192 protein-coding genes, 6 rRNA genes, 6 pseudogenes and 2 other annotated features (1 of these 206 only partly in view) are annotated in these 230,686 nt (G+C 31.9%); of the genes and pseudogenes, 152 read left to right on the forward strand and 52 right to left on the reverse strand.

Translation table 11 applies throughout. The annotated features are described in order from the left end of the window. Positions 1-13: 13 nt before the first annotated feature. Positions 14-394 carry a RidA family protein gene (locus ACWJJ7_RS16600; protein ID WP_462963064.1) on the reverse strand — a complete coding sequence of 127 codons (381 nt, stop codon included), beginning with the start codon at positions 392-394 and terminating at the stop codon, positions 14-16. 386 nt (positions 395-780) lie between these two features. Next, the gene (locus tag ACWJJ7_RS16605) at positions 781-2,034 is read right to left on the reverse strand and encodes a dicarboxylate/amino acid:cation symporter (RefSeq protein ID WP_462963065.1); all 1,254 of its coding nucleotides are present in this window, start codon (positions 2,032-2,034) and stop codon (positions 781-783) included. A 642-nt stretch (positions 2,035-2,676) separates the two neighbouring features. Between ACWJJ7_RS16605 and ACWJJ7_RS16610 the strand changes: the two genes are divergently transcribed. Both ACWJJ7_RS16610 and ACWJJ7_RS16615 read left to right on the forward strand, forming a co-directional pair. Then, positions 2,677-3,870 (forward strand): MalY/PatB family protein, encoded by a 1,194-nt coding sequence (locus ACWJJ7_RS16610; RefSeq protein ID WP_462963066.1) that lies wholly within the window; start codon positions 2,677-2,679, stop codon positions 3,868-3,870. Positions 3,871-4,299: 429 nt separating this feature from the next. Beyond that, the gene (locus tag ACWJJ7_RS16615; RefSeq protein WP_462963067.1) at positions 4,300-6,051 is read left to right on the forward strand and encodes a sensor histidine kinase; all 1,752 of its coding nucleotides are present in this window, start codon (positions 4,300-4,302) and stop codon (positions 6,049-6,051) included. Between the two features lie 56 nt (positions 6,052-6,107). Here the strand turns inward: ACWJJ7_RS16615 and ACWJJ7_RS16620 are convergent, their stop codons facing one another. Further along, on the reverse strand, positions 6,108-6,626 hold the full coding sequence (locus ACWJJ7_RS16620; RefSeq protein ID WP_462963068.1) for a hypothetical protein: 519 nt from the start codon (positions 6,624-6,626) through the stop codon (positions 6,108-6,110). A 284-nt stretch (positions 6,627-6,910) separates the two neighbouring features. Beyond that, positions 6,911-8,096, reverse strand: a pseudogene (gene gltS, locus ACWJJ7_RS16625) (sodium/glutamate symporter). 511 nt (positions 8,097-8,607) lie between these two features. On the opposite strand from gltS, the gene ACWJJ7_RS16630 reads away from it, so the two are divergent. Continuing rightward, positions 8,608-8,748, forward strand: coding sequence for a hypothetical protein (locus ACWJJ7_RS16630; RefSeq protein ID WP_462963069.1), 141 nt, complete (start codon positions 8,608-8,610; stop codon positions 8,746-8,748). A gap of 110 nt (positions 8,749-8,858) precedes the next feature. On the opposite strand, the gene ACWJJ7_RS16635 is transcribed toward ACWJJ7_RS16630, so the two are convergent. After that, a complete protein-coding gene (locus tag ACWJJ7_RS16635; protein ID WP_462963070.1) occupies positions 8,859-9,062 on the reverse strand; it encodes a DUF6440 family protein in 204 nt (67 codons plus the stop codon). A gap of 582 nt (positions 9,063-9,644) precedes the next feature. Here ACWJJ7_RS16635 and ACWJJ7_RS16640 point away from each other — a divergent pair. The 4 genes from ACWJJ7_RS16640 to ACWJJ7_RS16655 all read left to right on the forward strand — a co-directional run bounded on the left by ACWJJ7_RS16640 (position 9,645) and on the right by ACWJJ7_RS16655 (position 15,659). After that, positions 9,645-11,170, forward strand: a 16S ribosomal RNA gene (locus ACWJJ7_RS16640). Between the two features lie 263 nt (positions 11,171-11,433). Continuing rightward, positions 11,434-14,376, forward strand: a 23S ribosomal RNA gene (locus ACWJJ7_RS16645). Between the two features lie 116 nt (positions 14,377-14,492). Next, positions 14,493-14,609: ribosomal RNA gene (rrf, locus tag ACWJJ7_RS16650) — 5S ribosomal RNA — on the forward strand. Together the 16S, 23S and 5S rRNA genes form the textbook arrangement of a ribosomal RNA operon. Positions 14,610-14,750: 141 nt before the next feature. After that, a complete protein-coding gene (locus ACWJJ7_RS16655; protein WP_462963071.1) occupies positions 14,751-15,659 on the forward strand; it encodes a L,D-transpeptidase family protein in 909 nt (302 codons plus the stop codon). 85 nt (positions 15,660-15,744) lie between these two features. Here the strand turns inward: ACWJJ7_RS16655 and ACWJJ7_RS16660 are convergent, their stop codons facing one another. Both ACWJJ7_RS16660 and ACWJJ7_RS16665 read right to left on the reverse strand, forming a co-directional pair. After that, positions 15,745-16,215 (reverse strand): GreA/GreB family elongation factor, encoded by a 471-nt coding sequence (locus ACWJJ7_RS16660; RefSeq protein WP_462963072.1) that lies wholly within the window; start codon positions 16,213-16,215, stop codon positions 15,745-15,747. Positions 16,216-16,429: 214 nt separating this feature from the next. Beyond that, on the reverse strand, positions 16,430-17,809 hold the full coding sequence (locus ACWJJ7_RS16665) for a cache domain-containing protein (RefSeq protein ID WP_462963073.1): 1,380 nt from the start codon (positions 17,807-17,809) through the stop codon (positions 16,430-16,432). 161 nt (positions 17,810-17,970) lie between these two features. On the opposite strand from ACWJJ7_RS16665, the gene ACWJJ7_RS16670 reads away from it, so the two are divergent. From ACWJJ7_RS16670 to ACWJJ7_RS16705, 8 genes and pseudogenes are all read left to right on the forward strand, one after another. Next, a complete protein-coding gene (locus ACWJJ7_RS16670) occupies positions 17,971-19,683 on the forward strand; it encodes an ATP-binding protein (protein ID WP_462963074.1) in 1,713 nt (570 codons plus the stop codon). Continuing rightward, the gene (locus ACWJJ7_RS16675; RefSeq protein WP_462963075.1) at positions 19,673-21,070 is read left to right on the forward strand and encodes a sigma-54-dependent transcriptional regulator; all 1,398 of its coding nucleotides are present in this window, start codon (positions 19,673-19,675) and stop codon (positions 21,068-21,070) included. Before ACWJJ7_RS16670 ends, ACWJJ7_RS16675 begins: the two co-directional genes overlap by 11 nt. A gap of 207 nt (positions 21,071-21,277) precedes the next feature. Further along, a complete protein-coding gene (glsA, locus tag ACWJJ7_RS16680; RefSeq protein ID WP_462963076.1) occupies positions 21,278-22,195 on the forward strand; it encodes a glutaminase A in 918 nt (305 codons plus the stop codon). A gap of 91 nt (positions 22,196-22,286) precedes the next feature. Further along, positions 22,287-23,696 (forward strand): alanine/glycine:cation symporter family protein, encoded by a 1,410-nt coding sequence (locus tag ACWJJ7_RS16685; protein ID WP_462963077.1) that lies wholly within the window; start codon positions 22,287-22,289, stop codon positions 23,694-23,696. Positions 23,697-24,015: 319 nt separating this feature from the next. Then, positions 24,016-25,179, forward strand: a complete 1,164-nt coding sequence (locus ACWJJ7_RS16690) for a class I SAM-dependent methyltransferase (protein WP_462963078.1) — start codon at positions 24,016-24,018, stop codon at positions 25,177-25,179. Positions 25,180-25,257: 78 nt separating this feature from the next. Further along, entirely contained in the window at positions 25,258-26,061 is an 804-nt protein-coding gene (locus ACWJJ7_RS16695; protein WP_462963079.1) for a pyruvate, water dikinase regulatory protein, read from the forward strand. 285 nt (positions 26,062-26,346) lie between these two features. After that, positions 26,347-26,891 (forward strand): annotated as a pseudogene (locus ACWJJ7_RS16700) (Rossmann-fold NAD(P)-binding domain-containing protein); the annotation flags it as partial. A gap of 355 nt (positions 26,892-27,246) precedes the next feature. Then, positions 27,247-27,429, forward strand: coding sequence for a hypothetical protein (locus tag ACWJJ7_RS16705; protein WP_462963080.1), 183 nt, complete (start codon positions 27,247-27,249; stop codon positions 27,427-27,429). 93 nt (positions 27,430-27,522) lie between these two features. On the opposite strand, the gene ACWJJ7_RS16710 is transcribed toward ACWJJ7_RS16705, so the two are convergent. Next, positions 27,523-29,385 (reverse strand): beta-N-acetylhexosaminidase, encoded by a 1,863-nt coding sequence (locus ACWJJ7_RS16710; protein ID WP_462963081.1) that lies wholly within the window; start codon positions 29,383-29,385, stop codon positions 27,523-27,525. A gap of 891 nt (positions 29,386-30,276) precedes the next feature. Between ACWJJ7_RS16710 and ACWJJ7_RS16715 the strand changes: the two genes are divergently transcribed. From ACWJJ7_RS16715 to rrf (ACWJJ7_RS16725), 3 genes are all read left to right on the forward strand, one after another. Further along, positions 30,277-31,816 (forward strand): 16S ribosomal RNA (locus ACWJJ7_RS16715). A gap of 265 nt (positions 31,817-32,081) precedes the next feature. Continuing rightward, positions 32,082-35,024: ribosomal RNA gene (locus ACWJJ7_RS16720) — 23S ribosomal RNA — on the forward strand. Positions 35,025-35,157: 133 nt separating this feature from the next. Next, positions 35,158-35,274 (forward strand): 5S ribosomal RNA (gene rrf / locus ACWJJ7_RS16725). A gap of 62 nt (positions 35,275-35,336) precedes the next feature. On the opposite strand, the gene leuA is transcribed toward rrf (ACWJJ7_RS16725), so the two are convergent. From leuA to leuC, 4 genes are all read right to left on the reverse strand, one after another. Then, positions 35,337-37,001, reverse strand: a complete 1,665-nt coding sequence (gene leuA / locus ACWJJ7_RS16730) for a 2-isopropylmalate synthase (RefSeq protein ID WP_462963082.1) — start codon at positions 36,999-37,001, stop codon at positions 35,337-35,339. Between the two features lie 86 nt (positions 37,002-37,087). Further along, on the reverse strand, positions 37,088-38,158 hold the full coding sequence (gene leuB, locus ACWJJ7_RS16735) for a 3-isopropylmalate dehydrogenase (RefSeq protein WP_462963083.1): 1,071 nt from the start codon (positions 38,156-38,158) through the stop codon (positions 37,088-37,090). Continuing rightward, the gene (leuD, locus tag ACWJJ7_RS16740; protein WP_462963084.1) at positions 38,158-38,649 is read right to left on the reverse strand and encodes a 3-isopropylmalate dehydratase small subunit; all 492 of its coding nucleotides are present in this window, start codon (positions 38,647-38,649) and stop codon (positions 38,158-38,160) included. The genes leuB and leuD overlap by 1 nt, the downstream gene beginning before the upstream one ends. Next, complete coding sequence (gene leuC, locus ACWJJ7_RS16745; protein WP_462963085.1) at positions 38,649-39,911, reverse strand: 3-isopropylmalate dehydratase large subunit; 1,263 nt, start codon at positions 39,909-39,911, stop codon at positions 38,649-38,651. Before leuC ends, leuD begins: the two co-directional genes overlap by 1 nt. 256 nt (positions 39,912-40,167) lie before the next feature. After that, positions 40,168-40,390, reverse strand: a binding site (T-box leader). 316 nt (positions 40,391-40,706) lie between these two features. On the opposite strand from leuC, the gene ilvN reads away from it, so the two are divergent. The 17 genes from ilvN (at position 40,707) to ACWJJ7_RS16830 (ending at position 60,764) form a co-directional block, all read left to right on the forward strand. After that, on the forward strand, positions 40,707-41,201 hold the full coding sequence (gene ilvN, locus ACWJJ7_RS16750) for an acetolactate synthase small subunit (protein ID WP_462963086.1): 495 nt from the start codon (positions 40,707-40,709) through the stop codon (positions 41,199-41,201). 32 nt (positions 41,202-41,233) lie between these two features. Beyond that, entirely contained in the window at positions 41,234-42,226 is a 993-nt protein-coding gene (ilvC, locus tag ACWJJ7_RS16755) for a ketol-acid reductoisomerase (protein ID WP_462963087.1), read from the forward strand. 171 nt (positions 42,227-42,397) lie between these two features. Next, entirely contained in the window at positions 42,398-44,062 is a 1,665-nt protein-coding gene (gene ilvD, locus ACWJJ7_RS16760) for a dihydroxy-acid dehydratase (RefSeq protein WP_462963088.1), read from the forward strand. A gap of 1 nt (position 44,063) precedes the next feature. Beyond that, entirely contained in the window at positions 44,064-45,725 is a 1,662-nt protein-coding gene (ilvB, locus tag ACWJJ7_RS16765) for a biosynthetic-type acetolactate synthase large subunit (protein WP_462963089.1), read from the forward strand. Positions 45,726-45,937: 212 nt separating this feature from the next. Next, positions 45,938-46,807, forward strand: a complete 870-nt coding sequence (gene pdxS / locus ACWJJ7_RS16770) for a pyridoxal 5'-phosphate synthase lyase subunit PdxS (protein WP_462963090.1) — start codon at positions 45,938-45,940, stop codon at positions 46,805-46,807. A gap of 2 nt (positions 46,808-46,809) precedes the next feature. Next, the gene (gene pdxT, locus ACWJJ7_RS16775; protein ID WP_462965028.1) at positions 46,810-47,400 is read left to right on the forward strand and encodes a pyridoxal 5'-phosphate synthase glutaminase subunit PdxT; all 591 of its coding nucleotides are present in this window, start codon (positions 46,810-46,812) and stop codon (positions 47,398-47,400) included. A 233-nt stretch (positions 47,401-47,633) separates the two neighbouring features. Further along, positions 47,634-47,810 (forward strand): hypothetical protein, encoded by a 177-nt coding sequence (locus tag ACWJJ7_RS16780; RefSeq protein ID WP_462963091.1) that lies wholly within the window; start codon positions 47,634-47,636, stop codon positions 47,808-47,810. A 244-nt stretch (positions 47,811-48,054) separates the two neighbouring features. Then, entirely contained in the window at positions 48,055-49,449 is a 1,395-nt protein-coding gene (locus tag ACWJJ7_RS16785; RefSeq protein WP_462963092.1) for a sigma-54 interaction domain-containing protein, read from the forward strand. A gap of 261 nt (positions 49,450-49,710) precedes the next feature. Beyond that, positions 49,711-50,001, forward strand: a complete 291-nt coding sequence (gene ortA, locus ACWJJ7_RS16790) for a 2-amino-4-oxopentanoate thiolase subunit OrtA (RefSeq protein ID WP_462963093.1) — start codon at positions 49,711-49,713, stop codon at positions 49,999-50,001. 28 nt (positions 50,002-50,029) lie between these two features. After that, complete coding sequence (gene ortB, locus ACWJJ7_RS16795) at positions 50,030-51,442, forward strand: 2-amino-4-oxopentanoate thiolase subunit OrtB (RefSeq protein WP_462963094.1); 1,413 nt, start codon at positions 50,030-50,032, stop codon at positions 51,440-51,442. Positions 51,443-51,488: 46 nt separating this feature from the next. Beyond that, complete coding sequence (locus ACWJJ7_RS16800; protein ID WP_462963095.1) at positions 51,489-51,854, forward strand: ornithine aminomutase subunit alpha; 366 nt, start codon at positions 51,489-51,491, stop codon at positions 51,852-51,854. Next, the gene (gene oraE / locus ACWJJ7_RS16805; RefSeq protein ID WP_462963096.1) at positions 51,854-54,064 is read left to right on the forward strand and encodes a D-ornithine 4,5-aminomutase subunit OraE; all 2,211 of its coding nucleotides are present in this window, start codon (positions 51,854-51,856) and stop codon (positions 54,062-54,064) included. The genes ACWJJ7_RS16800 and oraE overlap by 1 nt, the downstream gene beginning before the upstream one ends. A gap of 15 nt (positions 54,065-54,079) precedes the next feature. After that, the gene (locus tag ACWJJ7_RS16810) at positions 54,080-55,456 is read left to right on the forward strand and encodes a GlmL-related ornithine degradation protein (protein ID WP_462963097.1); all 1,377 of its coding nucleotides are present in this window, start codon (positions 54,080-54,082) and stop codon (positions 55,454-55,456) included. Between the two features lie 24 nt (positions 55,457-55,480). Further along, positions 55,481-56,551, forward strand: a complete 1,071-nt coding sequence (gene orr / locus ACWJJ7_RS16815) for an ornithine racemase Orr (RefSeq protein WP_462963098.1) — start codon at positions 55,481-55,483, stop codon at positions 56,549-56,551. A 58-nt stretch (positions 56,552-56,609) separates the two neighbouring features. Continuing rightward, positions 56,610-57,656: a 2,4-diaminopentanoate dehydrogenase gene (ord, locus tag ACWJJ7_RS16820; RefSeq protein WP_462963099.1), complete on the forward strand. Its 1,047-nt coding sequence runs from the start codon at positions 56,610-56,612 to the stop codon at positions 57,654-57,656. A 26-nt stretch (positions 57,657-57,682) separates the two neighbouring features. After that, entirely contained in the window at positions 57,683-59,104 is a 1,422-nt protein-coding gene (locus ACWJJ7_RS16825) for an amino acid permease (RefSeq protein ID WP_462963100.1), read from the forward strand. Between the two features lie 130 nt (positions 59,105-59,234). Then, positions 59,235-60,764 (forward strand): alanine/glycine:cation symporter family protein, encoded by a 1,530-nt coding sequence (locus tag ACWJJ7_RS16830; protein ID WP_462963101.1) that lies wholly within the window; start codon positions 59,235-59,237, stop codon positions 60,762-60,764. A gap of 234 nt (positions 60,765-60,998) precedes the next feature. Here ACWJJ7_RS16830 and lysA read toward each other — a convergent pair whose 3' ends face one another. Both lysA and ACWJJ7_RS16840 read right to left on the reverse strand, forming a co-directional pair. After that, a complete protein-coding gene (lysA, locus tag ACWJJ7_RS16835) occupies positions 60,999-62,294 on the reverse strand; it encodes a diaminopimelate decarboxylase (protein WP_462963102.1) in 1,296 nt (431 codons plus the stop codon). A 281-nt stretch (positions 62,295-62,575) separates the two neighbouring features. Continuing rightward, on the reverse strand, positions 62,576-64,426 hold the full coding sequence (locus ACWJJ7_RS16840) for a sigma 54-interacting transcriptional regulator (RefSeq protein WP_462963103.1): 1,851 nt from the start codon (positions 64,424-64,426) through the stop codon (positions 62,576-62,578). A gap of 280 nt (positions 64,427-64,706) precedes the next feature. Here ACWJJ7_RS16840 and ACWJJ7_RS16845 point away from each other — a divergent pair, with 280 nt between their 5' ends. The 16 genes from ACWJJ7_RS16845 to ACWJJ7_RS16920 all read left to right on the forward strand — a co-directional run bounded on the left by ACWJJ7_RS16845 (position 64,707) and on the right by ACWJJ7_RS16920 (position 79,098). Continuing rightward, positions 64,707-65,681: a 2-hydroxyacid dehydrogenase gene (locus ACWJJ7_RS16845; RefSeq protein ID WP_462963104.1), complete on the forward strand. Its 975-nt coding sequence runs from the start codon at positions 64,707-64,709 to the stop codon at positions 65,679-65,681. Positions 65,682-65,896: 215 nt separating this feature from the next. Further along, positions 65,897-66,520 carry an ABC transporter permease gene (locus ACWJJ7_RS16850; RefSeq protein WP_462963105.1) on the forward strand — a complete coding sequence of 208 codons (624 nt, stop codon included), beginning with the start codon at positions 65,897-65,899 and terminating at the stop codon, positions 66,518-66,520. Positions 66,521-66,549: 29 nt separating this feature from the next. Further along, on the forward strand, positions 66,550-67,488 hold the full coding sequence (locus ACWJJ7_RS16855) for a glycine betaine ABC transporter substrate-binding protein (RefSeq protein WP_462963106.1): 939 nt from the start codon (positions 66,550-66,552) through the stop codon (positions 67,486-67,488). A 32-nt stretch (positions 67,489-67,520) separates the two neighbouring features. Then, the gene (locus ACWJJ7_RS16860; protein ID WP_462963107.1) at positions 67,521-68,474 is read left to right on the forward strand and encodes an ABC transporter ATP-binding protein; all 954 of its coding nucleotides are present in this window, start codon (positions 67,521-67,523) and stop codon (positions 68,472-68,474) included. 16 nt (positions 68,475-68,490) lie between these two features. After that, positions 68,491-69,129: an ABC transporter permease gene (locus ACWJJ7_RS16865; protein ID WP_462963108.1), complete on the forward strand. Its 639-nt coding sequence runs from the start codon at positions 68,491-68,493 to the stop codon at positions 69,127-69,129. Between the two features lie 59 nt (positions 69,130-69,188). Continuing rightward, a complete protein-coding gene (locus ACWJJ7_RS16870) occupies positions 69,189-69,665 on the forward strand; it encodes a complex I 24 kDa subunit family protein (protein ID WP_462963109.1) in 477 nt (158 codons plus the stop codon). Between the two features lies 1 nt (position 69,666). Continuing rightward, positions 69,667-71,541: an NADH-quinone oxidoreductase subunit NuoF gene (nuoF, locus tag ACWJJ7_RS16875; protein ID WP_462963110.1), complete on the forward strand. Its 1,875-nt coding sequence runs from the start codon at positions 69,667-69,669 to the stop codon at positions 71,539-71,541. A 4-nt stretch (positions 71,542-71,545) separates the two neighbouring features. Then, a complete protein-coding gene (locus tag ACWJJ7_RS16880; RefSeq protein ID WP_462963111.1) occupies positions 71,546-73,234 on the forward strand; it encodes a [FeFe] hydrogenase, group A in 1,689 nt (562 codons plus the stop codon). A 166-nt stretch (positions 73,235-73,400) separates the two neighbouring features. Further along, entirely contained in the window at positions 73,401-73,778 is a 378-nt protein-coding gene (locus tag ACWJJ7_RS16885; protein WP_462963112.1) for a GntR family transcriptional regulator, read from the forward strand. After that, entirely contained in the window at positions 73,771-74,466 is a 696-nt protein-coding gene (locus ACWJJ7_RS16890; RefSeq protein WP_462963113.1) for an ABC transporter ATP-binding protein, read from the forward strand. Before ACWJJ7_RS16885 ends, ACWJJ7_RS16890 begins: the two co-directional genes overlap by 8 nt. Beyond that, positions 74,466-75,227, forward strand: a complete 762-nt coding sequence (locus ACWJJ7_RS16895) for a hypothetical protein (RefSeq protein ID WP_462963114.1) — start codon at positions 74,466-74,468, stop codon at positions 75,225-75,227. Before ACWJJ7_RS16890 ends, ACWJJ7_RS16895 begins: the two co-directional genes overlap by 1 nt. 37 nt (positions 75,228-75,264) lie before the next feature. Then, positions 75,265-76,185, forward strand: a complete 921-nt coding sequence (locus ACWJJ7_RS16900) for an ABC transporter ATP-binding protein (protein ID WP_462963115.1) — start codon at positions 75,265-75,267, stop codon at positions 76,183-76,185. 1 nt (position 76,186) lies between these two features. Further along, entirely contained in the window at positions 76,187-77,128 is a 942-nt protein-coding gene (locus ACWJJ7_RS16905; protein WP_462965029.1) for an ABC transporter permease, read from the forward strand. A gap of 146 nt (positions 77,129-77,274) precedes the next feature. Next, entirely contained in the window at positions 77,275-77,652 is a 378-nt protein-coding gene (locus ACWJJ7_RS16910) for a GntR family transcriptional regulator (RefSeq protein WP_462963116.1), read from the forward strand. Beyond that, on the forward strand, positions 77,645-78,340 hold the full coding sequence (locus ACWJJ7_RS16915; protein WP_462963117.1) for an ABC transporter ATP-binding protein: 696 nt from the start codon (positions 77,645-77,647) through the stop codon (positions 78,338-78,340). Before ACWJJ7_RS16910 ends, ACWJJ7_RS16915 begins: the two co-directional genes overlap by 8 nt. Further along, positions 78,340-79,098: a hypothetical protein gene (locus ACWJJ7_RS16920; RefSeq protein WP_462963118.1), complete on the forward strand. Its 759-nt coding sequence runs from the start codon at positions 78,340-78,342 to the stop codon at positions 79,096-79,098. The genes ACWJJ7_RS16915 and ACWJJ7_RS16920 overlap by 1 nt, the downstream gene beginning before the upstream one ends. A gap of 64 nt (positions 79,099-79,162) precedes the next feature. Here ACWJJ7_RS16920 and ACWJJ7_RS16925 read toward each other — a convergent pair whose 3' ends face one another. Beyond that, the gene (locus ACWJJ7_RS16925; RefSeq protein WP_462963119.1) at positions 79,163-79,465 is read right to left on the reverse strand and encodes a hypothetical protein; all 303 of its coding nucleotides are present in this window, start codon (positions 79,463-79,465) and stop codon (positions 79,163-79,165) included. Positions 79,466-79,697: 232 nt separating this feature from the next. Between ACWJJ7_RS16925 and ACWJJ7_RS16930 the strand changes: the two genes are divergently transcribed. The 18 genes from ACWJJ7_RS16930 (at position 79,698) to ACWJJ7_RS17015 (ending at position 100,010) form a co-directional block, all read left to right on the forward strand. Next, entirely contained in the window at positions 79,698-80,384 is a 687-nt protein-coding gene (locus ACWJJ7_RS16930) for an ABC transporter ATP-binding protein (RefSeq protein ID WP_462963120.1), read from the forward strand. 12 nt (positions 80,385-80,396) lie between these two features. Next, on the forward strand, positions 80,397-82,907 hold the full coding sequence (locus ACWJJ7_RS16935) for an ABC transporter permease (protein WP_462963121.1): 2,511 nt from the start codon (positions 80,397-80,399) through the stop codon (positions 82,905-82,907). A gap of 356 nt (positions 82,908-83,263) precedes the next feature. Then, a complete protein-coding gene (locus ACWJJ7_RS16940) occupies positions 83,264-83,977 on the forward strand; it encodes a response regulator transcription factor (RefSeq protein ID WP_462963122.1) in 714 nt (237 codons plus the stop codon). Positions 83,978-83,983: 6 nt separating this feature from the next. Beyond that, a complete protein-coding gene (locus tag ACWJJ7_RS16945) occupies positions 83,984-85,225 on the forward strand; it encodes a HAMP domain-containing sensor histidine kinase (RefSeq protein ID WP_462963123.1) in 1,242 nt (413 codons plus the stop codon). 93 nt (positions 85,226-85,318) lie between these two features. Beyond that, positions 85,319-86,029 (forward strand): trehalose operon repressor, encoded by a 711-nt coding sequence (gene treR / locus ACWJJ7_RS16950; protein WP_462963124.1) that lies wholly within the window; start codon positions 85,319-85,321, stop codon positions 86,027-86,029. A 263-nt stretch (positions 86,030-86,292) separates the two neighbouring features. After that, positions 86,293-87,051: a hypothetical protein gene (locus ACWJJ7_RS16955; protein ID WP_462963125.1), complete on the forward strand. Its 759-nt coding sequence runs from the start codon at positions 86,293-86,295 to the stop codon at positions 87,049-87,051. Positions 87,052-87,100: 49 nt separating this feature from the next. Further along, entirely contained in the window at positions 87,101-87,877 is a 777-nt protein-coding gene (locus ACWJJ7_RS16960) for a protein-glutamine gamma-glutamyltransferase (RefSeq protein ID WP_462963126.1), read from the forward strand. A 220-nt stretch (positions 87,878-88,097) separates the two neighbouring features. After that, the gene (locus ACWJJ7_RS16965; protein ID WP_462961899.1) at positions 88,098-89,420 is read left to right on the forward strand and encodes an IS3 family transposase; all 1,323 of its coding nucleotides are present in this window, start codon (positions 88,098-88,100) and stop codon (positions 89,418-89,420) included. A gap of 142 nt (positions 89,421-89,562) precedes the next feature. After that, positions 89,563-89,730 carry a hypothetical protein gene (locus ACWJJ7_RS16970; RefSeq protein WP_462963127.1) on the forward strand — a complete coding sequence of 56 codons (168 nt, stop codon included), beginning with the start codon at positions 89,563-89,565 and terminating at the stop codon, positions 89,728-89,730. Positions 89,731-89,949: 219 nt separating this feature from the next. Then, positions 89,950-91,386 carry a PTS system trehalose-specific EIIBC component gene (treP, locus tag ACWJJ7_RS16975; RefSeq protein ID WP_462963128.1) on the forward strand — a complete coding sequence of 479 codons (1,437 nt, stop codon included), beginning with the start codon at positions 89,950-89,952 and terminating at the stop codon, positions 91,384-91,386. Positions 91,387-91,479: 93 nt separating this feature from the next. After that, positions 91,480-93,138 carry an alpha,alpha-phosphotrehalase gene (treC, locus tag ACWJJ7_RS16980; protein WP_462963129.1) on the forward strand — a complete coding sequence of 553 codons (1,659 nt, stop codon included), beginning with the start codon at positions 91,480-91,482 and terminating at the stop codon, positions 93,136-93,138. 328 nt (positions 93,139-93,466) lie between these two features. Further along, positions 93,467-94,705, forward strand: coding sequence for a serine/threonine transporter SstT (sstT, locus tag ACWJJ7_RS16985; RefSeq protein ID WP_462963130.1), 1,239 nt, complete (start codon positions 93,467-93,469; stop codon positions 94,703-94,705). A gap of 114 nt (positions 94,706-94,819) precedes the next feature. Next, positions 94,820-94,942, forward strand: a complete 123-nt coding sequence (locus ACWJJ7_RS16990; RefSeq protein ID WP_462963131.1) for a hypothetical protein — start codon at positions 94,820-94,822, stop codon at positions 94,940-94,942. Between the two features lie 44 nt (positions 94,943-94,986). Then, the gene (locus tag ACWJJ7_RS16995) at positions 94,987-95,667 is read left to right on the forward strand and encodes a response regulator transcription factor (protein ID WP_462963132.1); all 681 of its coding nucleotides are present in this window, start codon (positions 94,987-94,989) and stop codon (positions 95,665-95,667) included. A 2-nt stretch (positions 95,668-95,669) separates the two neighbouring features. Then, positions 95,670-97,064: a sensor histidine kinase gene (locus ACWJJ7_RS17000; protein WP_462963133.1), complete on the forward strand. Its 1,395-nt coding sequence runs from the start codon at positions 95,670-95,672 to the stop codon at positions 97,062-97,064. A 311-nt stretch (positions 97,065-97,375) separates the two neighbouring features. Continuing rightward, positions 97,376-97,930, forward strand: a complete 555-nt coding sequence (locus tag ACWJJ7_RS17005) for a phosphatase PAP2 family protein (RefSeq protein ID WP_462965030.1) — start codon at positions 97,376-97,378, stop codon at positions 97,928-97,930. Between the two features lie 92 nt (positions 97,931-98,022). After that, positions 98,023-98,610 (forward strand): phosphatase PAP2 family protein, encoded by a 588-nt coding sequence (locus ACWJJ7_RS17010; protein WP_462963134.1) that lies wholly within the window; start codon positions 98,023-98,025, stop codon positions 98,608-98,610. A gap of 263 nt (positions 98,611-98,873) precedes the next feature. Further along, positions 98,874-100,010, forward strand: a complete 1,137-nt coding sequence (locus tag ACWJJ7_RS17015; RefSeq protein WP_462963135.1) for an O-antigen ligase family protein — start codon at positions 98,874-98,876, stop codon at positions 100,008-100,010. Positions 100,011-100,101: 91 nt separating this feature from the next. Here ACWJJ7_RS17015 and ACWJJ7_RS17020 read toward each other — a convergent pair whose 3' ends face one another. The 3 genes from ACWJJ7_RS17020 to ACWJJ7_RS17030 are packed head-to-tail and all read right to left on the reverse strand — an operon-like array spanning position 100,102 to position 101,627. Further along, positions 100,102-100,728, reverse strand: coding sequence for a response regulator (locus tag ACWJJ7_RS17020; RefSeq protein WP_462963136.1), 627 nt, complete (start codon positions 100,726-100,728; stop codon positions 100,102-100,104). 47 nt (positions 100,729-100,775) lie between these two features. Continuing rightward, a complete protein-coding gene (locus tag ACWJJ7_RS17025) occupies positions 100,776-100,973 on the reverse strand; it encodes a hypothetical protein (protein WP_462963137.1) in 198 nt (65 codons plus the stop codon). A gap of 24 nt (positions 100,974-100,997) precedes the next feature. Beyond that, positions 100,998-101,627, reverse strand: coding sequence for a Spo0B domain-containing protein (locus ACWJJ7_RS17030; protein ID WP_462963138.1), 630 nt, complete (start codon positions 101,625-101,627; stop codon positions 100,998-101,000). A 38-nt stretch (positions 101,628-101,665) separates the two neighbouring features. Here ACWJJ7_RS17030 and ACWJJ7_RS17035 point away from each other — a divergent pair, with 38 nt between their 5' ends. Together ACWJJ7_RS17035 and ACWJJ7_RS17040 are read left to right on the forward strand one after the other, a co-directional pair. Next, a complete protein-coding gene (locus ACWJJ7_RS17035; RefSeq protein ID WP_462963139.1) occupies positions 101,666-102,979 on the forward strand; it encodes a 2-hydroxycarboxylate transporter family protein in 1,314 nt (437 codons plus the stop codon). A 273-nt stretch (positions 102,980-103,252) separates the two neighbouring features. Next, positions 103,253-103,960: a DUF975 family protein gene (locus ACWJJ7_RS17040; RefSeq protein ID WP_462963140.1), complete on the forward strand. Its 708-nt coding sequence runs from the start codon at positions 103,253-103,255 to the stop codon at positions 103,958-103,960. 76 nt (positions 103,961-104,036) lie between these two features. On the opposite strand, the gene ACWJJ7_RS17045 is transcribed toward ACWJJ7_RS17040, so the two are convergent. From ACWJJ7_RS17045 to ACWJJ7_RS17065, 5 genes are all read right to left on the reverse strand, one after another. Then, positions 104,037-105,182, reverse strand: a complete 1,146-nt coding sequence (locus tag ACWJJ7_RS17045) for an ABC transporter permease (RefSeq protein WP_462963141.1) — start codon at positions 105,180-105,182, stop codon at positions 104,037-104,039. 1 nt (position 105,183) lies between these two features. Beyond that, positions 105,184-106,308 (reverse strand): ABC transporter permease, encoded by a 1,125-nt coding sequence (locus ACWJJ7_RS17050; RefSeq protein WP_462963142.1) that lies wholly within the window; start codon positions 106,306-106,308, stop codon positions 105,184-105,186. Between the two features lie 10 nt (positions 106,309-106,318). Beyond that, positions 106,319-107,254, reverse strand: coding sequence for an ABC transporter ATP-binding protein (locus ACWJJ7_RS17055; protein ID WP_462963143.1), 936 nt, complete (start codon positions 107,252-107,254; stop codon positions 106,319-106,321). A gap of 117 nt (positions 107,255-107,371) precedes the next feature. Next, positions 107,372-108,004, reverse strand: a complete 633-nt coding sequence (locus tag ACWJJ7_RS17060) for a response regulator (protein WP_462963144.1) — start codon at positions 108,002-108,004, stop codon at positions 107,372-107,374. Between the two features lie 36 nt (positions 108,005-108,040). Beyond that, on the reverse strand, positions 108,041-109,150 hold the full coding sequence (locus ACWJJ7_RS17065) for a sensor histidine kinase (protein WP_462963145.1): 1,110 nt from the start codon (positions 109,148-109,150) through the stop codon (positions 108,041-108,043). 265 nt (positions 109,151-109,415) lie between these two features. Beyond that, positions 109,416-109,648: a binding site (T-box leader), on the forward strand. A gap of 66 nt (positions 109,649-109,714) precedes the next feature. Here ACWJJ7_RS17065 and ilvA point away from each other — a divergent pair. Further along, entirely contained in the window at positions 109,715-110,959 is a 1,245-nt protein-coding gene (ilvA, locus tag ACWJJ7_RS17070) for a threonine ammonia-lyase (protein ID WP_462963146.1), read from the forward strand. 246 nt (positions 110,960-111,205) lie between these two features. Here the strand turns inward: ilvA and ACWJJ7_RS17075 are convergent, their stop codons facing one another. From ACWJJ7_RS17075 to ACWJJ7_RS17085, 3 genes are all read right to left on the reverse strand, one after another. Continuing rightward, entirely contained in the window at positions 111,206-113,020 is a 1,815-nt protein-coding gene (locus ACWJJ7_RS17075; RefSeq protein ID WP_462963147.1) for an urease accessory protein UreH domain-containing protein, read from the reverse strand. A 255-nt stretch (positions 113,021-113,275) separates the two neighbouring features. Then, positions 113,276-113,866, reverse strand: coding sequence for a TlpA family protein disulfide reductase (locus ACWJJ7_RS17080; protein WP_462963148.1), 591 nt, complete (start codon positions 113,864-113,866; stop codon positions 113,276-113,278). 18 nt (positions 113,867-113,884) lie between these two features. Continuing rightward, a complete protein-coding gene (locus ACWJJ7_RS17085; RefSeq protein ID WP_462963149.1) occupies positions 113,885-114,589 on the reverse strand; it encodes a cytochrome c biogenesis CcdA family protein in 705 nt (234 codons plus the stop codon). A 488-nt stretch (positions 114,590-115,077) separates the two neighbouring features. Here ACWJJ7_RS17085 and ACWJJ7_RS17090 point away from each other — a divergent pair, with 488 nt between their 5' ends. Continuing rightward, entirely contained in the window at positions 115,078-117,516 is a 2,439-nt protein-coding gene (locus tag ACWJJ7_RS17090; RefSeq protein WP_462963150.1) for a heavy metal translocating P-type ATPase, read from the forward strand. A 331-nt stretch (positions 117,517-117,847) separates the two neighbouring features. Here the strand turns inward: ACWJJ7_RS17090 and ACWJJ7_RS17095 are convergent, their stop codons facing one another. From ACWJJ7_RS17095 to ACWJJ7_RS17105, 3 genes are all read right to left on the reverse strand, one after another. Beyond that, complete coding sequence (locus ACWJJ7_RS17095; protein ID WP_462963151.1) at positions 117,848-118,507, reverse strand: 3-oxoacid CoA-transferase subunit B; 660 nt, start codon at positions 118,505-118,507, stop codon at positions 117,848-117,850. Positions 118,508-118,541: 34 nt separating this feature from the next. Then, on the reverse strand, positions 118,542-119,258 hold the full coding sequence (locus tag ACWJJ7_RS17100; RefSeq protein ID WP_462963152.1) for a CoA transferase subunit A: 717 nt from the start codon (positions 119,256-119,258) through the stop codon (positions 118,542-118,544). 194 nt (positions 119,259-119,452) lie between these two features. Further along, positions 119,453-119,611, reverse strand: coding sequence for a hypothetical protein (locus tag ACWJJ7_RS17105; protein WP_462963153.1), 159 nt, complete (start codon positions 119,609-119,611; stop codon positions 119,453-119,455). Between the two features lie 310 nt (positions 119,612-119,921). On the opposite strand from ACWJJ7_RS17105, the gene ACWJJ7_RS17110 reads away from it, so the two are divergent. Beyond that, a complete protein-coding gene (locus tag ACWJJ7_RS17110; protein ID WP_462963154.1) occupies positions 119,922-120,416 on the forward strand; it encodes a GNAT family N-acetyltransferase in 495 nt (164 codons plus the stop codon). Between the two features lie 229 nt (positions 120,417-120,645). Here the strand turns inward: ACWJJ7_RS17110 and ACWJJ7_RS17115 are convergent, their stop codons facing one another. Beyond that, a complete protein-coding gene (locus ACWJJ7_RS17115) occupies positions 120,646-120,966 on the reverse strand; it encodes a hypothetical protein (protein ID WP_462963155.1) in 321 nt (106 codons plus the stop codon). A gap of 228 nt (positions 120,967-121,194) precedes the next feature. Here ACWJJ7_RS17115 and ACWJJ7_RS17120 point away from each other — a divergent pair, with 228 nt between their 5' ends. The 3 genes from ACWJJ7_RS17120 (at position 121,195) to ACWJJ7_RS17130 (ending at position 126,403) form a co-directional block, all read left to right on the forward strand. After that, positions 121,195-123,270, forward strand: coding sequence for a thioredoxin domain-containing protein (locus ACWJJ7_RS17120; RefSeq protein WP_462963156.1), 2,076 nt, complete (start codon positions 121,195-121,197; stop codon positions 123,268-123,270). 514 nt (positions 123,271-123,784) lie between these two features. Beyond that, entirely contained in the window at positions 123,785-125,509 is a 1,725-nt protein-coding gene (gene argS, locus ACWJJ7_RS17125; protein WP_462963157.1) for an arginine--tRNA ligase, read from the forward strand. A gap of 174 nt (positions 125,510-125,683) precedes the next feature. After that, positions 125,684-126,403, forward strand: a complete 720-nt coding sequence (locus ACWJJ7_RS17130) for a ribonuclease H-like domain-containing protein (protein WP_462963158.1) — start codon at positions 125,684-125,686, stop codon at positions 126,401-126,403. A 65-nt stretch (positions 126,404-126,468) separates the two neighbouring features. Here ACWJJ7_RS17130 and ACWJJ7_RS17135 read toward each other — a convergent pair whose 3' ends face one another. Genes ACWJJ7_RS17135 through ACWJJ7_RS17145 form a run of 3 tightly spaced genes read right to left on the reverse strand, consistent with a single transcriptional unit; the run spans position 126,469 to position 128,701 of the window. After that, on the reverse strand, positions 126,469-126,624 hold the full coding sequence (locus ACWJJ7_RS17135; RefSeq protein WP_462963159.1) for a FeoB-associated Cys-rich membrane protein: 156 nt from the start codon (positions 126,622-126,624) through the stop codon (positions 126,469-126,471). 55 nt (positions 126,625-126,679) lie between these two features. Then, a complete protein-coding gene (gene feoB, locus ACWJJ7_RS17140) occupies positions 126,680-128,443 on the reverse strand; it encodes a ferrous iron transport protein B (RefSeq protein WP_462963160.1) in 1,764 nt (587 codons plus the stop codon). 33 nt (positions 128,444-128,476) lie between these two features. Next, positions 128,477-128,701 carry a FeoA family protein gene (locus ACWJJ7_RS17145; protein WP_462965031.1) on the reverse strand — a complete coding sequence of 75 codons (225 nt, stop codon included), beginning with the start codon at positions 128,699-128,701 and terminating at the stop codon, positions 128,477-128,479. Between the two features lie 218 nt (positions 128,702-128,919). Between ACWJJ7_RS17145 and ACWJJ7_RS17150 the strand changes: the two genes are divergently transcribed. The 15 genes from ACWJJ7_RS17150 to ACWJJ7_RS17220 all read left to right on the forward strand — a co-directional run bounded on the left by ACWJJ7_RS17150 (position 128,920) and on the right by ACWJJ7_RS17220 (position 144,670). Next, positions 128,920-129,597, forward strand: a complete 678-nt coding sequence (locus ACWJJ7_RS17150; protein ID WP_462965032.1) for a ribonuclease H-like domain-containing protein — start codon at positions 128,920-128,922, stop codon at positions 129,595-129,597. Positions 129,598-129,715: 118 nt separating this feature from the next. Continuing rightward, the gene (gene ade, locus ACWJJ7_RS17155) at positions 129,716-131,416 is read left to right on the forward strand and encodes an adenine deaminase (protein WP_462963161.1); all 1,701 of its coding nucleotides are present in this window, start codon (positions 129,716-129,718) and stop codon (positions 131,414-131,416) included. A 535-nt stretch (positions 131,417-131,951) separates the two neighbouring features. Beyond that, complete coding sequence (locus tag ACWJJ7_RS17160) at positions 131,952-133,640, forward strand: GspE/PulE family protein (RefSeq protein WP_462963162.1); 1,689 nt, start codon at positions 131,952-131,954, stop codon at positions 133,638-133,640. Between the two features lie 13 nt (positions 133,641-133,653). Then, positions 133,654-134,862, forward strand: a complete 1,209-nt coding sequence (locus ACWJJ7_RS17165; protein ID WP_462963163.1) for a type II secretion system F family protein — start codon at positions 133,654-133,656, stop codon at positions 134,860-134,862. Positions 134,863-134,989: 127 nt separating this feature from the next. Continuing rightward, positions 134,990-135,436: a type IV pilin protein gene (locus ACWJJ7_RS17170; RefSeq protein WP_462963164.1), complete on the forward strand. Its 447-nt coding sequence runs from the start codon at positions 134,990-134,992 to the stop codon at positions 135,434-135,436. Between the two features lie 157 nt (positions 135,437-135,593). Then, entirely contained in the window at positions 135,594-136,679 is a 1,086-nt protein-coding gene (pilM, locus tag ACWJJ7_RS17175) for a pilus assembly protein PilM (protein ID WP_462963165.1), read from the forward strand. A gap of 9 nt (positions 136,680-136,688) precedes the next feature. After that, on the forward strand, positions 136,689-137,261 hold the full coding sequence (locus ACWJJ7_RS17180; protein ID WP_462963166.1) for a PilN domain-containing protein: 573 nt from the start codon (positions 136,689-136,691) through the stop codon (positions 137,259-137,261). Next, positions 137,248-138,510, forward strand: coding sequence for a hypothetical protein (locus ACWJJ7_RS17185; protein ID WP_462963167.1), 1,263 nt, complete (start codon positions 137,248-137,250; stop codon positions 138,508-138,510). The genes ACWJJ7_RS17180 and ACWJJ7_RS17185 overlap by 14 nt, the downstream gene beginning before the upstream one ends. A gap of 303 nt (positions 138,511-138,813) precedes the next feature. Continuing rightward, entirely contained in the window at positions 138,814-139,299 is a 486-nt protein-coding gene (locus ACWJJ7_RS17190; RefSeq protein ID WP_462963168.1) for a type II secretion system protein, read from the forward strand. Further along, positions 139,286-139,786 carry a PilW family protein gene (locus ACWJJ7_RS17195; RefSeq protein ID WP_462963169.1) on the forward strand — a complete coding sequence of 167 codons (501 nt, stop codon included), beginning with the start codon at positions 139,286-139,288 and terminating at the stop codon, positions 139,784-139,786. The genes ACWJJ7_RS17190 and ACWJJ7_RS17195 overlap by 14 nt, the downstream gene beginning before the upstream one ends. A gap of 1 nt (position 139,787) precedes the next feature. After that, entirely contained in the window at positions 139,788-141,335 is a 1,548-nt protein-coding gene (locus tag ACWJJ7_RS17200) for a DUF7305 domain-containing protein (protein WP_462963170.1), read from the forward strand. 171 nt (positions 141,336-141,506) lie between these two features. Then, entirely contained in the window at positions 141,507-142,016 is a 510-nt protein-coding gene (locus tag ACWJJ7_RS17205; protein WP_462963171.1) for a DUF3267 domain-containing protein, read from the forward strand. A gap of 315 nt (positions 142,017-142,331) precedes the next feature. Then, complete coding sequence (locus ACWJJ7_RS17210; RefSeq protein WP_462963172.1) at positions 142,332-142,721, forward strand: prepilin-type N-terminal cleavage/methylation domain-containing protein; 390 nt, start codon at positions 142,332-142,334, stop codon at positions 142,719-142,721. A gap of 351 nt (positions 142,722-143,072) precedes the next feature. After that, complete coding sequence (locus ACWJJ7_RS17215; RefSeq protein WP_462963173.1) at positions 143,073-143,849, forward strand: prepilin peptidase; 777 nt, start codon at positions 143,073-143,075, stop codon at positions 143,847-143,849. A 203-nt stretch (positions 143,850-144,052) separates the two neighbouring features. Beyond that, on the forward strand, positions 144,053-144,670 hold the full coding sequence (locus tag ACWJJ7_RS17220; protein WP_462963174.1) for a hypothetical protein: 618 nt from the start codon (positions 144,053-144,055) through the stop codon (positions 144,668-144,670). 103 nt (positions 144,671-144,773) lie between these two features. Here the strand turns inward: ACWJJ7_RS17220 and ACWJJ7_RS17225 are convergent, their stop codons facing one another. Beyond that, on the reverse strand, positions 144,774-146,003 hold the full coding sequence (locus ACWJJ7_RS17225; RefSeq protein WP_462963175.1) for a 6-phosphofructokinase: 1,230 nt from the start codon (positions 146,001-146,003) through the stop codon (positions 144,774-144,776). A 293-nt stretch (positions 146,004-146,296) separates the two neighbouring features. Here ACWJJ7_RS17225 and ACWJJ7_RS17230 point away from each other — a divergent pair, with 293 nt between their 5' ends. The 3 genes from ACWJJ7_RS17230 to ACWJJ7_RS17240 all read left to right on the forward strand — a co-directional run bounded on the left by ACWJJ7_RS17230 (position 146,297) and on the right by ACWJJ7_RS17240 (position 150,109). Further along, complete coding sequence (locus ACWJJ7_RS17230; protein ID WP_462963176.1) at positions 146,297-148,609, forward strand: VIT and vWA domain-containing protein; 2,313 nt, start codon at positions 146,297-146,299, stop codon at positions 148,607-148,609. A 105-nt stretch (positions 148,610-148,714) separates the two neighbouring features. After that, complete coding sequence (locus tag ACWJJ7_RS17235) at positions 148,715-149,479, forward strand: hypothetical protein (protein ID WP_462963177.1); 765 nt, start codon at positions 148,715-148,717, stop codon at positions 149,477-149,479. A gap of 63 nt (positions 149,480-149,542) precedes the next feature. Further along, entirely contained in the window at positions 149,543-150,109 is a 567-nt protein-coding gene (locus tag ACWJJ7_RS17240; RefSeq protein ID WP_462963178.1) for a GerMN domain-containing protein, read from the forward strand. Between the two features lie 619 nt (positions 150,110-150,728). Here ACWJJ7_RS17240 and ltaE read toward each other — a convergent pair. Beyond that, complete coding sequence (gene ltaE / locus ACWJJ7_RS17245) at positions 150,729-151,766, reverse strand: low-specificity L-threonine aldolase (protein ID WP_462963179.1); 1,038 nt, start codon at positions 151,764-151,766, stop codon at positions 150,729-150,731. 112 nt (positions 151,767-151,878) lie between these two features. On the opposite strand from ltaE, the gene ACWJJ7_RS17250 reads away from it, so the two are divergent. The 4 genes from ACWJJ7_RS17250 to radA all read left to right on the forward strand — a co-directional run bounded on the left by ACWJJ7_RS17250 (position 151,879) and on the right by radA (position 159,715). Next, on the forward strand, positions 151,879-153,294 hold the full coding sequence (locus ACWJJ7_RS17250) for a metallophosphoesterase family protein (protein ID WP_462963180.1): 1,416 nt from the start codon (positions 151,879-151,881) through the stop codon (positions 153,292-153,294). Positions 153,295-153,307: 13 nt separating this feature from the next. Continuing rightward, positions 153,308-156,169 (forward strand): ATP-binding protein, encoded by a 2,862-nt coding sequence (locus ACWJJ7_RS17255; RefSeq protein WP_462963181.1) that lies wholly within the window; start codon positions 153,308-153,310, stop codon positions 156,167-156,169. Positions 156,170-156,305: 136 nt separating this feature from the next. Further along, complete coding sequence (locus ACWJJ7_RS17260; RefSeq protein WP_462965033.1) at positions 156,306-158,312, forward strand: DNA topoisomerase; 2,007 nt, start codon at positions 156,306-156,308, stop codon at positions 158,310-158,312. 20 nt (positions 158,313-158,332) lie between these two features. Then, positions 158,333-159,715, forward strand: a complete 1,383-nt coding sequence (radA, locus tag ACWJJ7_RS17265; protein WP_462963182.1) for a DNA repair protein RadA — start codon at positions 158,333-158,335, stop codon at positions 159,713-159,715. Positions 159,716-159,985: 270 nt separating this feature from the next. On the opposite strand, the gene ACWJJ7_RS17270 is transcribed toward radA, so the two are convergent. Then, complete coding sequence (locus ACWJJ7_RS17270) at positions 159,986-161,746, reverse strand: phosphoenolpyruvate carboxykinase (protein ID WP_462963183.1); 1,761 nt, start codon at positions 161,744-161,746, stop codon at positions 159,986-159,988. 404 nt (positions 161,747-162,150) lie between these two features. On the opposite strand from ACWJJ7_RS17270, the gene ACWJJ7_RS17275 reads away from it, so the two are divergent. After that, positions 162,151-163,059 (forward strand): DMT family transporter, encoded by a 909-nt coding sequence (locus ACWJJ7_RS17275; RefSeq protein WP_462963184.1) that lies wholly within the window; start codon positions 162,151-162,153, stop codon positions 163,057-163,059. 138 nt (positions 163,060-163,197) lie between these two features. Here ACWJJ7_RS17275 and ACWJJ7_RS17280 read toward each other — a convergent pair whose 3' ends face one another. Both ACWJJ7_RS17280 and ACWJJ7_RS17285 read right to left on the reverse strand, forming a co-directional pair. Beyond that, on the reverse strand, positions 163,198-163,485 hold the full coding sequence (locus ACWJJ7_RS17280; protein ID WP_462963185.1) for an ArsR/SmtB family transcription factor: 288 nt from the start codon (positions 163,483-163,485) through the stop codon (positions 163,198-163,200). 215 nt (positions 163,486-163,700) lie between these two features. Further along, positions 163,701-164,954: a D-alanyl-D-alanine carboxypeptidase family protein gene (locus tag ACWJJ7_RS17285; protein ID WP_462963186.1), complete on the reverse strand. Its 1,254-nt coding sequence runs from the start codon at positions 164,952-164,954 to the stop codon at positions 163,701-163,703. 235 nt (positions 164,955-165,189) lie between these two features. On the opposite strand from ACWJJ7_RS17285, the gene ACWJJ7_RS17290 reads away from it, so the two are divergent. Continuing rightward, positions 165,190-165,804 carry an NUDIX hydrolase gene (locus ACWJJ7_RS17290; RefSeq protein ID WP_462963187.1) on the forward strand — a complete coding sequence of 205 codons (615 nt, stop codon included), beginning with the start codon at positions 165,190-165,192 and terminating at the stop codon, positions 165,802-165,804. A 23-nt stretch (positions 165,805-165,827) separates the two neighbouring features. Here ACWJJ7_RS17290 and ACWJJ7_RS17295 read toward each other — a convergent pair whose 3' ends face one another. Both ACWJJ7_RS17295 and ACWJJ7_RS17300 read right to left on the reverse strand, forming a co-directional pair. After that, positions 165,828-166,178, reverse strand: coding sequence for a hypothetical protein (locus ACWJJ7_RS17295; RefSeq protein ID WP_462963188.1), 351 nt, complete (start codon positions 166,176-166,178; stop codon positions 165,828-165,830). 146 nt (positions 166,179-166,324) lie between these two features. Continuing rightward, positions 166,325-166,684 (reverse strand): winged helix-turn-helix transcriptional regulator, encoded by a 360-nt coding sequence (locus ACWJJ7_RS17300; protein WP_462963189.1) that lies wholly within the window; start codon positions 166,682-166,684, stop codon positions 166,325-166,327. 157 nt (positions 166,685-166,841) lie between these two features. On the opposite strand from ACWJJ7_RS17300, the gene ACWJJ7_RS17305 reads away from it, so the two are divergent. The 3 genes from ACWJJ7_RS17305 (at position 166,842) to ndk (ending at position 168,575) form a co-directional block, all read left to right on the forward strand. Beyond that, the gene (locus tag ACWJJ7_RS17305; protein WP_462963190.1) at positions 166,842-167,483 is read left to right on the forward strand and encodes a lactate utilization protein; all 642 of its coding nucleotides are present in this window, start codon (positions 166,842-166,844) and stop codon (positions 167,481-167,483) included. Positions 167,484-167,781: 298 nt separating this feature from the next. Continuing rightward, positions 167,782-167,994 (forward strand): hypothetical protein, encoded by a 213-nt coding sequence (locus tag ACWJJ7_RS17310; RefSeq protein ID WP_462963191.1) that lies wholly within the window; start codon positions 167,782-167,784, stop codon positions 167,992-167,994. Between the two features lie 89 nt (positions 167,995-168,083). Next, on the forward strand, positions 168,084-168,575 hold the full coding sequence (ndk, locus tag ACWJJ7_RS17315) for a nucleoside-diphosphate kinase (RefSeq protein ID WP_462963192.1): 492 nt from the start codon (positions 168,084-168,086) through the stop codon (positions 168,573-168,575). 73 nt (positions 168,576-168,648) lie between these two features. On the opposite strand, the gene ACWJJ7_RS17320 is transcribed toward ndk, so the two are convergent. Beyond that, positions 168,649-169,008: a hypothetical protein gene (locus tag ACWJJ7_RS17320; RefSeq protein WP_462963193.1), complete on the reverse strand. Its 360-nt coding sequence runs from the start codon at positions 169,006-169,008 to the stop codon at positions 168,649-168,651. A gap of 44 nt (positions 169,009-169,052) precedes the next feature. Then, positions 169,053-170,531: a nicotinate phosphoribosyltransferase gene (locus ACWJJ7_RS17325; RefSeq protein WP_462963194.1), complete on the reverse strand. Its 1,479-nt coding sequence runs from the start codon at positions 170,529-170,531 to the stop codon at positions 169,053-169,055. 157 nt (positions 170,532-170,688) lie between these two features. On the opposite strand from ACWJJ7_RS17325, the gene ACWJJ7_RS17330 reads away from it, so the two are divergent. Then, positions 170,689-170,823 carry a hypothetical protein gene (locus ACWJJ7_RS17330; RefSeq protein ID WP_462963195.1) on the forward strand — a complete coding sequence of 45 codons (135 nt, stop codon included), beginning with the start codon at positions 170,689-170,691 and terminating at the stop codon, positions 170,821-170,823. Positions 170,824-171,157: 334 nt separating this feature from the next. After that, positions 171,158-171,928, forward strand: a complete 771-nt coding sequence (locus ACWJJ7_RS17335) for a DUF4062 domain-containing protein (RefSeq protein ID WP_462965034.1) — start codon at positions 171,158-171,160, stop codon at positions 171,926-171,928. A gap of 47 nt (positions 171,929-171,975) precedes the next feature. On the opposite strand, the gene ACWJJ7_RS17340 is transcribed toward ACWJJ7_RS17335, so the two are convergent. Both ACWJJ7_RS17340 and ACWJJ7_RS17345 read right to left on the reverse strand, forming a co-directional pair. Then, the gene (locus tag ACWJJ7_RS17340; RefSeq protein ID WP_462963196.1) at positions 171,976-172,149 is read right to left on the reverse strand and encodes a hypothetical protein; all 174 of its coding nucleotides are present in this window, start codon (positions 172,147-172,149) and stop codon (positions 171,976-171,978) included. 45 nt (positions 172,150-172,194) lie between these two features. After that, positions 172,195-172,305, reverse strand: a pseudogene (locus ACWJJ7_RS17345) (hypothetical protein); the annotation flags it as partial. 305 nt (positions 172,306-172,610) lie between these two features. Between ACWJJ7_RS17345 and ACWJJ7_RS17350 the strand changes: the two are divergent. From ACWJJ7_RS17350 to ACWJJ7_RS17400, 11 genes are all read left to right on the forward strand, one after another. Then, positions 172,611-173,174 carry a hypothetical protein gene (locus ACWJJ7_RS17350; protein WP_462963197.1) on the forward strand — a complete coding sequence of 188 codons (564 nt, stop codon included), beginning with the start codon at positions 172,611-172,613 and terminating at the stop codon, positions 173,172-173,174. A gap of 343 nt (positions 173,175-173,517) precedes the next feature. Then, the gene (locus ACWJJ7_RS17355) at positions 173,518-174,432 is read left to right on the forward strand and encodes a DUF6414 family protein (RefSeq protein ID WP_462963198.1); all 915 of its coding nucleotides are present in this window, start codon (positions 173,518-173,520) and stop codon (positions 174,430-174,432) included. Between the two features lie 1,000 nt (positions 174,433-175,432). After that, positions 175,433-177,049 (forward strand): potassium channel family protein, encoded by a 1,617-nt coding sequence (locus tag ACWJJ7_RS17360; protein ID WP_462963199.1) that lies wholly within the window; start codon positions 175,433-175,435, stop codon positions 177,047-177,049. 145 nt (positions 177,050-177,194) lie between these two features. Then, entirely contained in the window at positions 177,195-179,693 is a 2,499-nt protein-coding gene (locus ACWJJ7_RS17365; RefSeq protein ID WP_462963200.1) for a YecA family protein, read from the forward strand. Between the two features lie 124 nt (positions 179,694-179,817). After that, the gene (locus ACWJJ7_RS17370; protein ID WP_462963201.1) at positions 179,818-180,030 is read left to right on the forward strand and encodes a hypothetical protein; all 213 of its coding nucleotides are present in this window, start codon (positions 179,818-179,820) and stop codon (positions 180,028-180,030) included. A gap of 242 nt (positions 180,031-180,272) precedes the next feature. Next, positions 180,273-182,474 carry an ATP-dependent helicase gene (locus ACWJJ7_RS17375; protein ID WP_462963202.1) on the forward strand — a complete coding sequence of 734 codons (2,202 nt, stop codon included), beginning with the start codon at positions 180,273-180,275 and terminating at the stop codon, positions 182,472-182,474. Positions 182,475-182,562: 88 nt separating this feature from the next. After that, the gene (locus ACWJJ7_RS17380) at positions 182,563-182,862 is read left to right on the forward strand and encodes a hypothetical protein (protein ID WP_462963203.1); all 300 of its coding nucleotides are present in this window, start codon (positions 182,563-182,565) and stop codon (positions 182,860-182,862) included. Positions 182,863-182,992: 130 nt separating this feature from the next. Beyond that, positions 182,993-185,002 carry a cell division protein FtsA gene (locus ACWJJ7_RS17385; protein WP_462963204.1) on the forward strand — a complete coding sequence of 670 codons (2,010 nt, stop codon included), beginning with the start codon at positions 182,993-182,995 and terminating at the stop codon, positions 185,000-185,002. 33 nt (positions 185,003-185,035) lie between these two features. Beyond that, positions 185,036-186,193 (forward strand): M20 metallopeptidase family protein, encoded by a 1,158-nt coding sequence (locus ACWJJ7_RS17390; protein ID WP_462965035.1) that lies wholly within the window; start codon positions 185,036-185,038, stop codon positions 186,191-186,193. Positions 186,194-186,345: 152 nt separating this feature from the next. Continuing rightward, the gene (locus ACWJJ7_RS17395; protein WP_462963205.1) at positions 186,346-187,299 is read left to right on the forward strand and encodes an RluA family pseudouridine synthase; all 954 of its coding nucleotides are present in this window, start codon (positions 186,346-186,348) and stop codon (positions 187,297-187,299) included. Positions 187,300-187,480: 181 nt separating this feature from the next. Further along, positions 187,481-189,109 (forward strand): putative polysaccharide biosynthesis protein, encoded by a 1,629-nt coding sequence (locus ACWJJ7_RS17400; RefSeq protein ID WP_462963206.1) that lies wholly within the window; start codon positions 187,481-187,483, stop codon positions 189,107-189,109. Positions 189,110-189,162: 53 nt separating this feature from the next. Here ACWJJ7_RS17400 and spoVB read toward each other — a convergent pair whose 3' ends face one another. Further along, positions 189,163-190,668 (reverse strand): stage V sporulation protein B, encoded by a 1,506-nt coding sequence (gene spoVB / locus ACWJJ7_RS17405; protein ID WP_462963207.1) that lies wholly within the window; start codon positions 190,666-190,668, stop codon positions 189,163-189,165. Positions 190,669-190,932: 264 nt separating this feature from the next. On the opposite strand from spoVB, the gene ACWJJ7_RS17410 reads away from it, so the two are divergent. The 15 genes from ACWJJ7_RS17410 to def all read left to right on the forward strand — a co-directional run bounded on the left by ACWJJ7_RS17410 (position 190,933) and on the right by def (position 205,619). After that, a complete protein-coding gene (locus ACWJJ7_RS17410; RefSeq protein WP_462963208.1) occupies positions 190,933-191,487 on the forward strand; it encodes a ferritin-like domain-containing protein in 555 nt (184 codons plus the stop codon). Positions 191,488-191,550: 63 nt separating this feature from the next. Beyond that, the gene (locus ACWJJ7_RS17415) at positions 191,551-192,849 is read left to right on the forward strand and encodes a hypothetical protein (RefSeq protein ID WP_462963209.1); all 1,299 of its coding nucleotides are present in this window, start codon (positions 191,551-191,553) and stop codon (positions 192,847-192,849) included. Between the two features lie 95 nt (positions 192,850-192,944). Further along, complete coding sequence (locus ACWJJ7_RS17420) at positions 192,945-193,646, forward strand: zinc dependent phospholipase C family protein (RefSeq protein ID WP_462963210.1); 702 nt, start codon at positions 192,945-192,947, stop codon at positions 193,644-193,646. Between the two features lie 91 nt (positions 193,647-193,737). After that, the gene (locus ACWJJ7_RS17425) at positions 193,738-194,277 is read left to right on the forward strand and encodes a class I SAM-dependent methyltransferase (RefSeq protein ID WP_462963211.1); all 540 of its coding nucleotides are present in this window, start codon (positions 193,738-193,740) and stop codon (positions 194,275-194,277) included. After that, entirely contained in the window at positions 194,252-195,967 is a 1,716-nt protein-coding gene (locus ACWJJ7_RS17430; protein WP_462963212.1) for a B12-binding domain-containing radical SAM protein, read from the forward strand. Before ACWJJ7_RS17425 ends, ACWJJ7_RS17430 begins: the two co-directional genes overlap by 26 nt. Positions 195,968-196,239: 272 nt before the next feature. Next, positions 196,240-196,566 (forward strand): ATPase, encoded by a 327-nt coding sequence (locus ACWJJ7_RS17435; protein WP_462963213.1) that lies wholly within the window; start codon positions 196,240-196,242, stop codon positions 196,564-196,566. After that, positions 196,553-198,511 (forward strand): V-type ATP synthase subunit I, encoded by a 1,959-nt coding sequence (locus ACWJJ7_RS17440; protein WP_462963214.1) that lies wholly within the window; start codon positions 196,553-196,555, stop codon positions 198,509-198,511. Before ACWJJ7_RS17435 ends, ACWJJ7_RS17440 begins: the two co-directional genes overlap by 14 nt. Before the next feature lie 13 nt (positions 198,512-198,524). Further along, positions 198,525-199,001: a V-type ATP synthase subunit K gene (locus ACWJJ7_RS17445; protein WP_462963215.1), complete on the forward strand. Its 477-nt coding sequence runs from the start codon at positions 198,525-198,527 to the stop codon at positions 198,999-199,001. 56 nt (positions 199,002-199,057) lie between these two features. After that, positions 199,058-199,657 (forward strand): V-type ATP synthase subunit E, encoded by a 600-nt coding sequence (locus tag ACWJJ7_RS17450; RefSeq protein WP_462963216.1) that lies wholly within the window; start codon positions 199,058-199,060, stop codon positions 199,655-199,657. Positions 199,658-199,719: 62 nt separating this feature from the next. Then, complete coding sequence (locus ACWJJ7_RS17455; protein WP_462963217.1) at positions 199,720-200,721, forward strand: V-type ATP synthase subunit C; 1,002 nt, start codon at positions 199,720-199,722, stop codon at positions 200,719-200,721. Then, positions 200,714-201,022 carry a V-type ATP synthase subunit F gene (locus ACWJJ7_RS17460; RefSeq protein WP_462963218.1) on the forward strand — a complete coding sequence of 103 codons (309 nt, stop codon included), beginning with the start codon at positions 200,714-200,716 and terminating at the stop codon, positions 201,020-201,022. Before ACWJJ7_RS17455 ends, ACWJJ7_RS17460 begins: the two co-directional genes overlap by 8 nt. 17 nt (positions 201,023-201,039) lie before the next feature. Next, the gene (locus tag ACWJJ7_RS17465) at positions 201,040-202,812 is read left to right on the forward strand and encodes a V-type ATP synthase subunit A (protein ID WP_462963219.1); all 1,773 of its coding nucleotides are present in this window, start codon (positions 201,040-201,042) and stop codon (positions 202,810-202,812) included. Next, positions 202,805-204,187: a V-type ATP synthase subunit B gene (locus ACWJJ7_RS17470; protein WP_462963220.1), complete on the forward strand. Its 1,383-nt coding sequence runs from the start codon at positions 202,805-202,807 to the stop codon at positions 204,185-204,187. The genes ACWJJ7_RS17465 and ACWJJ7_RS17470 overlap by 8 nt, the downstream gene beginning before the upstream one ends. Positions 204,188-204,189: 2 nt before the next feature. Next, complete coding sequence (locus ACWJJ7_RS17475) at positions 204,190-204,861, forward strand: V-type ATP synthase subunit D (protein ID WP_462963221.1); 672 nt, start codon at positions 204,190-204,192, stop codon at positions 204,859-204,861. Positions 204,862-205,145: 284 nt separating this feature from the next. Continuing rightward, positions 205,146-205,619 carry a peptide deformylase gene (def, locus tag ACWJJ7_RS17480; protein ID WP_462963222.1) on the forward strand — a complete coding sequence of 158 codons (474 nt, stop codon included), beginning with the start codon at positions 205,146-205,148 and terminating at the stop codon, positions 205,617-205,619. 51 nt (positions 205,620-205,670) lie between these two features. On the opposite strand, the gene ACWJJ7_RS17485 is transcribed toward def, so the two are convergent. Then, positions 205,671-206,507 carry an SDR family oxidoreductase gene (locus ACWJJ7_RS17485; protein WP_462963223.1) on the reverse strand — a complete coding sequence of 279 codons (837 nt, stop codon included), beginning with the start codon at positions 206,505-206,507 and terminating at the stop codon, positions 205,671-205,673. Between the two features lie 301 nt (positions 206,508-206,808). Here ACWJJ7_RS17485 and ACWJJ7_RS17490 point away from each other — a divergent pair, with 301 nt between their 5' ends. Both ACWJJ7_RS17490 and ACWJJ7_RS17495 read left to right on the forward strand, forming a co-directional pair. Continuing rightward, positions 206,809-207,984: an FprA family A-type flavoprotein gene (locus tag ACWJJ7_RS17490; RefSeq protein ID WP_462963224.1), complete on the forward strand. Its 1,176-nt coding sequence runs from the start codon at positions 206,809-206,811 to the stop codon at positions 207,982-207,984. Between the two features lie 240 nt (positions 207,985-208,224). Further along, positions 208,225-208,623: a hypothetical protein gene (locus ACWJJ7_RS17495; RefSeq protein WP_462963225.1), complete on the forward strand. Its 399-nt coding sequence runs from the start codon at positions 208,225-208,227 to the stop codon at positions 208,621-208,623. A gap of 29 nt (positions 208,624-208,652) precedes the next feature. Here the strand turns inward: ACWJJ7_RS17495 and ACWJJ7_RS17500 are convergent, their stop codons facing one another. Beyond that, complete coding sequence (locus ACWJJ7_RS17500) at positions 208,653-208,829, reverse strand: Spo0E family sporulation regulatory protein-aspartic acid phosphatase (RefSeq protein WP_462963226.1); 177 nt, start codon at positions 208,827-208,829, stop codon at positions 208,653-208,655. Positions 208,830-209,165: 336 nt separating this feature from the next. Here ACWJJ7_RS17500 and ACWJJ7_RS17505 point away from each other — a divergent pair, with 336 nt between their 5' ends. From ACWJJ7_RS17505 to ACWJJ7_RS17515, 3 genes are all read left to right on the forward strand, one after another. After that, complete coding sequence (locus tag ACWJJ7_RS17505) at positions 209,166-209,333, forward strand: DUF896 domain-containing protein (RefSeq protein WP_462963227.1); 168 nt, start codon at positions 209,166-209,168, stop codon at positions 209,331-209,333. 53 nt (positions 209,334-209,386) lie between these two features. Further along, a complete protein-coding gene (gene hprK / locus ACWJJ7_RS17510) occupies positions 209,387-210,307 on the forward strand; it encodes an HPr(Ser) kinase/phosphatase (protein WP_462963228.1) in 921 nt (306 codons plus the stop codon). Between the two features lie 120 nt (positions 210,308-210,427). Beyond that, positions 210,428-211,834, forward strand: coding sequence for an aminopeptidase (locus ACWJJ7_RS17515; RefSeq protein ID WP_462963229.1), 1,407 nt, complete (start codon positions 210,428-210,430; stop codon positions 211,832-211,834). Between the two features lie 373 nt (positions 211,835-212,207). On the opposite strand, the gene ACWJJ7_RS17520 is transcribed toward ACWJJ7_RS17515, so the two are convergent. Beyond that, positions 212,208-213,038: a PHP domain-containing protein gene (locus tag ACWJJ7_RS17520; protein WP_462963230.1), complete on the reverse strand. Its 831-nt coding sequence runs from the start codon at positions 213,036-213,038 to the stop codon at positions 212,208-212,210. Positions 213,039-213,342: 304 nt separating this feature from the next. Between ACWJJ7_RS17520 and ACWJJ7_RS17525 the strand changes: the two genes are divergently transcribed. The 7 genes and pseudogenes from ACWJJ7_RS17525 to folK all read left to right on the forward strand — a co-directional run bounded on the left by ACWJJ7_RS17525 (position 213,343) and on the right by folK (position 220,814). Further along, on the forward strand, positions 213,343-214,011 hold the full coding sequence (locus tag ACWJJ7_RS17525) for an ABC transporter ATP-binding protein (protein ID WP_462963231.1): 669 nt from the start codon (positions 213,343-213,345) through the stop codon (positions 214,009-214,011). Then, entirely contained in the window at positions 213,998-216,316 is a 2,319-nt protein-coding gene (locus ACWJJ7_RS17530; protein WP_462963232.1) for an ABC transporter permease, read from the forward strand. Before ACWJJ7_RS17525 ends, ACWJJ7_RS17530 begins: the two co-directional genes overlap by 14 nt. Positions 216,317-216,356: 40 nt before the next feature. Further along, positions 216,357-217,046, forward strand: a pseudogene (locus tag ACWJJ7_RS17535) (response regulator transcription factor). Continuing rightward, the gene (locus ACWJJ7_RS17540) at positions 217,030-218,385 is read left to right on the forward strand and encodes a HAMP domain-containing sensor histidine kinase (protein WP_462963233.1); all 1,356 of its coding nucleotides are present in this window, start codon (positions 217,030-217,032) and stop codon (positions 218,383-218,385) included. Before ACWJJ7_RS17535 ends, ACWJJ7_RS17540 begins: the two are co-directional and overlap by 17 nt. Positions 218,386-218,633: 248 nt before the next feature. Beyond that, a complete protein-coding gene (locus ACWJJ7_RS17545; protein ID WP_462963234.1) occupies positions 218,634-219,116 on the forward strand; it encodes an HD domain-containing protein in 483 nt (160 codons plus the stop codon). 43 nt (positions 219,117-219,159) lie between these two features. Continuing rightward, positions 219,160-219,966 (forward strand): dihydropteroate synthase, encoded by an 807-nt coding sequence (gene folP / locus ACWJJ7_RS17550; RefSeq protein WP_462963235.1) that lies wholly within the window; start codon positions 219,160-219,162, stop codon positions 219,964-219,966. A 32-nt stretch (positions 219,967-219,998) separates the two neighbouring features. Then, positions 219,999-220,814 (forward strand): 2-amino-4-hydroxy-6-hydroxymethyldihydropteridine diphosphokinase, encoded by an 816-nt coding sequence (gene folK, locus ACWJJ7_RS17555; RefSeq protein WP_462963236.1) that lies wholly within the window; start codon positions 219,999-220,001, stop codon positions 220,812-220,814. A gap of 20 nt (positions 220,815-220,834) precedes the next feature. Here folK and ACWJJ7_RS17560 read toward each other — a convergent pair whose 3' ends face one another. Continuing rightward, positions 220,835-221,284 carry a DUF4883 family protein gene (locus ACWJJ7_RS17560; RefSeq protein ID WP_462965036.1) on the reverse strand — a complete coding sequence of 150 codons (450 nt, stop codon included), beginning with the start codon at positions 221,282-221,284 and terminating at the stop codon, positions 220,835-220,837. 593 nt (positions 221,285-221,877) lie between these two features. Here ACWJJ7_RS17560 and ACWJJ7_RS17565 point away from each other — a divergent pair. From ACWJJ7_RS17565 to ACWJJ7_RS17595, 7 genes and pseudogenes are all read left to right on the forward strand, one after another. Continuing rightward, positions 221,878-222,678, forward strand: a complete 801-nt coding sequence (locus tag ACWJJ7_RS17565; protein WP_462963237.1) for an FAD binding domain-containing protein — start codon at positions 221,878-221,880, stop codon at positions 222,676-222,678. Then, positions 222,668-223,126: a (2Fe-2S)-binding protein gene (locus ACWJJ7_RS17570; protein WP_462963238.1), complete on the forward strand. Its 459-nt coding sequence runs from the start codon at positions 222,668-222,670 to the stop codon at positions 223,124-223,126. The genes ACWJJ7_RS17565 and ACWJJ7_RS17570 overlap by 11 nt, the downstream gene beginning before the upstream one ends. 3 nt (positions 223,127-223,129) lie before the next feature. Then, complete coding sequence (locus ACWJJ7_RS17575; RefSeq protein WP_462963239.1) at positions 223,130-225,412, forward strand: xanthine dehydrogenase family protein molybdopterin-binding subunit; 2,283 nt, start codon at positions 223,130-223,132, stop codon at positions 225,410-225,412. A 175-nt stretch (positions 225,413-225,587) separates the two neighbouring features. After that, a complete protein-coding gene (locus ACWJJ7_RS17580; protein WP_462965037.1) occupies positions 225,588-226,316 on the forward strand; it encodes a solute carrier family 23 protein in 729 nt (242 codons plus the stop codon). Positions 226,317-226,690: 374 nt separating this feature from the next. After that, on the forward strand, positions 226,691-226,987 hold the full coding sequence (locus ACWJJ7_RS17585; RefSeq protein ID WP_462963240.1) for a DUF1016 N-terminal domain-containing protein: 297 nt from the start codon (positions 226,691-226,693) through the stop codon (positions 226,985-226,987). Positions 226,988-227,038: 51 nt separating this feature from the next. Continuing rightward, the gene (locus ACWJJ7_RS17590; RefSeq protein ID WP_462963241.1) at positions 227,039-227,209 is read left to right on the forward strand and encodes a PDDEXK nuclease domain-containing protein; all 171 of its coding nucleotides are present in this window, start codon (positions 227,039-227,041) and stop codon (positions 227,207-227,209) included. An 11-nt stretch (positions 227,210-227,220) separates the two neighbouring features. Next, positions 227,221-227,451, forward strand: a pseudogene (locus tag ACWJJ7_RS17595) (hypothetical protein); the annotation flags it as partial. 8 nt (positions 227,452-227,459) lie between these two features. Here the strand turns inward: ACWJJ7_RS17595 and ACWJJ7_RS17600 are convergent. Next, a pseudogene (locus tag ACWJJ7_RS17600) lies at positions 227,460-227,735 on the reverse strand (DDE-type integrase/transposase/recombinase); the annotation flags it as partial. 516 nt (positions 227,736-228,251) lie between these two features. Next, positions 228,252-228,473 carry a hypothetical protein gene (locus ACWJJ7_RS17605; RefSeq protein WP_462963242.1) on the reverse strand — a complete coding sequence of 74 codons (222 nt, stop codon included), beginning with the start codon at positions 228,471-228,473 and terminating at the stop codon, positions 228,252-228,254. An 80-nt stretch (positions 228,474-228,553) separates the two neighbouring features. Between ACWJJ7_RS17605 and ACWJJ7_RS17610 the strand changes: the two genes are divergently transcribed. Further along, the gene (locus ACWJJ7_RS17610) at positions 228,554-229,612 is read left to right on the forward strand and encodes a lactonase family protein (protein ID WP_462963243.1); all 1,059 of its coding nucleotides are present in this window, start codon (positions 228,554-228,556) and stop codon (positions 229,610-229,612) included. A gap of 986 nt (positions 229,613-230,598) precedes the next feature. Here ACWJJ7_RS17610 and ACWJJ7_RS17615 read toward each other — a convergent pair. Next, a protein-coding gene (locus tag ACWJJ7_RS17615) for an SLAP domain-containing protein (protein ID WP_462963244.1) crosses the window boundary here: on the reverse strand, positions 230,599-230,686 show its end. It continues 287 nt past the right edge of the window; only the last 88 of its 375 coding nucleotides appear in the window; its start codon lies beyond the right edge, outside the window; its stop codon occupies positions 230,599-230,601.

Consider the following 230,686-nt stretch of genomic DNA (forward strand, 5'->3'; position numbering starts at 1 on the left):
TACTCCTCCTTTTTTATACAAATGCTACAGCTTCTATTTCAAGTATTCCATCTTTAGGCAGTTTTGCCACCTGGACACATGAACGTGCTGGTTGATTTGAAGTAAAATAGCTTTCGTAAACTTCATTTACTATTGCAAAATCATTCATATCTCTAAGAAAAATTACCGTTTTTACGACTTTATCAAGAGATGATCCTGATTCTTCTAATATTGCTTTTAAATTTTCAATAGATCTTTCTGTAGCTTTTCTTACGTCGCTACTTATGAGTTCACCGGTTTCTGGTATAAATGGTAGTTGACCAGATGTAAATAATAAATTTCCTACCTTAATTGCCTGTGAGTATGGTCCAATTGCTGCAGGTGCTTTTTTAGTTGAAATAATTTCTTTTATCATTATTATTCTCCTTCTTTATGAAACTATATTTTAATTTTAAAATCTTTTTATCTTTTATCTTTTATCTTTTATCTTTTATCTTACAATAATAATATACAAGTAAACCTAATAATGCAAGTTCTAATCCTAGCATAGTACTAGTAGGTGAATCATTAATAGTAGAAAACATTAAATATATATCTTCTAATAGTACTATGATTAAAGTTTAATTTTAATTATAACCCGTATTTGCAAATACACTTATATTACAAGCAATAACTATGCCAATGTTATTGAACCCTTTTCTATATTATTAAGAATTTTTAGAACTAAATCGGTTATTTAAGAGTAGAATATTCAACCCTTAAATATAGATTCAACTAATCGGATTTAACATCTATAAGTCATTACCCTTTGATAGAAGATTGAACATTCTTCTTCATCCAGTCTTTACCTTCTACCAAGCGAGTAACCATCATAGATGTTACAGCATCACCAGTGCAGTTTATCCATGTTGCAGCAGGATCTACAAGGAAACCAAGAGTTGCAATAATTGGAAATGCTTCTGGTGGAAATCCAAATAAGTTTACAATCAACATTTCACCGATGAGTCCTCCACCTGGAACACCAGACATAACTACGCCGCCCATAACTGAAATTGCTAGTGCGGCAATATAGGTTCCAATTCCAGAGAATCCTTGTCCGAATATTCCAAATAAAAATGAAATTTTCAATATAGAAGAAATAACAGTACCGTCCATATGCATGGTCGCACCGATTGGCAATACAATTTCACGGATATCCTTTGGAACACCCATATTTTTAGTAGCCTTTAGGTTAACGGGTAGAGTTGCAATAGAGCTCTGCGTTGCAAGAGATGTAATCGCCGGTTCTAAAATATTTTTGAAGAAAATTTTTATGCCTTGAGTACCGCCAGCAAAATATGAATATCCAGAAAATGCAGCAAAGAAATATATAATACATAGTGGATAATATATAAGCATAGCTCTTGCATAAGCGCCCAAGAGCTGAGGCCCAAATTCACCAATGAGGCTTGCAAAATAAGCACCTAAACCGATTGGAGCATACAGCATAATAATGCTAATAAATTTCATCATAACCTTGGACAGAGCATCTAGACCATTAGCTATAATGTTGTTTTCAGCGCCAAGGGAACTAACACATAAACCAAAGAAAATAGAGAATATAATAAGAGGCATCATATTTGAGCGAGAAAATAAACCGCCAAAATCAGTTACAGTTAGCGTCTTAACAATTTGGTCAGAAAGCTTGATCGATTCTAACGCTTTAGCAGATTCAAATGTGAGGTTAACACCAGCAGCAGGTGGAAAAAACTTGACAACAGTAATAACGATAACGCCAGCAATAAATCCTGTAGTAACGAATGTTAAAAACATGTTACTTATAATTTTCCCCAATCTTTTCATATTGACCATATTTCCTACTGCACCAGCTATGGTAACAAATACTAGTGGGGTTACAACAGTGAACATTAAGTTAAGAAATACATCGCCAAATGGCTTAAGTACTGTTGCTTTTTCACCGAAAATAATGCCAATGATACTGCCTATTATAATAGATAGCATTAAAATAATTGGGAAACGATAGTTTTTCCATGTACTTTGTTTTTTTGTGTTCATTTTAATATCTCCTTTACATTGGTTGGTATTGTTAAGAAATTAAAAGACATTTCAAACAACCCTTGACTTTATACCTTTTTATAATTAATAATGAGCAATTACCTATTTTACAATCTGTGGACAAATAATAACATTGTTGATTAATCACGATTTATAAGTACGGTATCGTTTACTTTGGTGAAAATGATATTTGAGTAAATATTGAAAATGGTTGTGATGTTTATTACATTAGCAACTTAATAATTCCATTTTTGTAATCAGAGTTTTTATCCTTTCACTTTTTAAATCAAGCTTGCTATAATGATAATTAGCAAATTTTATGCCAATAAATGAATTTTTTGCTTTTTTCTACATAATTCATTAATTAGGGATGAAGAAATTATTGGTGTAAATGAGAATGATGTAATTTTTGATTGTAATTCAAGAGAAGTAGACATTAATTTTCATTTAAATGGTTAAACTTTAATAAGTTGAACCATTTAATTCACCTAAAACCTTTTTTTAAAAATAAAAACGTTATATATAATAGATACCTATATAAAAACCAATCCAAAAGTTCAACATAAAGTTGGCATCATTTTTGCTATATTTATGTTATAGCAAGTATTTTTTGCACAAATAAATATAAGAAGGGTGTAAAGTATGAAGTATAATTTTGATAAAATAATTGACCGAAGTAACAACTTTGCTGCAAAATATGATGAGAGAGAAAAAAAATTTGGAACTTCTAATGTAATACCATTATGGATAGCGGATATGGAATTCGAGGTAGCTAAGCCTATTAATGATGCTTTACTCAAAAGAGCTGAGCAAGGAATCTATGGATATACATCTCGCCATGACTCTTATTATGAAGCTTTTTGTGAATGGGAAAAAACTAGAAATAATTGGATAGTTAATAAAGATTTAATTAGTTTCAGCCCCGGTGTTGTTCCATCTCTATCGGTTATTGTTAGAGAATTTTCTAATAAAGAAGATAAAATTTTGATACAGACTCCAGTCTATCCAGAATTTTATGAAGTAATAGAATCTTGGGGCAGAGTGGTAATTGAAAATCAATTATTAGAACAAGATGGAGTCTATTCAATAGATTTTAAGGACTTTGAAGAAAAATTAAAACAGAAACCAAAGTTATTTATTATGTGTAGCCCACACAATCCGGTAGGTAGAGTGTGGAGCAGAGAGGAACTAGAACATATTACTGGACTATGCCTACGCTACAATGTAATGATTGTTTCTGATGAGATACACTCAGATTTGATATTGTGGGATAATAAACACATTCCTACTGCAAGTATATCAAAGGAGGTTTCTAGTAAAACCATCACCTGTACTTCATGTACAAAAACTTTCAACTTGGCAGGATTACAAGCTTCTGTAGTGATTTTTCCGAATGCTGAAGTTAAAGAGACATTTGATGTTTTTTGGAGAGGTATGGATATCCATCGTAATAATTGCTTTAGCCTTGTAGCTGTGGAAGCAGCTTATAGGCATGGTCAAGAGTGGCTTACGCAGCTAATTCCATATATTGAGGGAAATATTGATTTCATAGGAGAGTTTTGTAAAAACAACATACCCAAAATTAAACCTAGCAGACCTGAAAGTACTTATCTGGTTTGGCTTGACTGTCGTAAACTAGAATTGGAAAATGATGAACTGAAAGAATTTATGATAAATAAGGCCGGTCTGGGACTCAATGCTGGCAATGATTTCTGTCGTAGCCTTTCTGGATATATGCGTCTAAATATAGCATGTCCACGTTCAATGCTTGAGAAAGCTATGTTACAACTTGAAAAAGCTGTTAATTCATTGAATAAGAATCAAATAAAGTTATAAACAAGCAGTGATATACTTGGATAAAGAAATAGCTGTAGTAAAAATTAATTTTACTACAACTATTTCTTTTTTGATCTTAATTTATGTTTGTAAATTGGTAGCTAGATGTAGAATCGTTATATTGAAATTTATACACATAATTAAAAGTTTTATTAAAAGAATTATATTTCTCTCATGTTTTTAATACATAGAAATGAATATTTAAAAATGATTTAACATGTGTAGATATCCTTGAAATATATTGATTTTATGCCTAAAACATATAATGAATTGGGAAATTATGTTGAATAAAGGTGCAATTTTTAGTATAATCTAAATATTATATATAAATTTTACAATTAAAAGTGAAATTTGTAAATTTAGAATTGGCCTACTAATTACAGGAAAACAGGCTAAAATATTGTTATAGTATCAAGAGGAGTAAAAATTATGAATAGAGACAATTCTAGAGAAAGTGAAAACAATAAAATTATGGGTCAAGTTCAATATAAACATACTTGTTGTAATAATTTATTAGCGGTAAATCACACAATAATGCTTGTTATTGATCCACAAACGGGGGTAATAGTAGATGCGAATACTTCCGCTTGTTCTTTTTATCAATATGATTATGAAAATATTATAAAATTAAAAATTAGTGACATTAATGTAATTTCGATTGAAGAACTTGCTAGAGAAATGAATCTTGCAGTTATAGAGCAGAGAGAGCGCTTTTACTTTAAACATCGATTAGCAAATGGTGAAATCCGAGATGTAGAAGTTCACAGTGGAACTATAATTCAGAATAGCAGGCAACTAGTATACTCTATTATCTATGATATAACTGATCACAAGAAAGTAGAAGAGGAAATGATTAAAAAAAATAATAAACTGGAAGAAAAGATTGAAGAAAATATGAAGAAAGTAGAAAAGATGAATGCTCTTTTTGAAAAAGAGGTAGCTGAAGGTAAAAGAACTACAGAGGCTTTAAAAGCAAACAACGAACGGTTAGCCTTTGCTATTGAAGGTAGCGGTGATGGCGTTTGGGATTGGAATGCAAAGACCAATGAAATGATTACCTCAGAAAGATGGAAGGGTATGCTTGGTTATGAAAAGACCGAAATCAAAAATTTATTTAGTGAATGGGACAGACTGATTCATCCTGATGATAAGGTCGCAACTTACCTAAAATTAAACATGTATCTAGAAGGTTTAGTTCCAGCTTATGAGAGTGAACTTAGACTTATTACAAAAAATGGATCTTATAAATGGATACTAGCCAGGGGCAAAATTATAAGATGGACTACAGATGGAAAACCTTTAAGAATCATTGGTACACATACTGATATTAATTCTCGCAAGCTAATGGAAAAAGAACTAAAAGAAGCAAAAGAAAAGGCTGAAAAAGTCAGTATTAAAAAAAGTGAATTTATCGCTAATATGTCGCACGAGCTGAGAACTCCTATCAACGTAAACCTGTCAGCAATCCAGTTATTTGAGGTATATCTTAAAAATGACTTGGATTTAGGGAAAGAAAAAACTTCTAAACACATTAAATCTATGAAACAAAATTGCATGAGGCTATTAAGACTGGTAAATAATCTAATTGATACTACCAAAATCGAAGCCGGTTTTTACGAACCTATTTTTAGTAATTATAACATTGTGGATATTATTGAAAGTATTGCATTGTCAGTATCAAGTTATGCAAAACAAAAGAATATTAATCTAACATTTAATGCAGATGTGGAAGAATTATTAATAATTTGTGATATGGATATGATTGAGCGTATAATGCTAAATATAATTTCTAATGCTATAAAATTTACTGATAATTGTGTAAATATAAATATTTACAATAGAGTTGATACTGTTGTTATTGCAGTTAAATATAATGGGATCGGAATTGAAGAAGATAATCAGAATATGATATTTGAACGATACAAACAAGTTTCAAAACTGTTTACAAGGGAGAACGAAGGTAGTGGTATTGGGTTGTCTTTAACTAAATCGCTTGTTGAAATGCATGGTGGAAATATTAGCGTAAAAAGTGAATATGGAAACGGATCCGAATTTATTATTGAGCTTCCAGTTAAACATCATAAAAGTGAAGAATTCATATTGCATAATGTTAATGACACTACTGATAACGACAGATTTATTCAAAAGATGAATGTAGAATTTTCAGATATTTATAAATAAGAGACCATCCATAATTTTGGAATGGATTATGGATGGGAACAACTTGAATTATTAAATTATAATTTATCAAATAATCTTTGGAAAATTCCTTTTTTTCTATGGAGAACTTCGTCGGCTACTGCTTTAGATCTTTGTCTTTCAAGACTTTGAGTTAGATTATTAACCAATTGAATATCGTGTTCTTTAATGGTTTCGGGTAATGACAACACGATTTTATTTTTCTCTTGTTCTTGTTTAAACAGGACCTGTGTATTTTCTAATAATTTATTAATATCATAGAGTTGAGCGTCTTTAACATTTAATTGTTGTTTAATAAATTCGATATTGCTTTTAAGTATTTCAATCATATCTTCTTTTAATAGATTCACTACTGTAACTGCAACTTCTGCTTCTGCTTCTGAAGAATGATTATATTTTAGAGTTTGTTTAATTGCTTCTAAACCTTTTTCTTCTACACAGGTTTTACCATTATGGCATATTAAAAAGGGTTTTACTTCAGGTAATTTCATCTTAGCGTAAGCCGTTACTTTACTGATATTTAAATGTTTAGCAATTTTAAATGCATCATAGATCATTGTATACGCCTCCTAATTATATATAGGAAGTATTCTCCAAATATTTCCAAATACCTTCTATAATAAATTAAATTTAATTAGGATATTTTAAAATTTAATTAAACATTTAACTGTAATGTATAGTAAAGTACTGATACCAGGGACTTTATGGAGTTAAGTGTTAGTTAATGGTGCTGTTAAATTTAACAACACTATTAACTATGGAAAAGGTTATTTTTGCTTATATTCTTGCTGCAAATACTTTTGGAAGTCTTGCATAGTAATAATATTTTCTATATGGATTCTTATTTAAAAAAATTCATGAAAAATACAATCGTTGGGATACCTATAAGGTCAATTAGAAATGCCCCGACTAATGGAACTATTAAAAATGCCTTTGGAGATGGACCATATTTTTCGGTAACAGCTCCCATATTAGCTATAGCATTTGGAGTAGCGCCAAGACCATGACCTGCCATACCAGCTGCCATAACGGCTGCATCAAAATCTTTTCCAAGGAATTTGAATACAACAAATACTGTATACAATATCATAAATATTACTTGTGCAGTAACTATTATTAATAATGGTCCTGCAAGTCCTACAAGTTCCCACAACTTCAATGTCATTAATGCCATTGAGAGGAAAATCCCAAGGGACACGTTTCCCATTAAATCTATTGTGTAATAATCAAGTTTAGCAATGTGTATTTTATCATTTATATTTCTAAAAGCTACAGATACAAACATAGCACCTACATATCCTGGTAAAGAAAGGCCTGTAGCTGTTGAAAACCATCCGCTGGCAATAGATCCGATTGTCATACAAACAGTTATTATTGCCATATGAGTCATAACCATATTCGTTGTGATTTTTGTATTTCCTGTGTCGCTTACTACATTTTCAAAGGGGTCTACGGCATATTTATCTGATGTAGTGGGTTTTAATTTGTATTTGTCTATTAAATGCTTTGCAATAGGGCCCCCGATAAGCCCGCCAGATATAAGGCCAAAAGTGGCAGCAGCTATAGCTACTGTAGTAGATCCGGCAATGCCCATAGCTTCAGCAGTTTTTCCAAAAGCAGCTGCTGCACCATGTCCCTTCCATTGAAACTGAACCTGCCATAATACCAAACATAGGGTGAATTCCAGTAATTTTTGCAAATACAACACCTATAACATTTTGTGAAATAGCAAGAACTCCGCATAATAGCCAGTAGATGATTAAACATTTTCCACCTTTTTTAAGTAATTTAAAACTTGCGCCAAGCCCAATAGTTGTAAAGAAAGCTATCATAAAAGGAGATTGAAAGGTTGTATCCATACTAATTGTTATTAGACCGCTCTGTTTTAAAGTAAGTGCAAGTATTGAAAATAGCAAACCTCCAATTACAGGGGCAGGAATACAGAACTTTCTAAAAAAAGATACCTTTTTTATAAGCCAGTAACCTAATAGTAATAATAAAATTGCGGTTGCTAAGGTTGCTACCATATCAACCTTGAGAGTAAGCAAACCTTCTACTAATTCTGTTTTCACAATTGTTCCTCCTTTAATATTAAGATAGTGTAAAAGTTATCTTTACCGATTTTCATTATATCGCTTTCAAAGCTTAACAGGGCTAGACATCTATAGAAACATAAGAGTGTTTTTAATAATATATGTAGAATTAAATACTATATGTTCGATAAAAAGGTATCAGTTAATTATTTAGATAGTAATAAGGAAGGAAAGGTCAAACAACATGTATATACTTTTAATTTTAAAGAGTTGGTGGAGAAGATCCGTTGAGTTCGTTTAGATAGGATTTATAATAGATTTGAGGTAATTAGTAAATAAAAACTGTCTATTTAAATCAGTTCCAGATATTCAGGATCCACCAATCTGATACTTTAGTGGAATCCTTAATTATATATGTGAAAAACTCTAGGAAATGTGGGTTTTGGCAAATCATTAGACTTTTCAAGGCTTAAAAGAATATAAATAACTGTAAGGGGTGATTTATATGAAGTTAATATATACATTATTAGTTATAAAAGAATTGTATAGTGGAAAAGTTAATCCGAAAAAAATAGCAAAGACAATTAAAAAGGAGTCTAAGTTTTGGAGTAAATTAATTGCTGAAATTAGTAACCATTATAAGTAAGCTTGTATTTGTATTTGTATTTGTATATGAAAGCAGAACTATAAAAAAGAATATTGAAGACTGGTGATAAATAGCTTAATGAAGTAAATTACCGTATCTATATAAAGACGTTACAACTTCACTTGTGAAAACATAGGATTTCCATCTTTATCTAACAATACAGTAATTCCTCCAGCGTAATCCTCAATATTAATTAAATAGTTTGTTACTGTGTCTGTATCTACAAGTATTTTACAACGTACTGCTAATGCATCAGCATTATTGCATACAGTTTTAAATGTTTTATTTCTTCTCTTATCGTTCTTATTAAACATTTCTTCCTCCTATATTTTTTATTTCGCAATATTATTAAATATAGCCAAAAATTAAGGTTGTATACTTAATAGGGGAGACTTTTGTTATTTGACAACAGTTTCTCAAAAAAATGTTTCCATGTTGACAATACTTAGCCATGTGTATCAGGATGCGAAATATTGAATTATTTAGACTTATATGTAGAAATATGAATATAATCTAGCTAGAGTACCTATGTTGTGAAATTATGCTCTTATTTATGTGATAGAATACTCCTTGTCGTCACAAACGAGTGGCACGATAAGCTAACTGTTGATAACTATTTAATATGTTTTCAAATGAAAATAAATTAAAAAAATGTTGACAAAACAAGAAATACCTAGTAATATAGTAGAAGTCGTCACATGATGACAAAATAAATTGGTCTTTGAAAATTAAACAGAGAAATAGGTAAAGATAGCGAAATAATATTTCGTTAAACCAGTTAATTACTTTAGTATAAAGTAAAATTTAGTCGTAAGACTAAAAGTATGTAATGAGCTTGCTAACCAGCTTAACAGTTGGCGCAGATTAATCATTTCAACTAAAAAAGTGTAAACTTTTAAATTGAGAGTTTGATCCTGGCTCAGGACGAACGCTGGCGGCGTGCCTAACACATGCAAGTCGAGCGATGATTCGTCTCCTTCGGGAGACGTTGATTAGCGGCGGACGGGTGAGTAACACGTGGGTAACCTGCCTCAAAGAGGGGAATAGCCTCCCGAAAGGGAGATTAATACCGCATAATATGTTTTGGTCGCATGATCGAAACATCAAAGGATTTTTCTTCGGAAAATTCCACTTTGAGATGGACCCGCGGCGCATTAGCTAGTTGGTGAGGTAACGGCTCACCAAGGCGACGATGCGTAGCCGACCTGAGAGGGTGATCGGCCACATTGGAACTGAGACACGGTCCAGACTCCTACGGGAGGCAGCAGTGGGGAATATTGCGCAATGGGGGAAACCCTGACGCAGCAACGCCGCGTGAATGATGAAGGCCTTCGGGTTGTAAAGTTCTGTCTTCTGGGACGATAATGACGGTACCAGAGGAGGAAGCCACGGCTAACTACGTGCCAGCAGCCGCGGTAATACGTAGGTGGCAAGCGTTGTCCGGATTTACTGGGCGTAAAGGATGCGTAGGCGGACATTTAAGTCAGATGTGAAATACCCGAGCTTAACTTGGGTGCTGCATTTGAAACTGGGTGTCTAGAGTGCAGGAGAGGTAAGTGGAATTCCTAGTGTAGCGGTGAAATGCGTAGAGATTAGGAAGAACACCAGTGGCGAAGGCGACTTACTGGACTGTAACTGACGCTGAGGCATGAAAGCGTGGGGAGCAAACAGGATTAGATACCCTGGTAGTCCACGCCGTAAACGATGAATACTAGGTGTCGGGGGTCGAACCTCGGTGCCGCCGTTAACACATTAAGTATTCCGCCTGGGGAGTACGATCGCAAGATTAAAACTCAAAGGAATTGACGGGGGCCCGCACAAGCAGCGGAGCATGTGGTTTAATTCGAAGCAACGCGAAGAACCTTACCTAGACTTGACATCCCCTGCATAACCCAGAGATGGGTGAAGTCCTTCGGGACAGGGTGACAGGTGGTGCATGGTTGTCGTCAGCTCGTGTCGTGAGATGTTGGGTTAAGTCCCGCAACGAGCGCAACCCTTATCATTAGTTGCTACCATTAAGTTGAGCACTCTAGTGAGACTGCCCGGGTTAACCGGGAGGAAGGTGGGGATGACGTCAAATCATCATGCCCCTTATGTCTAGGGCTACACACGTGCTACAATGGTGAGTACAAAGAGATGCAAGACCGCAAGGTGGAGCCAAACTCAAAAACTCATCCCAGTTCGGATTGTAGGCTGCAACTCGCCTACATGAAGCCGGAGTTGCTAGTAATCGCGAATCAGCATGTCGCGGTGAATACGTTCCCGGGCCTTGTACACACCGCCCGTCACACCATGAGAGTTGGTAACACCCGAAGTCCGTGAGGTAACCGTAAGGAGCCAGCGGCCGAAGGTGGGATTGATGATTGGGGTGAAGTCGTAACAAGGTAGCCGTAGGAGAACCTGCGGCTGGATCACCTCCTTTCTAGGGAGTAGATGTATTGACTTCGGTCGATGCAATATCTATTGTAATTAATCGTACCTAGTTCTCTGTTTAATTTTGAGAGACTAATTTTAGTTAACTCTTAGGAGTTAGCTAATTAATAGTTTTTCTTAAAATGTTCTTTGAAAATTGCACAGTGAAAAAAGTTGTTTTAAAAAAATTAAAACTATGAAAATAGTTTATGAATTGATTTAATACAATTTCGCAAAATTAATATAACCGTCTATGTAAATAGACAGAATCAAGGTCAAGCTACAAAGGGCGCATGGCGAATGCCTTGGCACTAGGAGCCGAAGAAGGACGCGTTAAGCTGCGATAAGCTTTGGGTAGGCGCAAATAGCCTGTGATCCAAAGATTTCCGAATGGGGGAACCCACATAGTAACAACTATGTACTGCATACTGAATAAATAGGTATGCAGAGGTAGACCCGGGGAACTGAAACATCTAAGTACCCGGAGGAAGAGAAAGAAATATCGATTTCCTAAGTAGCGGCGAGCGAAAGGGAAAGAGCCCAAACCCAGGTCTTTGACCTGGGGGTTGAGGATAGATCATAAATACTGCAATTCCTTAATTGAAGATAGCTGGAAAGCTGCTCCGCAGAAGGTAATAGGCCTGTAAATGAAAAGGAAAAACAGTCAGATCTAATCCAGAGTACCACGAGACACGTGAAACCTTGTGGGAAGCTGGGAGGACCACCTCCCAAGGCTAAATACTACCTAGTGACCGATAGTGAAGAAGTACCGTGAGGGAAAGGTGAAAAGAACCCCGGAAGGGGAGTGAAATAGAACCTGAAACCGTGTGCCTACAACCGGTCGAAGCACTTTATATGTGTGACGGCGTGCTTTTTGTAGAACGAGCCAACGAGTTACGATATGTAGCAAGGTTAAGTACTTAAGGTACGGAGCCGAAGGGAAACCAAGTCTGAATAGGGCGTTGTGAACGCAAGTTCACGAAGTTGCATGTCGTAGACCCGAAACCGGGTGACCTATCCATGGCCAGGATGAAGCGGAAGTAAAATTCCGTGGAGGTCCGAACCACGTTGGTGTTGAAAAACCATGGGATGAGCTGTGGATAGCGGAGAAATTCCAATCGAACTCGGAGATAGCTGGTTCTCCTCGAAATAGCTTTAGGGCTAGCGTCGATTAATTGAGTAATGGAGGTAGAGCACTGAATGGGCTAGGGGCTGACAACAGTTACTGAACCCTATCAAACTCCGAATGCCATATACTTTTATTTCGGCAGTCAGACTGCGAATGATAAGATCCGTAGTCAAAAGGGAAACAGCCCAGACCATCAGCTAAGGTCCCAAAGTGTAAGTTAAGTGGAAAAGGATGTGGGATTTCTAAGACAACTAGGATGTTGGCTCAGAAGCAGCCACTCATTTAAAGAGTGCGTAATAGCTCACTAGTCAAGAGATCCTGCGCCGAAGATGTCCGGGGCTAAAACTTACCACCGAAGCTATGGGTGTACACAATTGTGTACGCGGTAGAGGAGCTTTCTGTACTGGCTGAAGTCATACCGTAAGGAGTGGTGGACGGTACAGAAGTGAGAATGTTGGCATGAGTAGCGAGAGTTAAGTGAGAATCTTAACGGTCGAAAACCTAAGGTTTCCTGAGGAAGGCTCGTCCTCTCAGGGTTAGTCGGGACCTAAGCCGAGGCCGAAAGGCGTAGGTGATGGACAATCGGTTGATATTCCGATACCACCAATGGACGTTATTAGAAATGGGATGACGCAGGAGGATAAGATGTGCACACTATTGGATGTGTGTCTAAGCATTTAGGCGGAGCAAGCAGGCAAATCCGTTTGCTCTTAACGCTGAGATGTGATGGGGAAGGGAATTTATTCCCGAAGTATCTGATTCCACGCTGCCAAGAAAAGTCTCTATCGAGGATATTGGTGCCCGTACCGCAAACCGACACAGGTAGGTGAGGAGAGAATCCTAAGACCATCGGAAGAATTGTTGTTAAGGAACTCGGCAAATTGACCCCGTAACTTCGGGAGAAGGGGTGCCTACGTAAGTAGGTCGCAGAGAATAGGCCCAAGCAACTGTTTAGCAAAAACACAGGTCTCTGCTAAAGCGAAAGCTGATGTATAGGGGCTGACGCCTGCCCGGTGCTGGAAGGTTAAGGGGATTACTTAGCGCAAGCGAAGGTATGAACTTAAGCCCCAGTAAACGGCGGCCGTAACTATAACGGTCCTAAGGTAGCGAAATTCCTTGTCGGGTAAGTTCCGACCCGCACGAATGGCGTAATGATTTGGGCACTGTCTCAACAACACATCCGGCGAAATTGTAGTGCAAGTGAAGATGCTTGCTACCCGCGATTGGACGGAAAGACCCCGTAGAGCTTTACTGTAGCTTAGCATTGAATTTCGGTATTGTCTGTACAGGATAGGTGGGAGACTGAGAAACATGGGCGTCAGCCTGTGTGGAGTCATCCTTGGGATACCACCCTGACAGTACTGAGGTTCTAACTGGAGGCCATGAATCTGGTCACAGGACATTGTTAGGTGGGCAGTTTGACTGGGGCGGTCGCCTCCAAAAAAGTAACGGAGGCGCCCAAAGGTTCCCTCAGCGCGGTTGGAAATCGCGCGAAGAGTGCAAAGGCAGAAGGGAGCCTGACTGCGACACTTACAAGTGGAGCAGGGACGAAAGTCGGGCTTAGTGATCCGGTGGTACCTCGTGGGAGGGCCATCGCTCAACGGATAAAAGCTACCTCGGGGATAACAGGCTGATCTCCCCCAAGAGTCCACATCGACGGGGAGGTTTGGCACCTCGATGTCGGCTCGTCGCATCCTGGGGCTGAAGTAGGTCCCAAGGGTTGGGCTGTTCGCCCATTAAAGCGGCACGCGAGCTGGGTTCAGAACGTCGTGAGACAGTTCGGTCCCTATCCGTCGCGGGCGTAGGAAATTTGAAGGGAGCTGTCCTTAGTACGAGAGGACCGGGATGGACAAACCTCTGGTGCACCAGTTGTCACGCCAGTGGCATCGCTGGGTAGCTATGTTTGGAAGGGATAAACGCTGAAAGCATCTAAGCGTGAAGCCCACCCTAAGATGAGATTTCCCATAACGCGTGTTTTTAACACAAGTTAGTAAGACTCCTGGAAGACCACCAGGTTGATAGGTTAGAGGTGTAAGCATGGTAACATGTTCAGCTGACTAATACTAATAAGTCGAGGGCTTGACCTAAATATATAATTAAAAGTAATGCGATATACTTCTTTCGTAAGAAAGAAGCAAGGCTTTGAGCGTGAGCGAAAAGACTAATTCACTGTGCAATTTTCAGAGAATATTTATATTCTCAATCTGGTGATTATGGCATGAAGGTAACACCCGTTCCCATACCGAACACGAAGGTTAAGCTTCAATGCGCCGATGGTACTGCAGGGGTGACCTTGTGGAAGAGTAGGTTGTCGCCAGGTAAGAAAAAACCGCTAAGTTTAACTTAGTGGTTTTTATTTGGTTAAATACAATTATATTTTTGGATTTTAGTGGCGATTTAATTTTAAGAGAATATACTGTTAGGGACAAGATCCATACTTCTAAAAAAAGGGGTATTCAGTATGAGTAAAAGATATCTATCAGGTATTGTATTTATAGTTGTGATTATGATAAGTGGATGTACTTTAGCGAATAAATCGGAGGCTGCGGTGAAATTGCCTCCTAGTGACGCAAAAATATATCAAAATAACGTTAGAGTGTCTCAAAATAGTATACAAAAAGAAAATGTACAAAATAACAGTATTAAACTTTTAGCTCAAAAAAAACAACAGCCAATTGCCCAAATAACATTCAAGCAAGGAAATAAGGGCAGTAAAGTTAAGGAAATACAGCAAAAGCTTAATAAATTTGGTTATAAACTTTATGCAGATGGAGATTTCGGACGATTAACCTATTATGCGGTTATAGACTTTCAAATGAGAAATAAGCTAATCAAAGATGGCATAGTAGGTAATTTAACACTAAAGAAACTTAATATGAAACCAACTTCACAGTCTATGTATAAACCACCAGTAATACAAAAATATACACCTAAAGTTTCAGTTTCAAACAATTCGATAGAAAAAACTATAAACAGTAAGAACATTTATAGTTCCACTGCTTATTTTATATGGATTGATTTATCTCACCAAAGGGTAAATATATTCAAAGGATCTAACAGAAAATGGAATCTTGTTAGATCAATGGCCTGTTCTTCAGGAAAATCAAGAACACCTACAGTTAAAGGTAATTTTACTGTGGGAATTAAAGGAATATACTTTATTTCAGATGGAGGCGCTAGGTGTAAATATTATACTCAAATAAGAGGTAACTATTTATTCCACAGCGTACTATACGATAGAAAGGGTAATTATGTTATAGATAACACCCTTGGAGTTCCTGTATCTCACGGATGTGTAAGGTTAGCTTTAAAAGATGCTAAATTTATATATGACAATATTCCAGCTAGAACTGCTATTTGGAGTAAATAAAAAGTAAATTATAAAAGGATATATACTCGAAAATAAGAATTCCATTTGGTATTCTTATTTTTATTGTATGGTACAATCTGTTGAGTTATTCCTTAGTTATGCTTAATAACTCTATTTTATAATTCCCATCAGGAGATTCTACCTCTACTATAGCTCCTACTGTTTTTCCAAACAATACCGTTCCTATTGGAGACTCAATACTAAACTTGCCATTTAATATATCCACTTGTAATGTTGTCACAAGTTCTATTGCTTCTATATCATTACTGCCTTCAAATTTTATCATTAATTTATCACTTATATTTGCACCTTTAGTATTATAAATAACATCATCTATAACTTCAGCAGTTCTAATCATTTTTATTAAATACCCCATTCTTCTGTAGTTTTCGTACATATTTGTTTTGGCAGCTTTATATTCAGCATTTTCACTTCTATCACCGTGAGCGGCAGCTATCATTTTTTCATGTGCAATTTCCATGGTTAAAGGACCTTTACGATAATCAAATTCTTTTTGAAGATCTTCAAGATCTTTTTTAGTAAGTTTATTATTCATTTTATCACCTTCTTTTATCTTTTTTTTACAGATTTTTTACTATGTAATTTAATATAAAACACATGATCTTGATTAGCAAATTTTATGATGTCACTGATTTGTGTTTTTCTTTAAAAGCACAGAGTGTTATTTGTATATTTTACCATTACACTTGCCGTTTTTCAAACTTTTTTAGTAAGCACCGTTATAATTCCCTATCAATGACCATCGATGATCATGAGTTAATGATAGTCTTAATAAGTTCAGCTAAGTCTATAAGTATAGTTTCTAATTCTACGGAAGTAGATTTTTCCTTTATGCAATTCATATAATCTTGTATTTCAATTAAAAAGCTATTTATGCTTACTCTTTGGATTTGATGGCATTTTAGTGATGAACTAAGTTTAGTTATATAACTAGCTAGTCTTGTTATTGAGATTTTTACTTGTTTAGCATTTGATACATTAAAGTTACTATTATTTTTTATTAGCTCGTTTATTCTTTCCTTTTCAGTTTCAATTTCAAATAATATATTAATGCTTGAAGTTGGTTTATCAAATATAATTTCGTCACTTATCATTTCAAGTGACCTAATTTCATTTTGAGGTGTAAGTGTTTTTTCTCCAGTAGCATTTATGGAGTTATTCAGCGTTTGTATTGTACTTCCCATTTGCTTTATTACGTACAATATAATTATAATGCTAATAAATACTATTGAGACTCCGCCTACAAATATATTATTTATTATCTCCTTTGTCCCCTTCATTAAGCGTTGATTCTCAATTATACCTACAACTTTCCATCCAGTAGCTAGATTGGTTCTATATGAAATATAATAGTCCGTTTTTTTATTAGAAACATGTAAGTTTCCGGAGTTTTTGCTGTATAGAGTATTTACAATACTGTTAGTGAAGACAGACGTTAATTCTTTATTTTCAAGATTATTTATTATAAAAAAGTCCTCTTTATCAGTTCTTGAAATAATAAGTATGTCACCTTCATTAACCCTTTTTAAAGAACTTATTTTCTTTGATAAATCATCAAGATAAATATCAATAGCAACAACACCTTTAAAGCTATTTTTTTTATCTATGACCATCTTAGAAACAGTAATTGTGAGTTTTTTTGTAGTACTATCAATATAGGGTTTTGTCCAAGTAATTTCACTATTTAATTTTATTGCATTTGTATACCATGGTCTTTGCGTTCCTAACCAATTGCTAATTGAAAGCTCTTTTGAGGTATCTGGCCATGAGACAAGTTTATTAATCCCAAATATCTTTTTTTTAGGCGTAAAATAAACAAAGGCAGTAGAAGAATATGATTGTTGAAAGGTTTTAAAAAGCTCAAGAGTTGAATTATAATATTTCTCAGGGTTATCAGAGACATATTGAACCATTTCATTTTTAGATAACATTTGGATAGAACTTTCAAAAGAGGATAAAAGTTCAGTTATCGAGAGGTTATGCTGATCTACAGAATAATTAAAGGCTGTAGTGTTCTTATTTCCAGATATTTTATTGTAGGTATTTATGTAAATGCTTATAACTAAAAAAACAATAATGACAATAAATAAAATTATTTTTACCGCTATGTTACTAAATATTTTCAACAAAAAAACACCTCCGAAACAAATCTTCATAGTTATTTTAGCATATGTAGAAATATGTTTAAAGTTTTTTGACCAAAACTAGAAAATAATAGGTTATAATAAAAGAAGTTATTGTAAGTAATATAAATATGTAAGTTAAGTTTAAGGAAGCGTAAGGTGCAGGGATGATATTCAAGTTTAAAAGAAAAATAGTATTACCAATATTACTATTATTGATAATGCCTACAGTAATTCTAAGTGTTTTATTTTTCAATAGAATGCAAAAAATTTCTTATGAAAACACTGTTGAAGATGTAGAAAACTCCTTAAAAACATACCCAATAAAGGATGAATTTTATTCTAAACAGGTGCTATTTAGCGAGCTTTCTTCCTTGATGAGTGTGAGGATTATAGCCTATGAAGGAAACAATATAGTTTATAACAGTCTGGATGGAATTAACTTAGATATTGAGGAAATAAAGCTTGGATATACGGGTAATAAAAGATATGAAATTAAGAAAAAGACTTATGAGAATTTCAATATTTCTATCTATATAATTATTGACAGGTTTAAGATATTTTCAAATATCTTAAATATAAATATACCATATTTAATACTGATAATCATCTCAATATTTATTTCTTTGCAAGGCATATTGTTATTAATGGATAGTTTTTTTAAGCCTATCTCAATACTCTTAGATGGGTATAATGATATAATATCTGGAAACTTAAAAAGTGATATAAATATTAAAAGGGAAGATGAACTAGGACTTTTGGGTGAAGCCTTTAATGAGATGAAAAAACGTATAGCTATTGGTAGTAATAAATTTTTACTAATGAAAAGGTTTAATGATGATATGTTACGGAGTATATCATCAGGGATAATAACTGCCGATATGTTCGGAAAAATAAAAAACTATAACGATGCAGCTTCAGATATTATCGAAAGGGTAATGTGTCTTAATGAAATAAATCCGGAGATAGTAAAAATACTTATGATGCAAATAAATGAGACTATAGAAAGGTTGGACTCAGTAAATAAAGTAGAGTATTTTAATGGATATGATACAAAAGAGTCAGTTTACCTAGATATAACTACATCCTTAATGAAAAATTCTTTGGGAGAATGTATTGGAGTGATATGTGATTTTAATGATATTACAAACAGAAAAAAAATCGAAGAAAATGTAGAAAGAATAAATAGACTTACGTCACTTGGGGAGCTTACAGCAGCTTTAGCTCATGAGATAAGAAATCCTCTTTCAGGAATTAAAATGAGTGCCCAAATATTAAACAAAAGACTTGTTAGTCAGCTTAAGGTATCTGATCAAAATCTCTTTGAAGCTATAATTACAGAAACAGAAAGAGTAGATTTGCTAATTACAGACCTTTTAAACTTTTCAAAACCACGAATACCAAAGTCTCAAATTATAGATGTATCTGAAATTCTTGATAGAGCCTTAATTTTTTCAAAAGAAAAAATTAGAGAAAAGCAAGCCTTGGTTAATGTGAGATATAACATTGATGAAAAAAAAGTATATTTCGATAAGGGACAGCTTTCGCAGATTTTTTTAAACATCATATCTAATGCGTTAGATGCCATTGATATAAAGGGTAAATTAACGATAACTGTAAAAAAACCTACTAAAAATGCTGAAAAATATGTAAGTGTAACATTTGAAGACAATGGATGTGGAATAAAAGAGGAAAATATAAACAAAATTTTTAACCCATTTTTCACAACAAGGGAGAGTGGAACTGGACTAGGCCTTTCTGTAGTTCATAAATTAGTGATGTCAAATAACGGGAAAATTGAAGTCGAAAGTATAAAATCAGTAGGAACTATTGTGAAAATATATTTACCAAAGCATAAGGGAGATATTAATGAAGACTAAAGTTTTAGTAATTGATGATGAACAAATAATGAGACTTACCCTTGAAGAGGGACTTTTTGATCTGGGATATGATGTTATGGTGGCTTCAGATGGTTCGGGGGGAATGGAGAAGTTAAAGTCCTTTAGACCGGATGTCATTTTGCTTGATATGAGACTTAAATCTGAGGATGGACTTGATATTGCAAGAAAAATAAAGGAAGTGGATGAATATGTAGAAATAATTATTATGACAGCATATGGAGATATTAAGACTGCCATTGATGCAATTAAGATAGGTGCTATAGATTATATAAAAAAACCTTTAGATATCGATGAAATAGAGGTTACAATATTAAAGGCAATTACTAGCCAAAATATGAAGAAAAAACTAAAGCTTTATGAAGAAAAGGAATTGAGGGATGGAGAAAGTTTTATAAGCAAAGATCCTGTAATGGAAGATACAATAAGAAAAATGAATGTATTAGCTAAAAACGACTCTGTAACTGTGATGATTAGAGGGGAAACTGGAACTGGTAAAGAGGTTATTGCCAACTATATTCACAAAAATAGTGAAAGAAAGAATGCAATAATACTCAGTGTTAACTGTGCCGCAATACCTAAAGAACTTTTAGAAAGTGAACTTTTTGGTTTTGAAAAAAATGCATTTAGTGGTGCAGCTTCAAGGAAGAAGGGCCTTTTGGAACTAGCACATGGTGGGACTCTTCTCCTTGATGAGTTGGGAGAAATGCCAATTGGTATGCAGTCTAAGCTTCTTAGGTTTCTTGAAACAAAAAAATTCAACAGAATAGGCGGACTTGAGGAAATAGAAGTTGACATAAGAGTAATTGCGGCTACTAACAAAAATCTTGAAGAAGCAATAGCAAAAAAAGAGTTTAGGAAAGATTTATATTATAGGTTAAATGTAGTACCTATTTTTATACCGGCATTAAGGGAAAGAAAAATTGATATTTTGGAGATTTCTAAACACTTTCTGAATATTTTTAACATTAAGTTCAAGAAAAATGTTAAAGGCTTCACAGATCAGGCCATTGAAAGAATGACATCCTATGGTTGGCCTGGAAACATAAGAGAACTTAAAAATATTATAGAGAGAATTGTAATTCTAAATGATGTGAAGCTTATAGATGTTAAGCAACTTCCAAGTGAGATGCAAAAACAGTTGACTAAGAAGAAAAATATTAAACATGAAGATGAGAGGGAAGAGATTATTGAAGAAGGTTTTTCACTAGAAGAAAAGGTAACAGATTTAGAAAAATACTATATAGTAAAGGCCCTAAACAGGACAAAGCAAAATTATAGTGCTGCTTCAAAACTTCTCGGAATTTCAAGGCATGCACTTAACAGGAGGATAGAAAAGTATTTTAAAAATGTAGTGAATGATGTTTAAATTAGTAGTAACTTAGTTTTAGATGCAAAAGTGCTCTATATCAAACAACTTGTTTGATATAGAGCACTTTTTTTGCTCGTTTTACAACATATATAAGGTAACGGGTACAAAAAAACGTTAGTTTTCTGAATTGCATGTATATTTAGAATTTGGCATGTATATTGCTTTATATATAAATGTCAGATATTATGGAAGGGGTGGTTGTAAATGCAATCAATATTAAAAACAGCAATTGAAAACAGTAAAAAAATTACAAGTGATGGAAAAGTAGCAACGTATATTCCTGAACTTGCAAAGGGGGATAGAGATGCCCTTGGAGCATGTATTTTTGACACAAGCTGTAATATTATTTTAGAAGGTGATTATCAAACAAAGTTTACTATTCAAAGTGTATCAAAGGTGGTAATTCTTATATGTGCTCTTATTGCTAATGGAAAGGATGTAGTTTTTTCTAAAGTAGGTAAGGAACCTTCAGCAGACCCATTTAATTCATTGGTGAAGTTAGAAATGAAGGAGACACATAAACCATCAAATCCGTTTATAAATGCAGGCGCAATAGTTTGTACATCCCTTGTGGAAGGAGATAACGGGATAGAAAAGTTCAGTAAAATTCACAATATGATGAAAAAATTAGCAAATAATAATGACATTGAGGTAAATTATTCAGTTTATAACTCTGAAAAATTGACTGGGAATACAAACAGAGCTATTGCTTACTATCTAAAGGGAGCAGGCATAATTGAAAAGGATGTAGAAGACGTATTAGACGCATACTTTAAATGCTGTTCAGTAGAGGTAGTTGTTGAGGATATAGCAAGAATGGCATCAGTAATTGCAAACAATGGAGTAGCACCATGGTCAAATGATCGGATAATTCCAGAGGATGTCAATAAAATAGTTAAGGCTATTATGATGACCTGTGGATTATACGACAGATCCGGAGAATTTTGTATTGAGGTTGGTGTTCCTGCTAAAAGCGGAGTAGGTGGATGTATTATGGCTGTTGTTCCAAACCGTATGGGAATAGCAGTTGTAGGGCCAGCACTTGATAAGTACGGAAATAGTATTGCTGGAACGAGAGTTCTAGAAGAACTTTCTAAAGAACTTAATCTAAGTATATTCTAAATTTTTAAATAAAATACATAATAAGGTATGTTGATAATAGAAAAAAGTTATTATATTTCAGTATTTAAATTATTTAAAGGAGTGTGGCAAAATGGTAAATTTATTAAATTCTATTGTAACATCATTTAATAACATACTTTGGTCTTACGTGCTCATAATTTTACTTATAAGTATTGGAGCATATTTTACTATTCATCTTAAGTTTCCACAGTTCAGATTTTTCTCTCAGACATTTAAACTGCTTAGGGGTGGCAAAAAAACCTCAGAAGGTAATAAGAGTTTAGGAGTTTCATCATTTCAAGCATTCTGTATAAGTGTTGCTTCCCATGTTGGTACTGGAAACCTTGCGGGAGTTGCAATAGCAGTTTCAGTTGGGGGTCCAGGAGCAGTTTTTTGGATGTGGGTTATAGCTCTTTTAGGTGCAGGCTCAAGCTTTGTTGAAAATACATTAGCACAGATTTATAAAATAAAGGACGAAAATGGATACAGGGGTGGTCCTGCATACTATATGGAAAAAGCCCTTGGCAGGCGAAAACTTGGTATAGTATTTTCAATACTTATAACTATATCATTTGGGCTTGTATTTAATTCAGTTCAAGCAAATACTGTAACATTAGCCCTTGAAGGAGCCTTTGGTATTAGTAGATTCGTGGGTGCTATTATTCTTGTAGTACTTACTACTTTGGTTGTATTTGGTGGCGTTAAGAGAATAGCAAAAGTTGCAGAGGTTATAGTACCAGTTATGGCAGTAGCCTATGTATTAGTTGCATTCTTTGTAATTTTCAAAAACATAGCTGAAGTTCCAACCGTATTTAAAATGATTTTACAAGGTGCTTTTGGTTTAAAGCAATTTACAGGCGGCGGAATTGGTGCAGCTATTATGATGGGTATTAAAAGAGGCCTATTCTCAAATGAAGCAGGTATGGGAAGTGCACCAAATGCAGCGGCTACAGCAGAGGTAAGCCACCCTGTTAAACAAGGTATTGTGCAAGTATTTGGAGTTTTCCTTGATACTATAGTAATATGTAGTTCGACAGCATTTATTATTTTAATTTCTGGAGAACATCTAAATGAAGGACTTACAGGAATAGAACTAACACAAGCAGCATTAACTTCTCAGGTCGGTGAATGGGGTAATATATTTATAGCAATATGTATTTTTATGTTTGCATTTAGTTCTATACTTGGAAACTACTATTATGGTGAATCAAATATTGAGTTTATAAATGGAAAGAAAACGTGGCTTACTATTTTTAGAGTAGCTGTAATCGGTATGGTATTTTGGGGTTCAATGTCTTCAGTAAGTATCGTATGGGATATAGCAGATTTATTCATGGGAGCAATGGCACTTATAAACATTATTGTTATTTTCAAATTAAGCAAGGTAGTTTCAAAGGTACTTAAGGATTATGCAATTCAAATTAAACAAGGTAAAGATCCGGTATTTTATGCGGATTCGATTGATGGACTTACCAATACTGAGTGTTGGGATAAGGGGTAGTAGAGAGTTCTAATACTGTCCTAAGCATAAATAAAAACCTAGAAGCGTTAGTGTTTCTAGGTTTTTTGTTATTACTAATAAAGAGAATTTGAGGGTTTGGAAGATAAAATTGTCTGAATTTATGGAATATTGAAATATTTTAGTGTATAATATAAATGTATTTGTAAAGACGGGTGTTATTTCTAATTTAGCAAACTTGAATAACCAACGTATTCAACCAGGTCTGGAGGTATTTAAAGTGTTAGAATTAATTAACTTGGTATATAATGATATTATTAGATATAAAATAGTTTTAAAATAAATTATAAGGTGTGTTGACATGGAAGAGTTAAGAAGCGCGATTAATGAAATAGTAAAGCAAGATATTTTTAAATTAGTTATTAGTAATAAAATGAATAAAGATCTACAGTATAATAAAATAACTTTCGTATTGAAAGAAGATGATGTAAAGCAATATTATCAAATAGAAAAAAACACTGATAAGCAAGCTTTCCATGAAAATATTACTATAGATATTTTAGAAGAAAAAATACTAGAATATGTATCAGCGAGTTATAAACAAGTAGATGCTTGGTCAAATACAACTACATTTGATTTGAAAATATCTAAAAAAGGTAAAGTTCATTTAGGCAAGAAAAAAAGTGATAATGTAAAAATTGCTAATAGAGGACATAACAAAGAAAAAAATTATATTCTTAAAGAGGGTATGATAATAGAACCCCTTATAGATTTAGGCATTTTTACAAAAGAGGGCAGGGTTGTTAATTCAAAATATGATAAGTATAAGCAAATAAATAAGTTTGTTGAAATTATTGATGATGAAATTAAGAAGAATGATTTTAAGAAACTTACTATATTAGATTTTGGATGTGGTAAATCTTACTTAACATTTGTATTATATTATTACTTTGTAAAAATCAAAAAAATCAATGTAAAAATGATAGGACTCGATCTTAAGGATGATGTAATTAAAAAATGTAATGACATATCTAAAAGATATAATTATGAAAACTTACATTTTGAGCTAGGAGATATAAATGGATTTAAATATGATAATAAAGTCGATATGGTAATTACATTACATGCATGCGATACAGCTACTGATTATGCTTTATATAATGCGATAAAGTGGAATAGTAATATGATTTTCTCTGTTCCTTGCTGCCAACATGAATTCAATAGTCAAATTAAAACAGAGTCATTATCTATATTAACAAAGTACGGAATAGTACAAGAAAGAGTTTCAGCGCTTATGACAGATTCAGTAAGAGCAAATCTTTTGGAAAGCGCTGGATATAAAACTCAGCTTTTAGAATTTATAGATATATCACACTCTCCTAAAAATATATTAATTAGAGCTTCAAAAGCGAATATATCTAATGACAAAAAAGAAAAAGCATTATCTGAAGTTAATGTTTTAATGAGTCAATTTAATTTAAACTCAACATTATTTAATTTATTAAAAAAAGATAATTTAATATAAATTTATTTTCTATATTAAGAGACGATAATCTAGAGTGCTGAAAAAAATATATAAAAAGAAAGTAGATGAGATGCAAAAATGTTAACAATATATGCGGTATCGGATTCAATAGGAGAAACGGCGGAACTTGTAGCTAAATCAGTAGCGAGTCAGTTCCCAGATAGTGTAATAGTGAAAAAAACACCACATATTAAAACAGCTGAGGATGTTAATTATTTTATTAGCAAAATAGATAGCGATTCAAAAGTAATGATTATTTCAACTATAATTATGGTAGATGTAAAAGAATTTTTAGTACAAAGATGCGTAGAAAAAGGAATATTTGTATCGAATGTTTTAGGACCAGGGATAGGACTAGCTTCTAAGTTATTAAATAAACAGCCAGAATACATTCCAGGAGCAATATGGAAAATGGATAAGGATTATTATAAAAGAATAGAAGCTATGGAGTTTGCTATGCAATATGATGATAGTCGAGATTATGATGGAATAAAACATGCAGACGTAGTGCTTATTGGTGTTTCAAGAACTTCAAAAACCCCATTGTGTATGTATTTAGCTAATAAAGGAATCAAATCTATAAATATACCATTAGTGCCTGAAGTTCCTGTTCCGGAAGAACTATATAACATTCCTGGGAGGAAGATCATAGGGCTTAAAATAAATCCTTTTGAGCTTATTGAAATAAGAAAAAATAGAATGGGTAAATTCAATGGACTTAATGCTAACTTTCAATATGCTAATGACTCTAGAATATTAGATGAATTAGATTATGCAGAAAAAATAATGAAAAAAGCAAGATGTTTAACAATCGATGTTACTAAAAGAGCTATAGAAGATACGGCTTTAATTATTATGAAAAGTATAGGGTATGATCAATAGTCAAAAGTGTTGTTAATGCTTTTCAATACTTGGAATGTGAATATACTTAATTGATGTTAAATTTGCATACAATGGTCAAGTCTGTGGTATAGTGTCAGCCGATAAGAATGCTTTAAAAAACAATACCAAGTAAACCTAAGTACTTATACATGCATTCACTTTTTTTGTTTATTGTCTTAATTAAGAGGTATCTATTTCGGAAATATCTATTACTAACTATTAATTATTATATAGTATATAATAGTAACAAATAAAGGGAGTTTTTGTATGAGGACGAGAGAAAATAAAATATCCATAATTGGAGCAGGTTTTGTAGGTTCTACTACAGCATTTGCTTTAATGACTGGAGGATTAGCATCTGAAATTGTAATTGTAGCGCCAGAAATATACATACCTATATAATGGGTGAACATGGGGACTCAGAAATTGCTACTTGGAGTTTAACTAGTATTGCAGGTATGAATGTTGATGAGTACTGTGATATGTGTCCTAATAAATGTGGTGGAGAGATGAAGTTTGATATATATAAGGAAGTAAAAGAAGCAGCTTATACTATTATTAAAAAAAAGGGTGCAACATATTATGCTGTTGCTCTAGCCATAAAAAGAATAGTTGAAGCAATATTAAGCAATGAAAACTCTATTCTTACAGAATCATCTCTGCTAAAGGGCGAATATGGAATCCAGGATATTTATATGGGAGTTCCAACAATTTTAGGTAGAGAAGGAGTTAAAAAAATATTACAGGTCAAACTCAATGAGGATGAAACAGGTAAACTTTTGGAATCTTCAAAGGTACTGAAGGAAGCTATAAAAGATTCAAAAATATAAGGGTGAGGCATCTGATATAAAATAACAAGTCAAAAAAATTACCGGATTTTATTTAAGAACAATTAAATAGGATTATGAATATAAAAAGAATCTTTTCTGAATAGTTAAGATTCTTTTTTGTATTCAAATTTTTAATTAAAAGGCTAAAATTTTAAACGGAATGGGCGGCCTATTCACTGCAGAAGATGATTGAAACATGACTATCTAAGCTAAGGTAGTTTATTTTTATGTTGCAAATCGTCGGATGGTGTATAATGATTAATGTAAACAAAACTGGATATAATGACAAGAATAAATAAAAAAGATTATCAGGTGGCAAAATTAAATACCAAGTGGTTAAAGGAAGGTAGTAAAAATGTATAAACATGAAATATTATTTCAGGATTATTTAGAACTAAAAAGTAAAGAATCAAAAGATTGTATTATGGGTTTTCAAGAATACAATGATCCTTGGAAAGATATAGAAATTAAAGTTAATTTAATAAATGGTGACTGGTTAAGAGTTTATTATAATGATGGTGATATAGATTGGTGTTAAAAAAATAAAATAATCCTCTCAAATTGGGAGGATTATTTTTATGCTAAGATAAACCAAAGAAATACCTTACTTTTTTATAGATAACAGAACTTATTAGCAAGCTACCAAGCATATTCCCCTTAAGTATCTACAAGTATAAGCTATAATTTCTCTAATTCTATATAGTTCACTTTCCTTATTTCGAGCCCTCCAGATTTTTGCATAATCACAGAACCACACTTCGAGATTTTCTGCGAGATCCATTGGACTAAATACTGTATCTACATCATTTTTAGAATACTCATTCTTCAAAAGATTTAGGAAAAAGCTATTCACAAGTTGTATTGCCCTTGCTGAAACAATAAATTCTTGTAGATCAAAGGTGTTTATGCACACTTTCTTAGACAATGTAGTAAACTTATTTTCTATTTCACGAGCTATGTTATAACCAGATAAAATCTTTTTCCAATCAAGCTCACTGAAACTCTCTTTAATATCTGATTTTTCACTATGATTTTCCTTCCATTCGACTAGTTCATACCAGCCTACAACCTGATCTTTGGATAATTTATTCAATAGAGATACGAGTTCAAGTGAGTCATCACCATACTCTATTAAGGACAAGGCCTTAAATACATTTTCAAACTCTTTCTCACCATCTGGGTTCCATGATAAGGACGCTCCGTATGCCATACCTGGAATTGAGCTACTTAAAAAATTTATATGACCAAAATCTCCCCAGTCAGTATTGAGAACACCTGTTGCACCATATTTAACACCATAGGCTACCATTCTTTTAATATTCTCAAAACCCTTATCCACTTTGTTCACTAGTTGATTCCATCCCCATACACCTGGGCACACGTACTGCTCCATACCTGACTCAGTTATTGCTTTTGTTCCATCCTCTTTGGCATTTTCGTTATAGTCCCAATTAAGACATATGGCATCCTTACTTATATTGTTTAAAAGTTCAGGATGATGTAAAATTACATCCCCCCAGAACATAACTTTCTTGCCTTTTTTCTTGACTATATCTATTACTTTGTTCAAAAATTCAACATATAACATTCCAACACCAACTTCATCGGCTTTGGACTTACTTTTACCCTTTCCTAAATCAAAGGTTTCATCACAGCATATATTGAATGTGTCTGAGCTAAATAGCGGTATATATTGCATTAGCATTTCTTCAACTAGTTTTATGCTACCTTCATTAGTTGCATCCAGTGTGTGTGAAACCATTCTATGACCAAAAGAGTACTCGCCTCCCTCACTGTTTTCTAGCTCACACAATTCATTGAAGGACTTTGACCTAAGTACCTCATACATATGCCCGAAGGTAGACAAGGATGGGATTAATTCAACATGTCTTTTTTTGCAATATTGGTCAAGTATTAATATTTCCTCCGCTGTTAGTGGGTCTTTGTCCATCCATATTTCACTCATGCCCTTAAATGCAAAAGTATGTTCTATATACAATTGCAACTGATTAATTTTATAAAAAGCTGCCCTGTCAACTAGTTCCATAAGCATTTTAAGTGTTGGCACCTTGCCTCTTGTAACATCATGATAGAAACCACGGTTAGTAAAGTATGGCTCGTCTTCAATTTTGAGATTTGGAAGTAAAGTTCCATTTTGCCTGATAATTTGTCTAAATGTCTGTACTCCATAAAATATGCCTATGGAAGTTGCAGCACAAATTTCGATGCAGTTTCCACCAATAATTAAGGTGTAAGCCTCTTTTGGACCTACTACTTTTTTAAATATAATTACGGTTTTATCATTATGGAAATCAAAGGCCTTATTTATTACTAATTTGAAGCCTAATTGTTGCTGAATTTCCTCTTGTAATACAATCGCGGCATTTAAGTCATCAAAATCACATTGGTAATCTAAGACTATCTCCGTATCACGTCTAAGCTGCAATGTACCTTTATTCAGTTCTAATTGTTTTGGACTTGGTATTAAAAACATATTGTACACTCCCTATATTTTGTTTGATTAGAATTCGGGTTACTAGCCCTTAACTAGGGTAATAAATCCCGGTTTTACTGAGTATTATAGAGAAAAATATCTATAAAATAAAAGCATCCCTTTTATAATAGTTTTGCGATAAACTTTATATAAAAAGATGCTAATAAAATGAACAAAAAATATTTAAATCAAACTCTTATCTACTTCTCTACGCTATACCATATTGGAGAAGAAATCAATAGACTGATAGATAATAAAAAAATTACCAAAAGCAATTAATAACAAGGATACGATTTCAAGTCATATCCTAAGACTTAGAGATGTTTATTTTCGCATTTATGTAAAAATAAACTACATATATAATTAAGAAATATATATATGTAGAAAGTTAACATATATAATCATAATAGGGTTGATTTTGAAATGTATTGATAATACTTAGCCATGTGTATCAGGATGCCAAATATTGAATTATTTAGACTTATATGTAGAAATATGAATATAATCTAGCTAGAGTACCTATGTTGTGAAATTATGCTCTTATTTATGTGATAGAATACTCCTTGTCGTCACAAACGAGTTGCACGATAAGTTAACTGTTGATAACTATTTAATATGTTTTCAAATGAAAATAAGTTTTAAAAAGTTGTTGACAAAACAAGAAATACCTAGTAGTATAGTAGAAGTCGTCACATGATGACAAAGCAAGTTGGTCTTTGAAAATTAAACAGAGAAATAGGTAAAGATAGCGAAATAATATTTCGTTAAACCAGTTAATTACTTTAGTATAAAGTAAAATTTAGTCGTAAGACTAAAAGTATGTAATGAGCTTGCTAACCAGCTTAACAGTTGGCGCAGATTAATCATTTCAACTAAAAAAGTGTAAACTTTTAAATTGAGAGTTTGATCCTGGCTCAGGACGAACGCTGGCGGCGTGCCTAACACATGCAAGTCGAGCGATGATTCGTCTCCTTCGGGAGACGTTGATTAGCGGCGGACGGGTGAGTAACACGTGGGTAACCTGCCTCAAAGAGGGGAATAGCCTCCCGAAAGGGAGATTAATACCGCATAATATGTTTTGGTCGCATGATCGAAACATCAAAGGATTTTTCTTCGGAAAATTCCACTTTGAGATGGACCCGCGGCGCATTAGCTAGTTGGTGAGGTAACGGCTCACCAAGGCGACGATGCGTAGCCGACCTGAGAGGGTGATCGGCCACATTGGAACTGAGACACGGTCCAGACTCCTACGGGAGGCAGCAGTGGGGAATATTGCGCAATGGGGGAAACCCTGACGCAGCAACGCCGCGTGAATGATGAAGGCCTTCGGGTTGTAAAGTTCTGTCTTCTGGGACGATAATGACGGTACCAGAGGAGGAAGCCACGGCTAACTACGTGCCAGCAGCCGCGGTAATACGTAGGTGGCAAGCGTTGTCCGGATTTACTGGGCGTAAAGGATGCGTAGGCGGACATTTAAGTCAGATGTGAAATACCCGAGCTTAACTTGGGTGCTGCATTTGAAACTGGGTGTCTAGAGTGCAGGAGAGGTAAGTGGAATTCCTAGTGTAGCGGTGAAATGCGTAGAGATTAGGAAGAACACCAGTGGCGAAGGCGACTTACTGGACTGTAACTGACGCTGAGGCATGAAAGCGTGGGGAGCAAACAGGATTAGATACCCTGGTAGTCCACGCCGTAAACGATGAATACTAGGTGTCGGGGGTCGAACCTCGGTGCCGCCGTTAACACATTAAGTATTCCGCCTGGGGAGTACGATCGCAAGATTAAAACTCAAAGGAATTGACGGGGGCCCGCACAAGCAGCGGAGCATGTGGTTTAATTCGAAGCAACGCGAAGAACCTTACCTAGACTTGACATCCCCTGCATAACCCAGAGATGGGTGAAGTCCTTCGGGACAGGGTGACAGGTGGTGCATGGTTGTCGTCAGCTCGTGTCGTGAGATGTTGGGTTAAGTCCCGCAACGAGCGCAACCCTTATCATTAGTTGCTACCATTAAGTTGAGCACTCTAGTGAGACTGCCCGGGTTAACCGGGAGGAAGGTGGGGATGACGTCAAATCATCATGCCCCTTATGTCTAGGGCTACACACGTGCTACAATGGTGAGTACAAAGAGATGCAAGACCGCAAGGTGGAGCCAAACTCAAAAACTCATCCCAGTTCGGATTGTAGGCTGCAACTCGCCTACATGAAGCCGGAGTTGCTAGTAATCGCGAATCAGCATGTCGCGGTGAATACGTTCCCGGGCCTTGTACACACCGCCCGTCACACCATGAGAGTTGGTAACACCCGAAGTCCGTGAGGTAACCTAACACTTAGGTGTTTATGGAGCCAGCGGCCGAAGGTGGGATTGATGATTGGGGTGAAGTCGTAACAAGGTAGCCGTAGGAGAACCTGCGGCTGGATCACCTCCTTTCTAGGGAGTAGATGTATTGACTTCGGTCGATGCACAATATCTATTGTAATTAATCGTACCTAGTTCTCTGTTTAATTTTGAGAGACTAATTTTAGTTAACTCTTAGGAGTTAGCTAATTAATAGTTTTTCTTAAAATGTTCTTTGAAAATTGCACAGTGAAAAAAGTTGTTTTAAAAAAATTAAAACTATGAAAATAGTTTATGAATTGATTTAATACAATTTCGCAAAATTAATATAACCGTCTATGTAAATAGACAGAATCAAGGTCAAGCTACAAAGGGCGCATGGCGAATGCCTTGGCACTAGGAGCCGAAGAAGGACGCGTTAAGCTGCGATAAGCTTTGGGTAGGCGCAAATAGCCTGTGATCCAAAGATTTCCGAATGGGGGAACCCACATAGTAACAACTATGTACTGCATACTGAATAAATAGGTATGCAGAGGTAGACCCGGGGAACTGAAACATCTAAGTACCCGGAGGAAGAGAAAGAAATATCGATTTCCTAAGTAGCGGCGAGCGAAAGGGAAAGAGCCCAAACCCAGGTCTTTGACCTGGGGGTTGAGGATAGATCATAAATACTGCAATTCCTTAATTGAAGATAGCTGGAAAGCTGCTCCGCAGAAGGTAATAGGCCTGTAAATGAAAAGGAAAAACAGTCAGATCTAATCCAGAGTACCACGAGACACGTGAAACCTTGTGGGAAGCTGGGAGGACCACCTCCCAAGGCTAAATACTACCTAGTGACCGATAGTGAAGAAGTACCGTGAGGGAAAGGTGAAAAGAACCCCGGAAGGGGAGTGAAATAGAACCTGAAACCGTGTGCCTACAACCGGTCGAAGCACTTTATATGTGTGACGGCGTGCTTTTTGTAGAACGAGCCAACGAGTTACGATATGTAGCAAGGTTAAGTACTTAAGGTACGGAGCCGAAGGGAAACCAAGTCTGAATAGGGCGTTGTGAACGCAAGTTCACGAAGTTGCATGTCGTAGACCCGAAACCGGGTGACCTATCCATGGCCAGGATGAAGCGGAAGTAAAATTCCGTGGAGGTCCGAACCACGTTGGTGTTGAAAAACCATGGGATGAGCTGTGGATAGCGGAGAAATTCCAATCGAACTCGGAGATAGCTGGTTCTCCTCGAAATAGCTTTAGGGCTAGCGTCGATTAATTGAGTAATGGAGGTAGAGCACTGAATGGGCTAGGGGCTGACAACAGTTACTGAACCCTATCAAACTCCGAATGCCATATACTTTTATTTCGGCAGTCAGACTGCGAATGATAAGATCCGTAGTCAAAAGGGAAACAGCCCAGACCATCAGCTAAGGTCCCAAAGTGTAAGTTAAGTGGAAAAGGATGTGGGATTTCTAAGACAACTAGGATGTTGGCTCAGAAGCAGCCACTCATTTAAAGAGTGCGTAATAGCTCACTAGTCAAGAGATCCTGCGCCGAAGATGTCCGGGGCTAAAACTTACCACCGAAGCTATGGGTGTACACAATTGTGTACGCGGTAGAGGAGCTTTCTGTACTGGCTGAAGTCATACCGTAAGGAGTGGTGGACGGTACAGAAGTGAGAATGTTGGCATGAGTAGCGAGAGTTAAGTGAGAATCTTAACGGTCGAAAACCTAAGGTTTCCTGAGGAAGGCTCGTCCTCTCAGGGTTAGTCGGGACCTAAGCCGAGGCCGAAAGGCGTAGGTGATGGACAATCGGTTGATATTCCGATACCACCAATGGACGTTATTAGAAATGGGATGACGCAGGAGGATAAGATGTGCACACTATTGGATGTGTGTCTAAGCATTTAGGCGGAGCAAGCAGGCAAATCCGTTTGCTCTTAACGCTGAGATGTGATGGGGAAGGGAATTTATTCCCGAAGTATCTGATTCCACGCTGCCAAGAAAAGTCTCTATCGAGGATATTGGTGCCCGTACCGCAAACCGACACAGGTAGGTGAGGAGAGAATCCTAAGACCATCGGAAGAATTGTTGTTAAGGAACTCGGCAAATTGACCCCGTAACTTCGGGAGAAGGGGTGCCTACGTAAGTAGGTCGCAGAGAATAGGCCCAAGCAACTGTTTAGCAAAAACACAGGTCTCTGCTAAAGCGAAAGCTGATGTATAGGGGCTGACGCCTGCCCGGTGCTGGAAGGTTAAGGGGATTACTTAGCGCAAGCGAAGGTATGAACTTAAGCCCCAGTAAACGGCGGCCGTAACTATAACGGTCCTAAGGTAGCGAAATTCCTTGTCGGGTAAGTTCCGACCCGCACGAATGGCGTAATGATTTGGGCACTGTCTCAACAACACATCCGGCGAAATTGTAGTGCAAGTGAAGATGCTTGCTACCCGCGATTGGACGGAAAGACCCCGTAGAGCTTTACTGTAGCTTAGCATTGAATTTCGGTATTGTCTGTACAGGATAGGTGGGAGACTGAGAAACATGGGCGTCAGCCTGTGTGGAGTCATCCTTGGGATACCACCCTGACAGTACTGAGGTTCTAACTGGAGGCCATGAATCTGGTCACAGGACATTGTTAGGTGGGCAGTTTGACTGGGGCGGTCGCCTCCAAAAAAGTAACGGAGGCGCCCAAAGGTTCCCTCAGCGCGGTTGGAAATCGCGCGAAGAGTGCAAAGGCAGAAGGGAGCCTGACTGCGACACTTACAAGTGGAGCAGGGACGAAAGTCGGGCTTAGTGATCCGGTGGTACCTCGTGGGAGGGCCATCGCTCAACGGATAAAAGCTACCTCGGGGATAACAGGCTGATCTCCCCCAAGAGTCCACATCGACGGGGAGGTTTGGCACCTCGATGTCGGCTCGTCGCATCCTGGGGCTGAAGTAGGTCCCAAGGGTTGGGCTGTTCGCCCATTAAAGCGGCACGCGAGCTGGGTTCAGAACGTCGTGAGACAGTTCGGTCCCTATCCGTCGCGGGCGTAGGAAATTTGAAGGGAGCTGTCCTTAGTACGAGAGGACCGGGATGGACAAACCTCTGGTGCACCAGTTGTCACGCCAGTGGCATCGCTGGGTAGCTATGTTTGGAAGGGATAAACGCTGAAAGCATCTAAGCGTGAAGCCCACCCTAAGATGAGATTTCCCATAACGCGTGTTTTTAACACAAGTTAGTAAGACTCCTGGAAGACCACCAGGTTGATAGGTTAGAGGTGTAAGCATGGTAACATGTTCAGCTGACTAATACTAATAAGTCGAGGGCTTGACCTAAATATATAATTAAAAGTAACGCGATATATTTCTTTCGCAGGAACTATTTCTTTCGTAAGAAAGAAACTAAGCTTCTGACAAAGGAAGAAGCTTAATTCACTGTGCAATTTTCAGAGAATATTTATATTCTCAATCTGGTGATTATGGCATGAAGGTAACACCCGTTCCCATACCGAACACGAAGGTTAAGCTTCAATGCGCCGATGGTACTGCAGGGGTGACCTTGTGGAAGAGTAGGTTGTCGCCAGGTAAGAAAAAACCGCTAAGTTTAACTTAGTGGTTTTTATTTTGCGTAAATATATTATGAGGCAATTAACTTTTTCTATTAATAGCACTAAATAAAGCATTTAGTGAAGCTGTATCAATATTCGCAGAAACACCAACCCCAAAATACCTTTGGCCATTGTATTCTATTTGTATATAAGTGGCAGCTTTTGAGTTCGAACCACTGCCTAGAGCATGTTCATCATAAGATATAAAGTTATAACCATTAATGTTTGAACCATGTAGCGCATTGAAGAAGGCGTCTACTGGACCGTTTCCAACTCCAGAAATATTCATCGCTTTACCACTTACTGAAATTAATGCCTGGATGTTAACTATATTTTCATCTGTTTCAACGTTTTGTACTGATTGGATGGTATAACTTTTCAATAAATTTGGGGATTTTATATTTAAGTATTCACTTTTAAATAGATCATGAATTTGAATTGATGAAAGCTCTGTTCCTAGAAGATCTGTTTGGTTCTTTACGAGTGTGCCAAAATCATTCTGCATAGATTTAGGTAAAACAAAGCCAAATTCATTTTCCATTATAAAAGCAGCACCACCTTTACCAGATTGACTGTTAATACGAATAATTTCTTCATACTCTCTGCCAACATCGTGTGGGTCAATTGGAAGATAAGGAACTTCCCAAAAATTACTATTTGAATCATGATTAGATTTAAAACCTTTTTTGATTGCATCTTGGTGTGAACCAGAAAAAGCTGTGTATACAAGTTTTCCGGCATATGGATGACGCTCATGAACCTTCATTTTAGTGCAATCTTCATAGACTGCTACAATCTTATAAAGTTTTGAAAAATTTAATTCAGGATTTATCCCCTGAACATGCATATTTAAAGCCATTGCCATAATATCAAGATTCCCGGTTCGTTCACCATTACCAAATAGAGTGCCTTCAACTCTGTCAGCTCCTGCAAGAATTCCAAGCTCTGATGCCGCAGTACTAGTACCTCGGTCGTTATGAGTATGAAGACTTATTAGAACGCTTTCTCTATTTTTAATGTTCATGCAGAACCATTCAATTTGATCTGCATAAATATTAGGAGTAGCCATCTCAACTGTTGATGGTAAGTTTAAAATAACTTTTTTTGCGGGAGTTGGTTTCCAAACATCTAATATAGCTTCACAAATCTCTAGGGAATATTCAAGCTCAGTTCCAGTAAAACTTTCAGGGGAATATTCAAAAGAAAAATCTGTTTCAGGGTATTTATTCTTGTATTCCATTAGAAGTTTTGCACCAGTAACTCCGATATCGATAATTTCTTGCTTGCTTTTGTTAAAAACAACTCTTCGTTGTAAAATTGAAGTTGAATTATAAAGGTGGACAATTGCTTTTTTTGCTCCTTTAAGACTTTCAAAAGTTTTTTTTATTAAATGCTCTCTTGATTGAGTTAAAACTTGAACAGTCACGTCGTAAGGTATAAGATCTTTTTCTATCAAATGTCTTAAAAATTGATATTCTGTATTTGAGGCAGATGGGAAGCCCACCTCTATTTCTTTAAAGCCAATATCAACAAGAAGTTTGAACAATTTAACTTTTTCGTCTACGTTCATTGGAATTGGAAGGGCTTGATTACCATCTCTTAAATCAACACTGCACCAAATTGGTGCTTTTTCAATTTGTTTATCAGGCCAGTTACGATTTTTAATATTTATACTACCATATGGTTTATATTTTTTATATGACATTTAAAACACTCCCTTAAAATTATTAGAAATAATTGCAAAGAAACTTCGCCTCGATCAATAGGTGAAGTTTCTTGAGGCTTTTACTATTATATTTCTTTTGCAATAAGGTCGGACATTTCCGAAGTGCCAACGGAGTTCATGCCAGGTTGCATTATGTCAAAGGTTCTATATTTTTTGTCTAAAACCTTAGATACTGCATCTTCAACATCTTTTGCGGCATCTTCCATATTAAAGCTATATCTAAGCATCATTGCTATGCTCATTATAGTTGCAATTGGATTAGCTTTATTTTGGCCAGCAATATCTGGTGCTGAACCGTGTATTGGTTCATATATACCAAGAGTGCTGTTACCTAAACTTGCAGAAGGAAGCATTCCAAGGGAACCCGTAAGCATTGAAGCTTCATCACTTAGGATATCACCAAACATATTTTCAGTTAAGATTGTATCAAATTGCCCTGGATTTCTTATAAGCTGCATCGCACAACTATCAACTAATTGTACATCGAGAGTTACATCTGGATAATCTGATGCCATTTTTGTAACGATTTCTCTCCAAAGTCTTGAGGTCTCAAGCACGTTAGCTTTATCAACTAATGTAAGCTTTTTAGTTCTTTTTCTTGCAGTTTCAAAACCAACACGAGCTATTCGCTGGATTTCATAAGTTGAATAAGCCATTGTATCACATGCCTTTTGGCCACCTCCATCTAGGTCTATTCTAGATTTTTCACCAAAATATATTCCACCTGTTAATTCCCTAATAACCATAATATTAATGTTGCCTTTAAGAATTTCTGGTTTAAGAGCTGAAGCTTTTTTTAATTGTGGGAAAAGAATAGCAGGTCTTAAGTTTGCAAAAACCTCAAGTTCTTTTCGTATTCCAAGTAAACCAGCCTCAGGTCTTGAGTTTCCAGGAAGTTTATCCCACTTAGCGCCGCCAACAGAACCAAGTAGAACTGCATCACTATTTTTACAAGTATCTATAGTTTCCTGTGGAAGAGGAACTCCCGTTTTGTCTATAGCTATTCCGCCCATTAAAACATCAGTATAAACAAATGGAAAGTTATATTTTTTAGATATTACATTTAACACCTTAATTGCACCTAGAACAATCTCTGGTCCAATTCCATCTCCTTTAATAACAGCTATTTTTTTCATTAAACTTCAGTCCTTTCTTTAAGATAATTTATAAGACCTTCAGCATTAATTATATCTTGCATAAATGATGGAAAAGGTGTCGCTTTATAAGTTTTTCCACTTGTGTTGTTTATGATAACGCCAGTAGAGACATCAATTGATACATCATTTCCTTCTTCAATATCCTGAGCGGCTTCAGTGCATTCTAAAATAGGTAAACCTATATTAATTGAATTTCTGTAGAATATTCTTGCAAAAGTTTCAGCAATTATACAACTAATTCCTGCAGTCTTTATGGCAAGAGGTGCATGTTCTCTTGAAGATCCACAACCAAAGTTTTTACCAGCGACCATTATGTCACCATCTTTAACTTTGCGTGTGAAATCATTATCGATATCTTCCATACAATGTGATGCAAGCTCTTTTGCATCTGAGGTATTAAGATATCTTGCAGGGATTATAACGTCAGTATCTACATTGTTACCAAATTTTATAGCTTTTCCTTTAAACATTACATTACCTCCTCTGGTGAAGAAATTTTTCCTGTTATAGCTGATGCTGCAGCAATTGCAGGGCTGCAAAGATATACTTCACTTCCAGGATGGCCCATTCTGCCAACAAAATTTCTATTTGTAGTAGAGAGAGCTCTTTCGTCATTTGCAAGTACTCCCATATGTCCACCGAGACATGGTCCACAAGTTGGCGTACTTACGGCAACTCCGGCTTCTATAAATATTTCAATTAAACCTTCTCTAATTGCCTGAAGATAAATTTTTTGAGTAGCAGGGAAGATTAGTGTTCTTATTTTAGGATGGACTGTTTTACCTTTGAAGATACTTGCAGCCATTCTAAGGTCTTCTATTCTTCCATTAGTACAAGAACCAATAACTACTTGATCGATTAAAACTTCACCAACCTCATCGATAGTTCTAGTATTATCAGGAAGGTGAGGGAAGGCTACAGTAGGTCTTAGAGTACTTAAATCGATTTCTATTACCCGAGAGTATTCTGCATCAGCGTCAGCACTGAAAATTACAGGAGTTTTAGTTGAATGCTGTTTTACATATTCCAAAGTTTTAGTATCAACTTCAAATATTCCGTTCTTAGCACCTGCTTCAATAGCCATATTAGATATTGTAAATCTGTCATCCATAGATAGATTAGCGAGGCCCGGCCCTGTATATTCCATTGATTGGTACAGTGCACCATCTACTCCTATCATTCCTATGATATGAAGGATTACGTCTTTACCACAAATCCATTTTTGCATTTTACCAGTTAAAATAAATTTTATTGCTTCGGGTGTTTTAAACCAACATTTTCCACTTGCCATTCCTGCTGCCATGTCAGTTGAGCCAACTCCAGTAGAAAAAGCACCTAAAGCACCATAAGTACAAGTGTGAGAATCAGCACCTATTACAACATCACCAGTTACAACAAGCCCTTTTTCTGGAAGTAGTGCATGCTCTATACCCATTTGACCTACCTCAAAATAGTTCTCAATTCCTTTTTTATATACAAATTCACGGGTACATTTACATTGCTCAGCGGATTTAAAATCCTTATTTGGAGCAAAATGATCTGGAACAATTGCGATTTTCTTTTTATCAAAAACTTTATCAACACCCATTTTGTTGAACTCATTTACGGCTACTGGGGTTGTTATATCATTACCTAAAACTAAATCAAGATTTACCATAACTAATTGACCAGCTTTTACATCTTTTAAACCAGCATGTGATGCAAGTATTTTTTGTGTCATCGTCATTCCCATAGTAAATTTAAACCTCCTCTTAAAAATTGAAAGACATTTTATAAAGTATAATTTTTTATTTTTAATAGTAACATATTAAATCATCTCCTGCGGAGCTGCAACATCTTCATAGAAGATGCATTAACGACTTCAAAAGGAGATTGATACTTCCACTGAAGTTTTCTATTTGTTAGGGTATGTAACTCCCACTCATAGAAGTGGGAGACTTTCCTTCTGAAATGTCGTTAAAAAAAGGTACAAAAAAACAGACGTCTTCACTTGGGGCGAAGAGTCTGTCGCGGTACCACCCATATTTATAACTTAATTTAAGATAACGGTTTGCACCGGTAAGACCTACTAATAAGAACACTATTAAGCGCAACTTAGTTTAAGTCTACAACTCGAGGGTAAGTTTCAACATCCAATTATTTAGGGTTCACAGCTTTATCCCTTCTCTGTAAAACATCCTGATGCCTAATTGTCCCTGTCAAAGTATTTATTATATTAGTCGTTATTTTATCAATCAATCCATTGTTTGTCAATATACAATTCTATTTTTATCAATATCTCATTCTCTTATATAACACTAAAATGACAACACCCCCTTATTAAAGATTTTAGAGTTGTAAGTAACTTTCTAAAAATTTACTTGTACCATAATATAATACGAATAAAAAAATATGTCAATATGCAATAAAAAAAATATTCTGATTATCGTTGACAATTTATTTTTTTGATGGTAAGATACATAAAATGTTTGGTACGATTTACAAAATTATTGGAAATTATTTAATTGTGGAAAAGGAGGCGATATTTTTGATTTCACATGTATTGTCAATTCTAGTTGACAACAACCCAGGAGTACTAACAAGAGTATGTTCATTATTTAACAGGAGAGGTTTTAATATTGACACTGTTTCATCTGGTCATACCGAAGATAAAAAATTAACACGAATAACTTTATTAACTAAAGTTCGTGATGATGAAGGCATCAATCAAATAATTAAACAGATAAAAAAATTAGAGGATGTTCACAAAGTTGAGGAATTAGATAATGAAAACTCTATTTGTAAGCAAATGTTGTTTATAAAGGTTAAAGCAGAGGGCAATGACAGACGGGAAATTATAAATATCGGAAAAGTTTTTAAAGTTTCCATTATAGACATAACTCCAATAAATTTAATTATTCAAATTATAGGAGACAATAGTAAATTGTGTGCTTTTAAAAATTTGATAGAGCCGTTTGGTATTTTAAAAATAGTTAGCAGTGGACTTATTGCAATGCAAAGAGATGCAGATGCAATAATCTAAAAATATGAGCGAAAAATTAGGGGGAATTAATAATGGCGAAAATGTATTATGAAGAGGAATGTAATTTAGAAAACTTAAAAGGTAAAAAGGTTGCAGTAATAGGATATGGTAGCCAAGGACATGCGCATGCATTAAACTTACATGAAAGTGGTGTTGACGTTATTGTTGGTCTTTATGTGGGAAGTAAGTCTTGGGAAAAAGCTGAAGAAGCGGGATTAACCGTTATGACTGCAGCAGATGCAGCAAAGGCAGCTGATATCATCATGATACTTATTAACGATGAAAAGCAAGCAAAATTATATAAAGAAAGCATCGAGCCAAATCTCACAAAAAATAAAGCTTTAGTATTTGCTCATGGCTTTGCTATTCATTTTGGTCAAATAGTTCCACCAGCAGATATCGATGTATTCCTTATAGCTCCAAAGGGACCAGGACATACAGTTAGAAGCCAATTTTTAGAAGGCAAAGGGGTACCATGTCTTATAGCTATACATCAAGATGCTTCAGGACATGCAAAAGAAGTGGCTTTAGCTTATGCTTTGGGAATAGGTGGTGCAAGAGCTGGAGTTATGGAGACTTCATTCAGGGAAGAAACTGAAACAGATTTATTTGGAGAACAAGCAGTTCTATGTGGAGGTGTTACAGCTCTTATAAAAGCAGGGTTTGAAACTCTTGTAGAAGCGGGTTACCAACCAGAAATGGCATATTTTGAGTGTTGTCATGAAATGAAACTTATCGTAGATATGATAAACCAAGGTGGGTTAAACATGATGAGATACTCAATAAGCGATACTGCAGAATATGGTGATTACATAACAGGAAATAAAATAATAACTGCAGACACAAAAAAAGCTATGAAAGGCGTATTAACAGATATTCAAACAGGAGTTTTTGCTAGAGACTGGCTTCTTGAAAATCAGATTGGAAAACCATTTTTTAATGCAACAAAGAGGATAGAAAGTGAACATCAAATAGAAGAAGTTGGTGCAGAGCTTAGAAAAATGATGTCTTGGATGAAAAAATAGTAGCTTAAATATTAAGTTATTAATATTGTTTAAGGAGAACCAAGTTCTAAAAAATCTAAAATTGAACTTGGTTCTCTTTGACATCTGGATTAGGTAGAATATAAATTAATTAAAGATGAGAAACAATTAAATAAAGATAAAGGTTTAGCTAAGTTTTAAGGAGGAAATATTATGAAATCTGATGCTACAAGAAAGGGTATAGGAAAAGCACCTCACCGCTCGTTATTTAAGGCTTTAGGGTTTATAGACGAGGAAATGAATAGACCACTTATAGGTGTAGTTAGTTCCTATAGTGAGATCATCCCTGGTCACATGAATTTAGATAAAATAGCTCAAGCGGTTAAGGATGGAATAAGAATGGCTGGAGGAGTCCCTGCTGAATTTGGAACAATTGCTGTATGTGATGGTATCGCTATGGGGCATATGGGAATGAATTACTCTTTGCCTTCAAGGCAGTTAATTGCAGATAGTATTGAAATAGTTGCAGATGCACATGCCTTTGATGGTTTAGTTTTTATAACAAACTGTGATAAAGTTGTTCCGGGAATGCTTATGGCAGCAGCTAGGGTAAATGTTCCATCAATATTTATTAGTGGTGGACCAATGCTCGCTGGTAGGATGAATGGGAAAGTTACAGATTTAAGTTCAGTGTTTGAAGCGATAGGTTCAGTAAATTCCGGTAAAATGACATTAGAAGAATTAGATGAACTTGAGAACTCAGCTTGTCCTACTTGTGGTTCTTGTTCAGGGATGTTTACTGCTAATTCTATGAATTGTTTATCAGAAGTACTAGGAATGGCATTACCTTTTAATGGAACTATACCAGCGGTTTATTCAGAGAGAGTAGGTCTTGCAAAAAAAACAGGGATGCAAATAATGGAACTTGTAAAATTAGATATAAAACCAAGAGATATCATGACAAAAGATGCATTTACAAATGCCATTACCGCAGATATGGCTCTTGGGTGTTCTACAAATTCTTTGCTTCATTTACCAGCTATAGCTTATGAAGCTTGTATAGATTTTGATCTAGATTACGTAAATGTAATTAATGCAAGAACTCCAAATATTTGCAGGTTAAGTCCAGCAGGTAGCCATCATGTGGAGGACCTGCATTTTGCAGGTGGAATTCCAGCGGTTTTAAAGGTACTTTCAGGTAAGGATTTAATAAATAAGGACTGCATGACAGTAACAGGTAAAACTATATATGAAAATGTAGAGAATGCAAAAATAAAGGATGCAACAGTAATTAGAACTGCGCAAAATCCATATAGCACAACTGGCGGATTGGTAGTTTTAAAAGGAACACTTGCACCAGATGGCGCAGTTGTTAAGAAGTCAGCAGTTGCTCCTGAAATGATGAAGTATACAGGAGTTGCAAAAGTTTTTGATAGTGAAGAAGAGGTAACAAAAGCAATATATGGTGGTAAAATAGTAGCCGGTGATGTAGTTGTAATTAGATATGAGGGACCAAAGGGTGGCCCGGGAATGAAAGAAATGCTTTCCCCTACGGCTTCACTGGCCGGAATGGGACTAGATAAAAGTGTTGCATTAATAACTGATGGTAGATTTTCTGGTGCAACAAGAGGAGCCTCTATTGGTCACGTATCTCCAGAAGCAGCTGAGGGTGGACCTATTGCATTAGTTAAAAATGGAGATTTGATAGAAATAGATATAGAGAATAAAACATTAAATTTATTAGTAGATGTAGCGGAATTAAAGCAAAGAAAACCTGAAGGGAAGATGAAGGAAGCTAAGGGGTATTTAAGAACTTACAGAAAATCAGTTTCTTCAGCTAATAAAGGGGCAATTTTCGCAGACTCAAGGAGGGATTAATTTGAAATACAGAGGTGCAAGAATTTTATTAGAATGTCTTAAAGAACAAGGCGTAGATATTATTTTTGGCTATCCAGGTGGAGCCGTACTAAATATATACGATGAACTTTATTCATTTGAAGGAATAAACCATATTTTAGTTACTCATGAACAATGTGCAGCTCATGCTGCAGATGGATATGCTAGAGCGACTGGAAAAGTAGGCGTATGTCTTGCAACTTCTGGACCTGGAGCTACAAATCTTGTGACAGGCATTGCAACTGCTTATATGGATTCTGTAGCTATGGTTGCAATCACTGGCCAAGTAGAAACAAAGTTAATAGGTAAGGATTCATTTCAAGAAGTAGATATTGTTGGTATAACAATGCCTATTACAAAGCACAATTTTTTAGTGAAAAGTGTTGAGGAATTAGCACCTACAATAAGAAAAGCCTTTAAAATTGCAATGAGCGGAAGACCTGGACCTGTACTCATAGATATACCTAAGGATATAACTGGAATTGAATGTGAATACTCTTTTGAAAAACCACAGATAATAGAGCAGAAAGTCGTAAAAACAAATCAACTTAAGTATGCTATTGAATCCATTCAAAAATCCTGTAAACCAATAATTGTAGTTGGTGGTGGGTGTAACATATCAGAGGTTGAGGAAGTACTAATAATGCTTCAAGACAAATTAAAGTGCCCAGTAAGTAGTACTATGATGGGCCTTGGTGCTTTTAGCGGACTACACCCTATGTACACAGGTATGCTAGGTATGCATGGAACATATGCATCTAATAGATGCATAACCTCAAGTGATTTAATTATTGCCATTGGAGCTAGATTTAGTGATAGAGTTATTTGTAACTCTAATACATTTGCAGTAGATACTAAGGTTATCCATATAGATATTGATGAGGCGGAAATCTCAAAAAATATAAAAGCAGATAGCTGGATAATTGGAAATGTAGCCGATGTATTAAAAAGTTTATTACAAATGCTTCCTGGGAGAGAAGATAATGAATGGACAGTTTATGCAAAAAAACTAATACAAAAAGACAAGACAAGGGTTATAAAAATAAATGAATCTGATGATGTAAATCCTCTTTATGTAATTAGAAAAATTTGTGAAATTACAGAGGGTAAAGCTATAATAACTACTGAAGTAGGCCAAAATCAAATTTGGGCAACTCAGGCATTTACCTATACTAAGCCAAGAACTTTTATTAGTTCAGGTGGTCTAGGTACTATGGGTTATGGATTTGGATCTGCAATAGGCGCAAGTTTAGGAAAAAAAGAAATGGTTTTTAATATTGCAGGGGATGGTAGCTTTAGGATGAATCTTAATGAGCTCGGTACTGCTGCAAGATATAATATTCCTGTTAAAATAATATTACTAAATAATGGAGTTTTAGGAATGGTAAGACAATGGCAGAATGTGTTTTACTCAAAAAGGTTTTCTAGTACTACATTAGAACGAGATACTGATTTTGTAAAAATTGCTGAAGGCTTTGGAGTTAAAGGGATTAGAGTTGATCATAACAGCGATGTTGTGGATGCATTAAAAAAAGCAATAGCCTGGAAAGGACCTGTTGTTATTGATTTCAGAGTAGCCCCTGATGAAATGGCTTCACCAATGGTTTCACCTGGTGCAAGTCTTGAAATGATGTTTGAGGTATAGTGCATGCACTGTAGCTTAGCTAAAATACATTGGCGTTCTTGCAACAGTATATAATGTAATAGGTTAGTTGAAGGTATAGAAATTGGAAAACTATAAACAATATTATGCTGATTTTATAGAAATTACGTACTATAAGCGTATCCATACACTTCCGTATGTTATATACATATGGTATACTCTTCCTATTAAATAAATTATTGGGAGGTTATTTTATGGAAAGATATGAAATTAATAAAAATTTAGCTCAAATGTTAAAGGGCGGAGTAATTATGGATGTTGTGAATGTTGAACAAGCAATAATTGCAGAAAATGCAGGGGCTTGTGCGGTAATGGCACTAGAGAGAGTACCATCAGATATTAGAAAAGAAGGTGGCGTGGCTAGAATGTCTGACCCTAGAATGATTAAAGAAATAAAGGCAGCTGTTTCTATTCCGGTAATGGCTAAAGGTAGGATAGGACATTTTGTTGAGGCTCAAATTTTGCAGGAAATAGGGGTAGATTTTATAGATGAAAGTGAAGTTTTGACTCCAGCAGATGAGCAGTATCATATAAATAAATGGGATTTCAAGGTTCCTTATGTTTGTGGAGCAAGAAATTTAGGAGAGGCACTAAGAAGGATTGGAGAAGGTGCTGCAATGATAAGAACAAAAGGTGAAGCAGGTACAGGAAATGTAGTAGAAGCTGTCAGGCACATGAGATGTATAATGGATGAAATTAGAAAAGTGAAAAATGCTCCAAAAGAAGAGCTAATGACAATTGCTAAAGACTTTGGAGCCCCAATTAATTTAATTGAATACGTATGGGAAAATGGTAAACTTCCAGTAGTAAATTTCGCTGCAGGTGGAATAGCTACGCCAGCTGATGCAGCACTCATGATGCAACTTGGGGCAGAAGGAGTTTTTGTTGGTTCAGCAATATTTAAAGCAGAGAATCCACAGGCGGTAGCAAAAGCTATAGTTTTAGCAACTACATACTACAATGATCCAAAAGTTATATCTGAAGTTTCAGAAAATCTTGGAAAAGCAATGAGTGGTATAGAAATAAGTGAAATTAAAGAGAAGTTTGCAGAAAGAGGATGGTAAAATTGAAAATTGGAGTTTTATCACTTCAGGGTGGTGTAATAGAACATATAAATCATATTAATAAGCTTGGACATGAAGGTGTAGAGATTAAGAAAATTGAGGATATCGAAGATATACAGGGAATCATATTACCGGGTGGGGAAAGTACAACGATAGGGAAACTTTTAAGGGAAAGAAATATGCTTATGCCTTTAAGAGAAAAAATACTATCAGGATTACCTGTGTGGGGAACTTGTGCTGGTATGATACTACTTGCTAAATATATTGAAGGATCAGACAATGAATACCTTGAAATTATGGATATAAAAGTAAAAAGAAACGCCTACGGAAGCCAAATCGATAGCTTTAAAAGGAATGTTGTAATCAATGAGATTTCAAGTGAGCCGTTGCCACTAGTTTTTATTCGAGGACCATTAATTACAGAAGTTTCAAGCGATGTTAAAATAATATGTACTGTTGATGATAAAATTGTAGCAGCAAAACAAAATAATATGTTTGCTACGTCTTTCCACCCGGAACTTACTGATAGCTTAGAAGTTCATAAATATTTTATAAATATGTGCAGCTCTAATAAAATAAAGATTTATTCATAAATTAATATTATTCCCATACATTTTAAGTTTCGAACTTATTTGAAAATTAAAATGTATGGGATATTTATTTATACTTAAAATAATCTGCAATATTAGGGAGCTAATATTGCAGACATTTATCCTGCAACAATTTGGTATGCTTAAAATTTTACATATTTCTAATGGATTGTTTCTGATTCCACCTATATAAACTCCACCAAGTCCTACCTTAATTTAAATTTTATTTATGGTATATGTTAAATAAACATTGCTACGATGAAAGATTTTATAATCCTAATAGCATTGAAATTGAACGATTAAGTGGATTTACTCATGTGAATAATATACCACAAACTAATAAAAATGAAAATAACATTGAACATAAATTTGGTAAAGAGGTAGTGGGAGTATATTTAAAAATTAAATTATAAAGTAAGGTTTTTGTAGTATAATGAAAATAATAATAAATAGATTTAATGTAAAAAAATATGGCAACAATAAAAAAATTGTAATATTTAATACTTGATTTATCCATGAGTGTAATCTTTTTTTAAATTAGAAAGTAGATGAACTTTAATTGTCTACTATTAACATGCTATACATCAGATATAGAAAGGAAGTGAGTATTTAGTGGGTTTGTGTACATTTTATATAAGCTCTCGCTAAAGATAAAGTATGGATAGTAAATTTCTAAACGCAGACAAGGTATTAGAATGTCTATTAGAAAATTTGGAGGAAGGAATTCAAGTAATAGATTGTGAGGGCAAAACTATATATTATAATAGTGCCATGGAAAAAGTAGAAGGTGTAGATAGTAAAGAAGTAATAGGGAAAAAGGTTAATGAGTATCTAGAGGATGTAAAAGACGATGAGTCTACACTTATGAGTGTATTAAAGACGGGTAAAAAAATTGTGGATTTAATACAACATTATGGTAATGGATATAAGAAAAAAGTCACTACTGTAAATACTACTGTGCCAGTAACATTAAAGAATAAAGTTGTAGCAGTGATTGAAATAGCTAAAGACATGACTCAGCTAAAAGAACTAACTGAAAACGTTTGTAAATTGCAAAATTTAAATAAAAAAGTTGATAGACATTTTACTTTTAGTGATATATATGGTGATAATCCTGCTATGAAAAGTGTTATAGAAAAAGCTAAAAAAGCTAGCATGTCAAGTTCATCTGTATTATTATATGCAGAGACTGGATCAGGAAAAGAAGTTTTTTCTCAAAGTATTCATTATGATGGGTTGAGAAAAGATAAGCCTTTTATACCTATAAATTGTGCAGCTATTCCTGCTCTATTACTAGAGGGAATGCTTTTTGGTACAGAAAAGGGAGGGTTTACAGGGGCAGAGAGTAAAAAGGGATTATTTGAAGAGGCAAATCATGGAACCCTTTTATTAGATGAAGTTAATTCTTTAGAACCGTATCTTCAATCTAAACTTTTAAGAGTACTTCAAGATGGTTATATAAGGCCTGTGGGAAGTACTAAAAGTATATATATTGACGTGAGAATAATAGCTACGTTAAATGAGGAACCAGAGAAACTTATTGAGAGTGGTAAATTGAGGAAAGATTTTTATTATAGGGTAGGTGTAATGAGAATAAATATACCTCCACTAAGAGAAAGAAAAGAGGATATTACTATATTTGTAGACAATCTAATCGAAAAATATAATAAAATTCTATGTAAGAATATAAGAGGTATCGATGAAGATATGATGAGAAAACTTCAAGAATATAATTGGCCGGGAAACATTCGTGAATTAACAAATGTTATTGAGGCTGCAATGAATATGGCGGACAATAATTCGATTTTAACAGAGAACTATTTTGATTCTATAATAACATATGAAAATTGTGAAAATATTCAGGACATTACGTCAAATACAGATGGAAGCTTTGATTTAGAAAGTTATATGAGTAATATTGAAAAAAACTTAATAAAAAAAATGTTAAAAAAAAATAATTGTAATGTTAGTAAAACTGCTAGAGAACTTAGTATTTCAAGACAAAATCTTCAATATAAAATAAAGATACATAAAATAACGGAAAAATATTAAAACAGCAAAATTATTTGCTATTAATGCAAAATAATTTGCACATATAGCTAGTCACAAGAAACACTGAGGTTACTTAAAATTAGTAGTTTTAATTCTGAATTATAAAAAAAATATGCAGAATATTTTGCGAATTTAAAACACATGTATTTGAGTGATGGCTTAAACGCATGTGTTTTTTACTTGGCATGGTAATTGCTGTATATTAAAGTGAGTATATCAATAAAGTACTTTAATAAATTTTAAATTTGGGAGGTATAAATTATGATAAAAAAAGGCATCTGGGTTGAAGTAGAAGAAATCGTTTTAATACCAAAAGATAGAGCTTTAAATATACCAGATGAGACAAAGAAAACTCCTCTTAAATGTTGGATAAGAGGGAAGTGCCTTAGTGATTGTGAATTAGGAAATGAAGTGCAAGTTGAAACTAATGTAGGTAGAATTGCTAAAGGAAAAGTTGTTGAAATAGAGCCAGGATATTATCATACCTATGGTAAGTATGTCGAAGAAATAAGTAATATAGGAAAACAAGCTAGAGAAATAATAGCACAGTAGGTGATAATTTAAGAGGAGGTTATAAAGTATGAATAAATATGATGAGCTTATGGCACGAAAGAATGAAATAATTCTTAAATCTATAGGAATAGATTATAGTAAATACGAAACTGGCAAACTTTCATTTGATTATGAAGCTTTGATGAGAGATGTTGAATACTCATTTGCAGAAGTTAAAGAGATCCAAAATGATGCAGGGGTAGGAAATACTCCACTTCTTGAATTAAGAAATATAACAGAATTAGCAAGAAAGGTTTCTAAGACTGGACGTGCAGCTAGAATATTTGTAAAGGATGAAAGCTGCAACCCATCTGGAAGTTTTAAAGATAGAAGAGCATGTGTATCTGTATTTGATGCAATGAAGAGAGGGTACAAAGGCGTAGGAGCAGCTACTTCAGGTAATTATGGAGCAGCAGTTGCATCTCAAGCAAATATTAGAGGTCTTAAATGTATAATAGCAAATGAATGTTATGATTCAAGAAAAGTAGGGCAACCAGAAATATTAGAAAAGGGAAGAAAGTGTGAGGGTTTTGGATCAGAGGTTGTTAGGCTTTCAGTAGGTCCTGAATTATTTTATACTTATCTAAAGATACTTGAAGATACAGGTTATTACAATGCTTCATTATATTCATCGTACGGTGTAGCAGGAATTGAAACTTTAGGATATGAAATAGCTGAGCAGTGTAGAGAAAAATTAGGAAAAGATCCTGATGCAGTCATTATAACTCATGCAGGTGGTGGAAATGTTACTGGTACTGCAAGAGGACTTATTAGGGCAGGTGCAGTGGAAACAAAGATAATAGGGGCATCGGTTGACCTTTCTGGATTGCATATGGCATCTGATATAGACTTTAACAAGAAATCGTTTACTACAGGCCATACAGGATTTGGAATTCCATTTATGACTTATCCAGATAGATCAGATGTACCTAGGAGCGCGGCAAGACCATTAAGGTATTTAGATAGATATGTAACAACTACTCAAGGTGAAGTATTTTGGATGACCGAAATATTAGCTCAGCTTGAAGGATTAGAAAGAGGTCCAGCAGGAAATGTATCCCTAGTAGCAGCTTTTGCAATTGCTCAGGAATACGATGATGATGCCATAATCGTTGTCCAAGAGACTGAATATACGGGAGCTGGAAAACATTTATTGCCTCAGCTTAATTTTGCTAAAGAAAATGGGATTAAAGTTTATGTGGGTGATCCTAGTGAGCAAGTGCCAGGTAAAAACATAGTAATCCCGTCTCATCCATCCATAGTAACAGTCACAGATGTAGACATGGAGGGGTTAAAAAATTCCTACATGAAGAATGTTCTTAAGAAATTGATTGAGAATAAAGTGCAGCAGGTTGATATTGAGTTTTTATCTTTAGAAACAAAAATGTCTAAAGAAGAAATAGTAGAAATATTAAAACAGCATAATGTAGAAATAACATAATCTTGCAAAAATATAATATTGAAATAAGTTAGGGGGAGTTTAATTTATGAAAAGAGAAGATGATTTTGAAAAAAGAAGAGAACATTTAAAAGGTATGACAAATGATCAGTTATATGAAAAATTTTGGAGCCTTACTAATCAAGTTGTAAAACCAATGGTGGATTTAGCGTATACGCATACATCACCAGCTATTGAACGTTCTGTAGTACTTAGAATGGGCTTTTCTAGCTTACAAGCTCAACCTATAATTTCTTATGGAACAAAATGGAATTTGCTTGGGAAAGGTATAGGAAATGTAATTTTAACTTATGCAAAGCTTAAAAACATAGACTATCTTAAAGCAGGTGTGGAGCTTTCTAAGGGAGTAGGCTGGGATATTGTATCTGAAAAGATGAAGGGAAGTGAAAATTAATGCAAGAAAAATTACAAGAAAATGAAAAGCTTAATGTAGAAGAAATATTAAAAGACTTAGATAAGTATGAACCCAAATGGAGAGGCTGGCACTGGAGAGAAGAAAATGAAACTGGAAAGGTTGGAGAATTCACATATCATGAAATATCAGCACCGTTAAAGAAGAGTCAAGCTCTTCCAGCAGCAAGAAGCTTTGAAAATATAGATCCACAACCAAGAGCAGTTATTACGACAGAAATTGCTTCAGGAAGATTTGAAGATGATATAAGAAGAATGAGAATGGCAGCATGGCATGGTGCGGATCATTTAATGGTTATAAGGACAATGGGACAAAGTCACTTTGATGGATTATTAGAAGGAAGCCCAGAAGGTTTTGGAGGGGTACCAATAACTAGAAAAGAAATTAGAGCAACAAGAAAAGCTATAGATTTAATAGAAGAAGAAGTAGGAAGAAAAATTAATTTCCATTCCTATGTATCGGGCGTCGCTGGTCCTGATGTAGCAGTTATGTTCGCAGAAGAAGGTGTTAATGGAGCTCATCAAGATCCACAATACAATGTACTTTATAGAAATATTAATATGGTTAGATCTTTCGTTGATGCCGCAGTTGCAAAGGGTATAATGGCTCATGCAGGAATGCTTCAAATAGATGGTGCACATAATGCCAATGCAACAGCTATGAAGGGATATAAGGTAATGCCAGAACTTATGGTACAACATGCTATAAATTCTTGTTTTTCAGAACTTGTTGGAATGAAACCAGAGAATATTTCTTTGTCAACTGTACCACCAACATCTGCACCAGCGCCTTGTATGAGATATGATCTGCCTTATGCAGTAGCACTTCGTGAGTTTTTCAAAAGATACAAAATGAGAGCTCAAATGAATACTAAATATATAGAGTCTTGTGAAAGAGAAGCTACAGTTGGACATACTTTGAATCTTTTAATATCAGAACTAACATCAGCAGACATTCAAAGTACAATAACTCCAGATGAAGGACGTAATGTACCTTGGCATTATAATAATATTCATGCTATAAACACAGCTAAACAGGCATTTATAGGTATGGATGGATTAATGGACATGATAGAGCTTAAGAAAACAGGATATTTACCAGAAAAGTCAAGAGAAATTCAAGAAAGAGCTGTTTTATTCTTTGAGGAAATACTTGAAGTTGGTGGGTACTTTAAAGCTGTTGATTCAGGATTCTTTATTGATTCTGGTCAATATCCAGAAAGAAATAATGATGGTATTGCAAGAAAGATTGTGGGCGGAGACGTTGTCGGAACAATTGTAAAAAGAGAATCAGATTATTTTGCACCAGTTTGTGGTCATTTTGGATACAATAATGTTCCAAAAGAATATAAAAAACCTTGCGATGCAATAGATGAATGTACATTATGTAACCATTCCAAAATTCAATATATTGATGAACTAGATGATAATGATAATGTATTTAAGAGAATGGAAAAAGTTAAAGAAGATGGTACTGTAATTCCAGAAGTCCAATGGGCTAAAGATGGGTATGTAAAAATCACTTTATGTATCCCGGAAAATGAACAAATTAGTGAAGCGGCAGCACTTGAAATGGGCACGCGAATGAATTTAAAAAATGTAGAAATTATTCATAAACAAGTGTTACAAAAAGCTGAGGGAACTCTTGTGGAAATTAAAGGCGTATGTGATTTCACACCTGTAAAACGTGATGAGTTAGTTCTTCCAAAGAGAAGAAAATCACTAACAGATCAACAAATGAAAGATTATGTGAAAGAACATCCACTTAAGGTTGTTGCAGCCACAGTAGGTGAAGATGAACACTCTGTTGGAGTTCGCGAAGTTATTGATATTAAACATGGCGGAGTTGAAAGGTTCGGTATAGAAGCAATTTTCCTTGGAACTTCATGCCCAATAGAAAAACTAGTAGATGCAGCTATAGAGTCAAAAGCTCAAGCTATATTGTGTAGTACAATAATTAGCCATAACGATGTTCATACAAAGAACATGAAAAAACTTAGTGATCTTTGCATAGAAAAAGGAGTAAGAGATAAGATTATACTTGTTTCCGGTGGTACACAAGTAACTGATGAAATAGCTAAAGCAAACGGTATGGATGTTGGGTTTGGACGTGGATCAAATGGTACAGCTGTCGCATCCTTCATAATTAAAAGATTAATGGGTTTGCCTGATAATGAAGAAGAAGTAGAATAAAAGGGAGGATCACTTGTGAAGGTAGATTATCTTGTTGCTGAAATAGGTAGCACCACTTCTCTGGTTACAGCTTTTAATGTATACTATGATGATAAGGGACAGGTTATTGTAGATATGCCTTTTCAAGGAAATAGCTGTACCACAGTAATAGATGGTGATGTAACTATAGGATTAAAAAATGCAGTTAAAGATATTGAAAATCAAATTGGAGAACCAATCACATGGGAAAAAATGCTAGCGACGTCTAGTGCTGCAGGGGGACTTAGAATAACTGTTCACGGACTTATGCAGCAGATGACTGTTAAGGCTGCTAGAGAAGCAGCTCTTGGTGCTGGTGGTATAATAAAAATGGTTACTGCTGGGAAGATGCGAAAAAGTGATCTAAAGAAAATTCATGATATAAACCCCAATATGATAATGATTGCTGGAGGCACGGACTATGGGGAAAGAGAAACAGCTCTTTATAATGCAGAACTTATAAGCCAAGAAAAATATAACAAACCCATTGTATACTGTGGAAATATCGAAAATAGAGAAGAAATAAAAGAGATATTTGAAGGTCAAGAACTTTATTTAATTGATAATGTTTACCCAAGTATAGATGAGCTAAATGTGGAACCCGCAAGAAAAGTAATACAAGAGGCCTTTGAGAAGAATATTGTAAAAGCACCTGGAATGAATAAAATAAAAGAAATGGTAAATGGAAGCATAATGCCAACTCCAGGAGCAGTTATGGAAAGTTCAAAACTTTTATATGAGATGATAGGGGACTTAGTCGTTTTTGATGTAGGAGGGGCTACCACAGATGTACACTCTGTTACAGAAGGAAGTAGTATAGTTTTAGATATGCTAATAAATCCTGAACCAAAGGCTAAAAGAACTGTAGAAGGAGACCTTGGAGTTTTTATTAACAGCAAGAATGTAATAGATTTACTTGACGTTAGGGATTTAGGTGAATATACTAAGGAATATATAAAGTTGCACATAAAACCTATACCGGAAGATATGGATGATATAAATGCAAGCAGCCTGCTAACGAAGAAAGCTATATCTGTTGCAATAGATAGGCATGTAGGATTTATAAAAAGAAAATATGATGGTGAAAGTGGTTTTGTGGCTTATGGTAAGGATTTATCTGAGGTTAAATATATAATAGGTACTGGAGGAGCACTTACAAGGCTTCCGAGTGGAGAGGCCTTGCTACTAGAAATAAGATACTTAAAAGACGAAGTTACAATGCTACCTAAAAAAGGTGCTAAAGTGCTAATAGACAAAAACTATATTATGGCTTGCGCAGGGGTTTTAAGTAGAGAAAATAAAGAAGTGGCTAAAGCGTTATTAATTCAAAGTTTAGGGATAATAAAGGATATGGAAATTAACGACAGCAATTAAGTTTAGAAAAAGGGGATTATCTATATGGAAAAAAAATATCCTTGTGTGGAAGTTAACTTGAAAAAAGTAACACACAATGTAAAAACAGTTCTAGCAATGTGTAATAAAAAGCATATAGATGTTGCCTCGGTAACTAAAGTGTTTTGTGCACAAAAGCCCATTGTAGAAGCTATACTACGAGCTGGAGTGACGGAGGTCGCGGATTCTAGAATCTTAAATTTAAAAAAACTTAAAGATCTAAATTGTAAAAAGATGATGCTTAGAATTCCAATGATAAGCGAAGTCTACGAAGTTGTGAAGTATTGTGATTGCAGCTTAAATTCAGAAATCGACACAATTAGGAAGCTAGGAGCAGCTGCAAAAGATTTAAATAAAATGCACAACATTATGCTAATGGTAGATTTAGGGGATTTAAGAGAAGGAGTATTGATTGACGACGTAGCTTCCATTGTGAGTAAAATAGTAAAATTAGATAATATTAATCTAATTGGATTTGGAACCAATGTTACTTGTTATGGTGGGGTAATTCCTGACACAGAAAACTTAGGTAAGCTTATAAAGTTAAAATTAGATATAGAAAAAACCTTTAGTTTAAGTTTACCTATAATTTCAGGAGGAAATTCTAGTAGTTTATATATGGTTATTAATGATACTATGCCAGAAGAAATAAATCAGCTTAGAATTGGAGAATCAATAGTTCTTGGTAGAGAAACTTCTTTTGGACTTCCAGTACCTAATTGCTATGAAGATGCTTTTATACTCAGTGGTGAGGTAGTTGAAATAAAGAGTAAACCAACAGTACCAACAGGTACTATAGGAATGGATGCTTTTGGTAATAAGCCTCATTTTGAAGATAAAGGAATAAGAAAAAGAGCTATTATAGCAATTGGAAGACAAGATATAAGAGTTGAAGGGGTAATTCCTTTGGACACAGATATAAGCATTTTTGGTGCAAGTAGTGACCATCTAATTTTAGATGTATCTGATAGTAAAAAAGAACTAAAAGTTGGTGATATAGTAGATTTTAAAATAGATTATGGATGTTTGCTTGCAGCAATGACTTCTCCATATGTTGAGAAGTATTACAATAATTAACTAACATGAAGTTTAAAAAGTATAGATTAAAATATAAAATTATGAGGGGGAAAATATTATGAGAAATAAAATAAAAGTTGTAGTTTGGGGATTAGGTTCAATGGGAAGCGGTATTGCTAGGATGGTATTAAGCAAAAAAGGATTCACTATCGTAGGTGCCATTGATATGGATCCGAGTAAAGTAGGCAAAAAACTTTATGAAGTGTTAGGCGTTGAAGCAAATGAAGATAACTCTTGCATCATTACAAAAAAACCTGAAGATGTTATAAAGAAGGATTTTGCAGAGGTTTGCCTTATGGCTACAGCTTCCTTTACAAAAGTTGTATTTCCATTAATAAAAATGGCAGCAGTTGCTGGCATGGATATTGTAACAACAGCTGAGGAAATGTCCTACCCAAGAGCGTTAGACCCAGAATTATCAGATGAGATGGATAGAATTGCTAAAGAAAATAAGATTTCAATATTAGGAACTGGAGTAAATCCTGGATTTATAATGGATTTAGTTGCAATAATGCTTACGGGAGTTTCTGATACAGTTGATAGCATAAAGGCTACTAGAGTTAATGACTTAGCTTGCTTTGGCAGGGCAGTTATGGTTGAGCAAGGTATTGGCTTAAAACCAGAAGTATTTATACAGGGTGTTAAAGACAATACAGTAGATGGACACGTGGGATTTTTACAATCATTTGGTATGTTTGAAGAAGCATTTAATATTAAGTTCAATAATATTAGACAAGAAAAAGCACCAATTGTTACAACTGTGCCACGTAAAACAGATATTATCTCAGTAAATGCTGGAGAGGTTGCTGGATGTAGCCAATTAGGATATGCAAATTTAGGGGATAAAGTATTTGCTACAATGGAACATCCCCAACAGATAAGACCAGAACTTGAAAATGTTGATACTGGAGATTATATTACAATTAACGGAGTTCCAAACTTGAACCTTCAAATAAAACCAGAAATACCAGGAGGAATTGCTACAATAGCTATATGTGTTAATATGATTCCACTTGTAATGAATGCAGAACCAGGACTCAAAACAATGCTAGATTTACCGGTGCCAAGAGCTATACTTTCCGACGTTCGCGAATTAGTAAAGTAAGAAAACATTAGAGGAGGTTTTTTATATTGAAAGAAGATAATAAAAAATTAGGACTAGGGTTACTCGTTGCCTTAGGTATAGGTACTATGATTGCATCAGGTATTTTTAATAGTCCTACAGATTTGATAACAACAACAAATCCAATGGTAGTCCTAATTTCATGGGGGATTGGAGTTTTTGGGGTAGTAATGCTAGGATTAGTATTTTACTTACTTTCAAATAAAAAACCTGAATTACAGGGCGGCATTTATTCCTATGCCAAAGACGGATATGGTGATTTTATAGGCTTTAATTCAGCTTGGGGTTACTTTACAAGTTCTTTCCTTGGAAATGTTGCATTTATTGTTTTAATTTTCAAGACTATAAATAGCTTAATTGGAGAAGGATACACAATGCCTCCTGTTTTAGCATTTGTACTTGCATCTATTGTCTTGTGGTCATACTATTTTATAATAAAAAGAGGAATTAGACAAGCTGGTATACTCAATTTAGTAGTTACAATTGGAAAAGTTATACCACTAATTCTAGTAATTGTATTTGGCCTTTCAGCTTTTAAACTAGGTACATTTAATGTTGAAAATTGGAAGACAGTTTTAGCAGTCAGTGGAGACACTGTTAGTATAGGAAAACAGATAAGTGGTGCAATGGGAACAATTTTATGGTGCTTCGTAGGTGTTGAAGGCTTAGTTGTTTTGTCTCAAAGAGCAGAATCTCAAATAGTGGTTGGAAAAGCAACAATAATTTCACTTGTTATAACAGCGATACTTTATGTATCAATATCTATATTGTCAATGGGTATTTTACCAGCTAAGGCTTTAGTTGCAGCACAAACTCCATTAGCAGCTGTTTTAGCACAGACTGCATTGGGAAGTGCGGGGGCTATTATAGTTAAAGTGGGAATTTTAATTTCTGTTATGGGTGCTTTACTTTGCTGGCTTTTGATAACCACAGAAATTTTATATGTTCCAGCATCACAGGATGGGTTAATGCCTAAATGGTTTAAAAAGAACAATGACAAAAATGTACCTATAAATGCTCTTTTATTTGGAATGGTAGCAACACAAATAGGTTTGCTAGCTATGCTTTCACCAGGTTTGCAAAAAGCTTATTTTGTTGTGACACATATGTGTACAACTAATATATTAATACCATACTTATTATCTTCTATGTATGCATTTAAGGTATATAACAAAGAAAGTGGACATCTTAAGGAAAAAATTATAGCAGTAATTGCAGGTATATATTCAATTTATGTTATATATGCAGTAGGAATTGGATATTTAGGTTTAGCAGTTGTAATTTATGCAATAGGGTTAGGTTTTTATTTGAAAGCAAAAAAAGAAAAAAAAGAAGCTATTACTCAGAAAGAAAAGTTGGCCATGATTGCTATGGTTATAGTGGCGATTGTTATGATAATAGCAGCAGCTATGGGTAAAATTTCTGTTTAACGAAATAAAAGGCAGTCCTACGGGATGTGCCTTTTATTTTTAAATTGTGAAACTTAAGTATGTATAGATATAAGTGAGAAAAATCATAAAAGAATAAAGATAATTTTTGTTATATTATGGGGGTTGAAAAATGAGTGTATTATTTCAAGCAGTAAATAATTTTTTTAACTTTATAGTTCCGATTGCAGATTTTCTATGGGAATTTCCAACTAATTTTAAGTGGTATCAAAACATCCCGGTTTTAGGTAATTTTGCCTTTGCGGTTATTTTACTTTTAGGAACAGGAATTTATCTTACATTTAAAACTGGATTTATTCAAGTTATGGCATTTAAAAAAGGAATTAAGATTCTTGCTAAAAAGAAGGAAACAGATACTGGAGTTAGTTCATTAGCATCATTTTTACTAAGTTCTGCAATGCGTGTAGGTCCAGGTAATATTATGGGGGTTACAGGAGCAATATCTGTTGGTGGACCAGGAGCACTATTTTGGATGTGGGTTTCAGCTTTCTTTGGAATGTCCACGGCTTTTGTAGAATCTGTACTTGCACAGCTCTTTAAGGAGAAAAATGGAAAGGAGTACGTAGGAGGACTTCCCTTTTATGGGCAAAAGATTTTGGGCGATAAACGGTGGGTAGGTGTTGTACTGTCTTCGCTTTTCATAATATATGCACTGTTTGTTATCCCGTCACAAGCTTTTCATTTATTTACAAGCTTTGGGTCAATAGCTGATACTATAACTGGTAAAACCTTTGGACGTCAATCTACAGTTTATTATGGCATAGCAATAGTCTTAATAATTACTGTTCTTTTAACTGTAATTGGTGGAATAAAAAGAGTTACTGCAGTTACAGATATAATGGTTCCTATTATGGCAGTTATTTACACAGTTGTAGTTCTTTTAATAATATTAGTTAATTTAGATAAAGTTCCATATTTCTTTAAAGCAGTGATTGGTGGAGCGTTTAAGCCTAATGCGTTATTTGGTGGAGCATTTGGTGTGGCTTTAGCTCAAGGAATTAAGCGTGGATTAATGTCCAATGAAGCCGGACAAGGAACAATTACAATGGCAGCAGCTACAGCGGAGAATAATCATCCTGCAGAACAAGGGTTTGTACAATGTCTAGGAGTTTTTCTTGACACAATGGTAATATGTAGTATGACTGGGTTTCTTGTTGTCATGGCTCATGTTTGGACAGGTACTGCAGGAGTTGCATGGGAGAGTATAGAAGCATCTAAACTTACAGTTTACCTATCTTCAGTTCGATACTTAGTTCCTGGTACTGCCTTAGATGGAACAGTTACAATTATTGTTTCTCTATGCTATGGAATGTTTGCATTTACAACATTGCTCGGTCTAATATTGTTTGCAGAAGTTTCTGCAAATTTAATATCCAGAAATAAGAAATTTATCATGGGAATACGGTTGCTTGGTTCATTATTCTTTGTTCCATTTGGAGCACTAACAGTTCTTGCGGGTTTAGAACTTACAAATTTATGGTATATAGGTGACTTTGTAAATATTGTTTTAGTTTATGTAAATGTTCCAATTATATTAATTGGTTCTAACTATGCATTAAAAATATTGAAAAATTACAAAGAAACCGATGGGGCTAAGTTTAAGTCAAAATCTATTGGTGTTGATACTGATTTTTGGAAATAAGGCACCCCTAAAATAAATAACAAATATTTTTAGGCGCAAAAACAAGTATATATTACGTATAATGCATTGAATCGAGCTTTAGAACTTCTTATTTTATTTTTAATTAAGATGCGTTAAGAAAAACATATTTTGAGCGACAGCGAGTTTATGTTTTTCAGCAGATTAATTAAAAATAAAATTAGTAGTTCTTAGCGAAGTGAATGCATTAATAGTAATATATACTTGTTTTCTTTTTTAGTCCAAATCATTCCGTGTGATATCCTCATAGGTTTCCCTTTTAACAACTAATCTTGCATTGCCAGCCTTTAGCATTACTACTGCTGGTCTTGGTAATCTATTATAATTACTGGACATTGAGTAGTTATATGCTCCTGTAGTAAGAGTTGCAAGTATATCGCCAGCTTCCATTTTAGGAAGCTTTATATCGTGGATCAGCATATCACCCGATTCACAGCATCTTCCTGCAATAGTTACAAGGTCTTCATTTTCTTTATCAGCCTTATTCGCAACAATAGCTTCGTTTTCAGCTTGATATAGGGCAGGTCTTGGATTATCGGTCATACCACCATCTACACTAACATATTTTCTTATTCCCTCAATTTCTTTTATAGCTCCTATTGTATAAAGGGTTATACCGTTTTCTCCAACCAACCATCTTCCTGGTTCAATGAGAACTCTAGGAATTTCTAATGAATATTTCTTGCAATCTTCATATATATTACTCATTATTACTTCTATAAACTCACTCACTTCAAGAGGTTTGTCGCCATTAGAATAGTAGATTCCAAAGCCACCACCCATATTTAGATCTTCTGTTTTAACGCCTAAGTTGTTCTTTAAATCAAGCATAAATTTTGTCATTATATGAACAGCTTCTTTATAGACATCTTTGTTAAACATTTGCGAACCTATATGACAATGTATACCGCTGTATTTTATATTTTCACATTTGCTTACCATTTCTATAGCATCAAAAGCAACATTACCCTGTATAGGGAAGCCAAATTTTGAATCTAACTGTCCAGTAGAAATGTATTCATGTGTGTGACCTGAAATGCCAGGGGATATTCTTAAAATAGCCCTTACTACAACACCTTTCTTTTGGGCTATTTTTTGCAAAATTTTCACTTCATGAAAGCTATCGATAACAAAGCAGCCAACATTATTATCTATACCAAGTTCAATTTCTTCTTGCGATTTATTGTTGCCATGAAAATATACCTTTTCCATTGGAAAGCCAGATTTACATGCAGTATATAACTCTCCACCTGATACAACATCTATGCCAAGACCTTCTTCCTTTATTATTTTGCACATGGCAATGTTGCTGAAAGCTTTGCTGGCATATAAAGCAAGCGTATTGGGGTATTTATCCATAAAATGATCGCGCACCTGTTTACAACTCTGTCTTATTCCGTCTTCACTCATAACATAAAGAGGCGTCTTGAATTCTTCTGCCAATTTTACCGTATCGCATCTAAAAAACTCTAGGTGCCCTTTTTCATTTACATTTAAATAATTTCTTTTCATGAAAACACCTCCTGGTTAATTTTTGTCAAATTACTTTTTTATCAATTTAAAGTGTTATTGCATTTATAAATTAGCAATTATCATGCCAATACAGTAAAGTTATATAAATCAAAGATTTAGTTTGTTAATGCGTCCAAAATATTGGAAAAAGTCCGTTCTAAATTTTTGTGAACTCCGAAAAGTGCTATTTTAAGAATAGTCCAATATTATGGACTGAATCCTTAATTTCGGATTTATTTTGTTTATAAGAATGTTGTTAAAAATAAAATCAATGATCTATATCAATCATTGATTTTATTTTGAAGATTATACCTCTTAAGTTTTTCGTAAAAACCTGATTTACTTATGTTAAGTATCCTCATAGCTTCGGTTTTATCTCCAACTGCGATTTTTAGTGCATTTTCAATAGCTTTTCGCTCTGCAATTTCGATTGCGCCCTTGAGAGAATATCCAAAGCTACAGGTTTCTGAGCCTTTCGCTGATGTTATGATGCTTATATCCTTCGTGAAGATTGAATTCTCATCAGATACGTTTATTGCTCTTTCAAGAACATTTTCAACCTCTCTGACGTTTCCTGGCCAATCGTACATAAGCATTTTTTTTATCACTTCCGCTGATATTCTTTTCTCTTCACAGCCCGCTCTTTTGCAAATCTTAGGGGTCAAATACATAATCAACGTATAAATATCTTCTTTTCTTAATCTTAACGGAGGTATAAAAATAGGGAAAACATTAATCCTATAATATAAATCTCTTCTGAATTCTCCCTGCTTGACAGCTACATCTAAATCCTTATTAGTTGCAGCTATAATTTTCACATCAACTTCTATAGAGTGTGTACCACCGACTCTATTAAATCGTTTGCTTTGCAAGACGTGTAGTAGCTTTGCTTGCATATATAAAGGTATATCCCCTATTTCATCGAGAAAAATAGTCCCCTCATGAGCAGCCTCAAATAGACCCTTTTTGCCTTCTTTTTTAGATCCGGTGAATGCGCCACCTTCATATCCGAAGAGCTCACTTTCTATTAATTCCTTGGGTATAGAAGCGCAATTTACATATATAAATGGCTTATTATTTCTTTTACTACTTTTATGTATGCACTCTGCCACGAGTCCCTTTCCTGTACCGCTATCGCCTAACAAAAGTACTGTAGAATCTATTTCTGATGCCTTTCTGGCAAGCTTTCTTACAGCCTTTATGCTGTCACTTTGCCCAATAATCCTTTTAAATTCGTCATTATCCTTAAGCTTGTTTTCAGCTTCATTAAGAGATGCTATGGCATAGTCTCTTTCTTTAATTATATTTTCAAGCTCAGTTATGTCTTGAACCTTTAATAAGGCACCTATAACTTTGTTATCATCCTTTAGCTGAACTAAAGAGCATCTTGTAGAACGGCCATTTATGTCCTTAACCTGATTAGTATAAGAAATATCTTTACCTTTTGCTGCTTCAACAAAATCTACGATATTTATATTCGTTTCTTTAGGATGAACATTAAAAATACTGTGTCCAACCACATCAATTGTATAGTTATAATCTCCTTTTGAGGCAAATATGGTTCCATTAAGGAGCTTTTTTATATCGTCTCGCCTACTGGTGTAGCCTCTAGCCTGATAAAATTTCACCTTACCTGTATTGCCACATAAAACTACCATATGGCCTATGGACTTTGTATATTCAAGTGTATATTTAATATCATTTATAGATATAACCGCCACCCTGTTACAAAAATCAATAGCTGCAGTTAGTTTGTTTTTAGAATATATGTTTTCCAGATACAAAGTACTTTCTCTAGAAGAAGTATATTCTATTACACCATTGTATGATTTATCTCCCATAATGCCTATTGAAACAAAGGCATCTCCTTGTTTCAATTTTTGAGAAGGCACTCCTATATTTTTTAAGTCTTCAGGAGTTAGCCCACCATCATCCTCACCAAGCATTGTATCAGCGATTATTACAATATCATTTTCTACGATACTGCCAGCAGAATGCCCTATGCCCTGGTTATATATAATTCCAAATATCTCTTTAGCCATTCTGTTATAACATTTAATTACTCCATTTGGGTCAACCACTATGAGTCCTTCCGAGGCCTCATCAATTATAATATTAAAAGGATCCTTCATATTATTACCACCATTCTATACTCTTATTCTAGTATTTTTTGCTCAAGTATACTAGATTATTTTATATTGTTTATTTATTATCAGTCATATCATTTACTGCAATATGTTTTAGAAACATTATACCACTCTAATAAAAAGATAAAAATATATTACCTCTTAAAAAATACATTGTAGAGTAAATAAATAAAAAAAATCTACATTGCAGGGTTTTTTTATGTATAATAAAGAAAAAAAGAAATGATGGAAATTATTATTAATAATAAATTTAAGGAGGAAGATCATGAATAAACCTAAAATATATATTGCTCAGCGTATACCTAAAGAAGTAGAAAATTATATTGCACGATTTTGTGATTATGAAAAATGGGAGGGAGAAAAAGAAGTTTCAAGAAGTGAACTGTTAGATAAACTCTCTGATAAAGAAGGTGCATTATTATCCGATTTTTGTATTAATTCAGAACTATTAAATAGGGCCCCTAAATTAAGAGCTATTAGCAATGTTACAGTTGGATATAATAACTTTGATTTAAAAGTAATGAAAGAAAGAAACATTATAGGTACGAATACTCCAGGTGTTTTAGATGATACTGTTGCAGATTTAATATTTGGACTGATGCTATCCTGCTCAAGGAGGATTGCGGAATTAGATAGATATGTAAAGGAAGGTAAATGGACTAGAGATGATAACGAAACACTCTATGGAACAGATGTACACCACTCAACGGTAGGTATAATTGGTATGGGTAGAATAGGTGAAGCCGTAGCTAAAAGGGCAAAGCTTGGATTTGATATGGAAGTTTGCTACTACAACAGAAACAGAAAAAAAGATGTAGAGGAAAGACTGGGCGTTAAATATTGCGATTTTAAATCACTTTTAGCTAAGTCTGATTTCATTGTATTAATGACTCCACTTAATGATGAAACGCGCTACCTTATAGATTTTGAGGAATTTAATATAATGAAGAATACTGCCATATTTATCAATGCCTCTAGGGGTCAAACAGTAAATGAACAGGCTCTTATTGAAGCACTTCAAAGTAAAAAAATTTATGGGGCAGGTATGGATGTGTATGAAAAAGAGCCAGTTAATCCTGAAAATCCACTACTTAAAATGTCAAATGTAGTTACGATTCCACATATAGGATCAGCAACGCAAAAGACTCGTTTTGATATGGCGATGATGGCTGCGCAAAATCTTGTTAAAGCACTGCGAGGAGAAATACCACCTAATATTGTACCGGAATTACAAAAATAGAAAATGAATTAGATTTTCGTTAGCAGCCAGTTTATAGTTTCTTATATAAATTGGCTGCTATAATTTTTTGTGAAAAGTGTAATTATTTTAGTGCATTAGCTCATAGAATTATATGTATGAGTATATTTTTAAGACATTTTAAATAAATAAAGTTATAAAAGTTATAAGTAGAAATTACTTTTTAGAAAGGATAGAGGCCAGTGTTACATGAGGTTATGGACTATTTATTAAATCACATTGATAAATATTATGAAGCAGTAAGAATTCATATTAATATTAGTATTACAGCAGTTTTAATAAGTATTATTATAGCGGTACCTTTGGGAATTATATGTGCTAAATTTACAAAGGCATCACAGCCTATAATGAATATATTTAATTTTTTTAGGATTATTCCAAGCCTTGCAATTTTAGTGCTAGTTATGCCAATACTTGGAACTGGATTCTTCCCAGCACTATTGGCACTTGTGATTTTAGCCATACCACCGATACTTATAAATACCTATTTAGGAATAAAAAATATTGATGCATCTGTTCTAGAAAGTGCTGAAGGAATGGGAATGGATTACAAGAAAATGCTTTATAAAATTGAAATTCCATTAGCACTGCCGTTAATAATTACGGGAGTTAGAACATCTGCAGTTGAAGTAATTGCTAGTGCTACTTTAGCTTCGTATATAGGAGCTGGAGGACTAGGAGATTTCATCTTCACAGGTCTTGGTATGAATGATTTTAGAATATTAATAATAGGGGGAGCAACAGTTGCACTACTTTCGGTAATAGCGGAAATGTTGTTATTTATGTTAGAACAAAGGATTACAAAATATCAAAGAGAATAAAGAATACTATATTAGGAGAGTGAGTAGTTATGAATAAGAGATTAAAAAACTTAGTTGTAGTTTCTGTATTAACAGCCTTGGTTGCAGTTTCAGTTTTAACTGGCTGTTCTAAAAAGAGTGCTTCATCTAATAATCCAAATACATCGCAAACTAAAAGTAAACCTATAATAAAAGTTGGCTCTAAAGATTTTACAGAATCTTTAATTTTATCTGAATTATATGCAGTTGCTTTAGAAAAAGAAGGTTATAAAGTTTACAGAAAATTTAATCTTGGTAGTGCTGTGGTTCATACTTCACTTGTAAACGGAGATATTGATATTTACCCTGAGTATACTGGTACAGGGTTATTATCTGTTTTAAAGCAGCAGCCAAAGTTTGATTCAAAGGAAGTTTATCATGAGGTTGCAGCGAAATACAAGGAGAAATTTAAATTGATTTGGCTTGATCCATCTTCTGCAAATGATGGGCAGGGACTAGTAATTTCCAAAAGGGCCTCAGATAAATATAATATCCACACTATAACCGATCTTCAAAAAAGCGCAGGAAGTATAAGATTTGCATCTCAAGGTCAATTTGATGAAAGATTAGATGGACTGCAAGCTTTGACAAAGACTTATGGGGATTTTAAATTTAAAGATGAAAAGATCTATGATAATGGAATTAAATATGATGTGCTTCATAATGATAAAGCAGATGTTGCTGTAGCATATACAACAGAAGGACAATTAAGTAAAACTGAGTTTGTGATTCTCGAAGATGATAAGCATGCATGGCCACCATACAACATAGCCCCAGTTATAAGGCAAGACCTTCTTGAAAATAATCCTCAAATAAAAGATATTTTAAATAAGGTTACAAGCAGAATTGATAACGTGGTGATAATAAAATTAAATTCAGAAGTAGACATAGATAAAAAGGAATACGCAGAAGTAGCTAAGAATTTCTTTGACAAGGAATTAGCAAAATAGAAAATGGATATACAAGGAAGGAGGTAAATATTTTGAAAAGGGTAGCAATTGAATTTGTAAAAGTGAGCAAAAAATTTAAAGGTTCAGAGCAATATGCTGTAAAAGATGTAAGTGCGAGAATTGAAGAAGGTAGTTTTATAACAATACTGGGAACTTCGGGTTCAGGTAAAACTACATTTTTGAAGATGATAAATAGAATATATGAATCAAGCTCAGGGGAAATATTGTTTTTCAAAGAAAACATTAAAAATATTCCGGCGGAAAAACATAGGCAGAAAATTGGATATGTTATTCAACAAATTGGGCTATTTCCTCATATGACTGTGGAAGAAAATATTGCTACAGTTCCGAATATTTTAAGGTGGAAAAAGAAAGACATAGCGCAAAGAGTTGATATATTGTTGGATTTAGTAAGCATTCCTTCTAAGGATTTCAAAAAAAGATATCCAAGGCAATTGTCAGGAGGCCAGCAGCAAAGAGTTGGAATAGCAAGAGCCATGGCTGCTGATCCTGAAATAATGCTTATGGATGAGCCTTTTGGAGCGATAGATGCTATAACTAGACTAAATCTTCAAGAAGAACTCCTAAGAATTCAAAAAAAGCTTAATAAGACAATTCTCTTTGTAACTCATGATGTTAATGAAGCTTTCAAATTAGGAGATAAAGTAATAATCATGGATAAAGGAAGAATCGAGCAGTTTGATACTCCGTACAATATATTATTTCATCCAGCAAATGAATTTGTTACCCGTTTGGTTTCTTCAGAGAATATTATTCAAAAACTTAAGTTTGTACGTGCGGGTTCTGTAATGATTCCTTTGGATTCAAAAACAATGGAAGATGAGACAAGGGTTAATGAAAATGAAGATTTGCAACATTTGTTAGCATATTTCCTTAAAAAAAATATCGATCATTTGATTGTTGAGAAGGATAATCATGAAGCTGTTGGCAAAATAACACTGGAGCAATTAAAAATAAGCCAGTGAACAGGGGGGTTAATACATGATAGAGTATTTATATAAGTATCATGACAATATGTTAACTTTGCTGCTACAGCATCTTCAAATTGTATCACTAAGTATTTCAATAGCTCTCATGATTGCAATCCCTCTATCCCTTTTGATTTTAAGGTCAAAAGTTTTATCAGTAGTAGTTCTATCCGCTTTAGGGGTTATTTATTCTGTGCCTAGTCTAGCATTTTTCGCTTTATTAATACCTGTTTTAGGCCTGGGAAAAGGAACAGCAATTTTCGTTTTAGTAATCTATAATCAGTATATTCTAGTTAGAAATATATTCGCAGCTTTTCAGTCCATAGATTCATCTATTATAGAGGCAGGAAAGGGGATGGGTTTTAACTCTTTTCAATTGTTTTTAAAAATACAAATGCCGTTAGCTCTTCCAATAATACTTGGTGGAATAAGAATTGCTACTGTAACTACAATTGGAATAGCGACTATTGCCTCGGTAATAAACGCTGGTGGGTTAGGAGTTATTTTGTTTGATGGACTTAGGATGAATTACCTTCCTAAAATATTATGGGGAACCATAATGTCTGCAGGACTCGCAATAGTTGCAAATCAAATATTGTTTTTTTTAGAAAAATTGGCTAGTTTTAAAGCGAGTGGTAAATGCGAAGTTTGATGTTATTATCTTAGAATATTATATTTTCTGGATTTTTTGAATTTATAAGGGGGAGAAAAATGAATACAACATTTGATTATAGTAATCTAGATACTATATTAAAAAAACATGAGTTTAAATCTAGTAACATTATTGCAATATTGCAGGATACTCAAGAGTGCTATAGGTATTTACCCAAGGAGGTATTCTCGTATCTTTCAGAAAAACTTGGTATGAGTAGGGCAAAAATATATAGTGTGGCAACTTTTTATGAAAACTTTTCTTTACAACCTAAAGGTAAGTTTATAATAAAAATATGTGATGGTACTGCTTGTCACGTTAGAAAATCTGTTCCTATATTAGAAAAGCTAAGAAAACATTTAAAACTTTCGGAAACTAAAACTACAACAGATGATTTAACGTTTACTTTAGAAACGGTTTCTTGTCTAGGCGTTTGTGGACTTGCACCAGCTATGAGTATTAATGATAAAGTACATGGTTCTATGACCCCAGAAAAAGCAATGGAGCTTTTATATACTCTTAAGGAGGAAAAATAATATGCTTCATAATAGAAATGATCTAATTAATGCAAGAAATATATACAAAAGTAGTTTTGCAAAAGAAAAAAAGAAAATTCTTGTATGTGCTGGTACTGGCTGCGTTGCAGGCGGATCCCTAGATATTTATGATGAATTAATAAGGATTATGAAGGAAAAGGGCATAAATTGTGAAGTAAGCCTTGAGAAAGAGCCACATGAGGAAACTGTTGGAGTTAAAAAAAGCGGATGTCATGGATTTTGTGAAATGGGTCCTCTAGTAAAAATAGAACCATTTGGATATTTATATTTAAAAGTAAAGGTAGAAGATTGCGCAGAAATTGTGGACAAAACTATAGTTAAAGATGAATGTGTTGAAAGACTTGTATATACCCAAAACGGACAAATATTTAGGAAACAGAAAGAAATTTCTTTTTATAAAAAACAAACCAGAGTTGCCCTAGAACATTGTGGACACATTGATGCAACTTCAATAGAAGAATATATAGCTTTAGGCGGATATTCTGCACTTGAAAAAGTACTATTTGAAATGAATTCAGATGATGTTATTAACCAAATAAATGAATCAAAATTAAGAGGCCGTGGAGGCGGTGGATTCCCTACTGGTAGTAAATGGGGTCAGGTACAACGCCAAAAGGAAAAGATAAAATATATTGTATGTAACGGTGATGAAGGTGATCCAGGAGCATTCATGGATAGGAGCATAATGGAGGGAGACCCTCATAGGGTACTTGAAGGAATGATAATTGCCGCTGTTGCCTGTGGTGCACAAAAAGGGTTTTTATATGTTCGTGCAGAATATCCTCTTGCTGTAGGCAGACTTTCGAGTGCTATTAAACAAGCAAAAGAATATGGAATTATTGGGAAAAATATTCTTGGGACAAATTTTAGTTTTGATATCCAAATTAATAGAGGGGCAGGTGCTTTTGTATGTGGTGAGGGAAGTGCACTAACAGCTTCAATTGAAGGAAAAAGAGGTATGCCAAGAGTAAAACCTCCAAGAACTGTTGAGCATGGACTTTTTGGAAAGCCAACAGTTCTTAATAATGTTGAAACTTTTGCTAATGTGCCTGTAATAATTAATAAAGGAGTAGAATGGTATAAATCAATTGGAACTAAAAATAGTCCTGGTACAAAAGCGTTTGCTTTAACAGGAAATATTGAAAATACAGGACTTATTGAGGTACCAATGGGCACAACTCTAAGAGAAATAATATTTGATATTGGTGGAGGAATAAAAAACGGCAAAAAGTTTAAGGCTGTACAAATAGGCGGGCCATCTGGTGGATGTCTTACAACAGATGATCTTGATTTGCCACTAGATTTCGACTCACTTAAAAAAGCAGGTGCAATGATAGGTTCTGGTGGCCTTGTAGTTATGGATGAAGACACTTGCATGGTTGAGATTGCAAGATTCTTTATGAATTTTACAAAAAATGAATCCTGTGGCAAATGTGTTCCTTGTCGTGAAGGTACTAAGAGAATGCTTGAAATTCTTGAAGGGATAGTTGCAGGTAAAGGAAAGCTTGAAGATATAGATATGCTCTTAGAACTTGCAGATACCATAGCTTCAACATCATTATGTGGACTTGGAAAGACTGCACCATTACCAGTTGTAAGTACTATTAAGAATTTTCGTGATGAGTATGAAGATCATATTGCCTATAAAAAATGTCCATCTAAAACATGTCAAAAGCTTAAGATAATATTTATTGATCCAAAAATTTGCAAGGGATGTTCAAAGTGTTCAAAAATTTGTCCAGTTGGAGCAATCTCAGGTAAAATTAAAGAAACATTTACAATTGATAAAGATAAGTGCATAAGATGTGGTAGTTGTGTTGATACTTGTGCATTTAAAGCTATAAAGGAGGAGTAATAGAATGAATGGACAGTTTATGACTATAGACAATGTGCCTGTAGAAATAAAGGGCGAAAAAAATATTCTTGAATTAGTTAGAAAAGCTGGTATTGAATTACCTACATTATGCTTCTATTCAGAGCTTTCAGTTTATGGAGCTTGCCGTATGTGTATGATTGAAAATAAACATGGGGGAATTGAGGCTGCATGTTCGACTCCTCCTAAAGCGGGCATGGATATATACACAAATACGCCAAGACTTAGGAAGTATAGAAAGAATATTCTTGAGTTATTGCTTGCAAATCACTGCAGAGATTGTACAACATGTGAAAAAAATACTTCATGTAAGCTACAGGAGTTAGCAAAACGTTTCGGAATAAAAAAAGTAAGATTTGAAAATACTGCTGAAGAACCTGAACCAGACAATTCATCCGTATGCATAGTAAGAAATTCAAGCAAGTGTATCTTATGTGGTGATTGTGTAAGAGTGTGTGCAGAAGTACAAAACGTTGGAGCAATTGATTTTATTGGAAGAGGATCTAAAATGACTGTTTCGACGGCATTTAATGAACCTATAGGAGACTCTAATTGTGTTGGTTGCGGGCAGTGCGCAGCAGTATGTCCTACTGCTGCTATTGTAGTAAGGAGTAATACAGATAAACTTTGGAAGGAACTTAGTGATAAGAATACACAGGTTGTAGTTCAAATTGCTCCTGCTGTAAGAGTATCTATAAGCAAGGAATTAGGACAAGAAGATGGCAAAAATGCAATGGGTAAAATAGTAACTGCCCTTAGAAGAATGGGATTCGATAAGGTATTTGATACCTCAGTAGGGGCAGACCTTACAATTATAGAGGAAACAAATGAATTTATTTCAAAACTTAAAAATAATGAAAAATTACCTCTATTTTCATCTTGCTGCCCTGCTTGGGTAAATTATGTTCAAAATACTTATCCAGATTTAATGAAAAATGTTTCCACTTGTAAATCTCCTATGCAAATGTTTGCTTCTATATTGAAGGAACATTACAAAGATGATGATAAAAAACTTGTGAGCGTAGCAATTATGCCTTGTTCAGCAAAAAAGTTCGAAGCAAATAGGGATGAATTTAAAAAGAATGGTGTTCCTAATGTAGATTATGTAGTAACGACGCAAGAGCTTATTAATATGATAAAAGAATCAGGAATTGCGTTCTCAGAATTAGAACCTGAGGCACTAGATATGCCATTTGAAATTAGTAGTGGAGCTGGTGTTATATTTGGAGTAACGGGTGGTGTTACTGAAGCTGTTATACGTAAAGTTTTAAATGACCAACCAATTGCAATATTACGTGCACTTGCTTTTGATGGTGTTAGAGGTATGAACGGCGTTAAAGAAGCCAGTATTAATGTAAATGAACGCGTAATAAAATTCGCCATAGTAAGTGGACTCAAAAATGCGGATTACGTTATAAAGAAGATAAAATCCGGTGAAGCTCATTATGATTTCGTAGAAGTTATGGCATGCCCCGGTGGATGCGTTAGTGGAGCAGGACAACCATTCGTAAAAGCAGAAGGGAAATCTAAACGTGGCACTGGATTATATAAGGCGGATAAAATGAATAGTATAAGTATGACAGATGACAATCCATTGATAAATTCATTATATTCGGGATTGTTAAAAGATAGGGTTCATGAACTATTACATGTACACTACAATAAGCAAAGTTGAGGGATTAACGCCCATCCATATATGGATGAGCGTTTTAATTTTTTGCGTAAAAATGTATCATTATACATTTAAAACACGTATTTTTTGTTGACATCGTTAACGTTCTAGTGTACTATTAACATACGTCACTAGAACATTAATGTATTTTCTGAAAGGAGATGGAATCGTGAATTTAAAATTTAATGATAAAATGCCTATATATCTACAAATTATGGACCTTATAAAAATGGACATTGTTACGGGGAAGCTAAAATCAAAGGATAAATTACCATCAGTACGAGAAATGGCAACAAATTTGAAGGTTAATCCAAATACGCTTCAAAGATCCTATCAAGAGCTTGAAAGACTTGGAATTGTGTATACACAAAGAGGTACTGGGACATTTGTGGGGGAGGGAGAAAATATGGTAGATGAATTAAAAAAGGAAATGGCAAAGGAAGTTATAGATTCATTTATACTTAGAATGAAAAGCTTAGGATTTACTTCTAAGGATATAATTAGATCTGTTTCAAAGGAAACTATGGAGGGAAAAGAAGATGAATAGTATATTAAAATCAGAAAAAATATGTAAGTCATATTTAAATAAAAAGGCCCTACGCGGAGTAGACCTAGATATAATGCCAGGAAAAATTGTAGGACTTCTTGGTCCTAATGGTAGTGGTAAAACTACATTCTTAAAAATAGCAGCGGGTATCCTGCATCCATCGAAAGGAGAAATACTAATAGATGGTCAAAAGCCTGGTGTTTATACAAAGTCTATAGTTTCATATTTGCCTGATAATGAGTATCTTCTAAATTGGATGAAAATAAAGGATGCGGTGAAGTATTTCAAGGACTTTTATTCTGATTTTGATGAAAAAAAAGCAGAGGAAATGCTCCAGTTTATGAAACTTGATGAAAATATCACTGTGAAAAGCCTATCAAAGGGAATGAAGGAAAAGTTAAAGCTTACATTGGTACTCTCAAGATCAGCAAAGCTTTATATACTTGACGAACCACTTGGTGGTGTAGATCCTACTACTAGAGAACAGATATTAAATGCTATAGTTAATAACTTTAGTGAAAATAGTTCCATGATAATTACTACACATCTTGTAAATGATATAGAACGAATTTTTGATGATGTAGCATTTATATCTGATGGAGAGATAGTACTTAAGGGTAATGCAGAAGAATTACGAATTAGTAAGAAAAAGTCAATCGATGAATTGTATAGGGAGGTATTTAAGTAATGTTTAAGCTTATAAAATATGAATTAAGATCAACTTTTTTAACCATAATTGGAATATGTATATCGGTTATAATTGCTAACTTATTTCTTATGACAAAGAAAGACTCTTGGAACATTAATACAGTAACTTCATTATCTACATGCTTAATTATTGGTGCCATGATAGTAATATTTATATCTTCATTAAAAATTATGAGCAAATACTTATATGGAGATTCAGGCTACCTGTTGTTTACACTTCCGCAATCTGGGAGCGTGATAATGACTTCAAGGCTGATAAGTGCCTTAATTCAAATATCCATTGTTGCGTTTGTATCCATTTTGATGCTCTATTTGACTTCAATAGACAAAATAGATTTAAGTTTTTTTAAATATTTCAAGCTCAGTATAGTATTATTTTTTATAATTCAATATATAGGGGGCATTGTTTATTTATTAACATTTATATACTTTTGTATGGTTATTGGCAAAGTAGCCTTAAGAGGTAAAAAACTAGGTAAAATAGGTTCTTTTATAATTTTTATAATATTATCAATAGCAATTGGCTGGCTGTCAACTAAAATTACAACGCTATTACCTCAAAACTTGAACTTGAATAATTTTTCAATAAATACGACTAATAGTATATTAAATTCTGATTTAATGGGTTCAGGTGGAGAATTTAATCTTAATATTGCAGATACCATATTTCAGATAATTACTTTTGTAGGATTATTCATTAGCACTACCTATCTAATAGATAAAAAATTAGATTTATCATAAGGGACAATAATTTAAAATTAATATAAGGAGGTTCAACATGGAAACTATAGTACAAATAAAGAATGTTACAAAAAAAATCGGTAAAAAGGTAATAATAGATGATCTTACTTTTGACGTGCGTTCAGGAGAGGTGTTTGGATTCCTCGGACCAAATGGCGCTGGTAAAACTACTACTATTAAAATGCTTTTAGGACTGATGTCTATTACTAAAGGTGAAATGTATATTGATGGATTAAATGTTAATAAGGATTTTGAAAAGGCTATGGCTAAAGTAGGTGGAATTATTGAAAATCCAGATTTATACAAATACTTAACGGGGTATCAAAATCTTGTCCATTTTGGGAGAATGTATCCAGATATAAAGAAGGAACGTATTGATGAGGTTATAAAAATTGTGGGTCTTGAAAAAAGAATACACAACAAAATAAAGACATATTCACTAGGTATGCGCCAAAGACTAGGGGTTGCGCAAGCACTACTTAATTCTCCAAAGTTATTGGTATTAGATGAACCTACTAATGGTCTAGATCCTGCTGGTATTCATGAATTACGTAATCATTTACGAACACTTGCAAGAGAAGAAAATGTTGCAGTAATAGTATCAAGTCATTTACTTTCAGAAATGGAGCTTATGTGTGATAGGGTAGGAATTCTGCAAAATGGAAAATTGGTTAGAATTCAGGAAATGAAGGAAATGCTTGAAGATGAGTCGGATTCAGTTATAGCTCTAACTGTTACGCCGATTGAAAGTGCAAAATCGTATTTAGAAAGTATTAGTAGCAAATATAAACCAGAAATAAATGATAAAGAAATAGAAATTAAAGAAAATATAGAGAAAGTTCCTGAGTTAGTTGAAAAGCTTGTGGGTCAAGGAATTAAAATTTACGGTATTCACAAAGTACAACAAAGCTTAGAGAAAAAATTCTTAGAAATGACAGGGGGTAACGAAATTGCGTAAGATGATTAACTTAGTTCGTAATGAAAATATGAAGCTTTCTCATAGTATTAGTACATGGATAATGATTGGCATATTAGTTATTATGACAGTAGCAGTTGGGTTCTTATCCAGATCTGGAGGTAATGAGGCATCTAAGAGTGATTGGAAAGCAGATATTACAATTCAAAATCAGGAAATTAAGAAAGAGTTAACCAATCCAAAAATGCCTAAAGAAGGAAAGGAGAGATATGAAAAAGATTTACAAACTAATGAATATCGTCTTAAACATGATATACAACCTATACAAGGCGACTCCTTATGGGGATTTGTAGATAGCGCAAGTGGACTAATATCTTTAATTTCTCTTTTTGCCATTGTAATGGGTGGTGGAATAGTAGCAAATGAATTTTCAGGAGGTACAATCAAACTATTACTAATTAGACCCTCAAAACGGTGGAAAATTTTACTCTCAAAATATATTTCTGTTTTAGGATATACTCTTTTCATGCTTTTGATACTTTTAGTAGTGTCATTTCTTGTTGGAGGAACATTGTTTAGCTTTAAAGGGGCAGGTATACCATTCCTTACAAATGTTAGTGGCAAAATTACTGAAGTTAATATGATAGCACATATTGTGGAGGTTTATGGACTTCAGTGTATAAGCTTAGTAATGATGGTTACTTTAGCATTTATGATTTCCGCAGTTTTTCGTAATAGTGCAATGGCTATAGGAATTGGAGTTTTTCTTTTAACTGTAGGGAATACCGCAACAATGCTACTCACTAGATATAATTGGTCAAAATATATTCTATTTGCAAATACGAATTTGAATCAATATATTGATGGACAGCCATTGGTTAAAGGAATGACAATGAACTTTTCAATTACTGTACTGATAGCTTATTTTATAATTTTTAATGTTGTTGCATATGTAGCTTTTACTAAAAGAGATATAGTAGCATAATATTATAAATAAAATATAGACCACCTGGATAAATATAAAATTTATCTAGGTGGTCTATATTTTCATATTGACACGATTAATGCTGCAGTGTACTATTAACATATGTCACTAGGAAATCTATGTGTTTTATGAAAGGAGATGGAATAATGAATTTAGAATTTAATGATAAAATGCCTATATATCTACAAATTATGGACCTTATAAAAATGGACATAGTTACGGGAAAGCTAAAATCAAAAGATAAGTTACCATCAGTACGAGAAATGGCAATGAATTTGAATGTGAATCCGAATACGCTTCAAAGATCCTATCAGGAGCTTGAAAGACTTGGAATTGTTTATACACAAAGAGGAACTGGAACATTTGTGGGGGATAGGGGAAATATGGTAGATGATTTGAAAAATGAAATGGCAAAGGAAGTTACAGATTCCTTTATACTTAGAATGAGAAGGTTAGGATTTACTACTAATGAAATAATTAAATCTGTTTCAAAGGAAACTATGGAGGTAAAACAAGATGAATAATATATTAGAATCAAAAAAAATATGCAAGTCGTTTTTAAATAAAAAGGCCCTAAGAGGGATAGACCTAGATATAATGCCAGGAAAAATTGTAGGACTTCTTGGTCCTAATGGTAGTGGTAAAACTACATTCTTAAAAATAGCAGCGGGAATACTTCATCCATCGAAAGGCGAAATACTAATAGATGGTCAAAAGCCTGGTGTTTATACAAAGTCTATAGTTTCATATTTGCCTGACAATGAGTATCTTCTAAAGTGGATGAAAGTAAAGGATACAGTGAAATATTTCAAGGACTTTTATTCTGATTTTGATGAAAAAAAAGCGAAGGAAATGCTTGTGTTTATGAACCTTGATGAAAATAGCGCTGTGAAAAGCCTATCAAAGGGAATGAAGGAAAAGTTAAAGCTTACATTGGTACTTTCGAGAGTTGCAAAGCTTTATATACTTGATGAACCGCTTGGTGGAGTAGATCCCACTACTAGAGAAAAGATATTAAATGCTATAGTTAATAACTTTAGTGAAAATAGTTCTATGATAATTACTACACACCTTGTAAATGATATAGAGCGAATTTTTGATGATGTAGCATTTATATCTGATGGTGAGATAGTGCTTCAAGGTAATGCAGAGGAATTACGAATTAGTAAGAAAAAGTCAATCGATGAATTGTATAGGGAGGTATTTCAATAATGTTTAAGCTTATAAAATATGAATTACGATCAACTTTTTTAACCATAATTGGAATCTGTATATCTGTTATAATTGCTAACCTATTTCTTATTACAAAGAAAGATACCTGGGGCGGTAATGCAGTAATAGGATTATCTATATGCTTGATTATTGGAGCCATAATAGTAATATTTATATCTTCATTAAAAATTATGAGCAAATACTTACATGGAGACTCAGGCTACCTATTATTTACACTTCCACAATCGGGCGTATCAATAATGGCATCTAGGCTGATAACAGCTTTAATTCAAATATCCATTGTTGCATTTGTATCCCTTTTGATGTTCTATTTCACAATACCTGAAGAAATAGATTTAAGTTTTTTTAAAGATATTAAGGGTAGTCTAATATTATTTTATATAACTCAATATATATGGCGCATTGTTTCTTCATTAACACTTATATATTTCTGCATGGTTATTGGTAAAGTAGCCTTAAGAGGTAAAAAAATAGGTAAAGTAGGCTCTTTTGTAATTTTTATAATAATATCAATAGCAATGGGCTGGCTGTCATTTAAAATTGTTGAACTATTCCCTCAAACAATTAACTTGGGTGGTTCTTCATTAGAGAATAGTTTTAAATCATCTAATTCTGCGTTTGCAATTTCAGGTGGATTAGATATTAATATTGCTAATGCCATATTTGATATAATTACTTCTGTAGGATTCTTCATAACCTCTACCTATCTAATAGATAAAAAATTGGATTTATCTTAAGTTTCAATAATTAAAACCACCTGGATAAATATGAAATTTATCCAGGTGGTTTTAAAATACTTTTCTAAATACTTTTTTTTCTTCTAAATATTTTATTTATATTTGAGAATAACCCTAAAAGAATTCCCATTAGCACAGATTGAATCGCATATGTAAAAGTGCTAGATATATGAAAAAGCATTGCTAAGGTTGCAACTATAAATGTACTAAGTACCATGGTAATTAGTATAAAAAGATATAATCCTAAAAAGTTATTTATCTTAAACTTTGTTTGTATTTTAGTGCTAATTAATAGCTTTTTATCAAAGTATATAAATAGACCTGCTGGAACTAAGAGTAGTATTGCTATTAGTATATTCGTATCCATGATTCATCATCTCCTCTTATAATTGTACTTTCAGTTGTATATCATATTGTTTTCCTATGTGATTTAAATGCATGCTAAAATTATAACACATTTTTAGTGCTGCTTTATTAGGTTATCTTACAAAACTGTAAGATAACCTTTTCTATTTGTAAGTGGAGTGACATGGAGTGCAAGCGGCGAGTGAAGTATAATATGGTTATAGTGATGAGAAAAGAAAAAAGGAGAGATATGAATGGAAATTTTAAAGGTTGAAAATTTAAATAAAACTTATGGAACCGGTGAAAACAAGGTGGATGCACTTAAAAATATAAATTTATCAGTTGCTAAGGGTGAGTTTGTAGCAATTGTGGGAGCATCAGGTTCTGGGAAAAGTACACTTCTTCATTTACTCGGAGGACTCGATAGGCCAACATCTGGGAATGTAGTTATTGATGGAGAAAGCATTTATGATTACAAGGAAGAAAAACTTGCAGTGTTTAGAAGAAGAAAGATAGGATTTGTATTTCAGTTCTATAATTTACTACCTATTTTAGATGTAGAAGAAAATATAGCGCTTCCAGCACTTCTAGATAATGATAAGGTGGATAAAATTCATTTAGAAGAGCTCATTAAAGTATTAGGACTAAGCGAAAGGCGTAATCATCTTCCATCAGAATTATCAGGGGGTCAACAGCAAAGGGTATCAATTGGTAGAGCTGTATTTAATAAGCCAGCTATAATACTTGCAGATGAACCTACAGGAAATCTTGATACTAAAAATTCAAAAGATGTTATGGAATTATTAAAATTTACGGCTAAAAAATATAATCAAACTTTAATACTTATTACCCATGACGTTAATATAGCAGCCATGGCAGATAGAGTTATCACCATTGGAGATGGTGAAATAACTTCTGACAAGAACTTAAGAATAAATTAGGGGGTGAAAGAGATGATAACTAGTTATAAACAGCTCACAGGGAAATATTTGAAGAAAAATAAAAAAAGAACCGCACTTACGATTATTGGAATAATGCTATCAGTTGCACTTATATCAACAATAGGACTTTACTTTAAAGGAATGCAGGATGCTCAGATACAGTATGCTAAAAATAGTGGAGGTTCTTTCCATTTAGCATTTCAAAAAACAGATGAAAAGTTAATTTCTAAAATAGTTAATAATCCTAAAGTGTCTAGGTTTGGATTGTATACTATAAGTAAAGAAATAAAGATAAGTGATAAATTAGCTGTTAACGTAATAACGGCAACAGACAAGGCTTTAGAACTTTTGCCATATAAAGCAAAGATTGGGAGATTACCAGAAAAAGAAAATGAAGTAGCAATGGAAAAGTTGGTATTATCATCTATTGATAAAAACGCTAAAGTAGGAAATAAAATTAAAGTTAACAATAAGGAATATATTCTTGTTGGGATACTTGAGGATAATGTACAAAATCAAAAAGATGGTAGCGGAGTAATTTTATCTAAAAATAATAATATTAATAAAGATAATGCACCGTTACTTGTAGAAATAAGCTCAAAAACAAACTTAAAGACTGCAGCTCACGAATTAAAGCAGTTAGGTGAGAAAGATACCGTTATGGAAAACAGCTATTTGCTACAAATGCAGGGAGCAGGAGATTCTGGTTCAAGTCTTGGAGGATTATATGTAACCCTAGCAATAATAATCGGAATAGTTTTAATTTCAACTATAGCAGTAATATATAACTCATTTCAAATAAGTGTTGTTGAAAGAATTAAACAGTTTGGGCTTTTAAGAGCAGTGGGAACTACTCCAAGACAAATTAGAAAGATTGTCCTAAGAGAAGCAACAATACTAGCAGTAATAGCTATTCCATTAGGACTAGTATGCAGCATTATAGCTATCTATGGAATAAGTATTGCATTTAAATTAATTGGTGCAGATTCAGTTATGCCTATGAAAATCTCTATATCACCTATGGTTTTAGGCATAAGCGCAGCAGTAGGTCTTGTAGCAATTTATATATCAGCACTCGTGCCAGCATATTTCGCAGGCAGAATTTCACCACTGAATGCTATAAGTGGTAGAACTTCTATAACAAAGGAGAAAATAAAAAGAAGAAAGAACAGAGTTATTCAAAGAATATTTGGGTTTGAAGGAGCAATGGCTGCTAAAAACATTAAGAGAAATAGAAAAAGATATAGAATAACTGTTTTTTCAATAGTAATAAGTGTGGTGTTATTTGTCACTTTTAAATCCTTCATGGATATGTCACTTAATATATCATCCGATCTTAATGAATCAAAAAACATTCATTTCACAGTTATGAGAAGTAATGATGAGAATGGAACAGAAAACTTCATAAACAGTAAAATAGAAGATGATATTAAAGAACTGAAGTCAGTTGATAAGGTATATAGAGTATTCAATCCATATTGTTTCGATATGACAATAAGTAAAAACAGTGAAGTTAAGAAAATTCAAGATATGAAAAATATATACAAAAAAACAACTTTAGATGGAGTGGAGAAAACCCTTATAGAAAGTTCCATTTCAATTTATGATAAGGATTCACTAGAAGTTTCTAAAAAATATCTAAAGTCAGGAAATATTGATATAGAAAAACTAAATAGTGAAAATGGAGTAATCTTAATTAACAAAAATAGAGTATATGATGAAAATACAAAGAAAGTGTATGTTGGACCACTAGCAGATATAAAAGTAGGAGATGAAATAGACCTACAATATGATGCTTCTTTTAATGGGGGTTTTTCTAATAAAGCAAAGGTTGAATTTGGCAAGGGCAAAGTTAATAAAGTAAAGGTTATGGCAATTATTAATGAACCGTTTAACTATTTGGGATCTTCAAATGGATTAAAAATAATCACAACAGAGGAAATGGGAAAGAAATTAACAAATATTAAGGATTTTAAACCTGCAAGCTTAAACATAGTTCTTAAAGATGTAAAAAATGAAGATGCAGCGAAAATAGGGATAGAAAATGTTATAAAAACAAATAATTCTTTAACTGTAATAAATAATATAGATTCTAATAGAAAAGAAAAATCCTATATGTTAATGGTGAAAATATTATTGTATGGATTTGTACTAGTGGTTTCATTAATAGGAAGTGTTAATATTATAAATACATTAACAACAAATATTATCTTGAGAAAAAGAGAGTTTGCTACATTAAAATCCATAGGGCTAACTCAAAAAGGTTTAAAGAAAATGATTGTGCTAGAAGGACTTCTCTACGGCATTGTTGGTGCTTTATACGGCTGTATAATAGGCTGCGGCATATCTTTTATGATGTTCAAATCAATGAGTTTAGTTAGAGAGTTTGGATGGATGGTGCCATGGGAGGCAATAGCTATTGCGGGAACCTTCTCTATAGTAATAAGTTATATTTCAGTATTATCACCACTATCAAGAATAAAAAAAGAGAATTTAATCCAAGCAGTTAGAGAAGATTATTAATAATCTTCTCTGTTTTTTATTATATAGTAGATTATGAATTTTTTTTAACATGCGTTCTTAAAGCTTTAACAGCTAAAAATATTATAAATATACTAAATACTGGAATTGATGCAGAGAATAACATCCCCATTTTTTTAACACTCCTTAAATTTGTAGCGTAATATTATATAAGTACTTGTTAAATTACAGTTTGTATGTATAATAATTGTAACACGAATTCCAATGAAATAGAACAAGTAGGTAAGAAATTCTATATATGTTAGCTTTAAATTAAGACATAATTGAGGTATTATTAATATTACAGCATCGAAGATAATGATTTAATACTTAACAATATTTACAGTGAGGTGAACGATATGAATAGGTTATTATTAGTTGAAGATGATGAGTCGTTAGCTCTTGGAATAGAGTTTTCTCTAAAAGATGGTGGATACGAAGTTTTTAGAGCCGCAACAGTAGAAGATGGAAAAAATTTATTCCATTTAGAGAAGTTTGATTTGATTTTATTAGATGTTAATTTACCCGATGGAAATGGATATGAATTATGTAAGTATATAAGGAGCAAAAGTGATGTGCTCATAATATTTTTAACAGCCTTTGATGATGAGGTTAATATAGTTCAGGGGCTTGAAATAGGTGGAGATGATTATATAACAAAGCCTTTTCGCGTAAGAGAACTTTTATCAAGAATAAAGGCATTAATAAGGCGAAACTCTAAAAATATATCTATAGAAAATACAATGAAAAGTGAAAATATATTAGTAGATAATATAAAAGGAACAGTAAGGAAAAATGGTGAAGTCATAAATCTCACGGCGCAAGAATATAAGCTTTTATTAATATTTATGAATAAGCCTAATGTTTTAATGAAGAGGGAGGAGATATTGTGTGAATTATTAGAAGGAGAAAATCCTTTCTTTGATGAAAATACACTATCTGTTTATATTAAGAGGATAAGGGATAAAATAGAGGACAATCCCAGGGAACCTCGATATATAGTTAATAAACGTGGGCTAGGATATAAGTGGAATAAGGATGTTGCAGCACCTGCGGTGATGAATAAGGAGTAGATTAGTATGAAAAGGTATTTTGTTAATCCTGAACTCAAAATAAGCACAGCTGCTGTTTTGGTTTTAATGACTTTATTTTTAATAATTACATCTTTGTGTTTAAAATTACATCACGATAACTTAAAGGCTGATTATATAAAAAGCTTGGGGGCAATCGCTGAAAGAATAGTTGCGAAAAATCCGGAAATGGAAAAGGAAATTATACCTCTTATTACAAAAGAAGTTTCCAGGGAAGAAGCTATAAAGGGAAGTGCTTTTTTAAAAAAATATGGGTTAAGCGAGGATTTAGAGAATGAACTTTTCCCATATGTGAGCCAAACTATTATAAAGAATAACTACACAATTATTTTCATTTTTATTTTTATGGCTGCTATATTATTTACGCTTAATTATTTTCAATATAGTTTTCTTTATAAAAGGATAAGAAGATTAACTCTCGCTGCAAAGAAGGTGGTTGATGGGGATTATGACATAGCCATGAATGAAGATCGCGAAGGGGATTTCTCGAAGCTCGCAATTTCTTTTAATTCTATGAGAAAAATCATTAGAAATAATTTAAGTGAGCTTGGACGAGAAAAACAATTTTTAGTGGATTTATTATCAGATATATCCCATCAGCTAAAAACTCCACTTTCATCTGTAATTTTATATAACGATATTATGGTTACAAAGGAGCTACCTCGAAAGCAGAGATCAACATTTTTATTAAATAATCAAAACCAACTAGAAAAGATGAACTGGCTCATAAAGAATATACTTAAGCTTGCTAAACTGGACGCTAAAGCAATAGAGATTGTCAAAGAAAAACAAAGCTTAAATGAAACCCTGCAAGATTCAATAGAAGCTTTAGAAAGTAAGGCAAATAATTGCCAGGTTAAGATTATTTTTAAAGAAAAAGAAGAGATAAATTTTCAGCATGATAGATTGTGGCTTCAAGAGGCACTTATTAACATTATTAAGAATGGTATAGAACATACTCATCCCGGTGGAGCCATAAATTTGGAGCTTATGGAAAACCCTTTGTATACAAGAATTATAATAGAAGATACAGGAGAAGGGATAAGTGACACGGATTTACCAAACATATTTAAAAGGTTTTATAAAGCAAAAACCTCCAAGAAAAGCGATTCCATTGGAATAGGACTAGCCCTTTCAAAATCAATAGTTGAAGCACATAATGGAATAATTGAAGTTCGAAGTAAGGTTGACATAGGAACCAGATTTATTATTACATTTATTAAATGGTGAATGCAAAGCAACAAAAAGTGGTAATGCCCATCATTATCCAGTATTTTATGATATAATAATTTTTATGGGTATTTTGAGTCTTGGAGGATTAAAATGAAAAAACTATATACAGACATATATGATAATATAAAAAAGAATATTGTTAAAGGTATTTATACACCAGGGGAAAAACTTCCCTCAGAGAATGACTTTTGCAAAGAGTATGGGGTAAGTCGTGGTACTGTTAGAAAAGCTTTGGAGATGCTTGCTGAGGAAGGATTTGTCAATAGCCTTCATGGTAAAGGGGTATTTGTTTTAGAAAATAATTTTATTGCATTTTCAGTTGGTGGTCTAGTTAGTTTTAAGGAAGCTAGTGTAAGTAGTAAGCAAAAGTTTATTACTACAGTGCCTGAATTTCAGAAAGTTATAATTGATGAAGCAATAAATAAAAAAAGTAATTTAGATATAGGAAAAGAAGCTTTTAAATTTTATAGAGTGCGTAGTTTAGAAAATGAGCGAATAATTTTTGATATTAATTATTTTTTAAAAGATGTAGTGCAAGGATTAACAAAAGAAATTGGAGAGAAATCCATTTACGAATATATCGAAGAAAGCTTAAATTTAAAAATAGGTTTTGCTAATAAAATTATACAAGTTGAAACTGCTAATTCAAGAGATAAATTAAATTTAGATATGAAATCTTATAATTTTGTTGTTGTTGTTAAAAATTACGTATATTTAGCTGATGGAAATCAATTTGAATATACAGAATCACGCCACCGCCCAGATCGTTTTGTGTTTACTGATTTTGCGCGTCGCCGATAAGGCGGTTTTTTTTATTCTTTTTTAACGACATTTCAATATGCGAAGTTCTATTTAAGATTGTTATGTTAAGAGGAGCTGAAATAGATGATCGGTATTCACATTAATAATCTTCATGGAATTCGTATCAATGGCTGCATAATTGGCATATTATTTGGTTATTTCAATATAATATCTTGAACATAATGGATACATTGATAATATTATAAAATATGGTTCTTTATTTGTGTTGAAAATCTAGAGTAAAAAATAAAGGGGGAGATTATATGTGTTTAGATAATATAAATACCTCAAAATCTTCAAAAATTCAATATTTATATTCTAATCATAGGGAAATAGGTTATCCTGTTTTGAAAGACATGTTTCAAAGAGGCATAGCTCAGCATGGGCTAAGTAATGAAAATGATGAATTTTTAGATATTACTTCCATACTTTTAATAAAGATTCATAAGGATAAAACAATTTTACCAATTATAGTAGACATGATTTTTTTTAGAAACAGAAAAGGTCTTTTTACTCATGATTTAATCTGGGCTTTTTTTCAAGCAAGAGATCCATATAGTTTAATGTTAATCGCAAATTATTTAGGCTCAGAGGACGTAAATGATGTTGAATTAGCATGCAAACTTTTAGACTTTGTACCGTCCATAGATATGACTATGGGAAAAGTTAGTGAAAAACAATATATAGCTTTTTTTAATTGGATTGAGGAGAATTATCCCTTTTTATATTTTACTGGGGAAAGTTTTCATAGAACCAGTAAGCCTATACCCTATATCGTAGATTTAGATGCCAAATATCTGTGTAGATGGATATCACTTAATACTGGAAAACCATTTATACCATACAATGAAAAAGAAAATAATTTATTGGGTTATTTTAACAACCTAGATGAGGATAATAAGCTACTGCTATCAAGATGCTCACTTAGAATACAGCATGAAAACATATATTTATGGAAATCATGGATTAACCATTCCATAACTAATCAAATAAGCATTGCTAAAGCTAGGTTAAGATATTAGCAATCTATAATTATTAATCTCAATATATGGAATATAGGGAGGCTAGTAAATGATAATAATTCCAGGCACTATTTTTAAAGTTGATACTTTTATAAATGAATATAAACTCAATAATATTGAAAAAGATATCATTAATAAGATGGATTTAAGCAAAGGAAAGTATGAGTATAATTCATTAACTCAATTACAGTTTGAGTTAAAATTACGAAATAATATTGTTATTGCTGCTAAAAAACTCAATGAAGGCAATATGTCCTTTAGAACCTTTCGTAAATCAATGTGTAATCTTGATTATTGGGATCGTACTGATGAAGGTGGATTTATATTAAAAAAAGGGATAGCTCCCAGTGCGGCTATTAAGGATATTTCTATAAATAGTTCAAAATATGGTACTGAATGTGCTACCGCAATTGTTATTATTTATTATCAAGCATTGCTTAATATATTCGCAGACAAACTTTTCAATGATTTATTTCCCAAAATACATTTAATGAATTGGCATTATCTAGATAGTTTGATTGAGAGTGCAGGTTATTTAGAAAAACGAAGTGATTATTTAGCAGGGGATAGAAGATACTTTTATAACCCTGATGTAAATCCAATAACACCTGAATGGCAAGGAGAAAATGTTATAGACCTAGGTAATGGGTTTTATTTTGGACACGGTATAGGCATCGGAAATGCTGATGAAATAATTAGTGAATTAAATAAATTTAGGATAGAGGAAGCAAAAACATCCGCTTATTTCTTAGATTCAGCTGCACGTCTGGATTTTAAAGATTTAGCCGACATATATTATAAATTTCTTTCATCCTCTACCAATTAAAATTCCAATTGGACTTAAAAGTACAAAATGCTATAATATACACAATCATGCAAGTGATATAAAAGCAGATAAAATAACAGTTGATATATTGCAAAGAAGAATGAAAATATAAAGAAAGTCCTCAAGTGATTTAAAATGGATCCTATATGATAGACACTAAAAAAGTCTATTCATATGGGATTTTTTTTTGTACAATTAAATTAGAAAGGTTGTGAGCATTATGAGTAAAAAAGTATTTACTAATGAACAAATTTTAGCGCTCTCAAAAAACAGATATATTAAACGAGTTAGTGAAAAAGGAATTACATATACAGATGAGTTCAAATCCTTATTTGTAGCTGAGCATATAATGGGGAAATTATCGTCTCAGATTTTTCAAGATGCAGGGTTCGATATAGAAACACTTGGTAATACTAGAATCAAGTCTTCTAGTAAGAGGTGGCGCAAGGCTTATAAGGAATCTGGCGAATTAGGCCTTAGAGATACTAGAAAATTCAGCAGTGGACGCCCACTTAAACGTGAATTAACCCTAGAAGAAATAATCACAAGAAAAGATGCTGAGATTGAATACTGGAAGGCAGAAGCAGAACTATTAAAAAAAATCGAGCTGCAAGAAAGGCAGGTGAAAAACGGTAGTTTAAGGATCTCTTCAATTTTTGCACTTATTCAGAACATTCTCTCTAAATCTAAATATAAAAATATGATTAGACATCTATGTGGTGTAATTGGAGTATCAAGATCAGGTTATTATAATTACCTAAAATCAGAATCTACACGTAATATTCGAGAACAAAGAGATTTACAATTAAGGAAAATAGTTCTTAAGGCATTTGAACATAGGGGTTACAAGAAGGGTTCACGTTCTATTAAGATGGTACTCGAGCAAGAGTTCAATTTAATTATTAATAGAAAATGTATTCAAAGAATTATGCGTAAATATAATATCAAATGTCCAATTAGGAAAGCAAATCCTTATCGTAGGATGATGAAAGCAACTCGAGAACATACTGTTGTACCAAATCTTTTAAATAGAAAATTCAAACAGGACATAGCTGGAAAGGTTTTGTTAACGGATATCACTTATATGCCATATGGAGCTTCTTGTATGGCTTATTTATCAACAATTAAAGATGCTTCTACAAACGAAATACTTTCATACCACCTGTCTAAGCGCATTACATTAGATATTGCAACGGAAACGATTGAAAGATTAATTAGACGTCATAAGAAATTATTGACTTCAGAATCGTTTATACATTCTGATCAAGGGGCTCATTATACCAGTCCCAAATTTCAAAAACTACTTAAAAAATATAAACTTGGACAGTCAATGTCTAGAAGAGGAAACTGTTGGGACAATGCCCCACAAGAATCATTTTTTGGTCATATGAAGGATGAGATTGACTATAAAAGTTGTGATACATTTACTGATTTACAGAATCTAATTGATAATTATATGGATTATTATAACAACTATAGATATCAATGGGGATTAAAAAAGTTGACTCCTGTACAATACAGAAATCAACTTTTAGTTGCATAGTCTTTTTTAAATGTCCTTGACATAGGATCCATTTTAATTGAAAACCAATCATTCGAGGGCTTTTTTGAATAAGCATAAATTCTTATTCAAATGGGGAATAGTTATACAAATTATAGCAAATCATAAAAGGGGGGGGGGCAATATGGACGAGGATTTAATAGCGAAAAATGAATTGCTTGAGGTCATGAATATTTCATTAGATGGTTCGGCACAAATGTTTTCACCACAGTTAGCGGATGTATTTTTAAGTGATGGCGAGTTATTAGAAAAAAGCTTAAAATTAATATTTAATAATTATTCTTTAATATAGAAAAATGTGAGGCGATAATCATGGAAAAGATGAATAATTATGATATAAAAATAACATGGTAGTGATAATCGGTTACATTTTTTCGATTAAATCTATTGACTAACTTGTATATATAAGTTAATATAAAAACAAGAGAAACTTGTATAGACAAGTTGAAATGAATTCTTAAGAGAGAAATGAATTAAAGTTAAGGAATTATAATTGAAGGGGGGAATTTATATGAGCAAATTTACAGAAGATTCAAAACGATTATTAGAATGCATCGGTGGGAAAGAAAATATTGTAGCGGTATCCCATTGTGCAACTCGCATGAGATTTGTATTAAAGGATAATAAAAAAGCAGATGGTAAAAAGATTAAAAGTATTAAATCAGTAAAGGGCACTTTTATGCAAGCTGGACAATTTCAGGTTATTATAGGAAATGAAGTACCTGATTTTTACAATGAATTTGTAAACGTTTCGGGAGTGGAGGGGGTTAGTAAAGATAAGGTAAAGGTGAAATCAAAAGGTAATATGAACTTTATTCAAAGAATGCTTGCTAATTTGGCAGAAATATTTACACCTCTTATTCCGGCACTTGTAGTTGGAGGTTTGATATTGGGTTTTCGTAACGTAATAGGGGATATTAAATTTCTTGAAAATGGGACTAAAACAATAACTCAGATGTATCCATTTTGGGGTGGAGTTCATTCTTTATTGTGGTTAATTGGTGAAGCTATATTTAACTTTTTACCAGTGGGGATAACTTGGGCTATTTCTAAAAAGATGGGAACAACACAAATACTCGGAATTGTATTAGGTCTTACTCTAGTATCACCTCAGTTATTAAATGCTTATGATGTAGCAGGTACTGCTATGGATAAAATTCCATTTTGGGATTTTGGGGTCTTTCACATTCAAATGATAGGTTATCAAGCACAAGTTATACCAGCAATTATGGCAGGATTTCTTTTAGCGATACTCGAAAAAAATGTTCGAAAAATTGTTCCAGAATATATATCGATGATAGTGGTACCATTTCTTTCATTAGTGCCAACTGTAATAATAGCGCATACTGTTTTAGGCCCAATAGGTTGGGCAATAGGTTCAGCTATATCAAGTGTGGTATACACTGGTTTAACTTCTGCTTTTGGGTGGTTATTTGCAGCAGTGTTTGGATTCTTTTATGCACCACTCGTAATTACTGGACTTCACCATATGACAAATGCTATAGATCTACAACTTATGGCTGAATTTGGTGGAACAAATTTATGGCCAATGATTGCACTGTCCAATATCGCTCAAGGCTCTGCAGTTATGGCAATGATACGTATAAATAAAAAGAATAAACCAGAAGAAGAACAAGTATCAATTCCAGCAGCTATTTCTTGTTACCTTGGAGTAACTGAGCCAGCTATATTTGGTATTAACTTAAAATACGTATATCCATTCTTAGCAGCTATGGTAGGTTCGGCAATTGCAGGCGTAATATCAGTTAGTTCAGGAGTTATGGCAAATTCAATTGGTGTTGGTGGACTTCCTGGTATACTATCTATTAAACCTAAATATATGTTGATTTTTTCACTAGCAATGGTAGTGGCAATTGTGGTTCCATTTATATTAACACTTATACTTTCTAAAACAAAATTTGCAGCAAAATTTACACCAGAGGATTAGTAGTAAATAAATATAATTTATAATGCATATAAAGGGAAGATGATTTAATATAAATTCGGTTATATGCATTCATTTAAAGGAGTATTAAGATTTATGAAAGATTTTAAGAAGAGTGTGGTTTATCAAATATATCCTAGATCATTTAAGGATTCAAATGGAGATGGAATTGGTGATTTAAAAGGTGTTACGCAAAAATTAAATTATTTAAAAGACCTAGGAGTAGACTATATATGGATAACTCCATTTTATAGTTCACCTCAAATAGACAATGGTTATGATGTAGCAGATTATCGCACTATTGATAGTAGTTTTGGTACTATGGAAGATTTTGAGGAAATGGTTTTAGAAGCTAAAAAATTAGGAATTGACATTATGCTAGACATGGTATTTAACCATACGTCTACAGAGCATACATGGTTTAAAAAGGCAATGAATGGTGATGAGAAATATAAAAATTACTATATATTTAAAGAAACTAAGAATGGGAATAAGCCAACAAATTGGGATTCAAAGTTTGGTGGTACGGCTTGGGAATATGTAAGTGAATTTGATGAATATTATTTGCATTTGTTTGATAAAACTCAAGCAGATCTTAATTGGAAAAATGAAGAATTAAAACAAGAAGTGTTCGATGTGGTTAATTTTTGGATAAAAAAAGGAGTAAAGGGCTTTCGATTTGATGTAATTAATTTAATTTCAAAACCAGAAAAATATGAAGATGATTATATAGGTGATGGTCGCCGTTTTTATACAGATGGTCCTAAAATTCATGAATATTTAAAAGAACTTAACAAAAAAACATTTGGAAAATGTGAAGATATTATTACAGTTGGAGAAATGTCTTCAACGACTATAGAAAATTGTATTAAATATTCAAATCCGCAGGAAAAAGAACTATCAATGGTATTTAATTTTCATCATCTTAAAGTTGATTATAAAAATGGCGATAAGTGGAGTTTAATGGATTTTGATTTTAAAAAGTTAAAACAAATTATAGCTGATTGGCAGGTTGGAATTGAGGAAAGCAATGGATGGAATGCTTTGTTTTGGTGTAATCATGATCAGCCACGTATTGTGTCTCGTTTTGGAGATGATAAAAAATACCATAGTGAATCTGCAAAAATGCTGGCAACAACATTGCATTTATTAAGAGGAACACCTTATATTTATCAAGGGGAAGAGCTGGGCATGACAAACCCATACTTTGATAAAATTGAATTATATAAAGATGTAGAGTCAATTAATTGTTACAATATTTTAAAAGCGCAAGGCACAGATGATAAAGAAATAACAAAAATATTGCAATCAAAATCAAGAGATAACGCGCGTACTCCGATGCAATGGAATGATAATACGAATGCTGGTTTTACAACAGGCTCGCCACATATATCAATAAGTAACAATTACAAAGAAATAAATGCCCAGAAGGCTTTGAAGGATGAAAATTCTATTTTTTATCACTATAAAAAACTCATACAACTTAGAAAAGAATATGATGTAATTGCTTATGGTAATTTTAAGATTATAATAAAAGATGATTCCCAGATATTCGCTTATATGCGTTCATGGAAGGCTGAGAAAATTTTAGTTATAAATAATTTTTATGGGAAAGAAGCTACTTTTAATTTACCAGAAGATTTATTGCTTAAAGGGGAATCAACCATTTTGATATCTAATTATAAAGATACAGTAAATAACATCAAAAAATTAACTTTAAGACCATATGAATCTATTGCTTTTTATATAAAATAGAAGTTTTAAAAATAGAGAATTTTCAAAACGCTTTGCTCCATATATGGGCAAAGCGTTTATATTTTTATTAGTAATTATAATAGATATTATAGAAATACTACTGTTACAGCTTAACATTAGATTTTTATCGAAATCTTGGACATTTTATATTGAAATCTACAAGGGGAAATTTACGCTTCAGTTTTTCTTTACATGACTTAGAATCAGTGGTAAGATTATTTTTTATGTCGTGTTTACTGCAATTATTTATACTAAGAGAAGCTAGTAGCACACCTAAAATGGGTGTGTGTTGTTTCGTCTCTATCTTAAACTATAGGAGGAAAAAAATATGAAAAAACTAATGAGCAAGTGGAATCAGATGAGTCTAGTAAAACAAATAATTATAGGGTTGATTATTGGTATTATCTTGGCTGTAACAATTCCTGAGCAAGCAAAACCAATCGTAATTTTCGGTTCTTTATTTGTAGGTGCTTTGAAAGCGATTGCACCTATGTTGGTCTTGTTCTTGGTTATATCTGCCATATCTCAACACAAGAGTGGTCATCAAACCAATATAAAATCTGTTATCGGCCTTTATATTTTAGGAACATTCTTGGCCGGACTTGTGGCGGTTGTTGCAAGCTTTATGTTCCCTGTAACCCTAATACTTACAGAAGGTGTTAAAAATGTTACGCCTCCTGGAGGTGTCGTAGAAGTGCTTAAAGCATTATTACTTAATGTTGTTGATAACCCAGTAAAAGCACTTTTTAATGCCAATTATATCGGTATATTGTCTTGGGGGTTAGTTCTTGGGTTAGCTTTAAAAAATGCGGCCAATTCTACAAAAACAATGATTACTGATGTTTCAGATGCAGTAACCGAAATGGTTAGATGGGTAATAAACTTTGCACCACTAGGTATAATGGGTCTCGTATTTGATGCTATTGCTACAAATGGAGTAAAGGCATTACTAGGCTATGGACAATTACTTGCAGTTCTGATTGGCTGTATGGTCTTTGTGGCTCTTGTTGTCAACCCAATCATTGTGTACGTAAATATTCGTAAAAATCCATATCCACTTGTGCTTATGTGTTTAAAGGAAAGTGCTATTACTGCATTCTTTACACGTAGCTCAGCTGCAAACATTCCTGTAAATATGAGCTTGTGTGAAAAACTAGGGTTAGATAAGGATACATATTCGGTATCTATTCCATTAGGTGCTACGATAAATATGGCTGGTGCAGCTGTTACCATTACTGTTTTGACCCTTGCAGCAGTAAATACGCTTGGAATTAAAGTGGATATCCCTACTGCATTTATCCTCAGCATACTTGCGGCTGTAAGCGCTTGTGGCACTTCAGGCGTAGCAGGTGGGTCGATATTACTAGTTCCTCTAGCAGCTAGCTTATTTGGAATCCAAAATGATATTGCTATGCAGATAGTTGGTGTAGGATTTATCGTAGGTGTGCTGCAAGACTCTTGCGAAACGGCACTTAACTCATCCACAGATGCACTTTTCACAGCAACAGCTGAATTTGCTAAGTGGCGTAAAGAGGGAAAAGAAATCGACATCAATAAGGTGGCGTAAAGAAGGAAAAAAATCATTATAAATAAATAGAAATTAAATTATGGCATTGTCTTTACACATATTGAAGCCCCTTATCGCAGTTTATAATCTACGATAAGGGGTTTTCTCTTTTGAATGAACGGTGTAATATTAAGGGTAAATAATGAGAAAGCTAAAAACAAAAGCAAGGAGAGCGATACAGAAGATAATGGTGGTATGGCGAAGATTAGTAAAATGATGTATATTAGTATTATATAGTGGGCTTATAGCTCGCTATTTTATAATGGAAGGAAAGTGGTATTTTGAAGAATTTTAAAATTCTTTTGGTGGAAGATGAAAAGCAAATGGCAATGTTTATTGAGATGGAATTAAATCATGAGGGATATAAAGTCGACGTAGCATATGATGGACGCGATGGCCTAAATTTATATGAGACAAAGGAGTATGATTTAATGCTTCTTGATATAATGATACCGGGACTCAATGGAATAGAGGTTTGTAGAAGAATAAGACAATGCTCCCAGATCCCTATAATTATGATTACTGCAAAAAGTGATATAGCAGATAAGGTTTTAGGACTGGATGTAGGTGCAAATGATTATCTCACAAAACCATTTGCAATAGAAGAACTATTAGCAAGAATTAGGGTGTATCAAAGAGATAAATCTATAAATAATAAGACTGATGAGATTAAAGTAAAAGATATAGTTATGGATAATAGAGCTCATAATGTTAAGAGGGGCAGCAAAGAAATTGAACTTACGAAAAAGGAGTTTGACCTTTTAGAAATTCTAATAATAAACAAAAATGTTGTGCTTACAAGAGCACAATTAATTGAGAAGGTATGGGGTTATGACTATATAGGGGATACTAATGTAGTAGATGTTTTTATAAGATATTTACGATGTAAAATTGATGATGGATTTGAGGATAAACTTATAACCACTATAAGAGGGGTAGGATATGTTGTTAAAGGTGATTAACTATGAATTCTAAAATTATGAATTCTAAAATTGTTAAAAGTGCAAAGATTTCTTTGAAATTAACTATAGCTTATGCTGTAATGTTCTCATTAGTATTACTTATTTTAAATGCCTCAATTCTATACGGAATAAAATATTACTTGTATGGTCAGGCAAATAGACAAATAGAAGATGTCAAAATAGTTCTAAATAAGGTTATGTCTCGAAATGAACATGTAGATTTGTCAGATAAAGAAGTGATTTCAGATGTCCCGTTTAAACAAAATATATCAATAAGAATACTACAAAAAGATGGAAAAGTACTAAACAAATCAAATGAATTTAATTATAATATTACAATTAAAGAACCTTTTGATAAAATAAAAAAAATTAAAGATTACGATAAGCACTTAGTATATAAAAATTTAAAAATTGAAACTAAAGAATATGGCTTCGTCTATATTCAAATAGTTAAGTATATGGATAATGAGTATGGTTTTATGAAAATTCTATTTGTTTTGATGGCAATAGCTGATTTTATAGGTATGATTGCTTCAATTATATTAGGTTACAGTATAAGTAAAAAAATGTTGAAACCTATAGATCAAATAACTAAAGCTGCTGATAATATTAGCATTAATAATTTAAAGGGAAGAATTGAGGTAACTGGACCTGATGATGAACTTAAAAGATTAGGTAATACTTTTAACAAAATGATACATAGGCTTAAGGAATCATTTAATAGGCAAATTCAGTTTGTATCTGATGCTTCGCATGAACTTAGAACCCCCATTGCAGTTATCCAAGGTTATGCAAACTTACTTGATAGATGGGGGAAAGATGACAGAGAGGCCTTAGAAAAGTCTATTTATGCTATTAAGTTAGAGGCTAGTAATATGGAAAACTTAGTGGAAAAACTATTATATCTTGCAAAGGGTGATAGTGGAAATCAAAAAATAGAGAAAAAAAACTTTCGGCTTAATGATCTTATTAATGAAGTGGTGAGAGAAAGCAGGCTTATAGATGATAACGGACATATAATATCAAGTGATAAAAATGATACTGTTAGTATATGTGCAGACTATAAAATGATAAAGCAGATGATTAGGATATTCATTGAAAATTGTATTAAATTCACACCCAAACAAGGTAAGATTGATATAAGTTCAGAGATTCAGAATAAAACAGTAAAAATTACTGTTAGTGATAGTGGCATAGGAATACCAAAAGAGGAAATTAAAAGTATATTTGAAAGATTTTACACCGTAGATAAATCTAGATCTAAAGAAAGTGGTGGCACAGGCCTTGGACTATCTATTGCTAAATGGATTGTAGATGTACATGGAGGCAGGATATATGCAGAAAGTGAGGAAGGAAAGGGAACAAAAATGATTGTTACATTAGAAATAGCAATGTAGTTAGGGGTATAAAACTTATATTACAATATTAAATCATCTCCTACGGAGCTGCACAGCTTCGAAGAAGATGAATTGACGACTTCAGATTTATCTGTTATGTAGGTGTTTTTCATTATACCATATTAAAATTCTTAAACTAAACCTAAGACTTTTTTAATCTGATTTTAATCTTATCAATATATAATATGATAAAAGTTATATAACGATAGGGGAAAAACCTGAGTATTTTAATGAATGTTATAAATGGAATAATGCATATCGATAGTTATTCATAAAAGAAAATAGAAAAACAAGGAGAAATGATGAAAATGATGAAGATAATATCATTAATACAGAAATTTGATAGTTCCATATTATTGTATATAAAAGATAATATGCATGGAACTATAATGGATAAAGTAATGGTCGGTATTACATCATTAGGTGATAATGGAGCTATATGGATTATAATAGCAATTATATTGATGATTAGTAAAAAATATAGAAAAATAGGTTTCATGGCTTTAGTAGCGTTATTACTAAGCACAATTTTAGGAGAAGGAATATTAAAACATGTAGTTCACCGTATAAGACCATCAGCAGATATATCAGCAGTTGACCTTTTAATTGCAAAGCCCTTATCCTATTCATTTCCGTCAGGGCACACTACATCTTCATTTGCAGTTGCAGGAGTATTAGCAAAATGTTTTAAAGAATATGCACTTGAATTTTTCAGTTTAGCTTCTTTAATAGCTTTCTCAAGATTATATTTATATGTTCATTATCCTACAGATGTTTTAGGGGGTATAATGTTAGGGCTCATATGCAGTGGAATAATAATTTGCTTGTTTACTAAAGTAAATAATTATAATAAGGCGAGCATATAGTAAGACGGGTTAGGCCTTGAATCTTTCAGGAAGGATATATGAAAAATATCGCTAGTTTTTATCAGAATATATTATAGAAGGGGTAGTTGAAAATGAATATGGTGTTTTTTAAATCAATAAATAATTTAGCAAATAAGAATATAGCATTAGATTGGATTATGATTTTCTTTGCAAAATATGTGCCTTATATATTTATGGCAGTTATTGCAATAGTATTTATTATAGGAATTATAAAAAATAATTCTGATTATAGAAAAGTTGCTGTTAATACTTTTGTTATTACAGTAATTAATTTAATAATAGCGTTTATCATTGGAGGTATATATTATGTAGACAGACCATTTGTGCATAATAAGGTGAATTTATTATTACCTCATGCGAAAAATGCATCATTCCCAAGTGATCATGTTATAGGAACAATGAGTATAGCATTAGGAATTGAAAAATATAACAAGTTGGTTAGTATAATATTAATAATATTATCAATTATTATGGGCTTTTCAAGAGTATATGTTGGGCATCACTATCCTATGGATGTTATAGGAGCATATGTAATTGTTTTTGTAACAAGTTATATTTATAACCTAAAATTAAGGAGCAAAGTTGAAAAGTTATATGAAATGGTTGAAAAGAAAATAGCAAAAATATTAGGGAGTAAGTCATCATATAATGAAATTTAATATTGAAGCTCCGTAGGAGATGATTTAAATATCATCAATTAGATAATATTTTATCTCCATGTCAACGTCTCAAGTGCAATATGATTGCGATACCAATAGTCCATTCACCATTAATCAACTTTATAGAAGGCATATTTTTATACAGTTAGGTAAGTATAATAGGAAACAGTCAATATACTTTTTCAAGCGATAAATCCTTAATGGATAGTTGGTACATGTGGTTTTGAGGGGGCTTGGTTGACTATAGGCGAAGGTGGTTTATTATGGTTATTTTAGTGTTATTAACAGTCATTTCCCCATACACGATCATAATACCAGTAATATATATGACATATATGGTATTATTTAAAAAAGTAAGCATAGATAAAAATCACTGGAATATAGGACTTTGTTTACTCTTTATTTGCTCTTTAATAGTAGGAATTATAAATTATAGTTTTACATCAATTGCTGCATCTTTTGCTCTTTTTTTGTATTTGTGTGTTAGTGTTTTTTTACAAGATTATTGCGAAAATGGAAATAAGGTGGAAAAAATATATATGTATTTAGTGTATTTTTCACTGTTCTCTGCGATTTTTGGAATTGTTGAGAAAACTATATATATGTATTTCCATTATAATATTTGGGAAAAATTTCTTGAAATTACATCTCAGCCAGTATTTAATAATAGAATTTATAGTACATTTGGAAATCCAAATGTAGCGGGTAATTGGTTTGCTATAATGGTTATTGTAGGTCTTTATTTTTGTACCACTACATCTAAAACTACAAAATTATTTTATCAAATAGCAACACTTTTGTTTGTTATTGCATTGTATTTAACGGGATCGCGTGGTGCTTTTATGGGTCTATTATTTGGACTTTTTATATTTTATATCGCTAGAGGTAGTAAAAAAGATATGTGGCTGGTTATAACAATATTTATAATTACAGCTGTAGTTACTTTTATGCCATCACAGATTTTGAAAAATGTAACTGGACATGATTTTGATCAATCATTTATTAGTCGTATTGGAATATGGAAGGGATGTTTAAAAATGATAAAGCTTAAGCCTTTTACAGGGTGGGGGCTTATGGGAATTACTGACCATGGGGCAGACTTTATGAAAGGTTACTATTATGCAACCTTATACCATGGTCATAATATCTGGATTACTATTATGACAACACTTGGAGCCTTTGGGCTTTCTATATATGGTTATATGAAAGTTAATTTATTCCGAGATTTAAAAATACTTCATGCACAAAATTGTAGATTGGTTACAATGCTTGTGGGTATTCAAGCTGTAGTAATTGGGCATGGATTGATTGATTTTACAATGATTGCACCGCAAACTGGGTTATTATTTATAGCTAGTTCAGCTATAATAAGCTCTCTTGTAAAACAAAATAATAGTTAAGATTTGCAATATTCTTATACGTCTATATTCAGTATATTAATTAATAACTATTATACAGTATATTCCTATAAATTCATATTAAGTATATTGGTTAAGTCTTACCATACTCAATTAACATGTGTACTTTTCCTTCTTTATTCATATATTCTAAATATTTTCTGCAAGTCACCCTTGCAATTCCTAATATTTCTCCTAGTTCTTCTGGTGTGGTATATGTTTCTCCTATTTGCTGAACTTGTTGCCATATTGTTTTATATGTATACTTATTTAATCCCTTTGTTAAATCTAGATTCCTATTATTTTCTTCTTCCACTAAATCTTTGCTACTTGAAATATACTTGTCCAATTCGCTTTGCTCAATTTCATAAGATTTTTTAAAATTATAATATCTATCTTTAAATTTAAGTAAAGATTCTTTAAACCTCTCCAAGGTGAAAGGTTTAATTAAATAATCGCGGGCACCATAGCGAAAAGCCTCTTGAACCCTATTAATGGTTTTATCTGCAGTAATCAAAATAACATCCACTTCTATTTCTTCGGCTCGAAGTAACTTTAAAAAATCAATTCCATTTTCCTTAGGAAGATAGATATCAAGTAAAATTAAATCTGGTTTTTGTTTCTCCATAAAGATCTGCGCCTGGGTAAGATTACTGACGGCCTTAGTTAACTGAAATCCCTCCACTTTTTGCAAAAACTTTGTATTGATATCACGTACCATATTTTATTACTTTAATCATTGCTTTCAACTCCTTTTCATTGGTATACTTATATCCCACCAGGTTCCGTTACGGTTCCGCTTCCATCGATGCTTACAACCTCAAAAGAATTTTCAATCAAATTTCCAATGATAGACCCTAATTCATCTTCACTTATATATTGTGGCAATTCATTTAATTGACAATCTGCGTCAATTTCAAATACTATTCTAGATTCCTCTGCTTTATTGTATTTTGAGAATAGCAATGCTGCAATAGATACATTCTTAATTTAATCTGTAAGAATACTATTGATTCCATTTCTATTTTTAGCAATATGTGATATGAATTTCACAGCTTCCACGTATTCTTCCAGCTGTATCATTCCAGATATAGTATGAAGCTTATTCATAAATTCATGATTTTGTGCTCTAAGGGACCAAGTCATTTTCTTTATTCCTGTAAGCTCTTCTGCCATTTTTTTAAATTCTGTTAAATCTCTGAAATTCATTACCCATCCAATTACTTCATCTTTATCATTTTTAAGGGGATTATATTTGCACAAGATTGTTAGACCGGGCCTTACTTTCATTTCTATATTTTCATAATATTTTCCTACTTTCAGGACCTCAGAAATTTTGCTGCCATAAGAAAGGTTTGTGATTTGCTTACCGATATCTTCTTCTAATAGTTCCAAAATCTCTCCAGCTTCTTTATTAAATAAGGTGATTTTTCCGTTCTTATCTACGGCTAAAATGCCTTCTTTCACACTTTCGATTACAGCTTCCTTTTCTTTTAAAATTAACGCTATTTCTTTTGGCTCTAAATCAAAGATGGTTTTTTTTATATTTGAGGACAAAAGAGTTGCGGCTATTGCTCCCAAAAATAATCCTAATACTATAAAGGGTAGGAAGTTACCCATCTTTGAATAAATCTCATTAATATTAGAGGGGGATAATTATGTTAGCTGAGAAGAAAGTTAGTATGTTAAATGAAAAGAAAACACTTGAAATAATGGGTATTAAGATTCAGTATTTTGCAATTATTGCTATGGTCATGTTTGTAGGTGCATATATGAATGTGCTTCCACCTGGAATGGTAAGCGCATTGCCTTTAATGCTAGTTATTGGTAGTGTTCTTTACCTTATTGGAGATAATCTACCTATAGTAAAAGATTATTTTGGAGGTGGTGCTATTGTAGTTATTTTTGGATCTTCTGCTTTGGCAACCTATAAGATTTTACCAAAGGGGGTTATAACTTCAGCTACTAATTTTATGACCAGTGGTGGATTTTTGGATCTCTTTATATGTGGCCTTATTGCTGGAAGCCTTTTGGGAATTAATAGAAAATTACTTCTTCAAGCTGTTGTTAGATATCTTCCATGTCTTTTAGGTGGAATCATAGCAGCTCTTGGACTAGTAGGATTATTTGGGATTATTTTAGGGTATGGTGCAAAGGAAGCTGTTTTTTATATAGGAATACCTATTATGGGTGGTGGAATGGGTGCTGGAGCTGTTCCATTAGCTAAAATATTTGGTGCTACGCTTAATCAAGATCCTAAAATTATAATGTCTATAATGACTCCGGCAGTAGCTTTAGGTAATGCTTTTGCGATTGTTTCTGCGGGTATTTTAAATAAAATAGGTAAAGTTAAGCCGAGTTTAACAGGAAATGGAGAATTAATAATACCTAATTCAAAGACTAAGCTTGATGCGGAAAATGAGGTAGAGGATAAATCTAATGACTTGGAATTATATGCAATTGGTATATTATTATCTGGTGCATTTTTGACTGCAGGTTATATTGTAGGAAAATTTTTACCAACTATTCATGCTTATGCTTGGATGATTCTTATTGTTATTCTTGTTAAAATGACGGGTGCACTACCTGCTAAATGTGAATATGCCTGTAGTGTGTGGTACTCATTTGTAATGAAAAACTTTACAGTTGTTGTTTTGGTAGGTGTAGGAATTGCATATACTGATCTTAATGCGGTTATTTCAGCTTTAACATTTAAGTATATAATACTTGTTGGTGTTACTATAATTGGTGCGGTAATTGGTTCTGGAGTTGTAGCTAGATTTGTTGGTTTCTATCCAATAGAAACTTCCCTTTCTGCTGGTTTGTGTATGGCTAATATGGGTGGTTCAGGGGATGTTGCCGTATTAACTGCAGCTAAAAGAATGAAGCTTATGCCTTTTGCTGCAATTTCATCACGCTTAGGAGGGGCACTTATTCTTATAATTGCTAGCGTTTTACTTAGATTGTTTTAACGATGGATTTGTTAAAATTTAATAAAATAATGAAAAGTGGCTATAAATTATTGTAGCCACTTTTATTATTTTATGAATTAGAAAAATTTTAGGGGTTAATCTGTGAATTTATACATATATTAAAATTGAATATATTGCACATGAATTATGTTCCAATTATGTTCTATGAAAACAATATTGACAAATAGTAACAGATATTATACAATCACTTTCAATAACATAGATTATCATTTAAGGTGATTAATAAAACCAAAGCACACAAGGGGGATATATATGTATGTTTATGACTCAAAATTAAAAAGTAATAAGGAAATACGTCAAGAAGCAAGGGCGGATTTATCAGGTAATTGGATTGTAGCTATAATAGTATGTGTATTAGTGTGGATTTTCACAGAAATGTTTATACAGGGGCCTGATATTAAAGAAAGAGTAAATTGGGTTGTTAATAATCCTATACATGAAATATTTAAATATAGTGATCCAATTAGTGATGGTGGAATTCAAAATTCAGGTCTATTTATAGTACTGATTATCGGAGGACCCATAACTTTTGGCGCTTCAATGTTTTTTCTGAATTTAATACGAAAGACTAATGCTAAAATCGAGGATGTTTTTATGGGGTTTAAGTATTTTGGAAAGACATTTTTGTTGAATTTATTAATGGGTATATTTATATTGTTATGGACTTTATTGCTTATAATACCAGGAATAATCGCTAGTTTTAGTTATTCTATGTCATACTATATACTAATCGACAATCCCGAATTAACCTCTTTGGAGGCTATAAACCGTAGCAAAGAGATGATGAATGGATATAAAGGGAAATTATTTTGTCTATATCTAAGCTTTGCAGGGTGGTTTATATTATGTTTAGTCACTTTAGGAATAGGGTTCATATGGCTTGAACCGTATATACAGACATCCACAGCAGTTTTCTATCAAGGGTTAAAGAGTGATTCTAATGAAAAAAAACTACTTTAGTAGAAAAGATATATTGCAATAAACTGATTTCTAATTTCTGATTAATATGAAAGGAGCCAACAATTGTTGGCTCCTTTTATATAAAACTTTTAACGCTTTCATTGCTTTTCATCTTATACATACCAATTAGGAAAAAGGCTAGTGAAAAAGCTACAAGTATTCCAAGTAACGGCATAATTTCTAAAAAAGTTTTACCGTTTTGGAGCTGCCTAATAGATTCTAATGCCCAAGTTTGTGGTAAAAAATTGGCTATCTGCTGCATAGTTTTAGACATAAACTCAATTGGCCAAAAACACCCTGAAAGCATACATGTCGGCGTTATTATTAATGTAGCCATGGTTCCTGCTTGACTTGTTGTGGTTGAAAACGCAACTAATAAAATCCCCAATGTTACACAAACAAATCCAAATAGAACAAGTATTACAAGCAGCTGCAAATCAGGTACACCAGTATTCAATTTAAAAATATACTTAGATGAAAATATTACTAAAATTGATTGTGCTACCATTATGCACATATTAGCAAGTATATTTGCCCCAATATATATTCGGCTGTTTACAGGAGTCGTAAATATTCTAAAGTAAGTTTTTTCTTTCTTTTCTTTTAAAATAAGCCCTGAAGTTGTAGTTGCTCCTTGGAGCATAAACATTATTAAAAATCCTATACTTTGAACAGTTTTTAATTTATCAAGGGATTCATCTTTAACTACATTTTTATGAACATTAAGAGTTTGAGCCTTAAATCCTTCATAAAGTTTATTAAATATAGCGCTATCCCCACCAGAAGCCTTTCCTAGCATCATGAGACTTTTCATATAATAATTCACATAATTTTGAACCCACGTCGTAACTTCCTGTCCTTTAATTGCAGTAATCTGTATTTTACTTATTGCTCCATTATGAACACTTTCATCAAAGTTTGTAGGTATTGTAATCACACAATCAACTTTGCCTTCTGCAACTAAATTATTTATTTCACTTTCTTTAACTTGTTGAATTTTAAATTTATCCTGCCCATTTAAAGCAGCAACAAAATCTTTAGCTATTACTCCATTTATAGATTTATTATTTATTCCTACTTTAAGCTTTGAGTCCACTGATGAATAAATTGACATAACAAATATAACAATTACAACTGGAAGAATTAGATATACTACAATATTAGATTTTTTTCTGAAAGTAATTTTTAATGTATTAAGTGCAAGTAAAAATAAATTTCTCATATTATGCATTCTCCTTTCTAAACAACAAGGAAGATATAGCAAGAAATACTACTGCTACGCCTATATTAATCAAAATTGCTGTGGAAACCTTGCTATAATTGTTGTTATAAATCACATCAAATGCCGATCTATTAACCCACCTTACAGGAGATAGATAGGTTATTGCTTGAAAAGTCTTGCTTCCAAAACCATCTACAGGCATGTAGCTTCCTCCAAGGAATACCATTACAGGTATAATAAAATTCAAAATTCCATTTGCCACATTTTCATTTTTGAAAATAAAACCAAGCCCTACACCTATACCTATCGCCATTATTATTTGAGAAATAAAAATTAGTAATACAGTAAAAATATCATTTCCCCAATTTGCACCAAGGACATATTTACTAAATAAAACAACAATAGCAATCTGAATAACTGTGCCTATAACTCCACCTATTGTTTTTCCAATAAGAAACTCATATTTTTTAACAGGACTTATCAAAATTCTATCTCTGGTTTTTGAATTCTTCTCATTTGCAATTCCAAAAAGTCCCGTCATTCCTGAATACATAATTATCAGGGCTATTTCTGCAATTGTATAATAATCTAAAGAAGAGGGCTGAGCTACTTTATTAAGAGAAGTAATTGTAGAATAGCTTGCATTGTCATCATTTAATAAACTACTTATTATTTGTGGATTGACTTTACTAACTTCTACAATTACATTAAATTCCTGTACGTAAGTGGATAAAATGCTTTCAACCATACCAGCCTTAATACTTTCTAACCCACTCTTATACAACTCTATTTTATTATTACTTTTCATTTCTATAATTGCATCATATTCTTTAGAAATTAATTTTTTCTTAGAAGAATCCATATTATCCATTTTTGTAAATTCTATTTTAAAATCTTTTCCTTTTTCAATAAAACTATTTTTAAAACTATCAGAAACAGCCCCTGCAGATTCAATACTATATAAAACTTTAGGTGTACCAACATCAATAGAACTAGTAAACTTTGTTTTAAACGCCGCATTAAGCACAACTATTAATGCTATTGGAAATAATATCATCATTGCCATTGATTTTATGTCCCGAAAAGTATGCTTTACTTCCTTTATAATTATAGAAATAATATTCATTTTTTCACCTCTAATCCCTTAATTTTCTGCCGGTAAGTGTTAAAAACACTGTTTCAAGATCTGGCACTTTGTTCTCAATATTTTTAATTGGAATTCCATTATCCGTGAAATATAAAATTATCTTATCTAAATTGTTAATTTCCTTTAAACTGTCAATTTTAACTTTGTTTTCATTAACGAGGACATCCGTAACTCCCTTTATTTCTTTTAATTCCTCTTCCTTTATTAGCGTACCATCTATAACTGTAATCTCAACAGTATTTTTATCTGTAACAATAGCTTTGAGTTCTTCCTTGGTGCCTGTTACAATAACCTTTCCATGATCAATAATACTTATCTGCGTAGAAATTGCTTCTACTTCTTCCATATAATGAGTTGTATAAATAATGGTACATCCTCTTTCATTTAATTTCTTAACAGATTCAAGTATATGATTTCTTGATTGTGGATCGATACCTACTGTAGGCTCATCCATTATTAAAAGTTTAGGGGTATGAGCAATTGCACATGCTATATTTAATCTTCTTTTCATTCCTCCAGAGAAACTGGCGGGCATACTCTTAGCTTTATCACTAAGACCAACAAATTCTAAAGATTCTAAAGCTTTCTTTTTTAATTCCTCCCCTTTAATGCCGTAAAGACTTGCAAAAAACTTTACGTTTTCGAGGCAATTTAAATCTTCGTATACTGCTATGTCTTGAGGGACTACACCAATGTTTCTCTTTGCATTATTCGGATTTTTCTTATTATCTATGCCAAGTATTTCAATAGAACCTTTTGTCGTTGTAATTAATCCACAAATCATATTTATAGTTGTACTCTTGCCTGCCCCATTAGGCCCAAGTAAGCCATATATTTCTCCCTCTTTAATTGAAAGATCTATATTATCAACTGCAGTAAAGTCTCCAAATTTTTTGGTTAATCCTTTTATTTTAACAATATCCAAAATAATACCCCCTTAAATCTTTTAATCTTTATTAATTTCTATGTTTTAATTATATAAAAAAAAGACTTCCATCATAAGTATAGAAAGTCACTTTCTTAACATGACTAAAGTCATATTTTATTTATTTCCACCCTTTAAATAATAAATAGCAATTTGTGTTCGATGCTCTAGACTTGTTTTGTCTAAAATTGAAGTAATGTAATTTTTCACAGTACCCTCTGAAATAAACAATCTTTCTGAAATCTTTCTATTTGATAATCCATCAGCGATTGCCTCCATTATCTCTACCTCTCTCCCAGTAAATAAATCCCTATTTAAATTACTACTATTATCACTATCTATTCTTTTTAACACTTTATCTATTATGCCTTCCTGCATAACCATATTCCCACTGTATACTACCTTTATTGCAGCTTTAATTTTATCTGGAGAATTATTTTTAAGAATATATCCCTTCGCACCATAACGAATTGCTGCATTTATATATTCGTCTTCATCAAAGGTAGTAAGAATGAGGCATTTTGTTGAAGTCTTTATAGCGATTTCCTTTATGGCCTCCACACCATTTAAAACTGGCATTCTTATATCCAAAAGTGCAACATCTACTAAGTTGTTTAAACAATAGTCTATAGCTTCCTGACCATTTTTCACACAAGCCATCACAATAAATTCTTCGTCTAAACCAATTATTATTTTTAGACCTTCTCGAATAAGTGAATCATCATCAGCAATCAAAATCTTAATCGGCAATTTAACCCCATCCTTTTACTAAATTTTAACTCATCCCTAAATAGGAAGTAAAATAATTACTGAAAAACCACTAGAACCATCAAAAATAACTTTTCCATTTAAATTCATAGTCCTTTCTTCGATTCCAGATAATCCAAGATCTTTTGTTATTTTAATACAGCCTATTCCATCGTCCTTTATTTCTACTTTAAGCAAAGTGTTAAGCAATTCCACATTTACTTTAACATTCTTAGCCTCAGAATATTTAACTATATTAGTAAAACTTTCTTTTATATTATCGCAAATAACCTTCCATTCAATATAGGAAACCCTATCCAAATTCTTGCTATAATATAAACTTGCATTGATTTTACCTTTATTGTTAAACTCATCTACAAGTAGCTTTATTTTGTTTATTCCTAACTGTTCTGCTTCAGGTTTAATATTCTTCAATGTAAATCTTATACTTTCCATTCCGTCTCTAAGTACATTTATTGTATTTTGAATAATAGCTTTACTTTTATTACTATCCTTGTCCATAATAAGTCTCGCAGCCTCTAGTTGCATTAAGCTTCCTGAAATACTGTGACCTAGTTTATCATGTATTTCCTGAGCGATTTTGTTTCTCTCTTCTAACTGTGAGCTGTATATAATCTGATTTTTGTATTCTATTTGATTATTCAAATTTATCAATAATCTATAGTTTTTTTCTTTAAGCTCATCATTTTTAATGGTAAGTGTTTTTATTTTATTTTCAATGATTAAAATGAAATAGTATGCTACAAGACTAAATAAGGAAGCACCCAAGTATTCGCATATCATAATGGTTTTGTTAATAATAAAACCAGATATTAGTAAAACAAACAAAATAAATATAACTTTTATTTTACCGACAAATATTTCAAAAAAATTTATTGGTAACAATATAAAAAATATAGGAGTGACAAAAAAATTGCAAATCAAAATCTCAAGAATTGATATGATTAAAAAGATAAGTTTATATCTTTTGCTTGAAACTAATGATTTGCTTACATTAATAATTACATAAAAAAGTAGTGATATAATCACTACATAATTGCTACAAGGAGAGTTGAAATTTCCCTTTACCAGCAGACTACTTACATAAATTAGTAAAATTAATTTATTTAATATAATCCAATTTTCCATAAAAGCACCTCTACCTATTAAAAATTACGCAAATACTTGAGCTATTTTGTTAATATTCATAAATCTCTATAAAATATACCATTATTGTAATTCTATATTAATTTAATTTTATCCTTCAATTATAGAAAAATAACTTCATTATAGTACTTCAGACTAAAGCGGAAGTAGTGTTAGGATGGCATAATAGAAAATAAAAAAATTGAAATTTTTATTTTTTTAATTGACATTGTGAATATTTAATGTTAAAATTCCTTAAAATAAGTATGTTAATGCGAAGACGGAGAATGTTATTTTATAAACTTTAGTTACAGAGAGTCGATGTTTGCTGAAAGTCGATACTAGGTAAAAGATACAAATCACTCCTGAGCTGCTTGTCCGAATAAAGTAAGATAAGCCGGTGAGCCCCGATAAAAGGCATAGGTTTTAACGAACCGAAAAGAGAGGTGTCTTTTAAAAGACACAATTAAGGTGGTACCGCGATTAATACTCGTCCTTGGATTTATTTCCAAGGGCGATTTTTTTTGTAAAACAATAACACAATTTAAAAAATAGGAGGTTTTAAATATGCAAAAATCAGAATTAAAATCGTTATCAAATCAGACATTAGAATATCATCTTTCAAAAATTCAAGGGGCACAGGCAAACCTAAAAGATGTGTCTATAAAAACAGCTCTTATATACAGTGATGTTTTCAGTAATGAATGTGGAAATTCCATTTATATTAAACCTGAGAATTTGCAGATTACTGGTGCCTTTAAAATTCGTGGAGCTTATAATAAGCTTTGTACCTTAACCCCTTCGCAAAGGAAAAGAGGTGTGATTGCATCTTCCGCTGGAAATCACGCCCAAGGGGTTGCATATTCAGCTGAAAAATTAGGGATTGCGGCTACCATTGTAATGCCTAAAACAACGCCTCTTATCAAAGTTGAGGCCACGAAAAGCTATGGTGCAAATGTGATTTTAATAGGAGACTGTTACGATGAAGCTTATACAGAAGCTAAAAGATTAGAACAAGAACATAATTATGTTTTTGTACATCCCTTTGATGATTTGGATGTAATGTATGGTCAAGGTACTATAGCTTGCGAAATTTTTGAGGAAATTAAAGATATAGATTGTATCCTTGTACCTGTTGGTGGTGGGGGATTAATCGCCGGAATTGCCCTTGCAGCAAAAGCCTTAAATCCTAAAATTAAAATAATAGGTGTTGAGCCCGAAGGTGCAAAGGCAATGAAGGAATCTATGGACAATAAAAAAATTGTAAACCTTGAAACAGTTCGTACTATAGCTGATGGTGTGGCTGTAAAAAAACCTGGAAATCTAACCTTTGAAATCATAAAAAATTATGTAGATGAAATTGTAACAGTTTCAGATTTTGATATAATGGAGTCATTTCTTATTCTTTTAGAAAAACACAAGCTTATTGCAGAAGCTTCTGGTGCCTTGTCATTTGCAGGACTCAAGAAAATACAAGAAAAAGGTAAAAAGGTGGCCTGCGTTTTAAGCGGCGGAAATATTGACGTTGTTACAATTTCCTCTATGATAAATAGAGGTTTGGTTTCAAGGGGAAGACTATTCTGCTTTAGTATAGAACTGTCAGATATACCAGGAGAGCTTGTCAAAGTCTCATCAATCCTGGCAAACGCAAATGCCAATGTAGTGAAGCTTGATCATAATCAATTTAAAACTAATGATCGTTTTATGCAAGTTCAGCTTGAAATTACTGTAGAAGCAAATGGTCACGATCATGTGAATACCATTATAAATAAATTAAACAATGCGGGATATACAGTTAATAAAATATACTAATTCACCGCTTTCTACCTTTTACAAATGGTACTGATATTTAGGATTATGAAACTACCATCACTGCACGGTGTGGTAGTTTAAGTGTATGAAATTTTAACTTTTGAGTTTTAAAATAAGAAAGGGTAGAACAAAATGTCCTACCCTCGTGGCAATGATTATTAAAAGTATATGATTATATTTTACGACAACATTACATTAATTATTATTTGAGAGACTTCGTGCCTCTTTGAATGGTATATCATAAAATTAACCACCTATATAATCCTTTCTAATCTTTTCTAAATCTGTATTTTTTAAATCATCTACAATAACCACACCACCTACAATACTGCCATCTTTTATAATCGAATAGATACCGTTTGCGCTAAAGGTGGTAGTTATTTTAACAGTTCCTTTTTTACCTTTAAAAGTAGTTATGTTGTTGCCAGTGTCCGTTGCAGCAATTTCAAAGGTTCCATCTGGATTGTCAAATCCATTTAAATCAAAGCTTAAAATTGTATTAACGTTTTTAGCCGCAACTACAATCAAGGGTTCAAATTCATATCCTGTACCTTTAATTGAAAGAGCCTGGTTGCTTCCTGAAATCACAGCTTTTTGGATCAATCTACTGGTTTCAACTTTACTCAAATCCGTACCATAAATACTTGGGTTTTCAGGGGTAGCAGGTGCGTCAGTTGTGCTACCCATATTACAACAAGGCATTCCACTAGATGGAGCTGGCACAGAAGGATCAGGTTTTGAAGTGTCCACCACGTCCACATTATCAACTACCTTAAATACACCCCTAATCATGCCCATTCCGCAACTGAAGTTTATATCTTTATCATTTGGTGTAAATTCAATGACATTCTCACCGGGCTGCAAAGTTTTCTGAATGTTTAAGGAAGGAATAATTATTTGTCCGTTACAGTAGTTTAATGATTTACCATCAATTATCCATTTTACAGGCATATTTTTTTGTATATATAATCCATTTGGTGTATAACCTGCACCATCTGCGGTCATCTTAACTATCTGCACTCCATTCTCTATAGTTGGCTTAGCAGCTGGTGCAGCTGATGCCAATGTTTTATTACCAGATAAACTAGCAGTTAATGTGGATGTAGAAGGCACATTTACACCAGCTAATGCTAGTCCTCTAGTTCCCATTACAATACCCAAAACTACAACTAGTATTCCACTAAATTTTAAAAGAGTTTTTGTATATCCTTTAGTAATGAGACCTGATAATGCTCCAAAGGTCAACATTAAAGGTACTGTGCCGAGAGAAAATATTAGCATGGATAAGGCACCCTTAAAAGCACTTCCAGTTCCTAAAGCATATAGTTGCATTGTCTGAAGTGGGCCACAGGGCATAAGTCCATTTAGAACACCAATTAAAAAAGGAGTCTTTGGCCTTTTATTAACTGAACAAGCCGACCATGGAAGCTTTATATTAAACTTTCTAAATAGGCTATAACCACTCATATTAAGTCCCATTATTATCATAAAGACACCAGCAAATATTTGAAGTCCAGCCTTCACGGGTAGTGAGAGTGAAAGCACTGAACCTAGAGCACCTACTATCCCACCAATTACTGTATATGATAGAACTCTGCCTGCATTATATAGAAGGGCAGGTTTGATAGAATCGAATTTACTTTTGTTATCTTTACTTATACTTTGTGATAGCATTATTCCTCCACACATACCTACGCAATGTATTGAGGTAAGGACTCCAACAATAAATAGAACAAAATATGTAGCGCCATTGAGTCTAGAGGTCATGTCAATTCCACCTGATGAATTTCCGATTAATATAATTGCTGCTACGATTATAAATATACCTACTATTTTGTAGTTATTTAAACTTTCTGTACTATAACCAGCTACTTTTATGGCAGTTATAATTTTTTCGGAGTTACACAGATCTGTATCGTATTCTATAGTTAGAGATTGACTACTGAAGCTTGCTAGAGCTTTTTTCACACCATATAATTTTGTAACTGCTCTTTCTACTCTTGATTCACAGGATGTACATGTCATATCGAAGACCTTTATTTTTTCTTTTTTAATACTCACATTATTACCTCCTAAAAGTTTTTAATATAATATTTAATGTTGTATTTAATGAATTTTTATCATTAAAGTTTCATGAAGAATAAGATTGTGCTTTTAGTTCTATGAATATAAACCTATAATTTAAATTATATAAAAAAGATGTGTAGATTTTATAAAGATATTAGTACTTTTAAAATAAAGATATATAGCTGATAGATTTAAAAAAATAATTAAATCCAGATAAGTTATTTATCTGGATTTAGTGTTTGAGTTAGATTATTTATCTAAAGCTTTAATATATTCTTTCATCTGATCAATATTCATAGCACCAGAGTTTTTAGAAATGATATTTCCGTCTACATCAATGAAATATGAAGTAGGAATTGATGCTATATTATACTTTGATGCAACACTTTGATCGGAATCTAAAAGTACCTTGAAATTATAGTTATTACTATCAATAAAGGATTTAACAGTATCTAAAGGTTCACCAATTTCTATAGCTACTATAACTAAGTCGCTATCTTTTGTTTCTTGATATAATTTTTCGATTTCAGGCATTTCTGATCTGCAAGGTGGACACCAAGTTGCCCAAAAGTTAAGAAAAACCTTTTTACCTTTTAAGTCACTTAAAGATAATTCATTACCATCTAGATCCTTTAATTTGAAATCTATGGCCTTGGTTTTAACAACCTTAGGATTTATTCCAATGGGCTTAGTAGGAGCATTATTTCGAGTGGTGCTACTTTTGTCTGTATTTTCCACAGATGAGTTAGGGTTAGAACTTGATGCATTATAGGTGTTTAAAGTATGGATAGACACACCTACAATGATAGCAGCTATAAGTACTATTAGTAATTTTTTCATATTAATTATCTCCTTCAACTAGAAATTAATAAAATTCATGTATTGACTTAATATGGATAATTTGTTCGTGAAAATCATAACTCCCATTATTATCATTAAAACGCCACTTATTGTAGAGATTATAGGAAGATATTTTGAAAACTTTCTAAATTGTTTAGTAAAGCTTCCTATGGCCATGGCAGTTAAAATAAATGGAACAGCAAGTCCTAGGGAATACATTATCAAAAGTAAAATCCCTTTACCTACAGAGTTCATACTTGTAGCATAGATGAGTATTGAGGATAATATAGGACCAATGCAAGGTGTCCAACCTGTGGCAAAAGCCATTCCCATTATCACTGAGCTAAAAGGACCTTTGATTTTATCAAAGTATAAAAATCTTTTCTCACGATAAAATAATTTTACTTTAAATACTCCAATAGTATGAAGACCAAAAACAACAATAAGAGTTCCTCCTACTTTTCTAAACAAATCTTTATGGGTAATTAGTAACTTGCCAAGGGATGTTATAGAAACTCCCATTAAAATAAAAATAATAGAAAAGCCTAATACAAATCCAAAGGATTTATATAAAGTGGAAAGTTTAGCTTTGCCATCCTTTAACTCTTCTATAGAAGAACCAGTTAAATAGCTTATATATGCAGGAACCAGTGGAAGGACGCAAGGAGATAAAAATGATAGAAGACCTGCAGAGAAAGCTAGCAATATTGATATGTCATTCAAAAGTAAAACACCTCCAATTAAGTATTAAAACAATGATTTAGATTTAATTAAGCCAGATCCTTAAGCTTAAATGTAAAATACGAAATAATAAAAACTCATTTCTATGAAAAAAGTCATAACTATAAACATTATACTAAAAAGATGTGAAGATTTTATGTGCTTCTTCATTAAATCTACATAACAATTAGGTATTATGTGGTTATAGATGTGCAAAGGAGTTGTTTTAAATACTAAAAATATCAACAATTTGTGATATTGATGATCAATTAGTTATAAATTATGTTTGCATTATATAATTTATGGTGTATAATACAATCAATAGTACCCTATACGTGGGGGGGGTAAGGAGATGCTTAAATGAATCAAGAAAAAGTAATGGCATTACAATCATTGAAAACTTCAAAAGGACAAATAGAAGATTGAAGAGATAATTGATTTACTCTCAAAGATTATGGATAAATAATAAAGTTATAAGGAGGCAATATAAATTGGAAACAAAACTATTAAAAATAGAGGGAATGACTTGTTCAGCCTGTGCTAAGACTATAGAAAGAGTTTCAAAAAAATTACCAGGGGTTTACGATGCAAGTGTAAATTTTGCTACAGAAAAATTAAATATAAATTATGATGAGTCAAAAATTAAATTATCAGATATACAAAGTGCAGTTGAAAAAGCTGGGTACAAAATAGTAGTTCAAACAACTAATAAAACATTAAAGATTGAAGGAATGACTTGTTCGGCCTGCGCTAAGAATATAGAAAGAACAACTAGAAAACTTAATGGAGTTGTAGAATCAAATGTAAACTTCGCAACAGAAAAATTAACTATTTCTTTTGAACCATCATTAGTAAGGACAGCAGATATAAAGAAGGCAATCGAAAAAGCCGGATATAAGGCTCTAGAGGATGAAAGTAATGTAGACGCTGATAAAGAAAAAAAAGAAAAAGAGATAAAGTCTTTATGGAATAGATTTTTAATATCTGCAATTTTTGGAATCCCATTGTTACTAGTTGCAATGATACCCATGATTATTACATTACCTGAAGCTATTAATCCAATGATGCATATGGAGACTTATGCTATTCTACAATTACTACTTGTTCTACCAATAATGTATACAGGTAAAAAATATTTTATAGTTGGTTTCAAATCATTATTTAGATTAAGCCCCAATATGGATTCACTTATATCCATCGGAACCTCTGCGGCATTTTTATATAGTTTATTTGCTGTATTTGAAATAACGATTATGGGAAATATGGATTATGAAATGTATTTTGAATCAGCGGGAGTAATTTTGACACTTATAACTCTTGGGAAGTATTTAGAAGCAGTAACTAAGGGGAAAACCTCCGAGGCAATTAAAAAGCTTATGGGCCTTGCCCCAAAAACTGCAATGATAATTCGCGGTAATAAAGAAATAGAGATTCCAATTGACGAAGTAGAAGTTGGAGATATAGTAGTAGTGAGGCCTGGAGAGAAAATGCCTGTAGATGGCGAGGTAATAGACGGAACTACGTCTGTAGATGAGTCAATGCTTACAGGTGAGAGCATGCCAGTTGAAAAAAGTATTGGACATAATATAATTGGTGCAAGTATAAATAAAAATGGAGCTATTAAATATAAAGCAACTAAAGTTGGTAAAGATACGGCACTTTCACAAATAATAACCTTAGTAGAAAATGCTCAAGGCTCAAAAGCTCCAATAGCTGCAATGGCAGATGTTATATCAGGTTACTTTGTACCTGTGGTTATAGGACTTGCCCTAGTTTCGTCTTTAGCTTGGTTTTTATCTGGAGAAACGTCAGTGTTTTCTCTAACAATATTCATTTCGGTGCTTGTAATAGCGTGCCCTTGTGCTCTGGGCCTTGCAACACCTACAGCAATAATGGTTGGAACAGGAAAAGGTGCAGAATATGGAGTACTTATCAAAAGTGGTACAGCGCTTGAAACTGCACATAAAATTCAAACTATAGTATTTGATAAGACTGGAACACTTACGCAGGGAAAACCAAAGGTAACTGATATAGTTACTTTAGAGGGTACTGACCAGGAATTTTTACTTCAAATAGCAGCCTCAGCAGAAAAAGGATCTGAGCATCCATTAGGTGAGGCTATAGTCAAAGACGCAGAAGAAAAATCACTAGAATTAAAAAAGGTAGATAGCTTTAAAGCTATACCTGGGTATGGAATAGAAGTTAGTATAGACGGTAATAAAATAATGCTAGGAAATAGGAAACTTATGTTAGAAAGTGAAATTTCTTTAGAAAAATTAGAAGATGTTTCAAACAGACTAGCTGAAGAAGGTAAGACCCCAATGTATATTGCCATAGAAAACGAGTTAAGTGGAATCATTGCAGTTGCTGACACTGTTAAAGGAAATAGTAAAAAGGCCATAGATAGACTCCATAGTATGGGAATAGAAGTTGCAATGATAACAGGTGATAACAAAAGGACTGCAGCAGCTATTGGAAGGCAAGTTGGTATTGATAGAATACTAGCGGAAGTTCTGCCTGAGGATAAAGCAAATGAAGTTAAAAAGCTTCAAGTGGAAGGAAAAAAGGTTGCTATGGTTGGAGATGGAATAAACGATGCACCTGCACTTGCACAGGCTGACATTGGTATTGCAATAGGATCCGGTACAGACGTAGCAATTGAATCGGCGGATATTGTGCTTATGAGAAGCGATTTAATGGACGTACCTACAGCGCTACAATTAAGTAAGAGAACTATAACAAATATAAAGCAAAATTTATTTTGGGCTTTTGGTTACAATATATTAGGAATACCAGTTGCAATGGGAATACTACATTTATTTGGAGGCCCACTTCTAAATCCTATTATTGCAGCACTGGCAATGAGTTTTAGTTCAGTCTCAGTATTAACAAATGCATTACGATTAAAAGGTTTTAAGCCATTAAGATAAAATTCAAGAGAAAGATATAAAGCAAAACAATAGGATAATGGTTTCAGTGATGAAGCAAAAGCAATGCAAAATAGAGATTTTGATTCTATGAATAATTTGATTGAGAAGGAACCACCGTTGATTTTGGGTGCTTTGCACCTGTAATTATTATAAGGATTTTATAATATCTGATTCATAGTATTTTTTTAAAAGAAAACGATTCTGTTTGCCTAACCCTCAGTTCGTCTATTCTTTTACGGACTTTAAAACAAAACTCCTATTTATAAAAGTGGGAGTTTTGTTTTAGAAGATGATTTAATTCTGGTATATAAACAATTTTGAAAATAAACATCTACAACTGATATACAGCTACCTTATCAGAAACTGTAAAATCAGCTTCTGTAATACTACGAATATCCTCAACATTTAGGCCTTCAAATATTTCAGTAAGTACCAGTCCAGTAGGCGTTACCTCAAATACTGCTTTTTCAGTAACGATAACATCAACTACGCCTTTACCTGTAATTGGAAGTAGGCATTTTTTTAGTATTTTAGATCCACTCTTACTAGAATGTTTCAATGTAGCAATAACTTTGCGAGCGCCATTTACTAAATCCATAGCCCCTCCCATACCTGGTGCAAATTTTCCTGGAGCTAGCGGCATAGCCCAGTTTGCAATACTACCCTCTTGATCTACTTCAAGTGCGCCAAGTACTGTGGCGTCAACATGCCCTCCACGAATAATGCAAAATGATGTAGCCAAATCAAAAACCGCAGCTCCGGTTAGTAGGCTAATAGGTTGACCACCAGAGTTTGCAATATCCGGATCTTCCTTGCCTAGTTTTGGCGTAGGGCCAAACATTAAGCAACCGTTTTCGGATTGCAATATTACTTCCACACCCTCAGCTAAATAATTGGCAACTGCTGTAGGCATTCCAAACCCTAAATTCACTACTTGATCATTACTTAGTTCCTTAGCTGCCCTACGAGCAATTATTTCTCTTGCTTCCATACTTAATTACCTCCTTTGATTTATAAATAATCAATTATTTTAATTGATTAGAACGAACCCACAAATCAGTATATACTTGTTTATGTTCATCAAATGAATATCCTTGTACAACGGCTTGCACAAATACACTTGGTGTACCTACGCATTCAGGTTCAATACCACCAACATCAACTATTTCATTCACTTCGGCTACTGTATAGTCTGCACCCATTGCCATAATTGGATTGGTATTAATGCCTAAGCCACGATATTGTATATTTCCTAATCTATCGCCTTTATAACCTTTAATAAATGCAAAATCAGCCTTCAGCGGCAATTCAATTAAATACATTTTACCCTCTATTATAAGTTTTTGTTTACCGTCTTCAACTAGTGTACCTACACCTGTAGTGGTAAGAACACCACCTAATCCAGAACCAGCTGCTCTAATTTTTTCAACAAGACTACCCATTGGAAAGTATTCAATTTCAATATCTCCGTTTTTAAATTGCTCTAAAGCAAGCTGGCAAGTGCTAGAATGAGCAGTTATTAATTTTTTAACTTGCTTGTTTTTGTACAATCGTGCAATGTCAAAATCCTGACCGGGATAAGAGTTAACTATTGATATTATAGTTAACTCTTTAACACCTTTTTCTACTAATTTGTCAATCGCTTTAAGCGGTGCACCCACCCCTAGAAAGCCACCAAACATAATTGTCGCTCCATCGTGAACCTTTTCCATTACTCCATCTAAATCCATAACTTTGTTCATGAAATTATCCCCTTTCACTAATAGCTTGATATATAAACTTATGACGTCTCGGTTAAATCATCTCCTACGGAGCTGGAATGTTGTTAAATTTATGGGGTTATATTTTTATTAGTGTACAAAATATCATTTTTGCGTACACTGCCCATAGTATATCTTTTTGGTGTAGTTTCATTGGTAAGATTAAGTATGCATAACTAATCTTCTTCATCTACTAGTTGTCTAAAATTTATACTTTCTAGTTCTGCATTTAAATCATTTTGTACTTTTGTCATAGATCTATGCACAATGCATACACCGCTTTTATTCAAAGTACAAAAGGTTGGATCAATTACACAGCTATTACTTCTATACATCTAAGCAATATGGTTTACTGCATCAACTATATTTGTAAGTGATTAACTTAAATGTGTATATAAGCCATATATATTTATCATACTATAAATAAACGAAAAATATTACATTAATCCCCATATAACAAAAAAAGAAAAACATCTTGCTTTAAGTCATATAATTACGATTAACTAAAGTAACTTTGTGTATGGAGATATTTATAAAAGTATATAGCATCATGTAAAATAATGTTATAATCTTCATAAGAGTTGTTTCGAAAGTGTATTGTTATGCGGAGGAAAGATTATTTATAAAATGATAAGGAGTGGTGCTATGAAAATCAGAAAGGCAGAACAGGAGGATTTAAATATAATCATAGATATATTTAAGGGTGCAATTAATGCAATGAATGAAAATAACATACCACAATGGGACGAAATATACCCCGACAATACAATTCTCGAACAAGATATATTAAAAAAACAAATGTATGTTGGAATTAAAGATGATATCATTGTTTCTGTTGTAGTTGTCAATAATGAATTTGACGAGCAGTATAAAAATGGTGATTGGGAATATAATAATGAAAGGTTTGCTGTAATACATAGATTATGTGTTAACCTAATTTATCAGAACCAAAAAACAGGAAAAAATACAATCATTATGATTGAGGATTTATTACAGAGAGAGGGAATACAATCTATTAGATTAGATGCTTTTTCTTTAAATCCATATGCCTTAAAAATGTATGAAACACTTGGATATAAAAAGGTTGGAGAAACAAACTGGAGAAAAGGATTGTTTTATTTACTTGAGAAGAAATTATAGAGGATTGTGACCATAATCTTTACTTAATCAATCTGCAGTCTTTATAAATTTTGTACTAATTATAATCATAAAATAGTTTGATTATAGGTAGTCTATATTGTAAATAGGTGTTACTGCACATATTAAGAAGTTAATATTAATCTATAGAATCAATTGTTATTTTAATAGCTGGCATCACCTAGAAATGACTTATTTGTGAACTATCACCACTTCTGTAAGTGGTGGTAGTTCAAATAAATAATTCCATCTTTCCTTTATAGGATCCATAAAAAACTACATTTTCAGTATCACCTGGATTTGCTTGTGGAAGAACAGCAATATTATAAATTTTGTCTATTGCAAGTGGAGTACTGCTTGCGGAATTATCGTATTCATCAGTAACATAATAATTATCAATATGACCAGTACTACTTTTAGTTACCGCCAGCATTACAACAGCTTCATATATTGCCATTGGTGCAACTATTCCGATAACTCTAACCTGTCTTATTGTTGGTATTCCAGGATTAGGATTGCAATTACAGGGACAAGGATAATATATTACCTTCATTGAAGTGTGATTTTTAATATTATGATCACATTCATCTCTACAGTTAGTATGATTTTCATGTATCACACTAGTATTTTTGATACTATAAATTACTTTTATAAATGGAGTTAAGCAATGGTAAAGTTACTGCTACAGAACCTAATATTATCTCACTTAAATTAGGGACTTAAAGTAGTTACCTTGGGTATAATATATGTTAATACATATTTGATAGGAGTTGTTGTAGCTATGACTAAACTAGGAACTATTAAACAAAACAGAAAACCTAACAGATTAATTAATGAAAAGTCTCCATACCTTCTGCAACATGCGTATAACCCAGTAAATTGGAATCCGTGGTCAGAAGAAGCCTTTGCCAAAGCAAAAGCAGAAGATAAACCAATCTTCCTTTCAATCGGTTATTCAACTTGTCATTGGTGTCATGTCATGGAGAAAGAATCTTTTGAAAATGAAGAAGTAGCAGCTATTTTAAATAAATATTTTGTAGCAATAAAGGTAGATAGAGAGGAACGCCCAGATATAGACAGTATTTATATGACGGTATGCCAAACTTTAACTGGAAGTGGTGGATGGCCCTTAACTATTTTTATGACACCAGATAAAAAACCATTTTATGCTGGTACATATTTTCCAATGGAAAGTAGACATGGAATGCCAGGCATAAAGGATGTACTGAATTCTATTGCACAGCAGTGGAATGAAGAAAGAGAGAATATTGTAGCATCTAGTGAAAAAATAGTAGAGCATATAAAAAACATTAATAAAAAGGTTAATCTAGTAGAACTAGGAGAAGAAATAGGCGAGGATGAAATACATAATGCATATATTAGCTTTAAGAGTGTATTTGATAGCAATTATGGTGGATTTGGAAGGTCTCCCAAATTTCCTGCACCTCACAATTTGCAATTTTTATTAAGATACTGGAAAAATTATCATGAGCCTAAAGCATTAGAAATGGTAGAAAAAACTTTGGAAGCCATGTATGAGGGTGGGATTTTTGACCATATAGGTTTTGGATTCTCAAGGTATTCCACAGATGAGAGATGGCTTATACCTCACTTCGAAAAAATGTTATATGATAATGCGCTAATAGCCGCAGTATATATTGAAGCGTTTGAAGCTACAGGAAAAGTATTCTACAAAGAAGTGGCTGAAAAAATCTTCACTTATATATTAAGGGATATGACGTCTCCAGAGGGCGGCTTTTACTCAGCAGAGGATGCAGATAGTGAGGGAGAAGAAGGCACATATTATTTATTAACGTTAAAGGAAGTAAGTTTAGTTCTAGGTGAGAAGCTTTATGAAACCTATTGTGAACGTTACAATATAACTGTGGAAGGCAATTTTGAAGGTAGGAATATTCCAAATCTTATTGGCAAAAAAAGTAGCTCTAAGACAGATGAAGAAATAGATCACAAATTAGAAGAAATGAGACAAAAGTTATTTGAATATAGAGAAAAAAGAATTCATCCCTATAAGGATGACAAGATATTAACCTCATGGAATGGCCTTATGATTGCGACGCTCGCTTATGGTGGAAGAATTTTTGAAAATAACACTTATATTAGTCAGGCGGAAAAGGCTATGGATTTTATTTTAAGTAACATGATTAATGAAAAAGGAAGATTAATGGCTAGATACAGAGAAGGTGAAATAGCCCATTTAGGTTATTTAGAAGATTACGCTTTCATTGTGCATGCTTTAATTGAGTTATATGAATCTACTTTTAATGTAAAATACTTAACTAAAGCAATAGAGCTTAATGAAAATATGATTAAGTTGTTTAAAGATGAAGAGCAAGGTGGATTGTTTTTATATGGAATTGACGGAGAAGAACTAATTGTTAGGCCTAAAGATATTTATGATGGTGCTATGCCTTCAGGTAATTCAGTGGCTACTTTAAATATGTTAAGGCTTGCTAGATTAAGTGGTAATAGTGAATTAGAAAATGAGGCATACGGGCAATTTGAGGCTTTTGCTTCAAAGGTTAAAACTATAGAAAGTGCTCATGCTTATTTTATGACGGCACTATTATATAGCAAGGTACCAGGAAAGGATATTATTATCGCAGGAGAAGAGCAGGGTAGCGTTACTAAAGCTATGATTAAAGAAATTAATAGCAATTACCTCCCATTTGCTACAGTAGTAATAAACACTGGTGATGAAAGGCTAAATTCTATTAATAATGAGTTAAAAGCACATAAACCCTTGGAGGGAAAAACTACTGCTTATATTTGTGAAAATTTTACTTGTAAAGAGCCAATTACAGATTTAATAAAGTTTTTAGAGCAAATTAAGAATTAATAAGATTTATATAATATATAAACCCAATAGTAAAAAAATTGACAAATATGTACTGGTGATGATATAATATAAGCTATTATCGAGTAAACATATAATCATTAAATTCCATGAAAAGGACAGTACTTTCTTATTAATCTTAAAGCGAGCAAGGGTAGAGTGTAAGCCTTGTAAGGTATAGGAAGTTAAGTGGGCAACTATTTAACAAAGTTAATACTAAATTAATTTTAGGAAGAGAACCTTGGAGAAGCTGCCTGAACTAGTTAAAAGTAATAATTTTTGACTCTTATAGGGTAAGCCGCGAGTAGCGTTAAAACATTGAGTGGACTTTATAGTCAACTAGAGTGGTACAGCGGAAGTATAACCCGTCTCTTTATTTAGAGATGGGTTTTTGTTATATTAAAATATACATGGATTTTCAAATTAGGATAACAATTAATAAGTGTATCAAGTGAAATGCAGCGCAGGAGGGATAACAATTGTTATCTACCCCAGAACAATACAGGAGGGAATTTTTATGGATTATAAAAAAATAGTTGCAGAAAGAATTAAACAATTGGTGGATCTAGATATAGAAACAATAGAGAATTTAATTGAAATACCCCCAAGACCTGAAATGGGAGAGTTTGCTTTTCCGTGTTTTCAATTAGCAAAAACTATGAAAAAAGCGCCTAATATGATAGCGAATGATTTAAAAGGAAAAATTGAAAATGATGGTTTTGAAAAAATAGAGTGCTTTGGTCCTTACTTAAATTTCTTCCTAGACAAAGGAGTATTTATTAAAAATACTGTGGAAAAAATATTAGAAGAGGGAGAAAGCTATGGTTCATCTAAAATAGGTGAAGGTAAGAATATGATAGTAGAGTATTCATCGCCTAATATAGCAAAGCCATTTCACGTAGGACATTTATTCACTACAGTTATAGGTAACTCTTTATATAAGATACTTTCTTTTGAAGGATATAATTGTACTGGAATTAATCATCTTGGTGATTGGGGAACACAATTTGGTAAGCTTATTTATGCTTATAAAAACTGGGTAGACGAAGATGCATTAGAAAAAGAGCCCATTAATGAATTATTAAGAATTTATGTAAAATTCCATGAAGAAGCTGATATTGACCCAACACTTAATGATGAAGCAAAAATGTATTTCAGGAAATTAGAAGACGGATGCGTTGATGAAGTAAAGCTTTGGACTAAATTTAGAGACTTAAGCCTAGTAGAGTTTAAAAAACTTTATAAAATTTTAAATGTTGAATTTGATTCTTATGCTGGGGAAAGCTTTTACTGCGATAAAATGGATGACATAATAAAAGACATAGATTCAAAGGGCCTACTTGTAGACAGTAATGGAGCTAAAGTTGTAATGCTCGATGAGTACAATATACCACCTTGCATAATTAAAAAATCAGATGGTGCTACAATTTATGCTACTCGTGATTTAGCTGCAGCAACTTATAGAAAGAAGACTTATGATTTTCATAAAAATATTTATGTAGTTGGAAAAGATCAAGCTCTTCATTTTAAGCAAGTATTTACTACTTTAAAGCTTATGGGCAATAAGTGGGCAGATGATTGTGTGCATGTACCTTTTGGCACAGTAAGATTTGCAGATAAAAAATTATCTACAAGAAAAGGTGATGTTATTTTCTTAGATGAATTATTAGATCAAGCAGTGGTTAAGACTCTTGAAGTAATAAATGAAAAAAACCCAGATCTAGAAAACAAAGAAGATGTAGCTAAAAAAGTAGGAATAGGTGCTATTGTATTCACTTATTTAAAAAATCATAGAGAAAGAGATATTATCTTCAATTGGGAAGAAATGCTTAGCTTTGACGGAGAAACAGGTCCTTATGTGCAATATACTTATGCAAGAGCAAAAAGCATATTAAGAAAAGTTGGAGAAAATAGCAATAAATTTGAAACTAATGAAATTAGAACTAATGTAGAACCTGATTATAATAAACTAAATTCTAAAGAAGAATTTGAACTTGTTAAGCAGTTAGAAGGTTTCCAAAGCGCAATTATGGCTGCTATTGATAAATTAGAACCATCTATGGTTACAAGATATGTTATTGAGGTAGCAAAGGCATTTAATAAATTTTATAATCAGCACAATATATCAAATTTAGAAGACGAATCCAATAAAAAAGCAAAAATTAAAATGGTAGAATCTACATGTCAGGTAATTAAGAATGCATTAAACCTTATAGGGATAGAAGTTGTAGACAGAATGTAGCATATGCTCGGTATTCCTTTGAATTTGCGTTATTGCAATAATTTGCAATAACGCTATTTTTAATGTATTATTATATTATAGAAAAATATAAAACTTGTTTAGAATTATTTAGCAAATAAAAAACACATTTGTTGTAATATATACTTTTCTTTTTTTTATAGATTAGGGGGAACTATGTTTATCAAAAAATATCAAATTAAGGTTATTTTGCCTAATGAAATTTTCACCAAATATAAGATGGATACTATTGCGTATTTAGATATTGAAGCTACAGGTTTCGATATGGAATATGATAAAATAGTATTGATATCTTTAGGGTATTACTTAAACAAAGATGAATTTGAAATCGTTCAATATTTTGCTGAGGCGCCAAGCGACGAGGAGAGTCTTTTGAAAGAACTTAAGAAAGCGATGGGTAATTTTAAAAGATGGTGTTCTTATAACGGAACAGCCTTTGATGAGCCCTTCATAATTAGAAAGATGTATAGATATAATCTTGGGTTTAGAATGCCTAGGGAACATATAGATTTGTTTAGGATTATAAGACCCTTTCATAAAAAAATGGGAATTAAAAGTTGCAGTTTAAAAAGTGTAGAGCAGTTTACTGGCATTAAGAGAAAAGATGAAATAAATGGAGCTATGTGGGTTGAACTGTATAATGAATACTTAGTAAAACATGATGAAAAATCAAAGGGAATTCTTATGCTTCATAATTATGAAGATGTTGTGAATTTGCCTAAAATTTTCAATGTAGTTAACACTATTGAAAATGATTTGGATCTTAAGAGAAAAGAAAAATTAGCTAAAAAACAAATGGCTCTTTTGAAAAGGAATAGAAACACTAATGAACCGCTAAAAATGGTGAGTAACAGGTTATCTATATTAGCAAAATAGCGCAGAGTTAAGATATTATAAAAAAACAGTGGTATAGTACAAAAATGTACTATACCACTGTTTTTTTATTGAATTTTATTAGATGGCTTTGTCTCGCAACTATGGCTACAGCCTTTACAGCCATTTCCACAACCACAATCACCATTTGCTTGTTTTTTTATATTGGAATACAAGATATATCCAGCTACAACAATAATCATACCAACAATAATAAATTCCACGCTAGCATCACCTCTTTATATTTTATACTACATATTTTATACTATATATTTTTTATTATCCTATTATAATACTACCTACATTAAATATTATAAAAGAAATTATCCAAGCTAATAGCAATTGATATGTTAAAGAAAAAATTGCCATTTTATTTCCGTATTCCTTTTTCATAGTTGCGATTACTGATACACAAGGAGTGTATAATAATACGAAAACTAAGAAACTATAAGCGGATAGCGGAGTAAAATAATTAGCTAAAATATGTTTTAAATTACCTCCATATATAACACCCATTGTACCTACAACTACTTCCTTAGCCATAAGACCAGTTAAAAGTGCTACTGAATTTTGCCATGAAGCAAATCCAAGGGGTATAAATACTGGGTTTATAAATTTTCCGATAGAAGCTAAAAAGCTAATGTTTATATCAACCATACCTGTAGTATTGAAATTTGATAAAAACCATACTATTACGGAAATTGAGAAGATTATAGTACCAGCTTTCTTTAAAAATCCTTTACCTTTTTCCCAAGTGTGTATTAATAAGCTCTTTGGTTCTGGTATTTTATATACAGGCAATTCTATAATAAAAGGTTCTTCATCCTTTTTGAATAAAGTTTTTTTGAATAGTAGCCCAAGTCCAAAGGCTAAACCAATACCCATTAAGTATAATGAAAATACCATGAATGTTTCTCTCCCAGGAAAAAATACTGATGCAAACAATGCGTAAACAGGAAGCCTAGCATTGCAGGACATAAGAGGAACTAAAAGTGCGGTTAATTTTCTGTCTTTATCACTCTCTAGAGTTCTGGCAGACATTATAGCTGGCACAGAGCAACCGAAACCAACAATTAAAGGAATAAAAGCTTTACCTGATAAGCCCATTTTTCTCATTAACTTATCCATTATAAAAGCAGCTCTTGCCATGTATCCACTGTCTTCTAAAAATGAAATTCCTAAGAATAATGCAAGTATAACTGGTAAAAAAACTATTACGGAACCTACTCCGCCTACGATACCATCAATTATTAGAGAAGAAAACCAAGCGCTGTTCCCCGATAGTATATTACTTAAAAATGGAACAAAAAGATCATTAAGCAAAGTATCCAGAAAATCAGCTAAAGGTTGTCCTACCCAGGTAAATGTAAACATAAAAATCAAAAATAAACTTCCGAAAAATAGTGGATAAGCAAGTATTCTATTAAGCACAATTTTATCTATTTTTTCTGTAATAGAAACTTTATTATTTTTATTTTTATTAGTGATTGATTTTAGTAAACCTTCAATATAGGAATAAGTTTCTTTTTCATCTTTAAATTTTAGATCATTTGTAGAGGTAGTAATATAATCCTTTTTAAGAAGACAATCTTTAACATCAGAAATACCTTTACCTTTTGAAGCTACTATAGGTATTATTTTCACCCCTAGTTTTTGCTCTAAAAGTTTAAAATTAATGTCTATTCCCTTGGATATTGCTACGTCTATCATGTTTAATACTAAAATTATTGGCTTGTTAAATTGCTTTAATTGAGTTGTAAGGTATAAATTTCTATCAAGGCTTGACGCATCAACAATATTTATAATTACATCTACGTTACCGCTTTGCAAAAATTCCTTGGACACTTTTTCTTCGTTTGAATAAGTGTCCATGGCATAAATACCAGGCAAGTCAACAATTTTAATTTTATTTGCTATAAAGCCTTCTTTTTTTTCTACTGTTACTCCAGCCCAATTACCTACGTATTGGTTAGATCCTGTAAGTGAGTTAAATAGAGTTGTTTTACCAACGTTAGGATTACCTAATAAAGCAGCAGTAATCATTCAAATCCTCCTTATTATGTCTCGGTATAATAATTACGCATTTTTTATAGATATATTTTTAGCATCATTTTTTCTAATGGCTAAATTGAAACCACGTAAATTTATAATTATAGGATCTCCTAGAGGTGCAGTAGCTACTAATTTAACTTCAGTACCTTCTATGAAGCCTAATGCGAGTAATCTTTTAGCAAACTTATCATCTCCGCAAACAGAGTCAATGTACGCTTTATCACCTGGCTTTAAATCGTAAATACTTATAATAATCACTCCTTATTGAAAACAATTCTCAATTGTAATTTTAACATGGTTATCTATTAGTGTCAATATAAAGTAACAAGAAAAATTATTAAATTTTATAAAATGCTTTTATAAAATAGTGGAAATGTGATAACATATAAATAGAGCAGAGTTTTAAATTATATATATGCAAATTTACGGTTTTGCTTTTCAGTAAACTAGTAGAAAAGAGTGATATTGTGATTACAAAACTTAGTAGTATTAAGGTAGGGGAGACTTCAATGGAAGGTGCCCTTACTATAGACGGAAATAAGCAACTCTTTAAAGATGCATTGTTTTTTGATTTAGAACATTACATTTATAAAAAGCCCAAATGTATCGGAGTTTTTGGGTGCTGCTATTATGATGAAATTTCAAATGAGTTAAAGGTTACCCAATATATGGCGGAAAATAAAAAAGATGCTATAGAAATATTATCTTTAGCTAAAAATTATTTTGAGGAAATGAAAATGAAGTATAATAAAAAATACATCGTTACGTTTTCAGGGAATAATGATTTTACAGTTATAAACTATTTGTTAAAAGCTCATAAAATAGATTTTATACTAGAAGGGTATTTTGGAGAAATAGATTTGCAAAAATGTTATGAAAAAGCTGAAGGGACATGCATTGGGCTTAAAGCTCTAGAAAAGATATTTGAGATTGATCGCGAAAGCGAAGTAATTAGTGGTTCTAATTTAGCTAAAACCTTTGGTAAAATAGTAAAAGATGCTGACTATATAAATAGAATGCCTAAAGAGAAAAAAGAAAAAATATTATTATATAATCAACAAGATGTTGTTAGTTTATTTTATATATATGTGGATTGGTATAATAAAATACAGTTAAAAACTAAGGAAGACATAGCACAGCAATAGCTGTGTTTTTTTTATTTGTTAAAAAATTTAAAATTAACTTAGTAATGAGGAATACTGTAACCATTTCCATAATAATTTAATATAAGGGTGTTTTAAAATTATTAAAGGAGGGAAGCATATGGAGCAGACTCGGAAAAACATTGATGCAGCTATGGGAAGGATTAAAGCAGATTTAGTCCTAAAGAATGCGAATTTTATTAATGTGTTTACTGAAAATATAGATAGAGGGGATATCGCTATAGTAGGCGATATTATTATAGGAATTGGTGAATACGATGGAATCACTGAAATTGATTGCTCAGATTTATATGTTTCGCCGGGATTCATTGATTCGCATGTACACATAGAATCCTCCATGATTATGCCCAAGCAGTTTGCGGAGGTGGTAATTAAAAAAGGTGTAACTACGATAATAGCGGATCCACATGAAATAGCTAATGTAGAAGGAATGAATGGTATTCATTTTATGATAAATAATAGTAAAAAAGCACCTATAGATATTTTTTTCATGCTACCATCTTGTGTTCCGGCAACAAACTTTGAGGACAGTGGATGCATTCTTAATGCTAATGATTTCGAAAAATTAATCAATAATAATCAAGTTTTAGGTCTCGGTGAAGTAATGGATGTGGCCGCAGTTGCAAATAAGGATGAGAATATATTAAAAAAAATAGATATAGCAAAGCACAAACATATAGATGGTCACTGTCCTAATATATCGCCTAGTGAGTTAAATGCTTACTTAAGCTGCGGTGTAAGAACAGATCATGAAAGCGAAAATGCCAAAGAAGCATTACTCAAAGTTAGTAGGGGAATGTACGTAATGCTCAGAGAAGGATACGCTGCAAGAAATTTAAAGGACATACTTCCCGCGGTTACCAAAAATAATTTCGGAAGATTTTTATTTTGCACGGATGATAGACATATAGACGATTTACTAGAGAGTGGCTCCATAGATAACTGTATTAGAATTTCTATAAAACAGGGGATTAATCCTATAAATGCGTTTATAATGGCATCATTTAATGCAGCTAAATGTTATGGTTTATTGGATAGAGGAGCTATAGCACCAGGATATAAAGCAGATTTGGTGCTATTTGAAGACTTAAAGAGCGTAAATATAATAAAAGTTATAAAAAATGGTAAAGCATATAAAGAATTACCAGGCACGAAACATGTAGACTTAAAAATAAAATCATCCATGCATATGGATTTCATAGATAGTGAAATTTTCAAAGTCGAAAGTAATGCTAAAGTTGTAAATGTGATAAAATTAATTCCGAATTCCTTGCAAACTAAATTGGTGCAGAGAAAAACAGAAAGCGAACTTGGTTATATAAAGAGAGTGGTAGAAAGAGATGTATTAAAAATAGCAGTAATTGAAAGACATCATAATACAGGTAAGCATTTTGTTGGATTTATAGAAGGATTAGGATTAAAGCATTGCTCCATAGCACAAACTATAGCTCATGATTCTCACAACCTTATAGTCGTTGGAGATAATGATAAGGATATGGAGGTGGCAGTTAATACGCTTGTTTCCATTGGCGGAGGTATAGCTATGGTGTCTGAGGAAAAAGTTATTGCACAGTTAAGCTTGCCAATTGCGGGGCTAATGACCTTTGAGTCTCCATATATGGTGTCAGAGCACCTAAATAGGCTTAGTAGAATTGCCAGAGGTTTTGGAGTACGAGAGGAATATGACCCTTTTATAACCTTATCTTTTATGGCGCTTCCAGTAATACCAGAAGTTAAAATTACTACTAGAGGATTAATTGACTATAATAAACATGCATTTACAAACCTTATTGTCGAATAATGGCGGAAATAAAAATCTTACAATAATAATTAATATTATTGTAAGATTTTTTTTGAAATTGTGTCTAAATTATGAACATGGAAATCAATAATATACATTTATGAAAAGAAAAAACTACGAATTTAGAACGATGTTAAAGGATTTATACCTATATTAAAGGGAAATAACAAGTAATATATTTAATTGTATATATTATTAAATTAAAAAAAATCAGATAGGGTAATCATTTATGGAAAGGGATGATTAGCTATTTCATAAAAACGTAATAATTGGGATAATGTAGTTGAATTGCCATAATGAATGATATATAATATTAACATAATATTTACAAAAAATTACAAAAAAATAAGGGGCTCGTTAATGGTGGATATTGTGTAAATTATTTCGTGATTGAATTTAAATTGATATGAAATTTGTAAATATTTCATGCGCAAGTACATATTATAAAGTATGAGGAGAAAAAAGAGTAGAATATAAATTTTTTGAAATACATATCCAGTCATAATATAGTAAAGTTAATAAAGGGGCATAGCAAATGAAGAATATATCAAAAAAAAGATTGGGAGATTTATTAGTTGAAGCTAGAAAGATAGCTCCAAAACAGCTTACGAATGTGCTCACAAAACAGCAAGGCACTGGGAAAAGGATAGGAGAACTTCTTATTGAAGATGGTACTTTAAACGAAGAAGATATTTTAGAAGTTTTAGAGCAACAATTAGATGTAAAAAGAGTATATCTAGATATGGAAGATATTGAGCAAAAAGTTGTTCAATTGATACCAGAAATTATCTCGAAAAAATATAGCTTAGTTGCTTTTGGTATAGAAGAAAATAAACTAAAGGTTGCCATGTGTGATCCTTTAAATATATTTGCAATAGATGATGTTAAGATATCTACAGGTTTAGATGCTAAAATATATATTGCATCAACAAAGGATATTAAAAATACAATTGATAAATATTATGCTAGTCAAAATGCAAAAAAAGCTGCTGAGGATTTATCAAAAGCTCAGGGAACAAATGAAAATAAGGAAGAAAACAAAGCACAATTAGATGATATAAAAAGTGCACCAGCGGTGAGACTTGTTGAGTCTATCATAAGTGATGCAATAAAGTTAAAAGCTAGTGATATTCATATAGAACCTTTTGAAAATTATATAAAAATAAGATACAGAATAGATGGCACTTTAAATGAAATATCTAAATACAATAAAGATATATTTAATGCTTTTATAACCCGTATAAAAATACTTGCGGAATTAAATATTGCAGAGAAGAGAATTCCACAGGACGGTAGAATTTTAACAGTTGTAGATAACAGGAAGGTAGATTTACGAGTATCAACTTTGCCAACAATTAACGGTGAGAAAATTGTTATCCGGATACTAGATAGAGAAAATTTCTTAGTAGGTAAAGAAAAACTAGGTATGAACGAAGATGATTTAGAAAAAATAGAAAGAATACTTAAAAATCCATATGGAATAATTTTGGTTACGGGCCCTACAGGTAGTGGGAAATCCACTACACTATATACCCTATTAAGTGAACTTAATGATAACAGTAGGAACATTATAACAGTAGAAGACCCTGTAGAGTACGTAGTGGATGGAATAAATCAAGTAAACGTAAATGCAAAAGCAGGACTAACTTTTGCATCGGGATTAAGGTCAATTTTAAGACAAGACCCTGATGTTGTTATGATAGGTGAAATAAGGGACAATGAAACAGCAGAAATCGCTACCAGAGCATCTATAACAGGTCATATAGTGCTAAGTACAATCCATACTAATGATGCACCTTCAGCTATTGTAAGACTTATAGATATGGATATACAACCATACCTAGTAGCGAGTGCTGTAGTGGGAATTATATCTCAAAGGCTTGTAAAAAAAATATGCCCAATGTGTAGTGAAATTCATACAGCAACTGATTTTGAAAAAAAGATCCTAAGTATTCATAAAGCGGAAGAATTATTGCTTCATAAAGGCAAAGGTTGTGGACACTGTAACAACAGTGGATACACAGGAAGAATAGGTGTATACGAAATAATGGAAGTAACCCGTAAACACAGAGAATACATCATGCGTAACGCTGGTGTAGATGAAATAAGAGATATAAGCATAGAAAATGGGATGAAAACGCTAAAAACATCATGTACTGATTTAGTGTTAAAAGGAATGACAACGGTAGAGGAAATGATTAAGATAACGTTTTTGAAAGAATAAGGGGGGTGAGTAAGTGCCCAATTTTAAGTATAAAGTTATGAATCATCAAGGTCAAAAAATAGAAGGAACATTTAAAGCTAATAGTAAAAATGAAGTGTTAGCCATGATAGAAGATAATAATTACTATCCTATAGAAATTAAGGAATCATTAGAACGTGAGCAGAAGGATTTATTTGAATCATTTGCAAAAGTTAAGACAAAGGACTTATACATTTTTTGTAGACAGTTTTACACCATGATAAACGCAGGTGATAATATTTCTAACGCACTATATGTTTTAAAAGAGCAAACTGTAAATAAAAAATTGAAGAAAAGTTTAAATGAAGTACATGGTGATTTGCAGAAGGGGGTATCTCTTTCAGACTCACTTGGAAAGCATAAAGATGTGTTTCCAGATTTACTTATAAATATGATTAACACAGGGGAAGTTAGTGGTAATCTAGATGTAATAATGAGTAGAATGGCATCCCATTTTGAAAAAGAAAATAAAATAAATAACCAACTTAAAAGTGCTATGGTTTATCCAATGTTACTATCGGGGCTATCAGTGGTAATAGTAGTTTTCCTTTTAACGTTTATAATGCCTACCTTTATAGGAATGTTTGAGGGATCAGGGGTAGCACTACCAGCACCCACCAGGATAGTTATGGGGTTAAGCAAATTTATACAAACTAGATGGTACATTTTAATTGCAGTTATAGGTGGAGCAGTTTATGGCGTGAAGTATTATGCTAAAACTCCAGCAGGCAGATTAGCACTAGATGGATTAAAGTTAAAATTGCCAATAATTAAAGATACTACAGAAAAAGTAATAGTATCTAGATTTACTAGAACTTTATCTACAGTACTTGCTAGCGGTGTACCTTTGGTACAATCCCTAGAAGTAGTGCAAAAGGTAGTTGGTAATAAAGTAGCAGAAAAAAGATTAGAAAAAGTTAAAGAAAAAGTACTAAAAGGTGTGTCTTTAGGTGAAGCATTAGGGAAAGAATCAATATTTCCAATAATGCTTCACTCCATGATAAAAATAGGTGAAGAGTCAGGTTCATTAGACGATATATTGGACAAGACTGCAAATTTTTATGATGAAGAATTAGAAACATCACTAAAAAAAATGACTACAATGATAGAGCCACTTATGATAATAGTAATGGGAGTTGTTATAGGATTTATAGTTATTGCAATGATGCTACCGATATTTGATATGACAAAGACTGTTCAGTAATAATTTGATTAATATGATAAAACTACAAAATATGTGCATGAAAATTATAAATATTAGTAACATGAATATTTTGTAGTTTTATCATTATTATATATTTTTTTAATTAGCTTATAAGGGGGAATTATTAATGGAAATGAATTTAACGAAAATGGACTTAATGAAGAAAAAGAAGAAAAAGGGGTTTACTTTAATCGAACTTATTGTAGTTATTGCGATTATAGGGATATTGGCAATGATTTCAGTTCCTAAATTATCTGGTTTTCAAGATAAAGCAAGAAGAACTCAAGTGGTTACTGATTCACACCAAATTACCACAGCTATTGAGTCATTATTAACTGAATCTCCAACTGGTAAAATTACAGCAGTTACAACTGCAATCGATATTGACGATACTAATATTGGTACAAATCCTGTTTTGAAAATGGCGGGTATTAGTCCTACTAAGACTTCCGGTGATAAAACATTATTATATGGTGCTGATGGTACTTTCACCCTAGTAGAAAAAATAAATGGAAAAACTTATACTGCAAAGAGAGAAGCAGGATCGGCACCAACTGTTGATGATGGGAGATAATTACCATAACAAGTTAACTTTAGAAAAATAATAAAAAATGTCGAAAGTATTAATCAAAAACTTCCAGTTATTGTTACCCCCCCACAGGGTACGTAACGATAACTGGAAGTCTATATTAAACATTTCAAATAAATAAACTAAAAAGAGGTGACCACCTATGTTTAACTCAAAAATATTATCATTAGATATAGGCTCGAAAAACACAAAAATAGTTCTAGGAACGCAATATAGAAAAAATGTAATCATAGAAAAAGCAATTACTATGATTACTCCAGTAGGGTGTTATAATGATGGAAATATTTTAGAGATAACTAAATTTAGTAGTGAAATTTTAGATGTTTTACAAGCTGAAAATATAAAATGTAAAAATATTATTATAACGACAAAAAGCACATCAGTTATAACTAGAGACATTGAAATTCCAGTAGCAAAAAAGGAAGATATGGATTCTATAATTAAGTTTCAGATGGAAAGATATTTACCAATTAAGTTTGATGATTATATAATGCAATATAAAATATTAGAAGAGTTTGAAGAAGAAAATGTAAAGCAGGCAAAAATTACAGTAGTAGTATATCCTAAAACTATGATAGAGGGATATTATAATTTAGTAAAGGAATTAAATGGTAATGCAGTAGCATTAGATATTAGTTCAAATAGTATTAATAAGTTATTTATTGAGGATATAAAAGTTAACGATGGAAATTACAGTTTAGAAGATACTGTTGTAGTCATAGATTTAGGATGTGATTTTACAAATGTAAATATTATTGCAGATGGAAATGTGCAGTTAACTAGAATTATTAATTATGGTGGTGCTCATATAGATATCGATATTGCTAAGAAATTATCTATTTCAGAAGAAGAAGCAGAGAATAAAAAGCTTGAAGAGTGTAATTTAGAAAGTGAATCTTTAAGTGATATGCAGAGTTCAATGGTAAACGATATTGCAAAAGCACGAGTAGGAAATTGGATTAACGAAATAGAAAAATTGATTAATTATTATAAAAATAAAGAACAAGGAAATAGAATAGACAAAATATATATTTATGGAGGAAGTTCAAGTCTTGAAGGTATAGAAAAGTTTATAGAAAACACAATGAACTTACCTGTTAGTAAAATACAGAGTTTAAGTAATGTAAACTGTTCTAAAATAAATGAAGCTAACGTACACTCATCTAAAATAGATGTGGAATTATGCAAATACTTAAACGCTATAGGAGCAATAATAAGATTGGGGTAGGTGAAACTTATGAATGATTTTAACTTTTTTGATCTGTATACAGGAGGTAGAAAAGATTTTAAAAAAGAATACTTTTATGCGTCTATATTATCTACAGGGTTAGTCTTATTGATTATTTTTACGTATGCATTTAATTATTTTAACATAAGTAAGTTAAATTCAGAAATAAAGGATATACAGCAAAATTTAAATTCAAAAGAAAATATAGTTAAGTTAAAAGAAATAGAAAAAGAAGAAAAAAAATTAGCTATAATGAATAAGTACCATGGTATAGTATCCAATATTGGTGATGATATAAATAATAAAGAGTTGATAGGTAGTAAAGTAATAGAAGAAATAAATTCCTGCGTTCCTGAAGGTGTGAATTTTAAAGTGATGACGCTAGATGCTAATGGAGTGCAACTTGGAGCTGAAGGAAAAGATAGAGAAACAGTAGCAGTATTTGAGCGCGCTTTAAGAAATTTAGATATTGTAAAAGAAGTTCATATTGTTAGTATAGATTCACCATCTACAGAAAATAAAAACTTTACTTTTAGTGTGAATTGTACTTTAAAGGACGTTGATAATTATGAAGGTAACTAAAAGGGAACAAGTATTACTAGGAATTTTATTAATGGTGTTATTATGCTGTGGGTTTTACAAATTTATTTACATAAAACAAATTCAAAAGATAAATGAATTAAAAAACAGTAGAGATATGTATTCACAAAAATGGGAGCAGAGTAAAGTAAAGATTGCATCAAAAAACAAAAGAACAGAACAGTATAAAGTTTTAAATGCTAAAATATCTAATGAAACAGATATGATGTTTCCATCAATAGAGCAGGAAGAAATCATAGTGGTATTAGACAAAATGATTAAGGACAGTAATCTTCAAGCAGATGTATTTGGGTTTTCAGAAGTAAGCAGTGAAAACACCGCTGTAGATGCGAGCAAAACTGTAAATAATGAAGATAAAAGCAAAAATGTTACCAATGAATTGGACAAGTTAGTAAACGACTTTAATGGTACTGTTAAAAAAGATGCTACTAGTGAAAAAACAAACACTAATGCTTCAAAGATTAATGATGCATCTAAAATGGAAGTTACAATTAACTTTAAGGGTGTTTATGATGAACTTATAAGTTTTATAGAGAAAGTAGAAGGTTACGATAAAAAGATAATTATAAGTAATATAAATCTAACTGGAGCTGAGGGCAGTGAGGTATCAGGAGATATTATATTAGAGTTTTATGGTGTTCCTAAGCTTAATAATAATGACGATTTTAAGTGGGATTATAAAGAGCCTAGCGGTAATGAAAATCCTTTTTTTGGGAGCCCGGTTTCGTTACAAGTTAATAATGAGGTAACAACAAAGAATGAAGAAAACACGGTAGCAAAAGATGAAATTAAAAGTGACTTTATTTTGAATGCAAAACCTAAAGCAGCTGATTTGCACACTGTAACAATTGAAAAGGGAAAAGACGAATCAAAGCAATCATATATTTATGCAGACAATGCAGGAGTAGAGCTAGTAGAGTTTTATTTTAACAAAATTGGTACTAAGTATTTTTATAAATATAAAACAAGCTTAGGAACATATCCTAAAGATTTTAGCAATGATAGTGAATTTATACCTAATGGAAAAAATATAATCCTAGACATTTTTTCGCAAAAAAGAGGCTTAGCCTCAGATTTATCAGGAGCAAATATTAAAATTACAAATGATACTGATAAAAGTGTTGCTGTGAATATTTTAGATGATGATAAAAATAAACCTAGAGTGAAAATACTAAAAGAAAAAGGTGATATTTCGGTTATTAGAAATTACATTTACTATGTTGATAAGTAAGTAGAAATATCGCTAGCACTAATCAGAAATTAATGTTTGTACCGGTAACTGGGGTAATTATTCATCTGATTTAAGTTTTATTAGCAACATAGAAGGGGATAGTGGATTGGTTGGGATAGTTGTTATAAGTATGTCTTCAACACAGGGAGCTACAATTAATTATTGCTTTGAACTACTATTTTACTGAAGGCACTACTAAGAATAACCAAGCTATGATTTTAAGGATGACAATGTTTGAAAAACTGATTTGTTTAAATGATAATAGATAGTTCTATAGTATTTTATTTAAAAGGGTGATGTGGGATGAAGAAAGGTTTTACTTTGACAGAATTAATTGTTTCTTTAGCTATATTTTCTATTGCCATGGTAACTATTTCTATGGTGTTTTTTGCATCTTTGAATACAAGACATACGAATGATGTAAAGCAAAGCACAGCAGGATATGCACAAGCTATAATAGAAAACTTTAGGACAGTAGGATATTCTAAGATTAATGATTTGTATAAAGGTGATATGACTGTAGGGGTTTCCACATTCGTATATTTTAATAAGGATATGAGTAATTTTAATTTATGGTTTAAAAATTATGTTAGTGGTACTTCATCAATTACTGGAAATGTTAATTCGTCTTCTTATCCAGTATTCGTAGGTTATCAATTTGGCACACTTATAAAAATTAATAAAATAAAGGTTGAGGGAGGAACCCCTTATCATATTTATGTGAGGGTATGGGAACTAAGTAAAGGGTCTAAAGGCCAGTCTGTAAGAGATATTTATGAAAGTAGGTAGTCTTATGAAGAAAAACATTAAAAAGAAAGGTTTTACTTTAGTAGAATTAATTACAGGAATAGCAATCATGGGAATTGTGTTTTCAATTATATTTCAGACTTTAAGTATTCAAAATAAAATATACAAAACTGAAATGGATACTAATGATGCTCAAAATTCAGGTAGGTTGTGCCTTACTAGCATAAGTGAAAGCATAAGACTTGCTTCAGAAGTAACAACTAATACGGATTCAATATCTATTCCAGGACTTACAGGAAATATTAAACCAATAGTGCAGATAGACACACCCGCTTGTCAATATGTTATAAATAATAACAAATTATATAAATATGTAAACAGTACGACTTATTATCTAATTGCTTCAAATGTAGAAAATGTCACAGTTACTAAATCAGACACTGTTTATGCAATTAATGTAGAAATAGCAAATGGAAGTTCTTTTAAAACATTCACTACTAGCATTTCTTTAAGAAATAGGAGGTTATAGAATGAGAAAGAAAAAAGGTTCAGTACTTATATTAACACTGGTAGTGGTGCTTTTATTAATGGTACTTGGTACTTCTCTATTTACAATGAGTGTAAGTAATTATAAGATGGAAGTGGCAAGCGACAATATTAATAAATTAAATATGATGACTGAATCTGGCGTGGAAGTTGCTTTAGTTCAAGTTAAAAAAGCAACTAATGCAAGCGATTTAAAAGATATTATGGGGTTGAAATCTGAGGATAGTTCCATAACTTGCGATGTGAAATTTCATAAAGATCAAGAATATGATACTTTAATTAATGGTTATAAATCAGTTCCAGGTAAACATACTATTGAATCTACTGCCTCAAATGGCAAAGCTTCAAGGACTATAAGGGTTTCGATTTCTAAAGCCACTGTAACACCTGAAGGAATAATACCTACAGATAATCTGTTTTTTATTGATGGTGAAGTTTCAAATGGTAATTTTAATTGTGGATCAGCAGATGGTCCTGTTTATGTGAATGGAGATTTTTATATGTCAAGTGGAAGTTCAATAAAAGGTAAACTTATCTCTACAGGAAATATAACATTGGCTGGAGGTAGTTCATCTACAAATGGGATTGTAAGTTTTGGGAATATTAACCTTGATGGTGGTGGGATAATAAATGGTGATGCTTTAGTTAAAGGTAATTTATACTTCGGCGGGGGTACAAAAATTAATGGGAATGTTCAAAGTGATGGTAATTTAATAATGCCTCAGGGTAATATACAAAACAATGCTACTATAGGTAGAAACGCAACATTTGATGGTGGTGCTAATAAAATTGGTGGTAAATTGTATTATCAAGGCACGGCTACCTCCAATAATGGAGGAACCACATTAGCTAACTATGTTCCTTTAGGTGCAGTAAAAACCACAACTTATACTCCAGTAAATTTAAGCAGCTATGAAAGTCCTATATTACCAGACATAGCGGTGCCAACAATTACTGAAAACTCACAACTGTATAATACTGTAGTATTAAATAATAATACAATAAATAGCAGTGGTAGTTTGTCTTCAAGTTTATTTAATACAGTAAATTATGGGTCTACTATTACTATTGATACATCCAGTGATGACGTAAGTTTGCTGGTCGATAATTTTAACTTTGATTCTAAAAATGGGCTTGATTTTGAAGTAACAGGATCACATAATTTATATATATATTTAAAGGGTAATTCAGCATCTTTTACAGTAGGTTCAAATCAGTTCATTGGTATGAAAAAGCATAGTGTTCCTTCACAAGTGTATATAATTGGTGATGGGAATCAAAAAGTTGCCATAAGTAATTGTGAACTTGATGCTTATATATACATACCAAATGGTAGTTTTTCAGCTAGTGGGGGAGCTCCAGCAAAATATATGTTTCAAGGAAGTTGTGTAACTAAATCAGTTAGCATACAAAGTAATATATCTATAAATTATTTAACGCAAGAAATTGAAAATACTCCTTTGGCAGTTTTAAAGGGTGGACAGTCCAGTTCTGGTTCAGGTAACTGGATAGTAGACAAGTGGGATAATTAACTGAATACCAATTATTTACCAATACGTTAAAGCAAGTGGAAAACTGCTAAAATGGTAGAACTTTTTTCAGATGTGATTTGTATATAAGTTAATTTGAAATAATATAAAAGCATGTAAAAATAAGTTTAATAACCTAAAGACATGTCAATACTTTTAAAAGAGGTGATGAACATGTCTTTTAAAATTACGTGGAAAACACATGTAATATGTACGATAATAGCTTTTATAATTGTAAAGACCCTGGGAAATACCGTAGATAATATACTAGATAATTTCTTTCTAAAGCCTTATATTTTCTACCCAACTAAATACTTAGTAATTAATTTTTGCATGTATGTACTACTTTTAATGATCCCTATATCAATTATTCATGAGAGTATCCATGGATTTGCATATAAATCATTTGGTGGTAAAGTTAAGTATGGATTCAAAGGCATTTATGCATATACGCAGGAGATATCTGAGCTGCCTATAGATCGTACTAAATTTCTGATTATTCTTATGGCACCTTTAACAATAATGTCTATTATAAGCTTAGTGCTGCCTAGTTGGCTAGGAGGTATAATATTCCTACTTAACTTATTGGGTGCTTCAGGGGACTTATACATGTCTTATAAGCTTATAAAGTATGACTCTAATAGTAAGATAGTTGATAGAAAATACGGATTTGATGTAGTGTAGGAAAGTCATGGGTTGCAATAGCAGTTCATGGCTATTCTATTTTTTTGGAGCGACCCAGGAGATGATTAACTAATTTGAGCAAAAGCTGATGTATATAAGTAACATTAAAATTAAAAGCAGTATACAAATGTTAAATAAGGATAACATTGTGGATATAACCATAGTGGTCAGTTTATAGTTTTATATAGATTGGCTGCTTATTTATGGAACAAATACAAAAACTCCATAAAGCAGGTCTCACATGTGAAAATTAACTCATTTAAAAGTTGTTAGCTCTCAAAAGAAATTAAAGTAAAATGGAAGGGGAAATAAAGAATGATGAAAAATGTTAAGAAAAAAGGATTTACCCTAATTGAGCTTATAATTGTAATTTCAATTATTGGAATATTAGCGGCAATTGCTGTGCCTAAGTTTGGTGGGATACTAAAGGATGCTAAGGTGAAAGCGGATATTGCTAGTGCAAGGGTTATCGGTGATGCTACAAATACTCTTATTGCTAATGGTGGAATAGATAAATCAACTTATGGTGGTGCACATGCTTTAAATTCTGAAATAAAGGATTATCTTCAATCAGAGCCTGAGGTTAAGGCAGTTACTGATGGAAAGTTTTTTGTTGAAATAGATGCTAATGACAATGTTTTTGTTACAGTTAGTGGCATTAAGTTGTATCCTAAACAGGTTGGAGTCTATCCACCTACAAAATAATAAGCATATTTGTAGTCCTATTTATTTGTCCAAAGTTTTTATTACTTTGGACATTAAATTATTTAACGACATTTCATAAGGAAAGTCTCCCACTTAAATAAGTGGGAGCTCCATACTATAACAAAGAGAAAACTCCATTGGGAGTATAAATCTCCTTCTGAAGTCGTTAATTCATCTTCTTCGAAGATGTGCAGCTGTGCAGGAGATGATTTAACCTGTATTTATTTGCTTATATATGTTAAAGTGATAATGTAAATAAATACAATAGAGTTAAAAACTTATATTAAAATGGACTAATATAAATGCTTCATTGTGTTTAAATATAAAAGTAAATTCAAGGGGGACCTACATATGGAAAGTATTTTTGCAATAACTATTTTTATATTAGGACTATTAATAGGTAGTTTTTTAAATGTATGTATATATAGAATCCCAAGAGGAGAAAGCATAGCATATCCATCATCTCACTGCACATCCTGTGGCAGTGATATTAAGTCTCATGATCTTATACCAGTAATCAGTTGGATTTTTTTAAGGGGCAAATGCAGAAATTGCGGCGAGAGGATATCTAGTAGATATGCGCTGGTAGAAATTACAACAGCTATACTTTTTTTATTAACTTATTATCAATATGGATGCAGTGTTTATCTAGCAAGGTATTTAATACTTATACCTTTTTTAATAGTTATAGCTATGATAGATTATGATACTATGGAAGTATATACCACTACCATATGGATGGCTATTGCTATGGGTATTGTTTTACTAGGAGTGAATATCTACATGGGACAACCAATAGTTACCTACATTTATGGGGGGCTATTAGGCGCAGGCACAATTACATTTATTATATTGTTGTCAAAGCTTATTCTTAAGGCAGAGGGTATGGGTTGGGGAGATGCAGAGATTTGCGGGCTTTGCGGTTTGTTTTTAGGTTTTAAACTAACCATTGTGATGATGTTCTTTTCTTTTATAATTGGTGGAATCATTGGTGTTTATTTATTGAGGTTTAAGAAGAAGAATGGTAGATCAGAAATGCCTTTTGGTCCATCTATTATAATGGCTACTTTTTTAATGGTAATTTGGGGCGATAAAATTTTAAACTGGTACATGAATTTAATTTTATAATTAACTATAAAATTTCAAATATTTGCAAATGACAGTCTAAACATAAGGACTTTAATGAAAACTAGAGGATTACTCGAATAGTTTAAGTAATCGCTAAGCCACCTAGAATGGCGACCTTTGGCTCTTGCGACTAAAAGTTGTATAATAAGTCATGACTGAATTGGTTATGAAAGGTTGATAATATGCAAAACATTTTGCAGAACATGAATAATAGAGGAAAGGAAAAACCCGTGAAAGCTAAGAAAAGTGATTATCTTCAAAAAATTTACGAGAAAAATACTAGTACAGGAAATTATGTTATACAGGTAGCTATAGATAAATACACTGACATATTTAATGAATGGGATCGCGCTCCTTTTAGAAAAAGAGACATGGATCCGGATTTAGCACTTTTTCTTGAAAACTGTTTTGAAGATATTCCGGCTAAACATGGAGTAGATATATGCTTCTACTTACCTAAAGAGGAAAAAGATGTAACCAGAGAAGAATTGTTAATTGCAGGTATTAAAACTTACTATTCCTTTTATTTGCATCAAGAAATTAGGGTTTTAAAGGGGAATTATAGTAGATTATTCAAATATTTAGTTTCATCATTTAGTTTACTAGCAATGTCTATTTTTTTAGGTACAATAGTTGGTGAAAACATAATCTTAGAAACCTTGCAACAAGGATTTAACATAGGTGGCTGGGTATTTTTATGGGAAGTTATTTCAATAGTAATATTTAGAGGACGTGAAGTTAGTTCTGAAATTAATAAATACCAGAGATTTTTAAATTCATTAATTTATTTTAAATATGGTAACGAGAACCCGTTATCATAAGATAGTTAAAAGCTAAAAAGGTATATATTTCTGCAATAGCAGAAATGTATACCTTTATTATTACCTTTAGGAAATATTAAACTAACCTTGTTACGGTTTTGTTTTAAAATTTAAAGGATTCTTCTAAAAATGTGTATTTAGGAAGACCATTTTCTATTGATATTTTTGGTTCACCCATTATTAATGGTAAGGTGTATTCGTAAGCATCGCGCGTAACATTATTACCTTCTGCATTTATCCATTCCTTAGGGAAGTATTTAATGTTATTTGCAACATGTACAGTATCCAGTGCAAAAGTTGCAGAGGTGTAAGGAGTGTTTGAAAGTCTTCTTATACCTATCATATTTCCGCTGATTCCATCTATAGAATAAATAGCAGCGGCTTTCCCTACTTCATATGCTTCATCAATATCTGTTTGAGATGCACAGTGCATTGAACAACGTTGAATTGTAGAAAGCTCTAAAACTCTAACTTTTTCAGCGGTACTCGTAGTTAAAATTAAATTCTTAAGATAGGCACAAACACCACCTAATTGGGCATGACCAAATTTATCGAGGCATGTTGCTCCCATTTCACCTAAGAATTTACCTTCTTTAGTTCTGATGCCCTCAGATACTACTACGAAAACATGATTTTTTTCAGTAAGTTTTTTACTTACATCTTTCAAAAATTTCTCTACATCAAAAGCTACTTCTGGTAGATATATAAAATCTGCAGCAGGTTTGCCGTTAATAGTTGCAAGGCAAGCACTGGCAGCGAGCCACCCAGTATCACGGCCCATAGTTTCAAGTATGAAGACCCCTTTTGCAGGATATACACTGGCATCTAGGAAGTTTTCAAGAACTTGAGTAGCGATTAGTTTAGCTGCACTTCCAAAGCCCGGGGTATGATCCATAATTGGTAGGTCGTTATCTATAGTTTTAGGAATGCCAATAAATTTTACATCCTTATTATGCTCATTTGCGTAAACACTAAATTTATGAACAGTATCTTGTGAATCATTACCCCCGATATAGAAGAAGGTTTTAATTTCATATTCTTCTAATATTTCAAAGAGTTTTATGTACTCCTCAGTGCTTTTTTCAAATGGTTTTAATTTATATCTGCAAGAACCAAGACCAGAGGAAGGTGTATATTTTAATCCTTTAACCTCATCATAGTCAATGGTGGATAGGTTTACAATGTGTTTGTCTAAAATACCTTGTATTCCATATATACCAGCATAAACATTATCATAATAGTGAGAACTTATATTTGCGTCTAGTACTCCTATAGCACTAGCATTTATTACGGAAGTTGGACCTCCTGATTGCGCTACTATACAATTTTTCATTAGAGAATCGCCCCTTTCAATATAACTTAAGTTAATAGTATGTTCTATAGGACATACTTATTTATTATAATGCACATAAAAACAAATAACAAGCCAGTATTATAGCATAACAGGTGATGTTTTTGGGGGAAAAGACGAAAATTTATAGAACTAGTATAACTTTCTTCTGAAATGTCTTTAATAATAAAATTGTTGCAAAAGTCAAAGACTAATTTTGATATTAATGATAATATATATATATAATATTTTAAAAATTCTGTAAAGATTTTGGTATTAAAATCAGGAGGGATACAATGTCTATTAATAAAAATAAACATAAAAAAGAATTGAAAAATAATATAATTTTAAAAGAGGTTAATATAAGGGGAAATTTATGTGGTGAATTTGCTGAATATACTATTGACCATGTATATGAGAATAAAGGAAGCAATAATGTAGAAGCAATTTATACTTTCCCAATTCCAGATGGAGCCGTTATATCAGGTTTTGAAGCAGTGCTTGGTGGGAGGACTATAAAGGGATTAATACAAGATAAGGAAGAAGCAAATAAGCTATATGAGAATGTTAAGGGAAAAGGTAATAACACTTTTATGCTGGAAGAATTTAAAGATAATATAGTTAGAATATTTATTGGCAAGATAATCCCTAATGAAGTTGTAAAAATTAAAGTGTCTTATATGGAAGAACTTAGTTATGAAAATAGAAACTTAAAATTAATTATTCCAACTATAATAACTCCAATAAATCTTTCTACTAATAATACATTACTGCTTCATGAAGATGGTGACAGTAATAAAAATTATAAGTTCACTTTAAGCCTATTAGTTGAATCTTTAACAAAATTAAAATTTAAATGTTCTTCCCATAAACTCAAGGTTGAATATGAAGAGAATAATTTATATAAAGTAACGTTAGATGGAAAAAATCAAAAAATGGATAAAGATTTAGAAATCATACTAGAAGAGCAAGAAAAAGTAGAAACTACAGGAATGATATATGATTATCCGAGAGACGATAAGGGGATTTTATATTTAAGATTTATACCGGACATTGAAATAGAACAAAAATCAACTGGAGAAAATTATATATTACTGCTAGATATATCAATGGATGAAGATAAGTTAATAGAGGGTAAAAATGCACTTCAACTATGTTTAAGAAATTTAAAACTAGGAGATACCTTTAATATTGCAGCTTTTGGAGATAAGCTTAATTACTTCTCTAAAGAGACCAAAGTTGATTTTAACGAAGAAAATTTAAGTAATGCTAGCAAGTGGATTGAAGAACTTATAGCAGAAAAAGATGCAGTAATTTTTGATGCAATAAAGTATGCACTACTTGGGAAAAGTGAAAAAGAGGAAAATATAATATTCTTATTTACAGATGATGTGGTTGAAAATGAAAAAGAAATATTAAATTTTGTGGAAGAGAATATTAAAGAAAGCCGAATATTTCCTTTTGGAATAGATACTTCAGTAAACAGCTATTTCATAAACAAGTTAGCTCGTATTAGTTATGGTGCCGCAGAAGTTATTTCCACTGATGAGAGAATTGAAGATAAGGTTCTTAGACAATTTAATAGAATCAAAAATCCTCAAATTACTGACATTGAAATTGATTGGGGTAAAATGAATGTGGAAACAACATTCCCAAGAACTATTGAATATATGTATGATAAAGAACCATTTTCAATTTTTGCTAAAATTAAAGGAGAAGTGGGCGGAGTTGTAACCGTAAAAGGAAAAGTTGGTAACAATAGAGTTCAAAGAACAATTATGCTTAATGAACTTGAACTAGAAGAAAATGTAAATCTAATTGAAAAAATGTGGTACAAAAAACGTATAGAATCGCTTCAACATAGAGTCAAGTATGAAAGAGGGGAACTTCGGGAGGCAATGAACAATAAAATTGTTGAAATTTCTAAAAAGGTTGGTATAATTTGCAAAGAAACTTCCTTTATTCTTTATGAAGAGATGGAAGATCCAATAATAGGAATAAGGATAAGAGAGATTTTACCTGTTAAAACCACGAAAAAGCTAGGAATTTCCTGTGAAGGTTTAGATGAAGACTCTGAATCAACAGCATTTTATTATAAAGATTTATTAAAACTAAAAGAAGGAAATGATAAATATGCTAATTTTCAAAGAAATGAATTATTAAGAGTTTTGGCATCGAACCAATTTGCCAGTGGAGCTTTTGGCATTAATGTGGAAGATAAATTAGAAAAAAATATAAAATACACTGTAAAAGCTATACTAGCATTTATCATAGGCAGTGAAGACACTAAGAAGTATACTAATCAATTAAATAAATCTATAGAGTTTTTAAATGGAGCACTAGGAAAGAACGATTTAGAAATAAACAAAGAAGAATACCTAAATTTATTGTTAGTTTTTAAATTGGCTATTAAAAAAAATATAGCACTATCTTTTCACAAAGAAAATATTGATAAGAAAATTAATGAAATCAAAGAAAAATTTGAATTGCAGAATGTTGATGTAATTGAAATGCAAGAAGAATTTATTAATAGGTTAAGGGAAAGTTCTAGTGAGCCTAAAGATACACTTAATTTTATAATTGACACCGCTATTTTAAAAACTGTTTAAAATTCATTAGAGTTTTAAGTATTAGGCACATGGAAATAAATAAGTAGTTAGGATATACTGACTACTTGTTTTTTTGAATCAACCTAAGAATAAGGAAGTAAGGTAATGATAAATGGAAATATAAAAGATTTAGAGTATGGCAGGTCAGAAATAATTGAAAAAAGAAATAGCATAAGAAAGAAATTTATAGTAAGATCTATTAATGTGAAGAATGGAAATATACAATGCATGTCAAATGAGGATTTGAAAATTTTATTCTATTTGTATGATGAAGAATTTTTTTATGATTACTTTAGTAAAAGCTTCAAAGGAAGCTTAATTTTTTCATTATCGACAAGGATGACTTCTGCTGCAGGAAAAACTATGTATAGTAGAAAGATAAAACTATTGCACGAAACACAAGAAAGTTATGAAATCAGGATGGGAATAAAATTCTTTTTTCAGTATTATAAGGTAGACAGAGACAAAATAGTTTCTGGTATAAATACAAAAGATTCCTTAGAGGCATTCCAAATAGTATTAGAACACGAATTATGCCATTTAATTGAACTACATATTTATAAAGAATCTAGTTGCAAAAAAATTAGGTTTAAAACTATGGTTAATAACTTATTTGCTCATACGGATGTGTATCACCAATTGCCAAGTCAAAAGGAGATAAGTTCACAAAAATACGGTTTAATAATAGGACAAAAGGTGAGTTTTGTGAATGCAGGTAAAAAATATAATGGGTTCATTTATAAAATAAATAAAAGAGCAACAGTTATGGTGAAGGATTCAAAAGGTACTTATAGAGATGGATATGGAAATGCCTATTCTAAATGGTATGTACAATTAGAGAAACTAATTTTTGAAAAAAATGTCACATAACATCATAATTTATGATATAATTTAGAAATAATTGCTAATTATATAAATAGGAAGGTGACAAAAATGAAGAAGATTCTTTCAATAATATTATGTAGTGTATTAATCTTTACATTGGCCGCTTGTGGAAAATCTGAGGTGAAAAAGGAGGAGCCAAAAGCAGTTACTAAAGTAGAAACTAAAGCAGATACTAAAGTAGAACCTAAAAGTAGTGAAGTGGTACTGTATTTTAGTGATGATCAAGCTATGTACTTAGTAGGGGAGAAAAGAAATATAGCAAAGTCTACAGCTAAGTCTATTGTAGAGGAATTAGTAAAAGGACCTAGTGTAAAGAGTGAAGGAGCAGGAAAATTGTATGCAACATTGCCTGTTGAAGCACAAGTACTAGATGTGAAGATTAAAGAACATATAGCTTATGTTGATTTTAAAGGTAACTTAAGTGAGGAAATGCAGGGTGGCTCTGCAGGTGAGGGAATGGCTTTGTTTTCAATAATAAACACATTAGTTTTAGATAAGGAATTAGGAATAACAAAGGTTCAATTTCTTGTTGACGGAAAAAAGGTAGACACTTTCAAAGGTCATTATGATGTTAGTAAACCTATGAGTGAAAATAAAGAAATGATAAAAAAATAATATTCAAAAGGTTTTAGATTTTTAATTTACTGAAAAACAAAAAAGACAAGTGTCTTATAAATACATTTAAACAAATAACAAGTCAATATGCTAGCCTATTTGATTTGTTATTTATTTTCATGTACCTAATAACTTGCCTTTTAACCCTAGGGACTATTTGACAACTTAGAACAGTCTTCGCTACAACCCATATACATACCTACACACCCATTTGTAATCTCTCAACAACATACAAGCATTACAGCACATATATACATCTTTGCTCGACAATATAGAACACCTTGGGAGCCAAAAACAATCTCTCGATTAAGAATAACCCCTAGTTATAAGTTAATAAAACCTGCGGCAACCTATATCATCTTAGCTCGAATATTACACATCCGGGAGAACCATATATATACGGTTAGGCACATATACAGCTGTTAAGAACCCATAATAATCTTCCCGCCGGCATATACAAAACCTTAGCAGATCTCGCATACACCTTTGGCCGAATACTCTAAAGCCATTTCCAGCCTACAAGCACTCTAGACTCAACCATAATAAATCATCTACTAAGATTATTGTATGCTTTTTTTTTTTTATTATACTATGTGGCATAATAAAAAAATTATAAAAATTAGCCTAGAGTAAGAATTTCTTTCAGAGAGGCTATAACAAATTCAACATCTTTTTCAGAAATCCAATTGTGAGTAACAAACCGCATTAACCCATCTTCTTCTCCATTAATTTTTATTCCTCTATTGTAGAATTTCTCTACTAAGTTATCGCTACTAAATCCAGTACTCCTTATATCGAAGAATACCATATTAATATGGATATCTTCTTTATTTACTACTATGCCAGGGATTTTTGACAATTCTTCGCCTAAAACTATAGCATTTTTGTGATCTATTTTAAGTTGTGGAATCATTTCACAAAGTGCTACAAGGCCTGCCGCAGCTAAAATACCAGATTGCCTTAAACCTCCACCTAAAACTTTTCTTTTCTTTCTTGCCTTATCAATAAAATTTTTACTACCCGCAAGCATAGAACCTATCGGTGCACAAAGAGATTTTGATAGGCAAAACATAACAGAATCACAATACTTAGTAATTTCTTGTGCATCCACATCTAAGTAAGCAGAAGCGTTAAAAAGCCTTGCTCCATCTAAGTGAACAGGTACTTCATGATTTTTTGCCAAGGTATAAATTTTTTTCATTGTACTTAGAGGTATTACTGTACCGAAGGAATGGGCATTTTCTACGCATATAAGGCCTGTACTAGGATAATGAATGTCTTCTTCCTCTTTTCTGATTTTAGATTCAATTTCTTTAGGATCTAATTCGCCCTTATTGCTCATTAGAGTCCTAAGCTGAACCCCAGCAATTATTGATGCACCAGCAACTTCATGCATTACTATATGGCAATCATCACCAAGAATTACCTCATTCCCCCTAGTGCAATGAGTAAAAAGTGCTAGTTGATTACCCATTGTACCGCTTGGTACAAATAGTGCAGCTTCTTTTCCAACAAGTTTAGCAGCGTACTCTTCTAGCTCGGTTACAGTTGGATCATCGCCATAAACATCATCCCCAACTTCAGCTGTGAACATAGCTTGTCTCATATTTTGTGTAGGCTGTGTTACTGTATCACTTCTTAAATCTATAAACCTCATTTTAATAACCCCCTTAAAATCTGTATAAATATATTATAGCTTAAAATTTTTTTATATTGTAGTAAATAATAAAATCTTAATGGAGTGGTAGTAATATATACTTTTGGTTTTTATGGTAAAATCTATATTAGGTGGTGGTAAAGTAATGAGTGGAACATTTCGATTTATTCATGCTGCAGACTTGCATTTAGGTTCCTTTCTTAATATAAATGGAAACCCGCAGGAGGAAATTAAAGACTTGTGTAAAGACGCTGTCTATGATGCCTTTGAAAGGATATGTAATAAAGCTATTTCATATAAGGTAGATTTTATATTACTTTGTGGAGACGTTTATGATAGCTATTTAAGATCCGTAAGAGGAAATAGTTTTTTTATTAATCAATGCGAAAGACTAAACGAAAAAGATATAAGTGTATATGCTATTTACGGTAATCACGATGCTATAAATGATGCACAGGAATTGTTTGCTATGCCCCAAAATGTTCATATATTAAGTTCTGATAAAGCAGAGAGTATTGAGGTATACAAAGAAGGGAAAGTTATAGCAAAAATTATTGGGAAATCTTATAAGCATCGATCCGAAAGAGAAAAAATATATGAAAACTATTTAGTGGATAATGATGTTTTTAATGTTGCAATGCTACATACGGCTTTAGAGGGGGATAATAAAAATTATGTTCCTTGCACTTTGGAGGAACTTAAGCTGGTACCTAATATAGATTATTGGGCTCTAGGTCATATTCATAAACTAAGTATTTTAAGCACTATGAAACCTATTATAGCTTTCCCAGGGATTCCTCAAGGGCGTGATATGGGAGAACAGGGAGTAGGTGGGGTTTTCTTAGTTACAGCATGCAAGAAAGAAATTATCCATATGGAATTCATCCCTATAGCAACAGTTATATATAAAAGGGTAGAAGTAATAATAAGTGATGAGAATAAAATAGAAAATTATAGTGATTTACTTCGAGCAATTTACAGTGAGGTAAGTGGTTTAACATATAGTCTTCCTGAAATTTATAGTGAGATTGTTCCTTTCAAGGAAGATAGATATTCTAAGGAAAGTACGCCTTTAAACGAAGATCTATTGGATGAATTTAAAGGCTATATTGTGAAGCTTATAATAAAAGGAAGAACAGATATGCACGGTGATATAAATAACATGACGGAAGATGATTATAAGCAGTTTATAGAGGATATAAATGAAGAACTGGTCGCCCAAAAATATTTTCTGTGGATAGATTCCATAATATTTAGAACCAAACCACTTATGCAGGATTTTGAAAGTCTAAAAATGCAAAACTCTATTTTTAAGGATTTAGATGAAATAATTAACTTGTATACTGAGGACCCTGAGCATAAAAACCAACTTGCGAAAAATTGGGGATCCATTTGGAAAAAACAAATTTATACAGAAAATATAGATGAAGATAAATTTGATTTTGATGAAGAAATTATGCAGGATATTATATCACAAGCTAGAGAATTGCTTATTGAAAAATTGGCAGAAGCTTTAGAAATAATGTAGGGGTGGTGAGAATTTGAAAATAACACAGCTAGATATTAGAGATTTTGGAGTGTTTCAAGGTGAAAAACTGGAAGGCTTGGGTGGCGGCATAATAGTTGTTGGTGGAGCAAATAGATCTGGTAAAACTAGCTTAATGCAGGTGCTTAGAAATATCCCGTTTGGTTTTTCAAATAATAGCAATCTACCTCCAGCCAAATTCCAATACGATGTACGATGTGATTTATTATTAGATGATGGACATGACGTAAATGTACTTTTAAAAGGATTTAGTAATCCGGAGATAGTTTATAATAATGCTACAGACAATAAAGCTAATAAAGGGTTATACAATATAGATAAAGCAGCCTACAGAGAACTCTTTACCATAAGTCTTGATGAGCTCAATAAGAGCTCGGGAAAGGAAGATAGTAATCTACAGTCTATGCTACTGGGTGCAGGTTTTAAGCATATTGTAAAAATTCCTGGAGTTGCTAAAGAGTTAAGGGAAAAAGCTAATGCAATTGGTGGAACTCGTGGAAATCCATCAACTAAAATGTTTAAGCCCTTCACGGAGAATATTAAAAAAGGTGTAGAGGGAAGGAAAAAATCCATATCCATGTTAGATACTTTTGCTGAAAAGAAAAATAGCTTATCCTATCTTCAGGCTAGCATAATTTCAAAGGAGAAGCAGCTTGAAAATAGCAATAATAATATAATTAAATTAGACATTTTAAGGCACAATTACGAGCTGAACCAAGAAAGAAAAAATCTTGAGGAGGAGCTTCAAACATATTTTTTTAGTCATAGCGATATAAAGGAATATAATATAGAGAAAGCAAAGACTCTAAAAATCCAATATATTAAAGAGTTAGAACAGTACAATAATGACAACAATGAATTTCAAAGGGAAATAGCTACAGAGAAACCTATGAAAGAATTACTTTTAGGTAGCAAGGCTTTAATTAGTGATTTTTATAATGGAATATCAGGCATTAAGGAAATGAACAAGAACCTACTAAGTGTAAAAAATGAGTATTATGAGAAAACACAGTCACTAATGAATAAAATTAAAAAATCAAATGATAACTGGTCTAGTTTTAAAGATGTTTCAGAGATTAATTGTGATGAGGTGCAACAATGTATTTTAATACAGAATATTGAAAAATTTAAAAAGGCAGAATACGATAGAGCAGTTTGTGATAAAAGAATTGAAGAAATCAAAATTCAAAGAGAAATCTTAGAAAAACAAATAGTAACCTGCGATTCTGCAACTTATATGAAAAAGTATTTTTATCTTACAGTATCTTTTATGATTTTAGGATTGGTATTATTTTTTATAGATAAATTGCTTGGGTGTTCACTAATAATAATGGGGGCAATAGGATCAGCCCTATATTTGTTTATAAATTACTCAAATAGCAAACTAATTATAAATAGAAATATAGAAATTAAAACTCAAATAGACAATAGGTCTGTTGATATCGGTAATAATTCCCAGGAAATAAAAAACTTAGATGAAAGTTTAAGAGAACTAAACAACATAATGGACGAGTATAGGGATATTCTAAAGCTTGATGGAAGAGTCTCGGCAGAAGGTATCAAAGATTATTTTAAAACAGTGTCTTATTTAAAGGATGAAATATCGGAGTATTATTTATTAAAGAAAAAGCTAAGCAGTCACTTTAATACTCTTAATGAATCTTTAAGTAGTATTGATGAGGTGCTTAAAAAATTTACTGAATTTAATACTAAAAATCCAGAAAAAATAAATTTAGATAATATTGAAAATATTTGTAGTGGAATGCTACTAAAGTTAGAGGATTTATATAAGTACTTGATACTGGGCGAAAAAGCCCATGAAAGTTGCTTAAAATTAAACATGGTAGAGAATGAAATATTGGGGTTTATTGGAAAAGATTGCTTAGAGAATATAGTTTTAAATATAGAAAAGTATATAAGTCAGGGAGAAAAGTATATAAAATATTTAAATAAGCAGAATGAATTAAAAATTATTCAGGGGAAGTTATTGCAAGCGGTAAAAAGCCAGCGTATAAAAAAAATATTGTATGATGGAAGAGGAGAAGCAGCAGCAGCAGCATCAGCATCCAGTGATGATGAATCCACTGATGATGCAAATCTATTGAAAATCCTTGAAAATTTATATAAGAAATATATCAACACTTACGAACTCACTTATGAATATGAGAGTTTAAACGCTGAAATTAAAGAATTGGTAGGTCAATTGGATCTTTTAAAGAATGAAAAACAAACTTTAAAAGATGAACTTCTAGCCTTAAATTCTGATGAGATGTTAGTGCAATATGATAAAGAAATTAGACAGGCAAGAAGCCACTTGCGGCCGCTTGCAGAAAAATATGCTGTTTATAATACAGCAGCTTTATTACTCGAAAAAATCAGAGAAAGATTTTTAGAAAGTACCAAGGATAAGCTATTAAAAGGAGCTAGTGATATTCTAAGTGAAATAACTTCTGGGGAATATAAAGATATTATGCCACAGGACGATTTAATGCAGGGAGACTTTAAAACTGTATTACGAGATGAAAGTGTTAAGGAGAGTTCAAGAGAGTTAAGCAGGGGCACAAAAGAACAATTATTTCTGGCAGTCCGTATAAGTAGAATAAAAGAAATAAAGCCAAGTTTACCAGTGATTTTAGACGATTCCTTTGTTAATTTTGATATTGCACATACAAAAAACACAGTTAAGGCATTAGTACAGCTTTCAAAATCGCATCAAATTTTTGTGCTTACTTGTCATGCAACCTTGGTAGAGTTAATAAATGATCTAGAGCCACAGGCACAATATTTCGAATTAGATAAGGGTAAATTTGAAAAAAGCACAGGGGGAGATCTAAAAAAATATCTAAAAGAACTATAAGTGTATTTCCTTTGAAATAGGTACGTGAAAAATGGTATAATAGATTGCTTAATGCAATTATTAGAGCATGTATTATAGAATTTGTTAATACTTCAGCTCCGCAGGAGATGATTTAATGGAAAGTGAAGTGGTAATTATTAGTAAGGCGTTATTTATTACAGAGAAACCAAGTGTTGCTGCGGAATTTGCCAAAGTCTTAAAAATAAATGGTAGAAAGTTTGATGGATATATAGAGTCTGACAAAGCTGTTGTTACATGGTGTGTGGGACATCTTGTTACTATGAGCTACCCTGAAAAATATGATGTAAAACTTAAAAAATGGTCTTTGGATACTTTACCATTTTTACCTAAAAAGTATAAATATGAAGTTATAGACGGAGTGAAAAAACAATTTAGTATAGTTAAGAGCCAATTAATACGCGAAGATATTGATAGAATTTATGTTTGTACAGATTCCGGGCGAGAAGGGGAGTACATATATAGATTAGTAGATGAAATGGCGGGGAGTCCTAATAAGCAAAAACGAAGAGTGTGGATAGATTCACAAACGGAAGCGGAGATTATTCGAGGAGTTAAAGAAGCTAAGGATTTGAGTGAGTATGATAATTTATCGGAAGCTGCTTATTTAAGAGCAAAAGAGGATTATCTAATGGGGATTAATTTTTCAAGGCTTTTAAGTTTAGTCTATGGAAAAACTGTAAGCAATTATCTTGGGAAAAATTATATAGTTATTGCTGTGGGACGAGTAATGTCTTGTGTGCTTGGAATGGTAGTTCAAAGGGAAAGAGAAGTTCGCGAGTTTGTTGTTACTCCTTTTTTTAAGATTATGGTCAGCTTTAAGGTGGATGAAGGTTGTAATTATGAGGGAGAATGGAAAGCGGTAGAAGGTTCTAAGTATTTTGACTCACCTATGCTTTACAATGAAGGCGGATTTAAAACTAAGGAAACGGCAGAAAAGCTAATAGGAGAACTTAGGGATTCTAGTATAGATGGTAAAGCGTATGTTGAAAACATTACTAAGAAAAAAGAGAACAAAAATGCACCGCTTCTTTTTAATTTAGCAGAAATACAAAATGAGTGTTCTAAAAAATTCAAAATAAATCCAGAACAAACGCTTAGTCACATTCAAGCATTATATGAGAAGAAAATGCTTACATATCCAAGAACGGATGCTAGGGTATTGTCTACAGCAGTGGCAAAAGAAATAAATAGTAATATAAAAAAATTAACAAATTTAAATGGAAATACAGAGATCAAAAATATAGCTCAGCATATTATAGAAAAAAAATGGTACACTAATTTAGCTAAAACAAAGTATGTTGATGATAGCAAAATAACCGATCATTATGCTATTATTCCAACAGGTGAAGGCCTTCAAAACTATTCGGCGCTAAATGAACTACAAAAGAAAATCTATAATTTAGTGCTACGACGGTTTTTGGCAATATTCTATCCGCCGGCTGTCTATAGTAAGGTTTCTGTTATAACAAAAATTGACAAGGAAAGATTTTTCACCTCAGATAAGGTGTGCATCGAACTTGGATATTTAGAGGTTTTAAAACCAGATAGGGATAGCAATGAGAGTGAAAGCACAAATATGAAATTTTTGAGCACATTAAAAAAAGGTCAAAGTGTAGAACTTGAAGATTTAGTTGTAAAAGAAGGTAAAACTTCTCCTCCTAAAAGGTTTACTACAGGTTCAATAATTATAGCTATGGAAAATGCGGGTAAGCTAATTGAAGATGAAGAACTAAGGGAACATATAAAAGGGTCGGGTATTGGTACAAGTGCCACTCGTTCAGGAATTTTAACGAAGCTTGAAAAAATAGAATACATTAAATCTAATAATAAAACACAAGTAGTTATGCCTACTCTACTTGGAGAAATTATCTATGATGTAGTGAAAAATTCTATCCCCACGCTTTTAAATCCAGAGTTAACAGCTAGTTGGGAAAAAGGATTAACCATGGTTACTCAAAAAGAAATAGCTGGAGATTTGTACATGGAAAAGCTTGAAAATTATATTATCAAAAATAATGATAGAGTACTTAAACTAAATAATGGACAAAGGCTTAAAAGCAATTTTGATATGGCAAGTGAGTTTTACAAAAATTCGAAAGCGGAGGGAGCTGAAAGAAAATAACAATAGGGAGATGATTCTAATTGGCAAAAGATAAAATAATCTATATTTGTAAAGAGTGTGGGTCACATGCTCCAAAATGGATGGGTAAATGTAATGATTGCGGTGCATGGAATTCATATGAAGAGAAAGTTGTTAAGGCGGGCTTAGCTAAATCAAATACCTTAAATAGTATGGTAACAACAACTAAACCTACAAAACTTAAGGCGGTTGTACAGGCGAGCAGTGACAGAATAATTACTGGAGTTTCAGAGTTTGATAGAGTTATGGGTGGAGGAATAGTTAGAGATAGTGTGACTATTATATCGGCTCCCCCAGGGGCGGGAAAGTCTACACTTTTGCTACAATTAGCAAATTCACTGTCATTAAAAGGATATAAAATTTTATATGCGTCTGGAGAGGAAAGTAATAGCCAAATTAAAAATAGAGCTGACAGAACAGTAAAAGAGATAGCTGATAACTTTTGGGTTGTTTCAGATACAAAGTTAGATGAAATATTACAACATATAGAAACTGTCGATGCTGATTTAATAATACTTGACAGTATTCAAACATTCACTTTGGATGAATATTCAAGTTCGAGGGCGGGTTCTCCTACTCAAGTAATTGAATGTGCCACAGCTTTGAAGGATAGAGCAAAAAATCCAGAGAGACCAAGAGCTGTTTTTCTGGTTGGGCAAATGACAAAGGCAGATGAGATGGCAGGACCACGCATATTAGAACATTTAGTAGATACTGTATTATATATTGAGGGAGAAGATGGAGAAGAGCTAAAACACTTGGTAAGTAAAAAAAACCGTTTCGGAAATACGGAAGAGAGTGGTATGTTTAGGCTTTCGGACGTAGGAATGGAAGAGATTACTGACCCTTCTGAGTTTTTTATGACCAAAAGAGATGAGTTAGTTCCAGGAAGTGCTTTAGCTGTTATAAAGGATGGAACAAGACCCATCGTTATAGAAATAGAAAGTCTTGTATCTAAATCTTTTACTCCTTACCCAAGCAGGTTAAGTGAGTGTTTTTCAAGGAAGGAACAACTGGGAACCCTTATTTCTATTCTTGAAGAAAGGGGAGGAATAGGGCTTTATGATAAGAATGTTATTATAAAAGCAACAGGGGGTCTTAAACTAACTGAAACATCGGTGAATCTTGCTGTAGTTATGAGCATTGCATCTTCTACGCTTAATCATGGAATAGCTACAGATACAGTATTTATTGGAGAACTGGGTCTTACTGGTGAATTAAAAAAAGTCCCATCTTTAGAGCAAAGACTAAAAGAAGTAGACAGGATGGGGTTTAAAAAGGCTTATATACCTCAAAATTGTTTAAAGGCGGGGGTTAAATTTAAGAACTTAAAGGTTATCCCATGTAAAAAATTAACCGATGTTATTGAAAAAGAGATGAAATAGGGGTGCATAATAGTATGAACTTTCTCCTGCGTGACTCCAAATAAGAGATTGAAACGTGAAATTCCATTAAGAAATTCTAATTCTTTGCCAATATAAAATTCTCTAACGCTCACATTCGCCGTCCTGGCTCAGGTTCGCTAGCCTGCCGTCCTGGCAGGCTTACGAGAATTTTATATTGGCAAATCAAGAATTTCTAAATGGAATTTCAATGTTTCTGCACTTCTTATTTGGAGTCACTCCCGGAGAAAGTTCATACTGATTGCATCTTCCTTATTCTATAATTAATTCAAAGAGTTTTTTTGCTGCTTTTTTAGGACCATCTTTTTCTTGTCCTTTTACACCCAAGGAGGTTCTAATTTGACCAACTTTTACACCTGTTTTGAAGAATTCCTCAAAATAGTTCACTAGAAGTACATCTACTAGTTCTTGTTTTTGAACAGGACCAAAAGGGTTTGCAAAATAAGAGGTTACAAGACCTAATTCAGTAGTAGTACCCTTTGCCAACCTTGACCCTCTTTTGCAAACATCAATAGCGTCCACAGGATTTGTAAAGAAATCAATTTCTTCAATATCACCGATTACTTCTTCATAATTATTTGCATAGAGGAATAAATCTATGGGGTATCCCTTAATAATATCTTTATAGCTTGCTACTGGCATAACAAGTCTTGCATTAATTTTATCAGGATTCATAAAAATGCTTCTATCAATTTCTTTAAAGGCATAACCTGCATCTAAATCATCGAGTCTTACGAAAGCGCCAATTTCAGTTCCAAAGGCTAATGGTTTAGCGCCTTCGTTTAGAGTTAAAACGCCCATATCATCAAAGACTATGGTCATGTCACTGATATAATCTTCACTTAAACTTCGAAAGGCTTCTAAGCATTCAGACTTACCCGCACCGCTATCACCCATGATAACAATATTTGCACTGTTACCATTATTCATAATAATGTTTACCATTGCACCATGAATTGGCAGAGAACCTCGTTTAATCATTATTAAGTTATGAAGTGTTAAGGTCATTTTTTTTACATATCCGAAATAATCAATTTCATCGCCATAACTTATATAGCCAAGCATAATATTATTTGCTACATCATCATAAAATACTGTACTGCCTTTAGAAGAAGAGTTTTTAACACTAGAAGAATCTTTACCACCAAAAACAAAAACTATATCTGGCCTAATGCCCCTATATTCACTTTCACTTGCCATTTCAAAGAGGTTACATAGCGTTATTGCATGGGCCATAAAATCTCTGTGAATATAAATGAATGCAAGTAAAGTGCCTACTTTAGCTGGATAACAAAACCAATGGTCTGTGCTTATAGTACAATTTTTCAATGGGTTTTCAAAGCATTCATTAAAAATTCCATCGCGAGTATTCTTTTTAGGGTAGCTTATATAAGGTAAATCTAGTATTATTGAATCAATAAATGGAACGTCTTTTAATAGTTCATATCCAGAAGGCATTGGCCAATCTACATTGTTAACAATTAGACCAGCATTGCCACCTGCAGGCAGTTGTCTGTAAACCTTAGGTTTATAGCCAACAACATTCTCTTCAATTTTTCTGTATAAATTAAGTATAAGCATTGAAAAATCATTGTTAGCTTCAACAAAGCTTGTTTTCTCTAAGCCCTCATTGATTTTATTGTTGTGAATTACAGTGTATCTTTCAAGTTTTCTCCAAAAGCCATAGAAATCTTCTATAAAATCAATAAAAGTATCCTTGCTACTTATAAGGGAATTATATTTAGTGTTTAAATTTATAATCTCATGTAAATTTAATACAGATAAGAGTTTAAATAAATGTACAATGAAAACATCTAAATTCTCATTGTCTGTGTGTGCATTTTGGATCAAATATTTATATATATTCGATTTTTTCTTTTTTATTTTCTTAAGATAAGCGTTAAAAACCCGTCGAAATCCAGCACTTTCTAATAGTTTTTCAGGACTATTACAGTATTTTGCAGTGAAATTTATCATTACTTTATCGTTACTTAATGAAAATTCTTTTTTCAAATTGGCACCTCCATATGTGAGAACATAATTTTTCCGTTTTAATAAAATGAAATTTATATAAATAAACATTTCATAAGTAACGGCTAAAACTTTAATACTATAATATAATACTGCAGAAATGAAATATTAACAACATAAAAATTGCAGAAATCGTATTTAATATATTATGCACAGGAAAATAAATAGGGATATAGACATACTAGGATATTGAATTGTTATTTTTTATATGTGCCTTATCATAATAATATATTAGAGTAACTATATATTTGAAATAAAATTATGGTATAATTCTTGGCAATTCTGAGATATAATAATATTAGGCCTATAATATGGGTAACAAGTCAAAATAGATTTGCATATTGGGTTGTTATTTATTTCTATGCGAGGTGAAGGGGAGTGATATATTGAAAAACAAAAAAATATCTCATGTATTGGCAATAATATTAATGTTTATGTGGAGTTTATCATATTTAAGCATAAAGGTTATATCAGAAGAGGTAGGTGCAACATTATCGGCATTTTATAGATTTGCGTTAGCGTCAATAATTTTATTTATAATATTAAAAGTAAAATTCCCTAAGGAAAAAGTTTTAAAAGAGGACAAGCTTAAATTTGCCTTGGGCGGGCTCTTTGGAGTAACAATATATTTTATACTTGAGAACTATTCTGTTGCATATACGTCTGCATCAAATGTTGCAATTTTAATTGCGTCTATACCTGTATTTACTCTATTTACTCAAAGGATAATTTATAAAGAGAAACTTACTTATGGGAAGATAATTGGTGCCACATTAAGTTTAATTGGAATTATTATAATAGTTGCATCTAAGGAAAGAGTAAGCTTATTATCAAAAGGAAGTATAGGAGACTTGATGACTCTTGGAGCAGTGTTTTCTTGGATAATTTACAACATTGTTTGTAGTAGCTTTAAAGGGAATTATAAAGTTATAACTATAACTACTTATGAAATTATGTGGGGATCGTTATTCTTAAGTCCTTCAATATTTTTTAGCACGCTTCAAGTTCCTTCTACCAAAGTTATATTAAATATATTGTTTTTATCAATTTTTTGCTCTTGCATTGGGTATGTAATATATGTACATTGCCTAAAGGATCTTGGAGCAACCGTTATTACTACATATATAAATTTACAGCCTATTATGAGTCTGATTGCAGCGGGGGTAATACTAAATGAAGCTATTACGATTTCACAGGTAATAGGATGTGTGATCATAATAATGGGGGTAAGTTTAGTTAGTTTAGATGGTAGGTTAAATTTTAGAAGGCAAAAAAGAATACCTGATAAGTTATAATTATTAATGTTGGAAATTTTAATGTATAATATTTTTTCTCATAGTATGTTAACAAAAGTATATATTGCATAAAATGTGTGCATTAAGAGCAATATATACTTTTAGTTATAACATACTATTAGGAACCGTATATTTGATTTAAGATTCATCAGGAAATATCGCATTTATTACGTTTATGATGGTTTCATTACAAATTTTATAATTAATTTGTAGGCCATTTCTTTCACCTTTGATAATTCCTAAAGATTTTAGTTTTTGAAGATGCTGAGAAACGGTGGATTGAGGAAGGTCTAAACAATTCTGCATATAGCTAACATTGCAGCTTCCCTTGTTCATAAGGCCTCTAATAATACATATTCGTGCAGGGTGAGCAATAGCTTTTAATAAATCAGCAATTTCTGTATATTGTTCAAAATTCGCATTCATAAAAAAATCTCCTTTTAAAAATCAATTAATTTTAATCTTAGCTTTGTTTTATACATTATATGTAATGAAAAATATAACAACTTGTAATATATTAATATTCTTATATTAATATATTACGATATAAATGTCAATATACTCGCAAAAAAATTATTCCAAAAGCAAAAAAAGGACTATATTAATTTTTTAATTAATATAGTCCTTAAATCCGCAAATAACTATTTGAATCTCATTCCTCTACTATGACGATTTTTACGTCTGTTGATAGAAGAGATTAATAATACAATTAATGCTAAAACTACGATTAGTACAATGGCAGCTGCGGCATAGATAATTATATTATCTTTAATAAGAGCAGATTTTGAGATCATTGGATATAATTTATAGCTTTTTTCAGCGTCTTTTTGTTTGAAAATTAATGTCCCAACAGAAGTCTTTTTATTAAGTTTCCATGCATTTGTGAGGGAAACTTTAGCGGAAGTTTGTGGTGTGACATCATTTTTATAATAAGTTACATCTTCTTTTGACTCTAATGGAACACTAATTGTTTTTTTTGGTCCTATGAATGGAATAACCTTATAGGGTACAGAAATTGTTTTTAGTGCAGTGCTTTTTTTAGTAAGTACGTCTTTTTGAGCAGCATAACTATAGTTAATTAGTGTTGTCATATCTTCAAAGACTTTTGTATCTTTTGCATCATACTCAGAATTCATAACAACGCCTATGATTTTACGACCATTACGCTCGTATATAGAAACTAAGCATCTCCCAGCCTTTTCTGTAACGCCAGTTTTACCACCTACGTTGCCAGCGATGCCAAGAAGTTTATTTCTATTCTGAACAGTAGCTTCGACTCCATTAGCAGATTTTATTACGCTTGTTTTTTTACCCATAGACTTTTTTACCCAATCATTTTTATAGGCAGCTCTACCTAAAAGAGTTAAGTCATAAGGGGTTGTATAATGTTGATCATTTTTATCATCCAAACCATTAGGTGTGATAAAATGAGAGCCTTTCATTCCTAGCTGCGTAGCCTTGTCATTCATCATTTTAGCAAAATTAGTTGGATTTTGACCAACGTTATCGGCAATCATATAGGCTATATCATTTCCCGAATAAAGAAGAAGTCCATCCATTACGTTGTCAGCGGACATTGTATCTCCAATTGCTACAGGCTGTACATTTAGATTATAAGAGTAAGATGGTTGTTCTTTTGCAGTTTTTGTATAAGTTAAATTGTCTGTTGATTTTTTATTTTCAGCTAGTAGCAAAGCTGTAACAAGCTTTGTAATGCTTGCTGGGTACATCTTATTATCAATGTTTTTGGTGTAAATAATTTCGTTAGTATCCATATCTACAGAAATGGCAGCTTTACCAATTAATTCTGGTGGGTTAACAGCAGCTAAAACAGTTGTAGAAAAGATTAAAGTAAACACTAGTGTAAATAATAAAAGCCGATTTTTTCTTTTCAATTTTCATCTCTCCATTTGTATTAAATTTTATCTTTATCTATTAATAATTATAAAGCAAGTATATCATTTTAAGATATTAAGAACAAGGTACATTGATTAATGAAGATGTATTTAGGATGAAGTTAATACAATTTATTTATGTTTGCTATGTGAGACCCAAAATAAAGAAGGTTTGGTTTATTATTTTAGTATCTTGGTATATTATATAAGTAGGTTGAATCAGGAGGTAATAGATATGGTAAATAAGCTAGAAAAAATATTTAAAAATAGAGATTCTAAGGTTATTGGAGAATTTAAAGAAAGTGCGGTTATGATATTATTTATGGAGGATGCAGAGGAATTATCTATTGTATTTGAAGTGCGTGCACATAAATTAAGAAGCCAGCCAGGTGATGTTTGTCTTCCGGGTGGAAAAGTGGAACTAGATGAAAATCCAAGAGAAACTTCTATAAGAGAAACTATGGAAGAATTAAATTTAGAAAGAGATCAAATTGAAATTATAGGGGATATGGATTATTATATAAGCCCTTATGGTAACTTGCTATATGCTTTTGTAGGCAAACTAAAATATGGTGAAATAAATCCTAATGAGGATGAAGTAGATCACGTTTTTAAAGTTCCATTAAAATTTTTTTTTGAAAATGAACCCCTGCTTTATAGAATGGAGATAGGTCCAATAAACCAAGAGGGTTTTCCTTTTCATTTAATAAATGGAGGAAAAGACTATAAGTTTAGAAAAGGGTATCTAGATGAGTATTTTTATGAATATAATAAATATAAGATATGGGGTTTTACAGCGCAAATTATTAAAAGCTTTATTGAAATTTTACAAAACAGTAATAAGAAATAAATTATTACTGTTTTGTAGTTATACTATTTACTGCGTGCAACTTTGTTTTGCTTAATGAAAAATAAAACACTTAGTGCGATAAGAACTAAATAGATAAAAACATATATAATTGAAACTAATCCTGATTTATAGAAAAATTTTATATAAATAAACGCACTTTGTGATATTATGGCCCAAAATAGAGAAATAAAAGCCATGATGTTATTTCCGTGTCTCCAATGCTCAGGGTCTTTCATTGATCCAATAATCTTATCTCGTCTTTTACTTTTATCCCCTGTGTTAATTACTAGAAATTTGTAATACAAGAAAAATATAAATGTTACTATAGAAATTGCAAAAAACATATATGATAGTGAAGTACTGGTTACATTCAAAAAAATCACTCCTTTTAGAAATTAATATGCCCTAAAAGTTAAAAGATTATGTTTAGGTACACAATTAACATGCACGCATACTAAATATGAGCATACCTAATATGGATATATTAAAAAAGAGTGGAAAATTCCACCATTTAAAAAAATTATTCTTTTTTTTCAGAAATAATCCCTTCATAATAATCGTTTCCCCACTTACACATAACGTCTAATATAGGCATTACACTTTTGCCTTGTTTTGTTAAAGAGTATTCTACTTTAGGAGGAACTTCTGCATATACTTTTCTATGAACCATTTCATATGATTCTAATTCTCTAAGCTGTTGTGTTAACATTTTTTGTGTTATTCCACACATGGAACGTTTCAATTCGCTAAATCTTAATACACCGTTTTGGGCGAGTTTCCAAAGAATAATTGGCTTCCATTTACCACCTATTATATCTAGTGTTAACTCTATGGCACAACTGTATTCTTTATTATTTATTTTCATAATTTTATCGCTCATAATACCTCCTAGTGTTATTTCGAGTGGTAACAGTTCTTAGTATACTAAGTAACTTATAAGTGAGTACTTGATTAAAAAACCTTTGGTATATACAATTATATCATTGATATATTTTATATACAATGATACAATGCATCTTAAAAAAGGAGGGAAAGAAATGAAAGAAATTCATACATGGCATAAAGAGACTATTGGGGCAAAAGTAGTAGAGGTTCTTAAAAAAAATGGTTTTTCAGCAGTTTATTTTAAAAAAGGTGAGGAAGCCTCAGAATTTATAATGAATAATGTACACAAGGGTGACAGAGTAGGTTTTGGAGGATCAATGACTATAAGTGAACTTGGTATACAAGAGAAGGTAAGGACCATGGGAGGAGTTGTATTAGATCATGGTGATCCTACTTTATCACCTTACGAAAAAGTGGAGACTATGAGGGGTGAGCTCCTTAGTGATGTTTATTTATGTAGTTCTAATGCTGTAACTTTGGATGGAGAGCTTGTTAACATTGATGGAGCAGGAAATAGAGTGGCAGCAATGAGTTTTGGACCTAAAAAAGTCATTGTTGTAGTAGGGGTTAATAAAATTTGTAAAAATGAAGCTTCAGCGTTTGGGCGAATAGAACAAATTGCGGCACCAAAGAATAACATGAGACTAAATATGCCAAATCCTTGTACTAAGACAGGAGTTTGCAATGACTGCAAAACAGATACTAGAATCTGTAGGATTTATTCTGTAATTAAAAGAAAGCCTATGAGAACTGATATTACTGTAGTTGTAATTGGTGAGGATTTCGGTTTTTAACGACATTTCAGAAGGAAAGACTCCCACTTATATAAGTGGGAGTTCATACTATAATAAAGATAAAACTTCAGTGGGAATATAAATTTCATTCTGAAGTCGTCAATTTATCTTCTTCGAAGCTATGCGGCACCGCAGGTGACGATTTAACGACATTTCAGGTAAATAATTTGTATATTTTTGTCTATATATTTATATGTGAAATTCAACAAAAGCACTTCAATTTATTGCTAAGATGTCTTATAATGTTATAAGAGTAATGATGTTACCTAAATAACAAATTATGGGATGAGGTGATGAAATGTTACAGTGTGATTTTCTGACAACTATAGAAGAAGAAGTAGACTGCTTTAAGGAGTGTGCATTACATAAATGGGTGGATAATGGAGGGGAATGCCCATTTGATGAATTGAGAAATTATAAACCATTTGATATTAAAAATATTTCTGATTATGATTTATTTAGTGATGATAAAAACTCACCACTTAGATTGATATACAAAGAAACATACTAGTAGGATTATTATTGAAAGTTTGTGTATAATATCTAATAATAGGATATAATTTAGTTTATAAATAATACAATGTGGGGAAGTGAATTTAAATGGAAAGAACTTTGGTTTTAATTAAACCAGATGGAGTTAAACGAGGACTTATTGGGAAAATTCTTAATCAATATGAAGAGAAATCATTAAAAATTGTGTCGCTCAAAATGATTACTGCTACAAAGGACATCGCTAAAAAGCATTATAGTGAACACGCAGGAAAGAAATTTTTTGATGAGTTAGTAAATTATATTACTGAAGGTAAAATGTGTGCAATTATTTTAATGGGTGAAAACGCTGTTGATGTAGTACGCAAAATCAATGGGGATAAGGATCCCGTAAAAGCAGAACTCGGCAGTATAAGAGGGAAATTCACTTTGGGTAAAACTCAAAATTTAGTTCACGCCTCTGATAGTATTGAAAATGCAGAACGTGAAATCACAATTTGGTTTCCAGAGCTCACGACATTTCAAAAGCTTACATACCAAGATCAGTATAAGGGAACTGTTGATTTGTTTACAAAAACCGATGGTCGATTAATAAATGTATAATTTTAACTAAAAGGCTAACCAATATTGGCTAGCCTTTTTAAGTATTTCCATATTAATAACATGTTACATGTTATTAATGAGAACCGCAATGCCCAGAGCAACTATTACAGGATTGTTTGCCAGCACTAGAACAATGCTTCTTAGCATCTTTTGGCAATAATGTTTTAATCCAAAATCTAGAATCTTTATAGGCTATTGTGAGTTCATTTATGTTTTCTAAAAGAGTTTCATCATATAATATTGGTAAATTATCAATATTATTTTTAATGTCTCCTGTTTTAAAATTGTCTAAGTAAATGTCAACTTTTGCAGTTTTGCAACAACCGCTTACGTACACAAATCGCACGCTATCATAAACATCGTCAAGTTTAATCATTTCCATAAGATTATCAAGAGCAATTTTTGAAAGTTTGATTTTTAAAGGTTGTGCCATAAGCCCTCCTAGTATACCTCTTGTGGATAACGAATATATTCCTATTACTCCTCGAGGGTTTCAGAATAATGAGTTAGTAAACCTTGCTTTAGGTTCCATAAATTCCAAGAAAGATCCACATAATATGCATGGGGATTATCAAATCTTAAAACTTCAGTCCATAATTTAGATACTTCTTGTTCAGAAAATGCTTTTATTTCCATAACAGACGGAGATTCATAAATCTGCTGTCCATTTTCAAATAGTTTAACCATAAGTTCTTTTACATAGTAATGTTTAAGATTTTTCTTTTTCCAGGTATAAACTGGATTAAATATTTCAAGTGGTCTACTTTCATCGATTTTTTCATCATGTAAGGTAATAAAATCTGCAATGGCCTTGTGTGATGTTTTATCAAAAATTCTATATAATTTTTTAAAAGCAGGATTGATGATCTTTTCTGCATTCTCACTAATTTTAATTTTTGGTATTATTTCTCCATCATTCTCAACTGCAACGAGTTTATAAACACCGCCAAACACAGGTTCCGATCTTGCAGTAATAAGTCTTTCACCAACACCAAAGTTATCAATTTGTGCCCCATTTTCCAAAACACCGCTTATAATATATTCATCCAGTGAGTTAGAAACCGTAATCTTTACATCTGAGTATCCAGCTTCATCTAATATTGTTCTAACTTTTTTAGTTAGATAGGTAATATCACCACTATCAATTCGTATTCCTATAGGTCTTTTACCCATAGGTTTAAGTACATCATTAAATACTTTTATGGCATTTAGAATACCAGAGCGTAGTACGTTATAAGTATCTATAAGAAGTACACAGTTATCTGGGTAGGTTATAGTCCAAGCTTTAAAGGCATCATATTCAGTATCGAAAAGCTGTACCCAACTATGAGCCATAGTTCCAATGGCTGGAATATCAAACATTTCTTCAGCGATAGTGCAAGCAGTACCAACACAACCACCAATAACAGCAGCACGTGCTCCATATATAGCACCATCATAGCCTTGAGCTCGCCTAGAACCGAATTCCATAACAGGTCTACCCTTTGCAGCCCTACATATTCTACTCGCTTTAGTAGCTATTAAAGTTTGGTGATTTATTGTGAGTAGTATCATTGTCTCAACAAATTGAGCTTGTATAATAGGTCCTCTAACTGTAACTAAGGGTTCACCAGGAAAAACAGGATAACCTTCGGGTACAGCCCATACATCACAAGAAAATTTAAAACCCTTTAGATAATCTATAAAATCATCTGAAAAATCATTTTTGCTTTTTAGATAGGATATATCATCATTTGAAAATTTTAAATTAGAAAGATATTCAAGTAATTGTTGTACCCCGGCCATAATGCAATATCCACCACCGTCAGGTATTCGTCTAAAAAACATATCAAAGTAGGCAATTTTATCTTGAACATTATTATCTAGATAACCGTTTGCCATAGTTAATTCGTAAAAGTCTACCAGCATTGTTAGGTTTCTTTCATTCCTCACATTAAAATCTTTTGAGTGTTTCATAATTTTTCCCCTTTGAAATTTAATAAAAGTATATAATGAAATTATAACATAATTATATATTAATGTTTACATAAGATTATTAAAATAGTGATTTGGGTATAAACATAATATATGAGCAATTTAAAGTAGGTGGATGAAAGTGGAGATAAAACATAATATGGATAATAAAATAGTAAGCAAGAAAATAAATTCGAAATTAAGTAAAGAGCAAAAGGATGCTGTTTATTCTGTTAACAGAAATTTATTAGTAACAGCAGGACCGGGTAGTGGTTATCATTATTTCAATGTATAAAAATATTAATGATATAGAACGACCATAAATAAACAGGTAGAGGGGAATAACATATGAGGGTAAGCTACTTATATGTTATTTTAGAACATAGATGTTTAAAGGGTTTGTAGAACTTATAGAGATATCATTATTAACACACCTCATATGCTGTAAAATGTAGTGAGAATAAGGGTTATACGGAGTAATAACATGTGAGTGTATACTTATATGTTATGTTTATATTTAAATTATACTTTTGTTGTACAAGTGATTAGGAGGCAAAGTTAATGGATAAAAAGAAATATCAAATTTTTATAAGCTCAACATATGAAGATTTAATAAAAGCATAAAAAAAATTCAGGAAACTATTCTATCCATGTACCATTTTCTAATAGGAATGGAGATGTTTAGTGCAGGGGATGATGAACAATGGGAAGTAATTAAGGATACAATAGATAGTTCAGATTATTATGTTGTTATATTAGGGCATAGATATGGTAGTGAGACTTCTGAGGGAGTAGGCTATACTGAAAAAGAGTATGATTATGCAAAAGAAAAAGGTATCCCAATATTAGCATTTGTTAGAAAACGTGATATCGCACTTAGAGAAAGTGAAAGAGAAGATAAGCCAGAAAAGATAAATAAGTTAACTAATTTTATAACAAAAGCAACAAATAATAAAATGTGTGATTTTTGGGAGACTAATGATGATTTAGTTTCAAAGGTTTCAGTGGCTCTTTATAAGCAATTTAATAAAAAACCTCGACCTGGATGGATAAGAGCTGATAATGCAGATTTCTCAAAGATATCTAATGAATTAATGAAGTTAAATCAAGAAAATAGAGATTTAAGGGAAGAGAATGACTCTTTAAAAGATAAGTTGAGAGTAAAAAAACCTGTTATTAACTTAGAAATAAACCATAAAGAAATAATTAGGTTAGAGTATCTTAAAAAAATTGACACAGTTAAATATAAAATAACAAAATTAAATTATGAAGATATACCAATGTATTTAAAAGAGTATGTTAATGAAGAAGAGATAAATTCATATAACAATGCATTACCTCAACAAGATGATATAGATAAATACAATAAAGAAAAGATGCTATATATGAGCTATAAATGAGCGAATTACCTAACAAATTATTCCATTAAGAATTAATGTCAATTATCCTAAGCTATTTTTAGTGTTTTAAAAATAGCTTCAAGAGAACTTCCTAGGTCAGCTTGGTTAAAGATCCAGGATACTCGTTCTTTTTTAGATTGATTTCTTGCACTCTTAATTCCAACGTTGAAATTCAACGTACCATTACTTACTTCTAATTCACAGTATACGTAGGTAATCATTAGTAACAAGAAATATCTATTTATACTACGGTTACTTCTTACTTGGTAATGATTTAAACCAAGATATTTTTTAGTTTCTCTGAAAAAGGTCTCAATTGGCCATCTGAATTTATAGTGATTTAGGAGTTCTTCAGTTGTGATAGTGGTATCTAATATAGAATCATACCATTAGCGGTAGGGAATTTTCAAGTGAGGGTTAGTATTATGTGTGAAGAATATGAAGAAGCGTGTAAATATTTGATACCCATTACTGTCGAAGAAGTTTAATAAAGAAAATAAATAATATCAAATAAGGAAATAGATTTATTTAATAGGTATTACTAAGAATGAGAATATCATCAGGAGTTACAATTATGGGACAAGCTCAATATGCATGGAATTAAAGTATAATATGTGATTAAATCATTTATACATAGCTATCGTCGTTAACAAAAACATTTATAAAGGGGGATGTGTTACAAATGTATAATATTATTCCTTTATTATTAGTTTCCATATATATTATTTCCACTATATTTCCGAATATATCAAATAAACTTGGTGGAACATCAACTATTATAAGTTTTGCTTCAGCCATTTTAACATATATCTATGTTGTATTGACTGGAGTAACGGTGAGACAAATGAAGAAAACATCTGAAGATGAGTCGCGTCCATATATTATTGTTGATATAGAATTTACTAACCAATTGGCTTACTTTGTAATAAAGAATATAGGTAAATTACCTGCTAAAGAATTAAGGCTACAAGTTACTCCTGATATTAATTTAGTAACGAAAAAGACATTAACTCAGCTATTTTGTAATCCAATTTCGTTAGTTCCACCTGGAAAAGAAATTAAGACTGTTATAGATGTTAGCCATAGTTTTTTAAATGATGAAAATCCTAAGGTTTATGATTTTGAAATTAAATACAAATGGGGGAGCAAACAAAAATCAAAAGAAATTATACAATTGATGTGTCATTTTATAAAAGCATTGTTTATAGTGAAGAAAAAGGTATTAGTGACATTGCTAAATCTTTAGATAAGATAAGCAATAACTTTTAGAAATAGTGAATCGAGATGGATATTTAATTATTTGTAAAGAAGATAAATGAAAAGAGAAAATGGCTGGATGGAATAAAATATATTAATATAAAAAAATGGGATTTAAATAAAGAATTGCAATATTTTTTTAATTATATATTTATATTAAAATTGATGTTATGATATAGCATGTAAACAAGCTATAAATTAAAATGGAATTACATTATATTTAACAATTAGTAAATTAAAGAAATACAAACTTATTATAAGTGCGAAATTTAATAGAGAACGAATTTGGTCTATTGGACGTTGCTAATATTGAAAAGAAAGGATGTAGAACAATGAAAGATAATTTATGTATACCAATTTATTTAAATGAAAAAATTGTATTTGATTTATTAGCAATTATTGAAGACGGTTTTTCTCAAATTAGAGAAGTAAAAACATCAACTTCAAATCAAAACAATGTTAATGGGGAAATTGATTCGTCTGTAAAAAGCAGTAATATTCTTTCAACATTATTTGGAGTTACTTTGTCTGCAAAATTAAATGGAGATAAAAAAAATACTGAAAATGAGGAAAGTAAACAAGAAAAGGTACATACTAATGTCTCACTGTTTTCTAAACTACGTAAGACTTTAATAAATGAAGAAATACTTAAAAAAGGGTTTGGAGATAAATTTAATATTAAGAATGTAAAAACAGGGGACTTTGTGGAAATAGAAGGGATGTTAAATAAGAGCCCTATGATAGAAACAATGGGAACATTTCTTGAAGTATATAATACCTTCAAATGCTTTGTAGATGAACCCACACTTGGTAATAAAAAAAGTTCTAAAAATCAAAAAAGTGAAGAAGATAAAGTATTTGAGCAGATGAAAATAATATATGAAGATTTAATTAAAACAAATACGGTAGATTTATTAGTTGATGTTGAAAATAGTATCAATATCAAGGTTCTCTTATCAGCTCAATTAACCCATTTTATAAATGGGTTTGAATCTGAGTTAGATGATGGTAAATATCGTATATTAGGTAAGGTTATAAAGATTTTTGATGAAAATGAATCAATAAATCTTTTTAGGAAAACAAGCTTTAAAATACTTCAAGATACAGTTCTAAACACTATCATTGATGGTATGAATAATTCAATGAAGGGTAATGGAAGTGATGCTACAGGAATACAAATACCCAAAATAATTAGCAAAATTACTGGACCTGGTATTAGTATTATACCGATTGCTATTTATGCCTAAATATGATTGTTACTAACGTAGAGCGACCAGTAATTAAAGAATAATATTAAGCTTGATAAAATTACAATTTTGTTATGGTAAAATTAGAATATATTGTTACATAAACAAAAAAATGAATATAATTGTGAATGTTTTGGTAAATGTATATAGTAATATATATGCATTTATATGGAATTAGTAGAATACATAGAGAAATAAAAAAGAGCTATTTAGCCGATAGCTCTTTAAAAAAACCTTAACTATTGAAATGTGTACTCCAACTTTGTATTCTTCTTAATTATACCATTAAAAACTACTTTTAAACCATATACAAAAGTTTTTAGCTTTTCTTTTTTTTGAATTTCGTAATTCAATGATAGAATTTACAACTAAATGTAAGTCCATTGTATATATCATATACTGGGTTAACATTGTAAAGGCGCCACTTATAAAATGTAGTCGGGTTATAGGAAACGAGAATGTGTTAAAAGGGGAATCAGTATTGGTGTCCATCAAGTATATGGTTAACAATTGTAAGTCTCTTAGCTCCTACTCTTTGAGTAATATTAGGGTTAAATTCACACGAACCGTTGAACATCTTCTCGCCAACATTATCAGCCCTGTCCAGATAATATTTTTCAATTCATTTTCACCAATCTTACGGGAAATATAGTCATCACAAGCTTTTTTAATCTCATCAATGAGTACTTAAAAATGGATGATAACCCTGTGCTTTTCACAAGTTTTTTAGAAGAACTTCAAAAAATACTTGAATTGCATTAATATGTAAATTAATACGCAAAACATGCTATAATAGTTCTAAAAGTTAATGAATTTATTGACATTGAAAAGCACTGAAATTTAATAATGAGAAAAGAAACAGGCAGGTATGATGTAATTGATAAATTCTTTGGAAAAATTCATTATTAGCATATGTGAAATAATCGTTATATTCATAGATTGACTAAGAATTCTTGATTTTAAAAATTGCAAATCATAGTTATAATTGAGGTGTGAAAATTTGAATGAGGACAAGATAATTGATAAGCTCTTTAAATATATTACAATTAAAAGTAAATTAAGTTATTCAATATTTTGGAACATATATGGGGTATCAATAGAAGATTACATACAGAGTACTTTAATAAATGGAGAGTATTGGATGGACTTTGAGCAAGAAAATTATAAGGTGCTTAATCCAAATGAAAACAGGAAAGAAATTCAATTTCAAGATGGAAAAATAATGAAAATATGTGATTGGTGGTATTATGGAGTAGGTAAATTAAAAAAAAGATTATTTGAGTATGATAATAAGGCAGAATTCCTGGGAAGGTATTGTAACTTTTCTGGTACTTCAATATCTGGTAATGCTATTGATGAAGACTTTTGCAAAATTTATGAAAATGGGATATTTTATGATGTAGATTTTGAAGATTGTGAATTTAAAGATTTGTATAGAACTGATGGGTTTAAAAGTAGTTACTATAAGAATTGTAAATTTACTAATGTTGAATTCGATGTACCTTTTCTAAATAATAGTTATTTTAATAAGTGTGAATTTAATAAATGCAGAGACTTACGCTCTCAAGAAGATTCTTTGGAAGGTGAAGAGTGGAATGAACGTGTTTATAAAGACGTGGGTGTGGATTTTTCAAATAATATTTTTAATAGATGTAAATTTGGGTTTAATTCGGTTCAATCATTAATATTTGGAAACACTTTTAATTTTACTGATTTTAAGATGTGTCATTTTTCACATACTGCATTTTATTATAATGAGTTCAATGAATGTAATCTTGAGAATGTAAGTTTTGAGAATAGTGGGAATAAAATTATTTTATCGGATGTATATGATGTCTTATTTTGCAATAAACAGATAAAGTGCAGTTTGAAAGATGTTAATTACTCAAATGCCATATTACTTAATCAGACCTTTGAAGGGAATAATTATGATAATAATACTGAATTCTCCCTAAAATATTATGATGATTTTAAAAAGATTCAAACGAATTTAAATGAAGAAGAACTTAATTATATGAATCAAGGATTTAATGGCATGGATAAAAAAGAGTATATTAGGTCATATATGAATTTGTACTATAACTTATTTAAAGAATATAAGAGTACGGTTATGACCAAAGAAGCATATGAATTTTATTATATTTATAAGTGTTTAGAAAAGGATTTAAACCTACAGCAACTTATAGAATGTTGTACTATAGATAATATTATTAAGTGCGTTAAAGATTGGGTATTGTATAAAACGTGTGGATTTGGAGAAAGACCTTCACGTGTACTTCGTTTGAGTGTTTATTTGATTTTATGCTGTTCTTTACTATACTTATTTTTAGGCATAGATAACAATAAACAGCCCATTCTATATATAGGCGTATATCACAATTTAGATGCAATTTTTCCACATGGCTATAACATAATAAATGTAACAATAAATGGATTTATTTCAGATTATGTAACCTGTGTTTATTTCAGCATAATAACTTTGGCTACAATAGGATATGGCGATTATATTCCTTTAACTTTGGGGAGTAGAGTTTTAGTTTGTTTTCAAGCAATAACTTCAATGATATTGGTAGCCTTATTTATGGGGATTATGATTAGAAAGTCTTTTAGAGATTAAATTATAATGTTAGTGATATATTGATTAAAAATGAGTTAAACACGTAAGCAGAAATGAAAGAGATCTCTGATGGGGCTTATATCTACAATATTATCAAAAAATGGTTCAATAATAGAATATGTTAAATAAAAGGGGGAAGCATTAATTGGAAGATATACTGACAAAATGTTCTAATTGTAATGAAGAAGCGTATATTTATGAAAATAAAGGTAAATGTCCTACATGTGGAAAAATCTTAGAAATGCATGGGAAATTTAATGATGGTAAAAATAATAATATTAAAATTAATCTTGATTATAATTATATCAGTTGTGACTGTGGAAATACTCTTAACTATAATGAAATGGTTTGTGACAAATGTGGACAAGAACAAAATATTACTAAGGGCAATATGGACCCTAATGTTAAATTAAGAAAAGAAAATTTTAAAGAGATTTTAGATTTAATTAATACTACGGACATAGGTATAAAAAAATTAAGAAGAGAATTAAGTAAGGGTGATATTAAAAAAATATTATACGAAGACTTTTTTAAAATACTTCAATTTAAAATTGATGAAATATGTAAACTAACAAATAAAAAAATATTTGAATATTTATCATTTGTGACGGAAGTGATATCGACTGAGGAAACTAAAGATAAAATAGTTGAAATAAAAGTGTACATTGATGATTTTTATAAAATATATAAAGATTTGTTAATGATAGAAGTACCTTATATGTGGGAGAATTCATATAGAAGAATATGTAACGCTGTTAGAAGTTTTTTAGATAGTTATAAATTAATTATAATTAGTATAGTATCAGAAACAATAAATGTAGCATTTTATAATAATGAGTTGGCTCAACAAAAGATGGATTCAGCAAGTGAAGAATTAGAAGTATTTTCAAATATTATTAATATAAAAGATTTAGAAATAAATTTTGAGTTAATTGAAGAAGGAAATATAAATACACCTGTAATAATGCTTATGATGATGGGTGGTAGTAACAAATATAATCTAATAGGGGAAGAATTTAATGACTTACAGTTTAGCACATATAAATATTTTAAAGACTTTTTACCATATGAATTTGAATATTACACTTCTTTAAAACAACCAATATTAATTAAGTTATCATCTTATAAACTTTTGAGTATGACAACATTTTTAGAGTATAAATTTATAGAAAAAATTAAAATTGTAAATAGCTTATTAGTAAAAGCGAACGAAATAAATTTTCCCGAACTAAAGAAATTTATCGGTGAATTCAAATTAAAGTATATATATGCTTTAAAAATAGTAAATGATGTAGCTCAAGATTGTATATTAAATTTTTCATACTGCAAAAATGAAAAAATGTTAATCAGAAATGCTATGAAGTGGTATAAGGACTTGAGTGAGGGTGTCTATAGAGATATTTCATCATTAATTATTGCGTGTGCGAATATAATAAATAAAAAAGATTTAGATTATGAGTATATTCTGGAATGGATGGGATTCCCTGATAAATTGGATTTCCTTGAAAGTAACAAAAAGTTAAGGCTTAATAAATTAGCAGATGGCGTTGAAAAAATACTAAGGCATTCTGAAGCTCATGTGGATTATGAAATAGATGATATAAACAAAGTTATATTGGTAAGGAATAAAGTGAACAGGACAAAGGTAATTAATGAAATTACTTATACATATGAAGAATTTTTTAAAGTACAGATAGAATTGCAGGAAACAATATTTTCAATGATAGCGGGAATAGAGTTATTTATTTCTAATAATTATAATGACTACGAATGTTTTTCGTCAGAAGTAGAAAAGGAATTAAGCAATGTATATGAGGTAAATATGTTAGAGTATACATTCCCATTGGTGGGCATAGTTGATATAAAAGAGTCTTATGATGATGATAAAAGAACTTTAACAATTAAAGGGTGTAGTATAGATAGAAAAGATAGAGAGTTACTTGAAAAAGTCATATCATGTGTTTCGCCGATTGTGACGAAAAGAACTGAAATAGATACAGTAATTATAAAGTTATTTGATGATGAAAATAAAGCAATAGGTTCAGTCGAAATAATTACTAAATATATCAAACAATATTTTCAAGTGGATATTAAGTATAAAAAATATGAGGCATTATTGACATTAATGTCAAGAAAAATAAACTACTCATATAACAATTATATTAAAGAAACTGGTACATATGGATTCAAAGCTATATTAGCTATAATCCAATGGTGCATGGATTTAATTAAAACAGTAAATGAACTGAACTATAAAGATAACTATATAAAAAGTTTGAAAGATATTAAAGAGGAACTCAACTATAGTATTAACACAATAAATGAGTGTATGATTTTTGTAAAGAATAAAAGACTTTTAGAATATACAATAGAAATAATAAGTGGTTTTATTAATGGTATTGATAAGGGGATTGAAGGTAAGGTTAAAGATTCACTAATTAATAATCGGAAATCAAAATTATTGTACCAGAAAGTATGTAACCAAAGTGCTGAAATTTTTGGAACTTTAGGAGAAGACGAAAAAATTACATCACTTTTAGATAATATTGAATATATTAATAATCATGTTAAAGTAAAAGTCGGAAGAAATGAGTTATGTCCATGCGGGAGTGGGAAAAAATATAAAAAATGCTGTGGTCGTTAAAATAATAAGAAATATATATATAAAATTTAAAATACATGTTTTTATGTGTTTTTTTATAGGCCCGACACTATTGAATAAAGATAACAATAACCCACAATATCTATGAAAAGCTTAATTTTAGGCTATGTTAGACAATATTAAGGATATAATATATAATAGTAAAATAATCGCAGTTGTCATGTTAACCCCTTTATACGTGTGCATTAGAAGAAACAATCAAAGAAATTATGTAAGCAAAGTGCCAGAAGACGTACTACATAATTACAATAAATCTAATCTTAACATAGATTATTCAGAAGGCTTTGATGAAATTCTAAAAATTGAATATCCATATTAACATACTTGTATATAGGACTCAATTTTAAAGTTGAACCCTATATTTTTTTTAGAATTATCAAGATAATGTAGAAATCAATAATAATAATAATAAGTCAAGATACTTTAGGTAATAAGTGAATAGTTTTAAGTTTGACTATTTTAGGGTAAAAATATAAACTATATATATTAAAGAAAACAAAGACTAATTTGTAAAGTGATTACTTTGCATATAGTTGTAAGTTAAATTTAGGTGGTTATATTATGATTGAAGAAACATTGCAAAGTGAATTTTGTTATTTAAGAGATAAATTTATTGAAAAACGATATCAACATCTTGACCCTATGCAAAGAAAAGCGGTGTTATATGGAAGCAATAGTTGTCTTGTTGTTGCATGCCCAGGAGCAGGAAAAACGACAGTTTTAATTAATAGAATTGATTATTTATCTACATTCGGCTTGGTATATAAAACTAACAAGGTTCCAAGTGGCTTGCAATCAGAGGATTTGCAATTTATGAGGGGATATTTAAATAATGATACAACTGGTAAAACAGTAGTTATTGTTAATAGGATTGTTCATTTAATAAATGAGCAAAATGTTAAGCCTAAAAATATTATTGTAATTACTTTTACAAGGGCTGCGGCTATTAATATGAAAAGTAGATATGTTGATATTAACGGAAAGGAGAGTGTTCCGTTTTTTGGAACTTTCCATGGTTTGTTTTATAAGATTCTTAAAAACTATTACGGACAGATAAACATAATTAATACACTAGATGTATATAAACTCATAAAAAATGTACTTATGTCATATTTGGATGAGGTAGGTGATGAAAAAGTAAAGGAAGTTATAAATAATATTTCTGTATTCAAAACAAGTGGAAAAGTAATGGAAAATTTCTCTCCAAGTATTGATAAAGGAATATTTATAGCAGCCTATAATATTTATGAGCAGTATAGAAAAGAAAATAACTTATTTGATTTTGATGATCTTCAAATAGGTTGCAGAGATCTGTTTATAAAAAATTACACAATACTTAAGGGGTATAGAACCTTATTTAAGCATATTTTAGTGGATGAATTTCAAGATTGTGATTCTATGCAAGTTGAGATACTAAAACTTTTAAATGAAGAAAATTCTATTTTTGCAGTAGGAGATGAGGACCAATGTATTTATGGGTTTAGAGGGTCGAATCCTGAGTGCATGGTTAAGTTTTTAGAGCATTTTGTAGGGGGAGGGAAATTGCCCTTGTCCACTAACTATAGATGCCCAAAGAATATAGTAGAAATATCCATGAATATTATAAAAAATAACGACTTGAGAAATGAAAAAGATATAATAGCATTTAAGCAGCATGATGGCATCGTTGCAGTACTTAACAATGTAAATGAAAACTCACAGGCAGAGGAAATTAGCTGTATCATTCAAAAATATAAGGAAAATAATGAAAAAGATTATAGAGATAATGCCATATTGTACAGAACAAACGTAGAATGCAGAAGTTTAATAGATGTTTTTATTAAAAAAAGAATACCTTTTAAACTTTTAGACAAGGAATATGACTTCTTTCAACATTTCATTTGTAAAGATATAATTGCATATTTTAAATTAAGTATTGATAAAAGTGATAGAGAGAGTTTTGTCAGAATAATTAATAAGCCCTTTAGATATATAAGTAAACTAAATTTAGATAAATTAAAAAGAAATTCCGTAAAAGAAGACTGTTTTGAAATGCTAAAAGATATTGAAGATATTCCGGTGTTTCAAATGAAGATGTTGGATAAGTTAAAAAAGGATATACATTTTTTAAACAAAATCTCATTAGAAAGTGCTATAGATAATTTAGTGTTAAGTATAGGATATCATGATTATATTAAAGGGTATTGCACTAAATTTAAGATAGATTTAGGTGAGATGGAGGATGTTATTGACGAATTTAGACAATCAGCAGAAGGATATAACTCTATAATAACTTTTTTAGCTCATGTGGAACAGGTTAAAGAGGAAATTAGTAAGCATAAGAAAAATATAGATGAGGATGCAGTAATACTTAGTACAATTCACGGAGTGAAGGGTATGGAGTTCGAAAATGTATATTTAATTAATTGTAATGAGGAGAATATCCCTCATGTAAATAGTATAGATAATAACCTAGAAGAAGAGAGAAGACTATTCTATGTAGGAATTACAAGAGCCATAGACAATATTTGGTTATGCATTTGCAAAAGTGTAAAAGGGAAAGCGAAAGAAACCTCACGATTTATTAAAGAATGCAATATCATAGGAGTAAGCTGCACAGAGTTACCTTTTAAAGAAGGAGATATTGTGATACATAAGAGTTTTGGCAGTGGAGTCGTAATTGCAATTACTAGTAAAGAGCTAGAGATTAAGTTTGAGGGAGGAGTTATAAGAAAATTTGATACGAGTATATTGTATAATAACTCTTTAATTTCAAAAGTATAGCAAATGTAATGCAATACATAACAACAATTGACAAAGTATGTAAATATGGTATACTGAAAAATGAATTGTGTATTAAGGAGGGGATTTAATGGTTGCCTTTAAGCAAATGTGGGATGATGTAGGATTAATTTTGTCAAATGAAAAGCACTCAGATATAGAAATTCTGGAGAAATTCAACTGTGGATTTACAGTTAAAGAGAGAGGTAATATAATTTTTATTACAAGAGATGACTTCGTGGATTTTTGGTGCAAACTATTGTACTATAATGAATTATCATTGGAACAGGCTTTAAAAGATGATAAATCAAAACCAAAATATATTTATACTATTATAAAAAAATTACCTTATGTATCAGAAAGTTCTGGTGTAATTAAGTTAATGCAGTAGTTTTATTGAATGTTACAATATAATGTTATATAATTTTATTAAGCTCATATTCTATGAATATGAGCTTAATAATTTAAGTTACAGTGATGTGAATAACACTTAAATAATTTTGTGAGGAAGAGGTATAGAAATGGAAATCACAAATGTACATTTAGAGGAACTAATATTTGCTTTAGATATAGGAACAAGATCCATCATAGGGACAGTTGGAGTAATATATGAGAAGAAATTCCAAGTTATTGCCGAAAGTTATATAGAACATGAAGAAAGAGCTATGATTGATGGTCAAATTCATGATATTCAATTGGTCACTAGTGGAGTGAAAAAAGTAAAAAAAGAATTAGAACATAGCTTAAATATTTCTTTAACTAAAGTGGCAATTGCGGCGGCTGGAAGATTTTTAAGGACAACTGAAATTAAGTCTGAAATAGAAGTTGAGGGCGATAAAGAAATTGATAGGGAATCCATTAGAAGCTTAGAGCTTACTGCAGTTAAAATGGCAGAGGATGAAGTCACGGGTTCCTCGAGAGGAAAGCTTTATTGTGTAGGATATAGTGTGAAAAATTACTACTTAAATGGGTATGTAATAACAAATTTGAACTCCCACAAAGGAGAAAAAATTGCAGTGGAGATAATTGCTACATTCCTACCACACTCAGTAATTGATAGCCTTTATGCTGTTATGAGTAAGGCTGGACTTGAAGTTGTAAGTTTAACACTAGAGCCAATAGCAGCAATGGAAGCTGCAGTACCACGAAACATGCGACTTCTAAATTTAGCTTTAGTGGATATTGGTGCAGGTACTTCTGATATTGCTATTAGTAGTAAGGACAGTATAAGTGCATATGGTATGGTACCCGTTGCAGGGGATGAGGTAACTGAAATAATAGCACAAGCATACTTAGTCGATTTTAATACTGCTGAAAAAATTAAAAAGGAATGCAGTGAAAAAGACAAAATTGAGTACATAGATGTTTTAGGATTTGCAAATGAAATAGAGCCAGATGAAGTATTAAAAATAATTAACCCTGTAGTTTTGAAGATTTCAGAACAAATTGGAAGTAGGATAATTGAATTAAATGGAGGGAAAGCACCTAATGCGGTATTTTTAGTAGGAGGGGGAGCACATACACCATTTGTTAAAGAAAATATTGCTAAAATTTTAAACTTGCCAATTAATCGAGTTGCAATTAAAGGTAGAGAATCAATAGTTGAATGCACATGTGATGCAGGGCTTGGAAGCGCTGGAGTTACAGTTTTGGGTATTGCATTAATATCAATAAAGAGATTGGGAAATGATTTTGTTGACGTCACCATAAATGATAAAATTATAAGTTTATTTAATGCACATAAACATACAGTTATGGATGTAATGGTGCAAGAAGGTATAAATCCCAAAATATTGATTGGTAAGAACGGACGTAATATCAGGTTTAGTGTTGATGGAATAAAAAGAGTTGCCTTTGGAAGATTAGCCAAGGGGGCAGAAATTAAGATTAATAACATAATTAGCAATATTGATTCTGAGGTAGTTGAAGGCGACGTTATTGAAGTCTCTTTCTGCAAGGACGGAAAAAATGCTGAGCCTAAAATTATGGATTATGTTAAGAATATTCAAGCTATAAGTTTTTATTTTGAAGATGTGATACAAAACATTGAGCCGGTACCATTCATTAATGGCGAGCGATCTCTAATAAATGATGTAATAAAAGAAAATGACGATGTTATAATAGAATTGCCTACTACAATTAGCGAATATGCAAAATTTTTTTGTGATAAATCGCAAGGCTCAACTTTTATAATTGATAATGAAGAACTTTTGGAAGATTATGTTATAAAAGAAGGGGACAGAATATATAAGAAGCATGTAAATGAAGAATATGTTAAAGATAAAAAATTAGACATAGAAGTATTAGAAGTTAATATAGAAGATAAGAGTGAGGTTAAGGTTGAAGTTAATAAAAAAATTATAACCCTTAAAAGTAAAGATAAATACATATTTGTGGATATATTTAATTATGTAGAATTTGATTTGTCTATTTCAAAAGGTAACCTAATATTAATGCTCAATGGTAGCAAAGCAAGTTATAACCAGGTTCTAAATAATGGGGATGTAATTGAAATATATTGGGAAAAATAGCATAAAGAGGTGTGCATAGTGAATTTTTTAGATATGGCAAAAAATATTGAAAGTGAATTAATAGATATAAGGCGAGACATTCATGAAAATCCTGAATTGGGGTTTGATTTATTTAAAACTTCACAAAAGGTAAAAGATTTTTTAACAAAGGAAGGTATTGAGTTTTATGAGGTAGCACAAACGGGAATCTGTGCTATTATTAGAGGCAAAGGTGAAAAAACTATTGCTTTAAGAGCAGATATGGATGCACTTCCATTGCAAGATAAGAAAATATGTGATTACTCCTCTAAAATTAATGGTAAAATGCATGCTTGTGGACATGATGCTCATACCACTATACTTTTAGGTGCAGCTAAGATATTAAATAGCATGAAAGAAAAAATTCCGGGAAATGTTAAATTTCTATTTGAGCCAGCAGAAGAAACGACTGGTGGCTCGCCTTTAATGATTAAAGAAGGCGTACTAGAAAACCCTAATGTGGATGCTATTATTGGGCTTCATGTAGAAGAATTTTTAGAGGCTGGAACCGTTGGTTTAAAAAGAGGAGTAGCTTATGCAGCATCAAATCCATTTACTATAAAAATAATAGGTAAAGGAGGACATGGTGCAAGCCCACATATGACTATTGATCCCATTGTAATAGCTAGCAATGTTATTATTTCACTTCAAAACATTGTAAGTCGCGAAATTCCACCTACAGATCCTGCAGTAATTACTATAGGATCAATTCATGGAGGTACAGCTCAAAATATTATACCGGAAGCGGTTACAATATCGGGAATTATTAGAACTATGAAGAGTGAACATAGAGAATACATAAAGATCAGATTAATTCAGGTAGTGGAAGGCATCGTTACCGCTATGAGAGGGAAATGTGAAATTAGTATTGAGGAAAGCTATCCTTGTCTTTATAATAATGATAAGCTTGCAGAGATGTTTGAAAGTAAAGCAAGTCAAGTTATTTCCGAAAGTAATGTTTACAAATTAGACCAGCCTACTATGGGTGTGGAAAGTTTTGCTTATTTCTCTATGGAAAGACCAGCACTATTTTACTTTTTAGGAAGTGGTAACAAAGAAAAAGGTATAGTAAACCCGGCTCATGGAAGTTTATTTGATATAGATGAGAGCTGTATATCAATAGGTGTAGCTATGCAATGTACATTAGCTTATGAATTTTTATTGAATTCATAACACATATTAGTATATAATTGATGTCTGATGTGATTTTTTAAAATGTATTATAATTTATTACAAAATAAAAGGATGATTTATTATAAAATAAATTAGATTATATATAGAATTCGTCAATAGATAACAAGAGATAAAAGAAATAGGAGGATTATATGAGGATAGAAATTGGAGCGAATGAAGCGGGACAAAGAACGGATAAATTCATGAGGAAAGTACTTGGTGATGTGCCGTTAAGCAAAATATATAAAGCTTTTAGAAAAGGTGATATTAGGGTTAATGGTAACAAAATCAAGGAAAAACATTCTTTAGTACAAGGTGATATTGTTGAAACAAAATATATTACCAGTGAGTTTAAAAAAGAAGAGTTTAAAAGAATTGAAAACAATTTAAAAATTACCTTTGAGGATGCTAATATATTAATGGTTGAAAAATGGCCGGGAGTTTTAGTTCATTCTGATAAAAAAGATGGCGAAGCAACTTTAATAGATTATGTGCTTTCTTATTTGTATGATAAGGGAGATTATCAGCCAGAAAATGAAATAACATTTAAACCAGCGCCTTGTAATAGATTAGATAGAAATACTTCAGGTATAGTCATGTTTGGTAAGAATTTTAAATCTCTTAAACTTTTAAATGAAATGGTAAGAGAAAGAAATGTTGAAAAATATTATATGGCTTTAGTAAGAAACAGAATTAAAGATGGGGTTTACGAGGGATATATATATAAAAATGAGGATGCAAATATATCACAGGTATTTGACACCGAGATGCCAGATACAAAAAAAATAGCAATGGAAGTTAAAACGTTGCAAAGTTGTGGTACATTTTCTTTAATAGATATTAACCTTTTAACAGGAAGAAGCCATCAGCTTAGAGCTCATTTAAGCCATTTGGGTAATTCTATTGTTGGTGATTCAAAATATGGAGATAAAAAAATGAATAGTTTCTTCAACAACAAATATGGTTTAGATTATCAATATCTATATGCGTATAAGGCGACGTTTAAGAATTGCCCGGATGAGTTATCTTATATGGAGAATAAAACTATTGCAGAGAGTTTACCACCAATATTAAAAAAGATTAAAAAGGATGTATTTAAATTTTAGAGGGTGAGTTTAACGACATTTCAGAAGGAAGGTCTCCCACCTCTATAAGTGGGAGTTACATACACTAACAAATAGAAAACTTCAGGGGGAGTATAAATCTCCTTCTGAAGACGTCAATGCATCTTCTGTGAAGATGTTGCAGCACCGCAGGTGATGATTTAACGACCCAGGAGATGATTTAATGAGTGAACAATCAAATTTTAAAGAACAATCTACAACAAAAGGCTTTGCCATATTATCTGCAGCAAGTTTTATGGTTAAGTTCTTATCTTTGCTCTATGTACCTTTTTTAAGGAAGATATTAGGAGCGGAAGGGTATGGTGTATATGCTTCTGCATATCCTATATTTGTATACATGTATATCTTGACAAATGCAGGACTTCCTGTGGCTATTTCTAAGATGGTATCGGAGCTTATAGCAGTAGGAAATTATAAGGATGCCGTAAAGACTTTTAAAATAGCTAGATTTTCGCTTTTGATATTAGGGCTGATTATGTCACTTTTAATGCTTATTTTTGCAGTACCTATAGCTAATAGAACAAATAGTGATACTGCAAGATTAGCAATTATGGCTCTTGCTCCAACGATTCTATTATCTTCTGTGTTATCAGCTTATAGAGGTTATTTTCAAGGAAGAGGAAATATGACACCTACGGCTGTATCACAGGTATTAGAACAAATTGCAAATACTATATTTAGCTTAGTTTTTGCAGCATATTTTATAAAATATGGAGTAGCAGCAGGTGCGGCAGGTGGAACAATAGGAACGTCTGTAGGAGCACTAGTTGCCACGATATATATGATTAAGTGCTATAAAAAAAATAAAGTTTTTATAGTTCCAAAAGGATATAACAAATTAGACATAAAAAGATTTACTACTAAAAAAATAATAAAAAAGCTATTAGGTGTTGCAGTGCCAATGACAATATGTTTAGGAATACAACAAGCAGGTTCATTAATTGATTTAGGACTCGTTCAATCAAGAATGTTAGCTTCTGGGATTATTGAAAAACAAGTTACTATTTTATGGGGTGTATTATTTCAATATACAACATTAATAAATGTGCCGATAGCTATTATTTCATCATTAGCTATAACTATTCTGCCATCTATTTCTAGCTTAATGGCACTTAAGGATAAAAAAGCTGTAAGAGATAAAGTGAATTATGCTTTTAGGTTATGCTTTTTAGTGGCAGTACCTTCTGCAGTTGGACTTGGAGTTTTAGCCAAACCCATAATATATTTTATCCAATATGATTCAGAGGTTTCAAGATTACTTATATATGGATCAGTGGTAATAGTACTTATGGCTGTAGTTAGTATTCAAACTTCAATTCTTCAAGGGCTTGGGAAACTTTATTTAGTTACTATTTATGCGGTTTTTGGTTTAATAGGAAAAATAATTGTTAATTATATTTTTGTAGCAATTCCAAGCTTTAATATATTAGGTGCTGTTATGGCCAATGGAGTAAGCTTTGCAATACTTATGATATTGAACTATATTACTATGAACAAAGCACTAGGGATTAGAATTAAACTATCTAGTCATGCAATAAAACCCATAATAGCCTCAGGGGTTATGGCTGTAGTTGCAATGTTCATGTACAGTAACTTTAATTTTATATTCAGTTATATTAAACAAGGATATTTTGCTAATGCTATTTCTATATTATTGACTATATGCTTAGCTATATTAACTTATTTCTTCGCATTAGTGATTATAGGTGGAATAACTAAAGATGATTTAGCTGTATTTCCAAGGAAGATTAAGAAACTTATACCTAAGTCTATTTTACATAGAATTAGATAAAAATTTAAGTAAACAAGGATAAGGCTGTTGAACAATATCGAAGGTGTTAAGTTTTAGCCTTGTTTAGTTTTTTTTGTAAGCAGTATAGAAAATAATAATAGGGAGAAGCCAGTAGCAATAATTATTATGTTTTTAGTAATAAAGATAGAATTCGGCAACGCAGTATTTAATATTTTTAATACAAAGTATAAGAATGTGCTAAGACAGACATCAATTATAATTTCACCCGCTGAAAACTGTATATAGCAGCTTTTTTTAATTGCAATAATGTTTAATATAAAGGTTACAATAGAGGTTATAATGATAGCTATGCCGTAGCCTAAAATGTTTAATTTTGGAATACCTAATAATACATATAGTAAAACAAGTTCAAGAATAGAGGTTACTATGGAATTTATTAAAAGAGATTTTTGTTTGCCAAGTCCGTTTAAAATTCCAAAGGTTGAACCAGACATATACATGAATGGTGCACTTAAAGAAGCAAGTCGTATGTAAACACCTAAGTCATATCTGTCGAAAAATAATTTTCCCAGGGAGTCTCCAGCACATAAGCATATTATCATAGTTGAAATTCCTAGTAAAAACGAAACTTTTATAACTTCGCGGACTCTACGCTCCAAACCGTTATAATCATTTTTACTAATGCTTTTGGAAATATCTGGAGTTAAGATGGTTGACATGGATATTACAATAATAAAAGGAAAGAACACAATGCTCATAGCCATACCTGAAAATTTACCTATTAAGGATAAACTCTGCGTATACTCTATGCCTGCAGAAACTAGTCGCCCAGGGACAATCAATGTTGATAGTGCCGAAATTACAGTGTTTAAAAAGCCATTTAAACATAATGGAAATGAGACAACAAGAACATTAAATAAAAGTTGGGCTCTTCCTTCAGTTTTTTTCTTGTAATTCTTAAATTTGTTTTTACTTTTTTCATAGAAGATAAATAGTAGAATAAAACTTATAAGTTCCCCAATGGATAAGGCGATATATGTAGCAGTTACAGTAGTAGTTACATTTTTTAATGCGAAAAAATTTATTATTCCAAGTATTATGCCCATTCTTACAGTCTTTTCAACAATATCTATGATTGCAGGCACTTTAACATTGGAAATACCGTAGAAATAACCCTTATATATAGATGAAAGAGCAACAAAGATTAAAGCCGGGCAAATAACCCAAAGGGAGTATAATGTTCTTTGGTCTTTTATTATATATGTACTAATAAAAGGTGAAAAAATAAATACTAAAACTGCTATTAATATAGAAAATGCAAAATCAAAAACTAAGGCAGTATGTATAGATTTGGTTAAACTACCGTAATCTTTTAATTCATAATAGGATGAAGCTTCTTTTGAAATAGCTGTTACCATTCCACCACAAATAAGACAAGTGAATAAATCATAAATAGGCATCACAAGGCTATATAATCCCATACCTTCTGCACCTAATTTTTTTGAAAGTAAAATTGAAAACATAAATCTTAATATACCAGCAGTTAGATTTGATACGGTGAGTATTATTGAGTCTCTATAGAAATTATCTTTAATCATAAAAGGAGCCTCCTTGTTCTTCTACCTGGGGAGATAACAGTTATTTATAATTAGTATGTGAAGTTTAATGATTATATTCTGTAAATCATCATCTGAGGTGTTGAAATGTAATTAAATCATCTCAATGATTTTGTAAAAAACATTGTAGAAACTCTCGTGATGAGGAGTTTTTTATGTTAGAATAATTTTATTAGTGTCTTAAGGAGAATCATAAATAATAATTATTACTTATTCCAAATAAAAGTGCGGAGGAAATAGATAGATATGAAATGTTTGATATGTGGTATGGAGATAAATATAAATAATTTCAATATAAATAATGATGGCTTATTAGAAGTGAATGAAAGAGAACATATTAAATATTGCCCGTTTTGTGGCGTAACTTCTAAGTATTTAAAATCTGTTGGTCAAGCCTATAAGGTTTGTGCGCAAAGTTTGGATCCCAATACTTTAGTAGTATTAGATCATGCTATGAAACTTGAAATATTTAATTCAGAGTTTTACATGTCAGCGGCAAAGCTTGCGAGTAACGACCATGTTAAAGAAATTTTTAAAGCACTATCAAAAATTGAAAAGATACATGCTATTGTGCATCAAAAACTAGGTGGGTTCAAAGAACTTCCAAAACTCGTGCATATAGATTACAGTAAATATAAAAATGATACAAGCTTAATGAAACTCGCAGAAAATAGAGAAATTCATGCTACAAAGTTTTATGAAAAACATGCAAAAGAAATAAATAATTTGATTGTTAAAGAGGTATTTGTTGCCTTGTCGGAGGTTGAAAGAAGTCATATACAAATTGCTAGAAATTATTAACACATATACTCTAATTTATATAAATATATATAAATTAGAGTATTTATAATTTAGGGGGTAAGTATGAAGAAGACCATTGGATTTATAGTTATTTTAGCTGCAATGGCTTTTGCACTATTTTCATTGAAAGGTTCGTTTAAAGAATATAGGGTTACAGTTAAAGATGAAGTTCTAAAATCACAGATACTATTTAAAGGATTAAGTAAGGCAGTAGATTTTACGAAAGATAGTGAGGGGAACTACTATGTAGCTTTCAAAGACAAAGTACAGTACATAGATAAAGTAGGCAGGTCATACAATATATTTACAAATAAAAAGCTAAGCATAACTAGTTTAGATTATAATAATAAAGTATTGTATTATGCATCCGGAACAAAAGTCTACTCATATAATTTAGTAACAAAGAAAAATAAAGAAATTATCAATAATATACCTAATTATGGGGACTATAATGACAGTTTAGTTAGAATTAATGGAGAATATCTATTTATTACAATAGGGGCCGCAACAAATTCTGGGGTAGTTGGACCGGACAATCAATGGTTAGATGATTACCCACAAAATCATGATGTTTCGCCTAAAAGTATAACTATAAAAGGAATTAATTTTGAGAAGAAAAAGACTGGAGCATTTGTTCCATATAAAACTAGGAACGTAAAGGGGCAAATAATAACAGAACATATGATTGGAAATTCATCTATAATAGTTTATAATTTAAAAACTGGAGCAGAGGGAAACTTTGCTTGGGGTATAAGAAATATGAAGGCGATAGATTTTAATAGTGAGGGCAAAATATTAGTTGCTGTGGGTGGTATGGAGGATAGGGGGTTAAGACCTGTAAAGGGAGATAGTGACTATATATACAAAATTAAAAAAAATGCATGGTATGGTTTTCCAGATTATACTGGAGGAGATCCAATAAGTTCACCTAAATTTAAAGGCTTACTTAACGGGGATATACCATTTATTTTAGACCAGCACCCTACGACAAATCCTCCTGCACCAATTTATCAACATAAAGCAGCAGATAGTTTAGCCGGGTTAGCAATTGATAAAAAAGGTATAATAGGTGACATGGACTGTATATATTTCTATGAAAAGAATGATAATAGTATATATAGTTTAAATAAAAGTAGTGCGCTTAAAGAAAAAGTAAGCTTTGGAGATGAAACCTATATATCTAGTATGAAGTTTTTTGATGATTTAATAGTGCTGGACTCTAAAAGTGGATATTTAATTAGTATCAAAAAAAATGTAAACAATGATATAGGAATAGAAGGGAAGAGATTAAGTTACTATTTATTAACAATTGTGCTAACTTTAATAATTAGCCTACTTGTTAGTTTAAGCAAAAAGAATTAGAATATAGTCAATATATATTCTTGTGAGTTGTTAAAAAATATTCAGATATGTTTTCAGATCATATTTATTGTATACTAAAGTGAGAGGTGAACAGGTTGAAGAAAAGAATTGAAGTTACTTATGGAAAAACTTTAAAAGGCTTAATGATAACAATAAATCCAATTAAAAAAAGGGTTATGAAAACTCATTGTATTGTCCATAAATTTATAAATATTCAAGCTATAGAGATTTTAAAAAATAAGGAATATAGTGAAATTTATAGTTTTTACAAAGGACACATAAAAGAACTAAACAATGGAGTTACTTGGGCAGATCAAGATTTTAAAAGCTCAAATCATTTTTATCACCACATTAAGGGTACTGGCCTTTATGGGTTTTCAAATGCATTAAGCGAATTTGAAAAATATTACAAATGTGCTTTGAGATTTATGAAAGAAGGGGACACAAGGCAAGCAATGTTTTATTTTGGAGCAGCCTGTCATTTAATTCAAGATGCTACGGTGCCTCAACATGTGAACAATAAGCTACTTAAAAGTCACAGAAATTTTGAACTTTGGATTATAAGCAGATTAATGAGTGATTATTCATTTCCTATTTTTAATGAAGTAATAAAACAGGATAATATAGAAGACTATATAAAAAAGAATGCATTATTTGCGAATGAAATTTACATTGCTAACGCAAACATAAAAAACAAGGAAGATAGGTATAAGAAAATATCTACACTTATAGTGCAGCGAGCACAAAAGACTACTGCAGGTTTAATGATTAATTTTTATGATGAAATTAAGAAATAATTCCTTTATTTTAGAGGAATTATTTTATTTTTGAAGAATAAGTAAAAATAGGGAAATATATGAAATATATTTAACGGAGGAGGAGTAACAATTGAAAAAGGAGGTTTTTATAAATTTAGAAAAAGAAATTTTCAAAGGAAATATATTAGATATAGGTTTTTCTAATCATGGAATTATATACAATATATACAAACAATATATTGATGATAGTAGTAGTGTAGATTATATAGAGGGAAAAGAGGAGAAGACAGGAATAGAAGAAGGTGTGTATGATCTCTGTGTACTATTTTTTACTTTAAGTGATATAAAATTCACAAAAAGCAAAAGTAAATTAATACAAGATATATATAAATATTTGAAAGAAGATGGATTGCTATATATATGGGATGTAGATAAAGGATTTGCTAAAATTTTTAATTCTAAAATAAAGATTGTGTCACCTGATAAAAATACAAAACAAATACATCTAAGAGATTTAAATATATTTAAAGATAGTTCTAAAGAGAATACAATCAAAATTTTACAACCTTATTTTGAAATATTAACTTTGAAAAATTCAGATAATGTTTATTATATGATATGCAAAAAGAAGGGGAAATCAAAAGATGAAAGTAACACTAGTAGGTATTAATGCAAAATATATTCACAGTAATTTGGCAGTAAGATATTTAAAAACATATACAGAAGATTTAAACTATGAATGCGAAATTATGGAATTTTCTATTAATGATCAAATCGAAAGAATAGTAGAGGAAATTTTGAGTAGCAAACCAGACCTTGTAGCATTCTCTTGCTACATATGGAACATTGAGTACGTTAAGGCTGTATCATCTCTTATAAAGCTTGTAAATAGTAGAATTGAAATCCTTTATGGAGGACCGGAGGTTAGCTTTAATTGTAAAGAGTTTCTTAAGGAAAACGTAGGGGATTATGTAATAGAAGGGGAAGGAGAGGTAACGTATAAAGAATTTATTAAATGGAGAATTACCTCAAAGGATGATTTTAATATCAATGATGAGGATAGAGTTAACATTCAAGATATTCTAGGACTATACTACAAGGAAAATGATAATATTGACTATAATGGTAAAAGAACTTTAATGGATATGGAGCAGGTTATTTTCCCGTACAATGAAGAAGAACTTACCAATAAAATAGTTTATTACGAAGCATCAAGAGGATGCCCTTTTAATTGTAAATATTGTCTTTCATCGACTACGCATGGAGTTAGATTTTTAAATACTGAAAGAGTAAAAAGAGAATTGAAATTTCTCGTGGACAAGAAAGTAAAATTAATAAAGTTTGTTGATAGAACATTTAATTGCAATTCGAAATTTGCGGTAGAAATTTGGGAATTTCTAATAAAGATGAATACTGAAATAACTTTCCACTTTGAAATTTCAGCAGATCTTCTAAACAAACAGGAATTAGATATTTTAGCTAAGGCACCAAAGGGTAGATTTCAATTTGAAGTGGGTGTACAAACAACAAATCCCTTAATTCTTAATAATATAAATAGATTTGTAAACTTTAATGATATAAAGGAAATGGTTGAGGAATTAGAAAAAATAAAAAATATTAAACAACATTTAGATTTAATAGCGGGCCTTCCAGGAGAAAATTACGAATCATTTAAAAAATCTTTTAATGATGTTTATAGCATTCATCCAGAAGTAATACAATTAGGATTTTTAAAATTACTTAAAGGCTCGGATATGAGGGATGAGGCATCTTTGTGGGGAATGGTCTATGCACCTTATCCACCATATGAAATTCTAAAGACAAGGGATATAAGTTATGAGGAATTAGTAAAATTAAAAAGGGTAGAAAAAATTGTGGACAAATATTACAATTCGCAAAAGTTTAGTACTATTCTAAAATATTTTGTGAAAAAATTTAGTACACCATTTGAATTTTATTACGAACTGGGATCATTTTTTTATGAAAAGGGATATTTAAGTAGAAATATTTCCTCTGTAGATTATTACAAGATATTTATTGAATTTAATCAGGAGAAACTTAAAGAAGAAGATTTCGTTTTAAAAGAAATTGTTAAATATGACTACCTTAAATATAATAAAAAGAAGTGGCTTCCAGATTTTCTAATTAGGGATTTAGATAAGAAAGTAGAAAGATCAATTAAGGATAGGTTGCTACAAAACAATGATATAAACAATAAATCTAATATTCATATTGAAAAATTTATGATTGATATTTTAGATTATATAGGTAATAATACTGTACGTAAAGAAGATCATTATTTAGTTTATAATATTAATGATGAGGATAGCATAAAGGACATAACTTCTATCATATATTAAAATATGACAGAGCAAAATTGTAAATCGGGGAAAATGATAAATTGTTAAAAAAATGACATTCATCACATTGAAATGAGTTAATATTGCGAATATTGTTAATGTTAAAAAAAGAAGTTGAAATTTTCAATAAAAATTAGTATAATCAAGATGTATTCAATACTATATAAAACAGAATAAATGTAAATACTATACTAGGTATTTACTATTATATGAATTATTTATAATTTATATATACTCATTATGGCTAGTTATTAGAAAAAGGTGGTGATATTTTGGCATTAGAGGCAATAAAAAGTATAAAGGATGCAGAAAAGCAAGCAACAGATATTATAGGTAGTGCAATATCCAGTAGTAAGGATACATTAAAAAAATCAGAGACTCACGCTGAAGGTCAGTTTAAAAAGGTTTTGGATGCTACTAGGGAAGAAACTAAAAAAATTATTGAAAATGCTAAAGAAGAAGGTAGAAAAACGTCTGAACCAATTTTTGATACAGGAAAGATAGAGGTCACGAATATACTGAATTTAGGAAAAGAAAGATTCGATAGGGCGGTTAACATGGTGGTTGAAAGGATAGTGAAAAATAATGGCAATAGTTAAAATGAGTAAATTCACATTGTTTGCCTTTGAATCACAAAAAGAAGCTTTGCTAGATGGCCTTCATGAATTTGAAAATGTTCAATTTATAAACCTACAAGAAAACGAAGAGGAACATTTACAATCCCTTAAAAAAGATTCGGAAAGTGAAAAGGTTTCTTATTTAGAAGGTGAGAAAGCAAAAGTAAAATTTGCACTTGAGCTATTATTACAGCACACAGAAAAGGAAGGTGCTATAAAATCTTTAGTAAAGGGTAAAAGTTTATTACGGTATGATGAGTTAGAAACTTTAGCTAAAAAATCAAACTATAGTGAAAACTATAAAAAGATAAAAGAGAAAGATGATGCTTTGCTCCAAATGAAGAATGAAAAAGCTAAAATTACTTCTGAAATAGAAGCATTAACTCCTTGGATATCATTAGATGCTCCTTTTGAAGATTTAAAAGCATTAAGTTCGACCATATTCCTAATGGGGTCATTGCCAAAATCTTTTAAAGATACTTTCAGAGAAAAATTTGAAAGTGAAATTCCGTATTCCTATTTAGAAGTTATGAGTGAAGCAAAAGGTGAAATAAGTATAATTGCTTTAATACATAAAGATTATGAGGATAAAGCAAAAGAAATACTTAAACTTTATAGCTTCAATGCTATTAATTTAAAATATTATGGAATTCCAGCACAAGTGATAAAGGGGTTTAAGGAAAGGTTAGAAGAAATATCTAAAGAAGAAGAAAGAATAAATATGGAAATGAAGCAAGACTGCAAGTATTTAGAAGATTTTAAAATAGTATATGAATATTTATCAAATAAACATATAAAAGCTTCAGCTTGTGAAAATTTCTTGAAAACAGAAAGCACCGTTGCCATAGAGGGATGGGTGCCAAGTGAATTATCGAAAGAGTTAGAAGATGTAATAAAGACTATAACTAAAGAAGATTTTTATTTAGAGATTGAAGGAGCGGATAAGGAAAATGATGAGGTGCCTATACTTTTAAAGAATAATGCACTTACAGAACCTTTTGAGTTAATAACATCAATGTATAGTCTGCCTAAATATTCAGAGATAGACCCGACACCACTACTTACACCTTTTTATATGGTGTTCTTTGGAATGATGCTCGCTGATCTTGGATATGGGATAGTAGTCTTTATAGCGGCGACACTTGCATTAAAGAAATTCAATTTAGATGAAGGGCAGCGAAAGTTCGCTAAGTTCTTCCAATTTCTAAGTATACCAACAGCAGTGGCAGGAATTGTTTATGGAAGTTTTTTTGGAGATATAATTCAATTTAAATCTATAATAAATCCTAAAGAAGATATAATGACTTTACTTATGATATCCATTATAATGGGTGCATTCCAAATTTATTTTGGTCTTGGAATCAAAGGATATATGCTTATTCGCGATGGTAAACCAATGGATGCTGTTTATGATGTTCTAACATGGTATGCTGCATTAACCGGAGCATTTTTATTATTAGGTGGATCATCATTAGGTTTAAGCCCGAGCGTAATTACCATAGGTAAATGGGTTATGATAACAGGTATGGTTGCAATAGTATTAACTCAAGGAAGAGAAAATAAAGGGATTGGTGCAAAGCTTGGTGGAGGAATATATGGTTTATATGGTATATCTAGCTATATAGGGGATTTGGTTTCGTATTCAAGAATTATGGCAATCGGACTTGCGGGTGGATTCATAGCAGTATCTTTTAATATGATTATTAAAATGATACCATCACCTTTTAATATTATTATAGGCATATTTATATTTGTGGTTGCACAAACGTTTAATTTATTATTAAGTGCATTATCAGCGTTTGTTCATAGTGCTAGGCTTCAATATGTAGAATATTTTAGTAAATTTTATGAAGGTGGAGGAAAAGCCTTCAAAGTGTTTAAATCAGCAAATCAGTATATTACTGTAATTAAAGAAAAGCAAATTTAAGGAGGAATTAATAATGACATTTATGGAATTTATAAATACAAATGGTGGAATTGTATTCGCTGTATTAGGGATGGCTTTGGCTGTTATTTTACCTGGAATCGGATCAGCAAAAGGTGTAGGTTTAGTTGGTGAAGCGGGTGCGGGACTCACAACTGAAGAACCGGAGAAATTTGGTAAAGTACTTATTCTTCAATTGTTACCAGGTACGCAAGGACTTTATGGTTTCGTTATAGCAATATTTGTGTTACTTAAATTAAATGCGAATATGACATTAGGTACGGGATTATACTTATTTATGTCTTGTTTACCAATAGCATTTGTAGGATTATATTCAGCAATAGCTCAGGCTAAAACTTCAGCAGCCGGTATTGCAATATTAGCTAAAAAACCAGAACATATGGCAAAAGCTATAATATTTGCTGTAATGGTTGAAACATACGCGATTTTAGCATTCGTTATTTCAATAATTTTAGTTATTAAAACTGTATAATATTAATAACAAAGACATTCTAATTTTAAAACTAAGCAGTTAGAGGATGTGAATATATGTCAAATTTAGAAAACTTAGCTGCTAAGATAGTAGAAGATGCTAGTATTAAAGCAGAAGTTATATTAAAAGAAGCTAAGGACAATGAGATTTTATTGGTGGATAAGAAAATAAAAGAAGCAGAGGTGCTAAGACACCAAATGCTAGAAAAAACTAAAATTGAGGCTATTACGGTAACAAAGAGAATTATATCAAATTCTCAGCTAAAAGCACGAAACGAAAAGCTAGTGGCCAAGCAAAAAATGATTGATAAGGTATTTGCATGTGCTTTAGAAAAACTTTTAGCAATGAATGATAACGAATATTTGGAACTTATGAAAAAATATCTTTTATCAATGCCAATAGAAGGGAATGAAGAAATAATACTTCCTGGGAAATATAAGAGGCTAGTAAGTGATGGGTATTTATCTGAAATTAATGCAACGCTAAAAACTTCAGGAAAAATAGGAGAATTAAAGTTAAGTTCTGATTCAAGGGATATAAAAAGTGGATTTATAGTACTTAAAAATGGTATAGAGATTAACAATACTTTTGAAAGTTTAGTTAATTCATTAAGAGATGAGATTGAACCTGAAATAGTTAAAGAATTATTCAAATAAAAGGAAGATAACAATTGATAATTGTTATCTACTCCTGATCAAAATAAGGAGGATAGCCATATATGGATAAGATGAATTTTGCACAAGCTGTGGCTAGGCTAAGAGTATTAGAAACAAGACTCCTTAATAAATTAAAGATTGAGAGGATGATTGATAGTGCCTCGGCGGATGACGTGCTTAAAATCTTGCAGGAAAATGAATATGCAAGTTTGATGGGAAATGTAAAAAGAGCAGAGGACTACAACATACTACTTAAGGAGGAGTTGAAAAGAGTATATTCACTTATGTATAAAGTTTCTCCAGACTCCGTTATAGTAGATATTATGAGTTTGAAATATGACTATCATAATATCAAGGTAATGTTGAAGGGGAGGGCAATAGATAAGGATTTATCTCATATGCTAATTCCAATAGGTACAGTAAATATAGAAAAATTAAAGTTTTACATGAAAGCTATGGAATACAAGGAATTAAACCCTGAGATGAGGGAAGCTATAATTGAGACAGAAAAAGTTTACCAAGAACTTAATGACCCTCAAAAAATAGATATTATGTTAGATAGATACATGTATGTAGATATGTTAACTAAGGCAAAAGAAACAAAAAATGATTTTATAATCGATTATGTTAAGAGAAGCATAGATTTTTCTAATATAAAATCAATAATCAGATTAAAGAAACAACAAAAGGATGTAAGTTTTTTTGGTGAAGTTATCCTGAGTGGTGGAGATATAAAAAGTGATGTTTTATTAAGAGCATTTAGTGAGCCTATTGAAAATATGGCAACTAAATTTTATTCATCAAAATATGGAGAAGTTGTAAGAATCGGATTAGAAGAATATATTAAAACTGGTAAACTTTCTAGTTTAGAAAAATTATCAGAAAACTATATTATGAAAAATCTAAAGTCTGCTAAGTATGTTACTTTTGGACCTGAGCCAATATTTGCGTATATAGTAGCAAAGGAAACAGAAATAAAGATAATAAGAATAATTATGGTTGGGAAATTAAATAATGTTGATACGACTCTCATAAGAGAAAGGGTGCGTGAAGTTTATGCATAAAGTAGGAGTAGTTGGAGATAAAGATTCAATACTTGCTTTCAAAGCTCTTGGAATTGACGTATATCCGGTTATTGAAGTAGAAGAAGCTAAAAAAGCTATAGATAAAATGGCGTTAAATGATTATGCTGTTATATTTGTAACTGAGCAGATAGCTCAGCACTTAGATGAAACTATAGCAAGATATAACAGACAGATGATTCCTGCCATTATATTAATACCAAGTAATCAAGGCTCACTAAATATAGGAATGCAAAGAATTAGAGATAATGTAGAAAAAGCAGTGGGCGTAAATATTTTATAGAAAGGTAGGGAGATAACTTGAAAATCGGTAAAATTGTAAAAGTTTCAGGTCCATTAGTTGTTGCAAAAGACATGGATGAAGCTAATATATATGACGTAGTTAAGGTTGGAGAAAAGGGTCTTATTGGCGAAATTATTGAAATGAGAGGAGATAGAGCCTCTATTCAAGTATATGAAGAAACATCAGGCCTCGGACCGGGAGATCCAGTAGTTACTACTGGTGAACCACTAAGTGTTGAGCTTGGACCAGGACTTATAGAATCAATGTTTGATGGTATTCAAAGACCGCTCGATAAAATAAGAGCTATAGCTGGTAATTACTTAACAAAAGGTGTAAATGTTTCGCCACTCGATCGAGAAAGAAAATGGGACTTTGTTCCTACGGCGGCCGTTGGAGATGTTGTTTCACATGGCGTAGCTATAGGAACAGTTGCGGAAACTACTGTCATAACTCAAACAATAATGGTGCCTAAAGGAATAGAGGGAACTATAACTTCTATAACTGCAGGAGAGTATACCGTAGAGGATGTAGTAGCAGAGGTGCAAACAGATGGCGGAATTAAGCAAATTACGTTAATGCAAAAGTGGCCAGTAAGACGTGGAAGGCCTTATGCTGATAAATTAAATCCAGTAGAACCACTAGTTACAGGTCAAAGAGTAATAGATACTTTCTTCCCAGTAACTAAAGGTGGTACGGCATGTGTTCCGGGTCCTTTCGGTAGTGGAAAAACTGTAGTTCAACATCAATTTGCAAAATGGGCAGATGCAGAAATAGTTGTTTACATAGGTTGCGGTGAACGTGGCAACGAAATGACAGATGTTTTGAATGAATTTCCAGAACTTAAAGATCCCAAAACAGGTGAATCACTAATGAAAAGAACAGTACTCATTGCAAATACTTCTAATATGCCAGTTGCAGCTAGAGAAGCTTCTGTATATACAGGTATAACTATTGCAGAGTATTTTAGAGACATGGGATTTGCTGTAGCATTAATGGCCGATTCTACTTCCCGTTGGGCAGAGGCTCTACGGGAAATGTCAGGAAGACTTGAGGAAATGCCAGGTGATGAGGGGTATCCAGCATATCTAGCTTCACGTGTAGCTGATTTTTATGAGAGATCTGGAAAGGTAGTTTGCCTTGGAGACGACAAAAGAATAGGCGCAATTACAGTTATTGGCGCAGTATCACCTCCAGGTGGAGATTTATCAGAGCCAGTTACTCAAGCAACACTTAGAATAGTAAAAGTATTTTGGGGTTTAGATGCGCAACTTGCTTATAGAAGACATTTTCCTTCAATAAATTGGTTAGACTCTTATTCACTGTATATAGATCAGTTAGCTAATTGGATGAATGAGAATGTTGCCTCCGATTGGACTGAACTTAGAGTTAAAGCTATGGCTATTTTGCAAGATGAAGCAAAGCTTGATGAAATAGTAAGACTTGTAGGTGTAGATGCCCTCTCTGAAAAAGATAGATTGAAACTAGAAGTTGCTAAATCAATTAGAGAAGATTACTTGCAACAAAATGCATTTCATGAAGTTGATACTTTTACGTCACTTGATAAACAATATAAGATGTTAAAGTTAGTCTTAGAATTTAATGTTCAGGGTGAAAAAGCATTGAGTGCAGGGGTTTATTTGAAAAAAATATTAGAAATGCCTGCACGAGATAAAATAGCAAGAGCAAAATATATTGCAGAAACTGATATGTCCAAAATTGATGATATATTTACGGTCCTCTCTAAGGAAATTGAAAAATTAATAACGGAAGGAGGAGTCGTAAATGATTAAAGAATACAAAACTATAACAGAAGTTGTAGGACCGCTGATGGTTGTAGAAAAAGTTCAAGGCGTAAAATACGATGAACTTGTAGAAATAGAACTACAGAATGGTGAAATTCGTAGCGGTAAAGTACTTGAAATAAATGAAGATAAAGCAATGGTTCAGTTATTTGAAAGTTCTGCAGGAATTAACTTAAAAGGTAGTAAAGCTAAATTTTTAGGAAGACCACTAGAACTTGGTGTTTCAGAAGATATGCTTGGAAGAGTATTTGACGGACTGGGTAGCCCTAAAGATGGTGGACCTAAAATTATTCCTGATAAGAGACTAGATATAAATGGAGAAGCATTGAACCCTGTGGCAAGAGACTATCCATCAGAGTTTATCCAAACAGGTATTTCAGCTATTGATGGGCTTAATACTTTAGTTCGTGGACAAAAATTACCAGTATTTTCTGGATCTGGTCTTCCACATGCGCAACTTGCAGCTCAAATAGCAAGGCAAGCGAAGGTATTAAATTCAGATACGAAATTTGTTGTTGTATTTGCAGCTATAGGAATAACTTTTCAAGAAGCACAGTTTTTCGTGGATGATTTTACAAAAACTGGTGCAATAGACAGAACTGTATTATTTATGAATCTTGCAAATGATCCAGCTATTGAGAGAATAGCTACGCCTAGAATGGCACTAACTACAGCTGAATATCTTGCTTATGAAAAAGGAATGCACGTACTTGTAATTATGACTGATCTTACAAATTACTGTGAGGCCCTGCGTGAAGTTTCAGCTGCAAGAAAAGAAGTTCCAGGTAGACGTGGATATCCAGGATATCTATATACTGATCTTTCGACTTTATATGAAAGAGCAGGTAGGATTAAAGGACTTGAAGGTTCAATAACTCAAATCCCTATACTTACTATGCCAGAAGATGACATAACTCATCCAATTCCAGACCTTACAGGATATATAACTGAAGGTCAGATTATCTTAAGTCGAGAACTTTATAAGAAAGGTATTGCACCACCGGTAGATGTTTTACCTTCATTATCAAGACTTAAAGATAAAGGTATAGGTAAAGGGAAAACTAGAGAAGACCATGCAGATACAATGAATCAACTATTTGCTGCATACGCTCAAGGTAAGCAAGCAAAAGAGCTTGCAGTTATTTTAGGAGAATCAGCATTATCTGATGCAGATAAAAAATATGCAATATTTTCAGATGCTTTTGAAAAAAAATATGTTTCCCAAGGATTTGAAACTAACAGAACTATTGAGGAAACATTAAATTTAGGATGGGAGCTTCTATCTATTCTACCAAGAAATGAACTTAAGAGAATTAGAGATGAATACGTAGAAAAATACTTACCAAAAAAAGAGGGTGAGTAAACGTGGCAAAGTTAAATGTAAACCCAACCAGAATGGAACTTACTAAACTTAAAAAAAAATTAGGTACAGCTACTCGTGGTCATAAGTTATTAAAGGATAAGCAAGATGAACTTATGAGAAGATTCATTGATCTTATAAAACATAACAATGAACTACGAGCGAAAGTTGAAGAAGAATTACAGAACTCTTTTAAGGATTTTGTTATGGCAAGTGCCTTAATGTCATCAGAATTTCTAGAGGAAGCAATTGCATATCCAAAAGAGAAAATTTCTGTTGAAGTTGAGACAAAAAATCTTATGAGTGTTAATGTTCCTATAATGAAGTTTAAAAGAAAATTAGAAGATGATCCAGGAAGCATATATCCATACGGATTTGCCAGCACCTCAGCAGATCTTGATGGAGCTATAGAAAAGTTGTATCTAGCGCTTCCCGAACTTTTAGAACTTGCAGAGGTAGAAAAATCTTGTCAGCTAATGGCAGATGAGATTGAAAAAACTAGAAGAACGGTTAATGCGCTTGAATACATGACTATACCTCAACTTAATGAAACTATAAAGTTTATAAGAATGAAGCTTGAGGAAAATGAGCGTGGAGCTTTAACTAGACTTATGAAGGTTAAAAGTATGATGGAGAAAGCTCAAGAATTAGCAGATGCAAAAAGAATTAGCACATAAATAAGGTAGAATTAAGGTGGTTTTATAACGCCTTAATTTTTTTTATGAAAATTTAAGTTGATGTATACTGTTATTTGGAATAGAATATAAAATGTATGAAATTAAAATTATTGCTATTAAATAAAATAACACATCACCTTCGGTGATGTAATATAAGCGACTTCAGAAGGAGATTTAGACTTCCGCTGAAACTTTATTTTTGCTAGGGTAGTTCACACCCAATCGTAGAAGTGGTGGGACTTTCCTTCTGAAATGACGCTAACATAAGGAAAAGGAGAATGAATATGGCAGTTAGAGAAATTTTACAATATGGGGACAAACGTCTTAATATGATTTGTGATAAGGTAGGAAAAATAGATAGGAAGATATTAAACACAATTGACGATATGATGGATACGCTTTATGAGGGAACTGGAATTGGCCTTGCTGCGCCTCAAATAGGTATCTTAAAAAGAGTTGTTCTAATTGATTTAGGAGAAGAAGAAGGTGATGAACCAATAATAATTATAAATCCTAAAATAACAGCACAATCTGGAAATGAAAAGGATTATGAGGGCTGTTTAAGCTATTTAGGATATGAAGGTGAAGTTTCTAGACCTACAAACGTTACAGTTGTAGGAATTAATATTAAGGGTAAACCAGTAACTTATGAAGCTTCAGGATTACTGGCAAGGGCCTTCTGTCATGAGATTGATCATCTAGATGGAGTATTATATATGTCTAGAGCTGAAGAAATGTACGAAGTAACAACGGAATAATTTTGCATAAGAGCATGCCTGTGATTATTAAAATCATAAGGCATGCTTTTTTTATAATTTAAGGCATTTATTAATATAATCTTTAAGTCTATCATCCCAAGGCGCAATTTCAATACCGAGAGACTGTTTTATATGTGAATTATTTACACAGGTATATTTAGGTTCTTTAATGAGATTGGACAAAAGCTTATCTGAATTCACAACTAACGGAACATTGAGATTACTAAATTCTATTATACTATTTATTAGCATTGATTTTGATAAACAACCTTCATTGGTATAGTTATATATTCCATATTTATCAGTTTCTAATAGCCTCTGAAGGACTATAGTTAAATCTTTAATATAAGTTACGGAAAGGGTGGGATCGGAAAATAGATAAATTGCTGTATGTTTGCCATTTACGAGCTTTCTCACAAAACAATCATTGCCACCAAATATATTTGAGGTGCGGACAATAAAATATTTTTCACAAATAGTTTGTATTAATTCTTCTCCACCTAATTTACTTTTGCTATAGGCATTTATTGGAGTACATTCATCAACTTCACTGTAGGGTGTTGTATTAATATCACCGTATACATCTGTGCTAGATAGGTATACTAGGGGGATATTAAGTGAATTACAACAATTAGCAATGTTTAAAGTTCCTACAGTGTTTACATCATAGGCTAAAGATTCATTGTACTCACAAATATATTTATTTGTTATGCCCGCAGTATGAATTACAGCGTCAGGCTTTAATTCATTCAGAGTTTTCTCGGTAGTTATTTTATCAGTTATGTTAAGTTCAGTTTTATCTAATCCATATATAGTATGTGATTTCGACAAGGCGCTACAAAGATAAGTTCCAATATTACCTTTTGCACCAGTTATTAAAATATTCATAGACCCCTCCTTAAAGTTCGTGATATTAAAGTATATGACGCAGTATCTTTATTATTAAAGAATTATTTTATTTTTCAAGATGCATTATAGAATATTTTTATATTTAAGTGACAAACTATAAAGCATATGTAATTTCATATATATAAAAGATAGGCTAACTAATAACTATTATTAGTTGAATGGGTTTGATAAATGTGGTAAAATATATTATATATAAGATAATTAAAATCATATAGGTTTAGAGGGTATCTAACAATTAATAATTGTTAGATACTAAGAGAACTAAAGGAGGATTTTGAGAATGGAAACAACAAAGTTAAAAGATAATATTTGTTGGGTTGGGGTAAACGATCCTAAGCTCGAGGTATTTGATATTATAATGGAAACAAAGAAAGGAACTACATATAATTCATATTTAATAGATGATGAGAAAGTTGCTATAATAGATTGTGTTAAAAATGGTTTCTTTGAAGGGTTTTTAGGTAAAATAAAAGGTGTTATTGGAGAAAGAAAAGTTGATTACATAATTGTTCAACATACAGAACTCGACCATAGTGGTTCTTTAGGTAAGCTCTTAGAAGTTTATCCAGAGGCTGTTGTTTTAGCTTCAAAACCGGCTATAACCTATTTAAAAGAAATTATTAACAAAGAATTTAATAGTAGGCCAGCAGTAGGAGAGATTTGCTTAGGTAAAAACACGTTACAATTTATTTCAGCACCAAATTTACATTGGCCTGATACAATGTTTACATATGCTAAGGAAGAAAAAATATTGTTTACTTGTGATGTAATGGGTTGTCATTATTCACCAGTTAATTGTATAACAGATGCTTGCTCAGGTGATTATTTCGACGAAATGAAATATTATTTTGATGTTATAATGGGACCATTTAAGAAATTTGTTAATATGGGATTAGATAAAATAAAAGATTTAGAATTAGATATGGTAGCACCGAGCCATGGCCCTGTACATGTAGATGATATTAAAATGTATGTAGACCTTTATAGAAAGTGGGCTAAAACTTACGATATAAAAGAAAAAAATATTCAAATATTATATATATCCGCTTATCATAATACTGAGGCTATGGCAAAATATATAGCTAACAAAATTAATGAAAAGGGCATAAAGGCTGAAGTTCATGAAATAACATCTATGAATTTAAGTGATATTGTATCATTAATTGAAAAAGCCTCCGGTATTATGATTGGTTCTCCAACTATCAATCAAGATGCTGTAAAGCCTGCTTGGGACGTTCTGTCTCTTGTATGTCCAATAACAAATAGAGGTAAAGTCGCAGCAGCTTTCGGATCATATGGATGGAGTGGTGAAGGAGTTCCTATGCTTACACAAAGGCTAAAATCTTTAAAATTTAAAGTAGTCGAGGAAGGACTTAAATTTAAATTCGTCCCAGACAGCAAGGAATTTGAGCAAGCTGATAAGTTTGTGGAGGAGTATTTACAACTCTTGAATTAATAAGTTACTAGGGAGACTTAGACTATAATGTTTATTATAGTAAATAAAAGAAAATCTCACTTGATTAGTGAAATTTTTCTTTTTTTTTATAAAGAATTAAAAATATTTCAAATGCAAAGAATATAATGACCGGAATATTAAATACTATTATAAAAATTTTTATAAAAAAATGTATTTATAATTCGGATAAGAATTAGATCACAGTAAATAATTTAAAAATGATGTATGGAGGAGATATATTTGAATAAGCAAAATATAATAAATTTTTTAAATAAGAATGATTTAAGTGACATAGTTGAAATTCAATATAAAAAGGGCACTATAGCTCTGAAATTTAAATATTATTATGATGAAGTAGAAATTGAAGCTGCTACATCTTATGCAAATGAAGAAGGCGATTTTAAGCAAAATGAAGAAGAGTGGTATGAAGAATTTTTTTTGCCTTATTTAAGTGATATTTCAGCAGATAATGTGGAAGATATCATGGAAGAATGCGCTGAGGAAATGGAAATTGAATATGAATTTATTGGTTGTGATATATCAGAAGATGCATATGAATTTAATGAATTCGCGGTAGTTTTTTATGGTGAAGATGTAAATATTGAAATTGATGATATTTTAATTGAATTAGATATCTAATTTCATATTTATACTTAAAAGTGGATTTATCAAGCCACTTTTTCCGAAGTGGCTTGAAATTTCTGATATTTAATTATAACTTCATCCAATTGCTGACTGCATGATATAACTATTTTATCTGTAGGTTTTTTGAAATTCAGTAAAAAATGTAATATTGTTCTTAATGATTCTAATTCTTTCTCTATAATTTTCAACTTAATATTCATACATCAACACCTCTTCGCTTTATTTTGTTTTTGTGGAATAAATATATGATAACATATTATTCAATCTATGTTAAATTTTTAGTTAGTCATTAAAATATAAAAAAATACAAAATATACTATAATTTGTTAAAAAAAATAGCTATATAATGGTAAAATATAACAAAAAAAACCGTGAAGATGTTGAAAAAACTTACTTGGAACAATATGTAAATGACGAAAAAAGTCTTAATTTTCTTGTGTTATAATTGTAAAATCAGAATATGTTTGATTTATACTATTTATGAATAAAATATATTGGTATAATAAAAAAATTAAAAATAGTCTAGGAGTGATATTATGAATATTGATGAATTAACTAACAGGATAAATTACCTATATAAGAAAAGCAAAGAAGGTCAACTTACAGAGGAAGAGAAAGTAGAGCAACAAGAATTAAGACAAAAATATATTGATAATGTTAAAAGAAATTTTAGAGCACAATTAGATACAATTAAAAAAGTATAATATAATTATTAAAAACAATAAATTTTAAAATCAGTATAAATGGGGGAGTTTTAATGGCTGTTACTATAGAGGAATTAATAGAGAATTTTAAGTTAGAGGTTTTAGTAGAAGGAAAAAAGGGTAACTTAATTAATGTTAGTGATATTAATAGACCAGGGCTTCAAATTGCAGGTTTTTACCAGTATTTCGATAATAATCGAGTTCAATTAATAGGTATGGCAGAGTGGAGTTTTCTAGATTGCATGGAAGAAGACCTTAGGAAGAAACGATTAAATAAATACTTTAAATTAGATATACCTTGCGTTATAGTCACTAGGCAGATGCAACCTCATAAGGAACTTATGGATGCGGCAAGGGAAAATGGACGATGGGTTTTACGAACAAAATTAATTTCTACAAGATTTATTAGTAAATTTACAAATTACGTAGATACTAAGTTAGCTCCAGAAACTAGACTTCATGGTGTTCTAGTAGATGTTTATGGTATAGGCATGTTATTAAGTGGAGAAAGTGGGATAGGTAAGAGTGAATGTGCGTTAGAACTTATAAAGAGAGGTCATAGGCTGATTGCAGACGATGCAGTTGACATTAAAGAAATTGATGGTATATTACTCGGGAGTTGTCCATACATAACCTCAGGAATGCTGGAGGTAAGAGGTATGGGAATAATAGATATTCCAGCAATATATGGTATGAGTTCAGTTCTAAACACTAAGACTATTAGTTTATTGATCTCCCTTACTCAGTGGAATGAGAATGAAGAATATGATAGGCTTGGTATAGATAATGAATTTATGGATATTTTAAATGTGCCTGTAAGAAAAATAACATTGCCAATTAGGCCAGGTAGAAATATAGCAGTGATTATTGAAGCAGCAGCAGCTAATTATAGATATAGTTTAAATTCTAAGATAACTCCTGTTGAAACCATAAATATGAGAATAGAGGAAGTAACTAAAGCTCATAATGAATAAAAAAATAGGACCGGCAGTACATATAATGGTTTTTTTTGGAGGTTTTTGCGTTTGTAATTTGAGGAAATATTTAGTAAAATAGTAAATGTATAAAGTATTTATAGTAGGGAGGGGATAAACATGTCTGATATTAAAAGTTTAGAAAAAAAATATGAAGTAGCTTGGGATAAATACACTCAAAGTGATCTTAAAAAGGTATTTGTATTATCTGACAAGTATATAGATTTCATGTCAAAATGCAAAACTGAAAGAGAATGCGTTACAGAGTTTGTTACATTAGCCGAAAAAAACGGTTATAAAAACATTGATACTTATGTAAATGAAGGTACTAAATTAAAAGCCGGTGATAAAGTTTACGCTAGCAGTATGGGAAAAACTTTAGCATTGTTTTTAATTGGGTCTGAGCCTATTGAAAAGGGTTTTAAAATTTTAGGTGCTCACGTGGACTCACCAAGACTGGATTTAAAACAAAATCCATTATATGAGGATTCAGATTTAGCATTAGCTAAAACGCATTACTATGGTGGAATTAAGAAGTATCAATGGGTTACGTTGCCTTTAGCTATCCATGGTGTTATTGTTAAGAAGGATGGCACAGTAATAAATGTAGTAATAGGAGAAGATGAAAAAGAACCAGTAGTTGGAATTTCAGATCTTTTAATTCACTTATCAGCAGATCAATTGAAAAAGACTTTAGACAAAGGTATCGAAGGTGAAGATTTAAACGTATTTATGGGAAGTATACCAGTAGAAGATAAGGATGCAAAAAACAGGGTTAAGTTAAATATATTAAAACTTTTAAATGATAAATATGATATAGATGAAGAAGATTTTGTATCATCAGAATTAGAAGTAGTACCTGCAGGACGCGCTAGAAACTATGGACTAGATAGCAGTATGATTATGGCTTATGGACAAGATGATAGAGTGTGTGCGTACACTTCTTATGAAGCATTAATGAACATTAAGGAAACAGACAAAACTTGTATTGTTTTACTTGTGGATAAAGAGGAAGTTGGAAGCATTGGTGCAACGGGAATGCAATCAAAATTCTTTGAAAACACAGTAGCTGAAGTTGTTAATTTAATGGGAGAATATAGTGATTTAAAAGTAAGAAGAGCATTAGCAAATTCAAAAATGTTATCATCAGACGTAAGTGCAGCATATGATCCAAACTTTCCTTCGGTTATGGAAAAACGTAATTCTGCATATTTTGGAAAAGGTATAGTTTTAAACAAATATACTGGAGCTCGCGGAAAAGGTGGATGTAACGATGCAAATCCAGAATTTATTGCGCAGCTTAGAACCATAATGGAAAAAAATAATATTTCATGGCAAACATCAGAGCTTGGAAAAGTGGACCAAGGCGGCGGTGGTACAATAGCTTACATACTAGCTGGGTTTGGTATGCAGGTTATTGATTCAGGGGTTGCTCTTCATAACATGCATGCACCATGGGAAATTGCAAGTAAAGCAGATATATATGAAGCTTTTAGAGCTTATGAAGCTTTCTTAACAGAAATATAAAGAAAAAAGCATATATTACTACAATTGCATCTTACTTCGCAGAGTAATTCTAAGTTGATTTTACTGAAAGATACTAAAAAGTACAAACTCGCGAGCGTTCAAACATGTACTTTTCTTAACGTATCTTTCATAAAATAATCTAAGAATTACTAATGCTTGTTCGAATGCACTTTACGTAATATATGCTTTTTTTTCTTTAGCCTTCGATTTCGTTCTACGGTCGCACAAGAGATCTTCATTAGATGATAGATATAAATAGCAGTATGAACGTTTTCCGGAAGTGACTCCAAATAAGAAGAGCAGAAACATTGAAATTTCAAGCTCTTATTTGTAGTCACGCAGGAGAAAGTTCATACTGATGAACTCTTATTTTTTATTCTAAGGCATTTACAAAGATAGATAGTTCATTATGACTTAAGAAAACTGAACCAACAACGCCATGACTGGTATCTGAGGTTGTAATTCCATGAAAATCTGAACCTGCAGTAATTAATTTACCGTATTCTTTAGCTTTTGATTTTAAAAGTGATTTTTGCTTTTTTGTATTTATTGGGTAAACTGCTTCAATACCGTCAAAATCAAAACTTAACATTTCATCTATAGTTGATTTTTTAATTAGAACAGGGTGTGCAAGTACAACTAATGCATTAACTTTTTTTAATATGGTTATGCCATCGGCTGTTGAAATTCTCTTAATGTGTACATATGCAGGGCTATCGTTTGAAAGGAAATTATCAAATATATATTTCCAATCATATTTATAACCCGCATCAATTATAGCTTTAGCTATATGAGGTCTAGCTATTACCCCTTTAGCTTCTTCTAAAACTTTTTGGTAGTCTAGTTTTATTTTAAAAAACGTATCTAAATTTTCCACTATTTTTTTAGCTCTTAATGTTCTGAAATCATCTATATCCTTTAAGAAATTTTGAAAATCAACATCTTTATACTTATCATCTTTAAAATAACCCAATATATGGATGCTTTCGTTATTATGAATAGTAGATAACTCTATACCAGGGATTACCCTTATATTTTCAATTATACCTTCTCTAATTCCTTCCTCAACATTTAAAGTAGTGTCATGATCTGTTATTGCAATAATATCCAAACCATTTAAAGAAGCTTCATGAATTAGTTCTTTAGGACTTAGTTTTCCATCAGATGCATTTGTATGAAGATGGAAATCACCTCGATTGTACATATAATCACCTCAAATTTAAAGTTTAACATAAGTCACATTCAATTAAATAACAAGACAGTATACGGGTCTATTTATTTTTATGTGCCTAATATCATTTTAACCAATATTGGCGAATATTAAAAGGAAATTGTAATAAATAATAATTATTATTGGATATTTAGTAAATGTTAGGTTCTTTTTATTTGCACTTGTATACCTAATCTTTATAATTTACTTATTTTTAAAACATAAAGTTCATACATTTCATATTTTATAATTGTAAATGTAACTTGATTATAATTATAAAAATTTGGAGGGTACTTATATGATTCAATTAAAAGCTGTAAACAAAAAATATAAACAGGAAAATATGGAGCAGGAGGTGCTAAAAAACATAGACCTGACAATCGAGGAAGGGGATTTTATTACTATAATGGGTCCTTCAGGAGGTGGAAAGTCTACACTTCTATATATTTTGTCCATGCTTGAAACTTCAAGTACTGGTGAAATCTATTTTGACAATAAGGTTGTCAGTGGTAAGAAAGAAAAAGAAATAGAGGTATTAAGACGTAAAAATATCGGACTTATTTTTCAAAATTCTAATTTAATAACGAGTTTGACACCTTTAGAAAATTTATTGTTAGCTATGGATAGCAAAGAAGGTAAAAAAGAGAAAATAGAAAAATGTGAAGCTTTATTAAAAAAGGTAGGCTTGTTAGATAAGAAAAATGCAAAGGCAACCTCACTTTCTGGTGGAGAAGCCCAAAGAGTAGCTGTGGTGAGAGCACTTGTTAACAGTCCTAGATTCATACTATGTGATGAACCTACAGGTGCTCTAGATTCTGAAAATGGTAAAAGGGTTATTGAACTTTTAATGAGGGTTAAAGCGGAAATTGGTTGCTGCCTTGCTATAGTAACTCATGATGAAAGAATAGGTTCTTTGGGAGATAGAAAGTTTTTCCTTGAGGATGGTGTTTTGAATGAACTGGCTTAATATTTTTAAAATATACAATATGCGAAATTTGAAAAAGGAAAAGCTGATTTTATTATTCACAATGCTCTCTATATTGCTTACCACAACTTTATCTATTACCGTTCCTATTCTTTGCGCAAATATGAATGAGTACAACAAGAAAAGTATCATGGAGGCTAACGGTGGCGATTTATTTATAAAGTCATTTTATGAATCTAAAGATTTTAATGAAGAAATAAGTATATTAAAAAAAGAGGGTTACAAGGTTACTTATAAAAAAACTACTCCTGCCTTTTTTCAAAACAGTAAAAGCAGTAAATTTTACGCTAATTTGATATTAGGTGAGCAAAACATTAAAAAGGATGAAATAATTTTGGGTTCATCTATGGCAAAGAATCTTGATGTTAAAATCGGAGATAAAATTAATATAAAAACTGATGGGGGAACAAAAGCCTATACTGTTAAAGAAATAGAAGCAATTCCTAAAGGGGTAACTAATGATGAAACAATAATTGGTTACGGAAAAATAAGTGAAAGTGTCAGTGGCAGTGAGGGTAATTTAATTTATATCAAAGGAAATACTGATGGAGAAAATTTGAAGCAGCGTATAAAGTCTAAGGAAGATGGATATATGTATAGTTCAATAAAGGATAAAGAGCGAACGCTTAAAAGTGAGACAGATGTACAACTTGCTTCTTTTGGAATATTGACCACTATGGGGTATATACTATCTTCAATAGTAATAATAACTACCTCAATTATGCTCATAATAAGACGAAAAAGAGATATATCTATTATGAAGCTTGTATCCTTGAGAAATAAGGATATAAAAAATGCTCTAAGAATGGAATTATCTATTATAGTTTTATTGCCCGTAATCTTATCTGTTTTAACCACTATTGTAATATCCAATTTCATATTAAAAATGAATTATATTCCTCAAAGTATAAGTTTTATAGAAGAATTTCGGATATTTTCAAAAGGAATTATTCTAAATACACTATTCTTTGAGATGTTTTCAAATATACCTTTATTAATAATAGATGATTTTAAAGGTTTGTGGCTTCTAAGAGAAAATGGAGAAAAGAATGGGATAGTAAAAAAGCGTATGTTTATTTACCTCATATTATTAATACCTGTAATGTTATTCATATACTCGGTTTATATAGGAAGTTCTGTAAATTTTGCAACATCATTAGGTATAATATGTATCATTTTAATATTTTTGATTGCAAGCGCAGTATTGATGAAGATTTTTTCTTCGATTAATTACAGAAGTCAATTATTAATGTATTCCTTTAAAAATATGAAGAAAAACTTTTTAACATTTATTTTGCTTATTGTAAGTTTTTCTATTACTCTAGTATTTATCATGATCACCTTAAATCTAAACAACAATGTTAAAAATAGCATGAATAAATCTTTAGCTACAGCGCTGCCATATAACTATATTTTGTCAAATAAAGAAAACTTAAATCTGGAAAATATTCTTATAAAAGAAAATGGGGTTGAAGGGTATATTAAAAATTATAATTCAACAGGTAAAGTCCTAAACAATAATATTAAACTAAAATTAATTGCCTTTAAAGAAATAAAAAAGGAAGATTACAAGCTGGAGTTTAAAATGGTGGAAGGTGAAAAACTTTTTGACGGAGAAGACGGGTGCTTGATTACTTCTGAGTACCAAAAGAAAAATAAGTTGAAGGTTGGAGATATACTTCACATATCTTATCAAGATAAAACAGTAAATATAAAAATAAAGGGCGTTTATGATAATTCAATTATAGATAGTATGTGCATTCTACTGCCTTATCGTGGATACAGCAACAGCCCTCAATTTTATATTAAGGCTGACAGCACTAAATGGATGGATAAACTGGGGGACAGTCCTGTTATATCAATTGATATTCTAGGTAGCGCTATTTCAACATATATAGGAAAATTTCTTAATATATTTAAAGCACTTTCTTTTATGGTAGTGTTTGCATCATTAATTTTTAATATTAATCTTTTGAATATTACGTTTCTAGAAGAAAGAAAAGAAGAAACAGTAATAAGAGCTTTAGGCCTAGGAAAAGGTTTTATATCAAAAGTTTACATCTTTAAAGGAAGCATACTTATCATAGTGTCGTGTGTTCTGTCTTATGGCTTCTATGTTTCGGCTTCAAAGTTGTTTTTTAAGCTACTAGGGATTAATGCAGTATATTCTTTATGGGACTTGATTGTATTATTACTTTGTAGCCTAACTCTCACCGTTGCTACCTTCATCTATCCGTTTATCACTATGATAAAATATAATTCTTATGAGTTTTTAAGAGAGAACTAAAATGGTATAATTAAGAAAAAACTTAAAGATAGGTGGTAAAATGCAGAATAATATATTAATTGTGGATGATGATTTAGATATAAGAGAAATGTTAGGTAATTATTTTTCTAGAGAAGGTTATGAAATTGATTACGCCTGTGATGGAGAGGAAGGTTTAAGAATTAGTAAAAATAAGACCTTTTCCCTGATATTACTAGATATTATGATGCCTAAAATGGATGGTTATGCAATGCTAGCCAAAATGAGAGAGTTTTGTGATACCCCTGTAATTCTGTTAACTGCTAAAGGTGAACAAATGGACAAAATAAAGGGATTTACTAAGGGATGCGATGACTATGTAGTTAAGCCCTTTGACTTTACAGAATTATCATTAAGAGTTCTTTCGATATTAAAAAGAACATCAGATAGTAATGTGCCTATAGATAGCATTTTAAAAATAAAAGATTTAGAAATAAATCTTTTAGAACATACAGTACAAAGATTTGGGTAAGAAATCATGTTAACCCCTAAGGAATTTGATATTTTAAGCACTTTAGCTTCAAATAAGGGACGAGTATATTCAACCAAAGTGCTGTATGAGCTAATATGGAAGGATACATTTTTAGAGAATGATAACAGCGTTATTGTACACATGCGAAACCTTAGGGATAAATTAGGTGATAAGGTTAAGGTGGGTAAGTATATAAAAACTATTTGGGGAATGGGGTATAAAGTTGAAAAGGATTGTTAAGCTTAAGGGTGAGTTAGTTATTATAGCATTAATTGCTTTTGTGATTTCATTTTTGAGTTCCGCAATAATAAGAGATAAAGGAGTAGGCGTTTATAATCAAGATTCAACTTATAGAATAAATAATATTTATGATAAGTGTATACCAGGCTTAGAGAAGGAATTGAAAAACAGTAATCTTAGTAATAATATAGCGCTAAAGCAACTTATAAATGATAAATATTCATATAATCAAGGGTACAGTTTCTATATAGTAGATCAGAGGGGTAATGTTATAGTTCAAAATAGCAAAGGAGTACAAGTCATAGACAAGAATGAGCTAAAAGATGGCAAAAGAGAATATTCCGTTCCAAGCAAATATAAAAAGCCGTTCAAATTATCTGGCTGTGAATATTTAAAGGATGGATATTTCTTATATTACGTTTATCTTGGATATGGAAATGATGACAGCATGATGTTGCTCTGGGCATTAATAGGTTTCATAATAATATTTTTAATATTAATTTGGAGGAGGATATCCTATATTTCAAAAATAAAATCATCAGTACAAATTATAGCTGAGGGGAACTTATCCCATAAGGTACCCATTCACTATAACAACGAATTAAGAGAGCTTGCAGAAGGTATTAACTTTATGGCATCTGAACTTGAAAAAGAAGACTGGAAAAGAAGCGAATTTCTCACCAATATTTCACATGATTTACGAACTCCTCTGACAACCATACTTGGGTATATTGATATTCTTAAGAAGGATAAATACAATTCTAAGGAAGAACTGAATAAGTATATAAGCATCATAGAACGTAAGGGTGTATATCTTAGAACTATGCTGGAGGACTTTTTTCAATATTCAAAACTAACATCAAAGGATATAATATTAAATTTTGAAAACTTAGAGCTAAACGAGTTGGGAAGACAGGTATTCGAGGATGAAGCAAGTGGATTTGATGAGAACTCATTAAAACTAGAAGTGGAGCTGTCAAAGGAGCCTGTTTACATATATGGTGATCCTGATTTGATTGGTAGGGCAGTTAATAATATTCTAAGTAATTCTTTAAAATACTCTAAAATAAATACTGTAGTGAAAATTAAGATTTTCAAAGAAGAACTAAATAATATAAACTATGGAGTTTTTTCTGTGAGTAATGTTCCTAGAGAGACAGTTTCTGAAGTAGAAGTGAATAGTTTTTTTGAAAGATTATATAAAAAGGACCGGTCTAGGCATGAAGAGGGTAGTGGTTTAGGTTTGTCTATTGTGAAGGATATTGCAAAACTTCATGGAGGAATTATAAAAGGCTATAAAGAAAAGGAAGAGTTAATATTTAAATTATTTATAAAATAATAGCAAGTCAAAACTTCCAGTTTTTACTATGACCTAAAAGGTCATAACAGAAACTGGAAGTTTGTTTTAATCCTAATGATTTTCTGCAAATTATTTGATATAATATAAGTAATTATAAGAGAGTAGGAGATCGTTTATGTTTTTGATGATAGACAACTAGAAATAAAAGGGTATTATGATAGATATGTAAAAAATTACAGCGAATAAGGCACTACTCTAAAGGGGTGGATATTATAGAAAATAATTTAATGAATGATAAGATAAATCTTATTGTAGCAAACCATAGCTTTGCGTATAATTTAAGGAAGATAGAAAACTTCGAAGAACATAGAAAATTTTGCATGCATGATATGCAGCATTTTTTAGATGTGGCACGACTTATGTACATAATGAGTTTAGAAAATACTTTGAATATACCCAAATATATAATTTATACAACTGCACTTTTGCATGATATAGGTCGGGGAGAAGAGTATGAAAATGGTACACCTCATAATATAGCTAGCCGGGAAATTGCTAAAACAATATTGCAGCAGTGCAAATATAGTGCTAAGGAAATAGATGAGATCCTAGGGGCTATAGGAAGCCATAGAAATAATACTGAAAAATTGAATAGTTTGGGTAATGTATTATATAAGTGTGACAAGCTTTCAAGAAATTGTTTTAATTGTGATGCTATTGATGGTTGTAAATGGTCGGTGGAGAAGAGAAATTTGAAAATAACATACTAGAAATACAGTTGAGAGTTGAATGAATTTTTTTAGGAGGAAGTTTATGAAAATAGGAAACAAAGATTTTGAAATAGGTAAAAGAACATATATAATGGGGATTTTAAATGTTACTCCTGATTCCTTTTCTGATGGTGGAAGATTTAATGATATTAGCTCAGCAATAAATCATGCGAAAAAAATGGTTGCTGACGGGGCAGATATTATTGATATTGGTGGCGAATCCACAAGACCAGGACATGACTGCGTAAGGGAGGAAGAAGAAATTAAAAGAGTAGTGCCTATTATAGAGGCTTTAAAGAAGGAAATAAGCGTCCCTATTTCTGTGGATACATATAAAGGCAGAGTTGCAGAACTTGCAGTAAAGGCGGGAGCAGACATGATTAATGATGTATGGGGGTTTAAGAAGGATGCATATATTTCGAGAGTTGCTGCTAAGTATAATGTGCCTTGTTGTTTAATGCACAATAGAGATAATAAAAATTATACTAACTTAGCTTCAGATATGCTAAATGATTTGGAAGAAAGTATTCAAATTGCACTAAAAGCAGGAGTTAAAAAAGAAAATATTATTTTGGATCCAGGCATTGGTTTTGCAAAAAGTTATGAAGATAATTTAAAAACTATGAATAATCTAGAAAAGCTAAATAGCTTAGGATATCCTGTACTCCTTGGAACCTCAAGAAAATCCATGATAGGACTTGCACTAGACTTACCTGCAAGTGATAGGCTTGAGGGAACACTTGCAACTACGACTATTGGGATAATGAAGGGCTGCGAATTTATAAGGGTACATGATGTATTAGAGAATAAAAGGGTTTGCGTTATGACAGATGCTATATGTAGAAGTTAAGAAAACACGAGATATACAAAGGAGATGAAACTATGGACAAAATATACATAAAAGACCTAGAAGTTTACTCCCACCATGGTGTCTTCCAAGAGGAAAAAACATTAGGACAACGTTTCTTAATTTCATTGGAGCTTTTCCTTAGTTTAAGACAGGCAGGCATCACTGATGATTTAACTAAGACGGTTCATTATGGTGAGCTTTGTCAATTGGTTGAGGAAGAATTTAATAAGGAAAGTTATGATTTAATAGAGAAAGCTACAGAAAAATTAGCTGAATTTATACTTTTAAAATATGATTTAGTTCAAAGAGTAAAGGTTAAAATCAAAAAACCTTGGGCACCTATTGGAAAACCACTTCAATATGCAGCGGTAGAAATAGATAGAAAATGGCATACAGCGTATATTGGTGTAGGTGGAAATATGGGGGACAAAGAGAAAAATGTGAAAGAGTCATTAGAGCTTATAAACAATTCTTATCATACCCAAATAACAAAAACATCAAAATTTTATGAAACGAGGCCAGTAGGATATCTAGAGCAAGATGATTTCTTAAATTGTGCTATTGAAGTAAAAACACTTTTAAATCCATTAGAGCTTGTAAGATTCCTGCTATCTATAGAAAAAGAATTAAAAAGGGAAAGAGTTATAAGATGGGGTCCTAGAACAGTAGATTTGGATGTATTACTGTATGATGATATTATTAGTTCTTTAGATGAAATAATATTGCCTCATCCAAGAATGCAGGAGAGGATGTTTGTTTTAGAACCAATGTGTGATATAGCACCTTATGTCATGCATCCAATTTTGAATAAATCTATAATTGAAATCAAGGCATCTTTAACGACATAATCAGATAAATACCTTATACCTTATTTAGGTATAAGGTATTTGCATAATCCATAAAGATTATAGGCTTTGTACATTTTACTTATGTCAATGTAATCCATTTTGTAGGAGCCATCCCAGGGATATATGGAAATAAATTTTTCGTTATAGACATTTATCATATATTTATTTTTGCTAAAGGTTAAAAATATCTTATATATTGGTTTATCTGGTAAGTTCGCTGGTTTATCTATGAAGCTATCATTATCTAATGAATTAAAAAACTTGGCGAATGTAGATAAGTCCTCCTTGGAAAAATCCTTCTTTTTATAAAAATTCATATATAGAGCATAATTCTCAGTAGGCTTTTCTAGAGATAAATCTTTCATTAATAGCTTGGTGTAGTAATAATTGTTTGGTTTGCTTTTTATAAAAATGCTTTTATCAAAATTGTATTTACAGCCGAAGAGACTTAAAGAAAAAAACACACACATTACGAGTAAAATACATTTCCTTCTATTAATACTCAAATAACCACATCCTTTAACGACAGTTCAGAAGGGAAGTCACCCATTTCTATAAGGGAGGTTCCATACTATAGTAAAAATAAAACTTCAGTGGGAGTATAAATCGCCTTCTGAAGTCGTAAATGCAGCTCCGCAGGAGATGATTTAACGACATTTCAGCTCCCTAGGAGATAAGTTAACCTCCTTTAAATAAAATATGTTGATTAAGTATTTTTTAGTACACAAAATGGTGACATTAGAATATTTTAACATTTGAATTTTATATTTATAAGCACTCTGAGACTATGTATTAATACATAGTCTTTTTTCATTGAAAAAATAATAGAAAAATGCAGAAAAAAGGTTATATATGTGGTAGAATTAATCTGAAAAGGCGAACATTATTATAAAAAAGTAATACAATGTTCACTAATGCAAAAAAATGGAGGACGAGGGCGGCCTAAATATAATTAAAATAAGAAATAAGTAGAAAAAATTTATTAGTAAAAATTATTTGTATACATTGTTTTAAATTGCTTGAATACTAACTTTAGAATAATTTAGATTTAGGAGGGGAAAAATTGTTTACAATTAAAAATTATGTGGTAGCCGAAGATTTAGCACAAGCATATGAGCTAAATCAAAAGAAGAACAATGTTGTAATAGGTGGTATTGCTTGGCTTAAGATGGGTGAACGTAACATTCAAACAGCTATTGATCTATCAAAATTAGGATTAGATAAGATTGAAGAAGATGAAGAGCGTTTTAAAATAGGATGTATGTGTACATTAAGAGATATGGAAGTTAATCAAGCATTAAACTCTTATTTTAATGGCGCTATATCAAGATCTTTAGTACATATAGTAGGAGTACAATTCAGAAATTGTGCAACTATCGGAGGAAGTATTTATTCTCGATTTGGGTTTTCAGATATTTTAACATCTTTATTAGCATTAGACACTTATGTAGAGTTATATAATGGCGGAATTATTCCATTATCAATTTTTAAAGATATGTCATATGATAATGATATTTTAGTAAGAATTATTATTAGGAAGGATTCAAGAAAAGTATCTTATTTAACACAGAGAATCACTGCTACTGATATTCCGATTCTTACTGTCGCAATTTCAAAGTTAGATGATAATTGGAAAATAGTATTAGGGGCTAGACCTCAAAAGGCAATATTAGTAAATGAGGCACAAACAATGCTTAGTGAAAATCCAACTAAAGAAGAAATTGATTTTTTAGTAAAACATGTGATGAAAGAAGTGAAATTCCAAAGCAATATGAGAGGTAGCAAAGAATATAGAAAAATTCTTGCTAAAGTATTTATAAATAGAGGAATAGAAGAAATTATGGGAGGTACTCATGCAAGTTAAATTATGGATAAATAATAAAGTATTTGAAGGCGATGTACAAGTAGATACATTATTAATCGATTATTTAAGAAGTAAGGGATTTTACAGTGTAAAAAGGGGCTGCGAAACTGCAAACTGTGGTTTATGCACTGTACATTTAGAAGGAAAACCTATTTTATCATGTAGTACTCTTGTAATGAAAGCAAATGGATTGCACGTAACAACTATTGAAGGTATGAAGGAAAAAGCAGAAGAGTTTGGTGGATTTATGGCAGATGAAGGAGCAGAGCAATGTGGTTTCTGTAGCCCTGGATTTATTATGAATGTATTAGCTATGAAGAAAGAATTAGTTAATCCAACAGAGCTTGAAATTAAGCAATATTTGTGCGGAAACTTATGCCGTTGTACAGGATATATGGGCCAGTTAAGAGCAATTAAGAAATATTTAGAAGCTGCAAAGGGGGACTAAGAAATGAAATTAGTAAGTAAGGGAATAAGAAAAAAAGATGCTATGGCACTTGTAACTGGTAAACCTGTATATACAGATGATATAGCACCAAGTAACTGTTTAATAGTAAAGGTACTTAGAAGTCCGCATGCACATGCATTAATAGAAGAAATTAATATAACTATAGCGAGCATTGTGCCAGGTATTGAATGTATTTTAACATATGAAGATATGCCTAGGTCTAGATTTACTATGGCTGGGCAGTCTTATCCGGAGCCAAGTCCTTATGATAGATTAATTTTAGATAAAAGAATTAGATGTGTTGGCGATCCCGTTGCAATAGTTGCTGGAACGGATGGCAAATGTGTAGATAGAGCATTAAAGTTAATTAAAGTTAAATATGAAGTTTTAGAAGCACTATTAAATTTCAGAGAAGCTAAGGATAATAAAATTTTAGTTCATCCTGAAGAAGACTTTAAATCATTGTGTGAAGTTGGAACAGACGCTAAGAGAAATCTTTGTTCAACTGGAGATTTTATATTTGGTGATGTTTACGGCGAATTAAGTAAATGTGATCATGTAATAGAGCAAACATATCATACTAAGGCTAATAGCCAAGCTATGATGGAAACATTCAGAACTTTTACTGAGATGGATGTTTATGGAAGATTAAATATTACAAGTTCAACACAAGTCCCATTCCACGTAAGACGTATTTTAGCTACTGCACTTGAAATACCAAAATCAAGGGTTAGAGTTATTAAACCAAGAATCGGTGGAGGATTTGGTGCTAAGCAAAGTGTTGTATGTGAAGTTTTTCCTGCTATTGTAACTATGAAAACAGGAAAACCAGCTAAGATGATTTACACTCGCAAAGAGAGTATGACTTCAGGAAGTCCTAGACATGAAATGGAAATTAAGGTGCGGTTGGGTGCTGATGACAAGGGTATTATAAAAGCTATCGATATGTATACATTATCTAATGCTGGAGCTTATGGTGAACATGGACCAACAACAGTAGGATTAACAGGACATAAATCAATGCCATTATACAATGGTGCCAATGCTTATAAATTTGAATATGATGTTGTATATTCAAACACTATGGGTGGTGGAGCTTTTAGAGGATATGGAGCAACTCAAGGATTATTTGCTTTAGAAAGTGCAGTTAATGAATTAGCAGCTAAGCTTAACATGGATCCAATTAAAATAAGAGAAATGAATATGGTAGCCGAGGGTCAAATAATGCCAGCTTATTATAATGAAACAGTTAATAGTTGTACATTAGATAAATGTTTAGCTAGAGCTAAGGAAATGATAGATTGGGATAATAAATATCCATGTAGGGATATGGGTAACGGTAAGGTTAGGTCAGTTGGAGTTTCTATGGCTATGCAAGGTTCTGGTATATCTGACATAGATACAGCATCAGTTGAAATAAAATTAAATGATGATGGGTTCTATACATTAATGATAGGTGCAGCTGATATGGGGACTGGTTGTGATACAATCCTAGCTCAAATGGCAGCAGATTGTTTAGATTGCAATGTAGACAATATTGTTGTTCATGGAGTTGATACGGACCAATCTCCATATGATACAGGTTCTTATGCGTCAAGTACAACTTATATCACAGGTGGAGCTGTAATAAAGACTTGTGAAAAGTTAAAGGCACTAATGATTGAAGAAGGCGCTAAATTATTAGAATGTCCAATTGAGAATGTAGAGTTTTTCGGACAAAGGATATTCTCTTTAAAGGATGATAAGAGCATGACATTAGTAGAATTAGCTAACAAAAGCTTACTCGGTAGAAGTAAGACTATAACAGCTTGTGAATCACATTACTCAAAGGTTTCACCACCACCGTTTATGGTTGGAATTGTTGAAATTGAAATAGATAAATTAACTGGTAAGGTGGATATTATTGATTATGTTTCAGTTGTTGACTGTGGAACTGTAATCAATCCAAATCTTGCAAGAATTCAAGCAGAAGGTGGAATTGCACAAGGTATAGGAATGGCTCTATATGAAGAAATTTCATACGATGAAAAGGGGAGAATGAGAAATAATTCATTCATGCAATATAAAATTCCAACTCGCCTTGATGTAGGAAATATAAGAGTAGAATTTGAAAGTAGTTATGAGCCAACGGGTCCTTTTGGTGCTAAATCAATAGGGGAAATTGTAATCAATACTCCGTCACCGTCATTAGCGAGTGCTGTATATAATGCAACAGGAGTGTATATAAGAACACTACCAATAACAGCAGAAAAGATAGTTATGGAAATGCTTAAAAAAGAAAAATAAGAACTTATTTTGTGAATATATAGGAGTGATTAATATTAATACTAATCAAACTGATCTTTTATATCAAAAATTGCATTGTTGCAGATATTGTACTAATATTTATTTTTATTATTAATAGATATTTCAAAGGGTTTATGCAAGCAACTTCGGTATTGTTAGGTTTGATTTTGGTACAATCTTGGCTTCTTTTATGGGAATGGTTGATGTTACTAATGTAACAAATGCAGGATGGTTTAAAGTTGTAACTCCATTTTACTTTGGACTTCCTAAATTTGAAATTGGGCCAATTATTACAATGTGTTTAATATCACTTATATTAATGATTGAAGCCGTTGGAGTGTTTCTTGGCGTAGCAAAAATTTGTGAAAAAGATTTAAAAAGAGATGAAATAGTAAGTGGTCTTCGTGGAGAAGGAATAGCTCAAATCTTTGGTGGTATTTTTAATTCCTTCCCATACAGTACTTTTTCTCAAAATGTTGGACTTGTTGCACTATCTGGTATTAAAAGTCGTTATGTTACAGTGTGCTTAGGTATAATTCTAATATTTCTTGGAGTTATTCCAAAGGTTGCTGCCCTTGCAACAATTATCCCGCATGCTGTACTTGGTGGTGCAACATTAGCTATGTTTGGTATGGTAGCAGTAGCTGGTATTAAAATATTATCGGATGTAGACTTTAACAAAACAGGTAATATGTTAACTGTTGCTTTAGCATTAGCAGTAGGTCTTAGCTCTAAACTTGCACCAGGAACCTTTGATCAACTTCCTTATGTACTTAAGTTTGTGCTTGACGATGGGATAGTTTCGGGAAGTATAGTTGCAATATTTGGCAATATGTTTTTCAATTACAAAGAAATGATGGAATCAGAAAGTAAGGTATCGGCTCCTATTAAACAAGCTATTTAACATAAATCATTTTATTAGTTTTTAGAAATGTTTAAAAAGTTATAAATAAAATTAAATAGAGATTTAAGAGGAAATTTAGAATATGAGTTAGGTATAATAAAGAGCATTCAATTTTGAGGTTGAGCGCTCTTTATTTTATTTATACATATTTATAAAGTTCGTTTTTGTACAAAAAATAGAACATATGTATGTAAAGAAAAACATTTGTTTTTGACTACACTATTGTTCGGTAATTTATCCAGGTGAGTTAGTATAGATAACCTGACATGTTGGTATATACCCTTAAATGAACTAATAAAAGAGCAGAAATTTCTGCTCTTGATGGTTTACAATATAAGAATATTTTGAATTAAAAGTTATGAAATATAAGTGCAATGCCAATTGTTAATGAAGAGATGAGTAAGGAATTAACAAATGAATATGGTAAGGGATATAGTCAGGCTAATTTATTCAATATGGTTAAATTATATGAATCAATTCAAGAGTTTGAAATTTTACAGACACTGTCTGTAAAATTGACTTGGTCACATTTGTTGAAGCTGATAACAATAGAAAATGACTTAAAGAAAGAGTTTTACATAACTATGTGTAATAATGAACGTTGGAGCGTAAGAACTTTAACAGATAGAATAAACTCTATGCTCTACGAAAGAACTGCAATATCTAAATAGCCAGAACTAACAATTGTTAATGACTTAAAGCAGTTAAGTGAGAAAAACAAGATGACGACAGAGTTGTTTTTTAGAGATCCTTATGTGTTAGATTTTTTAGAATTGAAGGATACATATTCTGAAAAAGATATTGAAAATGCAATACTTTCTGACCTTGAAAAGTTTATTTTAGAGATGGGAAAAATTTGTGGCAAAGGAATTAGAATAAATAAAAACATGTAAATTATTTATAAATGGGGGAGTTTGGGTTGGGGAATTTTAACTTTTTAAGTGGTAAGGAGAATTTTAAAGGTTTTACACCAGCGTGTATTGAAGCTGAAAAGAGTATATTAATAAGCCCAGCTACTTGTGCAATACTTACAAGAAGGGCTTTGGAGCTATCTGCTAAATGGGTATATAGTTTTAATCAAGATTTAAAAGTACCTTATCAAGATAATTTATCAAGCTTAATTTATGACAATAGTTAATATTCTTTAAAAGCGGAGCTTGTATATTGGCATCCCAAATCGCTATGAAGTATTAGAGGCTTAGTTGGTCTTTGTAGCTGTATACCATTTTTAACAGCCTGTAGGGTTAATGTAGTATCAATGAATTTAGACATAGCATGACCTATTATTTTTCTGCTATAAAGATCCATGACTGATGCTAAATAGCACCATCCATCTTTAATAGTATGGATGTAAGTGATATCTGTTACCCACTTTTCATTAACTGTAGTAGCTGTAAAATCTCTTTTTAAAATGTTTTCCTGCTCTATTATTTTATTTTTAGATGAAGTTGGTCTATATTTTTTTACTATTAAAGATCTTATCCCCAATTTTTTCATCAATCTTTGTGTTCTTTTTAAACTAATAGTTATCCCCAGTGCATTTAGTGATTAAGATTTGGCTAAAAAGGCTTCATAAAAAGTTCGATTTTTTATGTCTAAGATATTGACATAGATCCAATAAGTTGCTTTAACAAAAGCAGCTTATTTCTATAAATTTTAAGTTTTTGATATTAATGGAATAAATAAAGTGTTCATTTGGAGTATACGGCAGACGAACGCGAACTAATAGCCTTCAAAGTGGCATTATACGGTGGTAAATATACATATAATTAGTTCATTTAATACATTGATTTCAAACGAACACTTTAATACAAAAGTGTCGCAACAAACTATAGTTTTTTCATTAAATCTTTTTTTATACGTTCTAACTTATATCTTCTTTATAAATTTAAATTACAATATAAACTCCTAACAGATATACAGATTTCCAAATATTTAAGTCTGTATATCTGTTAATATTCCGTTGTTGTCAAAATATAAATACCTGTTATTAGCATAAACCCATTGCTCAGTCGATCCATCGGCTGTCGTAGTCTTATTAATACTTTGGGGGTTTCCCCATGTACCTTTTCTAACTGCATCAGCAGTCATACCTATTGTTGGTTCTTGTGTAGCTATAGCTTCTGCATTTGCCTGTGCAGTTAAAATAAAGAGCACTATTTTATGAATGATACATATAATAAATTAAGGTTAAATTATAAATTTAACCTTAATTCAATATTTTAAAGGAGATTTAAATGAATTGTAATGAAGATAATTCCATTAGCATGGTATTTTCTATGACCAATGAATTTAATAACAGTGTTATTGCTTTTATGCGCGATAGCATAGGAACGCTATCTTCCCCAAAAGTTTATAGAACAGGAGGAAATGGGACAGGCTTACAACAAACAGATCCCCTAGGATCTCAAGGGTCAATTGCTTTATCAAGTGATGGTAGTTTTCTCTTTGTGGTTAACGCTGGTAGTAATAGTATAAGTAGTTTTCGCGTGCGTCAGCACGACCTTACTCTTGTAGATGTAGTACCATCTGGTGGTATTTTTCCTAATAGCTTAACTATAAATAACCACAATCTTTATGTAACTAATTCCGGTAACCCTCCTCAATCCGTTGCCAATGTTACTGGTTTTCATATTAAAAAAGATGGACACCTTAGTATTATAAATGGTTCTCAAAGATCATTGAGTTCCGATAATGCTCAATCAAGATGTATTGCTTCAAGTCTTTGCCATGATAAACTTGTTGTAAGCGAAAATATAACCAATAATCTTAGTGTTTATGAAGTAAAGTGCAATGGGTGTCTAGAAGGTCCAATTGTAAATCCTTCTTATGGTATAGGTCCTTTTGGCTCAGTTTATCTCAATAATAATCTTTTGGTAGTTAGTGAAGTAGGCCCAAATGCATTATCATCCTATACCATTACAAATAATGGTATTCTTAATGTTATTAGTGGTTCTGTCTTAAATAATCAAACAGCAACTTGTTGGGTTTCAGTTAACCCTAATGGGAATTATGCTTATACGTCTAACGCTGGTAGTGGCACAATAACTCTCTATCGTATTAATCATGGAGGAACTTTGACTGTTGTTGAAAGTATACCAAGTACACCAAATGGAACAGGAGGTCCAATTGATAGTGGAATAGACAGATATGGGCAAAACTTTTATGTTTTAAATGGTATGGAAGGTTCAATCAGTGTTTTTAAAATTGAGAATAATGGACATTTAGTTCTATTACAGATATATCAAGATACAAAATTACCCCAAATTGGCACACAAGGAATAGCAATACTCTAAATTTCAATAAATTATACTTTTAAAATGCAAGTATAGTTTGAATATAGGAAAATACAAAGAGTAAATGTTAAAATATTTACTTTTTGTAAGTATATTTATACTAGGAACAATTTTTAAAATTAAACCTTGTTAAGTAGATATAGTTAAAAAGGCTAGTGTATTATCTACTTAACGGGGGTGTTTTTTTGATTAAACAATAAAAAACTATGAATAATTCGTTTGGAGTATACTACAAATGCAAATGTTTTATATTTGACTATAAGTTTCGACACCGTTGTATACATTGATTGAAGGCTAATTGAAGGTTATTATTTTAGCGTAGTCAATACCTTTAAGTTTTAACCCTCATAAGTAGTTTATTTATATAATTTAATTGCTCAGTAACATTTAATTTATTAAATCCTATCTTAACTATTATTAAACCTCAATTAATTATGTAATACTTTAGTAATGCATATTAAAATAAATTCGTGTTTGCTTATCAAATAAAGCAAAAATATTTCAATACCTTTTTCCTATACACTACCCCTAGTAGTTCTAGATAGGCCCCTTTTAGATACAACAAAATATAAAAATACGAATGGTTTAGAAAACCTCATATCAGATATTATATTGCAACTTTTAAGCTATATGGCCGAAAATGAAAGAACAAGAACAAGAGAACGCCAAAAAGAAGGTATAAAAATTGCTCTTGATAATGGAGTGAAATTTGGAAGAAAAAAATAAATGCTGGTGATAACTTTGAAATTATTTATACTCAATGGAAAGATAGAAAAATAACAGCTAAAAAAGCAATGGAGATTTAAACCTAAAAAACAACACTTTTTATCGAAGAGTTAAAGAGTATGAAAATATGAAATAATAAAAAAACCGGTATCTAATGGATTAATTTCCATCAAGTTACCGGTTTTTACACTTATGTTGGCGTCCCACCTATAAGTGTGCATAAAATCATATTACATTCTCAGCCTAATATAAAAAATCTTTTATTTAATAGAATTATAACCAATTTGAAAAAATAATTTTGCAAAACGTTCACACACCCAACCGTCTGATATTTTATACCACTTATAA

It is taken from the genome of Clostridium sp. CM042 (assembly GCF_055080995.1).

What these genes read in the sequence shown, in the direction of transcription:
- ACWJJ7_RS16600 (WP_462963064.1), bottom strand. Translation starts at nt 394, where the DNA reads ATGATAAAAGAAATTATTTCAACTAAAAAAGCACCTGCAGCAATTGGA.
- ACWJJ7_RS16605 (WP_462963065.1), bottom strand. Translation starts at nt 2,034, where the DNA reads ATGAACACAAAAAAACAAAGTACATGGAAAAACTATCGTTTCCCAATT.
- ACWJJ7_RS16610 (WP_462963066.1), top strand. Translation starts at nt 2,677, where the DNA reads ATGAAGTATAATTTTGATAAAATAATTGACCGAAGTAACAACTTTGCT.
- ACWJJ7_RS16615 (WP_462963067.1), top strand. Translation starts at nt 4,300, where the DNA reads ATGAATAGAGACAATTCTAGAGAAAGTGAAAACAATAAAATTATGGGT.
- ACWJJ7_RS16620 (WP_462963068.1), bottom strand. Translation starts at nt 6,626, where the DNA reads ATGATCTATGATGCATTTAAAATTGCTAAACATTTAAATATCAGTAAA.
- ACWJJ7_RS16630 (WP_462963069.1), top strand. Translation starts at nt 8,608, where the DNA reads ATGAAGTTAATATATACATTATTAGTTATAAAAGAATTGTATAGTGGA.
- ACWJJ7_RS16635 (WP_462963070.1), bottom strand. Translation starts at nt 9,062, where the DNA reads ATGTTTAATAAGAACGATAAGAGAAGAAATAAAACATTTAAAACTGTA.
- ACWJJ7_RS16655 (WP_462963071.1), top strand. Translation starts at nt 14,751, where the DNA reads ATGAGTAAAAGATATCTATCAGGTATTGTATTTATAGTTGTGATTATG.
- ACWJJ7_RS16660 (WP_462963072.1), bottom strand. Translation starts at nt 16,215, where the DNA reads ATGAATAATAAACTTACTAAAAAAGATCTTGAAGATCTTCAAAAAGAA.
- ACWJJ7_RS16670 (WP_462963074.1), top strand. Translation starts at nt 17,971, where the DNA reads ATGATATTCAAGTTTAAAAGAAAAATAGTATTACCAATATTACTATTA.
- ACWJJ7_RS16675 (WP_462963075.1), top strand. Translation starts at nt 19,673, where the DNA reads ATGAAGACTAAAGTTTTAGTAATTGATGATGAACAAATAATGAGACTT.
- glsA (WP_462963076.1), top strand. Translation starts at nt 21,278, where the DNA reads ATGCAATCAATATTAAAAACAGCAATTGAAAACAGTAAAAAAATTACA.
- ACWJJ7_RS16685 (WP_462963077.1), top strand. Translation starts at nt 22,287, where the DNA reads ATGGTAAATTTATTAAATTCTATTGTAACATCATTTAATAACATACTT.
- ACWJJ7_RS16690 (WP_462963078.1), top strand. Translation starts at nt 24,016, where the DNA reads ATGGAAGAGTTAAGAAGCGCGATTAATGAAATAGTAAAGCAAGATATT.
- ACWJJ7_RS16695 (WP_462963079.1), top strand. Translation starts at nt 25,258, where the DNA reads ATGTTAACAATATATGCGGTATCGGATTCAATAGGAGAAACGGCGGAA.
- ACWJJ7_RS16705 (WP_462963080.1), top strand. Translation starts at nt 27,247, where the DNA reads ATGTATAAACATGAAATATTATTTCAGGATTATTTAGAACTAAAAAGT.
- ACWJJ7_RS16710 (WP_462963081.1), bottom strand. Translation starts at nt 29,385, where the DNA reads ATGTTTTTAATACCAAGTCCAAAACAATTAGAACTGAATAAAGGTACA.
- leuA (WP_462963082.1), bottom strand. Translation starts at nt 37,001, where the DNA reads ATGTCATATAAAAAATATAAACCATATGGTAGTATAAATATTAAAAAT.
- leuB (WP_462963083.1), bottom strand. Translation starts at nt 38,158, where the DNA reads ATGAAAAAAATAGCTGTTATTAAAGGAGATGGAATTGGACCAGAGATT.
- leuD (WP_462963084.1), bottom strand. Translation starts at nt 38,649, where the DNA reads ATGTTTAAAGGAAAAGCTATAAAATTTGGTAACAATGTAGATACTGAC.
- leuC (WP_462963085.1), bottom strand. Translation starts at nt 39,911, where the DNA reads ATGGGAATGACGATGACACAAAAAATACTTGCATCACATGCTGGTTTA.
- ilvC (WP_462963087.1), top strand. Translation starts at nt 41,234, where the DNA reads ATGGCGAAAATGTATTATGAAGAGGAATGTAATTTAGAAAACTTAAAA.
- ilvD (WP_462963088.1), top strand. Translation starts at nt 42,398, where the DNA reads ATGAAATCTGATGCTACAAGAAAGGGTATAGGAAAAGCACCTCACCGC.
- pdxS (WP_462963090.1), top strand. Translation starts at nt 45,938, where the DNA reads ATGGAAAGATATGAAATTAATAAAAATTTAGCTCAAATGTTAAAGGGC.
- ACWJJ7_RS16780 (WP_462963091.1), top strand. Translation starts at nt 47,634, where the DNA reads ATGTTAAATAAACATTGCTACGATGAAAGATTTTATAATCCTAATAGC.
- ACWJJ7_RS16785 (WP_462963092.1), top strand. Translation starts at nt 48,055, where the DNA reads ATGGATAGTAAATTTCTAAACGCAGACAAGGTATTAGAATGTCTATTA.
- ortA (WP_462963093.1), top strand. Translation starts at nt 49,711, where the DNA reads ATGATAAAAAAAGGCATCTGGGTTGAAGTAGAAGAAATCGTTTTAATA.
- ortB (WP_462963094.1), top strand. Translation starts at nt 50,030, where the DNA reads ATGAATAAATATGATGAGCTTATGGCACGAAAGAATGAAATAATTCTT.
- ACWJJ7_RS16800 (WP_462963095.1), top strand. Translation starts at nt 51,489, where the DNA reads ATGAAAAGAGAAGATGATTTTGAAAAAAGAAGAGAACATTTAAAAGGT.
- oraE (WP_462963096.1), top strand. Translation starts at nt 51,854, where the DNA reads ATGCAAGAAAAATTACAAGAAAATGAAAAGCTTAATGTAGAAGAAATA.
- orr (WP_462963098.1), top strand. Translation starts at nt 55,481, where the DNA reads ATGGAAAAAAAATATCCTTGTGTGGAAGTTAACTTGAAAAAAGTAACA.
- ord (WP_462963099.1), top strand. Translation starts at nt 56,610, where the DNA reads ATGAGAAATAAAATAAAAGTTGTAGTTTGGGGATTAGGTTCAATGGGA.
- ACWJJ7_RS16830 (WP_462963101.1), top strand. Translation starts at nt 59,235, where the DNA reads ATGAGTGTATTATTTCAAGCAGTAAATAATTTTTTTAACTTTATAGTT.
- lysA (WP_462963102.1), bottom strand. Translation starts at nt 62,294, where the DNA reads ATGAAAAGAAATTATTTAAATGTAAATGAAAAAGGGCACCTAGAGTTT.
- ACWJJ7_RS16840 (WP_462963103.1), bottom strand. Translation starts at nt 64,426, where the DNA reads ATGAAGGATCCTTTTAATATTATAATTGATGAGGCCTCGGAAGGACTC.
- ACWJJ7_RS16845 (WP_462963104.1), top strand. Translation starts at nt 64,707, where the DNA reads ATGAATAAACCTAAAATATATATTGCTCAGCGTATACCTAAAGAAGTA.
- ACWJJ7_RS16850 (WP_462963105.1), top strand. Translation starts at nt 65,897, where the DNA reads ATGGACTATTTATTAAATCACATTGATAAATATTATGAAGCAGTAAGA.
- ACWJJ7_RS16855 (WP_462963106.1), top strand. Translation starts at nt 66,550, where the DNA reads ATGAATAAGAGATTAAAAAACTTAGTTGTAGTTTCTGTATTAACAGCC.
- ACWJJ7_RS16865 (WP_462963108.1), top strand. Translation starts at nt 68,491, where the DNA reads ATGATAGAGTATTTATATAAGTATCATGACAATATGTTAACTTTGCTG.
- ACWJJ7_RS16870 (WP_462963109.1), top strand. Translation starts at nt 69,189, where the DNA reads ATGAATACAACATTTGATTATAGTAATCTAGATACTATATTAAAAAAA.
- nuoF (WP_462963110.1), top strand. Translation starts at nt 69,667, where the DNA reads ATGCTTCATAATAGAAATGATCTAATTAATGCAAGAAATATATACAAA.
- ACWJJ7_RS16880 (WP_462963111.1), top strand. Translation starts at nt 71,546, where the DNA reads ATGAATGGACAGTTTATGACTATAGACAATGTGCCTGTAGAAATAAAG.
- ACWJJ7_RS16890 (WP_462963113.1), top strand. Translation starts at nt 73,771, where the DNA reads ATGAATAGTATATTAAAATCAGAAAAAATATGTAAGTCATATTTAAAT.
- ACWJJ7_RS16895 (WP_462963114.1), top strand. Translation starts at nt 74,466, where the DNA reads ATGTTTAAGCTTATAAAATATGAATTAAGATCAACTTTTTTAACCATA.
- ACWJJ7_RS16900 (WP_462963115.1), top strand. Translation starts at nt 75,265, where the DNA reads ATGGAAACTATAGTACAAATAAAGAATGTTACAAAAAAAATCGGTAAA.
- ACWJJ7_RS16905 (WP_462965029.1), top strand. Translation starts at nt 76,187, where the DNA reads ATGATTAACTTAGTTCGTAATGAAAATATGAAGCTTTCTCATAGTATT.
- ACWJJ7_RS16910 (WP_462963116.1), top strand. Translation starts at nt 77,275, where the DNA reads ATGAATTTAGAATTTAATGATAAAATGCCTATATATCTACAAATTATG.
- ACWJJ7_RS16915 (WP_462963117.1), top strand. Translation starts at nt 77,645, where the DNA reads ATGAATAATATATTAGAATCAAAAAAAATATGCAAGTCGTTTTTAAAT.
- ACWJJ7_RS16920 (WP_462963118.1), top strand. Translation starts at nt 78,340, where the DNA reads ATGTTTAAGCTTATAAAATATGAATTACGATCAACTTTTTTAACCATA.
- ACWJJ7_RS16925 (WP_462963119.1), bottom strand. Translation starts at nt 79,465, where the DNA reads ATGGATACGAATATACTAATAGCAATACTACTCTTAGTTCCAGCAGGT.
- ACWJJ7_RS16930 (WP_462963120.1), top strand. Translation starts at nt 79,698, where the DNA reads ATGGAAATTTTAAAGGTTGAAAATTTAAATAAAACTTATGGAACCGGT.
- ACWJJ7_RS16935 (WP_462963121.1), top strand. Translation starts at nt 80,397, where the DNA reads ATGATAACTAGTTATAAACAGCTCACAGGGAAATATTTGAAGAAAAAT.
- ACWJJ7_RS16940 (WP_462963122.1), top strand. Translation starts at nt 83,264, where the DNA reads ATGAATAGGTTATTATTAGTTGAAGATGATGAGTCGTTAGCTCTTGGA.
- ACWJJ7_RS16945 (WP_462963123.1), top strand. Translation starts at nt 83,984, where the DNA reads ATGAAAAGGTATTTTGTTAATCCTGAACTCAAAATAAGCACAGCTGCT.
- treR (WP_462963124.1), top strand. Translation starts at nt 85,319, where the DNA reads ATGAAAAAACTATATACAGACATATATGATAATATAAAAAAGAATATT.
- ACWJJ7_RS16955 (WP_462963125.1), top strand. Translation starts at nt 86,293, where the DNA reads ATGTGTTTAGATAATATAAATACCTCAAAATCTTCAAAAATTCAATAT.
- ACWJJ7_RS16960 (WP_462963126.1), top strand. Translation starts at nt 87,101, where the DNA reads ATGATAATAATTCCAGGCACTATTTTTAAAGTTGATACTTTTATAAAT.
- ACWJJ7_RS16965 (WP_462961899.1), top strand. Translation starts at nt 88,098, where the DNA reads ATGAGTAAAAAAGTATTTACTAATGAACAAATTTTAGCGCTCTCAAAA.
- ACWJJ7_RS16970 (WP_462963127.1), top strand. Translation starts at nt 89,563, where the DNA reads ATGGACGAGGATTTAATAGCGAAAAATGAATTGCTTGAGGTCATGAAT.
- treP (WP_462963128.1), top strand. Translation starts at nt 89,950, where the DNA reads ATGAGCAAATTTACAGAAGATTCAAAACGATTATTAGAATGCATCGGT.
- treC (WP_462963129.1), top strand. Translation starts at nt 91,480, where the DNA reads ATGAAAGATTTTAAGAAGAGTGTGGTTTATCAAATATATCCTAGATCA.
- sstT (WP_462963130.1), top strand. Translation starts at nt 93,467, where the DNA reads ATGAAAAAACTAATGAGCAAGTGGAATCAGATGAGTCTAGTAAAACAA.
- ACWJJ7_RS16990 (WP_462963131.1), top strand. Translation starts at nt 94,820, where the DNA reads ATGAACGGTGTAATATTAAGGGTAAATAATGAGAAAGCTAAAAACAAA.
- ACWJJ7_RS17000 (WP_462963133.1), top strand. Translation starts at nt 95,670, where the DNA reads ATGAATTCTAAAATTATGAATTCTAAAATTGTTAAAAGTGCAAAGATT.
- ACWJJ7_RS17005 (WP_462965030.1), top strand. Translation starts at nt 97,376, where the DNA reads ATGAAGATAATATCATTAATACAGAAATTTGATAGTTCCATATTATTG.
- ACWJJ7_RS17010 (WP_462963134.1), top strand. Translation starts at nt 98,023, where the DNA reads ATGAATATGGTGTTTTTTAAATCAATAAATAATTTAGCAAATAAGAAT.
- ACWJJ7_RS17015 (WP_462963135.1), top strand. Translation starts at nt 98,874, where the DNA reads ATGGTTATTTTAGTGTTATTAACAGTCATTTCCCCATACACGATCATA.
- ACWJJ7_RS17020 (WP_462963136.1), bottom strand. Translation starts at nt 100,728, where the DNA reads ATGGTACGTGATATCAATACAAAGTTTTTGCAAAAAGTGGAGGGATTT.
- ACWJJ7_RS17030 (WP_462963138.1), bottom strand. Translation starts at nt 101,627, where the DNA reads ATGGGTAACTTCCTACCCTTTATAGTATTAGGATTATTTTTGGGAGCA.
- ACWJJ7_RS17035 (WP_462963139.1), top strand. Translation starts at nt 101,666, where the DNA reads ATGTTAGCTGAGAAGAAAGTTAGTATGTTAAATGAAAAGAAAACACTT.
- ACWJJ7_RS17040 (WP_462963140.1), top strand. Translation starts at nt 103,253, where the DNA reads ATGTATGTTTATGACTCAAAATTAAAAAGTAATAAGGAAATACGTCAA.
- ACWJJ7_RS17045 (WP_462963141.1), bottom strand. Translation starts at nt 105,182, where the DNA reads ATGAGAAATTTATTTTTACTTGCACTTAATACATTAAAAATTACTTTC.
- ACWJJ7_RS17050 (WP_462963142.1), bottom strand. Translation starts at nt 106,308, where the DNA reads ATGAATATTATTTCTATAATTATAAAGGAAGTAAAGCATACTTTTCGG.
- ACWJJ7_RS17065 (WP_462963145.1), bottom strand. Translation starts at nt 109,150, where the DNA reads ATGGAAAATTGGATTATATTAAATAAATTAATTTTACTAATTTATGTA.
- ilvA (WP_462963146.1), top strand. Translation starts at nt 109,715, where the DNA reads ATGCAAAAATCAGAATTAAAATCGTTATCAAATCAGACATTAGAATAT.
- ACWJJ7_RS17080 (WP_462963148.1), bottom strand. Translation starts at nt 113,866, where the DNA reads ATGAAAAAATTACTAATAGTACTTATAGCTGCTATCATTGTAGGTGTG.
- ACWJJ7_RS17095 (WP_462963151.1), bottom strand. Translation starts at nt 118,507, where the DNA reads ATGGAAGCAAGAGAAATAATTGCTCGTAGGGCAGCTAAGGAACTAAGT.
- ACWJJ7_RS17100 (WP_462963152.1), bottom strand. Translation starts at nt 119,258, where the DNA reads ATGAACAAAGTTATGGATTTAGATGGAGTAATGGAAAAGGTTCACGAT.
- ACWJJ7_RS17105 (WP_462963153.1), bottom strand. Translation starts at nt 119,611, where the DNA reads ATGTATAGAAGTAATAGCTGTGTAATTGATCCAACCTTTTGTACTTTG.
- ACWJJ7_RS17110 (WP_462963154.1), top strand. Translation starts at nt 119,922, where the DNA reads ATGAAAATCAGAAAGGCAGAACAGGAGGATTTAAATATAATCATAGAT.
- ACWJJ7_RS17115 (WP_462963155.1), bottom strand. Translation starts at nt 120,966, where the DNA reads ATGAAGGTAATATATTATCCTTGTCCCTGTAATTGCAATCCTAATCCT.
- ACWJJ7_RS17120 (WP_462963156.1), top strand. Translation starts at nt 121,195, where the DNA reads ATGACTAAACTAGGAACTATTAAACAAAACAGAAAACCTAACAGATTA.
- argS (WP_462963157.1), top strand. Translation starts at nt 123,785, where the DNA reads ATGGATTATAAAAAAATAGTTGCAGAAAGAATTAAACAATTGGTGGAT.
- ACWJJ7_RS17130 (WP_462963158.1), top strand. Translation starts at nt 125,684, where the DNA reads ATGTTTATCAAAAAATATCAAATTAAGGTTATTTTGCCTAATGAAATT.
- feoB (WP_462963160.1), bottom strand. Translation starts at nt 128,443, where the DNA reads ATGATTACTGCTGCTTTATTAGGTAATCCTAACGTTGGTAAAACAACT.
- ade (WP_462963161.1), top strand. Translation starts at nt 129,716, where the DNA reads ATGGAGCAGACTCGGAAAAACATTGATGCAGCTATGGGAAGGATTAAA.
- ACWJJ7_RS17160 (WP_462963162.1), top strand. Translation starts at nt 131,952, where the DNA reads ATGAAGAATATATCAAAAAAAAGATTGGGAGATTTATTAGTTGAAGCT.
- ACWJJ7_RS17170 (WP_462963164.1), top strand. Translation starts at nt 134,990, where the DNA reads ATGGAAATGAATTTAACGAAAATGGACTTAATGAAGAAAAAGAAGAAA.
- pilM (WP_462963165.1), top strand. Translation starts at nt 135,594, where the DNA reads ATGTTTAACTCAAAAATATTATCATTAGATATAGGCTCGAAAAACACA.
- ACWJJ7_RS17180 (WP_462963166.1), top strand. Translation starts at nt 136,689, where the DNA reads ATGAATGATTTTAACTTTTTTGATCTGTATACAGGAGGTAGAAAAGAT.
- ACWJJ7_RS17185 (WP_462963167.1), top strand. Translation starts at nt 137,248, where the DNA reads ATGAAGGTAACTAAAAGGGAACAAGTATTACTAGGAATTTTATTAATG.
- ACWJJ7_RS17190 (WP_462963168.1), top strand. Translation starts at nt 138,814, where the DNA reads ATGAAGAAAGGTTTTACTTTGACAGAATTAATTGTTTCTTTAGCTATA.
- ACWJJ7_RS17195 (WP_462963169.1), top strand. Translation starts at nt 139,286, where the DNA reads ATGAAAGTAGGTAGTCTTATGAAGAAAAACATTAAAAAGAAAGGTTTT.
- ACWJJ7_RS17200 (WP_462963170.1), top strand. Translation starts at nt 139,788, where the DNA reads ATGAGAAAGAAAAAAGGTTCAGTACTTATATTAACACTGGTAGTGGTG.
- ACWJJ7_RS17205 (WP_462963171.1), top strand. Translation starts at nt 141,507, where the DNA reads ATGTCTTTTAAAATTACGTGGAAAACACATGTAATATGTACGATAATA.
- ACWJJ7_RS17210 (WP_462963172.1), top strand. Translation starts at nt 142,332, where the DNA reads ATGATGAAAAATGTTAAGAAAAAAGGATTTACCCTAATTGAGCTTATA.
- ACWJJ7_RS17215 (WP_462963173.1), top strand. Translation starts at nt 143,073, where the DNA reads ATGGAAAGTATTTTTGCAATAACTATTTTTATATTAGGACTATTAATA.
- ACWJJ7_RS17220 (WP_462963174.1), top strand. Translation starts at nt 144,053, where the DNA reads ATGAATAATAGAGGAAAGGAAAAACCCGTGAAAGCTAAGAAAAGTGAT.
- ACWJJ7_RS17225 (WP_462963175.1), bottom strand. Translation starts at nt 146,003, where the DNA reads ATGAAAAATTGTATAGTAGCGCAATCAGGAGGTCCAACTTCCGTAATA.
- ACWJJ7_RS17230 (WP_462963176.1), top strand. Translation starts at nt 146,297, where the DNA reads ATGTCTATTAATAAAAATAAACATAAAAAAGAATTGAAAAATAATATA.
- ACWJJ7_RS17235 (WP_462963177.1), top strand. Translation starts at nt 148,715, where the DNA reads ATGATAAATGGAAATATAAAAGATTTAGAGTATGGCAGGTCAGAAATA.
- ACWJJ7_RS17240 (WP_462963178.1), top strand. Translation starts at nt 149,543, where the DNA reads ATGAAGAAGATTCTTTCAATAATATTATGTAGTGTATTAATCTTTACA.
- ltaE (WP_462963179.1), bottom strand. Translation starts at nt 151,766, where the DNA reads ATGAGGTTTATAGATTTAAGAAGTGATACAGTAACACAGCCTACACAA.
- ACWJJ7_RS17250 (WP_462963180.1), top strand. Translation starts at nt 151,879, where the DNA reads ATGGTAAAATCTATATTAGGTGGTGGTAAAGTAATGAGTGGAACATTT.
- ACWJJ7_RS17280 (WP_462963185.1), bottom strand. Translation starts at nt 163,485, where the DNA reads ATGAATGCGAATTTTGAACAATATACAGAAATTGCTGATTTATTAAAA.
- ACWJJ7_RS17290 (WP_462963187.1), top strand. Translation starts at nt 165,190, where the DNA reads ATGGTAAATAAGCTAGAAAAAATATTTAAAAATAGAGATTCTAAGGTT.
- ACWJJ7_RS17300 (WP_462963189.1), bottom strand. Translation starts at nt 166,684, where the DNA reads ATGAGCGATAAAATTATGAAAATAAATAATAAAGAATACAGTTGTGCC.
- ACWJJ7_RS17305 (WP_462963190.1), top strand. Translation starts at nt 166,842, where the DNA reads ATGAAAGAAATTCATACATGGCATAAAGAGACTATTGGGGCAAAAGTA.
- ACWJJ7_RS17310 (WP_462963191.1), top strand. Translation starts at nt 167,782, where the DNA reads ATGTTACAGTGTGATTTTCTGACAACTATAGAAGAAGAAGTAGACTGC.
- ndk (WP_462963192.1), top strand. Translation starts at nt 168,084, where the DNA reads ATGGAAAGAACTTTGGTTTTAATTAAACCAGATGGAGTTAAACGAGGA.
- ACWJJ7_RS17320 (WP_462963193.1), bottom strand. Translation starts at nt 169,008, where the DNA reads ATGGCACAACCTTTAAAAATCAAACTTTCAAAAATTGCTCTTGATAAT.
- ACWJJ7_RS17325 (WP_462963194.1), bottom strand. Translation starts at nt 170,531, where the DNA reads ATGAAACACTCAAAAGATTTTAATGTGAGGAATGAAAGAAACCTAACA.
- ACWJJ7_RS17330 (WP_462963195.1), top strand. Translation starts at nt 170,689, where the DNA reads ATGGATAATAAAATAGTAAGCAAGAAAATAAATTCGAAATTAAGTAAA.
- ACWJJ7_RS17340 (WP_462963196.1), bottom strand. Translation starts at nt 172,149, where the DNA reads ATGATTACCTACGTATACTGTGAATTAGAAGTAAGTAATGGTACGTTG.
- ACWJJ7_RS17350 (WP_462963197.1), top strand. Translation starts at nt 172,611, where the DNA reads ATGTATAATATTATTCCTTTATTATTAGTTTCCATATATATTATTTCC.
- ACWJJ7_RS17355 (WP_462963198.1), top strand. Translation starts at nt 173,518, where the DNA reads ATGAAAGATAATTTATGTATACCAATTTATTTAAATGAAAAAATTGTA.
- ACWJJ7_RS17370 (WP_462963201.1), top strand. Translation starts at nt 179,818, where the DNA reads ATGTTAGACAATATTAAGGATATAATATATAATAGTAAAATAATCGCA.
- ACWJJ7_RS17375 (WP_462963202.1), top strand. Translation starts at nt 180,273, where the DNA reads ATGATTGAAGAAACATTGCAAAGTGAATTTTGTTATTTAAGAGATAAA.
- ACWJJ7_RS17380 (WP_462963203.1), top strand. Translation starts at nt 182,563, where the DNA reads ATGGTTGCCTTTAAGCAAATGTGGGATGATGTAGGATTAATTTTGTCA.
- ACWJJ7_RS17385 (WP_462963204.1), top strand. Translation starts at nt 182,993, where the DNA reads ATGGAAATCACAAATGTACATTTAGAGGAACTAATATTTGCTTTAGAT.
- ACWJJ7_RS17390 (WP_462965035.1), top strand. Translation starts at nt 185,036, where the DNA reads ATGGCAAAAAATATTGAAAGTGAATTAATAGATATAAGGCGAGACATT.
- ACWJJ7_RS17395 (WP_462963205.1), top strand. Translation starts at nt 186,346, where the DNA reads ATGAGGATAGAAATTGGAGCGAATGAAGCGGGACAAAGAACGGATAAA.
- ACWJJ7_RS17400 (WP_462963206.1), top strand. Translation starts at nt 187,481, where the DNA reads ATGAGTGAACAATCAAATTTTAAAGAACAATCTACAACAAAAGGCTTT.
- spoVB (WP_462963207.1), bottom strand. Translation starts at nt 190,668, where the DNA reads ATGATTAAAGATAATTTCTATAGAGACTCAATAATACTCACCGTATCA.
- ACWJJ7_RS17410 (WP_462963208.1), top strand. Translation starts at nt 190,933, where the DNA reads ATGAAATGTTTGATATGTGGTATGGAGATAAATATAAATAATTTCAAT.
- ACWJJ7_RS17415 (WP_462963209.1), top strand. Translation starts at nt 191,551, where the DNA reads ATGAAGAAGACCATTGGATTTATAGTTATTTTAGCTGCAATGGCTTTT.
- ACWJJ7_RS17430 (WP_462963212.1), top strand. Translation starts at nt 194,252, where the DNA reads ATGAAAGTAACACTAGTAGGTATTAATGCAAAATATATTCACAGTAAT.
- ACWJJ7_RS17440 (WP_462963214.1), top strand. Translation starts at nt 196,553, where the DNA reads ATGGCAATAGTTAAAATGAGTAAATTCACATTGTTTGCCTTTGAATCA.
- ACWJJ7_RS17445 (WP_462963215.1), top strand. Translation starts at nt 198,525, where the DNA reads ATGACATTTATGGAATTTATAAATACAAATGGTGGAATTGTATTCGCT.
- ACWJJ7_RS17450 (WP_462963216.1), top strand. Translation starts at nt 199,058, where the DNA reads ATGTCAAATTTAGAAAACTTAGCTGCTAAGATAGTAGAAGATGCTAGT.
- ACWJJ7_RS17455 (WP_462963217.1), top strand. Translation starts at nt 199,720, where the DNA reads ATGGATAAGATGAATTTTGCACAAGCTGTGGCTAGGCTAAGAGTATTA.
- ACWJJ7_RS17460 (WP_462963218.1), top strand. Translation starts at nt 200,714, where the DNA reads ATGCATAAAGTAGGAGTAGTTGGAGATAAAGATTCAATACTTGCTTTC.
- ACWJJ7_RS17470 (WP_462963220.1), top strand. Translation starts at nt 202,805, where the DNA reads ATGATTAAAGAATACAAAACTATAACAGAAGTTGTAGGACCGCTGATG.
- def (WP_462963222.1), top strand. Translation starts at nt 205,146, where the DNA reads ATGGCAGTTAGAGAAATTTTACAATATGGGGACAAACGTCTTAATATG.
- ACWJJ7_RS17485 (WP_462963223.1), bottom strand. Translation starts at nt 206,507, where the DNA reads ATGAATATTTTAATAACTGGTGCAAAAGGTAATATTGGAACTTATCTT.
- ACWJJ7_RS17490 (WP_462963224.1), top strand. Translation starts at nt 206,809, where the DNA reads ATGGAAACAACAAAGTTAAAAGATAATATTTGTTGGGTTGGGGTAAAC.
- ACWJJ7_RS17500 (WP_462963226.1), bottom strand. Translation starts at nt 208,829, where the DNA reads ATGAATATTAAGTTGAAAATTATAGAGAAAGAATTAGAATCATTAAGA.
- ACWJJ7_RS17505 (WP_462963227.1), top strand. Translation starts at nt 209,166, where the DNA reads ATGAATATTGATGAATTAACTAACAGGATAAATTACCTATATAAGAAA.
- hprK (WP_462963228.1), top strand. Translation starts at nt 209,387, where the DNA reads ATGGCTGTTACTATAGAGGAATTAATAGAGAATTTTAAGTTAGAGGTT.
- ACWJJ7_RS17515 (WP_462963229.1), top strand. Translation starts at nt 210,428, where the DNA reads ATGTCTGATATTAAAAGTTTAGAAAAAAAATATGAAGTAGCTTGGGAT.
- ACWJJ7_RS17520 (WP_462963230.1), bottom strand. Translation starts at nt 213,038, where the DNA reads ATGTACAATCGAGGTGATTTCCATCTTCATACAAATGCATCTGATGGA.
- ACWJJ7_RS17525 (WP_462963231.1), top strand. Translation starts at nt 213,343, where the DNA reads ATGATTCAATTAAAAGCTGTAAACAAAAAATATAAACAGGAAAATATG.
- ACWJJ7_RS17530 (WP_462963232.1), top strand. Translation starts at nt 213,998, where the DNA reads ATGAACTGGCTTAATATTTTTAAAATATACAATATGCGAAATTTGAAA.
- ACWJJ7_RS17545 (WP_462963234.1), top strand. Translation starts at nt 218,634, where the DNA reads ATGAATGATAAGATAAATCTTATTGTAGCAAACCATAGCTTTGCGTAT.
- folP (WP_462963235.1), top strand. Translation starts at nt 219,160, where the DNA reads ATGAAAATAGGAAACAAAGATTTTGAAATAGGTAAAAGAACATATATA.
- folK (WP_462963236.1), top strand. Translation starts at nt 219,999, where the DNA reads ATGGACAAAATATACATAAAAGACCTAGAAGTTTACTCCCACCATGGT.
- ACWJJ7_RS17560 (WP_462965036.1), bottom strand. Translation starts at nt 221,284, where the DNA reads ATGTGTGTGTTTTTTTCTTTAAGTCTCTTCGGCTGTAAATACAATTTT.
- ACWJJ7_RS17570 (WP_462963238.1), top strand. Translation starts at nt 222,668, where the DNA reads ATGCAAGTTAAATTATGGATAAATAATAAAGTATTTGAAGGCGATGTA.
- ACWJJ7_RS17575 (WP_462963239.1), top strand. Translation starts at nt 223,130, where the DNA reads ATGAAATTAGTAAGTAAGGGAATAAGAAAAAAAGATGCTATGGCACTT.
- ACWJJ7_RS17585 (WP_462963240.1), top strand. Translation starts at nt 226,691, where the DNA reads ATGCCAATTGTTAATGAAGAGATGAGTAAGGAATTAACAAATGAATAT.
- ACWJJ7_RS17590 (WP_462963241.1), top strand. Translation starts at nt 227,039, where the DNA reads ATGACGACAGAGTTGTTTTTTAGAGATCCTTATGTGTTAGATTTTTTA.
- ACWJJ7_RS17610 (WP_462963243.1), top strand. Translation starts at nt 228,554, where the DNA reads ATGAATTGTAATGAAGATAATTCCATTAGCATGGTATTTTCTATGACC.